We start from the raw sequence: 214,947 nt of genomic DNA, 5'->3' as shown, positions 1-214,947 counted from the left end.
ATGGAAGAGAAGCTGCGCTTCGCCATCCGCGAAGGCGGTCGTACCGTCGGCGCCGGCGTCGTCGCTAGCATCATCGCGTAACGCGTTTGCGTGAGGGGCAAGGGCCCTTCGGGGCCTTTGCCTTTTCTCACGTCACGGAGAACTAAGACCATGAACGGTCAGAACATTCGGATCCGCCTCAAGGCGTTCGACCACCGCATCCTCGACGCTTCGACGCGCGAGATCGTGTCGACCGCGAAGCGGACGGGCGCTCAGGTCCGCGGACCGATTCCGCTGCCCACGCTCATCGAGAAGTTCACCGTCAACCGCTCGCCCCACATCGACAAGAAGTCGCGCGAGCAGTTCGAGATGCGGACCCACAAGCGGGTTCTCGACATCGTCGACCCGACCCCCCAGACGGTCGACGCCCTCATGAAGCTCGATCTCGCCGCCGGCGTCGACGTCGAAATCAAGCTCTGATCCGATTAAACGGGTCCTCTGTTTCCGGCGAACCCGGATGGACATGACCCCAAAGGAAGGTATGCACCGATGCGTTCCGGTGTGATTGCACAGAAAGTCGGGATGACCCGCATCTTCACGGATGCCGGCGAGCACATCCCGGTCACCGTGCTGAAGCTCGACAACTGCCAGGTCGTCGCGCATCGCACGATCGAGAAGAACGGCTATGTGGCCGTGCAGCTGGGCTCCGGCCAGGCGAAGGTGAAGAATGTCTCGAAGGCTGAGCGCGGTCATTTCGCGGTCGCCAAGGTCGAGCCCAAGCGCAAGGTGGTCGAGTTCCGCGTCAGCAATGACGCGCTGATCCCCGTCGGCGCCGAGCTGACCGCGGACCACTTCGTCGTCGGCCAGTTCGTCGACGTCTCCGGCACCACCACCGGTAAGGGCTTTGCCGGCGGTATGAAGCGCTGGAACTTCGGCGGTCTGCGCGCCACGCACGGCGTGTCGGTCTCGCATCGTTCGATCGGTTCGACCGGTGGCCGTCAGGACCCGGGCAAGACCTTCAAGAACAAGAAGATGCCGGGCCATCTCGGCGCCGAGCGCGTCACCACGCAGAACCTGCGCGTCGTCCAGACGGACGCCGAGCGTGGCCTGATCCTCGTCGAGGGCGCCGTTCCTGGCGTCGCCGGCGGCTGGATTCACGTCCGTGACGCCGTCAAGCGCGCCCTGCCGAAGGATGCGCCGCTGCCGGGCAAGTTCAAGGTTTCCGGCGAGGGCAAGGCGGATGAGGCTCCTGCGGCCCAGGCTGAGGAGAACGCGTGATGAAGTTCGATATCACCACTCTTGAAGGCAAGTCGGCCGGTTCGGTCGAGCTGTCGGATGAGGTGTTCGGCCTGGAGCCGCGCGCCGATCTGCTTGCCCGCATGGTCCGCTATCAGCTCGCCAAGCGCCGCGCCGGGACTCACAAGTCCAAGGGCCGCTCGGAAGTCGATCGCACCCGCAAGAAGATCTACAAGCAGAAGGGCACCGGCGGCGCTCGCCACGGCGCGGCTTCGGCTCCGCAGTTCCGCGGCGGCGGCAAGGCCTTCGGCCCGGTCCTGCGCGACCACGGCCATGATCTTCCCAAGAAGGTCCGCGCTCTCGCCCTGCGCCATGCGCTCTCGGCCAAGGCCAAGGATGCCGGCATCATCATCATCGATGACGTCACGCTGTCCGAGCCGAAGACCAAGGTGCTGCTCGGCCATTTCGGCAAGCTCGACCTGTCGAGCGCGCTGATCATCGGCGGCGCCGAGATCGACACGAACTTCGGCCTGGCGGCCCGTTCGATCCCGAACGTCGACGTCCTGCCGGTCCAGGGCATCAACGTTTACGACATCCTGCGTCGCGACAAGCTCGTCCTGACGCGCGCGGCCGTCGATGCGCTGGAGGCGCGCTTCAAATGAGCCAGTCCGCCAAGAACCTCGACCCGCGCCACTACGATGTGATCGTGGCGCCGGTCATCACCGAGAAGGCGACGATGCTCTCCGAGCATAACAAGGTCGTCTTCAAGGTTGCCAAGACCGCAACGAAGCCGCAGATCAAGGCGGCGATCGAGAAGCTCTTCGACGTCAAGGTGAAGAGCGTCAACACGATCGTCACCGAGGGCAAGGTCAAGATGTTCCGTGGCCGTCCCGGCCAGCGTTCGGACGTCAAGAAGGCGGTCGTGACCCTCGAAGAGGGCCACTCCATCGACGTGACCACGGGCCTGTGAGGGAAGCATCATGGCTTTGAAGAACTTCAAGCCGATCACGCCGAGCCTTCGCCAGCTCGTGATCGTCGACCGCAGCGAGCTCTACAAGGGCAAGCCGGTCAAGGTGCTGACCGAGGGCAAGAGCTCCTCGGGCGGCCGCAACAACCTCGGCCGCATCACTGTCCGCTTCCGCGGCGGTGGCCACAAGCGCACGCTGCGTCTCATCGACTTCAAGCGTCGCGGCAAGGCCGGCATCCCGGCGACCGTCGAGCGGATCGAGTACGATCCGAACCGCACGGCCTTCATCGCCCTGATCAAGTATCAGGACGGCGAGCTTTCCTACATCCTGGCGCCGCAGCGCCTGGCTGTCGGCGACACGGTCCTCGCGGGTGACTCGGTCGACGTGAAGCCCGGCAACGCGGCCCCGATGGGCTCGCTGCCGATCGGCACGATCGTGCACAATGTCGAGCTGAAGATCGGCAAGGGCGGCGCCCTGGCCCGTTCGGCCGGCAACTATGCCCAGATCGTCGGTCGCGACCAGGGCTACGTCATCGTCCGCCTGAACTCGGGCGAGCAGCGCCTGATCTCGGGCCTGTGCTATGCTACCGTCGGCGCCGTCTCGAACCCGGATCACATGAACCGGAACGACGGCAAGGCTGGTCGCTCGCGCTGGCTCGGCCGCCGTCCGCATAACCGCGGCGTCTCGATGAACCCGGTCGACCATCCGCACGGCGGTGGTGAAGGCCGGACCTCGGGTGGCCGTCATCCGGTCACGCCCTGGGGTCTGCCGACCAAGGGTAAGAAGACCCGCTCGAACAAGCGGACCGATACGTTCATCGTGTCGAGCCGTCACGCCCGCAAGAAGAAGAACTGAGGTCCGTCATGGCGCGTTCGCTTTGGAAAGGTCCGTTCGTCGACGGATACCTCCTGAAGAAGGCCGAGGTCGCCAGGACCTCGGCTCGTAATGAAGTTATCAAGATCTGGAGCCGTCGCTCCACGATCCTGCCGCAGTTCGTCGGTCTGACGTTCGGCGTCTACAACGGCCATAAGCATGTGCCGGTGAACGTGTCCGAGGAGATGGTCGGTCATAAGTTCGGCGAGTTCTCGCCGACCCGCACCTTCCACGGCCACGCTGCCGACAAGAAGGCGAAGAGGAAGTAAGCCATGGGTAAAGCATCCGCCCCCCGTGCGCTGCCCGAGAACGAAGCCACTGCGATCGCTCGCAACCTTCGCGTCTCGCCGCAGAAGCTGAACCTCGTCGCTCAGCTGATCCGTGGCAAGAAGGTCGCGACCGCGCTCGCCGATCTCGAGTTCTCGCGCAAGCGGATCTCGCTCGATGTGCGCAAGTGCCTCCAGAGCGCGATCGCCAACGCCGAGAACAACCATGATCTCGATGTCGACGATCTCGTCGTGGCACAGGCCTTCGTCGGCAAGGCGCTTGTCATGAAGCGCTTCCACGCCCGCGCCCGCGGCCGTGGCGCCCGTATCCTGAAGCCGTTCTCGAACATCACGATCGTGGTGCGCGAAGTGCAGGCTGCGAAGGCCTGAGGAGAGAACGATGGGTCAGAAAATCAATCCGATCGGCCTTCGCCTCGGCATCAACCGCACCTGGGACTCGCGTTGGTTCGCCAACAAGGGCGAGTACGGCAAGCTGCTTCATGAAGACATGGCCATCCGCGCCGCGCTCATGAAGCTGCTGAAGCAGGCCGCTGTCTCGAAGATCATCATCGAGCGTCCGCACAAGAAGTGCCGCGTCACCATCCACTCGGCTCGTCCGGGCGTGGTGATCGGCAAGAAGGGTGCCGACATCGAGAAGCTCCGCAAGGAAGTCTCGAAGCTCACCAAGGCCGACGTGACGATCAACATCGTCGAGGTGCGCAAGCCCGAGATCGACGCGACGCTCGTCGCCGACTCGATCGCCCAGCAGCTCGAGCGCCGCGTCGCTTTCCGTCGCGCCATGAAGCGCGCCGTGCAGTCGGCGATGCGTCTGGGCGCCGAGGGCATCCGCATCAACTGCTCGGGCCGTCTCGGCGGCGCCGAGATCGCCCGCCTCGAATGGTACCGTGAGGGCCGCGTGCCGCTGCATACGCTGCGCGCCGATGTCGATTACGGCGTCGCCACCGCTTTCACGACCTACGGGACGTGCGGCATCAAGGTCTGGATCTTCAAGGGCGAGATCCTGGAACACGACCCGATGGCCCAGGACAAGCGCCTCTCCGACGAGGGCGGCCGCTCCGGCGGTCGTGACCGTGATCACCGCGATCGCGATCGTCGCGAGCAGGCTGCGTAAGGCTGATCGAGAAGAGCCATGCTGCAACCAAAACGCACCAAGTTCCGCAAGCAGTTCAAGGGACGCATCTCCGGCGTCGCCAAGGGCGGCACGGACCTCAACTTCGGCCAGTTCGGCCTGAAGGCCCAGGAGCCCGAGCGCGTCACCGCCCGGCAGATCGAGGCGGCCCGCCGCGCGATCACCCGCGCCATGAAGCGCGTGGGCCGTGTCTGGATCCGCGTGTTCCCCGACGTGCCGGTTTCCAAGAAGCCGACCGAAGTCCGCATGGGTAAGGGCAAGGGTTCGCCCGAGTTCTGGGCGGCCAAGGTCAAGCCGGGCCGGATCATGTTCGAGCTCGACGGCGTGCCCGAGGATATCGCCCGCGAGGCGCTCCGTCTCGGGGCCGCCAAGCTGCCGATCAAGACGCGCTTCATCCAGCGCATTGCCGAGTGAGGGAGGGCAAGATGAAAATCACACAGCGTCAGTCCGACCTGAAGGCCATGAGCACGGATCAGCTCCAGGACGAGCTCCTGAAGCTCAAGAAGGAGCAGTTCAACCTGCGCTTCCAGAAGGCCACCGGGCAGCTCGAGAACACCGCGCGCGTCACTGAAGTGCGCAAGGACATCGCCCGCATCAAGACGCTGCAGCGGTCGAAGACCGTCGCGGCGAGCGCGTGAGGAGAGAATAATGCCTAAGCGCGTACTGCAGGGCGTCGTCGTCAGCGACAAGCAGAACAAAACTGTTGTGGTCAAGGTCGAGCGGCGTTATACGCACCCGCTCCTCAAGAAGACGGTGCGCCGTACGAAGAACTATCACGCCCATGATGAGGCGGGCTCGTTCAAGGTCGGCGACACGGTTTGGATCGAGGAGTCCAAGCCGATTTCCAAGCTGAAAAGCTGGGTTGTGCTCGAGGACGCCCCCAAGGCGTGATTCGAGACGGCTTCGCCCGGCCCCGAATCAGGGGCAGGGCGGGGCAGGAAAGAAGCCGGACATGTTTCTCCGCAAAGGTGGAAACCACTTTTGCGGATCGTGTTTTGTTTGAGGCCAGGGGGCGATCGACCCCCGTCAGTCGTAGTCCCGGGCGGCGCTGATGCGGTCCGGGAAACCGCGCTGATACACAGATTGGAAGGATCAAGGCCATGATCCAGGTGCAGACGAATCTCGACGTCGCCGACAATTCCGGTGCGCGTCGCGTGATGTGCATCAAGGTTCTCGGCGGGTCGAAGCGGCGCTATGCCCGCATTGGCGACATCATCGTCGTTTCGATCAAGGAAGCCATTCCGCGCGGTCGCGTGAAGAAGGGCGACGTCATGAAGGCGGTCGTCGTTCGCACCGCCAAGGACGTCAAGCGCCAGGACGGTTCGGTGATCCGCTTCGACCGCAATGCGGCCGTGCTGATCAACAACCAGAAGGAGCCGGTCGGCACGCGTATCTTCGGACCGGTTCCGCGCGAGCTGCGCGCCAAGAACCACATGAAGATCATCTCGCTGGCGCCGGAGGTGCTGTGATGGCTGCTAAGATCAAGAAGGGCGACAAGGTCGTCGTGCTCGCTGGTCGCGACAAGGGCAAGTCGGGCGAAGTGTTGCAGGTTCTGCCGAAGGATGCCCGCGCCGTCGTGCGTGGTGTCAACCTCGTCAAGAAGCACACCAAGCAGTCGCAGACGTCCGAGGGTGGCATCATCTCGAAAGAGGCCACCATCGACCTGTCGAATATCGCCGTGGCCGATCCCAAGGACGGCAAGCCGACCCGCGTCGGTTTCAAGGTGCTCGATGACGGCCGCAAGGTCCGTTTCGCCAAGCGTTCGGGGGATCTGATCGATGGCTGAGGCTCAGCAGGGCGCGCTCTCGCCGCGCATGAAGAAGCATTACGAGGACGTCGTCCGTCCCGCGATGATCGCCGAATTCGGCTACAAGAACGTCATGGAAGTGCCGACGATCGAGAAGATCGTCATCAACATGGGCGTTGGTGAAGCGACGGCCGACCGCAAGAAGGTCGATGTTGCAGCCGGCGACCTCGCCATGATCGCCGGCCAGAAGCCGGTCATCACCAAGTCCCGCCTCGCCATCGCCGGCTTCAAGCTGCGCGAGAACATGGCGGTCGGCTGCAAGGTCACGCTGCGCAAGACCAAGATGTTCGAGTTCGTCGACCGGCTCGTCACCATCGCCTTGCCGCGCGTGCGCGACTTCCGGGGCCTCAACCCCAAGTCGTTCGACGGGCGCGGCAATTTCGCGCTCGGGATCAAGGAGCACATCGTGTTCCCCGAGATCAATTACGACAAGGTCGACCAGGTCCTGGGTATGGACGTGATCGTCTGCACGACTGCGAAGTCGGACGACGAGGCACGCGCTCTGCTCAAGCACTTCAACTTCCCGTTCCGGCAGTGAACCTAAGCGTTCATACGCGGAAACCAGGAGAGATCGATGGCTAAGAAAAGCTCCGTCGAGAATAACGAGCGCCGCAGGAAGCTGGTGAAGAAATTCGCCGGCCGCCGGGCTCGCCTTCTCGCGATCGCCAATGACGACAACCAGCCCATGGACGAGCGTTTCCTCGCCCGCCTGAAGCTGGCTGAACTGCCGCGCAACTCGGCCAAGATCCGTATTCGCAACCGCTGCGAAGTCACGGGTCGTCCGCGCGCGTTCTATCGCAAGCTCAAGATGTCGCGTGTCGCGCTGCGTGAGCTCGGCAACAAGGGGCTGGTTCCCGGCCTCGTCAAGTCGAGCTGGTAAGGAGGACTGGAACAATGGCAATCATTGATCCGCTCGGCGATATGCTGACCCGCATCCGCAATGCGCAGATGCGTCGCAAGTCCCGCGTTTCCACCCCTGGCTCGAAGCTGCGCGCCCGCGTGCTCGACGTGCTGCAGTCCGAGGGCTATATCCGCGGCTACAGCCAGACCGAGTTCGGCAACGGCCGTACGGAGTTCGACATCGAGCTGAAGTATCACGAGGGCCAGCCGGTCATCCGGTCGATCTCGCGTGTTTCGAAGCCCGGCCGCCGCGTTTACTCGTCGGTCGAGACCATGCCGCGCGTGGCCGATGGCCTTGGCGTGACGATCGTCTCGACCCCGCGTGGCGTGATGGCCGATCATGTGGCCCGCGAGCAGAACGTGGGCGGCGAAGTGCTCTGCAAGGTCTTCTGACCTTACAGGCGCCCCGCTCACTTTCAGGAGAGATCCAAATGTCTCGTATCGGTAAGAAGCCGGTTTCGGTTCCCGCGGGCGTCACCGCCACGGTCACCGGCCAGCTGGTCAAGATCAAGGGCTCGAAGGGCGAGCTCTCCTTCACGGTTCCCGACGACGTGTCGGTTGCCCTGGAGGACGGCGCGATCGCGGTTCAGCCGCGCTCGCAGTCGAAGCGCGCCCGTGCGCTCTGGGGCACCTCGCGCGCCCGCATCAACAATCTCGTTGTCGGCACCACTGCCGGCTTCGAGAAGAAGCTCGAGATCAACGGTGTCGGCTACAAGGCCGCCGTCAACGGCAAGGTGTTGAAGCTGTCGCTCGGCTACAGCCACGACATCGACTACGAAATCCCGGCCGGTGTCGCGATCGTGACGCCGAAGCCGACGGAAATCGTCGTCACCGGCATCGACAAGCAGGTCGTCGGCCAGACCGCCGCGGAGATCCGCGACTATCGTGGCCCCGAGCCCTACAAGGGCAAGGGCGTCAAGTACGCCGGCGAATTCATCTTCCGCAAGGAAGGCAAGAAGAAGTAAGGACGCCAGCCATGAGCAAGCAGAACGATGTGACTGCGCGCCGCAAGGCCCGCGTCCGCCGCGCGATCAAGGCGGTTGCCAATGGTCGCCCGCGCCTGTCGGTGCACCGCACCGGCAAGCAGATCTACGCCCAGGTCATCGACGACGTGAACGGGGTCACCCTCGCGTCCGCCTCGTCGCGGGACAAGGATGTGCGCGAGCAGATCAAGTCCGGCGCGAATGTCGAGGCCGCCGGCCAGATCGGCAAGATCGTCGCCGAGCGCGCGGTCAAGGCCGGCGTGACGGAAGTGGTCTTCGACCGCGGCCCGTACATGTACCATGGCCGCGTCAAGGCGCTGGCCGATGCGGCCCGCGAAGCTGGTCTCAGCTTCTGAGGTTATCGGGTTTCGCCCGGCCGGCGTTCGCGCGCCAGCCGGGCGGTATCCGTTTCTCGATCATCGCGCGCCCGAACGGTCGCGGTCACGATGATCGATTGGTGCTTGGAGCATCGGAAACTTCCGAAAGGTGGTACCCACTTTTCGGTCCGATGCTCAGCTTCCCCGCGCAATGACGCACGGGGTTAGGCTCGAGCGAGCGGCGGGGCTTCGACCCTCGTCCGCGCAAGTAAGAGGACAGACACATGGCTAGAGAGCCGCGTGAGCGTAAAGATCGGGAAACGGAAGTTTCCGAATTCGTGGACAAGCTCGTCCACATCAACCGCGTCGCCAAGGTGGTGAAGGGTGGTCGTCGCTTCGGCTTCGCCGCGCTCGTCGTCGTCGGCGACCAGAAGGGCCGCGTCGGCTTCGGCCACGGCAAGGCTCGTGAAGTTCCCGAGGCGATCCGCAAGGCGACTGAAGCTGCCAAGCGCGGCCTCGTCCGCATCCCGCTGCGCGAGGGCCGTACCCTCCATCACGACGTGCAGGGCCGCCACGGCGCCGGCAAGGTCGTGCTGCGCGCGGCTCCCGCTGGTACCGGCATCATCGCCGGCGGCCCGATGCGCGCCGTCTTCGAGGCGGTCGGCATGCAGGACGTCGTGTCGAAGTCGCTCGGCTCCTCCAACCCGTACAACCTCGTGCGCGCCACCTTCGACGCGCTGAAGAACGAGGACAGCCCGCGCTCGGTCGCGGCTCGTCGCTCGCTCAAGGTTTCGGCCCTGCAGACCCGTCGCCGCGATGCCGGCACGGATGCGGCCGCGGAAGCGTGAGGGGGACACCATGGCAAAGGCTGAGAAGACCTTCACCATCGAGCAGATCGGTTCGCCGATCCGCCGCGAGGCCACCCAGCGCCAGACCCTCATCGGTCTCGGCCTGAACAAGATCCGCCGCCGCTCGACCCTCCAGGACACCCCCGCGGTGCGTGGCATGGTCGAGAAGGTGAAGCACCTCGTGCGCGTCATCGACGCTAAGTGAGGAGGGCGACACATGAAACTCAACGAGATTCGTGACAACGAAGGCGCTCTGAAGCAGCGCATCCGCGTCGGCCGTGGCATTGGCTCCGGCAAGGGCAAGACTGGTGGCCGCGGCGTGAAGGGTCAGACCTCGCGCGCCGGCGTCGCCATCAAGGGCTTCGAAGGCGGCCAGATGCCGCTGTATCGTCGCCTGCCGAAGCGCGGCTTCAACAACCTCTTCGCCAAGGATCTGAACGAGGTGAACCTCGGTCGCATCCAGCAGGCGGTGGAAGCCGGCAAGCTCGATGCCAAGGGCACCGTGACCATCGAGGCGCTCGTCGCCGCCGGTGTCATCACCCGCCAGGCCAAGGACGGCGTCAAGATTCTGGGCGTCGGCGAGCTCAAGACCAAGCTTGCTTTCGAAGTCGCGGGCGCGTCCAAGTCGGCCGTCGCTGCGATCGAGAAGGCTGGCGGTTCGGTCAAGATTCTGGCTGCCGCTTCACAGGCGTGATCCGAACGCCTACATGACGTTTGCGAACGGCGGCCGGGCCCAGCGCCTTGGCCGCCGTTTGACTGTTTGACGCAAGGCACGAATCCGCAGACAGCACGCACGCGTGCGTTGGAGGATGTGCTTCCAGAGCATCGGACCGAAAAGTGGAATCCACTTTTCGGATCAATCCGATGCTCCGACAATGAGATAGATCATCGTTACCGCGTCCGGTAGGACGCGCGATGATCTTGGACCAGTTTGAGACCCAGGGACCGGACGCATGGCATCGGCGGCTGAACAGCTTGCGGCGAACCTCAATTTCGGGGCTTTCGCCAAGGCGGATGAACTCAAGAAGCGAATCTGGTTCACGCTGGGCGCGCTGGTCATCTACCGGCTCGGCACCTATATCCCGCTGCCCGGCATGAACCCCGATGCGGTGGCCGATCTGTTCCGCCAGACTCAATCCGGCATGCTCGGCATGTTCAACATGTTCTCGGGCGGCGCGGTCGGGCGCCTCGCGATCTTCGCGCTGGCGATCATGCCCTACATCTCGGCCTCGATCATCGTGCAGCTGCTCTCCAGCGTGGTGCCGAGCTTCGAGGCGCTGAAGAAGGAAGGCGAGCAGGGCCGCAAGACGCTGAACCAGTACACCCGTTACCTGACCCTCGTGCTGGCCGTGTTCCAGGCCTATGCGATCGGCGTCGGCCTCCAGGGCTCGGGCAACCTCGTGCTGCAGCCGGGTCCGTTCTTCCTGCTCTCCACCACGATCACGCTGGTCGGCGGCACGATGTTCCTGCTCTGGTTGGGTGAGCAGATCACCAGCCGCGGCATCGGCAACGGCACCTCGATGATCATCTTCGCGGGCATCATCGCGGAGTTCCCCTCGCAGCTCGCCCAGACCTTCGAGCTCGGCCGCCAGGGCGCGATCTCGACCGGCCTGCTGCTCGGCGTGCTCGTGATGGCGATCTGCGTCATCGCCTTCTGCGTATTCATGGAGCGCGCCCAGCGCCGCCTGCTGATCAACTACCCGAAGCGCCAGGTCGGCAACCGGATGTATGAGGGCCAGACCTCGTTCCTGCCGCTGAAGCTCAACACCGCGGGCGTGATCCCGCCGATCTTCGCCTCGTCGCTGCTGCTGCTGCCGACGACCGTCGCGAGCTTCCAGCAGGCCTCGGGCGGCACCGGCTTCCTATCGACCATGGCGACCTATCTGGCGCATGGCCGGCCGCTGTTCATGATCCTCTACGCGGCGCTGATCATCTTCTTCTGCTTCTTCTACACCGCGATCGTGTTCAATCCGGTGGAGACGGCCGACAATCTCAAGAAGCATGGCGGCTTCATGCCGGGCATCCGGCCGGGCGAGCGGACCGCGGAGCATATCGACCGCATCCTCACGCGCATCACCGTTCTCGGCGCAGGATATTTGACGATTGTCTGCCTTATCCCCGAGTTCATGATCACCTATGCTCAGATCCCGATCATCCTGCTGGGCGGCACTTCGCTGCTCATCGTGGTGACGACGACGATGGACACCGTGGCGCAAGTTCACGGACATCTGCTGGCCCATCAGTACGAGGGGCTGGTCAAGAAGGCCAAGTTGCGAGGAGCGAGGCGTTAAGAGCCTCTACCCCGTTCTGAACCGGTCTCGATGGGCTTTGGAGGAGACGGATGTCAGGAGAAGCGCGCAGCCGATACCCTTCGGTATCGGCGAGCAGATTCGACGCAGCAGGCGGCCCTCCAAAGCCCACCTCCGGCGCCGGGAATTCGACCGCTCGCGTCGTCGCACCATTTGCCGATACGTGGGTATCGGCTGCATGATGCTCCTAGCGAGCGGACGAATTGCCGGCGTCGAGACCGGCTCAGAACGGGGTAGAGGCTCTTAAATGCGGTTGATTTTCCTGGGGCCGCCGGGGGCGGGTAAGGGCACTCAGGCGGCGCGCATCGTCGCGAAGCACGGCATTCCGCAACTTTCCACTGGCGATATGCTGCGCGCGGCCGTCGCCAACGGCACGCCGGTCGGCCAGAAGGCCAAGGCCGTGATGGATGCGGGCGGGCTTGTCTCGGACGAGATCGTCATCGGCATCGTTGCCGACCGCATCGAAGAGGCGGATGCCAAGAAGGGCTTCATCCTCGACGGCTTCCCGCGGACGCTGGCGCAGGCCGAAGCGCTCGACCGGATGCTGGACGGCAAGGGCCTGAAGCTCGATGCCGTGCTCGAACTCAAGGTCGACCAGACCAAGCTCGTCGACCGTATCGTCCGCCGCGCCGAGGAGGCGAGGGCGGCCGGGCAGCCGGTGCGCAAGGACGACGATCCGGAAGTCTTCAAGACCCGGCTTGAAGCCTATAACCGCGATACGGCAGTGGTCGCGCCCTATTACGAGAAGCGTGGCCAGCTGACGGCCATCGACGGCATGCAGCCGATCGACGATGTCTCGCAGGCGATCACGGACGCGCTTTCGGTCGCCGCTCAGGGCTGATCGGCTCTCCAGCGAAACCATTCGAACCCGGGCGGACCTCACGGTCCGGCCGGGTTCTTCGTTTCCGCGGTGCGCTTTTGCGTGGATGCCTTTGCCTTTTATCGGCCTGCCCGTGCGTTGACAGGCCCATCCCCGGCGGATGTGCTGAGGCTCAATCCGCGCAAAGCGGTGGCAAGCATCCGTCGACCGGAAGGCGAAGCGGTTTTCCGGGTCCGGAGGCAGGACAGGGAGCAGGCGCATGACGAGGTTTGGTGCATTGCTGGTCGCGAGCACGCTGGCGCTGATGCCGGCGGTGGCGCGGGCACAGGACGCAGTGAAGATCGGCATCCTCAACGACCAGTCCGGCAATTATGCCGAATTCGGCGGATTGGGCTCGGTCGAGGCGGCGAAGCTGGCGATCGAGGATTTCGGCGGCTCGGTGCTGGGCAAGCCGATCGAGATCGTCTCGGGCGACCATCAGAACAAGCCGGACATCGCCGTCGGGCTGGCACGGCGCTGGTACGATGTCGATGGCGTTACCGCGATCGCAGACCTCACCAACTCCGCCGTTGCGCTGGGGGTGGCCGGCATCGCCAAGGACAAGCAGAAGATCGCGCTCTATAACGGCCCCGCGACGACGCGCCTCTTCAACGAAGACTGTTCGCCGACCGGCTTCATGTGGACCTTCGACACGGCAACCTCGGCCAAGGGCACGGCGCTCTCGGTGCTGCGCGAAGGTGGCGACAGCTGGTACATCATCGCCGCCGACTACGCCTTCGGCCATCAGCTCACCGCCGATATCGAGTCGATCGTGAAGGCCAATGGCGGCAAGACGCTGGGCACGGTGCGCGCGCCGCTGTCGACGCCGGACTTCTCATCCTTCCTGCTGCAGGCGCAGGCCTCGAAGGCCAAGATCGTCGCCTTCGCCAATGCCGGCACCGATACGATCAACTCGATCAAGCAGGCGGGCGAGTTCGGCCTGGTCGATGGCGGGCAGAAGCTCGCCGCCATGGTCGTGGTGCTGAGCGACGTCCATGGCCTCGGCCTCGACAAGGCCAAGGGGCTGATCACCACCACCGCCTATTATCATGACGCCGACAAGCCGAGCCGCGATTTCGCCGATCGCTACATGGCGCGGACCAAGAAGATGCCGGGCATGATCCAGGCCAGCGTCTATTCCTCGGTGCTGCATTATCTCAAGGCCGTGAAGGCGGCCGGCACGGCGGCCGGCCCCGCGGTCGCGGCGAAGATGAGGGAAATGCCGGTCGAGGATTTCTACGCGCCGGGCGCGAAGGTCCGCGAGGATGGTCGGCTGATGAACGACATGCTGCTGGTCGAGGTGAAGAAGCCCGCCGATTCGAAGGCGCCGTGGGATTACTTCAAGGTCGTCCGCAAGATTCCGGCGGCCGAGATCATCGCGCCGCTCTCGGAGAGCAAGTGCAGCCTGGTGAAGAAGTAGGGGGTCGCGCGTGAATCCGTCGTTCCAGGCGCGGTTCCACGGCTTGCCTGGAATGACGGAGCCCTTATATAGCAATCGCGGCTACCGCCTTGACCTCGCAGCGCTTCGGCCACTTCACCGGCCTTGGCATGTTTCTTGGTTGCGACGGGTTGACTCGTTGCGCCCGACCCGTTAACGAGCCGCAATCCGGTTTCATGGGAGCGATGCCGTTGCCTTCGCGAGAAGGGACGACGTCGCATTACCGCGTGGAGCCGTTCAACGTCCTGCATGAGCCGGCCTCCACCGGACGCAGGATTTTTTCCCACCGCCGGGGTGCCATCGGGTGCTTCGGCCGACATGGAGATGAGACCATGGCTCGTATCGCGGGCGTCAACATTCCCACCGGCAAGCGCGTCGTCATCGGCCTGCAGTACATCCACGGCATTGGCGCGGCCAAGGCCCAGGAGATCGTCGAGAAGGTCGGCATCGCGCCGGAGCGCCGCGTCAACCAGCTGACCGACGCCGAAGTCCTGCAGATCCGCGAGACGATCGATCGCGACTACCTCGTCGAGGGCGATCTGCGCCGTGAAGTCTCGATGAACATCAAGCGTCTGATGGACCTCGGCTGCTATCGCGGCCTGCGTCATCGCCGCTCGCTGCCGGTCCGCGGCCAGCGCACGCACACCAACGCCCGTACCCGCAAGGGCAAGGCGAAGCCGATCGCCGGCAAGAAGAAGTGATTTCGGCGGGCCGCTAGTCGGCCCGTTGTCTATACGCCGGCCGGTCCGTTCGCGGGCCGCCGGCATCCCCAGCGCCTGGCATGACGGGCGCGCCTGAAGGATGGAAGAAGAGATATGGCCAAGGAAGCCCAGCGCGTCCGTCGTCGCGAACGCAAGAACATCGTCTCCGGCGTCGCGCATGTGAACGCCTCGTTCAACAACACCATGATCACCATCACCGACGCGCAGGGCAACACGATCTCGTGGTCGTCGGCTGGCACGATGGGCTTCAAGGGCTCGCGCAAGTCGACCCCCTACGCCGCTCAGGTCGCCGCCGAGGACGCCGCCCGCAAGGCTGCCGAGCACGGCATGCGCACCCTCGAGGTCGAGGTGACCGGTCCGGGTTCGGGCCGCGAGTCGGCTCTTCGCGCTCTCCAGGCCGCGGGTTTCACCGTGACCTCGATCCGCGACGTGACGCCGATCCCGCATAATGGCTGCCGTCCGCGCAAGCGCCGTCGCGTCTGACGCCTGACTTGTAGCCTTGAAGGCGCCCGCAGGGGCGGGCGCCTGTCCGGGGCGGCGGTGGCCGCCAGATGAATTCAGCACCAGGAGTGCGGTCGTGATCAGCAAGAACTGGCAGGATCTTTCCAAGCCGAACAAGCTCGAAGTGAAGGTCGGAGACGACCCGAAGCGTCAGGCGACTGTGGTTGCGCGTCCGCTTGAGCGCGGCTTCGGCATGACGCTCGGCAATGCGCTCCGTCGCGTGCTGCTGTCGTCGCTCCAGGGCGCGGCCGTGACCGCCGTCCAGATCGACGGCGTCCTCCACGAGTTCTCCTCGATCCCGGGCGTCCGTGAGGACGTCACCGATATCGTCCTCAACATCAAGGCCGTCGCGGTCAAGATGCAGGGCGAGGGTCCGAAGCGCATGACCCTGCGCAAGTCCGGCCCGGGCACCGTTACCGCCGGCGACATCAACACCATCGGCGACGTCTCGATCCTGAACCCCGACCTCGTGCTCTGCACGCTGGACGACGGCGCCGAGATCCGCATGGAGTTCACGGTCAACACCGGCAAGGGCTATGTCCCGGCCGAGCAGAACCGTCCCGAGGACGCGCCGATCGGCCTGATCCCGGTCGACAGCCTGTATTCGCCGGTCAAGAAGGTCTCCTACCGCGTCGAGAACACCCGCGAGGGCCAGAACCTCGACAAGGACTCGCTGACGCTGGCGATCGAGACCAACGGCTCGGTCACCCCCGAGGACGCGCTGGCGCTCGCCGCCCGCATCCTGCAGGACCAGCTCGCGGTGTTCATCACCTTCGAGGAGCCGCGCAAGGAAGAGGCCGTCTCGACCGCGCCGCAGCTGCCCTTCAACCCGGCGCTGCTCAAGAAGGTCGACGAGCTCGAGCTCTCGGTCCGCTCGGCGAACTGCCTCAAGAACGACAACATCGTCTATATCGGCGACCTCATCCAGAAGTCCGAGGGCGAGATGCTGCGCACCCCGAACTTCGGCCGCAAGTCGCTGAACGAGATCAAGGAAGTGCTGGCGACCATGGGCCTGCACCTGGGCATGGACGTCCAGGGCTGGCCGCCGGAGAACATCGAAGAGCTCGCGAAGCGCTTCGAGGAGCACTACTGAGTCTAACGGCGCGGGAGGCATCCCGCGCCAACCCCGCCCGACTCATCCGAGCCGGAGCATAAGGAACGGCCGTACCGTGGCACGGCGGCCGTAAGCAACGAAGGAGCCAAACAATGCGTCACGGTTTCCGCGGTCGTCGTTTCAACCGCTCGGCCGAGCATCGCCAGGCGATGTTCGCCAACATGGCTCAGGCCCTGATCAAGCACGAGCAGATCACCACCACTTTGCCCAAGGCGAAAGATCTGCGTCCGGTCGTCGAGAAGCTCATCACCCTCGGCAAGCGCGGCGACCTGCACGCCCGCCGTCAGGCGATCGCGCAGATCAAGGATGTCGAGCTGGTCGGCAAGCTCTTCGCGGTCCTCGGCCCGCGCTACAAGGAGCGCAACGGCGGCTATCTCCGCATCATGAAGGCGGGCTTCCGCTTCGGCGACAACGCCCCGATGGCGATCATCGAGTTCGTCGATCGCGACGTCGACGCCAAGGGCAAGGATTCCGGCCCGGTCTTCACGGCGGAAGACGAAGCCGCCTGATCGGCTTTGCTCTAGCGAATCTCTGAAGAGGCGGCCTCGGGGCCGCCTCTTTTTTTGTCCGCACCCGCCTGGCAGGGCGTTTTCGCCGCAACAGCGCCCCGATCCTGGCGCTTCTCGTGAAAGGCAGGTTTGGCTCTTGCCGCCGGGGCGCGATTGCACGACATGTCGGTACGGAACCGGAGCGTCGCCACGCGGTATAGCTCCGGGACGATGCAGCGAAGATGTCCCCGCGAACGTGGGGTGTCAGGATGAGGATGAGCATGACCGATCGCTTTGCAGGCAAGAGGACGGCTTTGGCGGCAGCGGCTCTCGCTAGTGCCCTGATGGCGGGCGTTGCGACATCGCCGGCTGTCGCCCAGCAGCGCCAGGTGCCCGAGACGCGAGAGCAGGTGACGCTCTCCTTCGCGCCGCTGGTCAAGCAGACGCAGGCCGCGGTCGTGAACGTCTATGGCGCGCGCGTCGAGAAGCGTCCGCAGAACCCCTTCATGGACGATCCGTTCTTCCGCCGCTTCTTCGGCGATGGCGGCTTCGGCGTGCCGCGCGAGCGGGTGCAGCGCTCGCTGGGCTCCGGCGTCATCGTCGATGCCGGCGGAGGGCTCGTGGTCACGAACAACCACGTCATCGAGAATATGAGCGAGGTGAAGGTTGCCTTCGCCGACAAGCGCGAGGTCGAGGCGACGATCCTGCTGCGCGATCCGCGGACCGATCTCGCCGTGCTCAAGCTCGCCGACGCGAAGAACCTGACCGCGATCGAGCTCGCCGATACCGACGAGCTCCAGGTCGGCGACATCGTGCTCGCCATGGGCAATCCCTTCGGCGTCGGCCAGACGGTGACGCAGGGCATCGTCTCGGCGCTGGCACGCACGCAGATCGGCGTCGGCGACGCGCAGTCCTTCATCCAGACCGATGCGGCGATCAATCCCGGCAATTCGGGCGGCGCGCTGATCGACATGAAGGGTCGCGTCGTCGGCATCAACACCGCGATCTATTCGCGCACCGGCGGCAGCGTCGGCATTGGCTTCGCCATTCCCTCGGCGATGGTGCGCCTTGTCGTCGAGAGCGCCAGGAGCGGCGCCAAGACGGTGAAGCGTCCCTGGTTCGGGGCGCGCCTCCAGGTTCTGACGGCCGATGTCGCGGATGGGCTCGGGCTCGACCGGCCGGCTGGCTCCGTCGTCGCCAGCGTGGTCGAGAAGGGCCCCGCGGACCAGGCCGGCCTGAAGCGCTCGGACGTCATCCTCTCGGTCGACGGCTTTGCGGTCGATGATCCCGAATCCTTCGGCTACCGCTTCGCCACCCGGCCGATCAGCGGCACGACGATGCTGACCGTGCTGCGCGCGGGCAAGCGCATCTCGATCCCGGTGAAGCTCGTCGCCGCGCCCGAGACCCGGCCGCGCGACATGGTGAAGCTGACCAGCCGCTCGCCGCTCGCCGGCCTGACCGTCGGGAACATGTCGCCGGCGCTGGCCGAGGAGCTCTCGGTCGATACCGGCAACGAGGGCGTCGTCGTCAGCGAGGTCGAGGAGGGCAGCACTGCCGCCAATGTCGGCTTCCTGAAGGGCGATATGATCAAGGCGCTGAACGGCGAGCAGATGGCCACTTCGCGCGAGGTCGAATCGATCCTCAAGGACCGCAAACGCGCCTGGGAGGTGACGATCATCCGCAACGGCCAGACGATCACCTCGGTCTTCCCGGGGTGAGCGACCTGTTCGCAGCCTCGGGGCTGGACAAGTCCGGCCCGCGGCCCCTTGCCGACCGTTTGCGGCCGACAACGCTTGCCGAGGTCGCCGGGCAGGAGCATCTGACCGGACCGGACGGCGCGCTGACACGGCTCGTCGCCTCCGGCACGGTCGGCAGCCTGATCTTCTGGGGCCCGCCCGGCACCGGCAAGACGACGGTGGCGCGGCTGCTCGCGGGGCTCGTCGATCTCGGCTTCGAGCAGATCAGCGCGATCTTCTCCGGCGTCGCCGATCTCAAGAAGGTGTTCGAGGCGGCGCGCGGGCGCAGGCTCGGCGGCCGGGGCACGCTGCTCTTCGTCGACGAGATCCATCGCTTCAATCGCGCCCAGCTCGACGCCTTCCTGCCGGTCATGGAAGACGGCACGATCACGCTGATCGGCGCGACGACCGAGAATCCGTCCTTCGCGCTCAATGCGGCGCTGCTGTCGCGGGCGCGGGTGCTAACCTTCAAGTCGCTGGACGAGGGCTCACTGCTCTTCCTGCTCGGCCGGGCCGAGGTTCTGGAAGGCCGCGAACTGCCCCTGACGCCGGAAGCGCGGCTGGCGCTGGCGCGTTTCGCCGACGGCGACGGGCGCGCCGTGCTGACGCTGGCGGAGGAAATCTGGCGGGCCGCGAAGCCCGGCGAAATCCTCGACGAGCACGGCCTCTCCGATGTCGTCCAGCGTCGCGCGCCGATCTATGACAAGGCGCAGGACGGCCACTACAACCTGATCTCCGCCCTGCACAAGACGATCCGTGGCTCCGACCCGGACGCGGCGCTCTACTATTTCGCGCGCATGCTCGATGCCGGCGAGGACCCGCGCTTCCTGGCGCGGCGGCTGGTGCGGATGGCGGTCGAGGATATCGGGCTCGCCGATCCGCAGGCGCTGCTGCATGCCCGCGCGGCGGCGCAGACCTATGAGCAGCTGGGCACGCCCGAGGGCGAGCTCGCGCTCGCCAATTGCGTGATCTATCTGGCGACCGCGCCGAAATCGAACGCGGCCTATAACGCCTACAAGGCGGCCGTGCGGGTCGCGAAGGAGCGGGGCTCGCTAACGCCGCCCAAGACCATCCTCAACGCGCCGACCAAGCTGATGCGCGAGCAGGGCTATGGCGCCAACTACGCCTATGACCACGACCAGCCCGACGCCTTCTCCGGACAGAACTATTGGCCGGATGCGCTCGGCCGGCAGCGCTTCTACGATCCGCCGGAGCGCGGCTTCGAACGCGAAATCCGCAAGCGGCTGGAATACTGGGAACGGCTGCGGCAGGAGCGGGGAGAGTAGGGATGCAATTGCTGGCGCGCCTGCTCCTGATCGTGCCCTCGATTATCGCGGGCTGGTTCGTCCCGAAGGACGATGTTTCCTACTGGGTCGTGGCCTTCGTGATCGCGCTGGTCTTCATCGTGCTGACCATCGCTTTCGAACTCTATGTGCATCCCTGGCTGCGGCAGCGGCGGGGGCGGTAGCTGGTTCAGCGGCGGCAGGTGAACGGCAGGAAGGTGCCGGACATGCCGCTGTTCATCGCCATCAGGACGAGCCGGTTGGCCAGCTCCAGCTCCTCCTTGCTGCGGGCGCAGACCTCGGCGCGGGCTTGGCAGTTCGCGGCGAGGAAGGCATCGTGGCTGGCGAGGAACTCAGCGCCCAGGCCCTTCTTGCCGAGATAGGCGATCGACTGGTCATAGGCCTTCTTGTAGCGGTTGCATTTCTCCGTCGGCCAGTCCGTGCGGCTGCTCTGCTGTGCTAGGACGGCTGTGCTGGTGAGGGCGACCATGGCGGCGGCGAACCCCGCTTTGCCGATTTGAGACCGAAGACCCATCGTTTGCATTCCCATCGCTGCTTTCGGGCGCATTGCTGATGCCCGGCTGCACGGAAGCCGTGCAATTGCGGCGGATTTCGTTTGTGCAAGGCGGCTGTGCGCTCTATTCCACAGCGATGATCTCCACCGCTTTCGTTTTTGTAGGCGCCGGCATCGGCGGCGCCCTGCGACACGGCATCAATGTCGTGTCGCCGCGCTGGTTCGGCATGGGCTTTCCCTATGGGACCATGGCCATCAACGTCGTCGGCTCGGCGCTGATGGGGCTGGTCGCCGGCTGGTTCGCCTTCCGCGCCGGCGAAGGCATGCCGCAGGACCTGCGCCTCTTCCTGGCGACGGGCATCCTCGGTGGGTTCACCACTTTTTCGGCCTTCTCGCTCGATGCCGTCCTGCTCTGGGAGCGCGGCGAGGCGATGCTGGCGGCCGCCTATGTGATCGGCTCGGTCGTGCTGTCGCTGGCGGCGCTGGTCGGTGGCCTTGCTGTGATGCGGAGCATGTCATGAAGACGGGCGGCAAAGGCCCCGGCAGCAAGGGCGCTGGCGGCAAAGGCACGGGTAGCAGGGGGACGGGCGGCAAGGGTGCCGGCAACTCCCCTCGTGGCGGCAAGCCGCCATCGGCCGGCGCTCCGCGCGGCAAGCGGCCGAGCCATGATGCCCGGCGCCGCGCTGCGGCGCGCCCGGCCGGCGGCGAGGAGCGCGTGCAGCGCGCTGTCCGTCCGCGGCCCGTGGAGGAAACTCCCAAGCCGACCCGTGCCGAGGTCAAGGCCGAGACCGCCAAGGTGCTCTCGACCGGCGTGCAGCAGCTCGTGGTCACGCCGGATGAGAACGAGATGCGGATCGACCGCTTCCTCGAGGCTCGCTTCCCGCAGCTCTCCTTCAGCCATATCCAGCGCATCGTCCGGAAGGGCGAGTTGCGCGTCGATGGCAAGCGCGCCGACAGCAAGGACAGGCTCAGCGAAGGCCAGACCGTACGTATCCCGCCGCTGAAGCTGGAGGAACAGGCGGAGCGCCCGCGCTCGGCCAAGGCCGATGCTGACACGATCGGTTTCCTGCGCTCGATCACGCTCTACGAAGACGACGACGTCATGGTCCTCAACAAGCCGGCCGGCCTCGCCGTGCAGGGCGGCTCGGGCACGACGCGCCATGTCGACCAGATGCTGGAGGCATTGACGGCCAAGGACGGGCAGAAGCCGCGCCTCGTCCACCGGCTCGACAAGGACACGGCCGGCTGCCTCGTCATCGCCAAGTCGCGCTTCGCGGCGGCGACGCTGGCCAAGACCTTCCGCTCGCGCTCGGCCCGCAAGGTCTACTGGGCGCTGGTCGCGGGCGTGCCGCGCGTCCGCCAGGGCCGGGTCTCGACCTATCTCGCGCGCGAAGAGGCCTATGACGGCGACCAGCGCATGGCCGTCGCCAAGCATGGCGACGATGGCGCGATGCACGCGGTAACCTATTACGCGGTGGTCGAGACGGCGGCACAGAAGCTCGGCTGGCTCTCGCTGAAGCCGGTGACCGGGCGCACGCATCAATTGCGCGCCCACGCCGCCCATATCGGCCACCCGATCATCGGCGACCCCAAGTATTTCAACATCCAGAATTGGGAGCTGCCGGGCGGCATCCAGAACAAGCTGCACCTGCTGGCGCGGCGGATCGTGCTGCCGCATCCGCGCGGCAAGGGTACGATCGATGTCAGCGCGCCGCTGCCGCCGCATATGCGCCAGAGCTGGAACCTGCTCGGCTTCGACGACGCACCCTACGACCCGATCGTCGAGGCCCCGGACGAGTGACGCCTCTCTCGCCTCTCTTCGGGTGATGACGAAACGTAAGAGAACAGTTGCGGAACAAAACGCTTTCTGTTCTAATTATGTTCTCGTCATCGGAGGGGCTGACCATGCGTTCGGTTTTGATCGTTACCGCCTTCGTTCTCGGCTTTGGCGGAGCCGCACAGGCTCAGAACGCCGCGCCGGCCAAGGCGCCTGCGCCGACACCTGCTACCACATCTGCGGATGAGCCAATTCCGCGGGCCGAACGGGCCAAGGCGCGACAGGATTGCGTGTCCGAGAATGTCGCGCTGACCGGCGACGACCTGCGCGCGGCGATGCGCATCTGCATGCAGGGCAAGTTCCCGGGCGTCCAGCTCTATGCCCGTGACGGTGTGACCCGCGATGGCAAGCCGACCGCGGTCGCGGCGCGGGCCGCCTGTAAGGAAGAGGTCGACGCGCGCAAGCTGGAAGGTTCCACGCGCATCGCGGCGTTGACCGCCTGCTTCAACGGCAAGCGGCCGGACCTCGCGCAGCGCTCCGAATGCCGCAAGGAGGCGCGGGGCAAGGGGCTCGATGGCGCCGATCTGCGCAAGGCGGTGGAGAGCTGTGCCCGCGAGGCCAAGGGCTGAGCTTCGTGGGATGGAGCCATGCTGGGCCTGCAGTGGATTGCCGGGGCGATCCGGGCTAAAGCGCCGGCATGGACCTCATCATCTTCGATCTCGACGGCACGCTGATCAATTCCGAGGCGATCATCCTCGAAGCGCAGTATGAGACCTTCAGGCGCTGCGGGCGGGTTCATCCGGGGCGCGAGGCGGGCTTAGGTATCGTCGGGCTGACCCTGGACATCGCAATGGCGCAGCTCGCCGGGCTTGCCGAGCCGGATGACGTGCTGACCGAAACCTATCGCCAGGTTTTCAGTGCGATGCGGGTGCAGGCGGAGAGCGATCCGTCGCTGGACGAGCCGCTCTTCGCGGGCGTCGCGGAAACGCTGGCGGAACTCAAGCGCCATGGCGGGCTGAAGCTCGGCATCGCCACCGGCAAGTCGCGCAAGGGCGCCGAGTTCATCGTCGCCCGGCATGGCTGGCAGGGGCTGTTCGACACGGTGCAGTCGGCCGATGATGCGCCCTCGAAGCCGCATCCCGGCATGATCCAGCGGGCGATGGCGGAGACCGGAGCTGCGCCCGCGCGCACGGCGATGGTCGGCGACAGCTCCTTCGACATCGAGATGGCGGTGGCCGCCGGCGTGGTACCCGTCGCCGTGTCCTGGGGCTTCCAGCCGGTCGATAAGCTCGTCTCGCTTGGCGCCCGGCATGTCCTGCGCGCGTTCCCGGAGCTGCCGGCGGCGCTGGGATTGCCGAAGGCCGTGGCGGCGTAGAGCCGCCCGAAGCTTTGCCTTTCCAGGCGGGATTCATCTCCGTCCGAACCTGCCTGCGCGGCTTGCTGTCCGGGCGTTCGGCCGCCGCCGTTCGCCGGGAGGATTCCGGCAGCATGCCGCGGCCCAGTAACATCCTCGCAACCACGCCGACTCAGTTCCGTTTAACCTGAATAACCGTTCAGATTTGCGCATTAACCACCTGATGCCGAGGCGGGGTGCATGGTGTTCCCACAGCAGGAACGTACCGGCACAAAACAACGCCGGACAGGGGTTCGAACATGATGGATCATGAGCTTCGTGAATTCGTCGATCGCGTGATGGATCGCCGCGCGATCGACGAAGAAGACGTCAAGATGCTTCACCGTGACATCTTGAGCGATATCGTCATCACGCGGGATATCGTCGATGTTCTCATCGCGCTCGACCGGGCCGTGCCGCTCAACTGCAAGGCTTACGCGGATTACCTCGTGGCGCTGGTCGTCGACTTCGCCGTCTGGGAGAACCGCCCGACCGGCGTGATCGACCGCGACAAGGCGCATTGGCTGGTGACGACGCTTTCGGCCGGCGAGGGGCCGACCGCGACGGCCCAGCGTATCGCCAACGAGATCGTTCGTGAGGCCGAGCATTGCGACGAGACGCTGCTCGCCTTCGCCTTCGCCAAGGGCGCGGCGAAGGATGTGATCCGCGCCGGCGTCGGCGCCGCCCCGCGCGTCGTCCTGCTCGCGAGCTGAGCTAGGCGTCACTCTCGGGCTCGCCCTGAGAATCTCAGGCCGGAAGAGGGAGCCCCTTCCGGTGAAAGATGCCCGGGTCAGGCCCGGGCATGACGGCGTTGGGGAGGCGCTCCCGCGATTAACTCGGCGCCCGAGCCTGTGCATCCTTGCACAACGGCTTGGCCTATAGCCGACTTTCGCATCGGTGGACGGCAGTTGCGGCATCCCATAGACCCCGGCTATTGCAGTCTGGTCTGAAGCCGGGAGTGGCCGCGCATGTTCTCGAAGATCCTGATCGCGAACCGCGGCGAGATCGCCTGCCGTGTCATCAAGACGGCGCGGCGGATGGGCATCAAGACGGTCGCCGTCTATTCGGACGCGGATCGCGATGCGCTGCATGTCGAGATGGCCGACGAGGCCGTGCATATCGGTGCCGCACCCGCCGCCCAGTCCTATCTGCTGATCGACAAGATCATCGCTGCCTGCAAAGCAACCGGGGCCGAGGCCGTGCATCCCGGCTACGGCTTCCTGTCGGAGCGCGAGGCCTTTGCCCAGGCACTGAAGGATAACGGCATCGTCTTCATCGGCCCGAATCCCGGCGCGATCGCGGCGATGGGCGACAAGATCGAATCGAAGAAGGCGGCGGCCGCGGCCAAGGTCTCCACCGTGCCGGGCTTCCTTGGCATCATCGAGAGCCCCGAGCATGCCGTGACCATCGCCGACGAGATCGGTTATCCCGTGATGATCAAGGCTTCGGCCGGCGGCGGCGGCAAGGGCATGCGCATCGCCCATTCTTCGGCTGAGGTGGCGGAGGGCTTCGCCCGTGCCAAGTCGGAAGCGGCGTCCTCCTTCGGCGACGACCGGGTCTTCGTCGAGAAGTTCATCGTCGATCCCCGCCATATCGAGATTCAGGTTCTCGGCGACAAGCACGGCAACGTCATCTATCTCGGCGAGCGCGAATGCTCGATCCAGCGCCGCAACCAGAAGGTGCTGGAGGAGGCGCCGTCGCCGCTGCTCGACGAGGCGACCCGCAAGAAGATGGGCGAGCAGGCGGTCGCGCTGGCCAAGGCCGTGAACTACGACTCCGCCGGCACGGTCGAGTTCGTCGCCGGCCAGGACAAATCCTTCTACTTCCTCGAGATGAACACCCGTCTGCAGGTCGAGCATCCCGTCACGGAGATGATCACCGGCATCGATCTCGTCGAGCAGATGATCCGCGTAGCCTTCGGCGAGAAGCTCGCGATCACGCAGGCCGATGTGAAGCTCGACGGCTGGGCTGTCGAAAGCCGCGTCTATGCGGAGGATCCGACCCGCAACTTCCTGCCCTCGACCGGCAGGCTCGTAACCTATCGGCCGCCGAGCGAGGGGCCGGATGGCGAGGCGATGGTGCGCAACGATACCGGCGTCTTCGAGGGCGGCGAGATCTCGATCTATTACGACCCGATGATCGCCAAGCTCGTCACGCATGCGCCGACGCGTGAGGCTGCGATCAAGGCGCAGGCGCGCGCGCTCGATGCTTTCGCCATCGACGGTATCCGCCACAACATCCCCTTCGTCGCCGCGGTGATGCAGCATCCGCGCTGGATTGCCGGCAATCTCTCGACCGGCTTCATCGCCGAAGAGTTCCCCGAGGGCTTCTCGCTGCCGGTGCCGCAGGGCGAGACCGCGCAGCGCATGGCGGCGATCGCCATCGCCTGCGACCACCGCATGAACCAGCGCAAGCGCCATGTCTCGGCGCAGATGGAAGGCTGGCGCAAGGTTTCCTTCGATCGCCTGCGCATCGTCCAGCTCGGGTCCGAGCGCTTCGAGGGCGAGGTGACGGAGCGGGGCGGGGCGGTGGTTATCGCCTTTGCCGGCCGCAGCGTCAGCGTCGCCAGCGACTGGGTGCCGGGCGAACCGGTCTGGCACGGCACGCTGGACGGGGTGAAGGTCGCGGCGCAGGTACGGCCGATCCTGAACGGCGTCGCGCTCGGCCATGCCGGCGCATATGCCAACGCCCATGTCTACACGCAGCGCGAGGCCGAGTTGGCCGCGCTGATGCCGGAGAAGGTCGCGGCCGATACCGGCAAGTTCCTGCTCTGCCCGATGCCGGGCCTGGTCAAGTCGATCGGGGTCACGGTCGGGCAGGAGGTCAAGGCGGGCGAGCCGCTTGCCATGGTCGAGGCGATGAAGATGGAGAACGTGCTGCGCGCCGAGAAGGACGTCACGATCGCCAAGATACTGGCGAAGGAGGGCGACTCCCTCGCGGTCGACGCCGTCATCATGGAATTCGCCTGAGCGATCGCTTGAGAACTCCGCGAGCCCTCATCCTGAGGAGCAGCCGAAGGCTGCGTCTCGAAGGATGATCCAGTAGGCTCCTGCGCTCTCTGGAACATCCTTCGAGACGCCGCGTGCCGCGGCTCCTCAGGATGAGGGCTGTCGGAACTGTATTGTCGCTTGCCGTCCGGGAGCGGACGCGATTGAGGAATCTGTCATGCTGACGATCTGGGGGCGGTTGAGCTCGATCAACGTCCAGAAGGTGGTCTGGGCCGCGGGCGAAGCCGGGCAGGCTTTCGAGCGCATCGATGTCGGCGGGCCGTTCGGCGGGCTCGATACGCCCGAATTCGCGGCGATGAACCCGAACCGGCAGATTCCCGTGCTGCGCGACGGCGAACTCGTCCTCTGGGAATCGAGCAGCATCCTGCGCTATCTTGCGGCCCGCTATGCCTCGGGCCTGCTCTGGGAGGAGGAACCCGCCCGGCGTGTGCTGGCCGATCGCTGGATCGACTGGATGCAGTCCGAGTTGCAGCCGGCCTTGGCGCCGGTGCTCTGGGGCGTGGTGCGCAAGGTCCCGGCCTTCACCGAGCCGAAGGTGATCGCCGAGGGCGTGGCCCGTGCCGAGGCGCTGATGGCCATCCTCGAGGCTCAATTGGCGGATCGGCCGTTCCTGGCAGGCGAGCGCTTCGGCATGGCCGATATCGCGGTGGGCTGTGGCGCACATCGCTGGCTCAACATGCCGGTCGAGCGGATCGCGCGGCCGCAGGTCCAGCGCTGGTATGAAACGCTCTTCGCGAGGCCGGCGGCGCAGGCCGCGTTGCCGTTGCCGATCGCGTGAGGTCGCAACGACCCGCTTGATCAATGCGTTGCCGCTGGCATGATGGCGGCATGAGCGCTTTTCGGACGATCCTGCTTCTGTGCAGCCTCGCTGCGACCGCGCCGGCGGTGGCACAGACCTCCCCGACTCTGCAAACCGATCTGGCGGCGCTCTCGGGCTGCCTGCGCGATGCGGGCTCCTCGCAATCAGCCTGCATCGGTACGGTGGCCGTCGCCTGCGTGCGTGCAGCCAGCAATGATCAACGCGGCGCCGAGGCAGCCTGCGCCCGGCGCGAGGAGGCGGCGTGGCGCGAGCGCCTGACGCTTGCCCTGCAAGTCACGGGACGCGGGCTCGATGGCGGCCAGCGCAGCCGGCTTGCCGCTTTGCAGCTCGCCTGGGAGAGCTATGTCACGCAGAAGTGCGCCTTCTACGGCGCGACCCAGCGCGAGGCGCTGCAGGCCGGGCGGCAGGCCGGCTGCGAATTGCGGGAGGTCGCCGGCCGCGCGATCGAGCTCGCGAAGGCCCTTCCGCAGGCCGGCGGGCGACGCCCGCAATCGCCGCCGCAGATCATTCGCTGATCGCGCGCCGATCCCGGAAGGCGCTTTCGGGACGCCCCGGTTCAGAAAGCCGTCAGCATTTACCGATAGGACTTGAGCCGTCTTCCTTCGGACCAGGCCCTCGATGTTCTTCGTTCTCTCAAAACTCGTCTGGTTCGTCCTGTCGCCGGTCAATCTTGCCATCCTGCTTGCGGGCCTCGCGGCGCTGCTCGCTTTCACGCGCTTCGCACGGCCGGCGCGCTGGATCGGGCTGATCTCGCTGATCGCGCTTGGCCTGATGGCGTTCAGCCCGCTGCCGCGCGCCGTGCTGAGGCCGTTGGAGGACCGTTTCCCGCAGCAGGATGCCCGCAAGGGGCCGGTGACCGGCATCGTCGTGCTCGGCGGCGCCGTCGGCATGTCGCGAGGCGATGTCGCCATGAACGCATCGGCGTCGCGCATGACCAAGGCGGTCGAGCTGGCGCGGCTGCATCCGCAGGCGAAGGTCGTCTTCACTGGCGGAGGCGTCAGTCTCACCTCGAACGTGGTCGTGACCGAAGCGGACGGAGCGAAGCTGCTATTCGAAGGGCTGGGACTCGAGCCCGCCCGGCTTATCCTTGAAGACAAGTCGCGCAACACGCGCGAGAACGCCATTTTCACGCGCAACCTCGTCGACCCCAAGCCCGGTGAGCGCTGGCTTCTGGTGACATCGGCCTGGCATATGCCGCGCTCGATCGGCGTGTTCCGCAAGGCCGGATTCGCGGTCGAAGCCTTTCCGGTCGATTTCTGGTCGAGCGGGAAGGCCGGCGATTTCGTGCGGCCCTACGCCCGCGCGCCACGAGCGCTCGAAATCGCCGATAACGGCTTCAAGGAATGGGTCGGCCTCGTGGCGTACCGGCTTGCGGGCTATACCGACGAGCTCTTCCCGGCGCCGTAACTCAGGGCACAGCCACGGGCAGCACGAGCCGATAGACGCCGCGGAAATCGTCGGGATCGACCGGGCGGCCCTTGCGGGTGATGACGAGCCGGCCTTCCTTCATCAGCTTCACGGCGGCCCGTCGTACGGGCTGCATCAAAGGCCCCCAGCCGTCAGAATGGTCCCCGCCAAGGCGGCGGGCCACATCCATCGGCGAGATCGTCAGGCCCGCTTCGCGCTGCGCCAGCAGGTCGAGGATGGTGCTCTCGATCGCTTCGGGTTCGATGCTCATGGCCCACTCGGATAGGTGAAGACGCGGGCGGCGTCGGAGGCGTACTGGCGGCGATACATCGCGATCAGCACGGCACCGGTGAAGCCGATGAAGGTGACCGGCCCAAGGAACCAGCCGAGATAGGCCAGCGCGAAGAAGAAGGCGCGCTGGCCGCGGTTGAAATGCCGGCCGGCGGCGATGTTCATCTCGATCGTCTCGTGCACGGCATGGGCCATCGCCTGCTCGTCCTTGCTGTCGAACGGTGGCAGGGCGCCGACCAGGATGACGCAGTAGTTGAACAGCCGGTAGGCCCAGGCGAACTTGAAGAAGGCATAGCCGAAGATGCCGACGAGCCCGATGATCTTCACCTCCCAGACGGAGCGCAGGGTCACCGGCACGAAGGGCAGGTCGCTGAAGATGGCCACGGCGCGGTCCGTGGCGTTCAGCAGGGCGAGCGTGCCGCCGATCGCAAGCAGCGAGGTCGAGGCGAAGAAGGCGGTGCCGTTCTGCAAACCGCCCATCACTTGCGTGTCGACGATCCGCACCTCGCGGCCCGCAGCCTCGCGGATCCAACGGGCGCGGCGCTGGTTCATCCGCATGTTCAGCGTCCGGGCGGCGTGCGGGCCGAGCTCGACGACATAGTGGTAGCCGATCCAGGAGGCGGCGAAGAACGCGAGCGCGATGACGTCCAGATTGCTGAAACCGAGCATGCTGCCGCTCTGCCATTTCGGGAGCCGGAGAGGCAAGCAGCTTGTGACGAAGCCGCGCGGGCGACAAGCCTGATGGCATTGACGCTGCACCGGCGAGCCGCCACGGTGCGGCCGGATTCGGGGAGGGCATTCGCCATGCCGCAGACCATCACCAAGGGCTACAAGGCGCTGGTCGCGGAGGCCGAGAGCCGGATCGAGACGCTCTCCGTCGAAGAGGCGCAGGCGCTGCATGGCAGCGACGCCGTGGTCTTCGTCGACCTGCGCGATCCCCGCGAGCTGGAGCGGGAAGGGCGGGTGCCCGGCGCCTTCCATTGTCCGCGCGGCATGCTGGAATTCTGGATCGATCCGGAAAGCCCCTATGCCAAGCCGGTTTTCCAGCAGGATAAGCGCTTCGTCTTCTTCTGCGGCGGTGGCTGGCGCTCGGCGCTCGCTGCGCAAGCCGCGCAGGAGATGGGGCTGAGGCCGGTCGCTCATGTGGCTGGTGGGTTCTCAGCCTGGAAGAAGGCGGGCGCGCCGGTCGACATGACCGCCGGCGACAAGAAGGGCTGAGAGCGAATCTTGTCGCATATCATCATCGTTCTGCTGGTCGCGGCTTTCATCTTCCGCAAGCCGCTGGGCAAGCTGCTCGCGCGGCCCTGGCCCAATCACGCCAAACGCCAGCAGGTGCTGGGCACGATCATCGCGGCCTTCCTGCTGGTGATCGCGATCCGGCTCTTCGCGCTGTTCTGGTAAGCCGGCGTACAACTCTGCCTTGAATTGGGCGAAGACGCCTCGTGCAGCCATTGCATGGGAGGCGGGCTTGCGCGCTGCTTAAACATCAGGCATCTTCCTCCACCTTGGCTCCAACTCAAGAAAGGGAGGGCTGAATGAAATTTATCAACACCGCAGCCACTCCCATGCGACCAACCCGGCACTAGGTCGGTCTCGCACGAGGCCCGCCTCCAGGCAGTCTCCTGAGCCTTTTTCCAACTTCCATCTTTCATTGCCGAAGCCGGCGCGCGCCGTCGTCTTCGCCTGATTTCGGAGTCGGCGGCCGTCTCGGCGCCGAATGACGCTATGTCTCACGATACTCAAACCGGGCGGCGCGAGCCGTTCCGGGCCGTTCTCGGCTTCACGTTCAAGCATTGGGCGCGTCAGCCCGGGCAGGTCGCCTGGGTGGCCGGCGTCACCATCGTCGCCACGCTCGCCGAGCTGTTCACGCCGGTCTATGCCGGCCGCCTCGTCGATGCGGTGTCGGGCACTGCCGGCTCCGGCGGCGCTGAGGCGGCGCTGTGGGCGCTCGGCGCGATGATGGTGCTGGCCGCCATCATGGTGATCGGGCGGCATTTCGCCTTCACCGGCATCACCACCATGACTCTGCGCACGATGAGCGACGTCTCGCAGGAGGCCTTCGCGCGCCTGCAGCGCTTCTCGACCGACTGGCACGCGAACAATTTCGCGGGCTCGACGGTGCGCAAGATCACGCGCGGCATGTGGGCGCTCGACCTCTTGACCGACACGGTCCTGATCGCGCTCCTGCCGTCGCTCGTCATCCTGCTCGGCATGACGGCGGTGCTGGCCTGGCACTGGCCGGCGATGGGGCTCGTCGTGGCGCTCGGTGCTCTCGCCTATATCGGGCTGACGCTGGCGCTTTCGCTGCGCTTCGTCGCGCCGGCGGCGCGGCTTGGCAACGCCTGGGACACGCGTCTGGGCGGTTCGCTGGCCGATGCCATCACCTGCAACCCGGTGGTGAAGGCCTATGGCGGCGAGGCGCGCGAGGACCTGCGGCTGGCGACGGTTGTCTCCAAGTGGAGCCTCAGGACGCGGCGCGCCTGGATTCGCGGCACCTGGTCGGGCACCGGCCAGAACGTCGTGCTGCTGGTGCTGCGCGCGGCGGTGATCGGCCTCGTGATCTGGCTCTGGGCGAACGGGCAAGCTTCGCCCGGCGACGTCGCCTTCGTGCTGACGGCCTATGCGGTGGTGCACGGCTATCTGCGCGATGTCGGCCAGCACGTCCATAACCTGCAGCGCTCGGTCAACGACATGGAGGAGCTCGTCTGGATGCATGACCTTCCCTATGGCGTGCCGGACCGGAAGGGCGCTGTGGACATGAGCGTGACGGCGGGCGAGATCGCCTTCGAGGACGTGACCTTCCATTACGGAGGCCATCACGATCCGCTCTACCGCGATTTCTCGCTGACCATCCGTGGCGGCGAGAAGGTCGGCCTCGTCGGCCGCTCGGGCTCCGGCAAGACGACCTTCGTCAAGCTGGTGCAGAGGCTCTACGACGTCACCGCGGGCCGCATCGCGATCGACGGGCAGGATATCGCCGATGTCACGCAGGCGTCGCTGCGCCAGCAGATCGCGATCGTGCAGCAGGAGCCGGTGCTGTTCCACCGCTCGCTGGCCGAGAACATCGCCTATGGCCGGCCGGGCGCGAGCCTGGCGCAGGTCGAGCAGGCGGCGAAGCTCGCCAACGCGCATGAGTTCATCATGCGCCTGCCCAAGGGCTACGCCACGCTCGTCGGCGAGCGCGGCATCAAGCTCTCGGGCGGCGAGCGCCAGCGTGTCGCGCTGGCCCGCGCCTTCCTGGCCGATGCGCCGATCCTGATCCTGGACGAGGCGACGTCGAGCCTCGATTCGGAATCGGAGGCGCTGATCCAGCAGGCGATCGAGCGCCTGATGGAGGGCCGCACGACGATCGTGATCGCGCATCGTCTCTCGACGGTGCGGGCCATGGACCGCATCCTGGTCTTCGATCGCGGCCGGGTAATCGAGGAGGGGCCGCACGAGGCCCTGCTGACCCGGCAGGACGGCGCCTATCGCGCGCTGTTCGAGAAGCAGGTCAGCGAGCTGGCGAAGGGGCTGGCGGCGTAAGGCTCGACTTGCCCCCTCTCCCCCTGTGGGAGAGGGATGGGGTGAGGGGTCTCGCGAGCTTGATCGTTAGCGTCGTTGCGCTGACGTTCGAGGTTGCGCGACCCCTCATCCGTCTCCGCTGCGCGGAGGCGCCTTCTCCCGCAGGGGGAGAAGGGAGAGCGCGTCATTTCGGCGCGAGAGCCCTGGGCCTGACGCCTTTCACCGGGCCGGGCGGCAGAGGCGCGTTCTCATCCTGATTCAAGCCCTTCAGATCGAAATTCGGCTTCGTCAGAAACCGATTCAAGCCGGTGACGTAAGTCTCTGGCAGGCCGAAATGTTTTGCCCCAGCGATGACGGCTTCCATATAGCCCGGCTTCGGCCGTCCGGGATCGCCCGAGCGGCCGATATAGATCAGCGCGCGCTTGGCGCCGCCCGGCACGATTACCGGCTGGCTGATCTTCACATAGAGCCCGCTGGCCAGCTCCTCGAACTTGTCGAGGACGCGCATGTCGCTGAGCGAGCAGTCCCAGAGCACGCCATGGACCTCCTCGCGGGGATCGCGGATCACCGAGGCATAGCCGTCGCGCGTGACGATGAAGCGGTGACGCGGCAAGCGGGCCGGGCCGAGCGGGCGCGCCTTCGGGCAGCGCTCGGCCATCCCGACCGAGTCCATGTTGAGGCCATAGGCGAAGTAAAGGGGCATGAGGCCCTCTAGCCTCACTTCGTCTTGTTGAACAGCTCCCGCCCGATCAGCATCCGCCGGATTTCGCTCGTCCCGGCGCCGATCTCGTAGAGCTTGGCGTCGCGCAGCAGGCGGCCAGTCGGATAATCGTTGATATAGCCGTTGCCGCCGAGGAGCTGGATCGCATCGAGCGCAACCTGCGTCGCCTTCTCGGCCGCAATCAGGATGGCGCCAGCAGCGTCCTCGCGGGTTGTCTCGCCGCGGTCGCAGGCCTTGGCGACGGCATAGACATAGGCGCGGCAGGAATTCATCGCGACATACATGTCGGCGACCTTGCCCTGGACGAGCTGGAACTCGCCGATCGACTGGCCGAATTGCTTGCGCTCGTGGACATAGGGCATGACCACGTCGAGCGCCGCCTGCATGATGCCGAGCGGGCCAGCCGCCAGCACGACGCGCTCGTAGTCGAGGCCGGACATCAGCACGTTGACGCCGCGCCCGACCGTGCCGAGCACGTTCTCCTCCGGCACCTCGCAATCCTGGAAGACGAGCTCGCAGGTGTCGGAGCCGCGCATGCCGAGCTTGTCGAGCTTCTGGTGGGTCGAGAAGCCCTTCATGCCCTTCTCGATCAGGAAGGCGGTGATGCCGCGCGGCCCGGCTTCCGGATCGGTCTTGGCGTAGACCACCAGCGTCTCGGCGATCGGGCCGTTGGTGATCCACATCTTGTTGCCGTTGAGGACGTAGCGGTCGCCCTTCTTGTCGGCGCGGGTGCGCATCGAGACGACGTCCGAGCCCGAGCCCGGCTCGGACATGGCGAGCGCGCCGACATGCTCGCCCGAGATCAGCTTGGGCAGGTATTTCCGCTTCTGCGCCTCGTTGCCGTTGCGGCTGATCTGGTTGACGCAGAGATTCGAGTGGGCGCCGTAGGAGAGGCCGACCGAGGCGGAGGCGCGCGACACCTCCTCGACCGCGATGCAATGCTCGAGATAGCCTAGTCCGGTGCCGCCATACTCTTCCTCGACCGTCATGCCGTGCAGTCCGAGCGCGCCCATCTCGGGCCAGAGATCGCGCGGGAACTGGTTGGTCTTGTCGATCTCCTCGGCGCGCGGGGCGATCTTCTCCTGCGCGAAGGCATGGACCGTGTCGCGGATCGCGTCGGCGGTCTCGCCGAGGTCGAAATTGAACGGGCGCGGCGCGTTGGCGAGCATGATGTCCTCCCGGGTCGAACAGTTTTGCGCAGCCTGGATGCCGGCCGCTTTGCAGCAAGCTTACAGATCGGGAATGCCGGTGTCAGGCCGAGTGGAGCAGCGGGCGATGTGGGCGGTTTCGCACGGGTTGGAGCCTTCGAAGAGCCTGCCCCCTATGCAGTGCCCGGGCTTTACCCGCCTTGCCGGCCAGCGTAGCCGCAGGGCGCACCATGCCTGCCCGGAGTTTCCGCATGTCTCAGCCCTCGACCGTGTCGCCCATGTCCAATGGGGCCCTCCTTCTGCGCTTCATCGCCTTTCTCGTCGCGGGGGTGATCGTCCTCAACATCGCGATCATGGCGCTTGAATCCTATTTCAAGCAGTCACCGGGCAGCACGGGCGCGCTGGGCCTCATCCTGATCTGGAGCGCTGCTTCGTGGACAGGGCAGATCTGGTTCAGACGAGAGCAGGCCCGCCCGCCGTCCGGCCGCGCCTGGTCGGTCGCGCTGCTCTGCGCGCTCGCGACCTTCGTGCTGCAGGCCGTCTTCGTGCTCGTCGTCGCCGGATCGATGCCCGGCGGCTTCGCCAGCATCGCGCGCTATCGCAGCAGCGATCAACTGCTCATCGCCGGGGCGTTCGCGGGAATCTTCGTGCTGGAATTCCTGCTCATCCGCGCGGCGATCTTCTGGGGCGCCAAGGCCGAGGAGAAGCGGGCGCAGCAGCGGGCGGCGAAGGCTCAAGCTTGATCATCAAGCGCCTCGCGAGCCAAGGCGGCGACCCGGTCATCGAGGCTGTTGCAGGCCGCTCGCGCGCGGACTTAGGATAGCTCTTCCATATCCCAGGCGGGAGCGCGCCATGAACGGTCGGATCATCCTCGCAGCCGGTCTCGCGGTGGCTCTGGGGGGCGGCGCGCTGGCGCAGTTCAAGCCGGAAAGCGCCTATCGCGAGAGCCCGGCGGTGGCGGAGCGCTATCCCGATCCGCAGGTCGCGTTCACGACGCCGGCCTTCGCGCCGGGCAAGACCGATTTCACCGGCCAGGCCGAGATGATGGCCTTCGTGACGGCGCTGAAGGAGCGGGCGCCGCAGATGACGCTCTCGATCATCGCCAAGACGCAGGAAGGGCGCGACATGCCCGCCCTGGTGTTCTCGCGCCATGGCCTCGACACGATCGGCAAGGGCCAGCGGCCGGTGGTGATGCTGATCGGCCAGCAGCATGGTAACGAGCCAGCCGGTGGCGAGGCGATGCTCGTGCTGGCGGAGCGGCTCGGGGCGGGCAATCTGGCGCCGCTGCTTGAGTCGATCGATGTCGTCATCATCCCGCGCGGCAATCCGGACGGGGCGGATCGCTATCGCCGGGCGCTGGCCAACGGGGTCGATCCCAACCGCGATCATACGCAATTGCGCACGCCGGAAATCCGGGCGATCGCCGAGTTGTTCACGCGCTACCGCCCCGACATCCTGCTCGATTGCCATGAATTCACCGTGGCCGGCCGCTGGGTCGAGAAGGTCGGCGGGATGGTCAAGGTCGACGGCATGATCCAGGCGGCGACGGTGCCCAATCTCGCGCCGGCCCTGAAGCAGATCCAGGACGATGTCGTGCTGCCGGCGCTGCGGACGGCCTTCGAGACGGCCGGCGTCACCTATGAGTGGTATCACACGACCGATGGCGCGAACCCGGCCTCGCCGGTGGCGATGGGCAGCATCGGCGCCGATACCGGCCGCAACATCGCCGGCCTGCGCAATGCGGTCAGCCTCCTGCTGGAAACGCGCGGCATCGGCATCGGCCGGGCGCATCTGGGGCGGCGGGTGCAGGCCCATGTCATCGCCTCCGAAGCCGTGATCAAGCTCGCGGCGCAGCGGCCGGGCGATATCCTCGCCGCGACCCGCAAGGCCGAGGCCGAGGTCGCTGCGATCAAGCCGGGAACGCCCTTCATCGTCACGGCGCGGCAGAAGGCGGAGCAGCGCACGCTGACCTTCATCGATCCGGCGACGGGGCAGGACAAGCCGGTCGAGGTGAAATGGCTGTCCTCGCTCGATATCGAGCCCACGCTGATGCGGCCGCGCCCGGCGGGCTACGCGCTGCAAGCGAAGGCGGTTGACGCGATCGAGGCGCTGCAGCGGCTGGGGCTGAAGACTGAGACGGTGACCAAGGCAGCGACGGTCCCGGGCGAACGCTACAGGGTCGTGAAAGTTGAGATGGGCGCCAAGGAGGATGGGCGCGGCGACGATACCGGCGCCGGCCAGATCGTGAAGGGCAGCTACGCCGTGGAGGCAGCTTCCGTGCAGCTCGCGCCGGGCGATGTCTATATCGGCCTCGATCAGCCGCTGGCGGCGCTGCTGCCAGTGATGCTGGAGCCCGAGAGCCAGACCGGGCTTGCGGCAAACAAAGTGCTGCCGGTGGAGGAGGGTGGCGTGCTTGATGTCCTGCGCATCACCGAACGGCCGGGGGCGGCGCTGGCCAAGCCCTGACTCTCAGCTCCCGATCACGCCCCGGCGCCTGAGCAGGATGAGGGTGAGCAGCGCGGCGGCGAGGCAGGTCAGCGCCACGAAGACCGCGCCGGCCTCCGATTCGACCCAGGGCAGGCCCTTCACATTGATGCCGAACAGGCCGGTGATGAAGGTCGCGGGCAGGAACAGGGCCGTCAGCAGCGAGAGCACATAGAGCTGCCGGTTGGTGCGGCTGGCCGAGCGGGCGGCGATCTCGTCCTGCAATAGCCGTGCCCTGTCCTGCACCGACTGGACATCGTGATGCAGGCCGTCGACGCGCTGGAGCAATCGCGTGGCGGCGGCCTTGACCGCGTCCGGGGCGCTGCGGCCGGACTGGGTCTCGGCGAAGCGGCGGAACAGGACATGCAAGCCGCTGAGCTGCCGATGCAGCCGCACCGCGGTGCGTCGGACCGCGCCGACGCGCTGTGGACCGTCATGCAGCCGATCGAGCAGGATATGGTCCTCGACGCTGTCGGTCTCGTCGACGAGGCGCACGACGGCATCGGTCACGTCGTCGATGATGTATTCGATGATCTGCTCGAACAGCCCGGCCGGGCTCGCGGCCGGCTCGCCGCGATCGAGCGCCTCGGCGGTCATGCGGATCGAATGCAGCGCCTCGCGCCGCCCGGTCAGCAGGAAGCTCTCGCCGATGATCCAGCGCAGGGCGCCGACATCCTCGGATTTGTCGGCGATGTCGCGGATCAGGTCGTGCGAGACGCCCCAGGCGAGATTGGCGGAGTGGTCCAGCCGCTGGTGCGGCTCATGCGAGAGGAAGGCTTCCTGCGTCGCATCCGGCAGGTCCTGTTCGGCGACCCAGCTCTGCGCGCGGGTATGGACGAGATCGAGATGGAGCCAGACGAAGCCCCCGGCGGGGGCGAGATCCGGTATCTCGTCGCGCGGGATGCGGGTGGGCTCTCCGTCCGCGTCGAAGCGATAGGCCCAGATGATGCCGGATTGGTACTGGAGATCGCTGAACATGCCGGGCTTCCGCTGTCGCCACGGACCTCTCCGGCGGCGCGGCGCCTAAGGGCGCCGCGGATATGACGGCGGCATGACAGCCGGCAAAGCTGTCTCAATCGCGCCCGATCGAGCCGGTCACGTCGGCTCGGCGGTTATCGGCCGTGCGTGCGTTGGGAATCCGGCCGGGCGGGGCGAATTTCAGCCTAGTGCCGCCGGCATCCTTGGGCGCGCGCAGGCCGGCGGGTGTTTGCGGCGGCGTGCGCTCCGCGACCTTCGGCTCGCTGCCATGCCATTTGCGCGTGCCGATGTCGAAGCGACCCTGGCGCCAGGCCTCGAACTCGCGCTCGCTGCCGAAGAAGGCGTTGCGGTCGACATCCCCGGTGATGCCCGGCACGCGGCCGGTGGTGGTGAACTGCCAGAATTCCCAGCGGTCGCGCTCATAGCGCTTCGCCAGCGGCGCCGCCGTCGAGCGCAGCCAGAAGGGGTGGTCGTTGAGCTCGCCCTCCAGCACGTCCTCGTGGAAATTGATGTCGGTATAGATGACCGGCTTCTTGCCGGTATGCTCGCGCAGGCCCTTCAGCATCTCGTTGATCTTGGCCATGGCCAGCTCCTTCGAGATCTTGCGGGTGCATTGCGAGTCGTTCTGCCATTCGACATCGAGCACCGGCGGCAGCGCATCGGGATCGCGCGGGATGTGTTTCTTGATCCAGCGCACCTGATCCTTGGCGGGACGGCACCACCAGACGAAATGATAGGCGCCGCGGGCGACGCCGTGCTTCTTCGCCTCGGCCCAGTTGCGCTTGAAATTGGGATCGAGATGGTCGCCGCCCTCGGTCGCCTTGATGAAGGCGAAGCGCGTGCCGGCATCCTTGACCCGGGCCCAGTCGATCTCGCCCTGCCAGCGGGAGACATCGATGCCCTGGATCACCTTGCGCCGCGCATCGCGGACGCCGTGATGGGGCGAGCTGTCGCCCTTCTTCGGATAGAGCGCCTGCGCCGGCTCGATGAGACCTATCATCAGGGCCATGAGGGCGAGGGCTTTCAGCCCGATCCGTCCGCCGGTCAGCTTGCGCGCTGGCATGTGTTTCTCCTGCATCACAGGTCCAGATGCGAGGAGCGTGGTTAAGCGCCGGTTAGAATTGCGGCGCAGTCTAGGAATGAATTTCAGCCTTGGTTAACCGGCGCGGTTTCGCCCGTCCGCTCAGTCGAGGACGACGGGCTCGACCTGGTTGTCGATCGCCCGCATGGTCGAGGCGACGGCGGGCACGCTGCCGGGGATACGTGCGACGGGCACGTCGCTCGGCTGCTGCGGCTCGGGCGCGGAGGGAGGAGGCAGCGGCTGCTGCTGGACGGGCGCAGGCTGGGCCGGCCCCTCGCGCTTGTCCCAGCGGCGCGTGCCGATATCGTATTCGCCGCGCAGCCAGCCGGCGAACTGGCTCTCGCTGCCGAAGAAGGCGTTGCGGTCGACATCGCCGCGGATGCCCGGCACGCGGCCGGTGGTGGTGAACTGCCAGAACGCCCAGGGCCGGTTGTTGTAACGGGTCTCCGGCAGCGCGGCGGTCGAACGGATCCAATAGGGGTAGTTGTTGAACTGCCCCTCCAGCACCTCGCGATGGAAGGTGATGTCGGTATAGATCACCGGCTTCTTGCCGGTGAGCTGCTCCAGCTCGGTCAGCATGAGCGCGATCTTCTCGCGGGCGAGCTCGCGGTCGATCTTCTGCGGGCAGGTCCGCGAATGGCCGTTCCACTCGACGTCGAGCACGGGCGGCAGGGCGTCGGGATCGTTCGGGATCTGCTGCTTGAACCAGACCGCCTGCTCATGGGCCGGGCGGCACCAGAACACGAAATGATAGGCGCCGCGCGGGATGCCGGCGCGGCGCGCGCCTTCCCAGTTGCGCCGGAAGGTCGGGTCGACATGGTCGCCGCCCTCGGTCGCCTTCATGTAGACGAAGCGGGTACCTGCCGCCTTGACGGCGTTCCAGTCGATCTCGCCCTGCCAACGCGAGATGTCGATGCCGTGGATCGGATACTGATGCGCCGTCGCGACGCCGGGATGCGGCCGGGCATCGCCCTTCGACGGGTAGTTGTCGAGCGCCACGCAGCCGCCGAGCGCCGCGAAAGCGGCGACGGCCAGGAGGGGCAGGGCACGGAAACGGGGCATGCGGCGAGCGTTCATGTCGCGGAGAATTGCTGGGAATGTTTGATGGCTGGTTTACGTTACCAAAGTTCTGCCACCTGTCAGCCCGAACTTGGGCGGGACGAAGCCGCGTGCCGATGCCGGGAGGCGAATCGCAGCTGACACGAAATCTGAAGGCTTGAGCCGAAGTCGTTGACATTGCCCGGAAACACGAAAGGCGACCCGAGGGTCGCCTTTCGCTGGATTTTCATCCGAATTTGGTGCGGTCGAGAGGACTCGAACCTCCACGGGTCTCCCCGCTACCACCTCAAGGTAGTGCGTCTACCAATTCCGCCACGACCGCAGCTCGGTTCCGGTTGCGGGCGGTGCAACCAGGGAGCGGCGCCGATCTAGCAAATCGAATCCGCTGCCACAAGGGTGTCATCAAGGAAAAACGCAGAACCGCGATTTTTCCCCAGATCGGCTGGTTCAGGCGGCGTCGGCGACGGTCTGCAGGGTGTAGATCGTCGGGCGCTTGAGCATCTGGGTGATCTCGACGGAGATTCGGGCGCCGCTGACCACGACGATTCCCTTGGCGAAGGGGTGGTTGTTGGCGAGAATCTGGACCTCGTCGGTCTCGCTGGTGTTCAGCTCGATGATCGCGCCGCGGCCGAGGCGCAGCAGCTTGTAGATCGGCATTTCGGTCTGGCCGAGCACCACCGTGAGTTCCACCGGGACGAGATCGAGATCGGCCTTCAAGTCCTGCCTCCGGAACCCTACTTCAGAATTGGACCAGCGAAACTTGCCTGCCCGCCGGTTTTGGGCGCAAGAGGCATTCCGCGGGTCGGGCCGGTGTGTCGCCAGCCCGGAAACTTTGAGCGGAACATGGTTAAGCCATGGTGAAGATGCGTGAAGAACTGGCCGTCTCCTTCCTGCCGGAAGGGGCGTCCGAGCCGGTCGAATGGGTCGTGACGGAGGGGCTTGTCGGCTATGACGAGGCCGTCGCCGAGATGGAGGCCCGCGCCGGGCTGATCGCGGACGGGCTGGCGCGCGAGCGCGTCTGGCTGGTCGAGCATCCGCCGCTCTATACCGCCGGCACCTCCGCCCGCGACGAGGACCTGATCGCGCCGGAGCGATTCCCGGTGTTCCGGTCCGGTCGGGGCGGGCAGTTCACCTATCACGGCCCCGGCCAGCGCGTGGCCTATGTCATGCTCGACCTGAAGCGGCGTCAGCCGGACCTGCGCCGCTTCGTCGCCGCGCTGGAAGGCTGGCTGATCGGCGCGCTCGACGATTTCAATATCCGTGGCGAGCGGCGCGAGGATCGCGTCGGCGTCTGGGTGCGCCGGCCCACCAAGGGCGCCGACACCGAGGACAAGATCGCGGCGATCGGTATCCGCGTGCGGCGCTGGGTCTCGTTCCACGGCATTTCGCTGAATGTCGAGCCGGACCTGTCGCATTTCGACGGGATCGTGCCCTGCGGCGTCAGCCAGCATGGGGTCACCTCGCTGGTCGATCTCGGCTTGCCGGTGACGATGCCGGAGGTCGATTCGGTGCTGCGCGAGGCGTTCGAGCGCGTGTTCGGCCCCACCGTTCAGGTCTGATTTACCATCCGTTAGCCATGGCGCCGCCATCTTCAGCCGGGGTTGGGTTGAAGATGGGGACGACAATGCGAAGCTTTTTTCTGGCCGGCGGCCTCGCCGTGCTGCTCGCAGGCTGCAACACGACCGACCAGCGCATCGCCGGTGCGGCGGCCGGCGCGGGCGCCGGCGCACTCGTCGGCGGGCCGATCGGGGCCATTGCCGGCGGCGCGATCGGCGCGGTTGCCGCGCCGTCGGTGACCGGCTCGATCAACAAGATGAAGGAATGAGCCGATCCAGCGGCGCGGATTTGCACGGCCGCGTCCGTGCGTCCGCGCCGGTTGGCGTTTTCGACGCGGCGCGCCATAAACTCGGCAGAGATTGTCGTCGAGGAGCGCGCCCGTGCCTGTCATCGAGAGCAAGGTCGATCTGAATTCGGCCGAGACGCGCGCCAATGCCGAAGCCTGGGCCGGATTGCGCGGCGAACTCCAGCAGCATCGCGCCACCGCCGCGCTCGGCGGCAACGCCAAGTCCCGCGAACGCCACACCGCGCGCGGCAAGCTTCTGCCCCGCGAGCGCGTGCTGCGGCTGACCGATCCGGGCTCGGCCTTCCTCGAAATCGGTTCGCTTGCCGCCTTCGGCATGTATGAGGGGGATGTCCATGCCGCCGGCATGATCGCCGGTATCGGCCGCGTCGCCGGGCGCGAATGCATGATCGTCTGCAACGACGCGACGATCAAAGGCGGCACCTACTATCCGATGACGGTGAAGAAGCATCTGCGGGCGCAGGAGATCGCGCGCGAGAACCGCTTGCCCTGCATCTATCTCGTCGATTCCGGCGGCGCGAACCTGCCGCACCAGACCGAGGTCTTCCCCGATCGCGAGCATTTCGGCCGGATCTTCTACAATCAGGCGACGCTCTCGGCCGAGGGCATCCCGCAGGTCGCGGTGGTGATGGGCTCCTGCACCGCCGGCGGCGCCTATGTGCCGGCGATGTCCGACGAGACGGTGATCGTCCGGAAGCAGGGCACGATCTTCCTGGGCGGCCCGCCACTGGTGAAGGCCGCGACCGGCGAGGTCGTCTCGGCCGAGGATCTGGGCGGCGCCGATGTCCATGCGCGGCTCTCGGGCGTCGCCGACCATTATGCCGGCGACGATACCCATGCGCTCGCCATCGCCCGGCGGATCGCGGGCAACCTCAACAGCGTCAAGCGGCCGGATATCGACATCGCCGAGCCGGTGGAGCCGCTCTACGACCCGGCCGAGCTCGAAGCCGTGGTGCCGACCGATCTCAAGAAGCAGTACGATATCCGCGAGGTGATCGCGCGGCTCGTCGACGGCTCGGAGTTCGACGAGTTCAAGAAGCTCTACGGCACGACGCTGGTGACGGGCTTCGCCCGCATTCACGGCATTCCGGTCGGCATCATCGCCAATAACGGCATCCTGTTCTCGGAAAGCGCGGTCAAGGGCGCGCATTTCATCGAGCTCTGCTGCCAGCGGCGCATTCCGCTGCTCTTCCTGCAGAACATCACCGGCTTCATGGTCGGCCGCGATGTCGAGACGCGCGGCATCGCCAAGGATGGCGCCAAGCTGGTCACGGCGGTGGCCTCGGCGCGGGTTCCGAAGATCACCGTGCTGGTCGGCGGCTCCTTCGGCGCCGGCAATTACGGCATGTGCGGCCGGGCCTATTCGCCACGCTTCCTGTTCACCTGGCCGAATTCACGGATCTCGGTGATGGGCGGCGAGCAGGCGGCGAGCGTGCTCGCGACGGTGCGCCGCGATAATATCGAGGCGGAGGGCAAGAGCTGGCCTGCCGCCGACGAGGAGGCCTTCAAGGCGCCCATCCGCAATCGCTACGAAGAAGAAGGCTCGCCTTACTTTGCCACGGCCCGGCTCTGGGACGACGGCATCATCCTGCCGTCCGAGACCCGCCGCGTACTGGCGCTGGCCTTCTCGGCGACGCTCAATGCCGAGGTGCCGGAAACGAAGTTCGGCGTGTTCCGGATGTGAGTGATAGGGGGAGAGGGCTAGGCTGCTTTCCGCCCTTTGCGGACACCTTAGCGCGAAACGACGCTCGTTAAGCGATCCGGCCCGGCGGCTGGCGATTGAGGAAACTTTAGGAGGCGTTCACACTCAACAAGGGCTTCCTTATGGCTGTCCCACCACTTGTCCGCTTCGCGCCCGTTCCCCGCCCTATCTACCGGTCCCGAAATCTGTCGACTTGGTCGAATGAAGATCGAAAGAAACAGTGCGGAAGCGGAAAGCTCTTCATATGCCCTCTGGCAAGGGTTTTGTGCTATTCCATCTGAGATATTGTATTTTTCTTATAGAGAAAAAGTTCAAGCGTTGAGTTATGGAAGATAGATGCCAGCGTGTCGCCGCTACCATCTTTGGCTGCTGTCACAATTTTATTCTGAGCTGCCACGATGGCTTTATGAAGTGCGTAATCGTGCGGAGTTTGCGCGCGCGCCTCTGTCGGAGAAAGAAAGCCAAGTCCGCAGAAGAGGAGCAAGCCGATGATGGGATTCAGCATCTCTCTCCGCGACACATGAACCTCCATCTAATTGGTTTACTCTAGCAAAAGCCGGAGAAGGAGATAGGTCCCTCATCGACCCCAAGCGGAAGCCAGCCGGCCTCACCGCAATTCGATCTTTACGACCTCATAGACCGCTCGCGCGCCGCGCTTGTCGCCGGGTGCGACGAGGCGCCAGCCGCCGTCGAGCGGCTTGCCGTCCACCGCCGAGACGAGGATCAGAGGCAGGTTGCCGAAATCAGGATGGATCTCGCCGATCGAGAAGGCGATCTGGTAGCCGTCCTTGGCATTGACGAGGAAGGTCTTCTTCAATTGCTCGACAGGCTTCAGGCCGTCGAATGCCTTGTTCGCCTGCAGCACATCCCAGAGCAGCACACCCTTGTAGCGCCGCGTCGCCGGTCCCTTCGAGGTCTCGAAGGTCACCTCACGCTCGGCGACAGGCAGGGCCGCGAGGGATTGCGACGAGAGCCGGATCGGTGCGGAGCCGATGCCGGCGAGCTCGACGGCCGGCTCCTGGGCGCGCAGGGCCGGCGCCATCGTCAGCAGGGCGAGCAGTATCAGGGTGCGGAGCACAGTGGGCGATCTCCGTTGCAGGTCGCCGGCATCAGGACATCATCCGCTCCCACCCTGTCGACGGCTCATTTCAGGGCCGGAGCGGCATCGTGGCTCCGGCCGGCATGGCCTTGCGCGTGGCGGCCCAGAACAGCAGCGTGGTCAGGCTGATCGCAGCGCCGAGTGCGCAGACGCCTGTCCAGCCGGCATGGGCGTAGACGACGGTCGACAGGGATGAACCCGCTGCGCTGCCGATCGAATAGAAGACCATATAGGCCGCTGTCAGGCGGTTCTGGGCTTCCGGCCTGACCCGGTAGATCATCGCCTGGTTGGTGACATGGACCGCCTGGAGCCCGAAATCGATGATCAGCACGCCAGCGACGAGCGAGAGGATCGAATGATCCAGCTGGGCGATCAGCAGCCAGGACAGCAGCATCAATCCGAGCGCGATGCCGGTCGTGCGCTGGCCGTGGCCCCGGTCGGTCCAGCGCCCGGCACGGGTGGCCCCCAGCGCGCCGGCCACGCCCGCCAGCCCGAACAGGCCGATCTGCGTATGGGAGAAGGAGAAGGGCGGTGCGCTCAGCGGCAGGACGAACGGCGTGAGCAGCGTCGTGATGTTCGCGAAGATCAGCATGGCGATGATGCCGCGGATAAGCAGCACCGGCTCCTCGACGATCAGCGTGACCAGCGAGGCGATCAGGCGGCCGTAGGAGAGGCCGGTGGCGCTGCGCTCCTGCCTTGGCAATGCCTTCCAGAGCAGGAGCACGATCACCAGCGTGAGCACGGCCGAGACGAAGTAGACGGTTCGCCAGCCGGAGAGATCGGTCAGGGCGCCGGCGACGGTTCGTGCCAGCAGGATGCCGATCACGATGCCGCTCGTGACGATGCCGACGACATGGCCCCGCTCGGAGGGCCGCGCGAGGCTCGCCGCGTAGGCGACGAGCGCTTGTGTCACGACTGCCAGAAGCCCGACCGCAGCCATCGCGCCGAGGAGCATCGCGGCCGATTGCGAGAAGCCGACGCTGGCGAGCGCCAGCACCGAAAGCACGGATTGCCCGACGATGAGCTTGCGGCGGTCGAGCAGGTCGCCCAACGGGACGAGGAGAAGCAGGCCGAGCCCGTAGCCCAGCTGGGTCGCGCCGACGATCAACCCCGCAACGGTGCGCGACAGGCCAAGATCATCGGCCATCACATCGAGCAGGGGATGGGCGAAATAAGCATTCGCCACCGCGAGCCCGCTGGCGACAGCGAAGAGCAGGATCGTCCGGTTGTTCAAGGTGGGCTGCGGGGCGGATGCATCCCCGCTCTGGGCGCGTGCGCGTTCGTTCGCGGGCACCGAAGGCGCCGCGTCCTGGACCAATTTCATTGCAGACTCCGGGGGGGGTGGTTTTATAATGAAACCGACACGAGCTGTAATGGTATTGGTTTTATCATGCAACCGAAAATGGCGATGCGAATGAGAAGCCGGCGGAGTCCGCGCTGATGGTCGCCCGTACGAGCCTCAAGGGCGATTACTGCCCGAGCGCGCGCTCCCTCGATGTGATCGGCGACTGGTGGTCGCTGTTGATCGTCCGCGACGCTTTCGACGGGATGACCCGCTTCGGCGAGTTCCAGAAGAGCCTCGGCATCGCCAAGAACATCCTGACGGACAGGCTCAAGGCTCTGGTTGAGAATGGCATTCTGGAGTCCGTGCCTGTCGGCGACGGCGCCGCGCGCATGCAATATCGCCTGACGGCGGTGGGGAAGGACCTCTTCCCCGTGATGGTCGCGCTGCGGCAATTCGGAGAGCGCCATCTCTTTGCACCGGAGGAGGAGCGCTCGCGTCTGGTCGAGCGCGAGACCGGTCTGTCGGTGCGCCTCGATATTCGCACCGAGGATGGGCGCGCGATCGGGCCGGATCAGGCCGTCATCCTGAAGGTGCCTGAGAAAGACTGAGCGAGCGAACTCAACCCAGCGAAAACACCTCGTGCACGGCGCTTTGCACGCCGCCGCCCATGACCGGGCCGCCGCCGGCGACATGGACCGCGTCGCCGACCAGCGCGGCACCCAGCCCATGGCGGGGCGTCAGCATCGGCGCATATTGCTCCCAGCCGTCGCTTTTGGGGTCATAGGCTTCCATCTGGCCGAAGACGCGGTTGGTGCCTTCGCCGCCCATGACGAAGACCTTGCCGCGATAGAGCACGGCGCCATGGCCGGAGCGGCCCGTCGGCATCGGCGTGCGCATCGTCCATTTATCCGCCGCCGGATCGTAGGAATGGTGCAGGTTCGAGTTGGTGTGGAAGGAGTCGACGCGCCCGCCGATGACATGGATCAGGTTGCCGATCGCCAGCGTGCCGGTGTGGTCGCGGGCGGTCGGCATCGGCGTGCGCTCGCTCCAGCGGTCGGCCTTGGGATCGTACGCCAGATGCCAGTCGATCGAGCGCTTGGTCTCGGTCGTCTCGCCGATCGCGCCGCCGATGACGTGCAGGACGCCGCCGAGGCCGACCACGGCGGTGGAGCCGGCGGCACGGGGCAGGGGCGCGATCTCGGCCCAGCGATCGACCTTTGGATCATAGGTGAAGCAGCGCGGATGCGGCTTGCGGTTCTGCTCGAGGAAGCCGCCGATGGCGAAAAGCTTGCCGTCGAGGAAGGCGACGCCGACATGGTTGGCGCCCTGAGGCAGGGGCGCGCCGTCGTTCCACTTGTCGGCCTTGCCGTCATAGACATGGTGATAGGCCCGGTCCGTGCGCTGCTCGCCATAGCCGCCGACGACATGCATCCTGTCCTCGAAGGCTGTCGCCCAGGCCATTTCCGAGCGCGGCAGCGGCAAGGGAGCCTTGGTGCTCCAGCGGCCCGGCGTCGCGGCTTTCGGGGCCGGCGAATCGAAGACGTTCTGCGTTGCGGCGAGCTCGGGCTTCCCGATCCGGCCCGGCTGGTTCAAGCGCTCGTATTGCGGGCCGTGGTGCTCGTGGCCCTGCTGCTGGGCCAATGCCGGGCTGGCCAACGCGGCGGCTCCGGCCGCAAGCAGATGGCGGCGGTTCAGGCTGGTCATCGCGTCGTCCTCCCGACTACAACGATACGTCACGGATGGCGGGCGGCAAGCGCATGGAATACCGGCCGCCTCATGGTTCCCCCGGGCGGTTTCGCCCGTTATGGTCGGGCGCCATCTCAAACGATTTAGGCCCAGGGAAATACGAGGAAACGCATGGCGGGACATAACAAGGTCGCGATCATCACCGGCGCCGGTTCGGGCGTGGGGCGCTCGGTCGCCATCGCCTTCCTGAAGGACGGCTATCGCACCGTGCTGGCCGGCCGCCGGGCCGATGCGCTGGAAGAGACGATCCAGCTCTCCGGCGTCGACAAGGGCCGGGCGCTCGCGGTGCCGACCGATGTCACCGACAAGGCCTCGGTCGAGAACCTGTTCGCCAGGACGAAGGAAGCCTTCGGTCGGGTTGACGTGCTCTTCAACAATGCCGGTGTCAACGCGCCGGGCGGCGTGCTGCTGGAGGACCTCTCGCTGGAGGATTGGCAGAAGGTCGTCGACACCAATCTGACCGGACCGTTCCTCTGCACCCAGGCCGCCTTCAAGGCGATGAAGGACCAGCAGCCGCAGGGCGGGCGCATCATCAATAACGGCTCGATCTCGGCCCATGCGCCGCGGCCGAATTCGGTTGCCTATACCGCGACGAAGCATGCGATCTCTGGCCTGACCAAGACGGCCGCGCTCGACGGGCGCAAATACGACATCGCCGTCGGCCAGGTCGATATCGGCAATGCGTTGACCGAGATGGCGCGCAAGATGACCACCGGCGTGCCGCAGGCGGATGGCTCGATCAAGGTCGAGGCCGTGATGGATGTCGAGCATGTCGCGACGACCGTGCTGCATATGGCCGGCCTGCCGCCTGAGGCGAACGTGCTGTTCGTCACGGTGATGGCGACCAAGGCGCCGCTCGTCGGGCGGGGCTGATCGGACAGGTCCGTCATGCCCGGGCTTGACCCGGGCATCTCGTCCAGATGGATGATGAGATTCTCGGGTCTCCGCTTCGCTGTGCCCGAGAATGGCAGGGGGCCGTATGGCGGCGATCGAGAATGCTCCTGATGGCGCGGTGGGCGTCACAACAGAGCCCGCCGTCGCCCGCGCCTATACGCTCACTATCTGGGGCATCGCGCTCGGCATCCTGGTCCAGGCGGTGGCGACCGTCGTCTGGGCGCTTGCCATCGGCAATGCCCAGCTCTTCAAGGACGGCGTCGACTGGGTCTACGATGTCGCGCTCTACGGCATCGCCGCGGTCGTGTTCGGCCGCGATGCGCGGATCGAGCGGCTGGCTGCCGTCGCGATCGGCGCCGTCATGGCGGTCGCTGGATTGCATACGCTCTACGATCTCTGGGACAAGATCGTCCGGCCGCGGCCGATCGAGGTCTGGACGCTCGGCTTCGCGGCGGCGAGCGCCATCGTCATCGCCTTCCTCGTCGTCGGTGCGCTCTGGCGCTTCCGGCGCGAGCAGAACCCGGTCATCAAGGCGACCTGGCTGTCGAGCCGCAACGACACGATCTCGACGACGGGTTTCGCGCTGGTCGGGCTCGCCGCCCGCGTCGCGCCGGTGCGCTGGCCGGAATATCTGTTCGACCTCGTCGTCGCCGGCATCTGCTTCCAGGCGACCTGGGCGATCTGGCGCTCGCTGCGGCGGAGCGTGACATCGGAAGCGTCCCAAACCGGTTTGCGCAACAAGGCGCAGACAGACGCCACCGGCGGGCTATAAAGACGGCACGTCTCCTGAGGATGCCGCCGCCATGACGATCGCCGCCAAGCTGCCCTCCATCCTGATCGCCAATCGCGGCGAGATCGCCTGCCGCGTGATCCGCACCGCCCGGCGGCTGGGCCTGCGCACCATCGCCGTCTATTCGGATGCCGATGCCGAGGCGCTGTTCGTGCAGATGGCGGACGAGGCCTATCATATCGGCCCGGCCCCGGCCCGCGAGAGCTATCTCGACGCAGCCAAGATCCTCGCTGTCGCCAAGGAGGCGGGCGCCGCCTGCATTCATCCGGGCTATGGCTTCCTCTCCGAGAACGCCGAATTCGCCGATGCCTGCGCCGCGGCCGGCATCGTCTTTGTCGGTCCGCCGGCTTCGGCTATCCGGGCGATGGGCCTGAAGGACGCCGCCAAGGCGCTGGTCGAGAAGGCCAGCGTGCCGGTGGTGCCGGGCTATCACGGCGCCGAGCAGGATGTCGGGTTCCTGGCGAAGGAGGCCGAGCGCATCGGCTACCCCGTGCTGATCAAGGCGGTCGCCGGTGGCGGCGGCAAGGGGATGAAGAAGGTCGACAAGCCTGAGGACTTCGCGGACGCGCTGACCAGCGCCCAGCGCGAGGGCAAAAACGCGTTCGGCGATGCGCGCGTGCTGGTCGAGAAATACGTGCTCTCGCCGCGCCATGTCGAAATCCAGGTCTTTGGCGACAGCCACGGCAATGTCGTGCATCTCTACGAGCGCGACTGCTCCTTGCAGCGCCGCCACCAGAAGGTGATCGAGGAGGCGCCGGCGCCGGGCATGAGCGCGGAGGTCCGCGCCGCGATGGGCAAGGCGGCGACCGAGGCCGCAAAGGCTGTCGGCTATGTCGGGGCCGGTACGGTCGAATTCATCGCCGATGGACGCGACGGCCTGCGGGCGGACCGCTTCTATTTCATGGAGATGAACACACGGCTGCAGGTCGAGCACCCCGTGACCGAGGCGATCACCGGGCTCGATCTCGTCGAGTTGCAGTTGAAGGTCGCGGCTGGCGAGCCGCTCGGCTTCGCGCAGGCTGAGGTGACGGCTACTGGCCATGCGGTCGAGGCGCGCCTTTATGCCGAGGACCCCGAAAAGGGCTTCCTGCCTTCGACCGGCAAGCTCTGGGCGCTGCAATTCCCCGAAGGCGAAGGCATCCGCATCGATACCGGCGTCGAGGCCGGCGATACGGTGACGCCGTTCTACGATCCGATGATCGCCAAGGTGATCGCCCACGGTCCTACGAGGGATGTGGCGCTCGACCGGTTGGGCGCGGCGCTGGGCGAGACGGTGGTCGCCGGCCCGCGCACCAATCTCGCCTTCCTGAAGAAATTGACCGAGGCGGAGGGCTTCCGGAAGGGGCCGTTCGACACCGGCTTCATCGACCGCAATATCAGCGCGCTCGGCGCCGAGCCGCAGCCGCTCGATGCGGCGGCCGTCGCGGCCGCGGCCTTGCAGCTCGAGGAGGAGCGGCAGGCGGCGGGCATGATTGCGGCAGCCGGCCGGGTCGAGGGCGAGGCGCGCTCGCCCTGGCTTGACCCGGACGCCTTCTCGCTGATGCCGCGCCAGCCGTTGGGGCTGCCGCTGACGGTCGATGGCGAGCGTATCGACGCCCGGATCGAATGGCATGGCGACGATGCGCGCGTCAGCCTGCCGGGCCACGAGATCGGCGAGGGCGAGCACGAGATCGCGCTGGCCGAAGGCGAGGGCGGCATCTGGTTCGCGCTGCATCGTGGCCGGCAGACGGCGGTCTCGCTGTTCGATCCGTTCAGCGTCGATCTCGATGCGGCGGCGGGCTCGGGCGGCGTGGTCAAGGCGCCGATGCATGGCAAGCTCGTTGCGCTCTTCGTCGCGCCGGGGGAGGCGGTGACCAAGGGCCAGCGCCTCGCCATCGTCGAGGCGATGAAGATGGAGCATGTCCTGACCGCCCCGCGCGACGGCATCGTCAGCGAGGTCGCGGGCGAGCCGGGGGCGCAGGTGGCCGAGGGCGCGAAGGTGGTCGTGCTGGGAGAATAGGCGAGTCGGCGGAATCGCTTGCGGGCGATTGCTCAGATTTTGATTCTGGCGCGCCGCCACCCACTCTTGTCATTCCGGACAGGCGGCGAAGCCGCGCCGATCCGGGATCCATTCCGGAACGCGAGCCGGCAAGGCTCCGGCATGGATCCCGGGTCTACGCTTCGCTCTCCCCGGGATGACAGGTTGGGAAAGCGGGCGCACTACGCGTCAAGCGCCGCGGCCGCTCTTTCCAAGATCGTCAGGTTGATCTCCGCCAGCGGGTCTTCGTCCTCCAGAAACCAGCTCGCCGACAATCCGCACCACGCGATGATCCAGCGTAGCAGTCGTTCCCGCTCCAGCCCCGATTTCGCCAGCACGATCTCCAGCCGCCGCTCGAAGCCGCCGGGCGCGACGGCGACCGGCGGCTCGGGATCGGCGAGATCGGGGTCGCAGAACAGGATCGTGTATTCGAAGGCGCGGTCGCCGATCACCGATTTCGGATCGATGGCGAGCCAGCCGCGCTCTTCGAAATCGAGGACGTTGTCGTGATGCAGGTCGGCATGGAGCGGCATGATCTCCTGCTGCGCCGGCAGGAGTACGCCGGCCTCTTCTGCGGCTCGGGCGAGCAGACCGCCATGCTTCGCTGCTGCCGGAAAGAGGTCCTTGAACCAGATATCGAGCGGGATCAGCCCGGCGGGAGCTGGGCCGCGCAGCTTCTGCAGGGCTGCGATGGCATCGCAGAGGATGATGGTGGCTTCGTCGTCGCCCTCGGCGCCGCTGCGCGCCATGGCGGCCAGCGAGCGCTTGCCGGTGGCGCGTTCGATCAGCATCGCCTCGCCATTCTCGCTGCGGGCAAGCAGGCGGGCGGCACCGTCGCCGTTCCAGTATTCCAGCGGCAGGTAGCCGCGCCGCTCGTCCTCGACCTCGGGCAGCTTCAGCATGGCCGGTGCGCCGCCTTGCAGGACCGGCAGCAGATGGCTCGCATGGGTCCTGATCGGCTCGCCATCCGCGACGAGGCCCCAGCGGGCGAGCCAGGGTTCGAAGACCGTCCCGGAAATCCGGCTCATCCGCGGCCGATGACGGGGAACTGCTCGGCCTCATAGATCTGGCCGGAGACCGGGGCGCTGTCCTCCGAGAGCCAGAAGGCGGTGTGGGCGGCGATCTCCTCCGGCTGCATGATCCGGCCGGTGGGGGCGTCGCGCAGCGGCAGATGGTTCTGCCAGCCCGGCTTGCGACCCTCGCGCTGCTGCGTCGCGTCCTCGTTGGCGGTCCAGGTCCAGCCGACATTGAGCTGGTTGGCGCGGATGCGCTCGGGGCCGAGCGTATTGGCGAGGTTGCGCGTCATCGTCATCAGCGCGCCCTTGGACATCGAATAGACGGTGAGGTTCGAGAGCCCGCAATAGGCGTTGATCGAGCCCACGGTGACGATGGCGCCGGGCGATTTCTGCGCCCGGAAGGCGCGGATCGCCGCCTCGGCGCAGAGCAGCGGGGCGCGGGTATTGATCGCGAACATATGGTCGAAGAAGGCGGCGGTGGTCTCCGTCAGGATGCCGCGCGGGTAGATGCCGGCATTGTTGACGAGCCCGTCGATGCGACCGAAGGCGGCGACAGTGGCATCGACGATGACTTGGGCGGTCGCGGGATCGGCGAGATCGCCGGTCGCGCCTGATGTCGCAGCGCCGAGTTTCGCGACGGCTGCGTCGACTTCGGCTGCATCGCGGCCATGGATCAGCACTTTCGCCCCCTCGGCCACGAGGCGCTCGGCCATCGCAAAGCCGATTCCGGTCGAGGACCCGGTGACGAGAATGACCTTGCCTGCAAGTCCGCGCATGATGGAACGTCCGTAGCCTGTCGGGGAAATGAGTATGACGGTGAAGCGTATCGTGGCGAACATGCTAACCGCCGAGTCGGGGCTGGCCAAACCTTTCTACGGCGACATTTTCGATATGCACCCCGTCATGGATCACGGCTGGATACAGACCTGCGCGGCGGATGGAGATTCGGCCGGCCCGCAGCTCAGCTTTGCCAGCGAGGGCGGCTCGGGCGCCCCCGTTCCCGATCTCTCGATCGAGGTTGACGATCTCGACGCCGTGTTGCGCAAGGTCGAGGCCGCCGGACTTCCGATCGAATACGGCCCGGTCCACGAGCCCTGGGGCGTCAGGCGCTTCTTCCTGCGCGATCCATTCGGCCGGCTGGTCAACGTGCTGGCGCACCGCGGCTGACAGCCGGCCTGTGGAGAAGCGCGGCGGAGACTGGCTTGGCGGCTTGCACAGGCCTATTTTGCGGCCATGCCCCTTCACCTGCTCAAGCTCTGCGTCGGCGCCGAATCGATCAGCGATCTCGAGGACTGGATCGCCGAGCGCCAGGCACAACGTCGCGCCCGCGGCGAGCCGGCCGAGCAATTGCACACCACCCGCATGGTGCCGAAGAAGATCGAGGAAATCCTCGACGGCGGCTCGCTTTACTGGGTGATCAAGGGCCAGATCTCGGCGCGTCAGCGCCTCACCGATATCCGCCCCTTCACCGATGGCGAGGGCATCGGCCGCTGCCATCTGGTGATGGAGCCGGTCGTGGTGCCGGTCGAGCCGCGGCCGTTCCGGCCCTTCCAGGGCTGGCGCTACCTGCAGGTCAAGGACGCCCCGCGCGACCTCGCCGAGCATGGCGGCGAGATCGGCGAGATGCCGGAGGAGCTGCGGCGCGAGCTGGCGGGGTTGGGGCTGCTGTAGGAGACGTCATGCTCGGGCTTGACCCGAGCATCTCGGAAACCAGTACCTTCTCGTCCTGAGATTCTCGGGTCTGCGCTACGCTTCGCCCGAGAATGACGCGGTTCACACCGGAATATTGTCGAGCAACCGCGTGCTGCCGATGCGCGCGGCGAGAATCAGGCGGATCGGGCCGTCCGCCAGCGAGGCGACCGGCGCCAGCGTCTCGGCATGGCGCGCTTCCAGATAGTCGAGTTCGAAACCGGCGGTGATGATTGCAGTCTGCGCGTCTGCGACCGCCTTGAACAGGTCATCGCGATTGCGGATACGTGCGGCGAGGTCCTGCATCACGCGCTGGAGCAGGGGCGCGAGCGCCCGATGCTCGTCCGAGAGGTAGCGGTTGCGCGAGGACATGGCGAGGCCGTCCGCCTCGCGGATTGTCCCCAGCGGGATGATCCGGATGCCGAGATCGAGATCGGCGGCCATGCGGGTCACGACCTTGAGCTGCTGGTAGTCCTTCTCGCCGAAGATCGCGTAATCGGCGCGCGACTGCGTGAAGAGCTTGCAGCAGATCGTCGCGACGCCCTCGAAATGCGTGGGGCGGAAGCGGTCCTCCAGTCCGACGGCGGCCGGGCCAAGCAGCAGCACGCGGGTGGCGAAGCCGGCCGGGTACATCTCCTCGACCGAGGGGAAGAACACGGCGTCGGCGCCGGCTGCGACGAGCTTGGCGCAATCGTCGTCGAAGGTGCGCGGGTATTTCTTGAAATCCTCATGCGGCGCGAACTGCGTCGGGTTGACGAAGATCGTGACGATAACGCGCTTCGCATGGCGCTGGCCTTCGCTGACGAGAGCGATATGGCCCTCGTGCAGCGCGCCCATGGTGGGGACCAGCGCAACCTTCTCGCCGGCGGCATACCAGCCGGCGACGGCTTCGCGCATCGCGGCGACCGTCTCGAAAACCGTAATCCCAGCCACTTGCGCGCCCTCCGTTCGCCGCACGGGTAGCAAATGCCGCCGCCATGGCCAATATCAGGGCGAAGGATGATTCAGGCGGAACGAAGGGGTCGATGAGCGAGAGGAAGGACCGGGCCGTCGGCAAGGCGGGGACGACCGCACCGGCAACGCATTCGCAGCCGGGCGAGATCGACCGTTTTCTCGGTGCGGCGAAGCAGCTCGCGCCCTTGGCGAGCGGGCAGGCGGGGCGGCTCGTCTTCGCGCTCGACGCCACGATGAGCCGCCAGCCGACCTGGGACCTCGCCTGTTCGCTGCAGGCCCGGATGTTCGATGTCACCTCGCAAAGCGGGGGGCTCGCCGTACAGCTCGTTTATTTCCGGGGAATCGGCGAGTGCCGCGCCTCGGGCTGGGTCGGCGAGCCGGCGCGTCTGACCGGTCTGATGCGCCGCATCGCCTGCGAGGGCGGCCAGACCCAGATCGCGCGTGTGCTGCGTCATGTGCGCGATGAGGCGAAATCCGTTCCAGTCAGGGCTTTCGTCTATGTCGGCGATGCGATGGAGGAGGATGTCGACGCGCTCGCGGCGCTTGCCGGCGAGCTCGGCCTGCGCGGCATCCGCGGCTTCGTCTTCCAGGAGGGGCATGACCCGGCGGCGAGCGGCGCCTTCGCGACGATCGCGCGGCTGACCGGCGGCGCCCATGCCCGGTTCGACGTGAATGCGCCGGCTTCCCTGCTCGATCTCCTGCGCGGGGCGGCCGCCTATGCGGCCGGCGGGCGCGAGGCGATGCTGCGGCTGGCGGGTTCGACGCCCGCGGTGAAGGGGCTGATCGCCGCGATGGATGGAGGCCGCCGGTGAGCCTGCTTTACGGCGTTGCCGTCCTGATCATTGTCTGGTGGCTGGCAAAGCTCTTCGCCGGGGCCAATCCCAAGGTGCTGGCGCGATTGGCGAAGACAGGTGGCGGCGTTGCCGCGCTCGGCGTTGCCGGGTTGCTGATGGTGCGCGGCCGGATGGATATGGCGATCTTCCTCGGCGGCGTCGGCGCCTGGCTGCTCGGCTGGAGCGCGACCGGACCGGGCGGCATTCGTTTTCCCTGGGCCGATCGCTCTGGCCCGACGCCGGGTGCGACCTCGAAGGTCAAATCGGCCCTGCTGGAGATGGAACTCGACCACGATAGCGGGGGCATGACCGGCAGCGTCACCGCCGGCCCCTATGCGGGGCGGGCGCTCGACAGCCTGGATATGGCTGAGCTTGCCGCGCTGATGCGCGATTGCCTCGCGCGCGATCCGGACGGAGCCCGGCTGCTAGAGGCATATCTCGACCGCCGGACGCCCGGCTGGCGTGAAGACGCTCAGCGTGATGGCGACGCGGGGCAGCGCGGCGCGCCGGGCGCGGGCGCGATGACGCAGCAGGAGGCCTACGATATCCTGGGGCTTCAGCCGGGGGCGGGCGAGGAGGCGGTCCGCGAAGCCCATCGGGCCCTGATGAAGCGCATCCACCCGGATGCCGGGGGCACCAGCGGCCTTGCCGCTCGCGTCAACCAGGCCAAGGACGTCCTTCTGAAGCAGCGCTAGCGAAGGGGTCGGGGAGTGGGTCTGCGACATGTCGTGAACTCCTTTCCCGGATCCTCGGTCAGCTGCGGGTGGCGAAGCAGGAGAAGCCGCCGCGCTTCAGCTGGTTGCAGGCGTTCTGCGCGTCCTTCGAGTCGTCGAAGCCGGCGAAGCGGGCGCGGAAGAGGGTGGAGCCGCCCTTGGCGACCTTCTCGGTGAAGCCCGAGGCGCTGGCGAGCGAGCCGGAGGCCTTGGCCTTGGCGCGGGCCAGGATTTCCTTGGCTTTGCCTTCGTCATCGGTGGCGCCGAGCTGGATCACCCATTTGCCGGAGGCGACGATCGCGGCCTGATGCGACATCGCGGGAGCGGGCTCCGGCGCCTGGACCTTGGCCGGGGCGGCCTCGACCTTGCGAGCGATAGGGGCGGCGGGAACGTCGATCTTGGCCTCGGCAACCTTCACCGGCTCGGCGACGGGCTCGGGCGCCCTGGCGATCGAGGAGGTGACGTCGACATTCGCCGGCGGGCGCAGGACCTTGGCATCGGCCGGCTGGGCGCCGATCGACCAGCGCATGGCCGAGGGCGTCGTGGTGGCGGCGACCGGGCGCATGCCGGAGACCTGCAGCGGCTGGCTGCCGGCGACAGAGATCGGGCGCGGCGGCGCGATCGGCGTGGTGGTCGGCATCGGGGCGTAGGCGCGGGCGGCGGCCGGGAGAGCGGGCTGCTCCTCGACCTGCGGCTGCTGGCGCGGACGCGGCACCGGGATCGGCGCGGGCTCGGCAACTGCCGCCTGCTGGATCGAGCGCGGCCGCTCTTCCGGCTCCGGAGCCTCGGCGACCATCACCGAGGAGCGGCCGCTGGTCGAGGCGCGCGGCAGGCTCGCCAGCACGAGATCGGTCATGATCTTGTCGCGCGACGCGCCGGAACGGCCGCCGAGCACGATCGAGACGACATGGCGGCCTTCCGACTTGGCCGAGGTCATCAGATTGAAGCCGGAGGCGCGGGTGTAGCCGGTCTTGATGCCGTCGACGCCCTCGACCTTGCCGAGCAGGCGGTTATGCCCGCGGATCGTGCGGCTGCCGTACTGGAAGGCGCGCATCGAGAACAGCGGGTAGTATTTCGGGAAGCGTTCCTGGATGGCGCGGGCGAGAATGGTGAGGTCGCGCGCCGTCGTCAGGTTCGGCGGGGAATGCGGCAGGCCGTGCGGATTGTAGAAGCGGGTCGAGCCCATCCCGAGAGAGCGCGCCTTGCGCGTCATCTGTTCGGCGAAGGCCTCCTCGGAACCGGCGATGTTCTCGGCAACGACGACCGAGGAATCATTGGCCGAGAGCGTGATCATGCTCTTGATCACGTCTTCGACCGCGATGGTCGAGCCGGCGCGCAGGCCGAGCTTGGTCGGCGGCTGCGAGGCCGCGTAGGACGAGACCTTGAGCTCGGAATCCATGGTGAAGCGGCCGCGCTCCATCTGCTCGAACAGCATGTAGAGCGTCATGACCTTGGTCAGCGAGGCCGGGATGCGCGCAGCATCCTCGTTGACCGCATGCAAGGTGCGGCCGGTCTTCGCGTCGACCACCATCGCGGCATAGGGAGGGGTGTAGCCGCCACCGCCGGCATGACGGCGCTTGCGCGCCTCGGCGGGGGAGGAAGCGATCGTGGCCGCTACGGCAACGACACCGATCAGACCGGCGACAGCCCGCAGACGCGGCCGCCGCAACCCAACGCAACCAGACAACATGAACCCGCCTCGAACACACAACCATGGGCCGATCCCGCGCCTGGCTCATCGTGGCGCAGGGGACACAGTTGGAGAGGTTAGGCGGTTGCGGTTACGGAGCCGTTAAAACTTGAACGGTTGCCAATGGAACGATCTGCGTTTGGTGCATTGCAGCGTTCTCTTGACATTCATGTTGCAATGCACAATATGCGGGCAGTCCCCGGTGGTGATCACGGTCACACGACCTTGGGGCGACGTATCGGGCCGATCCGGCCCATCACCTAAGGCGGCACCGCAGAGTGCCAGGAGACGACCCATGATCCAGCAGTTCGAGACCATCCAGAAGGCTTCCAAGGACAACGTCGACGCCGCTCTGAAGGCTTTCGGCACCACCTCGAAGAGCGTCCAGGCGATCGCCGTCGAGACCACCGACTATGCCAAGAAGTCCTTCGAGGCCGGCACCGCCACGCTCGAGAAGCTCGCTGGCGTGAAGACTTTCGACAAGGCCCTGGAGATCCAGGCCGACTTCATCAAGACCTCGTTCGAGGGCGCCGTTGCCCAGCTCACCAAGATGGGCGAGCTCTACACCGCTCTCGCCAAGGACGCCTACAAGCCGTTCGAAGGCATCGTTGCCAAGGCTGTCCCGACCGCCCCGAAGGCGTGATGCGGCCGGCGGCCGACAGGCCGCCGAAGCCCTGTGAGTTCAGTTGCGTTTGCGAACCCCGGCCGCGAGGCCGGGGTTTTTCGTTGGGTGGCCCCGCGAGCCTGCGGCATCGGGCGGCATTGAGCTCTGCTTCCGATTAGGGCTTGAAGCTCTAGTGACTTCAGCTTGTAGACGAGAGGTCCCGCCGCCGCCGTGAGCCGGAGACCGTGTTTTGTCCGAGACAGAGATTGCCGCCTATCTGGTCACGCTCGGCTATGTCGGAGCCTTCCTGTTTCTGTCGCTGAAGCAGGCGCGGGACAGCGGCGAGCCTGTCTGGATCTTCACGCGCGGCAGCCGATCGCAGCGCTTGCCGGCGCTTCTGTTCAAGCTCGGCTTTGCCGGAAGCGTGCTCTGGCCGCCTGTTCGCGCCTGGCTGGGTGGCGAGGCACCGTTCGGCATGCTTTCCGGCGTGCCCGGCCTGATGCTCATGGTCGCCGGAGCGGGATTGGCGCTCTGGGCCCAGCTCCATATGGGGCGGTCGTGGCGTATCGGCTCTGCCGAGGGCGAGAGCGGGGCGATCGTCGATAGCGGTCCTTTCGCATTCTCGCGGAACCCCGCCTTCGTCGGCCAGGCGCTGCTTTTCGCCGGCCTGTTCCTTGTTCGGCCGGGTCTGGTCGAGCTGGCGCTCGCATTCGCCGTCCTGTTCGCCATCGCCTTGCAGGTCCGGATCGAGGAGGGCGTGCTGCGCCGCGATCTCGGCGCGCCCTATCTCGCCTATCAACGCCGGGTGAATCGCTGGGTCGGCCGGCCATGCTGAAGCTCGTGCGCTATGGAGCCTGGGCGCTCGTCTTGATCGTCGGTTTCGTCTCGACCTCGATCCTGATGGGCTGGTGGATGTCGGATCGATCACGGACTGAACAGCAGGCCGCGATCGGCGGCCCATTCTCTCTGGTCGACCATACCGGCAAGGCGGTGACCGATGCCGATTTCCGTGGCAGCCCGCTCGCCGTCTTCTTCGGTTTCACCCATTGCCCTGAGGTCTGCCCGACCACGCTGCTGCGGCTGGGCGGCCTGACCCGGCAGCTGGGTGCGGATGCGGCACGGCTGAAGATCCTGCTGATCACGGTCGACCCGGAGCGTGATACGCCGGCGCAGCTCGCGCTCTATCTGCAATCCTTCGATCCGGGCGTGACCGGTCTCACCGGCTCGCAGGAGCAGGTCGATGCGGTGCTCGGAGCGTTCAAGGCCTATGCGAAGAAGGTTCCCGCCGATGGTGGCTACACCATGGACCATACCGCCAATGTCTATCTGATGACCGGCGAGGGCGCGTTCCGCACGATGATCGACTATCACGAAGCCGATTCATCGGCGCTGGCCAAGCTGCGGATGGTGCTGCGCTAAGGGGCGGTGGCGCAGGATAACGCGGGTCGCCGCTATTCCGCGCGGACGGGAAGTCGCCTCGCCTGAAACCCGGTCTTGGATTGCTCGAAGCCGGCAGCCTCGTAGAACGCAAGCGTGGACGACTTCTTCGAGCCCGTCATCAGCATCGCCTTGTAGCAACCGGCTTCCCAGGCACGGTCGATCGCGGCCTTCAGGATCGCCTTTCCGAGCCCTCGGTTGCGATGGCGAGTGTCCGTGACGACGTTCTCGATCAGCGCATAGGGCGTCCCGCCGCGTGTCAGGTTCGGGATGACGATCACGGTACAGCTCGCGACGAGGTCGTTGCCGAGGAAGCCGAGCAGGACGGCGCTGCCCTCGAAGCTCCGCAGCTTTTCCAGAATGTCCGCTGCCTTGCCGTCAGGACAGCGCTCATCCTCCGGGATGAGGTGGCGATAGAGATCCTGAAGCGCGGGCAGGTCGGCCTGCTCGGCTGCGCGAATGACGAGATCCGTCATGACCAAAGGGATCGCCTATTACTTTCGCAGGAGCAGCGGCTTCTAGGATTCGAAGACATGGCCTGCCCGTTCGAGCAGGCGCCTCGATTTTTCCCAATCGGCCTCAGCGACGAGGATATGCTCGCCGTCGAAGGTGCAGACCACGAAAACGCCGATGCCCTGGCTGGACAGAGGCTCGATCAGCGCCTGCACGATTCCGGTCGCATTGAAGGGGATCGGGCCGAGGCTGCGGAAGCAGCGCCAGTTCCTCTCGACTTCGACGGTCTCAGGTATGCGCTCCTGCAGGCAGACGAGCGTCAGTTCGTCCTCCGCGCGCATCAGCGCGGAAAAGCCGGGGCCGTCGAACCAGTTCGGAATGGGAGAAGTCGGGCCGAGCCGTGCAACGCCATAGATGCCGGCAACGCTACGCAGCCTCAAAGCAACCGACATGCGCCATCCTTCTATGAAGAAGGGCGGCGCTCAGGCGCCGCCCCGTCGATCCGGCTGATGCCCAGAGCTCAGGCCGGCAGGACGACGACCTTCGTCTTGACCGGCGTCTGGTCATAGAGATCGATCATGTCCTGGCTGAGCAGGCCGACGCAGCCGCTGGTGATGCCGGAGCCGATCGATTCCGCGTCGCTCGACGCATAGATCGTGTAGAGCGTATAGCGGCCATTCTGGTAGAGGTGCAGCGTGCGGGCGCCGAGCGGGTTCTCGAGCCCTCCGGGCATCCCGCGGGCATATTTCGCCGCTTCGGGCTGGCGCTTGATCATTTCCGGCGGAGGCGTCCAGGTCGCCCATTCCGACTTGCGCCCGACATAGGCATCGCCGTTCCAGCGGAAGCCGTCACGGCCGACATTGGCGCCGTAGCGGGTCGCATTGCCGCCTTCCTCGATGCGGTAGACGTAGTAGTTGGCGGGATCGACGATGATCGTGCCCGGCGCTTCCTTGGTCTCGTAGCGGACGGTGCGGCGCCAGTATTTCGGATCGACCTTGGCGATCTCGGCGGCGGGAATCGCGAATTTCTTGTCGGGCACCGGCCCGTAGACCAGTTGTGCCTCGGCGAGGCTCATGCCGTCGGTTGCCGCGCAGCCGCCGAGTCCCAGCGCGCCGAGCCCGGCGGCCGAGCCGACCAGGAACGAGCGGCGATCGACAAGCCCCGACCGGCGCCCGAGCGAAGCCATTTCGCCGGCACCGGCATTCCTACCGTCAATGATCATGATCCAGGATTTCCCATGTCCTGCTGCCCGGCGAGGCCTCGCTCCGGCATGCACGCGTTGAACTCGATAGCCGGGCGGAGATTGCCGCCAGAGGGCCGGGCTGGCAAGCGCCAGCCTTCGTCGTGGGACCTGCTCCGTGCCAAAGGCCTGATGGCGCAGGCGAAAAAAGAGCGACGGTTACCCATCGCTCTTGCGATCACCACCAGCCCGGAGGCGGCGGAGGCGGATAATAGCGCGGCGGCGGCGGACCCCAGCCCGGGCCGGGGCCGTAACCATAGCCGCGCGGCGGACCATAGCCCCGCGGCGGGCCGTAGCCACCACCGCGGCCATAGCGCTGCTGGCGCATGGTCTCTTCCATGATCATGTGCCGACGCTCGGCCGCGGCCGACCAGGAATACTCGGCCGGCGCCTTGTCGAGGCGCTCGGCCAAGGCCTTCGGCAGGGCCTCCGAGGCCATGGCCGGTGCGGCGAGCGCGCTCCCGATTGCAATCGTGGCAAAAATCAACAGCTTGCGCATGGCAAACTCCTTTCGATGGCGATCAAACCACGCGGCACCTCAACGAAACCTGAACCGGTCTGTTGGCTGCCGTTCATCTGGCGAGATCACACGGGCAGAACGGTCACCGGCGTGCCGGGCGCGACGCGCGCGTACAGATGGGCGATGTCCTGATTGATCATCCGGATGCAGCCCGACGAGACATTGGTGCCGACCGTGTAGGGCTCGAATGTGCCGTGAATGCGATAGCCGAGATCGCGACCTTCGCCGAAGAGGTAGAGCGTGCGGGCGCCGAGCGGGCTTTTCGAGCCGCCGCGCACGCCGAGCCCGCGTGGCGTCTGCTCAAGCTGGGCCTTGATCGCGGGGTCACGCGCGATCATCTCCGGGGGCGGGACCCAGTCGGCCCAGTCGCGCTTCATGTTGATCTGGGCCGGGCCGGACCAGCCGAAGCCCTCGCGACCGACGCCGACGCCGTAGCGCGTCGCGACGCGCGGGGACTCGACGAAATAGAGATGGTAGCCGGCGGGGTCGACCACGATCGAGCCGGGCTTCTCGTCGCGCGGGAACGCGACCGTCTGCCGGAGGTAACGGGAATCGATGCGCTGATAGTCGATCGCCATGATCGGGAAGCGCTCGCCGGGGTATTCGGTATAGACCTCGGCATAGTTGGGCCGGGCGAGCGTGCGGGTCGTCAGACCCTTCGGGGCCGAGCCGATCTCGGGCAGGGCGACGATGCTTCGCGAGCCGCATCCGGCCAGGCCCGCTGCCGCGATGGACAGGGCGGGAAAGGTAAACGAGCGGCGGGTCAGCATCGGGTATCTCTCGGGAAGGTCTGAGGAGATACATCGGCTTGGATGGTTACTGTCGGGTGAACTCGCGTTTCGGGCGTTCTTAATGAACTGGAAATGCAGGTTGCGCCGGGCGCCAATGCTATGTCGCCGCGCGGTTCAACCGGCTGCTCGGGCCGTGCTCCATTCACCGAGGGCAGCGTCGTCCTCCAGCACGGCATCGTTCAGCGTCCAGCGCGGAATCGTCCGCATTCCGTCGAGCCCGGCGAAAAGCTCGGCAAAGCCGCCATCCAGAGCGATCTCGTGTAGCGCCGCGTCGAGCTCCCGCCCGAACCCCTGAAACCCTTCGGCCTCCACCTCGCTCAGATGGATCTGGTTCCATGTCGTGCCCAGCGACGGAGCTTCGAACAGAACAGCGGCCGTCTCCATTGTCCTGAATGTCCCGAGCTTTCCCATCGCGACGAGTTTCGAGGCGGCTGGGCCGATATAGCGCCGCATGATCTCGCGATAGTCGCGGAGATGGGCGGGGGTGACGTCGAGATACTCGATCGACGGCTTGCGATGCGGCCGGTGAGACGATCCGGCCCAACCACGGGGAAAGATGAAGGAAGCGGGCGTCGCAAGAAGGAGTTCCGCGCGGAGCAGATGCAGGCCGGACGGCTGCGGGACGTGGACGAGTTCCGCGACGACCTCGCCCGGAACGATATCCCGAAAGTAGATGAACTCGGCATGGCTCCAGACGGGGGCGTCGGACTGGCTTTTGAAGATCGCGTGATGGCGGTAGAGCGCGCGGCCAAGGCAGGTCTCGCCAAAGTGCCTCCACTCATGCGCCGCCTGCTCCAGCGTCTCTCCGGCTGCTGCCGACCGGGCGTCCAGGGTGCGCGCCAGCACCACGAGGCGTTCATCCGGCTCGATGGCAATGATCTCAGGTTGATTGGAGGTGCCCGTCGACGGCTGTGGCATCGCTTTATGCTTCCCTGATCGTCGCCGATGTCGCGGCTCGCGATGCCCCGGCTGCTGGCGGATGATCCCGTCGATTCCTGAATATCCGCAAGGGGCCGGAAGCAGAGATGACCCTCCGTCATTTGAATGAGGGGGCTCGCGTCATCTTGGGTTATCAATGCGTGAACATGGCGGCTCGGATAAGCGCGAAAACGCGCGACGCCATGACAGGGGAAGGGGCCATGGAAGCATTCAATGTCGCCTTCGCGCGCGACCGCCAGTCCGACATGGTGATCGTGCCGGTCGAGGCATCGTTCTCCGATCTGTGCCGGAGCGCTCAGCAGAAGATCATCGACCATATCGGGCAGTCGGCTGAGAATGCCGGATTGAAGGGTGTGATCGTCACCGTCTGGGACAAGGGCGGCAAGCTCGGTTTCCGGGCGCCGCTCGCCCTGCATGCCTATCTGCGCTCGCTGACGATGGGCGATGTTCGCGCCGGCCTGAGCGCGCGCCTGGACTACTAGCTCAGCCGGCGCATGGCCGTTTACTCGTTTGAACCGATTGAAAACAGCGCCGGATCGGCGCATCTCTAGGAGCGCGCGCCGCCGTCGCGGTGCCCGGAGATTTCGGTTCCCGCCATGCTCGACAAGTCCGCGCCGCCCCGTACGTTGAAGCTCAACGCCGCCGACAATGTCGTGGTCGCCGTCGATCCCGTCGATCTCGGTGTGACCGCGGCCGGCGTCGAGGCGCTGAAGCGCATCCCGCGCGGGCACAAGATGGCGATCGTGCCGATCGCCAAGGATCAGCCGATCCGCAAGTTCGGCCAGATCATCGGTTTCGCGACCGCCGATATCGTGCCGGGCGACTGGGTGCACGAGCACAATACCGGCTTCCACGCCTTCGACCGCGACTATGCCTTCGCTGCGGAGGCCAAGCCCGAATTCGTGCTCCCGGTCGAACAGCAGGCGACGTTCGAGGGCTTCCGTCGCGCCAATGGCAAGGCCGGCACGCGCAACTATGTGGGGATCCTGACCTCGGTGAACTGCTCGGCCTCGGCCGCGCGCTTCATGGCCGAGGAGGTGAAGCGCTCCGGGCTGCTCGCCGATTACCCCAATGTCGACGGCGTGATCGCGCTGACCCACGGCACCGGCTGCGGCATCGACTACAATGGCGAGAGCTTCGAGGTGCTGAAGCGCACCACCTGGGGCTATGCCTGCAATCCGAACATGGCGGCGGTGCTGGTCGTCGGGCTCGGCTGCGAGGGCTTCCAGATCAGCCGCATGAAGGAAGCCTATGGGATCAGCGAGAGCGACGTCTTCCGCACGCTGACGATCCAGGAGACCGGCGGCACCAAGAAGGCGGTCGCCGCCGGCATTGATGCGCTGAAGGTGATGCTGCCGATCGCCAACCGTGCCGTGCGCGAGACGGTGCCGGCTTCCGAATTGATGCTGGCCCTGCAATGCGGTGGCTCGGACGGTTACTCCGGCATCACCGCCAATCCGGCGCTGGGTGCCGCCGTCGACATCCTCGTCGAGCATGGCGGCACGGCGATCCTCTCCGAGACGCCCGAGATCTACGGCGCCGAGCATCTGCTGACGCGTCGCGCCGCGACGCGCGAGGTCGGCGAGAAGCTCGTCGGCATCATCAAGTGGTGGGAGGATTACACCGAGCGCGCCCGGATGAGCATGAACAACAACCCCTCGCCGGGGAACAAGGCGGGCGGGCTCACCACCATCCTGGAGAAGTCGCTCGGCGCGGCGGCCAAGGGCGGCACCAAGACGCTCTCGGCGGTCTATCATTATGCCGAGCCGGTGAAGGAGAAGGGCTTCGTCTACATGGACACGCCCGGCTACGATCCGGTCGCGGCGACCGGGCAGGTGGCCGGCGGCTCGAACATCCTCGCCTTCACCACCGGGCGCGGCTCGGCCTATGGCTGCAAGCCGACGCCCTCGGTGAAGCTCGCGACCAACACGCCGATCTACGAGAAGATGATCGACGACATGGATATCAATTGCGGCGACGTGCTCGACGGCGTTTCGCTGGAGCAGAAGGGCCGCGAGATCTTCGACAAGCTGCTGAAGGTCGCCTCGGGCGAGCGCTCGAAGTCCGAAGAGCTCGGCTATGGCGATGCCGAATACGTGCCCTGGCAGATCGGCGCGACGATGTGAGGGCCGGGCAGGGCGATCTCAGCCCTGCAGCAACCTGACGCGCGTGCCCCAGGGGTCGAGGCTTTCGAAGCCGCCCGCGATCGGCGCCGCCGTGAGCTTCGCGCCGGCGAGGCGCTCAGCCTGCGCGGCCATCAATTCCGGCTTCTGCGCCATCAGCGAGAACCAGGCGAGCCCGGTGCGGGCCTCGTCGCGACGCCCCGCGCCGGCGCTGTTCCAGGTGTTGAGCGCGAGATGGTGATGGTAGCCGCCTGAGGACAGGAAGCTCGCCGTGTCGCGCCGGCTGGTCGGCGCCAAGCCCAGCAGGTCCTTGTAGAACCTGTCGCCGGCATCGACATCGCCGACGCGCAGATGGACATGCCCGATGCGCAGCCCGTCCGGCGCCTTGGCATAGTCGCTGATGCCGGTATTCGTCAGCGACAGGATGCCGTCGACATCGAGGCGGTGCGTGCCCATCACCACGCGCCCATTATCCCAGCGCCAGTTCTCGGCCGGGCGATCGGCATAGACCTCGATGCCGTTGCCTTCAGGGTCGTTGAGATAGACGGCTTCGCTGACGCTGTGGTCGGCGAAGCCGGTCAGCGGGGTCTGGTTGCGCGCGACATGGACCAGCCAGCGTGCGAGGTCCCGCCGGCTCGGCATCAGGAAGGCGATGTGGAAGAGGCCCGCGGCAGTAGGCGGCTCAAGGGCAGCGCCCGGTTTCGGCTCCAGCGTCAGCAGGGCGCCCTCAGTGGTGCCGAGCGTGACGGAGGCGGCGCCGCGCGCCAGCACTGAAAGGCCGATGACGTCGCGATAATAGCCGGTCATCCGCTCGATATCGCGGACCTTCAGAGCAGCGGCGCCGATCCGGATCGGCGTCTTGCTGGCGAAACCCGGCCCGGCAGACGGCGCGGCGACGGGGCCGCCTTCGGCGCGAGCGGCGAGGCTGGCGGCGCTCGCGAGCGAAGCCGCTCCGGCAAGCTGAAGCAGGAAGCGGCGGGTCTGGGTGCTGTTCATCGGTCGAGGCATGAGGCTGGCGTGGCTGCTGCTGTCGTCATGAACGGGAGAGGGCGCCGGCGCATCTCACAAGCGCGTGGGCAGGTGCGCCGGGGGCGCTGGAATTTTCGTCGTGCCGATTGAACCGGACCATTGCGAGCCGCGACCAAGGATGGCTCCGGCGCTGGCTGCCAGCGATCCCGGAGCGCTTCTTCCACCGGTCCGGATCTCCATGAAGACCTTCTTCCTCGTCACCATCCCGCGCGTCCTGCTCGGGGTGATCTTCCTGATCAGCGCCGCCGACGGCTTCTGGTGGCTCGCCACGGGCGCGAACCTGATCCACCCGCCGACCAGCCCGCGCGGCGTCGTCTTCGAGACCGCCTTGCAGGATTCAGGCTTCATCTGGCCCTTCATCAAGGCGATCAACCTGACCGGCGCGTTGAGCCTGATCTCGAATGTCGTGCCGGCCTTTGGGCTTGCGCTGATCGCGCCCGTGATGGCGGTGATCGTGCTGTTCCACGCCACGATCAACCCGCAGGGCCTGCCGGTGGCTGTCATCCTGGTGGTGCTAGGTTCGATGCTGGTCTGGGCCTATCGCGACCGCTACGCGGAGCTGTTCCGGTAGGATTACCCGTCATTCTCGGGCGCAGCGAAGCTGCGACCCGGGAATCTCAGGCCGATGGAGGCTTCAGGAGCCTTCTCCTTCACGAGATGCCCGGGTCAGGCCCGGGCATGACGCGCTGGAGATCTCAGAACGAAAACCCCGTCAGCCGCTCGCGCAAGCCTTCGATCCTGTCGGCCGCGACATTGGCGATGGCGATGCGCAGGTGGTTCTCCTGGCCGGGGCCGAAATAGGGGCCGGGCAAGGCGAGCACGCCGCAATCCTCGACGAGGCGGCGCGCCACCTCAGCCGCTGGCACCCCCTCGAAGGGATGGGCGACATAAGCGAAATAGGCGCCGGCCGAGAGCACGCGCCAGCCGTTGAGCGGTGCCATCGCCTTGCGGAAGAGATCGGCACGCGCATTGATCTCGGCGCGGTTGCGCTCGCGCCAGTCACGGATGCCATCGATGCCCCAGGTCACCGCCGCCTGCCCGGCCCGGACCGGGCTGATCTGCACGCAGTCGAGCACCTTGCCGATCTGGGCGAGCGCCGGCTCGCCGGCCGTGATCGCGCCCAGGCGCCAGCCCGGAATCGCATAAGCCTTCGAGAAGCTGTAAAGGCCGATCACTGAATCCTGCCAGCTTGTTGTCGCGAAGACTTCGTGCGGTCTCGCAGCATCAGCAGGCAGGAAATCACGATAGGTCTCGTCCAGCACGAGCCAGATGCCGCGCCTTGCACAGAGCGCGGCGAAGGCGGCGATGGTCTGCGGCGGATAGACCGCGCCGGTCGGGTTGTTGGGCGTGACGAGCACGATGGCGCGGGTGCGGTCGTCGATCAACGCCTCGGCGGTCGCGGCATCCGGCACGAAGCCGGCCTCCGGCGCGCAAGGGAGCGGGCGGGCCTCGACGCCGAGCATGGTCAGCGTCATCTCGTGGTTGAAATACCAGGGCGTCGGCAGCAGGACGTTGTCGCCGGCCCGCGCCAGCGCCATCATCGTCACGACATAGGCCTGGTTGCAGCCCGAGGTGATCGCGACCTCGGCCGGCGCGAAGGCCGTGCCGTAGATGCGGGAGATCTCGGCGGCATAGGCCTCTCGCAAGGCCGCGTCGCCGGTGATGCCGCCATAGCGCGTGCTAACGGGCTCGGCTGCGGCCGCGGCGAGCTTCTCGAGCAGGGCCGTCGGCGGCGGGGCGCCGGGAACCGCCTGCGAGAGATCGATCAGTGGGCCGCGGGCGCCGCCATAGGCGCGCGCCCAGCCCTGCGCCTCCGGGATCGGCGGCGTGCCGGTATCGATGAGATCGGGATTGAGTTGGGCTGTGGCGGTCGTCGGCATGGTCTTACTGGTTTGCGGCGCGCGGGCGTTGGCGTCAATCGCCTTGGAAGCGCAGCAAACCCGCGCCATATCTGGAGCACTTCCAATCCAGCGATCGGGCGAGCGCATGCAGGACGAGACCGAGGATGCCATCGCTGCGCTGCAGGAACTGCTCGACGAGGCGGACAGCATTGTCAGCTTCACCGGCGCCGGCATCTCGACGGAATCGGGCGTGCCGGATTTCCGCACGCCCGGGTCGCCCTGGATGGTCAACAAGCCGATTCCCTACGACGCCTTCGTCGAGAGCCGCGAGGTCCGCATCGAGGCCTGGCGCCGCAAGTTCACGATGGACGACCATTATCGCGGTGCGGAGCCGAATAGCGGCCATCGCGCGCTCGCCCGGCTGGTGGCGGAGGGGCGTTCGCCCGCCATCGTCACCCAGAATATCGACGGCCTGCATCAGGCCTCCGGGGTGCCCGAGGACAAGGTCATCGAACTCCATGGCAACGGCACCTACGCGACCTGCCTGACCTGCGGCTGGCGACATGAACTGGCGGCAATCCGGCCGGTCTTTGAGGCCACCGGCGAGCCGCCCGAATGCATGATCTGCGGCGGGCCGGTGAAATCCGCAACGATCTCCTTCGGGCAAGCCATGCCGCAGGAGGCGATGAAGCGGGCGCAGATGCTGGCGCTGGAATGCGACCTCTTCCTCGTCGTCGGCTCGTCGCTGGTGGTCTTTCCGGCGGCGACCCTGCCCGTGATCGCCAAGCGGCAGGGGGCGAAGCTCGTCATCCTCAATCGCGAGCCGACCGAGCTCGATCCGATCGCCGATCTCGTCATTCGGGCCGAGAGCGGCGCAGTGCTGGGAGCGCTGGCAGGCTAGTCCCGCGAGGCGAGTGCCAGCCTGATCGCGAGGCCGCCGAAGACCGCGCCCATCAGCCTTTGCGGCAGCCGCGCCAGCGCCGGCCGGCTTGCCAGCGCCTGGCCGATGCGGCTCGCCGCGAGGATGACGATGCCGCTCATCAGCAGGCCCATGACGTTCAGGATCGTCGCGAGGACGACGACCTGAAGCGCGATCGAGCCCAGCTCCGGCTTCAGGAACTGCGGCAGCAGCGCCAGCATGAACAGCGCCATCTTCGGGTTGAGCAGGTTGGTCCAGAGCCCCTGCAGGAAGATGCGCCGCAGCGGGACGGTGGCGACGCGGCCGGGCGCGAAAAGCGGCGCCTGCGAGTGCAGGGTCGTCCAGGCGAGATAGGCGAGGTAGGCCGCGCCGACCCAGCGCAGCACGTCATAGGCCGTGGGCACGAGGAGGAAGAGCTGGGACAGGCCGAAGGCCGCGGCGAAGGCCTGGAGGTAGCTGCCGATGGCGATGCCGGCATAGGTGAGGAGGCCGGCCATCCGCCCCTGGCTCAGGCTGCGCGAGGCGATCAGCAGCATGTCGGGGCCGGGCGTGGCCGTGAGGACCGCCGCCGCGGCGGTGAAGAGCGCGAGCGTGGGCAGGTCGAGCATGGCGAATCCGGTTGATGTGGCGTTCCGGCATCATGCCATGGCCCTTGCCACGGCCGTCATGCTTCCGCCGACGGGCTGCTCTGCCCAGCCATCGGAGGCGTTGGATGATGTGGACGAATTTTTCGGGGCTGTATCCTGAATCGGCAGCAATGGTATCGTGACAACGCGAATCAAGCGTTGCGCGTGGGGGTGAGCGGCACATGTCCGACGAATTCGGTGAGAGCGGGCGGCCACCGATGGGTCCCATCCAGTCACTCAATCGTGTCATGCGGCTCGATGGGCCGGGCAGCCACGCGACGGAGGTACCGGTCGAGGTCACCGGCTACGTCAAGTGGTTCGATGTCTCCAAGGGCTATGGCTTCGTCGTGCCGGAGACCGGCGGCGCCGATGTCCTGCTCCATGTCACGATCCTGAAGCGCGACGGATTCAATACGATAGCGGAAGGGGCTCGCATCGTGCTCGAAGCCGTCGAGAAGGCGCGGGGCCGCCAGGCCGTGCGCGTGCTCTCGATCGACACCTCCGCCGGCCGCCATCCCTCCGAGATGCCGATGGCGCGCACCAATGTCGCGGTCTCGCCGACGAGCGGGCTCGAGCGCATGGTGGTGAAGTGGTTCAACCGCCTGCGCGGCTTCGGCTTCGTCTCGAAGGGCGAGGGTGCACCGGACATCTTCGTCCATATGGAGACGCTGCGCCGCTACGGTCTCGTTGAGCTCATTCCGGGACAGACGGTTCTGGTGCGCTACGGACCCGGACCGAAGGGCCTGATGGCTGCCGAAATCCATCTGGAACAGGGCGGCGGCGCCACCGTCGCGCACTGAGTTGCGCGGAGACCGGAGAGGCAACCGCCCCTTCGGTTTCGCTTCGCGTTCCATTTTGTTTGCGATCAGTCCCAGTATTCGCGACCGCCTTTACGGTTCATCAATCCGCGCGGTTTTCAGATGCTGGCTTCCTCGGAGGCCGCGTCATCGTTCTTCTGCTCAGTGATCACGACGAACGCCGTCAGGCGCTGCAGCGGATTCTCTCGATCTGGGGTCCGTGCGCGGTGCTGTCGCCTGGCAGTGGCGGGGATGCCCCGCGTGAAGGCGCCAGCCTTCTCGTCGTCGATGTCGACCTCTCCGAACGATCGAGCATCGAGGCGGCGCGTGCGGCGCTCGCGCCGCGCCTGCATGCCGGTGTGCATTGCATCTTCCTGCTCCGCGACATGTCGAGCCGCTGCCAGATTCAGGCCAATGCGCTCGGCGCGACGGAAATCCTGCCGGCCGATGTTCCCACTGCCGTGCTGCTCGACAAGGTCGGGCTGCTGCTGGCCCCACCCGGCCAGTCCGGTGCCGCGGCCGCGCTCGGGAAGCGTTTCGTAGCGGCCTCGGCGGCACTCTCCGATCTGATGGCGGCGGCTGAGTCCGGCGCCGGATTGCCGATGAGGGCGATCGAGGACAGCGTCACCGCCCTCAACCGTGCAGCCGATGGCGGCGACCTGAACGCCTGGCTCGACATGGTGTGGCGGCACGACGATGCCACCTACCAGCATTGTCTGCTCGTCTCAGGGCTGGCCGCGGCTTTCGCCCAGCGGCTCGGCTTCCGCGAGGCCGACCGGCGGCTGATCGCCGAGGCGGCCGTCCTGCATGATATCGGCAAGGCCCGGATTCCCCTCGATATCCTGCGCAAGCCCGCGGGCCTCTCGCCGGAGGAGCGCGAGGTCATGCGCGAGCATCCCGGGATCGGCCATGACATGCTGGTCGCGCAGGGGGGATTCGCGCCACTGGTCCTCGCCGTGGTGCTTTCGCATCACGAATATCTCGACGGCTCGGGTTACCCGCACGGCCTCGGTGCGGGCGAGATTCCTGATCCGGTGCGGATCATCACGATCTGCGACGTCTATGCCGCCCTGATCGAGCGGCGCAGCTACAAGCCGCCGATGCCGCCGGGCGATGCCTATGCGACGCTCGTCGCGATGGGCGGAAAGCTCGACCGCGATCTCGTCAGGGTCTTCGGCGAGGTCGTTCTCGATTCCGAGATCGCCCGTCTCGGCCAGTACGGCAAGCCCGTCCTGAAGCGCGCTGCCGGGAATGCCGCCTGAGCCTTAGACCGCGAAGGATGTCCCGCAGCCGCAGGAACTGGTCGCGTTCGGATTGGTGATGCGGAAGGACTGACCGATCAGGTCGTCGACGAAGTCGATCGTGCAGCCTTCGAGGAGGTCGAGCGAGGTTTCGTCGATCAGGACGGTCGCGCCGTCGCGCTCGATCACGAGATCGTCCGCCGTCTTTTCCCGATCCACATCGAAGATGTACTGGAAGCCGGAGCAGCCGCCGCCGGCCACGCTGACGCGCAGCATCGATCCCGGCGGCTCCTGCGCCATCACCGAGATGATCCGTTTGGCGGCATTCGCGGTGACTGCGATGCCGCGCGGGTTGACCGCAAGATCGGTCGACATATTCGGGGCTCCTTGGGCAGATGCTCCTTGCACCCTGGTTACCCGGGAAGGTAATGGCCCGGCAGCGCCTCTACAAGCACGGGCGCGCGACGGGGCAGCCATGCCGCATCCACAGAACCAGCCGCCCGGCTTTTCCTTCGCGCCCGGCACCGAGCCGGGGGAGCGCTGGCGCGCGCCCTATGCCTGCCGCTCGACGACGAGCCGCGGGCGGCTGGTGGCGGAGCCGGCCTCGGCGACGCGTGGCGAGTTCCAGCGCGACCGCGACCGCATCATCCATTCGACCGCCTTCCGCCGGCTGAAGCACAAGACGCAGGTCTTCGTCTCGCATGAGGGCGACCATTACCGGACGCGCCTGACCCATACGATCGAGGTGGCGCAGATCGCCCGAGCCTTGGCGCGTGCGCTCGGCCTCGACGAGGATCTGGCCGAGGCCCTGGCGCTGGCGCATGACCTTGGCCACACGCCCTTCGGCCATACCGGCGAGGATGCGCTGGAAGAATGCATGGCCGGGTTCGGCGGCTTCGACCACAACGCCCAGACGCTCCGGATCGTGACGCGGCTGGAGCGGCGCTATGCCGATTTCGACGGGCTCAACCTGAGCTGGGAGACGCTGGAGGGGCTGGTCAAGCATAACGGCCCGCTGCTCGACCATCAGGGCAGGCCCACGGCGCGCTATGCCAAGAACGGCATCCCCATCGCGATCGTCGAGTATCAGGAGCGTCAGGACCTCTGGCTCGACAGCTATGCCTCGGCCGAAGCGCAGGCTGCTGCGCTGGCCGACGACATCGCCTACAACGCCCATGACATCGATGACGGCTTGCGCGCCGGGCTGTTCGGCCATGCCGAGCTCCGGGCGGTGCCGTTCCTTGCCGAATTGCTCGACGAGATCGAGCGGCGTCATCCGGGGCTGGAGCGGGCGCGTGCCACCAACGAACTGGTGCGTCGGGTGATCACGCGCTTCGTCGAGGACGTGATCGCGGAATCGCAGCGGCGCCTGATAGCGCTGATGCCCGCCGATGCCGACGCGATCCGGCGGGCGGATGCTCCGGTCATCGCGTTCTCGCCGGCGATCGAGGCCGCCGATCGCGACATCAAGGGTTTTCTGTATCCGAACATGTATCGCCACCCGCGCATCGCGCCGATCCGGGCCGATGCGGCGCAGGTGGTGCGCGACCTGTTCCAGCGCTTCAGCGCCGATCCGGCGACGATGCCGGAGGAGTGGGCGGCGGGCTGCGATCCGCTCGACGAACACCGCCGCGCCCGCCGTATTGCCGACTATATCGCGGGGATGACGGACTGGTACGCGCTCGACGAGCACCGCCGCCTGTTTGACGCCACCCCCTCGCTGCGATAGGGCCGGGCGGCTTCCCATCCGCAATCGTGGCCGCAATGAACCTGTTCGAGACCTATTCCGCCCGTCTTCATGCCGCGCTCTCAGGCCTTGCCGAGCGAGGCGCGCTTCCGGCCGGCCTCAATCTCGCGCGTGTCGTGGTCGAGCCGACCAAGGATCCGGCCCATGGCGACCTCGCCACCAATGCCGCGATGGTTCTGGCCAAGGATGCCGGCACCAATCCGCGCGCGCTGGCGACGCTGCTGGTCGAGGAACTGTCGAAGGACCCGGAGATCACCAAGGCCGAGATCGCTGGCCCCGGCTTCATCAACCTGACGCTGCAGCCGGCCGTGTTCACGGCGGTGCTGAAGGCGGCGATCGAGGCGGGGCTGGATTACGGGCGCGGCACGCCGAAGCCCGAGCCCAGGGTCAATGTCGAGTATGTCTCGGCCAACCCGACCGGGCCGATGCATGTCGGCCATGGCCGCGGTGCGGTGTTCGGCGATGCGTTGGCGAGCCTGCTCGCCTTTGCCGGCCATGACGTCACCCGCGAATACTACATCAACGATGCCGGCGCGCAGGTCGATGTGCTCGCCCGCTCCGCCTTCCTGCGCTACCGCGAGGCGCTGGGCGAGGATATCGGCGCGATCCCCGAGGGGCTCTATCCCGGCGACTATCTGGTCTCGGTCGGCAAGACGCTGGCCGAACAGTATGGGCCGTCGCTGTGCGACAAGGCGGAATGGGACTGGCTGCCGCTCGTCCGGCAGGCGGCGATCGACGGCATGATGGCGATGATCCGCGACGATCTCGCCGCGCTCGGCGTCGTCCACGAACTCTTCTTCTCGGAGCGCTCGCTGCAGGGGCGGGACGGCAATGCCAACGCCGTGCACCAGACCATCGAGGACCTGCGGGCGCGCGACCTCGTCTATGAAGGCCGGCTGCCGCCGCCGAAGGGCCAGAAGGACGAGGATTGGGAGGACCGCGAGCAGACGCTGTTCCGCGCCACCAAGTTCGGCGACGATGTCGACCGGCCGCTGTTGAAGTCCGACGGCAGCTACACTTATTTCGCCAACGACATCGCCTATCACCGCTCCAAGTTCATGCGCGGCTTCCCGGAGATGATCGACGTCTGGGGCGCTGACCATGGCGGCTATGTCAAGCGCATGCAGGCGGCCGTGAAGGCCGTCACGGGCGGGCAGGGCTCGCTCGACGTCAAGCTCTGCCAGCTCGTGCGCCTGCTGCGCAACGGCGAGCAGGTGCGCATGTCGAAGCGCTCCGGCGATTTCGTCACGCTGCGTGAGGTCATCGACGAGGTCGGCCGCGATGCGGTGCGCTTCATGATGATCTTCCGCAAGAACGATGCGACGCTGGATTTCGATCTCGGCAAGGTCGTCGAGCAGTCGAAGGACAACCCGGTCTTCTACGTCCAGTACGCGCATGCGCGCTGCGCCTCGATCTTCCGGCAGGCGCGCGAGGCGTTTCCCGATCTCGATCTCTCGACGCCGGCGCTGGCCGGGGCCGATCTCTCGATCCTGACCGACGAGGCGGAGGTCGGCATCGTCAAGATGCTCGCTTCCTATCCGCGAATCATCGAAGGCGCTGCCGCAGCTCACGAGCCGCATCGCGTGGCCTTCTTCGTGCATGAACTGGCGAGCGCCTTCCATTCCCTCTGGAACAAGGGCAAAGACTCGCCGCAATTACGGTTCGTTAATCAAACTGATCGAAAGTCGACCTTGGCGAGATTGGCGTTCGTGCACGCGGTGCGCAGCGTCCTTGCTTCCGGTCTGGCTGTCGCCGGAGTTGCGGCGCCGGAAGAGATGCGCTGACGGAAAAGCTTTTCCGGCGGCGCGCACAAGGTCAGGTTGACCGCACAGAGTTCCCGGTTCTTCCATAGGAAGAGGCGGCTTGTGCTGGAATGGATCGTACCATGAGTGAGCCAGCTAGGAACCGTTTCGCGCTCGATCTCGAAGATCTCGAGCGCCAGCTGCGCGGAGCAGGGCAGACGCCCCGCCCGGGGCAGCAGGCCGACCCGCTTGCGGAACTGACCCGCATCGTCGGGCAGGACGATCCGCTCAAGGACATCTTCGCCGAGCGGCGCCAGCCGCCGCGCCCGGCGATGCGCCAGGAGCCCAGCTTCGAGGTCGTGCCGCAGCAGCCTGCTCCGGCCGTGCCCGAGGTGAGCCAGCCGCCGGCCGAGATGCGCGGCGCGCTCGACGAGTTCGAGGCGCTGCTGCGCCGCACCGAGCCGCGCCGGGCGGAGGCGCCTGCGCCTGCCCCGGTTCAGCGGGATTTCGAGCCCGATTTCGATCTGCCCGAGCCGCTGCCCTATGCCCGCCCGGCTGCGATCCAGGGCGCGGCCCAGCCGCGCGATCTCGACGAGGCTCCGCTGCCGCATCACGCGCAGGCTGCCTATGCCGATGAGGCGCCGGCCTATGATTACGGCCACGCCCAGCAGGCTATGCCGGCTCCCGAATATGGCGAAGACGACATGCCGGACCTGGAGCCGCGCCGCTCGCGCAAGGGGCTCTGGGCCGCGGCTGCGGTCATCGCCGTCGGTCTCGTCGGCGTTGGCGCCGCCTTCACCCTGCGTGGTGGCTCGGCGACCAAGGACGGCCAGCCTCCGGTGATTGCGGCCGATTCCAGCCCGGTCAAGGTCGCGCCCGCCAATCCCGGCGGCGCCGAGATTCCGAACCAGAACAAGCAGATCTACGAGCGCAGCCCTGATGCCCCTCAGGCGCAGAGCAAGGTCGTGAACAACGAGGAGCAGCCGGTCGACGTCCAGCAGGCCGCCCGCTCGATGCCGCCGCGCGTGGTCACCGGTTCCGGCACGGCACTGGCCGCCGCTCCGAGCGCACCCGAGCGCAGCATTGCGCCGCCGGAGCCGGGCCTGACCCCGATGCCGCCGGTGCCGGGTCTCGGCGAGCCGCGCAAGGTCCGTACCGTCTCGATCCGTCCGGACGGCACGCCGGCACAGAACCCGATCGCCGTCGATCAGCCGATCGCGACCGGCTCGGCGCCGAGCCGCTCGATCGGCGGGCAGGCGACGAATCCCGCGCTTGCGCAGCCTCGCGCTGCTCAGGCTCCCGCGGCCGCCCCCAAGGTCGAGGCTCGTGCCACCACGCCGCCGGCTGCGACCACGCCTGCCGCTCCGACCCGCCTCGCCAGCGCTGCTCCGGCTGCCGTGCCGCCGGCCCCGGCGACGGCCGCTGTGCGCGCCGGCACCGGTGATTTCGTGGTGCAGCTCGGCGCGCCCGGCAGCGAGACGGAGGCCCGCGCCACCTTCGCGGCACTCCAGCGCAAGTATCCGCAGCAGCTCGGCGGCCAGGCGCCGATCGTCCGCAAGACCGAGCTTGCCGGTGGCAAGACTGTGTTCCGCCTCCGCGTCGGGCCTTATTCCCGCGAGGATGCGACCTCGATGTGCTCGGCGCTCCAGGCCGCCGGCGGACAGTGCTTCATCGCGAAGAACTGATCGCGATCGACCTGTGACGAGACATGACGGCGGCGCCCATCGGGCGCCGCCGTTCTCATTTGAATCAGACGCATGACAGGGTGTCTTGCCACGCTTGTTTCATGCGTTCGGCCATGCGAGTAGCCTCCCCAACAACGTGTGGCCTGCCGCGAAATGGCTGGCCGGCAGAACGCTGGAGGTAAACCCATGGATCGCCGCAAGTTCGTCAAGGTCGCCGGTGCCGGCGCCGCAGGCAGCGCCGTCATCGCCGCGCCCGCGATTGCGCAGTCGCAGCCCAAGATCAATTGGCGCCTGACCTCCAGCTACCCCAAGAGCCTCGACACGCTCTATGGCATCTCGACCCATGTCGCGAAGCGCGTGGCCGAGGCGACCGACAACAATTTCCAGATCCAGGTCTTCGCGCCGGGCGAGATCGTGCCGGCCCTGCAGGCGCTCGACGCCGTACAGAACGGCACCGTCGAGTGCAGCCATACGCTGGCGAGCTTCTATATCGGCAAGGACCCGGCCTTCGCCTTCGAGACCTCGCTGCCCTTCGGCTTCAACGCCCGCCAGCAGAATGCCTGGCTCTATCAGGGCGGCGGTCTCGAGCTCTGCCGCGCCTTCATGAAGGGCTACAACGTCCACACCATCCCGTCGGGCAATACCGGTGCGCAGATGGGCGGCTGGTTCCGCAAGGAGATCAAGTCGCTTGAAGACCTGAAGGGCCTGAAGTTCCGCATCGCCGGCCTTGGCGGGCGGATCATGGCGCGCCTCGGCGTCGTGCCGCAGACCATCGGCGGCGGTGACATCTACCCGGCGCTGGAGCGCGGCACGCTCGACGCGGTCGAGTTCTCCGGTCCCTATGACGATGAGAAGCTCGGCTTCGTGAAGGTCGCCAAGTACTACTACTATCCCGGTTTCTGGGAGGGGAACGCCAATGTCAGCTTCCTCGCCAACCAGGACAAGTGGAACGAGCTGCCGGCTTCCTACAAGGCGATCGTCGAGGCGGCCTGCGCCGAGGCCAACATGAATTGCCTGGCCAAGTACGACCACAACAACCCCGACGCGCTGATCCGCCTTGCCGGCACCGGCGCCGAGCTGCGCCCCTTCCCGCAAGAGGTGATGACGGCGGCGTTCAAGGAGGCCTTCGCGATGTATGGCGAGCTCGCCGCCAGCAACGCCAATTTCAAGACCTTCTACGATTCCTTCCTGCCGTACTGGAAGAAGGAGCAGCTCTGGTTCCGCATTGCCGAGCTGCCCTTCGACGCGTTCAACGCGCAGAACTACCAGCAGGTGAAGTGACAAGTTGTGCGGGCGCAGTCGGTTCATGACCGCGCCCGCACTGCTTTCTGTATTCCCGCGCCGGCATTGTCCGAAAACCGCATTTCCCTTTTCGGGCCGATGCCGTAACCCGGTGCCATGACATCGCGCGCCTTCATCGCCGGTTGCCTCGGCACGAGCCTTAACCCGGACGAGCGGGCCTTCTTCCGCGACGCGAGGCCCTGGGGCTTCATCGTCTTCAAGCGCAACACGCAGTCGCCCGAGCAGGTCGCGGCGCTGACCGCCGAGATGCGCGAGACGGTCGGGTGGCACGCGCCGGTCCTGATCGATCAGGAGGGCGGGCGGGTCCAGCGCATGGGGCCGCCGAACTGGCCGAAATACCAGTCGGCCCGTGCCTTCCTCGCGATCAACGATCCCATCCGCCAGCGTGAGATCGTTCGCCTCAACGCCCGCCTGATGGCGCATGACCTGAAGAGCGTCGGCATCGATGTCGATTGCCTGCCGGTGCTCGACGTGCCGGTCGCCGGCAGCCATGACGTGATCGGCGACCGCGCCTATGCGCATGACCCCGATCAGGTCGCGCGGCTCGGCCGGGCGGCGGCCGAGGGGCTGATTGCCGGCGGCGTGCTGCCGGTCGTTAAGCACATGCCCGGTCATGGCCGGGCACGCGCCGACAGCCATCATGACCTGCCGATCGTCGATGCCTCGCTGGACGAGCTCAGGGCGCATGATTTCCGGCCGTTCCGGCACCTCGCCGACATGCCCTTGGCGATGACCGCGCATCTCGTCTTCACCGCGCTCGATTCGAAGAACCCGGCGACCATCTCCCGCAAGATCGTGCGCGAGATCATGCGCGGCGAACTCGGCTTCGACGGGCTGATCATGACCGACGACATCTCGATGAAGGCGCTGTCGGGCTCGTTCGAGGCCAAGTCGCGGGCCGCGATCCGGGCCGGCGTCGACGTCATCCTGCATTGCCACGGCATCATGGACGAGATGATCGCCGTCGCCGGGGCCGTGCCGGAGATGACCGGCGCCCGCGCCCGCCGCGCTAACGCTGCGCTCGGCCGCATCCGGCATGAGCCGGAGCCCGTCGATCTGGAGGCCGCGCGCGCCGAGATCGCCGCCGCGCTTGCCTTGAGCGCCTGAACGGCCGAATCTGCGCCTTTGGGGATGACAGGTGGGGCAGGGCCTTCGATGACGGCCGAATTGCCATTCGAGGAAGACCGCGCCGAGCGCGCGGGCGAGCCTTCGCTCGTCGTCGATGTCGACGGCTATGAAGGCCCGCTCGATCTGCTGCTCGATCTCGCGCGCCGGCAGAAGGTCGATCTGCACCGCATCTCGATCCTGGCGCTGGCCGAGCAATACCTCACCTTCGTCGAGGAGGCGCGGGCGCTGCGGCTGGAGCTCGCCGCCGACTATCTCGTGATGGCGGCCTGGCTCGCCTATCTCAAGTCGCGCCTGCTGCTGCCGGAACCGCCCAAGGGCGAGGAGCCGAGCGCCGCCGATCTGGCGACGGCACTCGCCTTGCGTCTGCGCCGGCTGGAGGCGATCCGTGCCGCTGCCAACAAGCTCTCGGCCCGCGAGCGGCTGGGGCAGGACGTGTTTGCGCGTGGTGCGCCGGAGGAGATCGTGGCGGGCGCCCGGCCGGTCTGGGAGGCGGAGCTTTACGACCTGCTCGCAGCCTATGCCCAGCAGCGGCAGAAGCGGGTGCAGGGGCATATCTCGGTTGGCCATCGTGCCGTCTGGTCGCTGGTCGAGGCGCGCGAGGCGCTGCAACGTTTGGTCGGCGCGGCCGGCGACTGGACCGAGCTCGACGATTATCTCATGCAGTACATGGCCTCTCACGGTCTGCAGGCACGGGAGATGCGGGCGACAGTCCGGGCCTCCGCCCTGTCGGCGATGCTCGAGATGGTGCGGGAAGGGGTGCTCGACCTCCGGCAGGACGAGGCCTTCGCGCCGATCCAGGTGCGCCGCCGCTCGGCCCGGCCGGAAGGGCTGCCCTTCGCCGCCAAGGATGCTTCATGACCGGCGCGGCGGCTGAACCCGAGGATGTCGAGACCGATGGCGGGGCGGAGGCCTTTTCGCTGGCGCTGCGCGTCGTCGAGGCGTTGCTCTTCGCCTCCGCAGCGCCGCTGACCGCCGAGGCGCTTGGCCGCGCCATTCCCGCCGGCATCGCGATCGAGCAGGTGCTGGCCCGGCTCGCGGAGAATTATGCCTTGCGTGGAGTCAATCTGCGCCAGGTCGCCGGCGGCTGGGCGTTCCGGACGGCGCCGGATCTCGGCTACCTGCTCGCCGCCGAGGCGGAGCCGCCGCGCCGGCTGTCGCGGGCCGCGCTCGAAGTGCTGTCGATCATCGCCTATCACCAGCCGGTGACGCGGGCCGAGATCGAGGAGATCCGTGGCGTCGCCACCGCCAAGGGAACGCTCGACATCCTGCTGGAGGCGGGCTGGGTCCGTCTTCGCGGGCGGCGGCGCTCGCCCGGCCGGCCGATCACCTATGGCACGACGCCGGGCTTCCTCGATCATTTCGGGCTCGACCGCATCGACGACCTGCCGGGGCTGGAAGAGCTGAAGGGCACAGGCTTCATCGAAGGGCGCCTGACGCGCGACCTCGCCGTGCCGGTCCCTGACGACGATCCGTCCTTGCGCGACGACGAGGACCCGCTGGGCGACCTGTTCAGCCCGCTTGACGACGGCGAAGGCGGATCGCAACAGGGGTGATGGACCCGGCCATCGGCCGGGATGGAACGGCCGGAGCGGTATCGACCTTGGCGGAAACCAAATCAGGATGGCTCGGCTGGGGCCGGCGCGGCACGGCCGGCGCGGCGATCCCGATGGCGCTCGGCTTCGAGAACGTCACGCAGCGCTTCGGTGCGGTGACGGCGCTGTCCGATGTCTCGCTTTCCGTCAAACCCGGCGAGATCGTCGCGCTTCTGGGCCAATCCGGCTGCGGCAAGACGACGCTGCTCAGGCTCGCGGCCGGGGTCGAGCGGCCGAGCGCGGGGCGCGTCCTGCTGGAGGGGCACGACGTCTCGGCGCCCGATCGCTTCGTCGAGCCGGAGCATCGCGGGGTGGGCTTCGTTTTCCAGGATTATGCGCTGTTCCCGCATCTTTCGGTGCGCGACAATGTCCGCTTCGGCCTGCGCGGCCAGGCACCGGCGGCGGCGGATGCGACCGCCTTGCGGGCGCTGGGCCGGGTCGGCCTCTCGGAACTCGCCGATTCCTATCCGCATATGCTCTCGGGTGGCGAGCAGCAGCGCGTGGCGCTGGCCCGCGCGATCGCGCCGCGGCCGGGCGTGCTGCTGATGGACGAGCCCTTCTCCAATCTCGACCGGCGTTTGCGCGACGTTGTGCGCGACGAGACCGCCGCCCTGCTGGAGGAAACCGGCGCGACCTCGATCATCGTCACGCATGATCCGGAGGACGCGATGCGCATCGCCGACCGTATCGTGCTGATGCGGGCAGGGCGCATCGTCCAGATTGGGACGGGCGAGGAGCTCTATCGACGCCCGGCCAGCCTCTTTGCCGCCCGATTTTTCTGCGATCTGACGGAGATCGAGGGCCGGGTTTCGGATGGGGCGGTCGATACGCCGCTCGGCCGCTTCGCGGCGCCCGGAGTGGCGGAAGGATCGATGGCCGTCGCCTGCATCCGGCCTCATCGCGTCCGCATCGTGCCGAAGGGCTATTATCTGCGCGGACGACTGACGGCACGGCGCTTCCTCGGCGAGGCCGATCACCTTCAGGTGACGGTGGACGGCTTCGATCGGGCCTTGTCGGTGCGCGCGCCGCTCTCGGATGAGATCGAGGTGGGCGACGAGATCGGGGTCGAGATTCCGTCGGACGAAGTCCTTGTGTTTCCGGCTGCGGATCAATAGGTTCCGCCGCCGAACAAGCGACCGGACAAGGATTTGGTTGGGGCCATTCCCCGGTCGACGCAATTTCGGAGGAGTTTCGCCATGGGTGGCGTGAGCATTTGGCACTGGATCGTCGTCGGCGTCATCGTGATGCTGCTGTTCGGGCGCGGCAAGGTTTCCGAATTGATGGGCGACGTCGCGAAGGGCATCAAGTCGTTCAAGAAGGGCATGGCCGAGGATGACGAGACGGCGGCGCCGACCGCCACGACCGTCGACCCCAAGGTGATCGACCAGACGAAGGCCGACAACGCCGCCGCCCAGGCCCAGGCCAAGGCCGAGCACAAGGCCTGATGCCGCCGTGCCCTCCGGGGCACGGGCTTGAGAGGACGAGCCGTCGATGTTCGACATCGCCTGGAGCGAGATGGTGCTGATCGGCGCGGTGGCGCTGGTTGTGATCGGCCCGAAGGACCTGCCCAAGGCCCTGCGCACGGTCGGCCAGACGATTGGCCGTGTCAGGCGCATGGCCTCGGAATTCCAGGGGCAGTTCAACGACGCGATGCGCGAGGCCGAGCTCGCCGACCTGAAGAAGCAGGTCGAGGATGTCGGCGGATCGGTGTCGAGCGCGCTGAACAACGATTTCAAGCCGATCGATACCCCGAAGGAGTTCGATACGGCCAAGCCGGAGGCTCCGAAGCCGGACGAGGCCGCCTTGAAGGAGGCCGAGGCCAAGCTCGCTTCGCTGCCGCTGCCGGCACCCTTGCCGCCGGTCGAGATCGCAACTGAGGCGCCGAAGCCCGCCGACAAGCCGAAGCGGTCGCGTAAGACCGCGGCCGAGCCTGCTCCTGTCGTCGTCGAGGCGCCTGCTGCTCCGGTTGCCGTGGCCGAGCCGACACCGGCGAAGCCTGTCCGCAAGCGTAGCGCCAAGGTTGCCGAGGCTCCGGCCATCGTCGAAGCACCGGCTCCGGTCGTGGCCGCGCCGGCCAAGGCTCCGAAAGCCGCTGCTGCGCGCAAGCCGAAGGCTGTGGTCGCGGCCGCGCCGCCTGAACCCGCCAAGCCTGCCGCCCGCAAGCGCAAGACCGCCAAGGGCGAGGAGAACTCCGCATGAGCGTCGCCAATCCTCGCGACGGCGAGGACGAGATCGAGGCCTCGCGCGCGCCGCTCATCGAGCATCTCGTCGAATTGCGCTCGCGATTGATCAAGTCGCTGATCGCCTTCCTGCTGATGTTCTTCCTCTGCTTCGCGCTGGCGACGCAGATCTACAACATCCTGGTCCAGCCCTATATCTGGGCGGCGGGGCCGGGCGCGAACGTCCAGCTGATCTACACCGCGCCGCTGGAATATCTGTTCACCCAGATCAAGATCGCGGCCTTCGGCGCGGGCTTCCTGGCTTTCCCGGTGATCGCGACGCAAATCTACAAGTTCGTCGCGCCGGGGCTCTACAAGAACGAGAAGCAGGCTTTTGCACCTTATCTGGTCGCGACGCCGGTCTTCTTCGTCGCCGGTGCGGCGATGGTGTTCTTCTTCGCCATGCCGGTGCTGATGAAGTTCTCGATCGGCATGCAGCAGACTGCGACGGACGGGCAGGCCGGCATCGCGCTCCTGCCCAAGGTCAGCGAATATCTCTCGCTGATCATGACGCTGATCTTCGCCTTCGGCATCGCCTTCCAGCTGCCGGTGATCCTGACCCTGCTCGGGCAGGCCGGCATCATCGATTCGAAGTTCCTGAAGGAAAAGCGCCGCTACGCCATCGTCTTCGTCTTCGTCGTGGCGGCGGTGCTGACCCCGCCGGACGTGATCTCGCAGCTCATGCTCGCGATCCCGATGATGCTGCTCTACGAACTCTCGATCTTCTCGGTGCGCCGCGTCGAGAAGAAGAGCGAGGCGAAGAAGGCGGAAGAGGACGAGGCGGAGTAACGGATCTCCGCTTCCGCCCGGAATGACACGAGGGGTGGTTCCCTCGCGCGCGATCCCGGTCTAGAGCATGCGTCGCTGCATTCCGCAGCGATGGCATGGCCGGACGACGATGTACGACATCAGATGGATTCGCGAGAACGCCACGGCGTTCGACAAGGGGCTTGAACGCAGGGGCCTGGCGCCGCTGTCGTCCTCGCTGCTCGAACTCGATGACGTCCGCCGCTCGTCGATCGCTAAGGCGCAGGCCACGCAGGAGCGCCGCAATGCCCTCTCCAAGGAGATCGGCAAGGCGATGGGCGCGAAGGATGTCGCGCTCGCCGACAAACTTAAGGCAGAGGTTGCGGCGCTCAAGGAGCAGCAGCCGGCGCTGGAGGCCGAGGAGAAGGCCGCCAAGGATGCGCTCGACGAGAAGCTCGCCGCGATCCCGAACGCGCCCTTCGACGATGTGCCGGATGGCGCCGACGAGCATGGCAATGTCGTGCTGCATGTCCATGGCGTGAAGCCGGAGGAGCGCGGGCTGCTCAAGGGCGTCAACGATCCCAAGCAGCATTTCGAGCTGGGCGAGGCGCTCGGCCAGATGGATTTCGAGAAGGCGGCCAAGCTCTCCGGCTCGCGCTTCGTCGTGCTGCAGAGCCAGATCGCGCGGCTGTCGCGGGCGATCGGGCAGTTCATGCTCGACACGCACACGGAAGATCACGGCTATACCGAAGTGAACCCGCCGCTGCTCGTGCGTGACGATGCGATGTTCGGCACGGCTCAACTGCCGAAGTTCCGCGAGGACCAGTTCCGGGCCGGCGAGGAGCATTGGCTGATCCCCACCGCCGAGGTGCCGCTGACCAATCTGGCAAGGGAATCAATCCTCTCCGAGGAAGAGCTGCCGCTTCGATTCACCGCGCTGACACCCTGCTTCCGCTCGGAGGCCGGCTCGGCCGGGCGCGATACGCGCGGCATGCTGCGCCAGCACCAGTTCGAGAAGGTCGAGCTTGTCTCGATCACCGCGCCGGAGAAGTCGCGCGAGGAGCATGAGCGCATGCTCGCCTGCGCCGAGGCCGTGCTGAAGAAGCTCGACCTGCATTATCGCGTGATGACCTTGTGCACCGGCGATATGGGCTTCGCCTCGCAGAAGACCTGGGACATCGAGGCCTGGTTGCCCGGCCAGAAGACCTATCGCGAGATCTCGTCCTGCTCGGTCTGCGGCGATTTCCAGGCGCGCCGCATGAATGCACGCTACAAGACGAAGGACGGCAAGGGCCCGTTCTTCGTGCACACCCTCAACGGCTCGGGCACGGCTGTCGGCCGCGCGCTGATCGCGGTGATGGAGAACTACCAGAACGCCGACGGCTCGATCACCGTGCCGGAAGTGCTGGTGCCCTATATGCGCGGCGTGACGCGGATCGAGAAGGCGGCCTGAGACATGCGTATCCTCGTCACCAATGATGACGGCATCCATGCCGAGGGCCTCGCCGTGCTGGAGCGCATCGCGCGCCAGCTCTCGGACGATGTTTGGGTCGTGGCGCCCGAGACCGACCAGTCGGGCGTCGCGCATTCGCTGTCGCTGTCCAATCCGCTGCGCCTGCGCCAGATCGACGAGAAGCGCTTCGCGGTGCAGGGCACGCCGACCGATTGCGTGATCATGGCGGTGCGCTCGGTCATGGCCGATGCGCGGCCCGACCTCGTGCTCTCCGGCGTCAACCGGGGCTCGAACGTCGCCGAGGACGTGACCTATTCCGGCACCATCGCCGCCGCCATGGAAGGCACGTTGCTCGGCGTGCCCTCGATCGCGGTGAGCCAAGCCTATTCGCCCGGCAATCGCGATTCGATCCGCTGGGACTGCGCCGAGAGCCATGCGCCGGGCATCATCCGCCGGTTGCTGGAGGAGGGCATTCCGGAGGGCGTGCTGTTCAACCTCAACTTCCCCAATGCGGGGCCGGACGAGGTCGAGGGCGTCGCGGTCACCGTGCAGGGCCGGCGCGACCAGGAGCTGGTGCAGCTGGAGCCGCGCAAGGACGGCCGCGGCAATCCCTATTACTGGATCGCCTTCCAGCGCAGCGGCAAGGAGCCGGCCAACGGCACCGACCTGAAGGCGCTGGCCGAGAAGCGCATCTCGATCACGCCGCTCGAACTCGACCTGACGCATGAGCCGACGCTGACGCGCTTCGCGCAGCTCTTCGCCTGAGCCGGGAGCGGGGAGGGGCATGAGCGAGGACGCGCCGGCCAGCGAAGGCGAGCGCACCGTCGCCTTCCTGCTCTCGCTCCGCGCGCGGGGCGTGCGCGATCTCGCGCTGCTGCGCGCGATGGAGCGGGTGCCGCGCGACCGTTTCGCGCCGGCCCGCTTCGCCGATCTCGCCCGGCAGGACGTCTCGGTGCCGCTGCCCTGCGGCCAGACGATGACGGCGCCGCATACTGTCGCCAACCTGCTCGGCGCGCTCGACATGCAGCCGGGCGCGCGGGTGCTCGAGGTCGGGACCGGTTCCGGCTATGTCTCGGCGCTGCTCGCCGCGATGGGCGGTGAGGTCGTCTCGCTGGAGCGCTACCGTTCGCTGGCGCTGGCGGCGCATGAGCGGGTCTCGGGCAGCGGTTTCGGCGGCGCGATCGATCTGCGTCATGCCGACGGCTTCCAGCCGGACCGGACGCTCGGCCATTTCGACCGCATCCTCGTCAATGGCGTCACCCAGGCGGTGCCGGAGGCGTTGCTGGCGCGGCTCTCGCCGGGCGGGCGCCTCGTCGGTGCTCTGCGCATAGACGGCGCGGCGCGGCGGGTGGTGGTGACGCATCTGGAAGACGGGCAGTTCGATCACGCAACCGGCCCGGCGCTGCGCCTGCCACCCTTGATCCCCGGTCGGTCGCGCGCCCTGTAACGATTGGCCGATGCGGCTATCGGCGCCGCAGGATATCGGAGCCCTCGATGCCGTCGCCGGTCAGGCGCAGCTCGTTGCGGTCGAAGAAGCCGATGAAGCGCCTGCTGCCGATCTCGAAGACGACCATCCGACCGGAAATGTCGCGCAATCTCAGCGCATCGCGCTGGAACGGCCGGGCGCTGTCGATATTGCCGAGCATTCTCTCGGTGTCGATCACGACCATCTGCTTTTCCGACCGCCAGGTTCCGTGCATCTGCTTCAGAATCGGCTCGGCCGACAGGGCCGTGTGACCGAAAAGAAGCGCGAAACAGGGGAGTGCCACTCGAAACATGCCGTTGCGTTAGCGCAAGCGCGATGCCGCCGCAATTCGGTGATCCAGCCGGAGAGCGGCAAGTGCGTGCATCCGGCCTCGGGCTATTCGCGCCGCCAGCGGCATCAACCAGATTTTCGAGGGCGTTTACGCGAAATTAAGCTCAACGGGACTTTAATCGGCCTCATCGAGTTGCGTCGTTCGCGAGTACTCAGTTCATGCGTAGCCAAGCCGGATCGATCAATCCCCGCGCTCTCCGTCGTTTGTCCACGGTGTGCCTGTTCGCCATCGGCGTCAGCGCGTGCTCGTCGGATACGATGCGTTTCACCGAGACGCCATTCGACAGTCCCTTCAAGTCGGCTCAGGCGCCTGCTCCCATGCGCGATCCGGTTACGACCGGCTCCATCGGCCAGGTGTCGAGCGCGCCGCTGCAGCCGGTGGCTTCCGCGCCGCTGGTCCGGGCGCAGCCCCTGCCGCCGCCGCAATCCTCCGTTGCGCTGAGCTCGCCTGCTCCGCAGTCCGTTTCCGGTGGTTCCGCCGGCTGGTCCGCGCAGGGCGGCACGCCCGTCGTACTTGCCCAGGGTGAGACGCTCGACACGATCTCGTCGCGCTATGGCGTGCCGCGTGCCGCCATCATGTCGGCGAACGGGCTGAGCAATGCGAATGTCGCCCCCGGCACGCGCATCACCATTCCCGTCTATAACGCTTCCGCTTCTGCTGCCTCGGCTCCGGCGCCCGCCCGGCAGGTTGCCCAGGCTCCCGCCGAGACGCAGCGTTTCGTTGCCGGCCCGTCGGCCGCCCCGCGTGTGACCCCGCCGGCCGCCGTCGATCCGAAGGCGCAGGCCAAGGCCGCTGCCGAAGCGAAGGCTGCTGCTGCCGCTGAAGCCAAGGCGAAGGTTGCCGCCGATGCGCAGGCCATGAAGGAATCGCGCGCCCGGTTCGCTGCCGAAGCGAAGGCCAAGGCCGATGCCCGCAAGACGGGTGCCGCCCTGCCGACGCCGGCTGCCAAGCCCGCGGCTGCGCCGGTTGCCGCTGTGAAGCCTGCGCCCGAAGCGAAGCCGCTCAAGACCGCTGCGCCGGCCGCCAAGCCGGTGGTCGTGGCGAGTGCTCCGGCCGCCGAGCCGAAGCCGACCGCGATCCCGAAGGCCGAGCCCGCGCCCGAGCCGAAGACCACCGCCAGCATTCCGAAGCAGGAAGAGGAAACCTCTTCGGCCGACAAGGCGGATTTCCGCTGGCCGGCTCGCGGCCGCGTGATCTCCGGCTATAGCGGCAAGGGCGGCAACGAGGGCATCAACATCGCGGTTCCCGAAGGCACGCCGGTCAAGGCGGCCGAGGGCGGCACCGTCGCCTATGCCGGCAGCGAGCTGAAGGGCTACGGCAATCTCGTCCTGATCCGCCACCCGAACGGCTATGTCTCGGCTTACGCCCATAACGGCGAGCTCAAGGTGAAGCGCGGCGATACGGTCAAGCGCGGTCAGGTCGTCGCCAACTCGGGCCAGACCGGCAACGTCTCCTCGCCGCAGCTCCATTTCGAACTGCGCAAGGGTTCCGCGCCGGTCGATCCGACACCCTACCTGAACAACTGATACCGGAGCCGCGGACAAGGTTTCACCCTTCGATCGGTTCCGCGAGACCCTCCCGATCGAAAAGAACGGGGCTGCCCCAGAAAAGGGCGGCCCCGTTTTCGTTTGTGCTTCTTCTAGGTCGTCATGCCCGGGCTTGACCCGGGCATCTCGGAACCCAGTGCCTCTGGTCATGAGATTCTCGGGTCAAGCCCGAGAATGACGCGTCTTCACGCTTCCAGCTTCCGGCCCAGACGGCCGGCGAGGTCCTGGATGTATTGCCAGGCGGTGCGGCCGGAGCGGGAGCCGCGCGTCGTCGACCATTCCAGCGCGTCGCGGCGCAGTTCGTCTGCGGCTACATCCAGCCCGAAATGGCCGGCATAGCCGTTGATCATCTCCAGGTACTCGTCCTGGCTGCACTTGTGGAAGCCGAGCCAGAGGCCGAAGCGGTCCGAGAGCGAGACCTTCTCCTCGATCGCCTCGCCCGGATTGATCGAGGTCGAGCGCTCGTTGTCCATCATGTCGCGCGGCAGCAGGTGGCGCCGATTCGAGGTGGCGTAGAACACGACATTGTCCGGGCGCCCCTCGACGCCGCCGTCGAGCACCGCCTTCAATGACTTGTAGGAGGTGTCGTCGCTGTCGAAGGACAGATCGTCGCAGAAGACGATGGCGCGGTGCGGATCGTTGCGCAGCTGGCTCATCAGCCCCGGCAGGCTCTCGATATCCTCGCGGTGGATCTCGATCAGCTTCAGCGGCAGCGCGTCCTTGGCGAGGCGCAGGTTGGTGTCGGCATGAACAGCCTTGACCAGCGAGGACTTGCCCATGCCGCGCGCGCCCCAGAGCAGCACGTTATTGGCCGGCAGGCCCTTGGCGAAGCGCTCGGTATTCTCGGCCAGCGTGTCGCGGACGCGGTCGACACCGCGCAAAAGCGAGAGTGCGACGCGGTTGACCTTCGGAACCGGCACGAGCTCCGAGCCCGCTGCCTGCCAGACGAAGGCGTCGGCGGCCTTGAGGTCGGCGGCCTTGCGGCGGGGCGGGGCGATGCGCTCCAGCGCGTCGGCGATGCGCAGCAGCGTGGCGAGCGTCTGGTCGGTCTCGGTCGTGGTCATGGCGGCGTGGCCTTCGTTTCGTTCCGTCGAACCGTACCGTACCGTCCGGTACGGTTCACGCCGCTAGCTAAACCACGCCGTGGATCGCGCGCAAGGGGCATTGCGCGAATGGCAGCCAGCCCATAGGTGAGGGATCGCGCATGGGAGACCGGGCGCGTCCGATTGATTTCATGGCGTTGCTGGCTATAGTCCGCGCGATTTTGCGGCCGGGCGGTGGTTTTGGCTTGCGTCTTCCATCCAGAGATTCGCGGTCGGCGGCGTGCCGCCGCCGTACCAGAGGAGTGTATTCGTGATCACCCCCGCTTTCGCCCAGGCCACAGGAGCCGGTGGCGGCGCCGACATGCTGATCCAGCTCGTGCCGTTCCTGCTGATCTTCGTCATCATGTGGTTCCTGATCATCCGGCCGCAGCAGCGCCGGGCCAAGGCCCATCAGGAGCTGATCAAGAACGTGCGCCGTGGCGACACCGTCGTCACCTCCGGCGGCATGATCGCGAAGGTCTCGAAGGTCGTTGACGATGGCGAGATCGAGGTCGAGATCGCCGACGGCGTGCGCGTGCGCATCGTGCGCGGCATGATCCAGGACGTCCGCTCCAAGGGCGAGCCGGTCAAGAACTGAGAATGCGGTGGCTAGGGCTCCCGATTCGGGAGCCCGGGCACGATAACAAGGCTGTTCACGCAGATGCTTCGTCTCCAGGCCCGCAAGGTCATTCTCGTCCTGCTCGTGCTGTTCATCGGCTGCGGGCTCGCCGTGCCGAACCTCTTGTCGCCTGAGACGCGCAAGGCCATCGAAACCAACGCGCCGTCCTGGATTCCGCGCGCCTTCCTGCCGATCCATGCGGTGGTGCTCGGCCTCGATCTGCAGGGCGGCTCGCATGTGCTGCTGGAGGTCGACCGGGCCGAGCTGATCCGCAGCCAGATCGTCCAGCTGCGCGAGGATGTTCGCCGCATCCTGCGCGATGAGAACGTGACGTTGCAGGGCGGCATCGCCACGACGCCGCGCGGCGTCCAGTTCCGCATCGCGGATACGGCCCAGCGCGCCCGCGTCGTGACCAAGCTGCGTGAACTCGCTCAACCGATCGGGACGCTTGGAGCATTCGGCCCTTCGGGCAACATGTCGTTGCAAATCGTGGATTCGGGCGACGGCCTCGTTCAGGTCAACAACACGGATGCCGGCGTCAACGAACGTATCGGTCGCGCGGTCGGACAGGCGATCGAGGTTATCCGGCGCCGTATCGACGGAACCGGCACGACTGAGCCAAACATCCAGCGCCAGGGGCTGGATCGCATCCTGGTCCAGGTGCCGGGCCTGCAGGATCCGCAACGCCTCAAGATCCTTCTCGGTGAAACCGGGAATCTCAAGTTCCGCCTCGTCGGCGATGCCAACAGTGCCGATGTCGAGATGCTGCCGTCGCAGGATTCCGGCGGTCAGCTCGTTCCGGTGCTGCGCGAGCCTTCCGTCGACGGCGCCAACCTGATCGACGCGCAGCCGGCCTTCGATTCGCGCAGTGGCTCGCCGATCGTGAACTTCCGCTTCAATATCAGCGGGGCCCAGCGCTTCGGCCAGATCACCACCGAGAATCTCGGCCGGCCGCTCGCGATCGTGCTCGACAACAAGGTGATCTCATCGCCGGTGATCCAGTCGCCGATCACGGGCGGCTCGGGCCAGATCTCCGGCAATTTCACGGTCGAGCAGGTCAACAACCTGGCGATCCTGCTGCGCGCCGGCGCGCTGCCCGCCAAGATGACCATCGTCGAGGAGCGCACCGTCGGCCCCGGCCTCGGCGCCGACTCGATCCAGGCCGGCAAGATAGCGACCCTGATCGCGACCGTGCTGGTGGTGATCTACATGCTCCTGACCTACGGTATCTTCGGCCTGATCGCGAGCATCGCATTGCTGGTCCATGTCGGCCTGATCTTCGGCCTGATGTCCTTCCTCGGCGCGACGATGACGCTGCCCGGCATCGCCGGCATCGTGCTGACCATCGGCACGGCGGTCGACTCGAACGTGCTGATCTACGAGCGCATGCGCGAAGAAGAGCATGCCGGCCGCAGCCTCGTCTCGGCGCTCGAAGCCGGCTTCCAGCGCGCCTTCGCCACGATCATCGACTCCAACGTCACGATGCTGATCGCGGCGGTGGCGCTGTTCTCGCTTGGCTCCGGCCCGGTGCGCGGCTTCGCGGTGGTCTTCATCCTCGGCATTCTCACCACCGTCATCACGGCGGTGACGCTGACGCGGATGCTGATCGCGATCTGGTATCGCTGGGCCAAGCCCAAGCGCCTGCCGTTCTGACGCTGCCAACCCTTCAGGAGATTGGCCATGCGCCTGCTTCGTATCGTTCCGGACAACACCAAGTTCAAATTCGTCTGGTTCCGCCGCTTCAGCTACCCGCTGTCGGCCGCCTATTCGATCCTGGTGATCGTGCTGTTCCTGACCGTAGGCCTGAATTTCGGCATCGACTTCAAGGGCGGCACCTTGATCGAGATGCAGACCAAGGGGCAGGCCGTCGACATCGCCCAGATCCGCCACACCGCCAACGCGCTCGGCTTCGGCGAGGCGGAGGTGCAGGAATTCGGCTCGGGCGGCGAGGTTTCGATGCGCTTCGGCATGCAGCCGGGCGGCGAGACGGCGCAGCAGGCCGTCGTGGTCAAGGCGCGTGAGGCTTTCGCCTCCAGCTACGAGTTCCGCCGCGTCGAGACCGTGGGGCCCCGCGTCTCGGGCGAGCTGGTGCAGGCCGGCACGCTTGGCGTCGTGCTCGCGATCGTCGGCGTGCTGATCTATCTCTGGTTCCGCTTCGAGATGCCGCTGGCGATCGGCGCGATCCTCGGCACGCTGCACGACATCGTGCTGACGATCGGCTTCTTCCTGATCACGCAGCTCGAATTCAACCTGACCTCGATCGCGGCGATCCTGACCATCGTCGGCTATTCCCTGAACGAGACCGTCGTGGTGTTCGACCGCACGCGCGAATTGCTGCGCCGCTACAAGACCATGCCGGTGGCCGAGTTGCTCGACCTCTCCGTGAACTCGACCCTGTCGCGCACCGCGATGACGGCGACCACGACCTTCCTGTCGCTGCTGGCGCTCGTGATCTTCGGCGGCACGGCGATCGAGGGCTTCGCGCTGGTCATGCTGTTCGGCGTCGTGGTCTGCACCTATTCGGCGATGTTCGTCTCGACCCCCGTGCTGCTCTACATGGACGTCCGCTCGGCTGGCGCCCGCGAGGAGGCGCAGGAAGCGGCGCGGGCCGCCAAGGCTTCCGCCGCCAAGGCGAAGGCCTGATCGCGGCCGTGCCGCGCTTCGAGGGCTTCGTTCCCGGCCGTTTCCCGCTCGACGCCATCGGCGCGGGCGGGTTCCGCTTCGCCGAGATGAGCCACAAGGGCTCGATCATCGCGACGCCGGCCGGCATCCGCATCTGGCCGGTGACGCGCTTTTCAGAGGTCACGATCGAGAGCCTGCAACCGGTGCTCGACGAGGCCGGGGCGATCGATTTCCTGCTGATCGGGACGGGCGCGGACATCGCCTTCATTCCGCCCGCACTGCGTGATCCGCTGAAGCAGGCCGGGATCGCGGTCGAGGGCATGGCGACCGGCGCGGCGGCGCGGACCTACAATGTCCTCGTCGGCGAGGACCGACGGGTGGCGGCGGCGCTGATCGCGGTCGATTAGGACCGCTTCGTGAGCCGGCCATGTGAGCGGCGCGTAGCGAGGACGCCGCGCTTGGCCTAGACTGGGCTTGGGCCGAGGGCGAATGATGACGGGCCAGGGCGGAACGATGCCGCAGACCGAAACCGACGACCGCAGGGAGACCGCGCCGGCGCGCCTGCCGGAGGCCTATGCCCATTGCGCCGCACTGGTCCGCGAGCAGGATCAGGACCGCTATATCGCCGGGCTCTATGCGCCCGAGGATCGCCGGGTGGCGCTCTATGCGCTCTATGCTTTCAGCCTGGAGATCGCGCGGGTCAGGGCGCTGGTCAGCGAGCCGCTGCCGGGCGAGGTGCGCCTGCAATGGTGGCGCGACGTGCTGGAGGGACAAGCTGGCGGCGAAACGCAGGCCCATCCGGTGGCTGCGGCCCTGCTCGACACGATCAGGCGTTATCGCCTGCCGGTCGCGCCGCTGACCGCGTTGATCGATGCGCGCATCTTCGACCTCTATGACGACCCGATGCCCTCCCTGCGCGACCTGGAGGGCTATGCCGGCGAGACGGTGAGTGCCGTGATGCGGCTTGCCTGCATCATCCTGGCCGGCGGGCGCGATCCCGGCGGGGCGACGGCCTGCGGCCATGCCGGCGTCGCCTATGCGCTGACCGGGCTGATGCGCGCCTTCCCCTGGCATGCGGCGGAGGGGCAAGTCTATCTGCCGGCCGACATCCTCGCCCGCAACGGCGTGACGCGCGACGACATCGTGCGCGGGCGCGGCGGGCCGGGCGTGCTCTATACGTTGAAGGAATTGCGCGAGATCGCGCGCGGCCACCTCAAGAAGCTGACCAGCCTCAGCGAGACGATTCCAGCCGGGTTGAGGCCGGCCTTCCTGCCGGTGGCGCTGGTCGAGCCCTATCTCAAGCGGATGGAGGTGGGCGGTTACGACCCCTACCGCACCATCATCACCCTGCCGGCCTGGCGCCGGCAGTGGGTGCTCTGGCGGGCGTCACGGAAGCGGTAAGGTGCGTCATGCCCGGGCTTGACCCGAGCATCTCATGACATGGAGGCTCCAGAGCCTTCTCTTGCCAGAGATTCTCGGGTCTGCGCTTCGCTTCGCCCGAGAATGACGGCAGAGCTGCCTATTCCGCCGCCTTCGCCTCGACGCCGCCGGCCCATTCGTCCATGACCTGCTTGGCGCGCGCCGTGAGTGCCTGCTTGCGGGCGAGGCTCTTGGCCGGGCCTTTCAGGCGCTTGCCGTCGGGGCCGGTGGTCGCAACGCCCTCGATCAGCGGGAACAGCCCGAAATTGATGTTCATCGGCTGGAAGGAGCGCGGCCCCTCGTCGATGGTGACGATATGGCCGCCGGTGATGTGGTTGACCAGCGCGCCCAGCGCCGTCGTCGCCGGCGGCATCGGCAGGTCGCGGCCGAGCCGCTCGGCTGCGGCCATGCGGCCCGCCAGCAAGCCTGTCGCGGCGCTCTCGACATAACCTTCGCAGCCGGTGATCTGGCCGGCGAAGCGCAGGCGCGTGTCGGCCTTGAGGCGCAGGCGCTCGTCGAGCAGCTTCGGCGAGTTCAGGTAGGTGTTGCGGTGGATGCCGCCGAGCCGGGCGAACTCGGCGTTCTGCAGGCCGGGGATCATCCGGAAGATCGCGGCCTGCTCGCCATATTTCAGCTTGGTCTGGAAGCCCGTCATGTTGAACAGCGTGCCGAGCGCGTTGTCCTGCCGGAGCTGGACCACGGCGTAGGCCTTGACCGTCGGGTTGTGCTTGTTGGTCAGGCCGACCGGCTTCATCGGGCCCCAGCGCAGGGTCTCGCGGCCACGTTCGGCCATGACCTCGATCGGTAGGCAGCCGTCGAAATAGGGCGTGCCCTCCCATTCCTTGAACTCGGTTTTCTCGGCAGCGAGCAGCGCGTCGATGAAGGCCTCGTACTGGTCGCGGTCGAGCGGGCAGTTGATGTAGTCAGCGCCGGTGCCGCCGGGCCCTGCCTTATCGTAGCGCGACTGGAACCAGGCCTGGTCCATGTCGATCGAATCGAAATGGACGATCGGCGCGATCGCATCGAAGAAGGCGAGCGCGTCCTCGGAGGTCAGCGACTGCAGGCCCTGCGCCAACGCGGGCGAGGTCAGCGGGCCGGTGGCGATGATGACATTGTCCCATTCGGCCGGGGGGAGGCCGGCGATCTCGCCGCGATCGATGGTGACGAGCGGATGCGCTTCGAGCGCCGCGGTGACCGCCTGCGAGAAGCCGTCACGGTCGACCGCAAGCGCGCCGCCGGCCGGGACCTGATGGGCATCGCCCTTGGCCATGATCAGCGAGTTCAGCCGGCGCATCTCCCAGTGGAGCTGGCCGACGGCATTGCTGGAGGAATCGTCGGAGCGGAAGGAGTTCGAACAGACGAGCTCGGCGAGCCCTTCCGTCTTGTGGGCGTCGGTGCCGCGAACGGGCCGCATCTCGTGGATGATGACGGGGATGCCGGCCTCGGCGATCTGCCAGGCGGCTTCGGAGCCGGCGAGACCGCCGCCGATGATATGAACGGGTTCCATGGCTTGCGGATGTGTCCGCAGCCGGGCCGCAGGTCAAGGGACAGGCGGCCTGAAATGCAAAATGCCCGCCGTGAGGCGGGCATTCGCTCTTCGACCGAAGCTCGAGGGGAGGGGAAACACGAGCCTCAGGAGAAACTACACGGAACGCGCCGCACCCTGTGCGCGGCGGTTCTTATTCCAAAGCCTTCAGGCCGCAGCGTGCGAACGCGCGATGAAGGAGATCTCCGAGCGCGACAGGCCGAGATCGTCGAGCTCGCGGTCGGTCAGACGGGAGAGCTCGCGAACGGTCTCGCGATAACGGAGGTAGGCGCGGATTTTGGCAGCGATCATGGTGACGAACATGGTGGTTTTCCTTAGCGATATTCCGGACCGGGGCGGTGCCCACAGCGATAATTTCGTTGTGCACTGCATATAAACCGGACAGCCTGCTTCCAACAGGGGCACGTCGTCAGCTCCGATATGCTTTCAACGCATGACGAGTTAAGGTTCCGGTCATTTTCGGGGGATCGTTCTGCGCTGAACGTAACGCTTGCGGCGAAATTGAGGAAATCGACAGCCTTCGAATTGTGCATTCGTCAGCCCGGACGGGTGGCTGCGAGAATGATTGCCTATTAAGTGGGCATGTTGCAGTTGCTAAATGGCGAGCGCTTGCGGCAAGGCAATTTTGCGTTGCAGCAGGAGCGGCGCGGCTGCGATGCCGGGTCGCAGCGGAGATCGGCGGCACGACTCGAAATACTCCGCGTGCGGCAGCGCTTGCCGGGCAGAACTTGCCGATTCGACGGTCGATGGCCCGCCGGTATCTGAGTCGGATATCAGCCAGTTCGTTGAAATCAATAGCGGTTTTTCGCTGCTCCACCGCGGCCCGGAGCTTGCCTGCCGGTGGTCAACAGAAAGGAGCGCGCGATGACCGTCTCATTCTCGACCTCGAACTGGCCCGTCAACCTGCCGAAGGCCTACGCCGCCACACAGGCCGCCGATGAGGATTCGAAGCAGGGGGGCGGCGCTTCCGCCTCGTCCTCTGCCTCCTCGTCCTCGACAGAAGCCGAATTCCTGAAGATCGCGCGGATGACGCCGGAGGAGCGGGTTCAGGCCGCGCTCCTCGCCAAGCTCGGCATGAGCGAGGAGGAATTCAACAAGCTCGACGCGCAAGCCAAGGCCGACGTCATGAGCAAGATCCGCGACGAGATGCTGAAGCAGATGGAAGCCAAGGGCGAGAGCGCGAAGAAGACCGGCGCGCTCGCCGATATCCGTGTGTGAGACGCATGTGCGAGGCCGGCTGCCACCGGCCTCGTTTTTTCGATCTGTTGGTCAGCTCACCTTGCCGGCGTCGAAGCGCAGGAGCCGCAGCGCGTTGGCCGTGACGATCACGGTCGCGCCGGTATCGGCGAGGATCGCGACCCAGAGGCCGGTATAGCCGAGCACGCTGGTGACCAGGAACACCGCCTTCAGCCCAAGCGCGATCGTGATGTTGGTGCGGATATTGCCCATCGCCGCGCGTGCCAGCCGGATCAGCGCCGCGACATCGCGCACGCGGCTCTTCAGCACCGCGCCGTCCGCCGTCTCCAGCGCGACATCGGTGCCCGAGCCCATGGCGATGCCGATGCTGGCGGCGGCCAAGGCAGGGGCATCGTTGATGCCGTCGCCGACCATCATCACCGACGTCTCGCCGGAGAAGGCCTTGATCGCCGCGACCTTGTCGTCGGGCATCAGCTCCGCCTTGTGCTCCATGCCGAGGCCGGCGGCGATGGCGGCGCCGGTGCGGGCATTGTCGCCGGTCAGCATGGTCGAGCGGATGCCCATGGCCTTGAGCTCGGCGATGGCTGCCGCGGCGTCCTCGCGCGGCTCGTCGCGCAGCGCGATGAAGCCGGCGAGCGCGCCATCGACGATGACGGCGGCGACGGTCTTGCCGGCGGCCTCCAGCTCCTCGGCCGTGACGCGGGCCCGCTTGTCGAACGGCGCGCGGCTCTCGGCATGGCGCGGGGCGCCGACGAAGACGGCGCGGCCATCGACCTTGCCGGTGACGCCCTGGCCGGCCAGCGCTGCTGCCTCAGTCGCGGGCTTGTAGGCGATGCCGTCGGTGCGGGTGCGCTCCAGCACGGCCTCGGCCAGCGGGTGCGACGAGCCGTATTCGACCGCGGCGGCGAAGGCCAGCACCTCGGCCTCGCTGCCGGCGAGCGCCACGACATCGGTGACGCGCGGCTTGCCCTGGGTGAGGGTGCCGGTCTTGTCGAAGGCGACGAGGCCGGTCTTGGCGGCGGTCTCGATGACGACGCCGCCCTTCATCAACAGGCCCTGGCGGGCGCCGGCCGACAAGGCGGCGGCGATCGAGGCGGGCACCGAGATGACCAGCGCGCAGGGGCAGCCGATCAGCAGCAGGGCGAGCGACCGGTAGATCCAGACCGACCATTCGGCGCCGAGCAGGAGCGGGGGCACCAGCGCGACCAGCACGGCGAGGCCGACGATCGCCGGCATGTACCAGCGCGAGAAGCGGTCGATGAAGCGTTCGGTCGGGGCGCGGGCCTCCTGAGCCTCCTCGACGAGACGGATGATCCGGGCGATGGTGTTGTCCTCGGCCGCCTTGTCGACGCGCACGCGCAGCGCCGCCTCGCGGTTGACCGAGCCGGCATAGACGGGCTCGCCGACGCCCTTGGTCTTGGGCACGGATTCGCCGGTGACCGGGCTCTCGTCGATGCCGGAGGTGCCGTCGGTGATTTCGCCATCTGCCGGGATGCGGTCGCCGGGGCGCACCAGCACGGTCTGGCCGATCCTGAGGCTCGCGGCATCGACCTGGCGGGTCGCGCCGTTCTCCTCGACGATGGCGGTCTTGGGGACGAGATCACCGAGCGCCCGGATCGAGGCGCGGGCGCGGTCGGCTGCGACGCCTTCGAGCACCTCGCCGACCGCGAAGAGGAAGACGACCAGCGCCGCTTCCTCGGCGGCGCCGATGAAGAGCGCGCCGATGGCGGCGATCGTCATCAGCATCTCGATGGTAAAGGGAATGCCGGCGCGGGCCGCCGCGAAGGCGCGCTTCGCAACGGGGGCGACGCCGACGATACAGGCCAGGATGAAGGCCGGGTGGCCGATGCCCGGCCAGATCACGCCCGCGGCATAGGCCGCGCCGAGGACCAGGCCCGTCGCGATGACGAGGCGGCCCTTGGCCGTCTCGTACCAGCTCGCGCCATCGGGCGTGGCCTCATGGACATGGCCGGGCAGGCCGTGGTCGTGGTCCTTCGCGGCGGTGGCCGGCTGGGCGCTCTTCGGGGCGTGGTCATGGCCGGCGTGGGAATGGCCCGAATGATCGTGGCTGTGCTTGTGATCGTGACCATGCGCAGCGCCCGAGCAGCAGGCGTCGCCGTGCTCATGCTTGTCGTGATCATGGGCATGACCGCTATGGTCGTGGGCGTGGCTGCTGTGATCATGGCCGCAGCCGCAAGCGTCCTGCTTCGCGGCGGGCGGCGCGGAAGCAGGAGCCGTCAATGCGGCCGTGGTGTAGCCGAGGCTGTTCACGCGCTTCTCGATGGCTTCCGGCGTGGTCGCACCGACGTCGAGGGCGAGCGTCAGCGTTTCCGACATCACCAAGAGCTTGACGTCGCTGACGCCGGGCAGGCGTTCCACCGCGCCGCGAATCTTCGCGGCGCAGCTCGCGCAATCCATGCCGCCGACCTTCCAGGACAGGGTCTGGGCTGTGGTTTCGGGGCGGGCGGCCATGACGTGTCTCCGTCTCTCTTTCGCTACGGGACATCTCTCTACAAGCTGTAGCCACTTCAGGTTCAAGAGGGAAAATGCACCTTGGGTGCATGTGCGTCATGCTCGGGCTTGACCCGAGCATCTCAGGCCGGAGGAGGCTCCTTGCGCCCTTTCGTCATGAGATTCTCGGGTCTGCGCTTCGCTTCGCCCGAGAATGACGGGGCCGGCGCGGCCCTCAATCCAGCGGGAAGACCGGGCGGCGCAGGCGCTTGTAGGGCTGGCCGGCGATCCGGCTGGTGCAGGGGCCGGGCGTCGCCACGGCGAAGCTGCCCTTGGCGATCTTGTCATAGGCACGCCTGTGCGCGACCGCCGCCTTGACGCCGATCGCCTTCAGCGTCTCCGGATGGATGCCTTGCGAGCGGAGCTGGCCGAGATCGAATGGCGGGGTCTTGCGGCTGCTCAAAAGCACAGTGACGCCCTCGACCTTCACCACAGCGCACGGACCCATGCTGAAGCGGGAGCCCTGCGAGGCCGCGAGATGGCTGTTGAGGTCTTCCAGCGCGAATTCGCCGTCGCTGGCGCTGACGAAGCTGGCCTCGATCTCGACCGGACCTTCGGCGATGGCGCTGCCCTTGCCGCCGATCGAGAGCCTGCGGGTCTCGCCGGGCCTGGCGCCGGCCATGGCGGTGACGGCGGCGGGATCGGCGATGGCGACCGCGCAGTTCCCGACGCCATGGCGCAGAAAGGCGCGCAGCACCGAGGTTGAGTCGCCCGGTGCGCCGCCGCCGATATTGTCGGCCGGTTCGACCACGATATAGGGGCCGCCCTCCGAGCGCAGGATCTCGGCCACGGCCTCGTCGATGTCCCATTCCGCCGGCAGGCCGAATTCGCGCAGTTCCGTAGCGGTCGCGGACAGGCGCTCCAGCGCTTCGCGAGCGGGAGCTTCCGGGCCGTTGAAGGCGACCGCGAAGGCGACGCCGGCCTCGGGCACATCCGAGAAGGAATAGCCGCCGACGACATTGGCCACCCAGATATCCGGGTTCTCCTGCTCGATCCGGCGCGCCAGCGCCTCCAGATCGCGCATCGGCCGATCGGCGGTGCCGGTGCCGGTCGGCGGCCAGATCACTGGGGCGTTGCAGGAGAGCATGCGGGGCCGTTCGCCGCGCGCGAGCGCTCGCGCCAGCAGCCTGGCTGATCGCACGGCAGATTCGCGCGCGTCCGTATGGGGGTTCTCGCGATAGGCGACGAGGGTGTTGGCATTCTCGGCCATCGCCGCGGTGAAATTGGCGTGAAGGTCGAAGACGCCGAAGACCGGCAAGGTCTCGCAGCCGGGCACCGCGCGGATATGGGCGAGGAGCGTGCCTTCCGGATCAAGGCATTCGGTCGTGACCATGGCACCGTGCAGGGCGAGCCAGATGCCGTCGAGGCCGCCACGCGCGAGGGCTTGCTTCAATCCGGCGTCGAACTCCGCGAGGAAACGCCGGAACACGGCATGATCGACCGTGCCGGCGGGCAGAGCGGTGTAGTCCACCGTCGGCAGCACCTCCCAGCCTTCGGCCTCGGCGACTTCGAGGAAGCCGTCCACCGTCGAGCCGTCGCCGCGGCGGGCCAGCAGCTCCGCGCCCTTGCGGATGCTGAAGTCGGCGAGCGTCGTCGTCTCGTCGACGAAGCTGTGGGTCTCGTGGAAGAGCGATCCGAGCAGGATGCGGCGGCGGGACATGATCGGCTGGGGCTCCTTGCTCGCAGGATGCATTCATCTCGGCCGCCGATCTGTTCCGGATCAAGCCTGCATTGTTCCACTGTAGGGAACGCGGGTGCTTTGACAGGCCGCGCCCCGACCTCGTTTCATGAGGCCGGCCGGCAGCCCGAAGAGGCCACTGCCGCGCCTGATCGAGAGAACATGCGGATGCGCGTCTTCACAGCGTCGCTGGCGACGGAAACCAACACCTTCGCGCCGCTCTTCGTCGATCGCAGCGCCTTCGAGGGGGCCTTCTACTGCCTGCCCGGCACGCATCCGGACACGCCGACGCTCTGCTCGGCGCCGACTGTCGCGGCGCGCCGCCGTGCCGCCAGCGAGGGCTACGAGCTGGTCGAGGGCACGGCGACCTGGGCGGAGCCGGCCGGCCTCGTCTCGCAGGAGGGCTATGAGAGCCTGCGCGACGAAATCCTCGATCAGCTCAAGGCGGCGCTGCCGGTCGACATCGTCCTGCTCGGCCTGCATGGATCGATGGTGGCGCGCGGCTATGACGATTGCGAGGGCGACCTGATCGCGCGGGTGAGGGCGCTGGCGGGGCCGGATTGCGTGGTCGGGGTCGAACTCGACATGCATTGCCATCTCACCGCCGAGATGGTCGCGGGCGCCGACATCATCGTCGCCTTCAAGGAGTTCCCGCATACGGATTTCATGGCCCGCGCCGAGGATCTGCTGGAATTGTGCCTCAAGACCGCGCGCAAGCAGGTGAAACCGGTCAGCGCCGTGTTCGATTGCCACGGGCTCGCCGCCTTCATGACCAGCCGCGAGCCCGGCCGTAGCTTCGTCGATCGGCTCCTGGCGATGGAAGGCAAGGACGATATCCTCTCGATCTCGGTCGCGCATGGCTTCCAGGCGGCCGATGTCGCCGATGTCGGCACCAAGGTGCTGGTCATCGCCGATGGTGACGGGGCGAAAGCTACCGCGCTGGCGAAACGGCTCGGCCTCGAAATCCTGCGCTGGGGGCAGGGCGCCTCGCCGAAGCATTACAAGCCCGAGGAGGGCATCGCGGCGGCGCTGGAATTGGCGCAGCCCGGCAAGCCGGTGGTGCTGGCCGATCGTTGGGACAATCCGGGCGGCGGGGTCGCCGGCGATTCCTCGGTGATGGTCGAGGCACTGCTGCGGCATCCGGATGTGCCGGCTGCGATCGGCGCGCTATGGGATCCGGTCGCGGTGAGCCTGTGTCGAGCGGCCGGCGTCGGCGCCGAGATTCCCTTGCGCTTCATTGGGAAGGCTGCGCCATCCTCGGGCCGGCCAATCGATGCGGTGGTGACGGTTACGGGCACAACCGGGGACCTGCTGATCCCGTTCGCGCAGAGCTGGGTTTCGCTCGGGCCTGCTGCGGCGATCCGGATCGGCCAGCTCGACATCGTGCTGGCCTCGACGCGGGCACAGACCTTCAGCCCGCCGGTCTTCACCGATCTCGGCATCGAGCTGGGCGCCAAGAAGGTGGTGGTGGTGAAATCCTCCAACCATTTCCACGCTGCCTTCGCGCCGATCGCGGCACAGGTGCTTTATCTCGACAGCGGTGGACCCTACCCGCCCGATGCGAGCAAGATCCCCTACACCAAGGTGAAACGCCCCTTCTCTCCGCTGGACCCGAATCCATGGCTGTGACTGCTTCCGCTCCGCTCCCGCGCCTGTCGCTCCGCGAAATCGAGGACCAGCGCCTCGATGTGCTGGTGAAGGGACTGCCGCCGGGCGCGTCGCTCAGGCTGGGCGATGTCGGCAAGCAGGGCTGGAACGTGCTCGCCGGCGACCTGCCGATGCCACTCGCCGTGATCCGCGAGAGCGTGCTCAAGGCCAACAGCGCCTGGATGAGCGCGTTCAGCGCCGCGAATGGTCTGCTGATCGCGCCGCACGGCAAGACGACGATGGCGCCGCAGCTCTTCGACCTCCAGATCGCCGACGGCGCCTGGGCGATCACCGTCGCGACGATGCAGCAACTGGCCGTCGCCCGACATTTCGGCGTGAGGCGCGTCATCCTCGCCAACCAGCCGGTCGGGCGGCAGGAGGTGGCGGCCTGTTTCGAGGCGCTGCGGGAACCCGGCTTCGAGCTCTATTGCCTTGCCGACAGCGTCGCCGGGATCGGCCTCCTGGCGGAGGCGGCGAGGGGCCACGCGGGCGCCAATCCGCTACGCATCTTCGTCGAGATCGGCTTCATGGGCGGGCGCACCGGTGCGCGGACCCGAGAGGAGGCGCTGGCCGTAGCGCGGGCAGTGGCGGGTGCGCCGGGCCTGCGGCTCGCCGGATTCGAATGCTTCGAGGGTTTGCACAGCGATACCGCCAATGCCGACAGGCTGCTCGGTGAGGTCGTTGGGGTCGCTGCGGCTGCGGAGGGCGAGGGGTTGCTGGGGCCGGACCCGATAGTGCTTTCGGCCGGCGGAACCTCGCTGTTCGACCGGGTCGGCGAGGCCTTCAATGCGGCCGCCTTCAAGCGACCGATCATCAAGGTTCTGCGCTCCGGTTGCTACCTCACGCATGATTCCACGGTCTATTCGGCGGCGTTCCGGCGGATCACGCTGGAGACCAGCCTGAAGCTGCCGCCGGGCGGGCTGGAGCCGGCGCTGGAGGTCTGGGCCTATGTCCAGTCGCGGCCGGAGCGGGGGCGCAGCCTGCTCACCGTCGGCAAGCGCGATATCTCGTTCGATTCCGGCATGCCGGTGCCCTTACGTTGGTATCGGCCGGGCGGGGCGATGCAGCGGCCGGAGCCGATGCCGGCCGGCCATACGGTGCTGGGGCTCAACGACCAGCATTGCCATCTCGGCACGCCGGAGGAGAGCCCGCTGCAGGTCGGCGACATGGTCGCCTTCGGCATCGGCCATCCCTGCACGACCTTCGACAAATGGGCGGTGCTGATGCTGGTCGACGACGACTGGACCATCACTGGCGCCATCCGGACCTACTTCTAAGGCTGGGTTCCACATCACAGCCCTTATCCGGAGGCTGCGTCTCGAGCGCTCCTCAGGATGAGGGCTGAGTTCCCCAAAAGACGCTGACGCGCGCCTGTTCCTTCAGGTGGAACATCCAATCCTTGACGCGAAATATCTGACGCAACTACGCTTTTGACGATGAGGCCGGGCTGCTGTTCGACTGGAATGCAGCCCAACGCGATGCCCTGAAGTCGACAAACCGCTTCGCCCGGCATTGGCCGGAGCAGCGGTCGCAATCCGGGAGGATGCCCGTGCGTCTGGCGCTGATCCACATCGTTCAGGAGACGAACGACTTCAATCCGCTGCTGACGACGCTCGCCGATTTCGAGACGTTCGGCCTCGTCGAGGGCGAGGAGATCGCCCGGCAGTTCGGCGAGATCGGCCAGATCGGCGGGCATTACGCGGCGGTGAAGGAAAGCGGGCTCGCAATCGAGACGATTCCGATCATCCGCGCTTGGGCCGTGGCGGGCGGGCGCATCTCGCGCGAGGCCTTCGACTTCTTCCAGGCGAAGATCCGGGCCGGGCTCGATACGGTCGGGCCGATCGACGGGCTCGTCCTGCATCTGCACGGTGCCTGCGCGGCCGAGGGCATCGACGATGTCGAGGGCGAGCAGGCCGAACTCTGCCGGAAGATATTGGGGCCGGACGTGCCGATCCTGCTCGGGCTCGATCACCACGCCAATGTCACCCACAAGATCATGGCCAATTGCACGGCGATCGTCGGGCACCGCACGCAGCCGCATGACGTGTTCGACACTGGCAAGGTCGGCACCGAGGTGCTGCTGCGTATCCTGACCGAGAGGTGCCGGCCGGTGATGGCCTGGCGCAAGATTCCGCTCTTGTCGCATCAGGAGCAGTTCCTGACCTCGAAAGGGCCGATGAAGATCTGGTTCGACCGGGCTCGCGCCATCGAGGCTGACCGGCGCGTCTTGCAGGCCTCGAACTACCCGATGCAGCCCTGGCTCGACGTCGCCGAAGGCGGCTGGTCGACGATCGTCGTCACCGATGGCGACCAGGCCCTGGCAGAGAAATTGGCGGACGAACTGGCCGATCTCGCCTGGTCGATGCGCGACGACTTTCAGGTGCGCGAGGCGGTCTCCATCGACGATGCCGTGCGCAAAGCCGATGGGGCCGAGCGCGGCATGGTCGTGCTCAGCGATACCGGCGACACCGTCTTTGGCGGAGCGGCCGGCGACAGCAACCTGCTACTGGAAGCGATGCTGCGGCTCGGCATCAGGAGCAAGGCGCTCATCCCGCTGATCTCGCCTAAGGCGGTGGCGACGCTGACGGCGGCAGGCGAGGGCGCCGAGGTGACCTTGCCGCTTGGCGGTGACGCGGCCACGGCCTTCTTCAAGCCGCTGACGGTGACGGGCAAGGTGAGGAAGCTCGGCGGCGGCTCGATCCCGCTCAACTTCAACCATCAGCCGGAGGTCGACATGGGCCGCGTCGCGGTCTTCGATGTCGGACCCGTGACGCTGTTGATCTCGGAACTGCGCGGCGTCGCCGGCAATGTGCCCGATGTCTACGAGGCCTTCGGCATCGACCTCTCCGACTACAAGATGGCGGTGCTCAAGACCGCCTCGAACTTTCAGTATTTCGACCGCATCGCCTCCGGGCTCGTCCGCGCCGATACGCGCGGTCCGGGGCAATCGGATGTGTTCACCCTGCCGTGGCAGCGGATTCCGCGCCCGGTCTATCCATTGGAGACAATAAGCGACTGGCGGGCGCATTCGTCCCAGCCGGGAGCGGGGGCGCGCTGAGACGAAACCAGGCACAACAAAGGGGAAAGCGATGACAAAGCTGTCGCGACGTCAATTCGGCATGGCCGGCCTTGCGCTGGCGGGTGTGTCCCTCGCGGGGATCTTGCCGGCCGCAGCTCAGCAGCTCAAGGGCGGGCGGCTGCGCGTCGCCGTGCTGAGCGAGCTGGCGAATTACGATCCGCAGCAGCTCTCGACGGTGAATTTCCACGTCATCAAGAACCTCTATGACAGCCTGATCGAATACACGCCGGAGGGAAAGCCGGAGCCGAGCCTGGCGACGGAATGGACGATCGCCCCGGACAAGACCTCGGTGACGCTGAAGCTGCGCAGCGGCGTGACCTTCCAGAGCGGCACGCCGTTCAAGGCGGATTCCGTGCTTGCGACCCTGCAGAAGGGCGCCGATCCCAAGCGAGGCAAGAACGTCTTCCCGACGATGTCGATCGTCAAGGACTGGTCGGCGCCGGACGATTCCACGGTGACGATCAATTTCAAGGCGCCGGTGCCCGAGCGGCAAATCCTCGACCTGCTGCAGTTCCTGCTGCCGATCGACCCCAAGGGCATCGACACGGTCGAGACCGTGCCGGCCGGCACCGGACCCTATACGCTGGTCAACCGCGCCGTCGGCCAGAGCCTGACGCTCAAGGCCAACCCGAAATACTGGCGCGAGAAGCAGCCGATCGTACAGGACCTCGTCTTCACCGTGTTCAGCGAAGATGCGTCCGCCAGCGCGGCGCTGGAATCGGGCGCCGTCGACATCGTCTATAACGGCTCCTCGCGCAGCGCGGTCAGGCTCAAGAATGCCGGTTTCCAGGTCTTCGCCGGGCCGGGGCCGCTGGTGCAGGTCTTCCGCATCAACTCGACGCGCGGGCCGTTCCGCAACAAGGCGTTCCGGCAGGCCTTCAACCATATGATGGACCGGGCGAGCATCCTGCGCGTCGGCTATGCCGGCATGGGCAAGGTCGTGGCGCTGCCCTGGGCGCCGGCGAGCCCGGCCTATGACGAGAGCTACAACGCGACCTATGCCTATGATCTGGAGAAGGCGAAGAAGCTGATCGCCGCTTCCGGCCTTTCCGCCGACGAGACCAGGAACTGGAAGCTCTTGGTCAACGGCAGCGACGAGTCCTCGGTGGCGATCAGCCAGATCGTGCAGGGCTCGCTGCAGAAGATCGGCATCCCCGTCGAGCTCGACATGCGGCAGGGCGCGGAATACGTCACCGCGCTGCTCGGCGGCGATTTCGCGGCGACCTTCGGCGCCGTCGGCAATGTCCAGAAATTCCCGTCGCGCGTCGCCACCAACTCGATCTACCGCACCTCGGGCAATCCGGTGCTGAAGGACCCGCATCCGCATCCCGACTATGTCGCGGCGATCGCCCGGGTCGATGCCGCCTCGGGCGGAGCGGCCGAGGTCAAGGCAGCCTATGACAACCTCAACAAGGTCATGGTCGAGGAGGCCTTCGGCATCCCCACCAATTCCTACGATGTCGGCCTGATCGTCGCCTCCGACAAGATCGGCGGCGTGACGCTCGATATCGACAATCTCTTCGTCGCCCGCACCATCGGCTTCAAATGATGCGGCCTGACGGCGCCGGGCGGCGCGAGCGCGGCGCCCGGCGATGACGGAGACGTTGGCCCGGATTAAGGGATTGCTGCGCCGGCTGCTGGCCCGGCGCGGCGCCGCCCTGGGACTCGGCTTCCTTGCGCTGGTGGCGCTCGCGGCGGCTTTCGCGACCGTGCTCCCCTTCGATCCGCTGTCGCAGAGCGTGGCTGCCTCGCTGCTGCCGCCATCGGCCGAGAACTGGTTCGGCACCGACGAGCTTGGCCGCGATATCCTGGCGCGCGTGATCTATGGGGCGCGGACCTCGCTGCTGACGGCGGTCGGCGCGGTCGTCATCGCAGCGCTCATCGGCGTGCCGATCGGGCTCGCCGCCGGCTTCTACGGTGACTGGCGCGATTCCCTGCTGATGCGCTGCATCGATGTGCTGCTGGCGCTGCCGAACATCCTGTTCGCGATGGCGCTGATCGCCGTGCTCGGCCGCAGTCAGGGGGCGGCGCTGATCGCAGTCGGCATCGCCGGCATTCCAGGCTTCGCCCGCATCGCGCGGGCGCAAGTCATGGCCTTGCGCCAGCTCGATTTCGTCACGGCGGTGCGCGCCTTCGGCGGAAGCCCCGGCTACATCATGTTCCGGACGATCCTGCCCAACGCCTTGAGCCCCTTGGTGGTGCAGGCGATCGTGCTGGCCTCGATCGCGATCCTGCTGGAGGCCGCGCTCGCCTTCCTCGGGGTCGGCGTGCCGCCGCCGACGCCGAGCTGGGGCGAGATGCTGCGCACCGGCAAATCCTATCTCTACGAGGCACCGACCTATGCGGTGCTGCCCGGCATCGTGCTGACATTGACGATCCTGTCGCTCGACACGATCGGCCGGGCGCTGACCGCGATCCTCGACCGCGACGAGACCGATGCCAGCGGCGAGACGATCGGGGGCCGGCGATGACGGCTTATGTCCTGCGCCGCCTGTTCCAGATGCTGCCGGTGCTGCTCATCGCCTCCTTCGCGATCTTCGCGATGATCTATGCGGTGCCCGGCGGGCCGGTCGCGGTGATCGTCGGGGAGAATGCCGGGCCGGAGGAGATCGCGGCCGCGATCCAGCGCTACGGGCTCGACCGGCCCATGGTCGTGCAATACGCCGACTGGCTCGGGCGGGCGGCGACAGGCGATTTTGGGCTCTCGCTGCATAGCCGCCAGCCGGTGCTGCAACTGATCGGCGAGCGTTTGCCGGCGACGCTGCAACTGGCGCTGGCGGCAATCTTCGTCGCGCTCGTCATCGGCATCCCCGTCGCGATCGCGAGCGCCGTGAAGGCGAATTCCTGGCTCGATCGCCTGCTCAGCGGCTGGAGCGCGCTGGCGCTCGGCGTGCCGACCTTCTGGCTCGGCATCCTGCTGATCCTGCTCTTCGCGGTGGAATTGCGCTGGCTGCCCTCGGCCTCGCGCCATGTCCCGTTCTGGGAGTCCCCGGTCGATGCTTTGCGCAGCCTGGCGCTGCCGGCGATCACGCTTGGCACCTATGTCTCGGGCATCCTCGCGCGGTTCCTGCAGGCGTCGCTGATCGGCGAGGCGCGGGCCGATTATGTCCGCACGGCGCGTGCCAAGGGCGTGCCGGAGAACCGCATCGTCGGCTTCCACATCATGCGCAACGCGCTCCTGCCCTTCGTCACCATCGTCGGCCTGATGATGGCGAACTTCATCGGCGGCGCCGTGGTGACCGAGGCGGTCTTCACCTATCCGGGCCTCGGGCGCCTGCTGATCCAGGCGATCAGCACCCGCGACTACCCGCTGATCCAGGGCTGCATCCTGGTGATCCTGGTCGCGTACATGCTGATCAACCTCACGGTCGACATGCTCTATGCCTGGATCGACCCGCGGATCGAATACCGATGAGCGCCTTAGCGCAGATCAGCCGTAGGCCGCGAGCCGAGATGGGTCGAGATGCCCGTCGCGACCTCGCGCAGGCGCGTGCCGACCTTGGCCGCCAGCGAATGCGGCATCCGCATCAGCGGCGCCGAGACGCTGAGCGCCGCGACGGGATAGCCGTTATCGTCGAGGATCGGCACGCCGACGCACATGGCGCCGTCCTCGTTCTCGCCCATCTCCGTGGCATAGCCGGTGCGGGCGACCTGCCGGAGCTGCCGCTCGATCTCCTCGCGCTCAAGCAAGGTGCGGCCGGTGCGTTCGGTCAGTGGCAGGTCGAGCTGCCTTTGCCGCTCCGCTTCGGGCAGGAAGGCGAGGATCGCCTTGCCAAGTGCGGTCGAATGCATCGGGTGGCTTTCGCCGATGCGGGCCTGCATCCTGAGCGAACGATTGGCCTCGATCAGGTCGATATAGACGACGGTGCCGTTGCCTTTGACCGCGAGATTCACGGTCTCGTTGAACTCCTGCATCAGCTCGATCATCGCCGGGCGGGCGAGCTCGCGGACCTTGCTGACGCTGGCATCGGCGCGGGCGATGGCGCGCAATTGCGGCCCGAGATTGTAGCGATCGGTCGCACGGTTGTGGTCGAGGAAGCCGGCGGCGGTCAGCGTCTGGAGATAGCGGAAGGTCGTCGTCTTCGGGATCTTGAGTTCCTTGCTGACGGCGGTGAGCGCGATCTCGTGGCCGTGACGCGCGACCAGCTCCAACACCTTCAGCGCCTTCATCACCGGCTGCACGACATAAGGGTTGTCGGTTTTCCTGGGCATCGCCGCTCCGGTGGTCGGGCTCGTTTGATAAGCAGCATGGCCAACTCATGCGAATTCCGCAAGGCGAAACCCCTGTTCCTTTACGCGGTGCGAGCGCTCTGGTCTGGTCGGGGACAACAGCAGGAGGCAACGCAGTGACAGGCAATGGTAGCCAGCAGGCGGGCGCCCTGCGCTTCGACGAATCCGCCCGGCAGATCGCGGCGAATGCGCGTTTCATCGCCGGCGGCGTGAACAGCAATTTCCGATTGGGCATGCAGCCCGGCCCGCTCGTCTTCGAGCGCGGCGAGGGCGCCTATCTCATCGATGCCGACGGCAACAGGATCATCGATTATTACTGCGGGATGGGCGCGACCGTGCTCGGCCATACGCCCGCGCCGGTGATCGAGGCTGTGAAGCGGCAGGCCGAGAAGGGCATTCTCTTCGCCGGGCAGATGCCGGTCGAGGCGGAAGCCGCGCAACTGATCTGCGAGCGCATTCCTTCGGCGGAGCGCCTGCGCTTCGGCTCATCCGGCTCGGAGGTGGCGCAGGCGGCGATGCGATTGGCGCGTGCGGCCACGGGCAAGCGGACCATCGTCAAGTTCGAGGGGCATTATCACGGCTGGTTCGACAATATCCTGTGGTCGACGGCACCGGGGCTGAACGCGGCAGGTCCCGAGGACGCACCGACGCCGGTGATTGGCAGCAAGGGCCAGGAGCCGGAAGCGGGCGAGGGGCTCTCGATCCTCGGCTGGAACGACCTCCCGGCGCTGGAAGCCCGGCTCGCCAAGGGCGATGTCGCCGCCGTGCTGATGGAGCCGGCGATGTGCAACCAGGGCGCCATTGCGCCCGCGCCGGGCTATCTGGAAGGCGCTCTCGCCGCCTGCCACAAGCATGGCGCGATCCTGATCTTCGACGAGGTCATCACCGGCTTCCGGCTCGGGCGCGGCGGGGCGCAGGAGCGCTTCGGCGTGACGCCCGACCTCACGCTGATGGCAAAGGCGATCGCCAACGGCTTCCCGGTCGCGGCGATCGCGGGCCGGGCCGACCTGCTCGACCTCTTCGCCGACGGCGTGCTGCATGGCGGCACCTTTAATGCCCAGCCGGTGGCGATGGCGGCGCTCGTCGCGACCCAGAAGGCGCTGACGCCGGAGCATTACGAACGCAGCTCCGTCCACGGCCAGCGCCTGCAGGACGGCATCCGCACCATTCTCGCGGAAGCCGGCATCAAGGCGCAGGTCGCCGGCTTCCCGCTGATGTTCCACGTCGCCTTCGGGCTCGATGCGCCGGCGCGGAACTACCGGGATGTCGCGCGCGCCGACAAGGTCGCCTATAGCCGCTTCGCCCATGAACTGCTGAAGCGCGGCGTGCGCGTGCTGGAGCGCGGCGCCTGGTTCGTGTCGTCGGAGCATGATGCGACGGTGGTCGATGCGACGCTGGCGGCGGTGCGGGATGCGGCGCGGGTGGTGGCTTAGCCGCGCAGGCGCCAAACCGCAGCGGTTTCGAGTCTCTCCCTTTGTCATTCCGGGGCTTCGCGTAGCGAAGAACCCGGAACCTACGACCGGGCGAGCGGCTCGCAACCGAGCACATCATGTCTCACCCAGTCGTGGGTTCCGGGTTCGCGCCTGCGGCGCGCCCCGGAATGACAAAGGGGTTCGTCATGCGCCTCGTTCCTGCATGCAGCATGCGCGCTGCCATTGACCGCGCCGCGTACCGTACCGGATAGTTCGCTCCGAGAGGGAGCGAACAGAGATGCCGCAGCCGAGACCGTCCACCGCGCTTGCCGGGCTCAAGGTGCTGGACCTGACGCGGGTGCGGGCCGGGCCGACCTGCGTGCGCGTTTTCGCCGATTTCGGGGCCGACGTGATCAAGGTCGAGAGCCCGCCGGGGCTCGATCCCAACGAGAACATGAGCGGGCCGCGCCTCGGCTACGACATGCAGAACCTGCATCGCAACAAGCGCTCGCTGGCGCTCAACCTCAAGACGCCCGAGGGCAAGGCGATCCTGATGAAGCTCGTCGACGAGGCCGATCTCGTCGTCGAGAATTTCCGGCCGGACGTAAAGGAGCGGCTCGGGCTCGATTTCGAGACGCTGCATGCGCGCAATCCGCGTCTGATCCTCGTTTCGATCTCCGGCTTCGGCCAGTCCGGCCCGTACCGGACGCGCGCCGGCTTCGACCAGATCGCGCAAGGCATGGGCGGGATGATGTCGGTGACCGGCTTGCCCGGCCAGGGGCCGGTGCGGGCCGGGATCGCGCTCGCCGATTCCTCGGCCGGGCTCTATGGCGCGGTCGGGGCGCTGGTCGCGCTGCAGGAGCGGGCGGTCTCGGGGCGGGGGCAGTGGGTGCAGACCTCGCTGCTCGAAGCGCAGATCGCGATGATGGATTTCCAGGCCGCGCGCTATCTCGTCGAGGGCTCGGTGCCGCCGCAATCCGGCAACGACCACCCCTACCAGACGCCGATGGGCGTCTACCGGACGCGCGACGGCGCGATCAATCTCGGCGTCGGCGGCGAGGAGCAGTGGCGCTCGTTCTGCCGGGCGATCGGGCGGCCGGAATGGGGCACCGATGCGCGCTATGACAGCACGGAGAAGCGCTTCGCCCGCCGGCCGGAATTGCGCGAGCTGATCGAGGAAATCTTCGCGGCAGCGGACAGTGCCGACTGGCTGGAGGCGATGGAGAACAACAGCGTACCGGCCGGGCCGATCTATGCGGTCGACGAGATGTTCGAGGACCCGCAGGTGCGCCATCTCGGCATCGCCAAGCCGGTGAGCCATCCCGAGCTCGGCGATATCCGCCTGATCGGCCAGCCGGTGACGCTGTCGCGCACGCCCGCCGATGTCGCGACGCCGACGCCTGCGGCCGGCGCGCATAATGACGAGATCCTGGCCGATCTCGGCTATGACGAAGCCGGGCTCGCGCGCTTGCGGGCCGATGGCGTGATCTGACGGAGACCCGCGTGAACGACGAAATCCTGTATGCGGTCGAGGGCGGGGTCGGCACGATCACGCTCAACCGGCCCCAGGCGCGCAACGCGCTGACCTTCGCCATGTACGAGCGCATCGCCGAAATCTGCCGCGACCCGGCCGCCCATGGCGATCCGCGCGTCATCGTCATGACCGGGGCGGGCGACAAGGCCTTCGCGGCCGGCACGGACATCGCCCAGTTCCGCGCCTTCTCCAGCGCCGAGGATGCGCTGGCCTATGAGGAGCGGATCGAGACCGTGATCGGTACGATCGAGAGCTGCCCGGTGCCGACGCTGGCTGCGATCTCCGGCGCCTTCACCGGCGGCGGCGCGGCGATCGGGCTCGCCTGCGACCTGCGCATCGCGACGCAGAGCGCGCGCTTCGGCTTCCCGATCGCGCGCACGCTCGGCAATTGCCTGTCGATGGAGAATTACGGGCGGCTCTACGCCATTCTCGGCCCGGCGCGGGTCAAGGACATCGTCTTCACCGCCCGGCTGGTCGAGGCGGAGGAGGGCGCGCGGATCGGCCTCTATAACGAGCTGGTGCCGGATCATGAGGCGCTGATGCGGCGGGCCCGCGAGCTGGCAGACACCATCGCCGGCCATGCGCCGCTGACCATGCGCGCGACCAAGGAAGCGATGCGCCGCCTGACGACTGCGACCGCTGCGGGCATCGACGGCCACGACCTCGTGACGCTCTGCTACACCAGCGCCGATTTCCGCGAGGGCATGGAGGCCTTTCTCGGTAAGCGGACGCCGAACTGGAAGGGGCGGTAACGGTTGCCGGTTTTGCGCCTGAACCGCGGCGTCATGCTCGGGCTTGACCCGGTATTGATTACCCAGCCGTCATTCTCGGACGCAGCGAAGCGGAGATCCGAGAATCTCAGGCCGGAAGAGCCGTCCTGTGCCCTTTTCGGTCTGAGATGCTCGGGTCAAGCCCGAGCATGACGGCCGCTATGGCTGCTCGATAGCGCTCAGTCCGCCTTCCCCAACTGGCCGAGCTCGTGCAGCAGGGCCGCGCCGGTACGCAGGCCGCTGTAGAAGCAGTCCAGCGTCATGTTCTCGTTGGGGGCGTGGTTGGCCTCGTCGTGATTGGCGTAAGGCGTCACGAAGGCGGGGATGCCCAGGATCTTGGTGAAGACGTAGTTCGGCAGGCTGCCGAAGCCGGCCGGGATCAGCAGGGGCTCCTCGCCCTGAGCCGCCACGAAGGCGCGGCGCAGGGGCGCGGTATAGGGCGAGGCGATCGAGGTCTTGGAGGGCTGCATGCCCTTCTCCTCGGCGATGAACTCGACCTCCGGCGCGTGCTTCTCGACGTGAGCCCGGACCTTGCGCAGGATGTCCTCCGGGTCCTGTGCCTCGACGAGGCGGATGTCGCATTTCACCAGCGCCTCGTTCGGCAGCACGGTCTTGGTGCCCGGCCCGCCATAGCCGCCATGGAAGCCGTTGATGGTCAGCGTCGGCCGGAAGCAGAGGCGCTCGTAGAAGGGCCGGTCCGCAGGCGCATCGAGGCGGGTGAGGCCAACGCCCTTCTTGAAGGCCTCGATGTCGAGCGGCAGGCGCTCGACCGCCTCCAGCTCCTCGGCCGTCGGCGGCTCGATGTCGTCATGCAGGCCCTCGATGGTGATCTCGCCTTCGGGGTTCTTCATCGTCGCGAGCAGATGGACCAGCGTCCAGATCGGGTTCGGCACGACGCCGCCGAAATTGCCGGAATGGACGTCGCGGCTGGCATGGCGGCAGCGCAGGTCGAAGGAGACGACGCCGCGCGAGCCGAACTTGATGGTCGGCGCGCCGCTGGCATGGCGCGGGCCGTCGGCGGTGACGGCGAGGTCGGCTTTCAGCAGATGCGGGTTGGCGCGGACGAAACCGGCGATGTTCGGGCTGCCGATCTCCTCCTCGCCCTCAAGCACGAGGATGACGTTGCAAGGCAATTCGCCATGGACCTTGAGGTGGGATTCGATCGCGAGGATCTGGGCGAAATGCTGGCCTTTGTTGTCCCCGACGCCACGCGCATAGAGGCGGCCGTCACGGATCGTCGGCTCGAACGGGGGCGAGACCCATTTGTCGAGCGGGTCCGGCGGCTGCACGTCGTAATGACCGTAGAGCAGCACGGTCGGCTTGCCTGGTGCCTTCTCCCAGCGCGCAACAACGACCGGATGCCCTTCGGTCGGAATCAGGCTGGTTTCGAGGCCGATCTCCGTGAGCAGATCGACGAGCAGCAGGCCGACTTCGGCGATGCCGATGTTCTCGGCGCTGATGCTGGGATGGCGCAGATACGCGATGAGGCGGTCGAGGAAGGCGCTGCGGTTCGACTCGATATGATCGAAGACCGCGGCGAGTGCGTCTGAGGAAGCCATAGCCAATGCCTGACAGGAGAGGAATCCGTGCCTTCCGCCGGGCGGAGGCGCAAGCGGCAGCCGTGCGGCCACCGAGGGCAGCCTAGACGTGGGGTGAGTGGCGCTCAAGCGCGGGCGGGGGTGTCGCGGCGACTGGCAGCGTTGCGATTTTCGCCGGGCGGATTGTAGCTTATTAAGTTCCTGTTTTGTTCTAAAGTGCGATATGCAGCTCGTTCTCGACCTCGAAGGTGGGCGAGAGTTCCGGCCACGAGAAGGCCGCCGCCCGCCCCGTTATTTCTTCGCGCTCCTTCCGGATGCGGAGGCGAAGCTGCGAATCCACCAATTGGCCGGTGAGTTGAGCGCGCGGCTTTCCATCTCCGGCGAGTTACGCGGACCTGAAAAGTATCATGTGACCTTGCGGGGCATCGCGGCCCCCGACGGGCCGTTCGGGCAGAGCATCGCGATGGCGCGTATGGTCGCGGAGGCGATCCGGAGGACATCCTTCGCGGTGAAGTTCGACCAGGCTGCGAGCTTCGGAAAGCCGCCGAACTACGCATTTTCGCTAATGACAGGAGAGAACTTGCCGGGGGCTAACGGCTTGTCCGGCACACTCCTCGACGCGTTGCGGCGCACTGGACTCAAGGTCGATGGGTCGAGCTTCCAGCCGCATGTGACGCTGTTCTACGACCGCAGGCGCCGGGAGCCGATCGATCTGCCGGAGCTGCGCTGGCAGGTGCGCGAATTCGTCCTGATCGAGAGCATCGATCGCAGGCCGTATCAGATTCTCGGCTCCTGGCCGCTCGGCTGAACTCCATGCAGCAGCGCAAGGCCGGTTTGCGGCAATCGGGCCCCCGCGCCGTTGCTTTGGGCGCGGCCGGCTCTATCGTTCCCGGCCGAAGCCTCATCCGATTCAGACGGAGCCTTTCATGGCCGATCTCTCTGCCTTTCCGATCACCAAGCGCTGGCCTGCGGCGCATCCCGACCGCATCCAGCTCTATTCGCTGCCGACGCCGAACGGCGTGAAGGTCTCGATCGCGCTGGAGGAGCTGGAACTCCCCTACGAGCCGCATCTCATCGATATCGGCAAGAACGAGACCTGGGGGCCGGAATTCCTGTCGCTGAACCCCAATGGCAAGATCCCGGCGATCATCGATCCCAACGGCCCGGACGGAAAACCGTTCGGCCTGTGGGAATCCGGCGCGATCCTGCTCTATCTCGCCGAGAAGACCGGCAAGCTCCTGCCGAAGGACCCAGCCGCCCGCTACGAGACGATCCAGTGGGTGTTCTTCCAGATGGCGGCGATCGGCCCGATGTTCGGCCAGCTCGGCTTCTTCCATAAGTTCGCCGGCCGCGAATACGAGGACAAGCGCCCGCGCGACCGCTATGCCAGCGAGAGCAAGCGCCTGCTCGGCGTGCTGGAGAGCCGGCTTGCGAGCCACAGCTGGATCATGGGCGACGACTACAGCATCGCCGATATCGCGATCCTCGGCTGGGTGCGCAACCTCGTTGGCTTCTATGACGCCGGTGGGCTCGTCGATTACGCCAAGCTGACCCATGTGCCGATCTGGCTGGAGCGCTGCCTGTCGCGCCCGGCCGTGCAGCGCGGCCTCGACAGCCCGAAGCGCCCGGCCTGAGCGCCGGCCACGGCTCTGGTCCAGCCCGAGGGGCTACTCGGGTTGGGCGGGAGGCAGCTTCTGCAGGGTGTGCACGGCGATGCCGCCCTGCGCCAGCCGCTCGCGGCCGCCGAGGCCTTCGAGCTCGAAGACGAAGAGCGCATGCGTGCAGCGTGCGCCCAGCCGGCGGAGTAGCTGCGCCGTCGCCAGCGCCGTGCCGCCGGTCATCAAGCAGTCGTCGATGATCGCGACCTCGCGCCCTTCCAGCGCCTGGCCTTTCGACAGGGCGATGCCATTGCCGAGCTCGTAATTGGCGGCGAGGCTGCGGACGACATCGGCGCGGATCGAGCCGACCTTGCGGATATCGATGAAGCCGAGGCCGTTGCGCAGCGCCAGCGCGCCGGCGAAGCCCAAGCCGCCGATATCGATGCCGGCGAGGAGGTCTATCTCCTTGTCGAGACCGGCCGAGAGAGCGTCGCAAGCCGTCCGCATCCAGCGGGGATCGCTGGTGAAGGTCGTGGCATCGGGAAAGTCGACGCCGGGGACGGGATGGTTCTTCCAGCGCCGATGGGGAAAAGCCGGGCTATCCGGCATTTTTGGCTCGGAGGCTGAAGCGGTATCCATGCTAATCCCTGCCTGTATCCGGCGCTGCCGCCCGCCCTGTCATGCCTGTCTGCCGCCCGGCCGGCGAACCGTGATGACAGCCGGGCAGCGGATGCCGTGCGGCTTCACGGGGTTCGGACGACGGCATGACGATCACCATCTACGGCATCAAGAATTGCGACACGATGAAGAAGGCGCGCGTCTGGCTGGATAGCCATGGCGTCGCCGTCGCTTTCCACGACTACAAGGCAAGCGGGATCGACAGGGCCTCGCTGGAGCGCTGGGTCAAGGAGCACGGCTGGGAGACGGTGCTGAACCGCGCCGGCACGACCTTTCGCGCGCTGCCCGATGCCGAGAAGCAGGGGCTCGATGCCGGGAAGGCGATCGCGCTGATGCTGGCGCAGCCCTCGATGATCAAGCGGCCGGTTCTCGATCTCGGCCAAGGCAAGACGATCGTCGGCTTCAAGCCGGATATCTACGAGGCGGCGGTCGCGAAGGGCTGAAGCCCGCGCATGACGGGGCGGAACGGCCATCCGGCGCGCGGGTCTCTTCCCTAAACCGGCGCGCTGTTCTACCTCGCAGGCCATGACCGCACAGCCCCAAGCCACGCAGCCCGAGATCGCTGCCACACCCGCATTCACCTTCAAGGTCGCGGCCCGCGATGGCGCCGCGCGCACCGGCGCGATCAGCATGCCGCGCGGCGTCATCCGCACGCCGGCCTTCATGCCGGTCGGCACCGCCGCGACCGTCAAGGGCATGTATCCCGAGCAGGTGAGGGCGCTCGGCGCCGATGTCGTGCTCGGCAACACCTATCACCTGATGCTGCGGCCGGGCGCCGAGCGCGTCGCGAAGCTCGGCGGCCTGCACAAGTTCATGAACTGGCCGCACCCGATCCTCACCGATTCCGGCGGCTTTCAAGTGATGTCGCTCGCCAATCTCCGCAAGCTGACCGAGGAGGGCGTGACCTTCCGCTCCCATATCGACGGCTCGAAGCATGTCCTGACGCCCGAGCGCTCCGTCGAGATCCAGAACCTGCTCGGCTCCGATATCGTGATGCAGCTCGACGAATGCGTGGCGCTGCCCTGCGAGGAGAAGGTCGCGGAGAAGGCGATGCGCCTGTCGCTGCGCTGGGCCGAGCGCTGCAAGGTGGCGTTCGGCGACCATCCGGGGCGGGCGCTTTTCGGCATCGTGCAGGGCGGGGACGTGCCGCATCTGCGCGTCGAGAGCGCGCGCGAACTCGCCGCGATGGACCTGAAGGGCTATGCCGTTGGTGGGCTGGCCGTCGGGGAGCCGCAGGACGTCATGCTGGCGATGATCGAGACGGTCGAGCCGCATCTGCCGCAGGAGAAGCCGCGTTACCTGATGGGTGTCGGCACGCCCGACGACATCGTGAAATCGGTGGCGCGCGGCATCGACATGTTCGATTGCGTGATGCCGACGCGGGCCGGCCGCCACGGCCAGATCTTCACGCGCTTCGGCCGGATGAACCTCAAGAACGCCAAGCATGCCGAGGACCCGCGCCCGGTCGACGCGCAATCCTCCTGCCCGGCCGCCAATAGCTGGTCGCGCGCCTATCTGCACCATCTCGTTAAGGCCGAGGAGATGCTCGGCAAGATGCTGCTGACCTGGGTGAACCTCGCCTATTACCAGGACCTGATGGCGGGCCTGCGCGCCGCGATCGCCGCCGGACGGCTCGACGACTTCATCGCCGAGACCCGCGAAGGCTGGGAAAAGGGCGAGCCGGCTTGAGCACGGGCCTCGCCCTGCTGCCTCTCAAGATGGCGCTCGCGGCCTCGGTGGTCGTGAGCTGCTCGATGCTGGCCGAGCGGGCCGGGCCATTGATGGCGGCGATGATCGCGACCCTGCCGATCTCGCTCGGGCCGGTCCTCGTCTTCCTGGCGCTCGACCATGGCCCGGACTTCATCGCGGGCGCCGCGCTCGGCACGATGAACGCCAATGCCACCCATGCCAGCTTCGTGCTGAGCTATGTCCTGCTCGCACAGCGCCATGGGGTGGTCGTCTCCCTCGGAGGGGCGTTGGCGATCTGGACGGTGCTCCTGCTGCTTTTGCGCAGCATGGCCCTGTCGGTCGTGCCGCTCACGGTGCTGACGGTGCTCGCCCTGTCGGTCGTGCATGTGCTCGTGCGGCCCTATCTCAAGGTGCGTGCCAAGCCGCCGGCCGGAATCTCGCGCTATGCCATCCCGATCCGCGCGGCCTGCGTCGCGGCGCTGGTCGGCCTCGTGACCGGCCTCAGCGAGCGCGTCGGGCCGCAATGGTCCGGCATCCTCGCCGGCCTGCCTATCATCCTGTCGAGCCTGATCATCATCCTGCACCTGCGGGCTGGCGGGCCGGCCGCGGCGGCCGTCATCGGCAGCAGCGCGCTCGGCCTGCTCGGCGCCGGCCTGGGGCTGGCGGCGGTGCATCTCGCCGCCGTGCCCTGGGGCTCATGGACGGCGCTGGGGCTCGGCCTCGCCATCGCGGTTCTGTGGAACCTGATCCTGCTCGGGCTGGCGCGCCGGGCGGCGCCATGACGCCACGAACAGGCCGCCGATGATCAGCACGATACCGGCGAGCTGGAGCGAGGACGGAATCTCGCCCAGCGCGGGGATCGCGAGCAGCGTGCCGGTGACCGGGATCAGCGGGGGAAAGCGCCCGACCACGGACGGCCCCAGCACATGGGCGGCCCAGCCCCAGACCCAGAGCCCGACGATGACGTTGAGCACGCCCTGATTGAAGCCGTGCAGCGCCAGCACCCACCAGGGCGCGACGTCGAAGCCGCGGAAATAGAACAGGAAATAGATCGGCAGATAGACCAGCGACAGGACCGAGACGATCGCCGTCGCCTTCAGGCCGTCGATCTGCCAGCGCTGGATCATCAGGGGATAGAAGCCCCAGAGCAGGCCGACGCCGAGGAAGCAGAGATCGCCGCGCAGCGTCATGGCGTTCGCGCCGGCGCTGCCGGCGATGCCAAGGCAGATCAGGCCGGCGAGCACGCCCGCGACGCCGATCATGAGCCGGCCGGTCAGGGCCGCGCCGAACATCACGACCGAGCCGATGATGCCGATCAGCGTCACCGTACCTGGTCCGATCGTGGCGCCATGGGCGGCGGGCGCCATCGTCAGGCCGGTCAGCATCAGATAGGTCATCGGGAAGCCGCTGCTCAGCGTCAGCCAGAGGCCGCGCTTCCAGCCGACGCCGCCGCAGGAGGCCAGGCCGGGCCGCAGGAAGATCGGCAAGAGCAGCAGGCCGGCAGTGGCGAAGCGCAGCACCATCAGGTCATGCTGGGTCAGCCCGTTCAGGACGGCATGGCGGCTGATGACGAAGTTCGAGCCGTAGATCAGAACGGCCAGCAGCATGCCGAGCGCCGCGAGGCGTTTGCGGCGGCGCACCCTCGCATCGGTCTCGAGCATCGCGGCCGGGGTGATCTGGTCCATCTCCCTTCTCTAACGCCGCATCGTCCGAGCCGTTACGGGGCAGTACGCATGGCGTCCGCGCGTATGGCGGCAGACCGTATTTGCGCCCCGTTTCGGCCCCGCTGGCGCCCAGAGGCCACGGCTTCCTTGCGATGCAACATGCAAGGGGCGCAGCAATGCGGAGCGCGACCGATGCCGACAGATTCTGATTTTCCCGCCCCAACCACGATGGCGGCCCGATTGGGGAGCGACCTCCTGCTCACGTTGGGCGTCGCCACGGCGACGGCCTTGCTCGTGATGGTGCCGACGCTCATGTCCGATGCGGCGCCCGATCGCGCCAAGGCGCCGAGCTTGACCTTGCTGCGCGACGGCAAGCTCACGGATCGGCTGGCGGAGTTTGCATCAGGGAGCGAGGACGGTTTCTCGGAGGAGCGTCTGCTGACGCCAGCCGCGCTGGTGATGCCGATGGCGCTCGCCTGGCCCGAGCCGGGTGACTGGACCTCGCCGCGGGCAATTGTTGCTCAAGCGAAGGCGCCGGCTGCAGCCAGCGCCGCCGCGCTGCCGCCGCGCCGTCTGGTGGCGCTGTCCGAGAAGAAGGGGCAGGGGCCGGGAGCGCCGCTTGTGATCTTGCCGCCAATGGCGATGGTCACCGTGGACCGGGCGGAAGCATCGGGCGGCGAGGCCGGCGATTCATCCCTGCGGCAGTACGTTGTGGCGCCGGCGATGAAGGTCGTCGATGTCGTATCCGGCGCGGCCGGGAGCGTGCAGGCGGCAGGGTCATGGACCCTGACGCAGGCGAACGGCCTGCTGCCGCGCTGGTGAGCGCGGCAGCTTGAAGGCTTTCGATCAGGCCAGAGCCTTCAGCGCGTTGCGGCCGGCATAGACGGCCTGCGCGCCCAGCTCTTCCTCGATGCGCAGGAGCTGGTTGTACTTCGCGGTCCGGTCCGAGCGGGCGAGAGAGCCGGTCTTGATCTGCCCGCAATTCGTCGCGACGGCGAGGTCGGCGATGGTCGAATCCTCGGTCTCGCCCGAGCGATGCGACATCACGGCGGTATAGCCGGCGCGCTGCGCCATCTCGACGGCGGCGAGCGTCTCGGTCAGCGAGCCGATCTGGTTGACCTTGACCAGGATCGAGTTCGCCGTCTTCGTCTTGATGCCCTGCGACAGGCGGGTGACGTTGGTGACGAAGAGATCGTCGCCGACGAGCTGGCACTTCGAGCCGACGAGATCGGTCAGCGCCTTCCAGCCCTCCCAGTCATCCTCGGCCATGCCGTCCTCGATCGAGACGATCGGGTAGTTGCCGACGAGCTTGGCGAGATACTTGGCCTGGGCCTTCGGATCGCGCGTCTTGCGCTCGCCCTCGTAGACGTAGGAACCGTCCTTGAAGAATTCGGTCGCGGCGCAGTCGAGCGCCAGCGCGACGTCCTCACCCGGCTTGTAGCCGGCGGTCTCGATCGCCTGCATGACGAAGTCGAGCGCGGCCTCGGCCGACTTGATGTTCGGGGCGAAGCCGCCCTCGTCGCCGACATTGGTGTTGTGGCCGGCGTCGTGCAGCTTCTTCTTCAGGGTGTGGAAGATCTCCGCGCCCATGCGCAGGCCTTCGGCGAAGGAGGTCGCGCCGATCGGCATGACCATGAATTCCTGGAAGTCGATCGGGTTGTCGGCATGGGCGCCGCCATTGACGATGTTCATCATCGGCACGGGCAGGACGCGGGCCGAGGTGCCACCGACATAGCGGTAGAGCGGCAGGCCCGACGCCTCGGCGGCGGCCTTGGCGACGGCGAGCGAGACGCCGAGGATGGCGTTGGCGCCGAGCTTCGACTTGTTGGGGGTGCCGTCGAGCTCGATCATGGTCTGGTCGATCGCGGTCTGGTCCTCGGCGTCCATGGCGACAATCGCTTCGGCGATGGCGACGTTCACCGCCTCGACCGCCTTGAGCACGCCCTTGCCGAGATAGCGCGACTTGTCGCCGTCGCGCAGCTCCACCGCCTCATGCGCGCCGGTCGAGGCGCCTGAAGGGACAGCGGCGCGGCCCATCGAGCCGTCTTCCAGCACGACATCGACCTCGACCGTCGGGTTGCCGCGGGAATCGAGGATCTGGCGTCCGATGATGTCGATGATCGCGGTCATGGCAGGCTCCGGAAGAGGCGGGGCGGGATGGATAGGGCGCTTCTAGCCAAGAGCCTGCCGCGGGGAAAGCCTCAATCGGCGGTTCGCGACGCTACGGCAGCGGTTCGATGGCGCGGGGCTTGCGGATTGTCCGGGGCATCGAGACGCTTCGTCCCATCGGGAAACGATCATGTTCCAGACCATGCCTAACCGCCGCCGGCCTTCACTCACCTCTGTCCTGTTCTGGTCCGGTCTGACCGTCCTGTGGTGGGCGGGGCTTTGCCTCGTCGCGGGGCGGCCGGTCTGGTTCTGGTAGGTCTTCCGGCTCGTCGGGCAGGCCGAGATAGCTGCCGAGCATGAAACCGGCCTGCAGCGCGAAGAGATAGCCGATCCAGACGAGGACGACGAAGAGGCTTAACTCGCCGCGGAAAATCCACGCCGGAAAGACGACGAGCGTGACCGCGGCGCTGGCGAGAATGATTGCCGGATAGCCATGGGACAGGCCGATCAAAAGGCCGATCAGGAATAATATGCCGGCAATGATCATATAGTTCGGTCTACGCTTCCGATTTCGCGAAATCGAAGTAGAGCGTACCGCTCGATCACGCAAACAAGCGTGTGGAAGATCGAGAAATATTTAAGAAAACTACCGAAGTTAATTGCTTAAAATTTGAGTGTTGTCTCAAGTTGTTGTTTTATATTTAATTGGAGGCCGTTTGTTCCGGCTTGCGGTGCGCCGGGCCAGCCTCTTTCCGCCAGCTCAAGCGGCGCGGCGCCGGTGGCAGTTCCCAGACCGGCCGGAGATGCTCTAGAACGCCGGCCAAATGCAGGAGCATCCCACATGACCATCGACGCCTCGACCTTGCAGCTCGGCCAGAGCAGCGCCTTGCCCGCCTCGCCGGAGGAGGCGCGGCTCGACCGCGTGCCCAATCCGCATGCCGGCACGAACTATCTCGCCCGTTTCACCTGCCCGGAATTCACCTCGATCTGCCCGGTCACCGGCCAGCCCGATTTCGGCATCCTCGTCATCGACTACCTGCCGGGGCAATGGCTGGTCGAGTCGAAGTCGCTGAAGCTCTATCTCGGCTCGTTCCGCAATCACGGCGCCTTCCACGAAGATTGCACCGTCTCGATCGGCAAGACGCTGGTCGATCTGCTGGAGCCGGAATGGTTCCGCATCGGCGGCTACTGGTATCCGCGCGGCGGCATTCCGATCGACGTGTTCTGGCAGACGGGCGAGCCGCCGAAGGGCCTCTGGCTGCCGGACCAGGGCGTCGCGCCCTATCGCGGGCGGTGAGTCTTATCGTTCTCGCTTGACGTTCTGCGTCATGCCCGGGCTTGACCCGGGCATCTCCCGATCGAGATTCTCGGGTCAAGCCCCGAGAATGACGCCTTCGACCTGCGGCCTGCGCCTCAGGTCCGCGTGCCCAATGGAGGGAGCACGCGCGGGGTCACGATACCCAGCGTGCCGATGGTGATGCCGAAGACGACCAGCGCCAGCTGCGGGCCGAGCAGATGCAAGAGCGCGCCCATGATCAGCGGTCCGGTCGCATGGCCCATGAAGAAGAAGCAGGCGAACAGCGCCATGGCCGAGCCGCGTGCCGTCGGCGCCAGTTCCGTCGCCTGGGCCTGGAAAGTGCCGTGCATCAGGAAGAAACCGAAGCCGGTCACCAGGAAGATGCCGATCGCGCTCCACCACGGGCCAGGAATGATGAAGGCAAAATAGCTCAGCGCCACGGCGAGCCCGCCATAGCGCATCATCTGGCGCGGGCCGACGCGCTCGACGAGGATGCGGGTGAGGAGGCCGTAGACGAGCCCGCCGAGCCCCATGGCGCCGATGGCGAGCCCGGCCTCGGAGGCGCCGACGCCGGAGCGCTCGTGCAGGATCGCGGCGATGAAGGGCTGCAATCCGAAGACGAAGGCGCCTTCGATCATGACGAGCAGATAGAGCAGCTTGCTGCGCGGGTTGGCGAAGACCGCCTTGTAGCTCGTGATCGCGCCGGCGAGGCTTAAGGGCGGGCGGGCCGCATCCGGCCGGGGCTTGAGCACGAGCCGCACCAGCAGGGCGCCGCCCGCCGCGAGAAGCCCGGCAATGACCAGCACGGCGCGCCAGCCGATATGGTCGGCGACGAGCCCTGAGAAGGTCGCGCCCGCCATCTGGCCGATGATCATGATGACGAGGAAGCGGCCGAGCATGATCTGCCGCTCGGCCATCGGGGCGCGGTCGCCGATCGCGGCCATCGCGGCCGGGATGATGCCGCCGGCCATGACGCCGCCGAGCGCGCGCAGCACGAGCAGCATCCAGAAATCCGTCGCGAAGGCGGCAAGGATCGAGAGAATGCACAAAGCCGCGAGGCAGGTGGCGATGCTGCGCAGCTTGCCGACCGAGTCGGCGATCGGGCCGAGGAAGGGCTGGCCGAGCGCGTAGCAACTGGCGAAGGCGGTCACCAGGAAGGCAATCTGGTGGACGCTTTGGCCGAACTCGCCGGCCAAGGTTGGCACCAGCGGATCGATCAGCCGCATGGTGAAGGTCGAGGCGAAACCGCAGAGCCCGAGGACCGGGATCAGGGCCCCCAGATTGTCGCCGGGGGCCTTGGCGGGTTCAGACATAGGCGAGCGCCGCCGGGGCCGTCCGCGACTTGGCGAGGCGGTCGAAGCCCTGCAATTCGGCGATCAGGCCCTTGAACTCGGAAAGCGGCACCATGTTGGGGCCGTCCGAGGGCGCCTTGTCGGGATCGGGATGGGTCTCGATGAAGAGGCCGGCGACGCCGACGGCGACCGCCGCGCGCGACAGCACCGGCACGAATTCGCGCTGGCCGCCGGTCGAGGCGCCCTTGCCGCCGGGCTGTTGCACCGAATGGGTGGCGTCGAAGATCACGGGCGCGCCGATCTCGGCCATGGTCGGCAGGGCACGCATGTCGGAGACCAGCGTGTTGTAGCCGAAGGAGGCGCCGCGCTCGGTCAGCATCACGTTCGGGTTGCCGCTCTCGGTCACCTTGGCGGCGACATTGACCATGTCCCAGGGCGCGAGGAACTGGCCCTTCTTGACGTTGACGACGCGGCCGGTCTTCGCGGCGGCGACGAGCAGGTCGGTCTGGCGGCAGAGGAAGGCCGGAATCTGGAGGATGTCGACGATTTCCGCCACGGTCGCGCATTGGTCGACCTCGTGCACGTCGGTCAGGACCGGCAGGCCGGTGCGCTCGCGAATCTCGGCATAGACGGGCAGGGCCGCCTTCATGCCGATGCCGCGGGCGCCCTTGACGCTGGTGCGGTTGGCCTTGTCGAAGGAAGCCTTGAAGACGAGGCCGATATTCAGCTCCTCCGCAATTTGCTTGAGCGCCAGCGCGCATTCGAGCGCGTGGTTGCGGCTTTCCATCTGGCAGGGGCCGGCGATCAGGGCGAACGGCAGCGCATTGCCGAAGCGCACGGGGCGGGCGAGATTCTCGCCGATGGTCACGATGGCGTTGGGAGTCATGGCGGCGTCCTTGTCCAGCGGGCTGCCGGGCTTAAGTCCGCCGGTACGGCCGGGTCAAGTCAGGGCAGCCCTGCGGTGAGCTTATAGATGGGGCTCGCTTGCGAACGGGCTGGCGAAGCGGGAGCGAGGTCTGTAAATTCGCAAGCGAAGCACTATCTCGATTGGCGATGCAGGATCGGATGTGGATACGGCGCGGACGGAAATGATGCAGTCAGGCCAGGACAAGGCAAGGCAGGCAGGGCGTCCGGCGCGGGCCGGCGATGGGCTGATCATGGCCGATCGTCCCAAGCGCGGCCAGCCGCCGAACGATGGCGGCGGGCGCGAAGGCAATGGGCGCGAGGGCAGCGGCACCGCCGTCCTCACCCGGACGCGGACGCGCAAGCCCAATCTCTATCGCGTCCTGCTGCTCAACGACGACTACACCCCGATGGAGTTCGTCGTTCACGTTCTGGAGCGGTTCTTCAACAAGGACCGCTCCGAGGCCACGCAGATCATGATGCATGTGCATCAGAACGGCGTCGGCGAATGCGGCGTCTTTACCTACGAAGTCGCCGAGACCAAGGTTACGCTCGTCATGGATCTGGCGCGCAAGCACATGCATCCGCTGCAATGCGTGATGGAGAAAAAGTAGCCTTGGGTTCGATAGTCCATTTGGAAATCAGATAGGAGCGCGCCCCTTGCCGAGTTTCTCGCGCAGTCTCGAACAGGCGCTTCACCGGGCTCTGGCCCTCGCCAATGAGCGCCGTCACGAATACGCCACCCTTGAGCACCTGCTGCTCGCGCTGGTCGATGACCAGGATGCGGCCGCGGTGATGCGCGCCTGCAGCGTCGATCTCGACCTGCTCAGGCGCAATCTCGTCGACTATATCGACGCGGAACTGACCAATCTCGTCACCGATGGCCGTGACGATTCCAAGCCGACCGCCGGCTTCCAGCGCGTCATCCAGCGCGCGGTTATACATGTCCAGTCCTCGGGCCGCGAGGAGGTGACCGGCGCCAATGTGCTCGTCGCGATGTTCGCCGAGCGCGAGAGCCACGCCGCGTATTTCCTGCAGGAGCAGGACATGACCCGCTACGACGCGGTCAACTATATCAGCCATGGCATCGCCAAGCGCCCCGGCGCCAGCGAGAGCCGGCCCGTGCGCGGTTCCGAGGAGGAGGGCGAGCCGCAGCGCGAGCAGCGCTCCGAGCAGGGCCAGGCCGAGGATAAGGACAAGAAGAAAAAGGAAAGTGCGCTCGACGCTTACTGCGTCAACCTCAACCGCAAGGCGAGGGACGGGCGCATCGATCCGCTGATCGGCCGCGAGGCCGAGGTGCAGCGCACGATCCAGATCCTGTGCCGCCGCCAGAAGAACAATCCGCTGCTGGTCGGCGATCCCGGCGTCGGCAAGACCGCGATCGCCGAGGGCCTTGCCCTCAAGATCACGCGCGGCGAGGTGCCCGAGGTGCTGGAGGACGCGACCGTCTTCTCGCTCGACATGGGCACGCTGCTCGCCGGCACGCGCTATCGCGGCGATTTCGAGGAACGCCTCAAGCAGGTGATGAAGGAGATCGAGCAGCACCCGAAGGCGATCATGTTCATCGACGAGATTCACACGGTGATCGGCGCCGGTGCGACCTCGGGCGGCGCGATGGATGCCTCGAACCTGCTGAAGCCGGCGCTGGCCTCGGGCTCGCTGCGCTGCATCGGCTCGACCACCTACAAGGAATACCGCCAGTATTTCGAGAAGGACCGGGCGCTGGTGCGCCGCTTCCAGAAGATCGACGTCAACGAGCCGTCGGTGCCGGATACGATCGAGATCCTGAAGGGGCTGAAGCCCTATTTCGAGGAGTTCCACAAGCTGCGCTACACCAACGACGCCATCAAGGCGGCGGTGGAGCTCTCGGCCCGCTACATCCATGACCGCAAGCTGCCGGACAAGGCGATCGACGTGATCGACGAGACCGGCGCCTCGCAGATGCTGGTGACCGAGTCGAAGCGCAAGAAGACGATCGGCGTGAAGGAGATCGAGGCGGCGATCGCGACCATGGCGCGCATCCCGGCCAAGACCGTCTCCAAGGACGATGCCGAGGTGCTGCGCAATCTCGAGACGACGCTGAAGCGCACGGTCTACGGGCAGGAGAAGGCGATCGAGGCTTTGTCCTCCTCGATCAAGCTCGCCCGCGCGGGGCTGCGCGACGGCGAGAAGCCGATCGGCTGCTATCTCTTCGCCGGCCCGACCGGCGTCGGCAAGACCGAGGTCGCGCGCCAGCTCGCCTCCTCGCTCGGGGTCGAGCTGATCCGCTTCGACATGTCCGAATATATGGAGCGCCACACCGTCTCGCGATTGATCGGCGCGCCTCCCGGCTATGTCGGCTTCGACCAGGGCGGGTTGCTGACCGACCAGATCGACCAGCATCCGCATAGCGTGCTGCTGCTCGACGAGATCGAGAAGGCCCATCCCGACCTGTTCAACATCCTCCTGCAGGTGATGGACCACGGCAAGCTGACCGACAATAACGGCAAGCAGGTCGATTTCAGGAACGTCATCCTGATCATGACCACCAATGCCGGCGCCGCCGACATGGCCCGCAACGCCTATGGCTTCACCCGGACCAAGCGCGAGGGCGACGATACCGAGGCGATCAACAAGCTGTTCGCGCCGGAATTCCGCAACCGGCTCGATTCGGTCATCTCCTTCGGCCATCTGCCGAAGACGGTGGTCGCCCGCGTCGTCGACAAGTTCGTGCTCCAGCTCGAAGCCCAGCTCGCCGACCGCAACGTCACGATCGAACTCTCGGACGAGGCGCGCGAATGGCTGGTCGAGAACGGCTATGACGAGGCGATGGGCGCTCGCCCGATGGCGCGGCTCATCCAGCAGACTATCAAGACGCCGCTTGCCGACGAGGTGCTGTTCGGGCGCCTGAAGAACGGCGGCGCGGTCAAGGTCGTCGTCGTTCAGTCCGAGACCGGCATCAAGGTGCTCGGCCTCGAATTCCCGGACGGGCCGGCCAAGCCCAAGCCGGAGAAGGATGTCGAGGCCGCGACCGCCAAGCGGGTGCCGAAGCCGCGCGCGAAAGCTGCGGCTGCCGGCAAAACGGCCAAGACTCCGCCGCGGCGAGCGCCTAAAGGTGGCGGAACTCCGGATGAGACGGGTGGCGCGCCGAAGGCCTCGGCCAAGGGCGTCCGCACCGTGCCGAAGGTCCCGCTGACGAAGGCCTGAGAACGTGTTGTTCAAGCGAAAGACCGCGAGCCTCGCCGCCGATAGCGGCGAGGTGCTTCAGGAGGCGCCGGTGGCGCCCGCTGCGCCGGCGCGCCCGAAGAAGGAAAAGCTCGGCTGGTTCGAGAAGCGGGACCGGCGCCGCCGCCGCCGCAAGATCTTCGAGGAGGTGCTGGGCTGGATCCTGGTGCCGGCCTTCATCTATCTGATCTATCTCGGCGTGCAGGCTGTCGGCGGCATCCCCAAGGAACTGGTCGATTTCGCCAATGAGCTGATCGCGCTCGCGATGAAGGGCGGCAAGGGCTGAGACTGCCGCCGCGGACGCTGTTCAGGCGCTCTAAGCTCTTCACCAGCAGCCACTCCTTCTCCGTAGCGGCCCAGCGCCTTTGCCGGCGCGACAACTGCCAACCCTTGTCAGGATCGTGCGAGAAGGCGCGATTGGCGAACGGCTGAGCCACCGACTGCGCTTGTTTCCATCGAAACGGCTGCGCATCATCGCGGCATGACGAAATACCTGATCTCCTTTCCAAGCGAGGCGATGGTGGTCACGGGCGAGCAGCTGGCCGCTGCCTCCGTCGATTCCCACGCCGTGATCGAGGAGGCCAAGGCGGCCGGCATCTATGTCTTCGGCGGCGGGATCAACGAGCCGGTCGCCCCCGTGCTCGTCGCTGCCGATGGATCGGTGTCCGAGGATATCTATCCGGGCAGCCGCCTCAATGGCGGCTTCGCGGTGCTGGAGCTGCCGACGCGCGAGGAGGCCGTGAAATGGGCGGCGAAGCTCGCGCGGGCTTGCCGCTGCTCGCAGGAGCTCCGCGAGTTCATGTACGATCCGGCCAGCTAGAATCACGGGTGCGTTGCTGGCAGAAGCGCCGCTCGCCGGTAGCCGCTCGACAAGCAAGCCATCGCAAACCGAGACGAGTGGCCGACGCCCCGCCGCCGTCGTAGGTTACCGCTTATGATCAGATTCGCTCTCGCTACCGCGCTGGTCGCGATCGCCCTGGGTGCCGCCGATGGTGCGCTCGCAGCAGGCTCGTGCCGCCCGACACGAGACGGCAAGGACCGCATGGATATGTCAGGCGGCTGCCCGAGCGGCTATGTCGTCCGCGGTGCCTGCTGCGAATCCGTACGGCCGATTTCGCAGCCCACCGGCGCGCATACCTGCCCGGCCGGCACGATGCTGAGGCTCGGCGCCTGCGTCCCGCGACAGTAGGCGGCCAGCCGCGACAGCGCCGTATACGGTAGGCCTGACGCCTCAAGCGTTCTCCAGCTCCTCGCCGAGCAGCAGCCATTCTTCCTCGGCGGCCGCCAGCGCCTCCGACAGTTCCGCGCGCTGGCGCGAGATCTGAACAGCCTTGTCGGGGTCGCGGGCGAAAGCGCCGTTGGCGAGCGCAGCATCGACCTTCTCGATCAGGCCCGTCAGCTTGGCGATGCGCGCCTCGGCGAGGTTGAGCTTCTGCCTGAGCGGCCCCTGCGCGGCGCGCTTCGTCGCGGCTTCCTTGCGCTCGTCGGCCTTGGGTTTGGCGTTGGCCTCAGGCGCCGCCTTGCCGCGTTTCTCGGCCTTGGCGGCGCCCAGCACATAGGTGCGGTAATCGTCCATGTCGCCGTCGAAATTCTTCACCGTGCCGCCGCCGACGAGCCAGAGCCGGTCGGCGCAGGCCTCGATCAGGAAGCGGTCGTGGCTGACGAGGATGACGGCGCCGGGATAGTCGTTGATCGCGTTGACCAGCGCGGTGCGGCTGTCGATGTCGAGATGGTTGGTCGGCTCGTCGAGGATGAGCAGATGCGGCCCGTGGAAGGTCGCGAGGCCGAGCATCAGACGCGCCTTCTCGCCGCCGGAGAGCAGCTTCACCGGCGTATCCGCCTTGTTCGCGGGGAAGCCGATCTGCGCCGCCTTGGAGCGGACCTTGGCTTCGGGCGCGTCCGGCATCAGGTCGCGCAGATGGCCGACCGGCGTGTCTTCGATACGCAGTTCGTCGAGCTGGTGCTGGGCGAAATAGGCCGTCTCCAGCTTGCTCGACTTCTTCATCTCGCCGGACATGGCATCGAGCCGCCCGCCGATCAGCTTGCAGAAGGTCGACTTGCCGTTGCCGTTCGAGCCGAGGAGCGCAATGCGGTCGTCCGGCGCCAGCGACAGGTTGAGCCGCGATAAAACCTTGCGCTCGCCATAGCCGGCGCTGGCATCTTCCAGCACGATCATCGGCGGCGAGAGCGGCTTTTCCGGCCCGGGGAAGGAGAAGGGCTGCACGTCGCGGTCGACGATCGCGGCGATCGTCTGCATCTTCTCCAGTCGCTTGACGCGCGACTGCGCCTGCCGGGCCTTCGTCGCCTTGGCCTTGAAGCGGTCCACGAAGGACTGGAGATGCTTGCGCTCGGCGTCCTGCTTCTCCTTGGCGCGGGCGAGCTGCATCTGCTTCTCGGCGCGCTGCTTCTCGAAGGAGGAATAGCCGCCGCGATAGAGCGTCAGCTTGCCCTGGTCGAGATGCATGATGTGGTCGACCGAGGTGTCGAGCAGTTCGCGATCGTGGCTGATGACGATCACCGTATGCGGATAGCGCTCCAGATAGTCGTAGAGCCAGAGCGTGCCTTCGAGGTCGAGATAGTTGGTCGGCTCGTCGAGCAGCAGCAGGTCGGGCTCGGAGAACAGCACGGCCGCGAGCGCGACGCGCATGCGCCAGCCGCCCGAGAAATCGGAGCAGGGGCGCTGCTGCGCCTCCTCGTTGAAGCCGAGCCCGTGCAGCACCATCGCGGCGCGCGCCGGGGCGGAGTGCGCGCCGATATCGGCGAGCCGCGTGCCGATCTCGGCGATGCGGTGCGGATCGGTCGCGGTCTCCGCTTCCGTCATCAGGGCGGTGCGCTCGGTATCGGCCGCGAGCACGACCTCGATCAGCGTCTCCGGGCCGCCCGGCGCTTCCTGCGCGACGCCGCCGATGCGCCGGCCCTTCGGCAGGCTGATATTGCCGCTCTCGGTGCCGAGATCGCCGGTGATGATCTTGAACAGCGTGGTCTTGCCCGTGCCGTTGCGGCCGACGAAGCCGACGCGCGCGCCGTCAGGGATGGCGGCGCCGGTATGGTCGAGCAGCAGGCGCTCGCCGAGGCGGTAGGTGATGTCGTTGATCGTCAGCATGGCGCGCCCGTTTAGGCCGGGGAGGCCTGAAAAGGCAATCGAAAGCCGGAACAAGCGGCCGATGTCACCGTTTCGTCAAAATCTTGCCTTGGGACGGCCCCCGCTGGCCATCACCCAAGGGAAACCGGATCAACCGCGATTCGCCGAGGTTATCTTCATGGATACCCGCCTGTCCTTCGCCAGCTCCCGCCGCGCTTCCGCTACGGCGTCCCTCATGGTTCTCGTCTCGATCATCATCGGCAGCGCCGCAGCGCTCGCCGCGCTGGTGCCGCTGAGCTGAGACCGCCAAGCCCCTGAGAAGACTTGTCGTCTCCCGGTCCAGCCGCTAACGCTGGCCCTATGGCACGCATTGCTTTCTACACCGGCTCCTTCGACCCTGTGACCAACGGCCATGCCGACGTCATCGCGGCGGCCGCCGGCCTCTGCGACAGGCTCGTCCTGGCGATCGGGGTCCATCCCGGCAAAACCCCGCTGCTCTCCGTCGATATCCGCGCCGAATTGCTGCGCGCCGTCGCCGGGCCGTTGCTCGCGGCCAAAGGCGCGGCGCTCGATGTCGTGACCTTCGACGATCTCGCGGTGGACGCGGCGCGCCGGGCAGGGGCCTCGATCATCATCCGCGGCCTGCGCGACGGCAGCGATCTCGACTACGAGATGCAGATGGCCGGGATGAACGGCACGATGGCGCCGGATGTGCAGACCGTCTTCCTGCCGGCCTCGCCCGGCGTGCGCTACATAACCGCGACGCTGGTGCGCCAGATCGCGGCGATGGGCGGCGATGTCTCGCCCTTCGTGCCGGCCCCGGTGTTCGCTGCGCTGAAGACGCGCTTCGCCAAGGGCTGACGGCGCGATCACGGCGAAAGGCACATAACTTCGCCATCTTCCGCCGCTTCCTGCTGATTTTGGTTTGCATTTTGCCGAGAGCGATGGTGTCTCTCAGCGAGGCCGACTCGCTTTCCGATCACCCGGCGCGATTCCGCGCGCAGGGCCCTCCGACAGGTTTTCCGATGCGTCTTTCCCGCTATTTCCTGCCCCTTCTGCGCGATACGCCCAAGGAAGCGGAGATCGTCTCGCACCGGCTGATGCTGCGCGCCGGCATGATCCGCCAGCAATCGGCGGGCATCTATTCCTGGCTGCCGCTGGGCCTGCGCGTGCTGAACAAGATCAGCAACGTCGTCCGCGAGGAGCAGAATCGCTCGGGCGCCGTCGAGATCCTGATGCCGACCATCCAGTCGGCCGATCTCTGGCGCGAGAGCGGGCGCTACGACGCCTATGGCAAGGAGATGCTGCGCATCAAGGACCGGCATGACCGCGACATGCTGTACGGGCCGACCAACGAGGAGATGGTCACCGAGATCGTCCGTTCCTACGTCAAGTCCTACAAGGACCTGCCGCTCAACCTCTACCACATCCAGTGGAAGTTCCGGGACGAGGTCCGCCCGCGTTTCGGCGTGATGCGCGGCCGCGAGTTCCTGATGAAGGACGCCTATTCCTTCGATCTCGACAAGGATACGGCGCGCCACGCCTATAACCGCATGTTCACGGCCTATCTGCGCACCTTCACGCGGCTCGGCCTCAAGGCGATTCCGATGAAGGCCGATACCGGCCCGATCGGCGGCGATCTCAGCCACGAGTTCATCGTGCTCGCCTCGACCGGCGAGAGCGAGGTCTTCTGCCACAGCGACTACCTGAACTTCGAGACGCCGGCCGCCGACACCGATTTCGACAGCGTCGCCGGCCTGCAGGGCGTCTTCGACAAGTGGACGAGCCTCTACGCCGCGACCGAGGAAATGCACGACAAGGCCGCCTTCGAGGCGGTCCCTGAAGACAAGCGCGTCTCCGCGCGCGGCATCGAGGTCGGCCATATCTTCTATTTCGGCACGAAATATTCCGAGCCGATGGGTGCGACCGTCGCCGGGCCGGACGGCCAGCCCGTGCTGCTGCATGGCGGCTCCTACGGCATCGGGCCGAGCCGCCTCGTCGCGGCGCTGATCGAGGCCGGTCATGACGATTCCGGCATCGTCTGGCCCGAGGAGATCGCGCCCTTCGACATCGCGGTCATCAACCTCAAGGCCGGCGACGCGGCGACGGACGGCGCGGCCGAGCGCATCTACAAGGACCTGCTCGCCAAGGGCTACGACGCCGTGCTCGATGACACCGACGACCGGCCGGGCGCCAAGTTCGCCACCGCCGACCTGATCGGCGTGCCCTGGCAGATCATCGTCGGCCCGAAGGGGCTGGCCGAGGGCAAGGTCGAGATCAAGCGTCGCGCTGGCGGCGAGCGCGAACTCGTCTCGCTGGAGGCCGCGCTCGATCGCTTCAAGGGCCGGGCGGCGTGACGGCTGGCGCCGCCATGCAGACGCATCGGATGGGAGCTGCCGCATGAGCGCCGTCGCCGACAGCGCCGACATCCCGACCGGCGAGATTCCGACCGGAACCAAGGCCTTCGCCGGTTTCGAATGGCTGCTCGCCGGGCGCTACCTGCGCACGCGCCGCCGCGAGGGCTTCGTCTCGGTCATCGCCGGCTTCTCCTTCCTCGGCATCATGCTCGGCGTCGCGACGCTGATCATCGTGATGTCGGTGATGAACGGCTTCCGCATCGAGCTGCTGAGCAAGATCGTCGGCGTGAACGGCCATATCTTCGCGACCCCGATCGACCGGCCGCTCGACGATTACGACAGCGTCGCGGCGAGGCTCAGCAAGATCCCCGGCATCAAGCTCGCCATCCCGCTGGTCGAGGGGCAGGCGCTCGCGTCCTCGCAGACCGGCAACAACGGTGTGCTGGTGCGCGGCATCCGCGAGAGCGACATCAAGGCGATCCCCTTCATCGGCGGCAACATCAAGGGCGGCACGCTCGATGGCTTCGATGGCGGGACGCCTGGCGTCGCCATCGGTCGCCGCCTCGCCAATGCGCTGGGCATCCAGGTCAATGACATGATGACGCTGGTCTCGCCGCAAGGGGCCTCGACGCCCTTCGGCACGGCGCCGCGCATCAAGGCCTATCCGGTCAAGGCGATCTTCGAGATCGGCATGACCGAATTCGACGGCACCTTCGTCTATATGCCGCTCGGCGAGGCTCAGGCCTATTTCAACCGCGATGGCGACGTGAACGTCATCGAGATCTTCGTCGACAATCCCGACCGGACCCAGGCCGTCCGCGACGCGATCGAGGCCGATGCGCCGCGTCCGCTCGTGCTTTCCGACTGGCGCCAGAGGAATCGAAGCTTCTTCAATGCGCTGGAAGTCGAGCGCAACGTGATGTTCATCATCCTGACCCTGATCGTGCTGGTCGCGGCGCTCAACATCGTCTCCGGCCTGATCATGCTGGTGAAGGACAAGACCGCCGATATCGCCATCATGCGCACCATGGGCTGCACGCGCGGCACGGTGCTGCGCGTCTTCCTGATCACGGGAGCCGCGATCGGCGTCTTTGGCACGCTGGCGGGCCTGGCTCTCGGCGTTGTTTTTGCCAAGAATATCAAGTCGATCATGGCGGCGCTGAACTGGATCACCGGGGCCAATCTCTGGGACCCCACCGTGCGCTTCCTCAGCGACATTCCCTCCGTCACCGACTGGAGCGAAGTCACCAGCGTGGTGCTGATGGCGCTGACCCTGTCGCTCCTGGCGACGCTCTATCCGGCCTGGAAGGCGGCGCGCCTCGATCCGGTCGAAGCGCTGAGGATGGGCTGAGCACATGGCACAGGAAATGCCCGCGCTCTTCCTCTCCCAGGTCGAGCGCTATTACCCGCAGAGCGACGCGCCGCTCGAAGTGCTGCGCAAGGCCGATTTCGCGCTCTGGCCGGGCGAGGTCGTTGCCCTGGTCGCGCCGAGCGGCACCGGCAAGTCGACCCTGCTCCATGTCGCTGGCCTCTTGGAGAAGCCCGATTCCGGCGAGGTCTTCGTCGGCGGGCTCGCCACGACCAAGCTCGACGACAAGGGCCGCACGCGGCTGCGCCGCACCGAGATCGGCTTCGTCTACCAGTTCCATCATCTCCTGCCCGAGTTCACGGCGCTGGAGAATGTCGTGCTGCCCCAGCGCATCCGCGGCCTCTCGCGGGGCCTCGCGGAGGAGCGGGCATCGGAGCTTCTGACCTTCCTCGGCCTCGGCGAGCGGCTCGACCATCTGCCGGGCGAATTGTCGGGCGGTGAGCAGCAGCGCGTCGCCATCGGCCGCGCCGTCGCCAACGGGCCGCGCCTGCTGCTGGCCGACGAGCCTACAGGCAATCTCGACCCGCAGACGGCGCAGCATGTCTTCGGCACGCTGATGGCGCTGGCGCGCGCCTCGGGACTCGCGGCGCTGATCGCGACGCATAACCTCGACCTCGCCCGCCAGATGGACCGGCAGGTCACGATCCGCGATGGGCTGGTCGTCAAGCTGTAGGGCGGCTTGCGTCCGCTAGATCGCTCATGACCAGCGCTACCCTTGTCATTCCGGGGCTTCGCGCAGCGAAGAACCCGGAACCCAGGACCGGGTGAGCCGGCTTCCAACCGAACACCTGATGTCTCACCCAGTCGTGGGTTCCGGGTTCGCGCCTGTGGCGCGCCCCGGAATGACAACGGTGGTCTCTGGCCGAGAACAATGCCGGGTCATGCTCGCCCTTGTGGCAAGCATCCATGTCTTGAACGCGCCTCGACCGACGGATGCGGAAATCCCGAAGCAGCGACACTGATCGCGGCACCTGAATCTGAGTGCTGGTAGGGTTTCATTAACCTCCATGCCGGGAACGCGCTGCCCGCTTCCCTATCGACATTGACGAGAACAAAAAGAGAACTAAACTGAACTTATCGCGAACACAGGAGGTTCCCATGACTGCAGCGCGTAAATTCGCCGCCGGCCTTGCCGAGATCGCCTCGCTCGGCGTCTTCCTCGGCATGATCTGGCTCTGGGCCGCCATCCTCTCCGGCCCGCATGTCTGAGGACGGCAGGAGCCATCCACAGATGGGCCTGCAAGGCCTCGACGCCGGCCCCGCCCAGGACGCATAAGAGGCGCTTGAAGACAGGGTCGACGAGTCGCCCGCGCGGCGACAGGAGTGGGACATGAGTCGGGAATCTGACGAGGCGCGCGTTCTCCAGGAGATCGGCTTCGTCCACCTGCATGTCCATTCGAGCTATTCGCTGCTCGAAGGCGCGATGACGATCGCGACGCTCGCCAAACTGGCGGTGGCCGACGGCCAGCCGGCCCTGGCGCTGACCGACACCGACAATCTCTTCGGCGGCCTCGAATTCTCCGAGAAGCTCGCCGGTTCAGGCCTGCAGCCGATCGTCGGCGTGCAGCTCTCTGTCGATTTCGCCGATGAGGGCGAGGGCGGCCGCAAGCCGGTGCAGCTCCAGCGCCTGCCGCATATCGTCCTGCTCGCCATGGACGAGGCCGGCTACGGCAACCTGATGAAGCTCGTCAGCGAGGCGGCATTGGCGACCGGCGGCTCCGGCCAGCCGGTGACCACGGTCGAGCGCCTCGCCGCCTATAATAGCGGGCTGATCGCGCTGACCGGCGGGCAGGGCGGGCCGATCGATGTCGCCCTGCGCCTCGGCCAGCTCCCGCAGGCCGCCTCGCGCCTTTCGACGCTCGCCGGCATCTATGGCGACCGGCTCTATGTCGAGATCCAGCGCCATGGCGGCGAGGGCGAGGCGGCGCGGGAGGCCCATCTCCTGCGCCTCGCCTATGATTCCGACTTACCCGTCGTCGCGACCAACGAGCCCTTCTTCGCCAAGCCCGCCGATTTCGACGCGCATGACGCGCTGCTCGCCGTGGCCGAGGGACGCCTCGTCTCGGATGGCACGCGCCGCCGCGTCACGCCGGAGCATTATTTCGCCTCGCGCGCCGAGATGAAGAAGCGCTTCGCCGACCTGCCGGAGGCGCTGGCGAACACGGTCGAGATCGCGATGCGCTGTCATTGGCGCGTCACCACCCGCAAGCCGATCCTGCCGCGCTTCGGTGAGGAGGGACGCGACGAGGCAGAGGAGCTTCAGGAGCAGGCGCGCGCCGGCCTTGCCGCGCGGCTTGCCAAGCATGGCCCGGCCGAGGGCTTCACGGTCGAGGATTACGAGAAGCGGCTCGATTTCGAGCTCTCGATCATCACCCGGATGCAGTTCCCGGGTTACTTCCTAATCGTCGCGGACTTCATCAAATGGGCGAAGAACCACGACATCCCGGTCGGGCCGGGCCGCGGCTCGGGCGCGGGCTCGCTCGTCGCCTATGCGCTGACGATCACCGATGTCGATCCGCTGCGCTTCGGCCTGCTCTTCGAGCGCTTCCTCAACCCGGACCGCGTCTCGATGCCCGACTTCGATATCGACTTCTGCCAGAACCGGCGTGAAGAGGTTATCGACTATGTGAAGCACCATTACGGACAGGAGCGCGTCGCACAGATCATCACCTTCGGTACGCTGCTTGCCCGCGGCGTGCTGCGCGACGTCGGCCGCGTGCTCGAAATGCCCTATGGCCAGGTCGACAAGCTGACCAAGCTCGTGCCGCAGAACCCGGCCAAGCCGATTTCGCTGAAGGATGCGATCGAGGGCGAGCCCAAGCTGCAGCAGGCCGCCGAGGAGGAGCCGATCGTCGCGCGTCTGCTCGAAATTGGCCAGAAGCTGGAAGGGCTTCACCGCCATGCTTCGACCCACGCCGCAGGCGTCGTGATCGGCGACCGGCCGCTGGAGCAGCTCGTCGCGCTCTCGGTCGACGCGCGCACCGGCATGCGCGTCACCCAGTTCAACATGAAATGGGTCGAGCAGGCCGGACTGGTGAAGTTCGACTTCCTCGGCCTGAAGACGCTGACCACACTGACCACGGCAGTGAGGCTGATCAAACAGCGCGACATCGACATCGATCTCGCCGATCTGCCCTTCGACGATCCGACCACCTACGCCATGCTGGCCCGCGGCGAGACGGTCGGCGTGTTCCAGGTGGAATCGGTCGGCATGCGCAAGGCGCTGGTCGAGATGAAGGCCGACCGGATCGAGGACCTGATCGCGCTGGTGGCGCTTTACCGGCCGGGCCCGATGGACAACATCCCAACCTATTGCCGCCGCAAGCTCGGACTCGAAGAGCCGACCTATCTCCATCCCGGCATGGAGCCCTATCTGCGCGAGACCCACGGCATCATCGTCTACCAGGAACAGGTGATGCAGGTGGCGCAGGCGCTCTCGGGCTATTCGCTCGGCGAAGCGGACCTGCTGCGCCGCGCCATGGGCAAGAAGATCAAGGCGGAGATGGACGCCCAGCGCGACCGCTTCGTGAAGGGCGCCGTGGATGGCGGCATCAAGAAGGACATCGCCTCCGAGATTTTCGACCTGTTGGCGAAATTCGCCGATTACGGCTTCAACAAGAGCCACGCGGCGGCCTATGCCATCGTCGCCTTCCAGACCGCCTATCTCAAGGCGAATTACCCGGTCGAGTTCCTGGCCGCGTCGATGACGCTCGACATGGGCAATACCGACAAGCTCTCGGAATTCCGCCGCGATGCCGAGCGGCTCGGCATCAAGGTCGAGCGGCCGGCGATCAACCAATCCGGCGTCGAGTTCGACGTGGCCGATGGCAAGATCTTCTACGCGCTCGGCGCCATCAAGGGCGTCGGCACGGCGGCGGTGGAATCGCTGGTGGCGGCGCGGCAGGCCAACGGACCGTTCCGGGACCTCGCCGATCTCGCCCGCCGGATCGACACAAGGCTGGTCAACCGCCGCACGCTGGAGGCGCTCATTGCTGCGGGCGCGCTCGACGAGTTGGAAGCGGATCGCGCACGGGCTGTCGCGGCGCTCGACGGCATGCTGGCCTTGTCCAACCGCACCCGCGACGAGGCGGCTGCGGGCCAGTTAGACCTGCTCGGTGGCGGTGTGGTGCAGGAGGCCTTCCGCATTCCGCAGGTCGAGCCCTGGGCGCCGGCCGAGAAGCTCAGGCGCGAGCATGAGGCGGTCGGCTTCTTCCTCTCCGGCCACCCGCTCGACGATTACGAGCATGTGCTGAAGCGTCTGCGCGTGCAGCGCTATGCTGATTTCGCCCAGACCGTGCGCGTCAACGGCACCGGCGTCGGCAAGGTCGCGGTTTCCGTCATCGACAAGTCGGAGCGGCGCACCAAGTCCGGCTCCAAGATGGGCATCGTCAACCTGTCCGATCCGAGCGGCCAGTTCGAAGCGGTGCTGTTCTCGGAAGGGCTGATGAAATTGCGTGACCTGCTGGAGCCGGGCAGGGCGCTCGTGCTGCGCCTGTCGGCCGTGCTCGACGGCGAAGAGGTGCGTCCGCGCATCGAGGATGCCGAGGAGCTCGACGGGCTCGCCGCGCGCCAGAAGCAGGATCTCGTCGTCTATCTGCGTGACGACAAGGCGGTGGCCTCGGTTGCCGAGCGCATCCGCCCGCGCGAGGCGACGCGCGCCGAGGGCAAGGTCTCGATCATCATGATCATCGACGACGGCGCGCAGGAGGTCGAGATCGAGCTGCCCGGCAAGTTCCCGGTCAACCAGCAGATCGCCAATGCCGTGCGGGCCGCGCCCGGCGTGGTCGATGTCAGGCTGCAATAGGAGCGCATCAATGGCCGACGACCGGACCGTGCTGCTCGCCGTCGACGTCCAGAACGATTTCTGTCCGGGCGGCAGCCTCGCCGTGCCGGACGGCGATGCGGTCGTGCCCGTCGTCAACGCGCTCGGGCGCCGCTTCCGCCATGTCGTGCTGACGCAGGACTGGCACCCGGCCGGCCACGCCTCCTTCGCTTCCAGCCATCCCGGCAGGAAGCCCTTCGAGACGATCGAGTTGGCCTATGGTTCGCAGGTGCTCTGGCCGGATCATTGCGTGCAGGGCACGGTCGGAGCCGGCTTTCATGCCGGGCTCGACCTGCCCCATGCCGAGGCGGTGATCCGCAAGGGCTTTCGCCAGGGCATCGACAGCTATTCCGGCTTCATCGAGGCCGATCGCCAGACGTGGACGGGATTGGAAGGCTATCTGCGCGAGCGCGGCTTTACGCGCGTCGTTGTGGCCGGGCTCGCGACGGATTTCTGCGTGAGCTGGACGGCGCAGGATGCCGCCCGCACCGGCTTCGAGACCATCGTGGTCGAGGATGCCTGCCGCGCTATCGATCTCGACGGCTCGCTCGACCGGGCCTGGGCCGAGATGGCGGCGGCCGGGATCAAGCGTGTCAGCGCCGCGACCCTGACGCTCTGAGACCTGAGCCCGGCTTCAGGCCGCCGGCTTGAGCTGCGCCTGGACGCGGTCGCGCCCGAGCCGCTTGGCGCGGTAGAGCGCCTCATCGGCCTCGACCAGCAGGTCGTCGAGCTCGCGCCCGCCGAGCTCGACCTCGGCCACTCCGATGCTGAGCGTCGGCTGCAACCCGATTTCGGCGAGATCGGCGACCTTGTCGCGGAAGGCGCCGCGCAGCCGCTCGGCCACCCGCACCGCTTCCCGGACTCCGACATCGGGCAGGATGATGGCGAATTCGTCGCCACCCTGCCGGGCCAGGATGTCGGTGCTGCGCAATTGCTCCTGCACGGTGCCGGCGAAGACGCGCAGGATGCGGTCTCCGGTGGCATGGCCCAGCGTGTCGTTGAGCTGCTTGAAATGATCGATGTCGATGAGCAGGAGCGCGGCCCGTTGCTCTCCACGCGACTGTCGCGCCAGCCACTGTTCGAGGCCGGAGCGGTTCATCGCCCCGGTCAGCGGATCGCGGCGGGCGAGCGTCGCCAGAATGCGGTTGCTGCGCTCGGCCGCGAGCAGCAGCAGCGCCTGGCCTCTCAGGATGACGAAGGCGACGCCTGTCGCGGCGAGCCAACCTGTCGCTCCCGAATCGGCCGGGAACAACGTCGTGCCGATCTGGTCCAGCGCCGCCAGCGTGATGCGTCCGGCATAGATCACCACCGTCGGCGCGAACAGGATCGCCAGCAGCCAGGCCGAGCGCAACCTTTCCTGCCGGCCGAGCCGAACGGCTTCGCGGACGATGGCGGCATCGCAGAGCGCCATCACCGTCGCCACGACCATGACGCGCGTCGAATAGCCCTCTGTTCCGGGCGAGAGCGCGAGCAGGGTCCAGATGCCGAGGAGCACCACCCCGAAACCGAACCAGTTGAGCTCGCGGCCGGCGAAATTGCGGATGCCGAAAAGCAGCAGCAGGCAGCCGGCCAGCATGATGGTGTTGGCGAACTCGATCGAGACGATGTCGGGAATCGTGCCGCGGAAAGCCGCGCCGAGCAGGCCGCTGCCGATGCACAGGCTGCTGACGCCCCACCAGACCGGGCTGCGGGTGAAGCGGCCGGTGGCAAAGGTCATCAATTGCAGCACGCCGATGATGAAGCAGGTCAGCGCACCGGTGACGAAGATCGTTCTCAGGTCGAGGATCACGCCGAATCCGGTCTCCGACCGCCGTCCTGACGGGGCGATCCGGGTTGTTCGGCCCGGTTCCACGCGCTAGGCAGGTGGCGGCGGGTGGGCGAGCATCTTGGCATGCTTGAGAACATGATAGCCTGAGGATATTCCCCATGACCTTTTATAAGTCGTTGATGGCCGCCTCCGCGGTTGCATTTTTGGGCTCCGTGGCCCCGTCCTTCGCGCAGAGCCAGGCCGACCAGCTCAAGGTCGCCTATCAGGCCGCCCGCAATCAGCTCGGCATTCTCGGCTATTGCGCCGACAAGGGCTTCACCGACGCGGCTGCGGCCGATGTCCAGAAGAAGCTGATCGCGATGATCCCGGTGCCGGCCGATGTCAGCGGCGGAGACGCCGCCGAGGCCGCCGGCCGCAAGGGCACGATCTCGGCCATGGGCATGGAGCAGAACATCGAGGCGATCGCCAAGGCGACGAACAGCACGCCGGCCGCCTATTGCAAGCAGATCGGCGATGTCGTGAAGCAGATCGGCGCCAAGCTGCCGCAGTAAGGCGAGCCCCCGGCGCTCTTGCCGGCGGATGCCTGTGGATGGGCCCATGCGGTATCCGCATGGGCCTCATCATGCCGCGCTCCCGGCTTTCCCGGCCCAAGCGGCTTGCAATGCGGCGCCATCCCCTGTAAGGCGCAGCCCATCCCACATGGAGTGCATCGCCTCGCTATCCCGAGGCGTTCCGGTGACGTGGCAGCTCATGCCCTGTTCATTCGCGCTCCAGAGGTTCAACCGGAAGGACTAGAACACAATGGCTCTGCCTGATTTCTCCATGCGCCAGCTCCTCGAGGCCGGCGCCCATTTCGGCCACCAGTCGCACCGCTGGAACCCCAAGATGTCCCCGTACATCTTCGGCGTCCGCAACAACATCCACATCCTCGACCTGTCGCAGTCGGTGCCGATGCTGCACCGCGCCCTGCAGGCCGTGTCTGACACCGTCGCCCGCGGCGGCCGCGTCCTCTTCGTCGGCACCAAGCGCCAGGCGCAGGATGCCATCGCCGATGCCGCCAAGCGTTCGGCCCAGTACTATGTCAATTCCCGCTGGCTCGGCGGCATGCTGACCAACTGGAAGACCATCTCGGCTTCGATCCAGCGCCTGCGCAAGGTCGACGAGCTGCTCAACGGCGGCGGCACCGGCCTGACCAAGAAGGAGCGCCTGATGCTGTCGCGTGAGCGCGACAAGCTCGAGAAGGCTCTGGGCGGCATCAAGGACATGGGCGGCACGCCGGACATGATCTTCGTGATCGACACCAACAAGGAGCAGCTGGCGATCAAGGAGGCTCAGCGCCTCGGCATCCCGGTCGCCGCGATCATCGATTCGAACAGCGATCCGGATGGCATCACCTTCCCGGTTCCGGCCAATGACGACGCCGGCCGCGCCATCGCTCTGTACTGCGATCTGGTTGCGCGCTCGGCGATCGACGGCATCGGCCGCGCCTCGGGCGACCAGGGCATCGATGTCGGTGCCGCCGAGGCACCGGTCGTCGAGGAGGCTCTCGAGACCGTTTCGGGCGCCTTCGAGACGCTGACCACCCCGCGTGGCGCTCCGGACGACCTGACCAAGCTCTCGGGCATGGGTCCGGATGCGGTCCAGAAGCTGAACGACGGCGGCATCTACCACTTCTGGCAGATCGCTGCGATGACCCCGGCCGATGTGACCAAGATCGACCACGACCTGAAGCTCGGTGGCAAGATCGAGCGCGAGGGCTGGGTCGCCCAGGCTCGCGATCTCGCCGACGCGTAATTCGGTTAGCGGTTGTGGCGCGTCATCGGCGCGTCGCAATCGGGCCTCTCGATTGACGCCGGCTTTGAAACGTTAAGAGGACGCGCCGACGGCCGGAAACGGAGCGTCGGCGTTTCCCCATGCAGGCGTCCGCATCATTCCGATCCGTGGCCGGCCTCCGGGCCAGCGCCGCACCGACAGCAAGGACAAGACAGATGGCAGCGATCACCGCCGCGATGGTGAAGGAACTCCGCGACAAGACCGGCGCGGGCATGATGGATTGTAAGACCGCCCTCTCGGCGACCGACGGCAACATGGAAGCCGCCGTCGACTGGCTGCGCGCCAAGGGCCTGTCGAAGGCCGCCAAAAAGGCCGGCCGCGTCGCCGCCGAGGGCCTCGTCGCCGTCACCGTGCAGGGCAACGAGGGCGTCGTCGTCGAGGTCAACTCCGAGACCGACTTCGTCGCGCGCAACCCCGAGTTCCAGGCGCTCGCCAAGACCATCGCCGATGTCGCGCTGGAGCGCGGCGGCGATGTCGAGGCACTGCTCGGCCATCACTATCCGGGCGGCGGCTCGGTGCAGGACGCGATCGCCAACGCCATCGCCACCATCGGCGAGAACATGACGCTGCGCCGCGTTTCCTCGCTCAAGGTCTCCTCGGGCGTAATCGGCTCCTATGTCCACGGTGCGATCACCGAGGGCCTCGGCAAGATCGGCGTCATCGTCGCGCTCGAGTCGACGGCCAAGTCGGATGAGCTCGCCGCGCTCGGCCGTCAGCTCGCCATGCATGTCGCCGCGACCAACCCGGTCGCGCTCGACCTCGCCTCGGTCGCCCCGGAAGTGCTGGAGCGCGAGAAGGCGATCCTGGCCGAGAAGAACGCCGGCAAGCCCGAGCACGTCCTTGCCAAGATCACCGAGAGCGGCCTGAAGAGCTACGCCAAGGAATATTGCCTGCTCGAGCAGGCCTATATCCATGACGGCTCGAAGTCGGTCTCGCAGGTCCTCAAGGAGATCGAGGGCAAGGTCGGCACTCCCGTGAAGCTCACGGGCTTCGCCCGCTTCGCGCTCGGCGAGGGCATCGAGAAGGAAGAGCAGGACTTCGCGGCCGAGGTCGCTGCCGCTGGCGGCACCACGGGCTGACAAGCTCTGTATCAAGTGACAGAAAGGCCGCGCATCGCGCGGCCTTTTTTGTAGGAAGATAGGGCTGCGTCGAATCGCGGCCGGCCCCCAACACGACGGAGAGACATCGATGAGACCCCAACGCGTTCTCGTGAAGCTCTCCGGCGAAGCCCTTGCGGGGCCTGTCGGAAACGGCCTCGACGGCATCACGCTGACGGCGCTGGCCGCCGATATCGCCCATGCCTCTCGCGAGGGCGTCGAGATCGGCATCGTCGTCGGCGGCGGCAACTTCTTCCGCGGTGTCCAGGGCCTGAACAAGGGTCTCGACCGCACCACCGCCGATTCGATCGGCATGCTCGGCACGGTGATGAACGCGCTGGCGCTGGAGCATGCGATCGAGGCGGCCGGCGCTCCGGCGCGCGCCATGTCGGCCGTGCCGATGCCCTCGCTCTGCGAGAGCTATGCCCGCAAGCGCGCGCTCGACCATCTCAGCAACGGCAAGGTCGTCATCCTCGGCGGCGGTACCGGCAACCCCTATTTCACCACGGACACCGGCGCTGCGCTGCGCGCGGCCGAACTCGGCTGCAGCCATCTCCTCAAGGCGACGCAGGTCGACGGCGTCTACAGCGCCGATCCCAAGAAGGACCCGACCGCGACCCGCTACGACACGCTGACCCATGAGGATGCGATCAAGCGCGATCTCAAGGTGATGGACACCGCCGCCTTCGCGCTCGCCCGCGATGCGAGCCTGACCATCGTCGTCTTCTCGATCGCCGAGCCCGGCATGCTGGCGGCTGTCCTGCGCGGCGAGGGCAGGGCGACCTACGTCACGCCCTGAGGCGCCAGTCTCAGTAGGTCTGCCACAGGCGGGGCGTCGCCAGTTCGAGCAGATGCCCGTCCGGATCGCGGAAATAGAGGCTCGTGCTGCCGCGCTCCCATTGCATGCGCCCTTCCACGGCGATGCCGAGTTCCTCCAGCCTGGCCTCCCAGGCCGGGAGTTCATCGGCATCGATCGCAAAGGCGATGTGGAGCGGCCCGCTGCCGTCATGGGGCGGGATGCTGCCTCCCGCCGAGGCTTGCGTCTGCAGCGAGGCACCACGCTGGAACAGCAGCAGCACGTTCGATCCGCCGACATCATAGGCGAAGAGCGTCTTCGTCTTGAGCAGCGGCGCGAGGCCGAGCTTGTCCTCGTAGAAGATGCGGGCGCGGTCGAGATCGTCGACATAGAGCGCGGTCTCGACGATGCGGTTGAGGCGAGGCACGTCTTTTCTCCGTGGTTTCGTGCGGGCGGTGCTGGCCGACGGGCGGGCCGGTCTCTAGGGTGAGATGGGCATCCGGAATGCCGCGGGCTAGCGGGTTGCGCTGCCAACCGGCCATGAGCTGCCCGCATCGACGCTTTTCCCTTGCTCATCGCGGGGGAAAATGCTGTTCGAGGATGTCAATCTTGACCCTGCGCGGCCTCGCCGCCATGGTCGCGCCGATTTTGAATTACCTGCAAGGTCCCGATTGAAATGGCCCAGACGACGTTCGACCTCGCCGACATCAAGCGCCGCATGGCCGGTGCGGTGCAGTCCTTCAAGAGCGATCTCGCCTCGCTGCGCTCCGGCCGCGCCTCCGCCAACATGCTCGACCCGATCATGGTCGAGGCCTATGGCGCCCGCACCCCGCTGAGCCAGCTCGCAACGGTCAGCGTGCCGGAGCCGCGCCTGCTCAGCGTCCAGGTCTGGGACCGCTCGATGGTCAACGCCGTCGACAAGGCGGTGCGCGAGTCCGATCTCGGCCTCAACCCGCAGACGGAAGGCCAGGTCCTGCGCATCCGCATCCCCGAGCTGAACGAGCAGCGCCGCAAGGAGATGGTCAAGGTCGCGCATAAATATGCCGAGGAGGCCAAGATCTCCGTGCGCCATGTCCGCCGCGACGGCATCGACGTGGTCAAAAAGCTGGAGAAGGACAGCGACATGACCAAGGACGACGCCGCGCGCAATTCCGACCTCGTCCAGAAGGCGACCGACCAGCACATCGCCGAGATCGACCAGGCGCTCGCGGCGAAGGAAAAGGAAATCCTGCACGTCTGATTTCCCGCGCGGGAGATCTCCCGCGCCCCTTCGGCCGAAGCCGAGCGAGGCTCATCCGCATGTCATCCGGTCAGCGCGACGCAGGCCCGTCCAACCCGGCTCATGTCGCCATCATCATGGACGGCAATGGGCGCTGGGCGCAGATGCGCGGGCTGCCGCGGCAGGAGGGCCATCGTCGCGGGCTGGAGGCGCTGCGCCGCACGGTCCGCAATGCCAGCGATCTCGGCCTCCGCTATCTGACGCTCTACAGCTTCTCGACCGAGAACTGGCGCCGCCCCTATGCGGAAGTCTCCTTCCTGATGGGGCTGCTCAAGCATTTCGTCGAGAAGGACCTTGCCGAACTCTCGGCCGCCAATGTCCGGGTGCGGATCATCGGCAGCCGCGACGATCTGGCGGCCGACCTGCGCCGCCTCGTCGAGCATGCCGAGGCCAGCACGCGCGATAATACCGGCCTCGTGCTGGTGATCGCCTTCAATTACGGCTCCCGCGACGAGATCATCCGCGCGACGCGCCGGCTGGCGGCGGAGGCCGTGGCAGGGCGGATCGACCCAGCCGCGATCGACGAGGCCGCGATCGCCGGCCAGCTCGACACCCACGACATTCCCGATCCCGAGCTGGTCATCCGGACTTCGGGCGAGACCCGCATCTCGAATTTCCTGCTCTGGCAGGCGGCCTATGCCGAGTTCATCTTCGCCCCGGTGATGTGGCCTGATTTCGACCGGGCCGCCTTCGAGGACGCGCTCGCCCAGTACCGCCAGCGCGATCGCCGCTTCGGCGGACTGTCCACGCCCTCCGACCGCAGCGTGGGCGTCGCGTGAATGCGCCGTCACCCTCCGCGCCACGCGCGAACTCCGAGCTGAGGCTCAGGGTCGCCTCCGCGCTGGTGCTCGGCGCGCTGATCCTGCTGGTCACGCTCTGGGGCGGCTGGCCGTTTCGGCTGGTCTGGATTCTCGTCGCCGGCCTCGTCGCCTATGAATGGCTCGCGATCGTCGGGCGGGGCAATGCGATCCCCGCCGGCATCGGCGTGGTCGTCGCCGGTCTCGCGCTGACCTATTCCCCGGCAAGCCCAGCCGCGCTCGCGGGTACGGCGGCGGCGGCAGCCCTTCTCGGCGCGCTCGCCACGCCCTTCGTGCGCTCGCGCCTGGCGCTGGAGCTCTGTGGCGTCGCCTATGCGCTGGCCTTCGCGCTGGTCACGCCGGCCTTGCGCGATCTTCCGGCGATCGGCCTCGCCCTGATCCTGTGGAGCTTCGCGGTCGTCTGGCTTACCGACATCGCTGCCTATTTCACCGGCCGCAAGCTCGGCGGGCCGAAGCTGATGCCGGCGGTGAGCCCGAAGAAGACCTGGTCGGGTGCGATCGGCGGCGCCGTCGCGGGCATGGTCGGCGGCTATCTCGTCTGGCGCTTGATGCCGGCGCTACAGGGCGTGACGGCAGCCGGACCGGTCGTCGCCGCTTCGCTCGCAGGCTCGATCGTCAGTCAGGCGGGCGATCTGTTCGAATCCTCGCTCAAGCGCCGTTTCGACGCCAAGGATTCGAGCAAGCTCATCCCCGGCCATGGCGGCTTTCTCGACCGGCTCGACGGCTACTGGGCAGTGCTGGTGCTCGCCGGCTTCGCGCTCTTCGCCCTGCATCTCAACGTCTGATCCCGATGCCCCTGCGCAGCGTCACGCTTCTGGGAGCGACCGGCTCCGTCGGACGTTCGGTCCGCGACATCGTCGCCGAGAATCCTGAGCGCCTGTCGATCACGACGGTTGTCGGCGGCCGGGATGCTGAGGCGCTCGCCCGCACCGCGATCGAGACCGGCGCATCCTTCGCCGCCTTGGCCGACGCCACAGGCGGCGAGGCGCTGAAACAGGCGCTCTCCGGCACGGGGATCGCGTGCGGGACAGGGCGTTCCGCCGTGCTGGAAGCCGTCGACCGCCCGGCCGATATCGTGGTCAGCGCGATTTCCGGCGCGGCCGGGCTGGAGGCGACCTTTGCCGCGCTGCAGGCCGGGCGCATGATCGCGCTCGCCAACAAGGAAAGCCTGGTCTGCGCCGGCGCTGCGGTGATGGCGCGCGCGGCCGAGGTCGGCGTCCGTTTGCTGCCGCTCGATTCCGAGCACAACGCCCTGTTTCAGGTGCTCGGCACGGAGCCGCTCTCATCGGTCCGCAGCATGACATTGACGGCCTCGGGCGGCCCGTTCCGGACCTGGAGCGCCGAGCGCATCGCCGCGGCGACGCCCGATCAGGCGCTGAAGCACCCGAATTATGCGATGGGCGCCAAGATCACGATCGATTCCGCCAGCATGATGAACAAGGGGCTGGAGCTGATCGAGGCCCGCTTCCTGTTCGATCTGCAGCCGGACCAGCTCGACGTGCTCGTCCATCCCCAGCAGATCGTCCATGGCCTGGTGACCTTCCGCGACGGCTCGGTCAGCGCCGGCATGGCGGTGCCGGACATGCGGGTCGCCGCCGCGCATTGCCTCGGCATCGACGGCCGCCTCGACGCGCCGCCGCCACGCTTCCTCGATCTCGCCCTGGCGGCGCCGCTCAGCTTCGAGCGGCCCGATCTCGTCCGTTTTCCGGCGCTCAGCCTTGCAATGGCCGCCTTGCGGGAAGGCGGGGCGATGCCTGCCGTGCTCAACGCCGCCAACGAGGTCGCGGTCGCTGCCTTTCTCGAAGGCCGGCTCCGCTTTCCCGATATCGCGGCCTTGGTGGAGGCGGTCTGCGCAACGTCTCCCGCCGGATCGCAAGCTCCGGGCGATGTCGCGGAGGCGCTCGCCATTGACCACGATTCGAGACGGCGGACTGCCTCGCTCTTGTCGCAAGCACGGTTCACTGTCACCTAAAGGCCGACATTGCATCGGACCGAAAAGTGGAATCCACTTTTCGGACAAATCCGATGCAGCACCAATCAGCTAGATCATCGTGATCGCGTCCGATAGGACGCGCGATGGTCTAGGACCCTTGGGGGAATAGTTTCATGGAATTCGCAGCGTCGCTCTGGAATGCCGGGCAATTCGTGCTCGGCTATCTGCTGCCGTTCCTGTTCGTTCTCACCATCGTCGTCTTCGTCCACGAGCTCGGGCATTTCCTGGTCGGCCGCTGGTGCGGGGTCGACGTCAAGACCTTCTCGATCGGCTTCGGCCGCGAACTCTTCGGCTTCAACGACCGGCATGGCACGCGCTGGCGCTTCGCGCTGATTCCACTCGGCGGCTACGTCAAGTTTTCCGGTGATGCCGACGCCGCCAGCGCCCCTGACGATGCTGCGGTCAACCGGATGTCGGCACAGGAGCGCGCGCGCTCCTTCCCGGCGCAGTCCCTCGGCGAGCGGGCGGCGATCGTTGCCGCCGGCCCGATCGCGAATTTCCTGCTGGCGATCCTGATCTTCGCCGGCTCGGCCTTCTTCTTCGGCAAGCAGGTGCTGATCCCGCGCGTCGATGCCGTCGTCGCGGGCAGCGCGGCAGAGAAGGCCGGCCTGAAGGCGGGCGATATCGTGATCGCCATCGACGGTCAGAGGGTCACCAGCTTCTCGGACATGCAGCGCATCGTCTCGACCCGGCCCGACGAGCGCCTCGAGGTCCAAGTCGAGCGTGACGGCGGGACGGTGACCCTGCCGGTGACGCCTGCGCTCACCGAGATGAAGACCCAGCTCGGCATCCAGCGCATCGGCGTGATCGGCGTGAAGGCCTCGCCGCGGCCGGAAGACTGGCAGACGCAACGATTCGGACTGCTCGAATCCACCAAGGCCGGCTTCGTCGAGACCTGGTTCGTCGTGACGCGGACCTATGACTACATCGCGAAGCTGGTGACGGGGCGCGAGTCCACCGACCAGCTCTCGGGCCCGATTCGGATCGCGCAGGTCTCGGGCATCGTCGCCTCGAATGGCGGGCTGCTCGGGCTGATCAATCTCGCCGCGATCCTCTCGGTCTCGATCGGCCTGATGAATCTGGTGCCGGTTCCCATGCTCGATGGCGGTCACCTGCTGTTCTATCTCTATGAGGCGCTCCGTGGTCGGCCTCTGAGCCCGCGCGCGCAGGAAATCGGTTTCCGGGTCGGCCTTGCGCTCGTGCTGATGTTGATGCTGTTCGTGACCTGGAACGACATCGTCCACGTTCGCGGGATGCTCTGAAACCGCCCGCGGCGCCGCACTTTGCGGCGGAAAAACGGCACGCTGCGTGGCCCTCCGGCAACGAGATTCCTAAAAACACTTTATTAACGATGATCGCGGTTTGCACCCTGCCGGAAACTTTGTAGAAGCGATTGAACCGCAATGTCCCCGTGCTGCCATCGGTTGATGGCGGTCCCCGTTTGGGGTGGTGACCAGAGAGATGGAATAGGCGACCCGATGACGTCGACCCAAAAGAGCCGGACGACCAAGACGCGGCTCTCTCGATCGATCGGACTTTCGGCTTTGATGCTGGCCGTGAGTGGTGGTGTGGCTTTCGCGCAGGGCGTGGTCGTCCACGGCAACCGGCGTGTGGATGCGGAAACGATCCGCTCCTACGCGGTCGGCCGGGAGAGCCCGCAGGAGATCCGCGAGAGCCTGCTGGCGACCGGTCTGTTCAGCAACGTGCAGGTCAACCGCCGTGGCTCGCAGATCGTCGTCTCGGTCCAGGAGCAGGGCGGCGCGGTCAATCGCGTCGCGTTCGAGGGTAACCGCAAGCTGAAGAGCGAGCAGCTCGCCCAGATCGTGCAGTCGCGCGCCGGCGGCCCGGTCAGCCAGGCGCTGATGGACTCCGATGCTGAGCGTCTGCGTGAAGCCTATAAGCGCGCAGGCTACGGCCTGTCCTCGGTCAGCGCCCGTGTCGCGCCGCTGCCGAACGGCCGCCAGGACGTCGTCTTCACCGTCAACGAGAGCAGCAAGACCGGCATCAAGTCGATCAACTTCAGCGGCAACGAGGCCTATTCGGCCGGGCGCCTGCGCGGGTTGATGACCTCGACGGAATCGAATTTCCTGAGCTGGATCAAGACCTCCGACGTCTATGATCCCGATCGTATCAATTCCGACATGGACCTCATCCGCCGATTCTACCTGAAGAACGGCTACGCCGATTTCCAGATCACCAATAGCGCGGCTCGCTTCGACGAGGCGGCTGGTGGCTGGGTCGTCGATATTCAGATCCAGGAAGGTCCGCGCTACCAGGTCGGCAATGTCTCGGTCGATTCCTCGCTGCGCGATGTCGATGCCGCTGCCCTGCAGCGTTACGTTGCGACCTCGACGGGTGATACCTACAACGCCGAAGCGGTCGAGAAGTCGCTGGTCGCGCTCACGACGGAAGTCGCGCGCCGCGGCCATGCCTTCGCCCAGGTTCGCCCGCGCGGTGATCGTGACGCTTCCGGCCGCCAGATCGGCATCACCTATGTCGTCGACGAAGGCCCGCGGGTCTATGTCGAGCGCATCAACGTGCGCGGCAACACCCGTACCCGCGACTATGTCGTGCGCCGCGAGCTCGACCTCGGCGAGGGCGATGCCTACAACAAGGTCATGGTCGATCGCGCCGAGCGGCGCCTGAACAACCTTGGCTTCTTCAACAAGGTCCGCATCACCAACGAGCCGGGCTCCGCTCCGGACCGCGTGGTCGTCAATATCGACGTCGAGGACAAGGCCACCGGCTCGTTCTCGATCGCCGGCGGTTACTCGACCTCGGACGGTGTCATCGGCGAAATCTCGCTGTCGGAGTCGAACTTCCTCGGCCGTGGCCAGTTCGTTCGCATCGCCGGCACGCTCGGCGAGAGAACGCAAGGCGTCGATTTCTCGTTCACCGAGCCCTATTTTCTGGGCTATCGCGTGGCTGCGGGTATCGACCTGTTCTCGAAGTTCAACGACAACTACAACACCGGCCGCTTTGAGAGCCGCGTGACGGGTGGTCAGGTGCGCTTCACCTTCCCGATCACGGAAGAATTCTCGATCACGCCGCGCTACTCGCTCTACACGACCGAGATCGACATCCCGAACGAGCCCAACCGGCCCTATAACGACTGTACCTTCCCGATCCCGGGCATCACGCCGACAGGCGCCACGGCGGCGACCCCGTTTAACTGCGTGACCAACGGCGAGGCGACGGTGGCGGTCAAGGAGGCCCAGGGCTCGACCCTGACCTCGCTCGTCGGCCTGAACTTCAACTACAACTCGCTCGACAGCGTCCAGAACCCGCGCAACGGCTTCACGGCTGAGCTGAAGCCGGAATTCGCCGGCCTCGGCGGCGACTCGAAGTTCATGCGTATCTCGGCCGATGCCCGCTACTACCGCGAGATTTTCGACGATGTCGTCGGCTTCCTGCGCGTCCAGGGCGGTCACGTCCAGGCGACCAGCGGCAATCTGCGCATGGTCGATCACTACTTCCTCGGACCGTCGCTGGTGCGTGGTTTCGCGCCCTCCGGCATCGGTCCGCGCGACGTGCTGAACGACCCGACGGCGAACGCGGTCGGCGGTACGACCTATTTCGGCGGCACCGTCGAGGTGCAGTTCCCGATCTTTGGCCTGCCGCGTGACCTCGGCCTGCGCGGCGCGGTCTTCGCCGATGCCGGCACGCTGTTCAACTATGACGGCGGCTCGAAGTCGGTGGCTTATGCCTGCCCGGCCGGCTCCGAGGCGCGCCAGTACAATGTCGTGACCGGCGGTGCGCAGTCGAGCATCGGCTGTATCCGCGACAAGAACATCCTGCGCTCGTCGGTGGGTGTCAGCTTGCTCTGGCAGTCGCCGCTTGGCCCGATCCGCTTCGACTACGCCTACGCCCTGACCAAGGACGAGGGCCAGATCGGCATCAATCCGCAGACCGGTCTCGTCGGCAAGTATGGCGGCGACCGTCTTCAGGCCTTCCGGTTCTCGGGCGGCACCCGCTTCTGATGTAAGCGGGGCGTAGCATCGGCCCGAAAAGTGGTTTCCACTTTTCGGGAGAGCCCGATGCGATAACAAGGACGATCGCCGTTTTCGTGTCCGCCAGGGCGCGTGGCGATCCTGCCCGCTTCGGACCGGATCATGGCAGAGCCAGTTTTCTTTCCCTTCGCGACCTCGCTGGACTTCGGCGAGGTCGCAAGCATTTCAGGCGGAGCCTTGCCGGACGGCGTCGAACCGACCCGCAAGCTCGATGGCGTCGCCGCTCTCGAGACGGCCGGCCCGGCCGATCTCGCCTATATGGACAATCCCAAATACACCGAGGCGCTGGCTGCGACCAAGGCGGGCCTGTGCCTGGTTTCGCCGCGCTTCGCTGATCGCGTGCCGGCCGGTACGGTGGCTCTGGTCTCGCCGGCGCCCTACCACGCCTTCGCGAAGGTGATGGCGCGCTGCTTCCCGAGCGCGCTGAAGCCTGAATCGGTTTTCGCCTCGCAGGGCGTCGCGCCTGGCGCGATCGTCCATGCCACCGCCGTTCTCGAAGCGGGCGTGACCGTTGATCCGGGCGCCGTGATCGGCCCGGGTGCCGAGATCGGAGCTGGCACCGTGATCGCGTCGCATGCGGTGATCGGTCCGCAGGTTCGGATCGGGCGCAATTGCTCGATCGGCGCGGGCAGCACGATCCAGGCCTCCCTGATCGGCAATCGCGTCATCGTCCACCCCGGTGCGCGGATCGGGCAGGACGGTTTCGGCTTCGCGATGAGCCCGAAGGGGCACATGAAGGTGCCGCAGATCGGCCGCGTCATCATCCAGGACGATGTCGAGATCGGCGCCAACAGCACCATCGACCGTGGTGCCAGCCGCGACACGGTGATCGGCGAGGGCACCAAGATCGATAACCTCGTCCAGATCGGCCATAACTGCGTCATCGGGCGCCATTGCGTGATCTGCGCGCAGACGGGGTTGGCGGGTTCCTCGACGCTTGAGGATTTCGTGGTTCTCGGCGGCCAGGTCGGCCTTGCAGGCCATCTCACCATCGGCGTCGGCGCTCAGATTGCGGCGCAGAGCGGTGTGGCCGGCGATGTTCCGCGCGGCGCACGCTATGGCGGCTATCCGGCCCAGCCCGCGCTCGGCTGGGCGCGCGAGACGGCGCTGCTCAAGACGCTGGTCGCCAATCGCGGCAAGAAGACCGGCGCAGCGCAGGGTTGATCCAGCGTTTTCAACGCTGGATAGGTTCTTTCTACCGCGAATGCCGAGAATTTTGTTGCCGAACCCGCTCCGTTTCCGGCAAAGCGGCGGAAGGCTTTGAAATCGTGGCGGGTTGCAGGGGCGTTGCCTGCTTCCGGCCGCTGACGTGAATGCAAGGCGCTGCCCGGCGAAGGCACGCGGGAGAAGACAGACCATGAGCGAGGCGACGACGGCACTGGGTGTGATCGACATCCAGAGGATCATGGCCAGCATTCCCCATCGTTACCCGTTTTTGCTGGTGGACCGGGTCGTCGAGATCGATGGCGATACGTCTGGCGTCGGCATCAAGAACGTGACGGTCAACGAGCCGCAGTTCACCGGCCATTTCCCTGAGCGGCCGGTGTTCCCGGGCGTCCTGATGATCGAGGCGATGGCCCAGACGGCCGGCGTGCTGGTCGTGAATGCCCGCGAGGTCGGGGCGCAGGAGGTCAAGTCCGTCCTCTTCACCACGATCGACAAGGCGAAGTTCCGCAAGCCCGTCACGCCGGGTGATCAGATCCGCTTCCACCTCACCAAGCTCGCCCGCAAGCGCAATATCTTCTTCTACCGTGGCGAGGCGCGCGTCGATGGCGTGCTCGTGGCCGAAGCCGAGATCTCGGCGATGGTCGTTTGAGCGTTGCGATGGTTCAGGATCAGGGCAGCGTCTCGATGAGCGTATCCATCCATCCCATGTCGCTGGTCGACCCGAAGGCCCAGCTCGGTGCGGGCGTGACGATCGGGCCGTTTTGCCAGGTCGGCCCCGATGTCGTGCTCGGCGAGGGTGTCGAGCTCGTCAGCCATGCTGTCGTCGCCGGCCGTACCACCATCGGTGCCCGTACGCGGATCTTCCCCTTCGCCTCGATCGGCCACCCGCCGCAGGACGTGAAGTATCGCGGCGAGCCCTCGACGCTGACGATCGGAGCCGATTGTCAGATCCGCGAGGGTGTCACGATGAATCCGGGCACCGAAGGCGGCGGCATGATCACCAGCGTGGGGGATCGCTGCTTTTTCCTCGCCAATTCGCATGTCGGCCACGATAGCCGCCTCGGCAACAACATCATCTTCTCGAACAACGTGATGTGCGCCGGTCATGTCACGATCGGGAACTACGTCATCGTCGGCGGCGGCGCGGGCTTGCAGCAGTTCATCCGTATCGGCGATCACGCCTTCATCGGCGGTGGAGCCGGTGTGCTGAGCGATGTCATTCCGTTCGGTACCATTCGTGACAACCCCGCCCATCTTGTCGGGTTGAATCTCATCGGCCTCAAGCGGCGCGGCTTCACGCGCGAGCAGATCCACGAGCTGCGCCGTGCCTATCGGTCGCTTTTCGCGGCCGAGGGAACCTTGACCGAGCGTGTCGAGGATGTCGCGGCCGAGTTCAGCGAGGATCCTCTGGTTCATGAGATCCTGAATTTCATCAGGGAAGGCGGCGACAAGGCGCTCTGCACGCCGCGGGACGCCACCGTCGCGGAGCGGTGAACTCCGGCCGTCCGGCCGACGCAGCCGCCCCGCGCGGGCCGCTCGTGATGATCGCGGGTGGTGGCGACTTCCCGCCACAGCTTGCCGGTATCCTCGAGGCTCGTGGCGAGCGCCCGTACATCGCGGCGCTCGCTGGCGCGGCTGATCCGGCAGCGTTCGGTGATTCCGCGGAGGTTAGAACCTATCGCCTCGGCCAGCTCGGCAGCCTGCTCGAAGAGCTGCGTCGTCGGGGCATCGCCGATGTCGTCATGCTGGGCGCTCTGCCGCGGCCAAGCTTCGGCTCGCTGCGCCCTGAAGTCTCGACGCTGAAATACCTGCCGCATTTCGCCAAGGCTTTTCAGGGCGGGGACGACCATCTGCTGCGCGGCGTGGTGCGCTTTTTTGAAATGCAGGGGTTTCGCGTCCACGGCCCGGCGGATATCGCGCCGGAGATGACCGCACCGCAGGGGGCGCTCGGCCGCAAGCAGGTCAATCCCGAACAGAGGGCCGAGCTCGAGCGCGGCTTCGCCTTGCTGGCGACGCTCTCGCCTTTCGATGTCGGACAGGCCGCGATCCTCGCCGATCATCGCGTCGTCGCGATCGAGGCCGCCGAAGGCACGGATGCGATGATCCGCCGGGTGGCCGATCTGGTGGCACGGGGGCGGCTCAAGATCGGGAAGGGCGACGGTTTCCTAGTCAAGGTCCCGAAGACCGGGCAGGATCTGCGCGTCGACATGCCGGCCATCGGGCCGGACACCTTGCGGAACATCGCCGAGGCCGGGCTTTCCGGTATCGGCGTCCGTGCCGGCGCGGTGCTGGTCGGTGACCGGGCGGCGCTGGGTCGGCAGGCGGACCAGCTCGGCCTCTTCGTCGAGGGCTTTGCCTGATGCGGCCCTTCCGGCTGGCGATCATCGCGGGTGAGGCTTCGGGCGATGCCCTGGCCTTGCGCTTCCTCGCTACTCTACGCGAGCGCATGGGCGATCGCACGATCGAGCTCTGCGGCGTGGGCGATCACGGCCTGCCGGAGGCCGGGCTCAAATCGCTCTTTCCGCAGGCCGATATCGCCGTGATGGGCTTCGGCCCGGTGATCGCGCGCCTGCCTTTGCTGCTGCGGCGGATGGAGGATGCGGCGCGTGGTATCGTCGCGTTCCAGCCCGACCTGCTGCTGACGATCGACAGCCCGGATTTCTGTCTGCGTGTCGCGAAGAAGGTGAGGGCGCGGGCGCCCTCCATCCCGATCGTGCACTGGGTCTGCCCCAGCGTCTGGGCCTGGCGCTCCGGCCGGGCGCGACGGATGGCACCGCATGTCGATCGCATCCTCGCGCTGCTGCCTTTCGAACCCGCTGCGCTCGCGCGCCTGCACGGCCCCGAGACCGTCTATGTCGGCCACCCGCTGATGGAACGTCTCGCCGAGATGCGCCCCGTTGCGGAGGAGCAGCGCCGACGCGGCAACGCCGGGCAGCCGGTCGTGCTCGTCCTGCCCGGCAGCCGGCGTTCCGAGATCCACCATCTGATGCCGGTTTTCGGCGAGGCGGTCGCGAAGGCCGCAGCAGCGGTGCCGGGCGCGCGTTTCGTGCTGCCGGCGGTGCAGCGGCTCCAGCCCATGATCGCGGAGGCGACTGCGCGTTGGCCGGTCGCACCTGAGATCGTGACGGGTGAGGCTGCCAAGCTCACGGCGTTCCGGGAGGCCCGCGCCGCGCTGGCGGCCTCGGGGACCGTGACGCTGGAACTTGCTCTCTCGCAGATTCCGACCGTCGCTGCCTATCGTGGTGCTGGTTGGGAGGCCTTCCTGGCGCGGCGCCTCGTCAAGCTGCCGAGCGTGATCCTGCCCAACCTCATTCTCGGCCGCAGCGTCGTCCCCGAATTCATCCAGGAAGAGGCGACCGCCGATGCGCTGAGCGGCCATCTGCTTGCCGCGATAGCGGAAGGCGAGAAGCGCCGCGAGCAGCTCGACGGTTTCGCCGAGGTCGAGACGATCATGCGTTCGGCCGGGCCGAGCCCGGCCGCCAATGCCGTGGAAGCGGCTCTTGAGCTGGTCGCCTCGCGGAGCGGCCGCGAGGCGACGCAAGCCTGAGCCGGCTTACTCGACGACGGCGCCCGAGGCCTTGGCGATCGGCGCCCATTTGGCGAGCTCGACCTTGACGTGCTCGCCGAGCTGCTCCGGCGTCGAGCCGACGATATCGGCGCTGACGTCGTTGAGCTTCTTCTTGACGTTCACGTCCTTCAGGGCCTGGTTGGCGGCCTGGTTGATCCTGTCGACGATCGGGCGGGGCATGTTGGCCGGGCCGAACAGCGCGTTCCAGGTATAGGTCTCGTAGCCGGCAAGGCCGCCCTCGGCGATCGTCGGCAAATCCGGGAAGGAGGCGACGCGTTCCTTCGTGGTGACGCCGATCGCGCGCAGCTGGCCGTTCCGGATGAAGCCGGCCGAGGAGGGCAGGTTGTCGAACATGATCGGCACCGCGCCGGCGACCACATCGTTCAGGGCAGGCCCCGCGCCGCGATAGGGCACATGGTTCATCTGCACGCCGCCGAGCGACTTGAACAATTCGCCCGAGAGATGCAGCGGCGTGCCGACGCCGGAGGAGGCATAGGAGTACTTGCCGGGATTGGCCTTCAGCACCTCGATCACCTCCTTGACCGTCTTGGCCGGGAAGTCCGGATGCACGACCATGACGTTCGGCACGATCGCGAGCAGGGAGATCGGGGTGAAGTCCTTCACCGCGTCGAAGGTCACCGTCTTCAGGATCGCCGGGTTCAGGGCATGGGTCGAGATGGTGCCGAGCAGCAGCGTGTAGCCGTCAGCTTGCGCACGGGCGACGGCGGTGGAGCCGATATTGCCGCCGGCGCCGGCCCGGTTCTCGATCACCACGCTCTGGCCGAGGATTTCGCCCATCTTCTGTCCGACGAGGCGGGCGACGATATCGGTCGAGCCGCCGGCGGCGAAGGGGACGATCAGCGTGATCGGCCGGGTAGGGAAAGCGGCCTGCGCCCGCGCCTGCGTGCTCGCGAAGCCGGCGGCGCCGGCTGCGATCAGGAAGGAGCGGCGGTCGAGGAAGCGGCTTTCGGTCATGAACGGATCTCCGTTGGATGATGCGATTTTAACCGGACGCGCCTGCGGATCACTCGCGCTGCATTGATCAATCATCTGAAACAATAAGGGCGCGGTGGAGACCACCGCGCCCTTGCAGGTATTCGCGCTTTTGCCGGGATCAGCGGCGGCCGATCGGGGTGTAGTCGCGCTGCGGCGAGCCGGTATAGAGCTGACGCGGGCGGCCGATCCGCTGGGACGGGTCCTCGATCATTTCCTTCCACTGCGCGATCCAGCCGACCGTGCGGGCGACGGCGAAGAGCACCGTGAACATCGAGGTCGGGAAGCCCATCGCCTTGAGCGTGATGCCCGAATAGAAGTCGATGTTCGGGTAGAGCTTCTTCTCGATGAAGTACTCGTCCGAGAGCGCGATGCGCTCCAGCTCGACCGCAACGTCGAGCAGCGGATCGTCCTTGATGCCGAGCTCGTTCAGCACCTCATGCGTGGTCTTCTGCATGATCTTGGCGCGCGGGTCGTAGTTCTTGTAAACCCGGTGGCCGAAGCCCATCAGGCGGAACGGATCGTTCTTGTCCTTCGCCTTGGCGATGTATTTCGGGATGTTCTCGACCGAGCCGATCTCCTCGAGCATCTTGAGCGCGGCCTCGTTGGCGCCGCCATGGGCGGGGCCCCAGAGGCAGGCGGTGCCGGCCGCGATGCAGGCGAAGGGATTGGCGCCCGAGGAACCGGCGAGGCGGACCGTCGAGGTCGAGGCGTTCTGCTCGTGGTCGGCATGCAGGATGAAGATGCGGTCGAGCGCGCGCGACAGGACGGGATTGACCTTGTACTCCTCGGCCGGCACCGCGAAGCACATGCGCAGGAAGTTCGAGGTGTAGTCCAGCGAGTTCAGCGGGTACACGAAGGGCTGACCGACCGAGTACTTGTAGGCCATCGCGGCCAGCGTCGGCACCTTCGCGATCATGCGCATCGAGGCGATCATGCGCTGGTGCGGGTCCGAGATGTCGGTCGAGTCGTGATAGAAGGCCGACATCGCGCCGATCGAGGCGACCATCACCGCCATCGGGTGCGCGTCGCGGCGGAAGCCCTGGAAGAAGCGGGCCATCTGCTCGTGCACCATGGTGTGGCGCGTGATGCGATAGTCGAAATCGGCCTTCTGGGCGGCCGTCGGCAGCTCCCCGTAGAGCAGCAGGTAGCAGGTCTCGAGGAAGTCGCCATGCTCGGCGAGCTGATCGATCGGGAAGCCGCGATAAAGCAGGATGCCCTTGTCGCCGTCGATATAGGTGATCTGCGACTCGCAGCTCGCCGTCGAGGTGAAGCCGGGATCGTAGGTGAACATGCCCGTTTGGGCGTAGAGCTTGGCGATGTCGATGACGGCGGGGCCGACCGACCCCTCCTTGATCGCCATGTCGACGGTCTTGTCGCCGACCTGGAGCTGGCTGTTACTTCCGCTCATCGATACCGATCCTTTCAAGGCTCGCTGCTGTTCAGCCCTGGTTTCGCCTCTCCGCGCTTTCGCGCCGGGCATCTCGCATCCGAAGGCCGCGATGTGACGGGCACATGTCGAAAGGAGACGGGAAGAGGCGGTCCATGTGACTGATTTACAAGCAATATTCGTGCCCGCCGCGCTGGCGCGCTGCAATGCACTTGCGCGTCACTAGACCATTTGCGCAGTGCATTCAACCGAGCCAAAAGGCGGTTGGAGCCGCGCTGCGCTCATATCTGCGCGAGCGGGTGGTTCACGCCCGACGAAGGCGCTTCCGGCCCTGCGATTTTCTTGGACTTGGGGTGATTGAAAGCGCCGTCGCGGCGAACCCGGCGGCCTCGCGCCACCGGCTTGTCATTCCGGGGCGCGCCAAAGGCGCGAACCCGGAACCCACGACTGGACGAGGCGCCTGATGCCGGGTTGCTGGCGTTCACCCAGTCGTGGATTCCGGGTTCTTCGCTACGCGAAGCCCCGGAATGACAAGGGGGTCTTGTTCGCGCCTGCTCAGGCGGCCTGATCGGCGAGCCGCGCCAGCGTCTCCTCGCGGCCGAGAACGGCCATGACGTCGAACAGGCCCGGCGACATCGCACGGCCGGTCAGCGCGGCGCGCAGCGGCTGCGCCGCCTGGCCGAGCTTCAACCCGCTTTCCTCGACATAGGCGCGAACCGCCGCTTCCAGCGGGGCCGGCGCCCAGTCATCGACGGCGGCGAGCTTTTCCGCGATCTTCGGCAGGCGCTGGCGGGCGGCTTCGTCGAGCAGGCCCTTGGCCTTGTCGTCGAGCTGGAGCGGGCGCTGGGCATAGAGATAGAAGGCGCTGTCGAGCAGTTCGATCAGCGTCTTGGCGCGCTCCTTGAGGCCGGGCATGGCGGCGAGGAACTTCGCTTCCAGCTCCGGCGAGAGCGTGGCGCCGAGCCCGCGCGCCGGCCCGATCTCCGGCAGGATGACCTTGAGCGCATCGAGCAGGTCCTGGTCGCTCGACTGGCGCATGTAGAGCCCGTTGAGGTTCTCCAGCTTGGCGTAGTCGAAGCGCGCCGGCGAGCGGCCGATCGAGGACAGCTTGAAAGCGTCGATCATCTCCTGCGTGGAGAAGACCTCCTGGTCGCCATGGCTCCAGCCCAGCCGCACCAGATAGTTGCGCAGCGCCGCCGGCAGGTAGCCCATCGAGCGATAGGCATCGATGCCGAGCGCGCCATGGCGCTTCGAGAGCTTGGCGCCGTCCGCGCCGTGGATCAGCGGGATATGCGACATGCTCGGCACGTCCCAGCCCAGCGCGTCGTAGATCTGCGTCTGGCGGGCAGCGTTGGTCAGGTGGTCGTCGCCGCGGATGATATGGGTCACGCCCATGTCGTGGTCGTCGACGACGACGGCGAGCATATAGGTCGGCGTGCCGTCCGAGCGCAGCAGCACGAGATCGTCGAGATTCTCGTTCTGCCAGACGACGCGGCCCTGGACCTCGTCATTGACCACGGTCTCGCCGGTCTGCGGCGCCTTGAGGCGGATGACCGGCTTCACGCCTTCCGGCGCGGTCGCCGGGTCGCGGTCGCGCCAGCGCCCGTCATAGCGCAGCGGCTTGCCCTCGGCGCGCGCCTTCTCGCGCATCTCCTCGAGCTCGGCTTGAGACGCGTAGCAGTGATAAGCCTTGCCGGCGGCTAGCATCTGCTCGGCGACCTCGCGGTGCCGGGCGGCGCGCTGGAACTGGTAGACGGTCTGGCCGTCCCAATCGAGGCCGAGCCATTCCAGCCCGTCGAGAATCGCGGCGATGGCGGCATCGGTCGAACGTTCCCGGTCGGTATCCTCGATGCGCAGCAGCATCTTGCCGCCTTGCCGGCGGGCATAGAGCCAGTTGAACAGCGCGGTCCGGGCTCCGCCGATATGGAGGAAACCGGTGGGCGAGGGCGCAAAGCGCGTGACGACGGCGTTGCTCATGGGAGGGAACTCCGGCCGGGCGGCGCAGGGCCGTACGGGGCAAGACAGGGAAAGGGGCCAAGTCGTGACATGACAACCGGCGCGCGCCCTGTAACATGGCTTGGCCGGAAAGGTTAAGCGGACAAATCGCAGCGCCGGCAGGGTGAGGAGCGGGCGATGCAGCCGGCACCGCCGGGGCAGGGGCAGCAGAGTGGCCGGCGCGGCGCACGCGCCGATGCCTTGCCGGCTCGCCTTGGCGTTTTCGTGCCGCTGTCGGCGAGCCTGCGCCCTTTGCTTCGAGAGCTTTGGTTCCGCTTGCAGCGAGGCTTCGCGCTGGAAGCCGAACGGCGCAGGCCCTTCCTCTGGCTGCCCATCGCCATGGGCGTCGGCATCCTGCTCTATTTCGCCGCTGATCGTGAGCCGGCATTGTGGGCGCCGCTGCTCGGCCTGGGCCTGAGTGGTGTGGCTGCCTTCGCCCTGCGTTTTCGCCCTGTGGCGTCGATGGCCTGCCTTGCGGCAGCGGCCGCCTTTCTCGGCTTTGCCGCCGGTGCCTGGCGGACGGCTGATATCGCGGCGCCAATGCTGGATCGGCCGCGCATCGGCAAGCTGACCGGCTTCGTCGAGAGCGTCGAGGCGCGCGACAGCGGCGCGCGGCTCGTCGTGCTGGTGACCGATCTCGCCAATGTGCCCGTTGATCAGCGGCCGAAGCGGGTCCGCGTCAATATCCGGCAGGGCTCGGTCGCAGCCGGAGACCATATCGTCGCGACCGCGCGCCTGCTGCCACCGCCAGGGCCTGCGCGTGCGGGCGGCTATGATTTTGGCCGCGATGCCTTCTTCCGCGGGATCGGCGCCGTCGGCAGTGTTTCCGGCAAGATTGCCCTAGTGCCGGCGCCTTATCCGATGCCGACGCGCTTAGCGATCGACGTGATGATCGACCGCGCCCGCAACGCCCTGACCAAACGCATCGCCGAGGTCGGAGGCGGGCAGGGCGGGGCCATCGCCGCCGCCCTCGTCACCGGCAAGCGCGGCCTGATCACCGAGGCCACCAATAACGACCTGCGTGCCGCCGGCATCTACCACATCGTCTCGATCTCCGGCCTGCACATGGTCCTCGCCGCCGGCACGATCTTCTGGCTGGTGCGCGCGCTGCTCGCCCTGTCGCAGACGGCCGCGCTGCACTGGCCGGTCAAGAAGCTCGCCGCGGTCGCGGCCGTGATCGGCGCGACCGCCTATTGCATCTTCTCGGGCAGCGATGTCGCGACCGAACGCTCGCTGATCATGACGCTGGTCATGCTCGGCGCGATCCTGGTCGATCGCGCGGCGCTGAGCATGCGCAATCTCGCGCTTGCCGCGATGATCGTGCTGCTGCGCGAGCCGGAAGCGCTGCTCGGGCCGAGCTTCCAGATGTCCTTCGGTGCGGTTGCGGCGCTGATCGCCTTCGCCGAGCGCTGGGAGAGACGAGACCGCAGCGAGCCGCCATCGGCATTGCCCTGGCCGCTCGGGCCGATCTGGACGGCGGCGCTCGGCATCCTCGTCACCACCATGCTGGCGACCGCCGCGACCGCACCCTTCGGCGCCTATCATTTCCAGACCTTCAACCCCTTCGGCCTGCTCGGCAACGCCATGGCGCTGCCTTTCGTCTCGCTCTTCGTGATGCCGGCGGCCGTGTTCGGCGTACTCGCCTATCCGTTCGGGCTGGACTGGCCGGCCTGGGCCCTGATGGGGCTTGCCTCCGATGTCGTGCTCAAGGTGGCGCATTGGGTCGCGACCATCGACCATTCCACCGTGACGGTCGCGGCCTTCGGCTCAGGCGTGCTGGCCTGTTTCGCTGTGGCTTTGCTCTGGCTGACGCTCTGGACCACGGCCTGGCGCTGGTTGGCGGCCGTGCCGCTCATCCTCGGCGTTGCCATAGCCGGCAAGCCGGAGCGGCCCGAGATCCTGATCGAGCGCGACGGCTCGGGGCTGGCCGTGCGCGGCCCGGACGGGCGCCTCGCGATCGCGGGCAAGCCCAGCCGCTTCGTCCTGCAGCAATGGCTTGCCGCCGATGGCGACAGCCGCTCGCCCGACGATCCGACGCTGCGTACCGGCGTCAGCTGCGACCGGTTGGGGTGTGTCGCGCAGACAGCCGACAAGCGCACGGTCGCCTATACGCGCGAGCGCCTCGCCATCATCGAGGATTGCCTGCGCGCCGATCTCGTCGTCACCGCCATCCCATGGAGCGGGGCTTGCAAGGCCAGGCTCGTCGAGCGCATGGCGCTATCACGCGATGGCGCGACCTCGCTCTACCGGACGGCATACGGGTGGAGCAGCCACATCTCGGAGCCAAATGCCGCCGAACGCCCCTGGAGCCGCCGGCGCGAGCCGCGCCCGGCGGAATCAGCCGCACGGCCGGGTGGTCAGTCTCCAGCCGTACAACCTGCGTTGCCCGTCGATAGCGAGCCTGATGCCGATGTCGAGCGTCTTCAGTAACGCCGCATCAGGTTGACGAGGCGGCCCTGGATCTTGACCCGGTCGGGACCGAGCACGCGGGTCTCGTAAGCCGGATTCGCGGCTTCGAGCGCGATCGAGGAACCACGCTTGCGCAGGCGCTTCAGCGTCGCTTCCTCGTCGTCGATGAGAGCCACGACGATGTCGCCGGTATTGGCCGTGTCCTGCCTGCGGATGACGACCGTATCGCCGTCGAGAATGCCGGCCTCGACCATCGAATCGCCGCGCACTTCCAGCGCGTAATGCTCGCCGGAGCCGAGCATGTCGGGCGGCAGCGAGACGGTGTGGCTGCGGCTCTGGATCGCCGAGATCGGCGTGCCCGCCGCGATGCGGCCCATGACGGGAATCGCGATGGCATGCCGGCTGTCGTCCTCGACGGCTGTGGGCCGAGGCTTGGCGACGCTGGGCTGCGCACCGAGACCACCCTGCACCACGGCCGGATTGAAGCGGGGGCGCGGCTGCGGGGCGCCAAGACCGTCCGGCATCTTGATCACTTCGAGCGCGCGCGCCCGGTTCGGCAGGCGGCGGATGAAGCCGCGTTCCTCCAGCGCCATGATCAGGCGGTGAATGCCGGATTTCGAGCGCAGGTCGAGCGCATCCTTCATCTCGTCGAAGGAGGGTGGGACACCGCTCTCGCGCAAGCGTTCCTGGATGAAGCGCAGGAGTTCGTGTTGCTTGCGTGTCAGCATGGTCGCCGCCAGCCCCTCAAAGCGCAGATTCGAAACAAAGCACGAACACCATACGCGTTCTGCTTGTGTTCTGCAAGCTGCTACCGCAAGGGCAGGATATGGCAGGTATCGCCCTTCTTCGTCGGGGCGGCATGGGCCGGACGGATTGTTAACGCTTGCGCCCGTGCCAGCGTGCCGAGCATCGAGGAGTCCTGCCGGTCGAACGGCGTCGCCACCCAGCCTTCCGGCGTCAGCGTGAGCTCCGAGCGCAGGTAGTCCTCGCGCTCGTCGTTGCCTGGCATGTCGCGGCCGAGAATGGCGGGGATGCTGCGGTCGCGATCGGCATCCGAGATGCCGAGCAGCGCCTCGATCAAGGGCAGCACGAAAAGATGGCCGCAGACGATCGAGGAGACCGGATTGCCCGGCAGTCCGACCACGACCATCCGGCCGAGGCGCCCGGTCATCATCGGCTTGCCCGGCCGCATCGCGATCTTCCAGAAGCCGAGGGTCATGCCGGCGCGCGTCAGCGCCTCCTGCACGAGGTCATGCGCGCCGACCGAGGCGCCGCCCAGCGTGATCAGCACATCGGCATCGGCCTCGCGTGCCTGCGCGATCTTGGCTGCAAGGTCGGCATGATCGTCGCGGGCGATGCCGAGATCGAGTACGACGCCGCCGGCCTTCTCGACCAAGGCGGCCAGCGAAAACGAGTTCGATGCGACGATCTGGTCGCGCCCGACCGGTTCGCCCGGCGCCACCAACTCGTCCCCGGTGGCGAGGATCGCGACCAACGGCTTGCGTCGAACCGGCAGGGTCGGATGCCCCATCGCGGCGGCAAGCCCGAGCGCCGCGCTGTCGAGCACGCGGCCGGCTTGCAGCAGCACGTCACCTTCGTGGAAGTCGAGCCCCGCGGCGCGCAGGAACTTGCCCTTGGCCGGCGGCACACGGACGCGAATGGTTGGGCTGTCGACGCCATCGGCGTCTTCCTGCATCAGGATGGTGTCGGCTCCATCAGGCATCGGTGCGCCGGTGAAAATGCGCACGGCCTGTCCCGGCCCGACCGATCCATCGAAAGCCCGGCCGGCGGCGGATTCGCCGATGACCGAGAGCGAGACGCCTTCCGCCATCTCGTCGCCGCGCACGGCGTAGCCGTCCATGGCCGAATTGGCGAAGGGCGGCTGGGTCCTGAGCGCCTTGACCTCGCCGGCGAGCACCCGCCAGGCGCATTGCGCCAGCGGCAGGGCTTCTGCTCCCGTCGGCCCCGGAATGCTGTCGAGCAGCGCCTTGCGCGCGACGGGGACCGGAGTGAGCGCCATCAGCTAGCTTTCGCCTCGTAATCGCCGGACTGGCCGCCGGATTTGTGCAGCAAGCGGATATTCTCGATCCGCATCGCCCGGTCGACGGCCTTGACCATGTCATAGACCGTCAGACAGGCGACGGAGACGGCGGTGAGCGCCTCCATCTCGACGCCGGTCTGGCCCTTCATCTTGACTTCCGCGCGCACGCGCACGCCCGGCAAGGCCTCGTCGATGGCGAGATCGACGGCGATCTTGCTCAGCAGCAGCGGATGACAGAGCGGGATCAATTCATGCGTGCGCTTGGCCGCCATGATGCCGGCGAGGCGCGCGGTGCCGAGCACGTCGCCCTTCTTGGCGTTGCCGTCACGCACGATCGCGATCGTCTCCGGCGCCATCACCACCTGGCCTTCGGCGACCGCGATGCGGGTCGTCTCGGCCTTGCCGCCGACATCGACCATATGCGCCTGGCCTTGCGCGTCGAGATGGCTAAGCCGGCTCACGCCGCGACGGCCTTGCCGGTGAGCAGCGCCTGCGTCGCGGCGGTGACGTCGGCCTGCCGCATCAGGCTCTCGCCGACGAGGAAGGTATTCACCCCGATCCGGTTGAGCCGGGCGATATCGGGATGGGTGAAGATGCCGCTCTCGCTGATGACGATGCGGTCAGCCGGCACACGCGGCGCCAATCGCTCGGTCACCGCGAGGTCGACATTGAAGCTGCGCAGGTCGCGGTTGTTGATGCCGAGCAGGCGGCTTTCGAGCTTGAGCGCCCGGTCGAGCTCGGCATCGTCATGGACCTCGACGAGGACATCCATGCCGAGTTCTTGAGCGGTCTCGTTCAGCGCCCTGGCGGTGGCGTCATCGACGCCGGCCATGATGATCAGGATGCAATCGGCACCCCAAGCGCGGGCCTCGTAGACCTGATAGGGCTCGTAGAGGAAATCCTTGCGCAAGGCCGGCAGGCCGGCGGCCTCGCGCGCTGCGGTCAGGAAGTCCGGCTGGCCCTGGAAGGAGGGCGCGTCGGTCAGGACCGAGAGACAGGCCGCACCGCCGGCCGCATAGGCGCGGGCGAGCGAGGGCGGATCGAAATCGGCGCGGATCAGGCCCTTGGAGGGGCTCGCCTTCTTGATCTCGGCGATCAGAGCCGGTGTGCCCTGCGCGAGCTTGCTTGCTAGCGCGTCAGCAAAGCCGCGCGGCTTGGAGGCTGCGCGCGCGCGGCGTTCGATCTCGGCCTGGGGCACCGCGGCTTTCGCAGCCGCGATCTCCTGGCGCTTATAGGCTTCGATCTTGGCGAGGATATCGGTCATGCCGGCCTCACGCGTTCGAGGCTTTGACGAGCGCGGCGAGCACCGCCTTGGCCTTGCCGGAATCGAGCGCGGCCGTGGCCTGGGCGAAGCCGTCCTTCAAATCCTTGGCCTTGCCGGCGACGAGCAGCGCGGCAGCCGCATTGAAGGCGGCGATGTCGCGGAAGCCGGTCTTTTCGCCAGCGAGCACGGCATTCAGCGCCGCCGCGTTTTCCTCGGGCGTGCCGCCGCGCAGGACCTCGGGCTTGGCGGGCTGGAGGCCGACATCGGCCGGGCTGATCGAGAAGCTCTCGATCTTGCCGTTCTCCAGCGAGATGACACGGGTCGGGCCTGTCGTGGTGATCTCGTCGAGCCCGTCCGAGCCATGCACGGCCCAGACGCGGGTCGAGCCGAAGGAGGCGAGCACCTTGACCATCGGCTCCAGCCAGGTCTCGGAGAAGGCGCCGATGAGCTGGCGCTTGGCGCCGGCCGGATTGGAGAGCGGGCCGAGCAGGTTGAAGATCGTGCGCGTGCCAAGCTCGGTGCGCACCGGCGCGACATGCCGCATCGAGGCGTGATGCGTCGGCGCGAACATGAAGCCGACGCCGGCCTCGCGGATGCAATGCTCGGTCGCGGCCGGATCGAGCCCAACCTTGACGCCGAGCGCGGTCAGCACGTCGGCCGCGCCGGAGCGCGAGGAGGCCGCGCGGTTGCCATGCTTGGCGACCGGCACGCCGCAGGCGGCGGTGATGATCGAGGCCAGCGTCGAGACATTGTAGGAGCCGGAGGAATCGCCGCCGGTGCCGACGATGTCGATCGCCTCGGGCGGCGCCTTCACCGGCAGCATCTTGCCGCGCATGGCGCCGACGGCGCCGGCGATCTCGTCGATGGTCTCGCCGCGCACGCGCAGCGCCATCAGGAAGGCGGCCGATTGTGCGTTCGTCACCTCGCCGGAGAGGATGGTGTCGAAGGCGTCGCGCGCTTCCTCGCGGGAGAGCGTCGCGCCGGTCGCGACCTTGGCGATGAAGGGTTTGAAATCGTCCATGGGAACTCTGCGGAATCAGGCTGAAAGGGTCAGGGCGGAGGCTTCGCGTTCGCTCTGCCATCGCTCCGCGAGATCGAGGAAATTCCGCAGGATCGTCGCGCCATGCTCGGAGGCAATGCTCTCCGGATGGAACTGGACGCCGTGGACCGGCAGCTGCCGGTGCGAGAGCGCCATGATCAGGCCGTCATCGCTCTCCGCCTCGATGTCGAAGACATCCGGGCAGGAGGCGCGCTCGACCACGAGCGAGTGATAGCGCGTCGCCTGCAGCGGCCCGTTGATGCCGCGGAACAGGCCGCGCGCCTTGTGGCGGATCGGCGAGACCTTGCCGTGCATCGGCAGGGGCGCGCGCACGACCTCACCGCCGAAGGCCTGGCCCATGGCCTGCAAGCCGAGGCAGACGCCGAAGATCGGCTTCTTGCCCGCTCCCTCTCGGATGACGTCGAGGCAGATTCCGGCTTCGTTCGGCGTGCAGGGGCCGGGCGAGAGCACGATCGCGTCGTGATCGCCGGCGAGCGCCGCGTCGACGGTGAGCGCGTCGTTACGCCAGACATCGACCTCGGCGCCCAGCCCACCGATGAGATGGACCAGGTTCCAGGTGAAGCTGTCGTAGTTGTCGATCAACAGAACGCGCATGGCCGAACCCGTGAATGCGGTTGAGGTCATGCACGCTCTGAGGCGGGGTGGTCAAGTTTCGCGCGGGCTGCGCGGATCAGACCACCGGCGGATTCAACCGCGCGAAACCGGCCTGCCGCCGATAGGGGAAATACGGGTAAGGCGCGGTCCGGACGCTCGCTGCATCGAGGCGCGCGACCTGCTCGGCCGTTAGGTTCCAGCCGACCGCACCGAGATTATCGCGCAATTGCTGCTCGTTGCGGGCGCCGATGATGACGGAGGAGACCGTCGGGCGCTGCAGCAGCCAGCTGATCGCGACCTGCGGCACGCTCTTGCCGGTCTCCCCGGCGATCGCATCGAGCACATCGACGATGGCGTAGAGCTGCTCGTCCTCGACCGGCGGGCCGAATTCGGCGGTCTCGTGCAGGCGGCTGCCGGCCGGTAGCGGCTGGCCGCGCCTGATCTTGCCGGTGAGGCGGCCCCAGCCGAGCGGGCTCCAGACCAGCGCACCGACGCCCTGGTCGCGGCCGAGCGGCATCAACTCCCATTCGTAGTCGCGCCCGACCAGCGAGTAATAGACCTGATGCGCTACATAGCGTGGCCAACCATGGCGCTCGGCGGCGGCCAGCGACTTCATCAGTTCCCAGCCGGCGAAGTTGGAGACGCCGACATGGCGCAGCTTGCCGGCGCGGACGAGCGTGTCGAGCGTTGAAAGAACCTCCTCGACCGGCGTGCCGGCATCGAAAGCGTGGAGTTGTAGCAGGTCGATATGGTCGGTGCCGAGCCGCCGCAGCGCGTCCTCGGTCGCCTTGATCAGGCGGCTGCGCGAGGAGCCGGCGTCATTGGGGCCGTCGCCCATCGGCAATGTGGTCTTGGTCGAGATCAGCACCTTGTCGCGCCGTCCCTTGATCGCCTCGCCCAGCACTTCCTCGGAGGCGCCGTTCGAATAGACATCGGCAGTGTCGAACAGGTTGAGCCCCGCTTCGAGGCAGATATCGATCAGGCGGCGCGCTTCCCGGGCGTCGGTGGTGCCCCACGCGCTGAACAGCGGTCCGGTTCCGCCGAAGGTGCCTGCGCCGAAGCTCAGGGCGGGGACCATCAGTCCCGAATGGCCCAAACGCCGATATTCCATGATTCAGATCTCCAGTGGAGGTCGGAACATGGCGATGCGAAACCGGTGCGATTAGCCCGCTAGCCGGAACAGCATTCGTGAGTTCAAGTCATCGAGCCGGCGAGAGCGATGCTAGCCTCGCGCGCTGCGCGGCATGCCGGCCGTGCGCGGCTGAGCCAACCCTGGCGCGGTCTCGACGCCGAGCGCGGGCAGGGCGAGCGTGCGCTGGCCACGGAAATCGACATGGCAGACGATCAGCCCGCGCTCCTCGATATAGCTGAGCACGCGCCGCGCCCGGCTCGGCGAGGCGCTGCCATAGACCTCCGCCAACTCGGCATCGCTGGGGCAGGGGCGGCCTTCGATCGCGGTGCGGGCGATATAGAGGAATAGGCCCTGCAAATCCTCCGGCAGCGTGCCGGAGGCAGCCACCGCCGTCTGCCAGCCCTCGCTCGTCGCGATGCTGTCGCTGACCCCGGCGCGCGCTACGGCGAGCCTGCGGCGGAATTCCTCAAGGCTCAGATGCGTGCGGCCGAGCCGGCGCATCCGGCAGCGCACGGTGAAATCCTGATAGAGCACCGCGACCTGCCGCGAGCGCGCTTCGGGATCGGCCATCAGTTCGCGCAGGATCTCGACCATGATCGCCTCGCGCTCGGCCGGCTCCAGCTCGATCTCGGGCTCGGGTTCCGGCTGCGGGGCAGGGCGGTAGTTCTCGATCCGGCGCAGCACCTCGGTCGGGTCGGGCCGTGGGCGCGGTGCCGGGCGGGCAGGCCGCGCCATCGGCAGCGGCTCGTCCTCGCCGCGCGTGAAGATCAGCTTGCCGGCATCCTCGGGTGCCTGCTCGGGAAGCGGCATCAGCCCCGGCGCGCTGCCGCGATCGACCGAGGAGACCGTGCCGATCCGGATCGGCAGCGGGCGCTTCGACAGGGCAGGGCCGAGCGCGACGAACTGGCCGCGTTCGAGATCGCGGAACATCTCGGCCTGGCGGCGGTCCATGCCGAGCAGGTCGGCAGCGCGCTGCATGTCGATATCGAGGAAGGTGCGGCCCATCAGGAAGTTCGAGGCTTCCGCCGCGACATTCTTGGCGAGCTTGGCGAGGCGCTGGGTCGCGATCACGCCGGCAAGGCCGCGCTTGCGGCCGCGGCACATCAGGTTGGTCATGGCGCCCAATGAAAGCCGACGTGCCTCGTCCGAGGCCTCGCCTGCCATCACAGGCGCGAAGAGCTGGGCCTCGTCGACCACGATCAGCATCGGGAACCAGAGCGAGCGATCGACATCGAAGAGCCCGCCGAGGAAGGCGGCGGTGGCGCGCAACTGCTCGTCGGCTTCGAGGTTTTCGAGGTTCAGCACCACCGAGACGCGGTGCTGGCGCACGCGCAGGGCGACGCGCTGCAATTCGGCCTCGCCGCATTCGGCATCGACCACGACATGGCCGAACTGGTCGGCGAGCGAGACGAAGTCGCCCTCAGGGTCGATGATCGCCTGCTGCACCAGTGGCGCGCTCTGCTCCAGCAAACGGCGCAGTAGATGCGATTTGCCCGAGCCGGAATTGCCCTGCACGAGCAGGCGCGTCGCCAGCAATTCGGCGAGATCGATCAGACCGGGCTCGCCGGTCCTTGTCGTTCCCATCTCGATTGCAGTGGTCATGCGGGCGATGAATCGTCGGGTTGGATCGGGCGCGGATGTGCGGCCGGCGCTTCTAGCACGGCCTTCCCTTCGCTGGGCGCAGGGCAGCCCTGCCTTCCACAGGCAATCGACCTCAGCGCGGGCAGCGCAGCGCACGCTCCTGTCGGACGATATCGGCGATCGCCCGGTGGTCATTGGCCGAGAGCGGTAGGTCCTCGATAGTGTCGTACTGGCAGCCGGCATTGCCGAAGGCCGCGATCGCGCGCTTGGTCCGGAAGCAATAGCCCTGCGCCTTGTAGATCTCGTTGCGCGCGGTCCAGAGATCGGCACAGGCCTGGGGATTGGCGAATGCCGGGCTCGCCAGCTCACCGGAAAGCAGGGCGGCTGCGAGAAGCGGGAAGCAAAGGCTGCGCATGGGGATATCTCCTGCTAGCGAGTCGCGAGCTTTGCGGAGCGGCCTTGCGAAGGCAACACGCGGGGCCTGACATGATGCCGTCGCAGCAAGCGGGTTCGCTGGCGGGAAGATTGACGGGCAGGGCGATGCAGTTCGGCTATTGCGAGCGGATCGATGGCAGCTTCTGGGCTGAGCCCCTGAACGCGCTGACCAATGCGGCCTTTCTCGTCGCCGCGCTGGCGGGATTCTGGCTGTGGCGCCGGCAGGGCGGGCGGGACGCGGTCACGCTCGCCCTGATCGGCCTGGTCTTCGCCATCGGCATCGGCTCCTTCCTGTTCCACACCATCCCGAATCGCTGGACGCTGCTGGCCGATGTCATGCCGATCCAGCTCTTCGCCTTCGGCTATTTCGCTTTCGCACTGAGGCGCTTCCTCGGATTGTCCGTAGCTATCACGGCTGCTGGAACGCTGGCCTTCTTCGCTCTGGCGCTGGGCCTGTCGGCACTGGGGCGCGCAGTGCTGCCGGCCGGGATGGCGGGCTCGGCCGGTTATGCGGCCTTCCTGCTCGGCTTGATCGGCGTGGCGCTCGCGATGGCGCGTGCACCGGCTCTGCGCGATCAGAGCCGGCTATTGGCGCTTGCTGCAGGCACCTTCGCTGTTTCCCTGACGATGCGCAGCATCGACGGCGTGCTTTGCGGCAGCCTCCCGCTCGGCACGCACTGGCTCTGGCACCTGCTCAACGCGGCGGTGCTCTACCTGCTCTTGCGCGCTGGGGTGCTCGACGGCGCTTCCTCATCGCGGGGCGAATGAGGCGTTCGACGTCGCGTTCTTCTGCGCGGACGCGATCAGGCGACCGAAGGTCCCTGCCGCTTGCTGACAGTGATATCGCCGGCCGAATGCGCCTCGATATCGACGATCGCGACATCCGGCCGGTCAATCGCCGGGAGGCTGCGGGCGTCGCTCGCGCGATGAACGAAGACCAGGCTCGCGAATGCGGGATGGCCTGCCAGCCGTGAATGCGCCAGGGCCGGCTCCATGGCGCCGGGCAGAACCAGATGGACGCTGCGTCCGCCCTCGATGCAGGCCTGGAGATCGCCGAGATTGAACAGGCCGAGCGGCAGGAGTTCGAGCCCGCTGAGCATCGCCACGCCCGGCCCGCTCGCCAACGCGGCAAGGTCGCCGCCGACCAGCGTCGTCACGATGCGCGAGGAGATGGTCGGCTTAAGGGCTCGCGAGATCTCGAGCGCCTTGCCGAGCAATTCCCGCTCCGGCAGCGCGATCGGGCCCTGCAAAGATACGCCGTCGGCGATCTGCAGCACCGGTCGCTCAGTGAGCTGCGGCAGGGGATGCAGCGTCGGGTTCGCCATCAGCATGTCGAGCGGGGCGACACCGTCCGGCACATCCGGGCCGAAGCCGCCGACGAAGCGCGTGCCGAAGGCGCGCATCGCGAGATTGCGCAACATGAGCAAGGGCCGCAGCGGCCCGACCCGGCTGACGCCGAGCGCCATCACCGCGCCGGAAGCCTCGATCAACTTGAGCAGTTCGAGCTCGTTGCCGTGCAGCGGCAACATCAGGGGCGACAGGCCCGCGCGCAGGCTCGCCAGGATCGAGACGATCGCCTCCGGCCCGAGCGGGGCCAGGATCGCGACACTCGCGCCCGGCGTGCCCTTGTTGATGGCGAGCAGCCGCGCCAGCCGGTCGATGCGCTCGTCGAGGTCGAGGAAATTGACCGAGCCCGGCGTGATGTCGCTCCAGCCGCGTCGGCCCGGCGGATCGCGCAAGGCCGCGTCATAGCCGCGATTGCGGGTCAGGGCTGCGAGCAGGGTGTCGAGATCGAGACCGTCGAGCAAGGCTGAGGCTTCGTCCTGTTCTGCCCGCATCGACAGATCCTAATTCGCGGGGGCCGAGGCCGCCGGGAGGCGGGCCAGCAGCTCGTTGGAGAGGAAATAGGCTGGCTGTCGCCCCGCCAGCGTGACGCCACGCGCGAAGGCGATCCAGGTGTCGGGCAGGTAATAGAGCGGCACGACGTAGAAGCCGGAAACCAGCAAGCGGTCGAGCGTGCGCACCGCCGCGACGAAATCCTCGCGCTCGCGGGCGCCAAGCAGAGCCTGCAGGACGGCGTCCACGGCGGGCGATTTCACGCCGGCATAGTTCAGCGAGCCGTTGCGGGCGGCATTGGCCGAGCCCCAGCGGCCGATCTGCTCGTTGCCGGGCGAGGCCGAGGCCGGCCAGGTCCACTGGATCATGTCGAAATCGAAGGTCGACAGCCGCCGCCAGTACTGCACGTCGTCGATCAACCGCACCGAGACGGCGATGCCGAGGCGGGCAAGCGATTGCGCATAGTTGAGCGCGAGCCGCTCCTGCGGCCGGCTGGTGACGGTGATCTCGAAGGCAAAAGGCTCGCCCTTGCCGTTGCGCAGCACGCCGTTCTGGAGCGCGTAGCCGGCCGCCTTGAGCAGATCGAGCGCCTTGCGCGCCTGTTCGCGGTCGCGGCCGGAACCGTCGGTCTCCGAGGGGCGCCAGCTGCCGGCGAGGATGTCCTCGCGCACGGCGTCGGGAAAGGCTGCGAGCAGGGCCTTCTCGCGCCCGTCGGCGGGGACGCCGAGCGCCGAGAGCTCCGAATCGGAAAAGAAGCTGCCGGCCCGGCGATAGACGCCGTGGAACAGGTTGCGGTTGACCCATTCGAAATCGAACAGCAGCCCGAGCGCCTCGCGCGCCCGGATATCGGCGAAGATCGGCCGGCGCGTGTTGAAGACGAGGCCGGTCATGCCCTTGGGCGTGTCGAAATGCAGGGTTTCCTGCCGGATGCGCCCGTCATGCACGGCTGGCACGTCGTAGCCGGTCATCCAGCGCGTCGGATCGCCCTCGATGCGGACATCGTAGAGCCCGGCCTTGAACGCCTCGAACAGCGCGTTCGAATCCCGGTAGAAATCGTAGCGGATCTCGTCGGCATTATAGAGTCCGCGCGTGAGCGGATGGTCCTCGGCCCAGAAATCCTTGCGCCGCCGCAGCACCAGCGATTCGCCGGGGCGGACCTCCTCGACGGCATAGGGGCCGGAGCCGAGCGCCGGCTTAAAGCTGGTCTCGCCGAAGGTTTCGGCATTGGTCGCGTGCTTCGCGAAGATCGGCATCGCGCCGATCACCAGCGGCAATTCGCGATTGGAGCCGTCGCCGAGTTCGAACTCGACGCGCCGGGGCGAGGGCGCCGTGGCCTTGGTCACGCGACCGAGGCTGGAGCGATGGAACGGCTTGCCCTTCGCCTTCAGCATCTCGAAGGTGAAGATCACGTCCTCGGCCGTGACCGGCTTGCCGTCCGAGAACCGCGCGCGCTCGTCGATCTCGAAGGCGAGCTGCTTGCGGTCGGCATCGAGCGAAACGCCGGAGGCCAGCAGGCCATAGGCCGTGAACGGTTCGTCGGCCGAACGGAAGAGCAGGCTCTGCTGGACGTATTTCGGCACGGCATCGGGCGCGACGCCGAGCACGACGAGCGGATTGAGGCTGTCGAAGGTGCCCTGGAGGCCCATGACGATGCGCCCGCCCCGGGGGGCCTTGGGATCGGCATAGGGCAGATGCGCGAAGCCGGGCGGGAGGGCCGGCTGACCATGCATCGCGATGGCGTGCCGCAGCGGGGCCGAATCGGCCAACGCATCACGGCCGCGCGCCAGGATGGCGAACGGAGCCAAAGCCAGCAAGAAGTTGACCCCGCGGCGGCTCACCGCCTGGGGCAATCGAAGAAATTCCATCGTACGACCTGATTCCCTCGACAAGAATAGCATGGGAGCAGCAGGGTCACGCAGCTATTCGGGCTGGAAACCTCGCTGCGAACTCGCTAAAGGCGGGGCAGGGTGTCATTCAAACGCCTCAATCAGCCTTGATGTGCACGGCTTGCGATGGCCTGCGCCCCATGCGATTGGGCCATCAGCGGTGACGCGCGCGGCTTGCGAAGTCGTGATCCCGAATTCGCTTGGTAAGGAAAGACAAGAATGTCCGCTTCGTATCGCCTGTCATCTCGTGCGCTCGGCCTCGTGCTCAGCACGGCCATCAGCTTTGCGCCCGTCGCGGGCTTCGCCCAGGCTCCGGCGCAGCGCCCGGCGACGCCGACCCGCCCGGCCGCTCCGGCGCCGGCCCAGCCTGCCGCTCCGGCCCAGCCCGGCGGCGCCGCGGCCACCGGCCCGACCGTCGTCCAGGTCAAGCCCGAGCCCTCGCAGACGAGCTGGACCAAGGTCTGCGGCAAGGACCAGGCGGCCAACAAGGAAATCTGCTACACCACCCGCGACTTCGTCTCGGATCAGGGCCAGCCGGTGTTGGCCGTCGCGATCTATGACGTGAAGGGCGACCCGAACAAGATCGTGCGCTTCCTGATGCCGCTCGGCCTGCTGCTGCAGCCCGGCATCCGCTTCGGCGTCGACAATGCCCAGCCGACCGGCGGCCGCTACGCCATCTGCTTCCCGAACGGCTGCTTCGCGGAGTCGCAGGTCAAGGACGACTTCATCAACGCGATGAAGAAGGGCACCAACCTGAACGTCAGCGTCCAGAACCAGGGCGCTCGCGAGCTGACCTTCACCATCCCGCTGGCCGATTTCGCCAAGGGCTTCGACGGCGCCGCGATCGACCCGAAGGTGCTCGAGGACCAGCAGAAGCAGCTGCAGGACGAGCTGGCCAAGCGCCAGGAAGAGCTGCGCCAGCGTCTCGGCGCCGGCGGCGCTGCCGCTCCGGGCGCTGCCCCGGCCCCCGGCGCTGCGCCTGCCGCGCCTGCGACCCCGCCGAAGCCCTGAGCGGCGGCGCTATCGCCTGAATCAGAAAAGGCCGGTCCCCTGCGGGACCGGCCTTTTTAGTTCGCATGTCGATTTCCTGAGGGAACCAGGCCGTCATCCCGGACAAGCTGCGAAGCAGCGCCGATCCGGGATCCATCCCAGAGCTCCGGAGCGCTCCGATGGATCCCGGGGCAAGCCCGGGATGACGGCGAGATTTTGAGAGATGTCGGCGCTTTCTGGATCGGCGGTCAGCCGACAGGGCCACAAGAGAGCGATAAACCTCAGTTCAGGTCGGCGCGGTCCAGCTTGTAGCGGCCCTTGCGGTCGCGCCGGAAGAATTCCTTGGCGCGGGGATGGCGCACGGGCTCGCCGGAATCGTCATCGACGAGGTTCTGCTCGGAGACATAGGCGACGTATTCCGCCTCCTCGTTCTCGGCGAAGAGATGGTAGAAGGGCTGGTCCTTCGACGGGCGCATGGCCTCCGGAATCGCCATCCACCACTCCTCGGTATTCGAGAAGACCGGGTCGACGTCGAATATCACGCCACGGAACGGGTAGATGCGGTGCTTGACCACCTGCCCGATCCTGAACTTGGCCGAACGCGCTTCCATGACAGATCCATCTTGCGCCGGCCGATGCGCCGCCGGCTTTAGGTCTTGCCGCCTTGCGCAAGCAATGCGTCGTAAATGCGTCGAAATCAATCGATTCAGGCCCGCTGTCCCATCACATTCCGTAGCGCTCGGCCAGGTCCGGGTCTCGCGCCGCGACCTGAACGGCGAGGTCGACGATCACCTTCGCCTGCTTCCAGGTCGCGTCATCCTGCATCTTGCCGTCGATCATCACGGCGCCGGAGCCGTCCGGCATCGCTTCCAGAATCCGCTTGGCGAAAGCGACCTCGGCCGGGTCGGGGCTGAAGACGCGCTTGGCGATGGCGATCTGCGAGGGATGCAGTGTCCAGGCGCCGGCGCAGCCGAGCAGGAAGGCGTTGCGGAACTGCGCCTCGCAGGCGGCCTCGTCGGCGAAATCGCCGAAGGGGCCGTAGAACGGCTTGATCCCGGCCGCGGCGCAGGCATCGACCATCTTGGCGAGCGTGTAGTGCCAGAGGTCCTGTTGCGCGACCGCGCGCGGCCCGCCATCGGGGGAGGGGTCGACGATCACCTTGTATTCCGGGTGGCCACCGCCGACGCGGGTCGTCTTCATGGCGCGCGAGGCGGCGAGGTCGGCGGGGCCGAGGCTCATGCCGTGCATGCGCGGCGAGGCGGTGGCGATCGCCTCGACATTCTTGACGCCTTCCGCCGTCTCCAGGATGGCGTGGATCAGGATCGGCTTGCGCAGCAGATGCCGCGCCTCGAACTGCGCCAGGAGCTGGTCGACATAGTGGATGTCCCAGGGGCCTTCGACCTTCGGCACCATCACGACGTCGAGCTTGCCGCCGATCTCGCCCATAATCGCGGTGATATCGTCGAGAAACCACGGCGAATTCAATGCGTTGACGCGGGTCCACAGGCCGGTCCTGCCGAAATCGACCGCCTTGCCCATGGTGATGAAGCCGTCGCGCGCCGCCTGCTTGGCCTCGACCGGGATCGCATCCTCGAGATTGCCGAGCACGATATCGACCTGTCCGGCGAGCTCGCCGACCTTGGCGCGGACCTTCTCCAGATGCGGCGGTACGAAATGGATCATCCGCTCGAGCCGCAGCGGCAATTCGCGGAAGGGCTCCGGCGCGCCGATCGCGAGCGGGCGGAAGAACTGGCGCGGCGTCCTGGTCGTCATCGGCGGCTCCATGCTGCAATGCAGCGACTGTGGCCGAGACGATGCGCGCCGTCCATGGTTCTTTCGATGACCGATAGGCTGTAATGCCTAGGTTATTAGTCCTAGAGCTGCTGTTGGGTAATATTTCCTAGGTATCATGTCTTCCTGTTGCGCTGGGTGCGGGCAAGTACGCTGCAAAAGCCCTTGCTGCCTTCGAGCCATGCGCTAGATGCAGATATCCGCCGGGTTCGGGTCGAAGGCGGGCGCCTTCATCGCAGGACGAAAACGCCACCGATGGCCGACCTCCTCAGCATCTTCAATCTGGTCGCGCCGTTCTTCGGGCTGATCCTGCTCGGCTTCGCCATCGGCCGCTACAAGCAGTTGCCGGAGGAAGGGCTGGCCTGGCTCCAGTTCTTCCTGATCTATGTCGCGCTGCCGCCGCTGTTCTATCGCCTGATCGCCGACAAGCCATTGAGCGAGCTTGCCAACTGGAAATTCATCGCCGGCACGACCTTCGCCACGTTCTGCGCCTTCAGCCTGTCGCTGGCGATCGGGCTCCGGCACGCGAAAGGCGACCTGCCGCAGGCGGTGATGCAGGGCGTCGCCGGAGCCTATTCCAATATCGGCTATATGGGCCCGCCATTGATCCTGGCGGCGCTGGGGCCGGAGGCGAGCGCGCCGGTCGTGCTCATCTTCGTCTTTGACAGCGTGTTGCTGTTCTCGCTCGTTCCGTTGCTGATGGCGGTGGCCGGCGTCGAAAAGAAGAGCCTGCTCGCCACTGCCGGCGAGGTGGTCTGGCGAGTGCTGACCCATCCGTTCAACGTCGCAACGCTGGCCGGCGTGCTGGCGAGCTATCTCAAGTTCGAATTGCCGGTGGCGCTCGACCGGATGGTGTTGTGGCTCTCGCAGGCGGCTGCGCCCTGCGCGCTCTTCCTGCTCGGCGTCACCGTGGCTCTCCGCCCGATGAAGCGGATGCCGGCCGGCGTCCCTGGGCTCGTCTTCATCAAGCTCCTGCTGCACCCGCTTCTGGTCTGGCTGCTGCTCTCGGCCATCGGCGGCATCCCGACCAACTGGATCTATGCCGCGATCATCATGGCGGCGCTGCCGCCTGCGCTGAACATCTTCGTCATCTCGACGCAGTACAAGGTCGGCGTCGAGCGCGCTTCGGCCTGCATTCTCGTCGGCACCATCGTTTCGATGGTTACGCTCTCGGGCTTCCTGTGGCTGGTGAAGACGGGCAGGATAGCTGCCGATCTGTTTCACTAGAGCGTTTTCAAGCGAAGTGGACACCGGTTCGCGTCAAGAAAATGCGTTGAAACAAAGAATCTAAGGGTGCCGGATGCTGCCGCTGGACGACCTGCTGGTCCTCGATTTCTCGACGCTCCTGCCCGGGCCGCTGGCGAGCCTCTTCCTTTCGGAGGCGGGTGCACGCGTTATCAAAATCGAGCGGCCCGGCGGAGAGGACATGCGCGGCTTCCCGCCGCGCTTCGGCGAGACGGCGGCGCCTTTCGCGGTGCTCAACCGGGGCAAGGATTCGGTCGAGCTCGATCTCAAGGCGCCGGATGCGCTGGCGCGGCTCACTCCTATGATCGCGCAGGCCGATATCCTGATCGAGCAGTTCCGGCCGGGCGTGATGGAGCGGCTCGGCTTCGGCCATGAGGCGCTGAAGGCCATCAATCCCCGACTGATCTATTGCTCGATCAGCGGTTATGGCCAGCAGGGCCCGCGTGCGCAGGAGGCCGGGCACGACATCAATTACCAAGCGCTCGGCGGGCTTCTCGGCCAGTCGCTGAAGCGCGGCGAGGCGCCGCCTTTACCGCCGCCGCTCGTCGCCGACATCGCCGGAGGCACCATGCCGGCCGTGCTCAACATCCTGCTGGCGCTGCGCCAGCGCGATCGCACCGGGCAGGGCTGCCATCTCGACATCGCCATGGCCGATGCGATGCCGACCTTCGCCTGGTACGGGTTGGCGCAGGGACAGGTGACCGGCTCCTTTCCCGATGGCGGGGAGGGCCTGCTGACGGGTGCGAGCCCGCGCTACGGGCTCTATGCCACCGCCGATGGCTGGTTCCTCGCGGTCGGGGCGATCGAGCCGAAGTTCTGGCAGGGCTTCTGCGAGGGGATCGGCCTTGATGAGAGGCTGCGCGACGACCGCCGCGATCCCGAGGCGACGCGCGCGGGCATTGCCGCCATCATCGCAAGCGAAAGCGCCGCCTATTGGCGCGCGCTGGTCGAGCCGCTGGATTGCTGCTGCACGGTGGTGCGGACGCTGGAGGAGGCGGTATCCGATCCGCAGATGTCGGCGCGCGGCCTGCTCGACGCGCAGGTCGAGGAACCGGGTGGCCGCCGTCTCGTCTCGACGCCGCTGCCGCTCGCGCCGGTCTTCCGGGAGCAAGCGGCGGGATTGCGGAAGGTTGCGGCGAGCGGGGTGGATACGCGGAAGATACTGGGCGGCAACTAACCTGGCTCAGCCGTCGTTCTCGGGCGGAGCGCAGCGCAGACCCGAGAATCTCAGGCAGAATGAGGCTCGAGCGCCCGCTTCGGCAGGAGATGCTCGGGTCAAGCCCGAGCATGACGGAGTTTCTCTAGCCCGCCGCCCCACCGGCCAGCCCCTGCCGCATGACGAGCCGCCTGAGCGGCCCGATCCGCGACAGCGCCAGCAGGCCGGCGCCGCGCATCAGGTCGGCGGGCAGCATGTCGGTCAGCAGCGTGCGGTTGAGCACATCGACCGCGCCGGTGCGCAAGCGGACATCGGCCTGCCGCGCGCTGTCGTAATCAGCGATCACGCTTGCCGCTCCCGCATCCGTCGCGCCCGCAAGCGCTTCGCTCAGTGCCGCGGCATCGCGCAGGCCGAGATTGAGCCCCTGCGCGCCGATCGGCGGGAAGACATGCGCGGCCTCGCCGATCAGCGCCATGCGGCCGGCGCCGAAACGCTCGACCGAGAGCCCGCCCATCGGCACCTTGCCGCGCGGCCCTGACACCGTCATTGTGCCGAGCAGCGACTGCACCTGCTTTTCGACCCGTAGCGCGAAGGCCGTATCGTCGAGCGCGGTCAGCGCCGGAGCCTCCTCCGGATCGACGAGCCAGACCAGCGAGGAGCGCCGGCCGGGCAACGGCACGATCGTGCAGGGACCTTTCCGCGTATGGAATTCGGTCGAGGTTTCCTGATGGTCGCGGCGATGCTCGAAGATTGCGGTCAATGCGATCTGCGGATAGCGCCAGTCGCGGCTCTCGATGCCGGCCGCCGCGCGCACCTGCGAGTTGCGCCCGTCGGCGCCGACCACAAGGCGAGCCTTCAATGGAGCGAAGCCCTCGCAGGAGAGGCGCACGCCGTCCGCCTCCGGTTCAATCGCGCGGACGAAACCGGGGATCATGCGCAGGCCGGATCGTTCGGCCGCCTTCTCGGCGAGAAGCCCGGTCAGGTCGGCATTCTCGATATTCCAGCCGAAGGCCTCCAGCCCGATCTCGGAGGCCCGGAACTCGACCGGCGGCTGGCGGAACAGGCTGCCGCTGTCATCGACGAGGCGCATCACTTCCAGCGGCGCTGCCTTTTCCAGCAAGGCGTCCTGCACGCCGAGCTCGGCCAGCATCCGCCAGGAACCGTCGAGCAGGGCGACGGTGCGTCCGTCACGCGGCGTCGCGACAGGGCCGAGCAAGGCGACGCTGCGGCCTTCCCGGCTCAGCGCCAGCGCGGCCGCCAGGCCGACGGCGCCGGCGCCCACGATGGCGATATCGACCTGATCGGCAGTGTCCGTGCTCATCGCCCTTGGCTAGCCGATGCGCGGCGTCTTGGCCACGGGCCGCAAAGTCGCAAGGTGCGTTCTGCGTTGGGCACGGATGCCTTTCCGGCCCGATGAACTATGGTCGGGCATCCATCCCATAGGAGATGCCTTTCATGGTCAAAGCCATTCGCGCCCACAAGACCGGCGGCCCCGAGGTCCTGCAGTTCGAGGACGTCACCCTGCCGCAGCCGGGTCCCGGCGAAATCCTGATCCGGAACCGGGCGATCGGCCTGAATTTCATCGACACCTATTTCCGCTCGGGTCTCTACCCGGCGCCGCAGCTGCCCTTCACCCTGGGCAACGAGAGCGCCGGCGACGTGCTCGCGGTCGGCCCCAACGTCACCGAGTTCAAGCCGGGCGACCGCGTCGCGGTGGTCGCGGGGCTCGGCGCCTATGCCGAGGAGCGCATCGTGCCGGCGGCTTCCGTCGTGGCGCTGCCGGAGGGCATCTCCTACGAGGCCGCCGCCAGCATGCTGCTCAAGGGGCTGACAGCCGAATACCTGCTGCACCGGACCTACAAGGTGAAACCGGGCGACACGATCCTGGTCCATGCCGCGGCCGGCGCGACCGGCCTCATCCTCTGCCAATGGGGCAAGGCCCTGGGCGCGACCGTGATCGGCACCGTCGGCTCGAAGGAGAAGGCGGAGCTTGCCAAGGCGCATGGCGCCGACCACGTCATCAACTACCGCGAGGAGGATTTCGCGGCGCGGGTGAAGGAGATCACCGGCGGGGCGCTCTGCGACGTGGTCTATGACGGCGTCGGCAAGGACACCTTCATGAAGTCGCTGGACACGCTGAAGCCCTTCGGCCTGCTGGCGAGCTTCGGCAATGCTTCCGGCGCGGTGGAGGCCTTCAATCTCGGCATCCTCGCCAGCAAGGGCTCGCTCTATGTCACGCGCCCGACGCTCAACACGCACACGGCCAAGCGCGAGACCATGGTTGCAATGGCCAAGAACCTGTTCGAGACGGTGCTGAGCGGCAAGGTCAAGGTGCCAGTGAACGCGACCTTCCCGCTGAAGGATGCAGCCGACGCGCATCGCCTGCTGGAATCGCGCGGCACCACGGGCTCGACGGTCCTGATTCCCTGATTCAGCCCGAGGCTGATGCGAATGGAGAACCATGCGCCCGGGAAACCGGGCGCATTTTTTTCGTGAGCAATGAACCCGAAGAGGAGGTGCCGCGACGAATCGGTATCAGCACATGCTGACAACCCTTCAAGGTGACGTCATGACCAGCAGGTTTCAGATCGTCGGCTTTCTCTTCGCGACCCTGACCCTTTCGGGTGTCGCTCTCGCCCAGCAGGGCGGCGGCGGTGGTGGCGGCAATGGCGGCGGAGGTGGCGGCTCCGGTGGCCAAGGCGGGCAGGGCGGCGACCACAACTCCGTCATCGCCATCCGCCTGCAGGACCACGAGCGCGTCCGGGTTCCGGGTGCGGCAAAGGCCCGGGGAGCCGGAGCCAACTGCATCACCCACGCCTGCAACGAGCCGCCCCGCTACGAGCCCCCTCCGGTTCTGACCGCGGAAGGCTGCGGCGGCGAACTCAGGGTCGCGCGTGACCGCAACGGCCGGATCGTCCGCCGGGTCTGCGAACTCCCGAACTGACCGGCTGTCGCTCAGACAGCCACGCCGTGAAGATCGTAGGCGTCGGCGCGCTCGATCTTCACGGTGACGATGTCGCCCGCCCGCAGCGGCCGGCGGCTCGCCACGTAGACATTGCCGTCGATCTCCGGCGCGTCCCATTTCGAGCGGCCCTTGGCCACGGTCGGCCCGGCTTCGTCGATGATGACCTGGATGCGCTTGCCGACGCGGCCCTTGACGATGCGGGCGGAAATCTCTGCCTGTGCCTTCATGAAGCAGTGCCAGCGGGCTTCCTTCACCTCTTCGGGGACGAGGTCGAGGCCGAGATCGTTGGCGGGCGCACCCTTCACCGGCTCGTATTTGAACGCGCCGACGCGCTCCAGCTTCGCTTCATTCAGCCAGTCGACGAGGATGTCCATGTCCTCTTCGGTCTCGCCGGGGAAGCCGACGATGAAGGTCGAGCGGATGGCGAGATCCGGGCAGATGTCGCGCCATTTCCGGATGCGGTCGAGCGTGCGGTCCTGATGGGCCGGGCGCTTCATCGCCTTCAGCACATTCGGCGAGGCGTGCTGGAAGGGGATGTCGAGATAGGGCAGCACCAGCCCTTCCTGCATCAGCGGGATCACCTCGTCGACATGCGGGTAGGGGTAGACATAATGCAGACGCACCCACATCCCCATCTGGCCGAGCTCGCGGGCGAGTTCGAAGAAGCGGGTGCGGATCTCGCGATCCTTGAACATCGAGGGCGCGTATTTGATGTCGAGCCCGTAGGCGCTGGTGTCCTGCGAGATCACCAGCAGCTCCTTGACGCCGGCCTTGGCCAGCTTCTCGGCCTCGCGCAGCACGTCGCCGATCGGCCGCGAGACGAGGTCGCCGCGCAGCTTCGGGATGATGCAGAAGGTGCAGCGATTGTTGCAGCCCTCTGAAATCTTGAGATAGGCGTAGTGCCGTGGCGTCAGCTTCACGCCCTGGTCGGGGACGAGATCGACGAAGGGGTCGTGCTTCGGCGGCACCGCCTGGTGCACGGCCGATACGACGCTCTCATAGGCCTGCGGGCCGGTGATCGCGAGCACGTTCGGGAAGACGTCGCGGATCTGCTCGGGCTCGGCGCCCATGCAGCCGGTGACGATGACCTTGCCGTTCTGGGCAAGAGCCGAGCCGATCGCCTCCAGCGATTCCGCCTTGGCGCTGTCGAGAAAGCCGCAGGTGTTGACGATGACGAGGTCTGCCCCGGCATGGCTCTTCGAGAGCTCGTAGCCCTCGGAGCGCAGCGAGGTGATGATCCGTTCGGAATCGACGAGCGCCTTGGGGCAGCCCAGCGAAACGAAGGAGATTTTCGGCGCGACGGCGTTCATCGGCTGATGGCTCGGTTCAGAATGTCAGGAAGCGCCGCGCGTCAGGGCACGCGATCGGCGCTTCCTTTGAACCTTTTCAAGCTGATTTGCAATCGAAAGCGCGATCAGGCCGCCTTGCCGGTCGCGACCGGGCGGTCCGGGTCCTGCGTCCAGTCGGTCATCGAGCCATCGTAGAGCGCGACCTCGTCGCGGCCCAGAACCTCCGAAAGCACGAACCAGTTCGCCGCCGCCGAATGGCCGGTATTGCAGTAGGAGACGACCGGACCCTGGGGCACGGCCGCGAAGAGCTTCTCCAGCTCGCGAGGCTCCTTGAGCTTGCCGCTGCCGGGCTCGAAGGCGCCGGCATAGTCGCGCTGGATCGCGCCCGGGATATGGCCGGCGCGGGCGGCCTCGGCCGATTTCTCGCGGCCCTCGAAATAGCTGGGGCCACGCGCATCGACGAGGCTCGCCTGCTTGCTGCGCGCGGCGACAAGGGTGGTGTCCGCCGTGCTGCGCAGGCCCTGCTGTGCCACGACCGGGTAGGGCGCTGCGCTCTTCGGCGCTGATGCGCCGTTCGCGACGGGGCGCTTCGCATCGGCCGTCCAGGCCTTGAAGCCACCATCGAGGATCGCCTGCTGGCCGTGCCCGATGAATTTCAGCGTCCAGTACACACGTGCCGCCGCGGCGAAATCGGTCGCGGCCGTGCCGGCCGGGACGATGACGATCTCGTCATGCGGCTTGATGCCGAGCCGGCCCACGAGCGCAGCGAGATGGTCGAGCGGCGGCACCATGCCCGGTGCATTGCCGATCTTCGCCCGCCAGCCATCGGCCGCGTAGTCGGAATGGAGCGCGCCGGGGATATGACCGGCCTCGAAGGCGGCTTTTGCGCCATCGGCCGCGGTGCGGATGTCGATGATGACGAGGTTTTCGTCGCCGAGCCGCGCGGCGAGCGCGTCCGGCGTGATCAATCCGGCGAATTCAGCCCGGCTCATTCAGCAGCCTCCTTCTGTAGTTCGTCGATCACTTCGAGGCTGTAGCTCATCTCGGCGGTCGCCCCGAGCATGATCGAAGCCGAACAGTATTTTTCCTTCGACAATGTGACGGCCCGCTCGGCCTTGGCATGGGACAGGCCCTTGCCGGTGATGCGGTAGGCGAGATGGATCTTGGTGAAGACCTTGGGATCGGTCGTGGCGCGCTCGGCCTCGACATCGACCTCGCAGCCGGTGATGTTCTCGCGGCCCTTCTTGATCATCCCGACGACGTCGAAAGCCGTGCAACCGGCGAGCCCGATCAGCAGCATCTCCATCGGCCGGATGCCGAGATTGCGCCCACCATATTCCGGCGCGCCATCCATGATCATGGCGTGCCCGCTGCCGGACTCGCCCATGAAGGCCATGCCATCAACCCATTTCGCGCGTGCTTTCATCGCGATCTCCTGTCGGCGTGATCCGCTGTGCCACAGGCATAACCTGACCCGCCGGCTGAGGCGAGGGCGGCTTCATGCCGCTCCCGCATGCAGGGCGTCATTCTCGGGCGGAGCGAAGCGCAGACCCGGGAATCTCTTGCAGAATGAGGCGCCCCTCTGTCCCGAGATGCTCGGGTCAAGCCCGAGCATGACGTTGCGTTCCATCACGCGGCGGCGAACAGGTTGCCATGGGCGATGCGCAGCCTGATCCGCTCGCCGATCGCCGGCGCGACCTGGCTGGCGAGATCGACCTCGAGGCGCTTCTTCAGCCCCTCGACGGCGACTTCAGCCCGGCGGATCGGGCCGTTGCGGCGCAAGTGCTCGACCGTGCCGGGGAGCGCCAGCGGCGTCTCGTCGACGATGCGCAGGTGCTGCGGCCGGACATAGAGCGAGGCCGGGCCGCCCTGGTTCTGCGACAATCCGCCCAGCACCGGCCGGTCGCCGAAGAAGGCCTGACTGCCGACGACCTTGACCGGCAGCTTGTTCACCTCGCCCAGGAACTCGCAGATGAAGGGCGTCGCCGGGTGATCGTAGACATCATCGGCCGAGCCGACCTGCTCGATCCGTCCTTCGTTGAGGATCGCGACCCGGTCGGCCAGCTCCAGCGCCTCCTCCTGATCATGCGTGACGAAGACAGTGGTATGGCCGGTGCGCCCGTGCAGTTCGCGCAGCCACGCCCGCAGATCCTTGCGGACCTTGGCGTCGAGCGCTCCGAAGGGCTCGTCGAGCAGCAGCACGCGCGGCTCGATCGCGAGCGCGCGGGCGAGCGCAACGCGTTGGCGCTGGCCGCCCGAGAGCTGGCTGGGATAGCGCTTCTCCAACCCCGGTAATTGAACGAGGTCGAGCAAGTCGCTGACACGCTTGCGGATTTCGTCGTTGTTCGGGCGCTCGTGGCGCGGGCGGGACTTCAAGCCGAAGCCGATATTCTCGGCAACGTTCATCGTCTTGAACAGGGCGTATTGCTGGAAGACGAAACCGATGCGGCGGTCGCGCAGGGAGAGATCGCGCGTATCGGTCTCGCCGAACAGGACGCGGCCGCGATCGGCCTCCTCCAGCCCGGCGATCAGGCGCAGCAGGGTGGTCTTGCCCGAACCGGAGGGGCCGAGCAGCGCGACCAGCTCTCCCGGCTGGATATCGAGCGAGACGCCGCGCAGCGCAGGGAAGTTGTCGAAGCGCTTTTCGATGGTCTCGATGGTGACGGCGACCGACATGGCGAGAAATCCTTCGTCTGTGGGTCAGTGACGGCGACTGGCGGCGATGACATCGCCGTAGTGCCATTCCAGCAGGGTCTTGAGCACGAGGGTGACCAGCGCCAGCCCCGCCAGCAGCGAGGCCACCGCGAAGGCGGCCGCGCCCATGTATTCGTTGTAGAGGATCTCGATATGCAGCGGCATGGTGTTGGTCAGGCCGCGAATCTTGCCCGAAACGACCGCGACCGCGCCGAACTCGCCCATCGCACGGGCGTTGCAGAGCAGCACGCCGTAGAACAGGCTCCATTTCACGTTCGGCAGCGTCACCGAGAAGAACACGCGCCAGGGCGAGGCGCCGAGCGTCAGCGCCGCCTCTTCGTCGGACGAGCCCAGCGATTGCATATGCGGGATCAGTTCGCGCGCCACGAAGGGGAAGGTCACGAAGACCGTCGCCAGGATCAGGCCGGGCAGAGCGAAGACGATCTTCAGGTCGTTGGCCTGCAGCCACGGTCCGAAATAGCCCTGCGCGCCGAAGAGCAGCACGAAGACGAGGCCCGAGATCACTGGCGAGACCGAGAAGGGCAGGTCGATCAGGCTGATCAGCAGGTTCTTGCCGCGGAATTCGAACTTGGCGACCGCCCAGGCGGCGGCAATGCCGACGACGATGTTGAACGGCACTGCGATCGCCGCGACCAGCAAGGTCAAACGGATCGCTGCCAGCGCATCGGGTTCGGTGATCGCGGCGCGATAGGCCTCCCAGCCCTTGGCGGCGGCCTCGATGAAGACCGTGACCAGCGGCAACAGCAGGAAGAGCAGCAGGAAGGCGAGCGAGACCGCGATCAGCACGAACTGAACGACGGGGCTTTCGCCGCGCGCCCGGCTGGCCTTGCGAGGAGGCTCTGCGGCGATGGCGGTCGGGAGAGTGGCGTCAGACATCACCGAACCTCCGGCGGGCACGGGCCTGGATCAGGTTGCCGGCGAGGATCAGCGCAAACGAGATCAGCAGCATCATCGTCGCGACGACGGCGGCGCCGGCATAGTCGAACTGCTCCAGCCGGATCACGATCAGGAGCGGGGCGATCTCGGAGATCATCGGCACATTGCCGGCGATGAAGATCACCGAGCCGTATTCCCCGACTGCGCGCGCGAAGGCGAGCACGAAGCCGGTCATCAGCGCCGGCAGGACCGGGGGCAGAATCACCCGGAAGATCGTCCGGACGCGGCTGGCGCCAAGCAGCGCCGCAGCCTCTTCGACATCGCTCTGCAGCTCCTCCAATACGGGCTGGACGGTGCGCACGACGAAGGGCAAGCCGATGAAGATCAGCGCCACCATCACGCCCAGCGGGGTATAGGCGACCTTGCCGTCGAAGCCGAGGGAGAGATCGGTGAAGGGGATGGTGAGCTTGAAGGCGAGCGGTGCCAGCAGTGAGCCGACCCAGCCATTCGGCGCATAGATCGCGGCGAGCGAAATGCCGGCGACCGCCGTCGGCAGCGCGAAAGGCAGGTCGACGGCGGCATCGATCAGGCGTCGGCCGGGAAATTCGTAGCGCACCAGCACCCAGGCCAGGATCAGCCCGAACACGGCGTTGACGAGTGCGGCGAACAGGGCGGCGGTGAAGGAGAGCTTCAGCGCGGCCAAGGTGCGGGGCGAGGTCGCCACCGCCCAGATATCGGCGGGGCCGGCGCTGGCGGCCTTCAGGAAGAGCGCCGCCAGCGGGATCAGCACGATCAGCGACAGCGCCGTCACGGTGATGCCGAACGCGAGCCCGAAGCCGGGCAGGATGCTCGGCTCGCGCCAGCGGAAGGTCGTCGTCGCCGCCGTCATGGGCAGTCCTCAGCGGGCCGGCTTGTAGAGCTGGTCGAAGGTGCCGCCGTCGCCGAAATGGGTCGGCTGCGCCTTCTTCCAACCGCCGAAGACGTCATCGATCGTCACCAGATCGACCTTCGGGAAATTGGCGACATCCTTGGCGTCGGCCGCTTCCGGATTGCGCGGGCGGTAGAAGTTCCTGGCGATGATCGCCTGTCCCTTCGGCGTGTAGAGGAAGTCGAGATAGGCCTGCGCCTGCTCGCGGGTCTTCTTGGCGTCGACATTGGCATCGACCAGTGCAACCGGCGGCTCAGCCAGGATCGACAGGCTGGGGACGACGATATCGAACTTGTCGGCACCAAATTCCTTGAGCGCCAGGAAGGCCTCGTTCTCCCAGGACAGGAAGACGTCGCCGATGCCGCGCTGGGTGAAGGTCGTGGTCGCGCCGCGCGCGCCGGTGTCGAGCACCGGGACATTGGCGAGCAGCTTGCCGATATAGTCGCGGACCTTGGCCTCGTCCTTGTTGAAGGCCTTCTCGGCATAGGCCCAGGCGGCGAGGTAGTTCCAGCGCGCCCCGCCAGAGGTCTTCGGGTTCGGCGTGATGATCTGGACGCCCGGCTTCACGAGGTCGCCCCAGTCCTTGATCGCCTTGGGATTGCCCTTGCGGACGAGGAAGACGATCGTCGAGGTATAGGGCGAGGAATTGTGCGGCAGGCGCTTCTGCCAGTCGAGCGGCAGCTTCTTCGAGCGCTCGGCGACGGCGTCGATATCGCCAGCCAGCGCCAGCGTCACGACATCGGCATTGAGCCCGTCGATCACGGTGCGGGCCTGCGCGCCGGAGCCGCCATGCGACTGGCGGATCGTCGAAATCTTCTTGTCGGGGTTCTTCGCGTTCCACTCGGCGATGAAGGCCGCGTTGATTTCGCGATAGAGCTCGCGGGTCGGATCGTAGGAGACATTGAGGAGCTCGGTCTGGGCACGCGCCCCGGCGACGACGCCGAAGCAGAGCGTGAAGGCTCCCAGAACCAGCCCGGCCCGGAGGAGGCGGCTAAAAACGGGTCGCGTCATGTCAGGGCTCCGTTGGTTCACGGCGAGGCTCGGATGAGGCATCGATCCGTTCTGAATAACAAACGAAACGTACTGAATTGTCGTCCTTTTCTCAATGACTTGGCGCAAACAGCGCCTTCCAAATTCGGGCGCCGGAGGAGAAAACGCATCTCCGGCGATGACGTTCCACCCGGCGACGAGGCCGGGCCGTGGTCAGGCCCGGCGGCGGTCTTCCGCCGGATTCGCGGCAGACAGGGCCGGGCCGAAAGCATGGCCGAGCAGGACGAGAACGGGGCCGTTCGCCGGCAATTCGCCAAGCCGCTCCGGCAGGTCTGCAATGGTCGCGGCGATGCGCTGCTCGTCGGGGCGCGTCGCAGCAAGCACGGCGACGGCCGGCGTCTGCGGGTCGAGCCCGGCGGCGATGGCGCGCTCGCGGAAGCCGGGCAGGGTGGCCCGGGCCATGTAGATCACGGTCGAGGCGGCAGGGTCCGCCATGGCGCGCCAGTCGAGATCGTCAGGCAACTCGCCCTTGCGCGAATGGCCGGTGACGAATTGCAGGCGTCGCGCATGGTCGCGATGGGTCAGCGACAGGCCTAGCGAGGCGGCCGCACCCTGCGCCGCCGAGATGCCGGGCACGATCGCTACGGGCACGCCCGCAGTGTGGCAGGCTTCGATCTCCTCGCCGGCGCGGCCGAAGATGCCGGGGTCGCCGCCCTTCAGCCGCACGACATGCTTGCCCTGCACCGCTAGCGAGACGATCAGCGCGTTGATGTCGCCCTGCTTCACCGAGGGGCCGTAGCCGGTCTTGCCGACCAGCATGCGCTTGGCCTCGCGGCGCGCCAGTTCGAGCACGCCGGGCGAGACGAGGTCGTCATAGAGGATGATGTCGGCGCTCTGCAGGGCGCGGATCGCCTTCAGCGTCAGCAGTTCCGGATCGCCCGGCCCGGCGCCGACCAGCGTGACGCGACCCTTGCCGTCATGGTTGGCCTCGATCCGGGAGAGCTTCGCGAAAAGCTCCGCTTCGTCATCGAGGTTCGGCGTGCGCTCCGGCTCCGCCATGGCCTTGCCGGCGAAGAGCTCCCAGAAGCTCCGGCGCAGTGCGAAGGGCAGTTCGCGGGCCTGGACAGCGGGGCGCCAATCGGCGGCGGCCTGCGCCCAGTTCTTGAGACCCGCCGGCAGGAGCGCCTCGATCTTGGTGCGGATCGCCTGTCCGAAGACGGGCGCGGCGCCATCCGTGGAGACGGCGACGATCAGCGGCGAGCGGTTGACCAGCGCGCCGAAGGCGAAATCGCAATGCTCGGGCTTGTCGACGATATTGACCGGCACACCCGCCTGTCGGGCCGCCGCGACGAAGGCGCGGATTGCATCGGCGTCGTCGAGGTCGGCGACCGCGATCGCCGCGTCGGTCAAATCGTCGGCCTGCCAGGCTCGGTGGTGGACATGCACGCGATGGCCGATTTCGCCCTGCGCCAATCCGGCGAACAGTGCTTCCGTGCCATCGGCAAAGACGTGGAGTTCAGCCCCGGTCGCCGCCAACAGCTCAGCCTTCCACAGCGCGCCTTCGGTCCCGCCGGCGAGCACGACCTTGCGCCCGACCAGCTTGTGGAAGAGCGGCAGCGTCGCCAACGGCTCGATGCGGGCCGCGGTGGATTCGGGCTGTCTTTCGGTCATCGGGTCGTCGCTACGGCCTTCTCGTCTGCCGCGATGCGCTCGTTGCCCGCCGGTGGCGTCAGCAGCCACAGCGCGGCCAGTGCCAGGATGATAAGGCGAAAGCAAAGATCGAACCAGCGCCCGCGTGCCTCGCTCGCAGGCTGGCGCGGCAGCAGCGTCTCGAACTCGGCATCCGGGCGGTCCTCATCGATGCCCATGGCCGTGCGGGGGCGTTCGATCGGGCCATGTGTCGCGGTCGAGATCGTCATGTCTCACTCCGCTGCGATGGGCGCGGCGGCTCTCGCCGCCCGGCGCTGGTCGAGGACGTTGCGGCTGCTCTCGCCATAACCACGCTGATAGGTGGCGCTGAACGAGTCGCGCGCATGCAGCCATTGCGATACCGGCTGGCGCGCGGCGTTCGCTTCCGGCAACTCGATCGTGTCGAAGCCGCTGGAGAGGGCATAAGCGAACTGGTCGGCGATCAGCGGGCCGCTGGCGCGGATTTCCCCTGCGAAGCCGGCACGCTTGATCTGGCGAGCCAGGCTGAAGCCGCGCCCGTCCGAATAGGCCGGAAAGGCGATGGCGACGAGTGCCAGCCGCGGCAGGAAGGGCGCGAGTTCGGCAAAGGCGATGTTGTTGGGGATCAGCGCGCCGACCACCTGCTCAGGCTCCTGCGTATCGAGCGCCTCGACGAGCACCTCCCAGGGCACGAGCGCCGCCGGGATATTGCCGATCGCCGCGCCTTCGCTGCGAGTCCAGCGGTCCTCGGCGCTTCCGTTCCGGTCAAGCAGCGGCACGGGCGGTCTCCTGGAATGCGGCCTTGAACGGGCCAAGGCCGATGCGGCGGACATTGTCGATGAAGCTCTCGCCCTCGCTGCGGGCGGCGAGATAGACAGAGACGATCCGCTCGATCGCGTCCGGCACCTCCTCTGCAGCGAGGCCCGGCCCGAGAATCTCGCCGATCGCGGCGTTCTCGGTGGCGTCGCCGCCGAGCGTGATCTGGTAGGATTCGATGCCGCGCTTCTCCAGGCCGAGAATGCCGATATGGCCGACATGGTGATGGCCGCAGGCATTGATGCAGCCGGAGATCTTGATGCCGAGCGGCCCGATCTCGCGCTGGCGCGCCTCATCGGCGAAGCGGCTCTGGATCGCCTGCGCGATCGGGATCGAGCGGGCCGTCGCCAGCGCGCAATAATCGAGGCCGGGGCAGGAGATGATGTCGGTGACGAGCCCGACATTGGCCGTGGCTAAGCCCGCCTCGCCGAGTGCCTGCCAGATCGCGTAGAGATCGCGCTGGCGCACATGCGGCAGCACGAGGTTCTGCGCATGGGTGACGCGCAACTCGTCGAAGGAATAGCGCTCGGCGAGATCGGCGACGCGGCGCATCTGCTCGCTGGTCGCATCGCCCGGCGCTTGGCCGACCGGCTTCAGCGAGATCGTCAGCGCGGTGTAGCCCGGCGCCTTGTGCGGCACCGTGTTGACCTCGACCCAGCGGGCGAAGGCCGGGTTCGCCGCCTTCGTGGCTTCCAGCGTGTTGCTGACGGCCGGCAGCGCTTCGTAGCGCGGCGGCGCGAAATAGGCGGCGATGCGCGCGACCTCTTCCGGATCGGCATTGATCGAGGGGCCGTCGAGCAGGGCGAATTCGGCCTCGACGCGGCGGGTGAACTCCTCGGCGCCGATCTCGTGGACGAGGATTTTGACGCGGGCCTTGTACTTGTTGTCGCGCCGCCCTTCGAGATTATAGACCCGCATGATCGCCTCGAGATAGGCGAGCAGGTCCTTCTTCGGCAGATAGTCGCGCACGACCTTGCCGATCATCGGCGTGCGGCCGAGCCCGCCGCCGACGCTGATCTCGTAGCAGGTCTCGTGCGTGTCGGGATGGCGGCGCAAGCGCAGGCCGATATCGTGGGCCTTGATCACCGCCCGGTCAGCCTCGGCACCCGTCACCGCGATCTTGAACTTGCGCGGCAGGTAGCTGAATTCGGGATGGGCCGAGGACCATTGCCGGATCAGTTCGGCGGTCGGGCGCGGATCCTCGATCTCGTCCTGCGCGACGCCGGCGAAATGGTCGGCCGTGACATTGCGGATGCAGTTGCCGGAGGTCTGGATGCAATGCATCTCGACATCGGCGAGCAGGCCGAGGATGGCCGGCACGTCGCGCAGCTTCGGCCAGTTGAACTGCAGGTTCTGGCGCGTGGTGAAATGGCCGTAGCCGCGGTCATAGCGCTCGCCGATCAGGGCGAGCTGTCGGAGCTGCCGCGAATTCAGCGTGCCATAGGGCACGGCGATCCGCAGCATATAGGCGTGGAGCTGGAGATAGACGCCGTTCTTGAGCCGGAGCGGCTTGAACTCGTCCTCGGTCAGCGAGCCGTCGAGCCGGCGCGCGACCTGGTCGGTGAACTGAGCCACCCGCTCCCGGACGAAACGCTCGTCGAATTCGTCATAACGATACATGAAATCAGCCCTTCGGCGCGGAGGCGATGCCTTCACCGGCCTGCTTGCCGAGATCGGGACGATTGCTGGGGCCGAGCGTCTTGAAGCGCTCGCGGAAATGGCGGGGCACCGGGCTGCCGCTCTCGATGGCGACATCGACGAGATAGGCGTCGACGACCTTGTTGCCGCGCAGCTCAGTGGCGGCGAAGGCTTCGAGCCGGTCAGCCGCCGCATCATCGGCGGCGACCAGCGCGAGCGCCGGGTCGCGCGTCCAGGCCAGCGGGCCGGCGCCATCGACGAAGGCGAAGACGACATCGCCATCGAGCAGGTCGTTGGCGAGGAGGATCGCCGGCAGGGGAACGCGTTTCGCTTGGGCGGCCATCACGCGGCCTCCGCCAGTGTCAGCGTCAGCCCGTCGAGATCATCCGCCCAGATGATCTGGCAGGAAAGGCGCGAGGTCGCCTCGATCAGTGGCAATTCGTCGAGCGCGTCGATTTCCTCGTCGCGAGGCTCGGGCAGCTTTCCGGCCCATTCCTGCGCGACGATGACATGGCAGGTGCCGCAATCGCAGGAACCGCCGCAGACGCCCTCGATGCCGACCTTGTAGTCGCGCAGGATTTCCATGACCCGCCAGCCTTCGACGGCTTCGAGTTCATGGCTCCGGCCCTGTCGATCGATGACGTTGAGAACTGCCACGATAACGCCCATCCCCGTTCGGTCTTTCGAACAGGGATTTTACGCTACAGGCGGGTTTCAGCTCAATTCACATCAGGTAGTCGGTTTTTTCGAATTATCGGCGCACTAGAGTAGAATTATCCTGAAGAAGGATTTTTAGGCCGATCTGCCGCAAATTTATGCCATCCGGGCAGCTTCTCACGTTGAAGCGCGATTGCTGCCCGGAGCGGCCTATGTTCAGACGCTTTTCAGGATCGTCTCGACGATGTCCTGCACATCGAACGCTTCACGCAGCGTCGCAAGGTGATGCGGCTCGCCGCGGGTGAGCTTCGCCACGCCTTCGAGCTGGCGGCGCAGCGCCAGCGGGCGCGCCTCGTTCTGGGAGAGCGCCTCCGGATCGGGCTCCCAGCTGCCGTCGGGAAGGCGGCGCTCGGCGCGCGACCAGTCGCAGAGCCGGACCGCGCCCTTGTCCCCCTCCAGCGTCCAGACGTTATGGTCGTCCTTCGTGGTCGTGCCGACGCTGCCCGTCAGAACGACAGGCAATGAGCCTGCGGTCAGCGTCGCCTCGATCCGGCGCTCGCTCTTGCCCGCTTCGGGATAGGCAGCCTTGGCGGAAAGTCCGGTGAAAGGCCCGGCGATGCGGCGGGTCAGGAACAGGAAATGCGAGACGACCTCGCGGGTGAAGCCGCCCTGCGCCGTGCGGTCGAGCCAGCCGGCCGCATCGACCTGCCAGGAGCGCGGCCAGTTCGCGAAGGCGACCTCGATCGAAACGCGCTGCGGCGTGCCGACGGTACCCGCGTCGATCCACTCCCGCAAACGCGCGACCGCAGGCGAAGAGGCGAAGGGGAAATTCACCGCACCCCGATCACCGGCCTCGGCGACGAAAGCGCGGGCATCCTCGACATCGACCGCCAGCGGCTTCTCGCAGAACACAGCCTTGCCGGCAGCAAGCGCCGCGCGGGCATGACCGAGATGGGAGGAGGGCGGCGAAGCGATATAGACGCAGTCGCTCGCCGCGATCAGGGCCGCGGCGTCCGTTTGATGCGCTACCGACGGCAATGCAACGCCGATCCGCGCCATCGCCTCGGCCGAGGGGTCCCAGATGCCAGCGACGCGCAGCGCCGTTGCAGGCTGGTCGAGCGCGGCGCGCAGCATGCGCTCACCCATGATGCCGGCGCCGATGAGGCCAAGGGAAATCGGGGTATCGGTCATGGGTGTCTCGCTCGCCAGAAGCCGGGCCGCTTGCGGTGGCCCTTTTCGAATATCCGGTCAGTTTCGGGTTAAGATTAACTGCCGGCATTTGTTGAAAGTCGACCGTCTGCCGGGCCATATCGTCGCCTGCGCATGATGCAGTTCCGCATCCAGGTGAAGCATGATCCGGCTCTACCGTTCCCTTCCGAGCGCTGCCGATATCCTGAACCGGAACGGCGGTGAAGGCCCCGGCTTCAATGCGATGCGCCTGATCCTGTCGCTGACCATCCTGGCGGTGCATTCCGGCTGGGTCGCGGGCGCCGATACGAGCCGCGACTGGGAAGGGCTGCATGGCATCTTCCTGATGAGCCTGGTGCCGGCCTTCTTCGCGCTCAGTGGCTTCCTCGTCACCGGCAGCGCCATGCGGACCGACGCGGTGCGACCCTTCATCACATTGCGCGCCATCCGCATCGTGCCGGCGCTCTTCGTCGAGATCACCCTGTCGGCGCTGGTGCTCGGCCCGCTGCTGACGACCTGGCTGCTGCGCGACTATGTCGCCGATATCCGCTTCTGGGAGTATTTCGGCAATATCGTCGGGCGCATCCGCTTCGAGCTGCCGGGCGTGTTCGAGAGCAATCCCGTCGCCGGCGTGGTCAACCAGAACCTCTGGACGCTGAAGCCGGAATTCTACTGCTACATCCTGATGGCGATCATGATCGCGGTCGGCATCCTGCACCGCCGGCTGCTCTTCGCCGTGCTGTCGCTGGCTGTGATCGTCGCTGCGACGGCTGCTGCGTTCAAGGTCGGCTTCGGCGTCACCGAGGGCAACTATCACTGGACCGTCGTGGTCTTCTATTTCCTGGTCGGCTGCCTGTTTTTCCAGTGGCGCGAGCACGTGAAGATGCACTGGCTGCTCTTCGTAGCCGCGCTCCTGGCCTCGGTCGCCCTGATGGCCGCGCCGCGCGAATACGCCTTCTTCGTGCCGCCCTTCCTGACCTATTGCGTGGTCTATCTCGGCCTGCTGCCGCTGCACCTGCCGGCACGGATCAAGAAGCTCGACGTTTCCTACGGCATCTATCTCTACGGCTTCCCGATCCAGCAGGCGATCGTCAGCCAGACCGATTTCGCCCATGGCAACGGGCCGCTGCTCTTCGCCATCTCGGCGCCGATCGTCATCGCCTTCGCGCTGGTGTCCTGGCTCTGGATCGAGAAGCCCTTCCTCAAGGTGAAGCCCTACGTGCTCGGCCAGAAGCAATGGCGCAGCGGCAAGGCGACGGCGCTCGCTCCGGCCGAGTAAGCCGCTGCCGTCAGGGCGCCTTCGCCCGCATCCGCGCGGCGAGGCCGAGCCCCATCACCCCCATGGCGAACAGCACCCAAAGCGGATCGGCGCGATTCAGCGGGAAAGTCTCGAGCATCCCGACATAGGTCATGAAGATCACGATCATGGCGAAGAGGTCGGCGAGATTGCGGTTCTCCGGAATCTGCCGGCTACGCATGTAGTCAATCAGCGGCCGGCCCATCAGCAGCCAGATCGCCAGCACGGCGCCGGGAACGCCGAGGGTCAGCGCCGCGTCGAGATAGCTGTTATGGCCGGAGCCGATGCCGCGGATATCCCAGCTCGCCTCGTAGTTCTCCTCGAAGCCGGTCACGGCCGGCGTCTGCCAGAAGCTGGCATAGCCGTAGCCGAACCACGGCTTCTCGGCGATGCGCTGCAGGGCGAATTTCCAGATCTCGTCGCGACCGGTGAAGGTCGGGTCCGAGATCACCGCCTTGAGCATGGCATTGAGCGTCGGCGACATCACCGAGCCGATGGTCAGTGCCGCGATCAACGCGACCAGCACGAGATGGACCAGAACCGCCAGCCCCGGCCGGCCGGTGATGCGCGCCAGCGAGACCACGCCGATGGCAAGCGGCAGGAAGCCCATCGTCGTCTTGGAGCCGCTGTTGAGCACGAACAGCACACCGAGCGCGACGACGAGCGCGCCGCGCCAACGCAGGCCGCTGCGCCAGCCATAGATGCCGATCATCGCCACGATCGAGAAGACCGGGGCGGCGAAGTTCTTGTGCGAGAGATGCCCGCGCCAGTCGCCGGCATGGACGCCCTCGGCGCCCTCCGAACTGTGGATCACCAGATGCGGCGCCACGACCAGCATGGCGTAGACCAGCAGCAGGAGCACGAGACAGGCATTGACCGCCGCCGTGGCAAAGCTGCGCTCGTCGCGCGGCAGGACGAGCACGCCCGCGACGACGATCATCACGATCGCGGTCAGCAGCAAACCGCGCAGCGAGGCGGTCGGATCGAGCGACTGCGCGATCGAGAGCGCGGCGATGCCGAAGACGACGGCCCAGCGGCTTAGGCCGAGACGCGTCAGCACGTCGCGCTGCGTCAGCCCGAGCATCGCCACGAGGAAGACGAGGCCGAGCCCGAACCAGCCGACCTGGTTGACGATGTTGCCGGTCGATTCGCCCGGCACCGTCTGCTCCGGCACGCCGGCGAAGGGTTGCAGCGACAGTATCAGGATGAACAGCCCGCAGCCGGCTAAGATGCCGCCGAGCAGGCCGGGCTCGGCCGCGGCTCGGGTCGTGTCGCTGATCGTCGCGCCGTGGACGCTGTCGCTCATGGGTGGTTCGCGGCCGTCTTCGAAAAGCCCGCCGGCAGGGCGGGCCGAACGCGAATGCACCCTAGGCGCGGAATCTTAAGGGCGTCTCACCGCCGCAGGCCTCCGCGGTTGACGCTTCCCGCAGCGCTGCCGCATGACACGGGCTCTGACCGAGGAGGGCCCGCCCCATGAAAGCCGTCGTCTACGAAGCCTTCGGGCAGGCCCCCGAACTGCGCATCCTGCCGGACCCGACGCCGGAGCCGCACAGCGTCGTCATCAAGGTCGAGGCGACGGGCCTGTGCCGCAGCGACTGGCATGGCTGGGTCGGGCACGATCCCGATATCCGCCTGCCGCATGTGCCGGGCCATGAGCTGGCCGGCGTCATCGCCGCCGTCGGCCGCAGCGTCGTGCGCTTCCGCGAGGGCGACCGCGTCACCGTGCCCTTCGTCTCGGGCTGCGGCTCCTGCCCGCAATGCCATTCCGGCAACCAGCAGGTCTGCGACGACCAGTTCCAGCCCGGCTTCACCCATTGGGGCTCGTTCGCCGAGTACGTCCGCATCGACCGGGCCGATTTCAACCTCGTGCGCCTGCCCGAGGAGATCGATTTCGCCACCGCCGCCAGCCTCGGCTGCCGCTTCGTGACCTCGTTCCGCGCCGTGGTCGACCAGGGCAAGGTCACGGGCGGGCAATGGGTCGCCGTTCACGGCTGCGGCGGCGTCGGCCTCTCCGCGATCATGATCGCCAATGCGCTCGGCGCGAATGTCGTCGCCGTCGACATCTCCGACGACAAATTAAAGCTCGCCCGCGAAGTCGGCGCCGCGGTGACGATCAACGCCAGAACCCAGCCCGATGTCGTCGCCGCCGTGCGCGACGCGACGGGCGGCGGCGCCCATGTCTCGCTCGATGCGCTCGGCCACCCCCAGACCTGCTTCAACTCGGTGGCGAACCTGCGCAAGCGCGGCAAGCATATCCAGGTCGGGCTCCTGCTGGCGGAGCAGGCGACGCCGCCGATCCCGATGGCGCAGGTCATCGCCCACGAGCTCGAAATCCTCGGCAGCCACGGTATGCAGGCGCATCGCTATGGCGCGATGCTCGACATGATCAGCGCCGGCAAGCTCACTCCGCAGCAGCTCGTCGGCCGCCGCATCGACCTCGCCGAATCGATCCCCGCCCTGATGGCGATGGACCGCTTCGAGGGCACCGGCGTGACGATCATCGACCGGTTTTGAGGGGCGAGGGGCGCAGACTGCTTCCCTGCCCCCGCGCGTGTCATGCTCGGGCTTGACCCGAGCATCTCATGACAAGGAGGCTCGGGCGCCTCATCCGGCCGGAGATTCTCGGGTCTGCGCTGCGCTTCGCCCGAGAATGACGGCCTGTTACGCCCCGCTTCGGGCGCTCTCCCGGGCGACGCGGGCCTCGGCCTGCGCGAACGCCTCGTCGGGGTCGAGACCGTTGGCGCGGTTCTCCATCGCGTAGGCGAACGACCGGCGGGTATCGTCCGGCATGGCCCGCAAGACGGCGCGGAAGCAGGCGCCGCGCGCGTCCTGGCAGGCGCGCATCCGCTTGCAGATCCTGTTCGGGCAGACGCGGAAGATTTCGAGTTGGTCGGTCAGCCGGCGAAACAGGGCGGAGCGCGCTCTCTGGCAGCTCTCGAAATCGGTGATCGGCGGGGTCGCGGCGGGGGTGTTCCGGCGTTTCGGCATGGCGGGTCTCCCTGGGGTCAGGCACGCAGGATCGTCCGCCCGCGCGGATGCGCGGCGGGAGGGTTGGCTGGACAGGGCTGGCGGAGCGCCGCGAGGCGCGAGGACTATCCGCAACCGTTGAGCCAGGCTGCGGCGCGGCGGGATTGAGCCACCCGTCGCACGCCCCGTGGCGCTCCGCCTCCGGCGATTTTGGGCTCCGGGCCGCGCTTATCGGGCCTAAGCGGTTCAGGATGGGCGGGTTTCGACGCCAGTGTCCCTTACGGGAGCGTCGCGTCGTCGCCATAGCCATCGTCAACAGCCGGCCGTTCCCAGCGAGCTCCTCGCACAGGGACCGTAGTGTCCCCAGGGCGGTTCCCGAAGCCTCCCGGGAGCAGGGCGTAACCCCCGCCCGCAGGCGCCGACCCTCACCCAACCTCCAGCATACCTCCGGACGGCCGCCCCGTTTGGGTGATGGGCGAGGGCAGGATAGGGCGGGTCAGGAGGGGCGGGGATAAGTCTTTTACCCCACTGCTGCACCGCTGCCGGTTCTGCTCTCGCTGAGATTATCGCCCTGCTACGCGATCGATCACGAGCCCTATTTGCCTCAATTGATACACGACGGTTCGCACACATCGAGAAGGGTTGCATCCCGATTAGTCGCGCATTTCAGCACGACGGCGCGAAGGTCTGTCTCGCCAATCGGTACCGTCGTCGCCACCATCGAAATGAAAGAGGGCGCAGCTTCAACTCATTATATCTTAGCTTGCAAAAAGGTTATGGAGCTGCTCGTCTCCTGGCAGAGACTCGGTAAATTACACTAGAAATTTGATGCCCTAGGACATTGGCTGAAAATCATTCTTCGACAGGAAAATGATATCCATGAAATACAAATCTTTCCTGATTAAGAATTTTAAGGGAATAAAAGAAACTCGCGTTGATCTTCAGGGTATTGCGGGAGCCAGTGTATTCGCATTCGTTGGGTTGAACGAGAGTGGAAAGACCACTGTGTTGGAGGCAATACATAGCTTTTCGCCGGATGGAGCGACTAGCGAGCTTTTAGGTGGCGACGAGGGTATCGGGGTACCAGTGAAGGAGCGCGTTCCTCGGCACCAAATATCAGATTTTACCGGGGATGTTTCGGTTACCGCAACTCTTACAGTTACACAAAAAGACAAAATTCATGTCGCCTCTGAGCTAGAAAGGCTGCATGGCCTAATTATTGATGTTAGTTCTTTCCCTGATGAAGTTGTTTTTGAGAGGCAACAAAGATTTGAACGGGGAGATTTTAAGAAATCATTCTTTACTCTCAGGACAAAATTAAATATAAAGTCCAAAGGTCAAAGAAAATGGCGTGACACCGCAGATGAATCGGAGCGAGTAAGTATTAGAGATGTTGTTTATGAAAGAACCCCAGACATAGCATACTTTCCTACATTCATATTCGATTTTCCTGATTCTATATTTTTGACAGAACGTGGAGGTATTGTTGATCAATTCTATAGAAGAACGTTTCAGGATATTTTGGATTTTGATGGACGTGGGCACACTATCGAGAAGGACATCATTCGCAGAGTGCGGGCGAAGAAGATGGTGCTCCCTTGGATATCGTTCTTGCCATTCTGGAGCTCAAACGACGACCGAGATAAAATACAACATGTGATGGACCGCGCCAGTGCCGCGGTTACACGTCTTGTTTTTGGTCGATGGAACAAAATTTTCGGTGAGAACACTAGAGGAAAAGAGATTATTATAACTTCTGACATTGTAGAGGGAGAAACGCAGGACGCTCAGGGTGTCAAAACAAAAACTGAAGAGCATGACGTATCTATCAAATTTCAAGTAAGGGACGGAACGCGGCGTTTTAATGTAAACGATAGGTCGCTGGGTTTCCGTTGGTTCTTTTCTTTTATGCTTTTTACACAATTCAGGGTCGCAAGAAGCTCCTCTGGCGACAGGCCTCTGCTATTTCTATTCGACGAGCCAGCATCCAACCTCCATGCTGCGGCGCAGCAGAAGCTGATCGATTCATTTCCTGAGATTGCGAGAGACGAGCATACACTAGCATATTCAACCCACAGCCACTACATGGTTGAGCCGAAATGGCTTGAACAGACTTTTATCGTTACGAATCGAGCGGATACTCCTGTTAATGATATACTCGATGATATTTCTTTGGATGACGAATCTCTAGATATAAAGGTATCGAGCTACCGCTCGTTTGTTAATAGTCATCCAAATCAAACAAGTTATTTTCAACCAATTCTTGATAGACTTGAGGTAGTTCCATCAAAGTTTGATATTCAGAGAGCTTCTATAGTTGTCGAGGGAAAATCAGATTATTACATTATAAGATATGCGGCTCTGCTTCTAAATTTTGACGATATGCCAATTCTTCCAGGATTAGGTGCCGGCACATTTGGGGCGCTCGCAGCGTTGCATGTTGGCTGGAATCTGAATTTTTTGTTTGTCTTAGACGGAGATACGCAGGGGAAATTGGAAGGCGATCGCTATTCACGCGAGTTTGGCATCCCTAAAAACCGTGTCATCACAATAAATAATCTAATCCCCGGCGCGAAGACGATTGAAGATTTACTCGACGCAGAGGCATTGGATTTTATACAGAAAAAATTGTCAATTTCAAAGAGGCCAACGAAGGCGCTTATACTAAGATACTTCCAAGAAAGACTCGCATCTAATTCCGTTGACAATTTAGGTCAAGGATTTTCATCAAAAATGAGCACGTTGCTTGGGGGGCTCAAAGCGATGCTTTGAGCAGCTAGCGTCCAACTGATTCAGCCAAAATTGGAAGCACGACGCGGGCTTCATTCCGCCGCCTGCCTAGCGACGGTCTTGCCCTTCTTGATCGGCCGCCGATCCAGCACTTCCTTCAGGAAGCGCGCGGTGTGGCCCTTGCCGATGCGGACGATGTCCTCCGGCGTGCCTTCGGCCACAACCTGGCCGCCGCCGTCGCCGCCTTCGGGGCCCATGTCGATCACCCAGTCGGCGGTCTTCACCACCTCGAGATTGTGCTCGATCACCACCACCGAATTGCCCTGGTCGACCAGCTCGTGCAGCACCTCCATGAGCTTGGCGACGTCGTGGAAATGTAAGCCCGTGGTCGGCTCGTCCAGGATGTAGAGCGTGCGGCCGGTGGCGCGCTTCGACAATTCCTTGGAGAGCTTGACGCGCTGCGCCTCGCCGCCCGAGAGCGTCGTCGCCTGCTGGCCGACCTTGACATAGTCGAGGCCGACGCGCGCCAGCGTCTCCATCTTGTCGCGGATCGAGGGCACCGCCTTGAACAGGCCCTTCGCCTCCTCGACCGACATGTCGAGCACGTCGGCGATCGATTTGTCGCGGTATTTCACTTCGAGGGTCTCGCGGTCGTAGCGCTTGCCCTTGCAGACGTCGCAGGTGACGTAGACATCCGGCAGGAAGTGCATCTCGATCTTGATGAGGCCGTCGCCCTGGCAGGCCTCGCAGCGGCCGCCCTTGACGTTGAACGAAAAGCGCCCGGCCTGATAGCCGCGCGCCTTCGCCTCCGGCAGGCCGGCGAACCATTCGCGGATCGGCGTGAAGGCGCCGGTATAGGTCGCCGGGTTCGAGCGCGGCGTGCGGCCGATCGGCGACTGATCGATGTCGATGACCTTGTCGAGATGCTCGATGCCCTCGATGCGGTCATGCGGGGCCGGGTGGTCGATCGAGCCGTTCAGCTTGCGCGCCACCGCCTTGTAGAGCGTGTCGATCACCAGCGTCGACTTGCCGCCGCCGGAGACGCCGGTGATGCAGGTGAACATCCCGAGGGGGATCTCGACATCGACATTGCGCAGGTTGTTGCCGCGCGCGCCGACGATCTTGAGGCTGCGGCCCTTCGTGGCCTTGCGGCGCTTGGCCGGCACCGCCACCGACATCTCGCCGGTGAGGTATTTGCCGGTGAGCGAGTTCGGGTCGTCGAGAATGTCCTGCGGCGTGCCCTTGGCGACGATCTCGCCGCCATGGATGCCGGCGCCGGGGCCGACATCGACGACGTAATCGGCGGTGAGGATCGCGTCCTCGTCATGCTCGACCACGATCACCGTGTTGCCGAGGTCTCTCAGCCGGCGCAGCGTGCCGAGCAGGCGCTCGTTGTCGCGCTGGTGCAGACCGATCGAAGGCTCGTCCAGCACATAGAGCACGCCGGTGAGCCCCGAACCGATCTGCGACGCGAGGCGAATGCGCTGGCTCTCGCCGCCCGAGAGCGTGCCGGAGGCGCGGGCGAGCGTCAGGTATTCCAGGCCGACATCGAGCAGGAAGGTCAGCCGGTCGCGGATTTCCTTGAGGATGCGCGGGGCGATCTCGTTCTGCTTCTTCGAGAGCCGGGCGGGCAGGGCGGTGACCCAGTCCAGCGCGTCCTTGACCGAGAGCTTCGAGACCTCGCCGATATGGCGCATGTCGATCTTCACCGCCAGCGCCTCGGGCTTCAGGCGATAGCCATTGCAGGCGGCGCAGGGTGTCTCGGACATGAAGCGGCCGATCTCCTCGCGCGCCCAGTCCGATTCCGTCTCCTTCCAGCGCCGCTCCATATTGGTGATGACGCCCTCGAAGGGCTTCTTCACCTCGTAGCTGCGCAGGCCGTCATTATAGGCCATGCGGACGGGCTCGTTGCCCGTGCCGAACAGGATCGCCTTCTGGGCGGTCTCGGGCAATTCGGACCAGGGCTTGGTCATCGAGAAGCCGAAATGCTTCGCGAGCGCTTCCAGCGTCTGGCCGTAATAGGGCGAGGTCGACTTGGCCCAGGGGGCGATCGCGCCCTTCTTCAGCGTCTGCGAATGATCCGGCACGATCATGTCCGGGTCGATCCGCATCTCGTGGCCGAGGCCGTCGCAGACCGGGCAGGCGCCGAACGGATTGTTGAACGAGAACAGCCGGGGCTCGATCTCAGGGATCGTGAAGCCGGAAACCGGGCAGGCGAATTTCGAGGAGAAGGTGACGCGCCTGGCCTCGCCGTTCTCCTCCTTCTCGTCGGCATATTCGAAGACCGCGATGCCGTCGGTCAGCTCCAGTGCCTGCTCCAGCGAGTCGGCGAGGCGGGCGCCGAGGTCAGGGCGGATCACGATGCGGTCGACGACCACGTCGATGTCGTGCTTGAACTTCTTGTCGAGGACCGGGGCGTCCGGGATCTCGTAGAACTCGCCATTGACCTTGACGCGCTGGAAGCCGCGCTTCAGCCAGTCGGCCATCTCCTTCTTGAACTCGCCCTTGCGGCCGCGCACCACCGGCGCGAGCAGATAGCCGCGCGTCTTCTCCGGCAATTCGACCATGCGGTCGACCATCTGCTGCACGGTCTGGCTCTCGATCGGCAGGCCGGTCGCGGGCGAATAGGGGATGCCGGCGCGTGCCCAGAGCAGGCGCATATAGTCGTGGATCTCGGTGACCGTGCCGACGGTCGAGCGCGGGTTCTTCGAGGTCGTCTTCTGCTCGATCGAGATCGCCGGCGAAAGCCCGTCGATCTGGTCGACATCGGGCTTCTGCATCATCTCGAGGAACTGTCGGGCATAGGCCGAGAGCGACTCGACATAGCGGCGCTGGCCTTCCGCATAGATCGTGTCGAAGGCGAGCGAGGACTTGCCCGAGCCGGAGAGGCCGGTGAAGACCACGAGCTTGTCGCGCGGAATGGCGAGATCGACATTCTTGAGATTATGCTCGCGCGCGCCGCGCACGGTGATGGCGCGGCTGTTCGGATCGGCCGCACGGTTGCGGTCGAACATGTCTTCCAGCGCAGCGGCCTGGGCAGCGGCGGATTCGGTCTTGCGGGCCATCGGGGCGTCCGTTGCGGTGAAGCGCTAGATGTAGGGCAAATGCCGGGCCTTTCCAGCCTCGCGGCGATCTGCCCGGCATGAATAGCACGCAGCCGTCCCGGCTGCTGCCGTCTTCCTGACAGGAAACGTCAGGATCGGCGAGGTTTCGATATGGGGATGATCCCGCCGATCGCAATCGACTCCGCGCCGCGCTCGAATTATCTATAAATCATGACGAAGCCTGCCGAAGACACCATCGCCGTCCGCATCGCCAGGGCCCTGGCCGAGCGGATCATTGCCGGAGAGATCGAGCCCGGCTCGCGCCTGCGGCAGGATCACATCGCCGCGGAATTCGAGACCAGTCATGTCCCGGTGCGCGAGGCTTTCCGCCGGCTGGAGGCGCAGGGACTGGCGATCAGCGAGCCGCGCCGCGGCGTCCGCGTCGCCTCCTTCGATCTGTCGGAGGTGAAGGAGGTCGCGGCGATGCGCGCGGCGCTGGAGGTGCTGGCCTTGCGCCATGCCGCTCCGCATCTCACCGCCGCCATCCTCGACAAGGCCGAACAGGCGCGGCGCGATTGCGACGCCGCCACCGATGTCCGGACCTGGGAGGAGGCGAATCGCCGCTTTCACCGCACGCTGGTCGCGCCCTGCGGCATGAAGCGCCTGCTCGCGACGATCGACGATCTCCACGCCGCCAGCGCGCGCTTCCTGTTCTCGGCCTGGCGCTCGGAATGGGAGGCCCGCACCGACCACGACCACCGCGCCATCCTCAACGCCCTGCGCAATGGCGATCTGGAAACCGCGATCGCGACGCTGGCACGGCATGCGCAATGGATCGGCGAGCGCCCGGTTCGTACGGCCTCCGGGGCGACGCGTGGGGCCTTTGCCATCGTCGGGTGAGGGGCGCGCCAAAGCTGCGAATGCGGGTTCCGTAAACATGCACACGCCACGGCCGTCATGCTCGGGCTTGACCCGAGCATCTCCTGCCGAAGAGGGCTCCGCGTGCTTCTTCCGGCAAGAGATTCTCGGGTCTTCGCTCCGCTACGCCCGAGAATGACGCTCTGCCCTGACACGTGATTTTTTGGGCCAGCGGGGACACCGCAGCGAAAGGCGCGCTTGCCTTTTCCTGCGAGATATGGACTTCCTCATAGATCAAAGATCAAAATTATAGATAATTTTGATCGCGACCAAGGAGTGACCATGACCGATCTTGCCCTCAGCCGCCCGTTCAGCCCGCTGCGGCTGGAAAGCCGCTCGCTCGCCTGGCAGGCCGGCGCCGTGATCGTCGGCAGCCTGCTGCTGGCGCTGTCCTCGCAGATCAAGGTGCCGATGTATCCGGTGCCGATGACGATGCAGACCTTCGCGGTCACGCTGATTGGCGCGCTCTATGGCTGGCGCCTCGGCGCGGTCACCGTCATCGCCTGGCTGGCGCAAGGCGCCATGGGTCTGCCCGTCTTCGCCGGCGCCGTCGGTGGCGCTGCCTATTTCGCCGGCCCGACCGGCGGCTACCTGCTGGCCTTCCCCTTCGCCGCGGCCCTGACCGGCTGGCTGGCGCAGCGCGGCTGGAACGGCAGCCGCGTCGGCCTCGCCTTCGCCGCGATGCTGGCCGGCAATGCGCTCTGCCTGGTGATCGGCGTGGCCTGGCTCGCTGTCCTGATCGGCCTGCCCAAGGCGATCGCGCTGGGTGCCGTGCCCTTCATCCTCGGCGCCATCCTGAAGTCGGCGCTGGCCGCCGCCACGCTCAAGGCCTTCGCGCCGCGCGGCTGAGACGGCCGAACGATCTGACGTCAATGAACCGGCGGGCTTCGGCCTGCCGGTTTTTTGTTGGGCTGTGGGCTTCCGCCTTTCGCGACCGCGGCGCCTTGGTGGGCTGGAGGCGTCTAGCGGAGGACGCTCCCAAACGAATCCGTCTGGCGCGCCGGGGCGCCGATGCCGGGCTGCGTATAGGCCGGTCCGTCAGCTCTCGCGCGGGGAACGGTGTCCTGCGTGGTGCAGCCGACCGGGCCGAGCAGGATGAAGGCCAGGGCGAGATAGCGTTTCAGCATGGCGAGCTCCGTCGCAGGGTTCCGGAGCCGGGCTTCTTCGGGTAGCTCCGCCTTGCGCCCAACCTTCGCACGATCTTCCTGCCGGGAAACAGCCCCTTGGGATGCTCGGCTGCATCAGGCCGGCATGCGGGGCGTCATTCGGCACGTACGATGACGATGCTTGCAAGCCGGCGTTCCCAATGTCCAGAACGGGTCGGAAGCGGACTTTGTCAAATCGAGAAATCCCAGTAGGCAAGCCCGACATGGTGAGCCGAGGTCACGATGAGTCTGATTGATAAAGTATCGACGGTTCTGCGAGCCGCTGCTGCAGAGGCGATCTTGCCGCGCTTTCGCAATCTGACCACGCACGACGTGGAGGAAAAGTCGCCAGGAGAACTCGTCACTGCTGCCGATCTTCATGCCGAACGATTGATTGGCGAGCAATTGCTGCTGCTCGATCAGTCCGCCAGGATCGTGGGCGAGGAAGCCTGCGCACGGAACCCCGCCTTGGCTAACGCTCTCGATCAGGGCACCGTCTGGTTGATCGATCCGCTAGATGGTACTGGAAATTTTGCTTCCGGCCGAGGACCATTCTCGGTCATGCTTGCACTGCTACGCGAAGGCGAGACCGTTGCAGCTTGGATGCTCGATCCGCTGTCAAATCAGCTTCATGTCGCCGAACTGGGAAGCGGAGCCCAAATCAATGGATTGCCCGTGTCCGCTGATGGGGAGCCGGATACACTGCGCAGCGGCTCGATTTCCAATCGTTTCATGCCGCTTGACGTGCTTGAGGCCATCAAGCCGCGCTTGGATCGAGTGCCCCTGATCGTACCACCTCTACTTTGTGCAGGAGCCGAGTACCCTGCCATTGCCGTCGGCGATCGCGATTTCGCCGTTTTCTGGCGGACCCTGCCATGGGATCACCTGCCCGGAGCGTTGTTCCTAAGTGAGGCTGGCGGCCGCATCGCACGCTGGGATGGCTCACCCTACCGCGCTGGACAAGAGGGCTATGGCTTATTGGCAGCGCGCACGCCTGAGCATTGGCGAGCTGCACACACTGCGCTCTTCGATTGAGGCAATGACTGCCTAGGGCCGTTTAACGCCACTCAGGCTGCTGCCTTCGAGGTGTCGTGCTGCCGCGAGAACAAAATTCCGCAGCGCCGCTGTAGCTCCCGCGCAAATGCCGGCATGTCCCGACCGCTGATGCCATATCGGATGCGATGATCGGGAGAGCGTTGCTGAGAAGCGGAGGCTTCGAAGACGCGGGCGTAGCAGCCGCCGCTGGCGCCGTAGATGCCGCGATGCGCCGCCAGTCCGAGACCGATGCGATAAGGAACGCTGCCGGCGCCTTTCGCTTGCACCGGGTTTGGAGCCACTCGCTCTTGCCGCACCACTGGCCGTTGCTGCGCCGCGCAGGCGTTGATCTCGTTGGAGAGACGGTCGCTCCAATGGCAATATCCGTTGACGGATTGAATCCCGAACAGCATCCGGGCGCATTTGCAATGCGCGCCGCGCTCGACCGGTCGCGGGTAATGCTGCGCGACGGCAGACGTTGCGGTCATGACGAATAGCGCGGCGATCGCGGCCTTAAGCATGGAAGCCCCCCAGCATCTTTGCTTGGGATGATTGTGGGGTCCCCTCCCGACGAGTCAACTCGACGAAGGGAGGGTGACAGGCTTGATCTCGGCCATGGGGCGGAAGCAAATCTTGCCGGGCAGCCATTCCCCGCCCGGGTGCTGCGACCCACACTAACTCTCCAGCGCCGCGATCATCTCCACCCGCGTCGCATGCCGGCCGCCTTCGAACGTGGCGCCGAGGAAGGCGTCGACGATCGCCAGCGCCAGCCCTTCGCCGACCACGCGCGCGCCGAGCGAGAGCATGTTGGCGTCGTTATGCTGGCGGATCATGCGGGCCGAGAAGGTGTCGGAACAGACGCCGCAGCGGATGCCCCTGACCTTGTTCGCGGCCATCATGATGCCCTGGCCGGTGCCGCACAGGATGATGCCGAGCCGGCAATCGCCGGAGGCGACGAGCCTTGCCGCCGCCTCGCCATGCTTCGGATAAGGTGTGCTCTCCGGCGTGGTCGGGCCGATATCGACGACGGTCCAGCCCTGCGCCGCGACATGCTTCGCGATCGCCTGGCGGAGCGGGATGGCGGCGTGGTCGCTGGAGAGCACGATGCGGTTATCGGTGGTCACGGCGATATCGTCCTGTTTCGCGACGGCGTTCGGTGTGCCGATCAGCTTGGATCAGGCACGCCCTGTACCGTCAACGTGCCCTGCCTTCCAGT

224 protein-coding genes, 1 tRNA gene and 1 pseudogene are annotated in these 214,947 nt (G+C 66.6%); 143 read left to right on the top strand and 83 right to left on the bottom strand.

Annotated features, from left to right (window positions below; genetic code table 11):
* The 32 genes from AC3WMA_RS17440 to AC3WMA_RS17285 form a co-directional block, all read left to right on the top strand.
* Positions 1 to 81 (top strand): EF-Tu C-terminal domain-related protein (locus AC3WMA_RS17440; protein ID WP_082617441.1); only part of this gene is annotated, 81 nt, incomplete at its 5' end.
* Between the two features lie 69 nt (positions 82 to 150).
* Positions 151 to 459: a 30S ribosomal protein S10 gene (gene rpsJ / locus AC3WMA_RS17435; RefSeq protein WP_043237115.1), complete on the top strand. Its 309-nt coding sequence runs from the start codon at positions 151 to 153 to the stop codon at positions 457 to 459.
* 69 nt (positions 460 to 528) lie between these two features.
* Complete coding sequence (gene rplC, locus AC3WMA_RS17430; protein WP_257732007.1) at positions 529 to 1,257, top strand: 50S ribosomal protein L3; 729 nt, start codon at positions 529 to 531, stop codon at positions 1,255 to 1,257.
* Positions 1,257 to 1,877, top strand: coding sequence for a 50S ribosomal protein L4 (rplD, locus tag AC3WMA_RS17425; RefSeq protein WP_492286608.1), 621 nt, complete (start codon positions 1,257 to 1,259; stop codon positions 1,875 to 1,877). Before rplC ends, rplD begins: the two co-directional genes overlap by 1 nt.
* The gene (locus AC3WMA_RS17420; RefSeq protein ID WP_047582026.1) at positions 1,874 to 2,185 is read left to right on the top strand and encodes a 50S ribosomal protein L23; all 312 of its coding nucleotides are present in this window, start codon (positions 1,874 to 1,876) and stop codon (positions 2,183 to 2,185) included. The genes rplD and AC3WMA_RS17420 overlap by 4 nt, the downstream gene beginning before the upstream one ends.
* Positions 2,186 to 2,195: 10 nt before the next feature.
* A complete protein-coding gene (rplB, locus tag AC3WMA_RS17415; protein WP_492286607.1) occupies positions 2,196 to 3,038 on the top strand; it encodes a 50S ribosomal protein L2 in 843 nt (280 codons plus the stop codon).
* Positions 3,039 to 3,046: 8 nt separating this feature from the next.
* On the top strand, positions 3,047 to 3,325 hold the full coding sequence (rpsS, locus tag AC3WMA_RS17410; protein WP_265059847.1) for a 30S ribosomal protein S19: 279 nt from the start codon (positions 3,047 to 3,049) through the stop codon (positions 3,323 to 3,325).
* Positions 3,326 to 3,328: 3 nt separating this feature from the next.
* The gene (gene rplV / locus AC3WMA_RS17405; protein WP_047582031.1) at positions 3,329 to 3,712 is read left to right on the top strand and encodes a 50S ribosomal protein L22; all 384 of its coding nucleotides are present in this window, start codon (positions 3,329 to 3,331) and stop codon (positions 3,710 to 3,712) included.
* A 10-nt stretch (positions 3,713 to 3,722) separates the two neighbouring features.
* On the top strand, positions 3,723 to 4,454 hold the full coding sequence (gene rpsC, locus AC3WMA_RS17400) for a 30S ribosomal protein S3 (RefSeq protein ID WP_149128654.1): 732 nt from the start codon (positions 3,723 to 3,725) through the stop codon (positions 4,452 to 4,454).
* Between the two features lie 18 nt (positions 4,455 to 4,472).
* Positions 4,473 to 4,886 (top strand): 50S ribosomal protein L16, encoded by a 414-nt coding sequence (gene rplP / locus AC3WMA_RS17395; RefSeq protein WP_492286606.1) that lies wholly within the window; start codon positions 4,473 to 4,475, stop codon positions 4,884 to 4,886.
* A gap of 11 nt (positions 4,887 to 4,897) precedes the next feature.
* On the top strand, positions 4,898 to 5,110 hold the full coding sequence (rpmC, locus tag AC3WMA_RS17390; protein ID WP_047582036.1) for a 50S ribosomal protein L29: 213 nt from the start codon (positions 4,898 to 4,900) through the stop codon (positions 5,108 to 5,110).
* A gap of 10 nt (positions 5,111 to 5,120) precedes the next feature.
* Positions 5,121 to 5,363 carry a 30S ribosomal protein S17 gene (rpsQ, locus tag AC3WMA_RS17385; protein WP_199085553.1) on the top strand — a complete coding sequence of 81 codons (243 nt, stop codon included), beginning with the start codon at positions 5,121 to 5,123 and terminating at the stop codon, positions 5,361 to 5,363.
* A gap of 209 nt (positions 5,364 to 5,572) precedes the next feature.
* The gene (gene rplN / locus AC3WMA_RS17380; protein ID WP_038365406.1) at positions 5,573 to 5,941 is read left to right on the top strand and encodes a 50S ribosomal protein L14; all 369 of its coding nucleotides are present in this window, start codon (positions 5,573 to 5,575) and stop codon (positions 5,939 to 5,941) included.
* Complete coding sequence (gene rplX / locus AC3WMA_RS17375) at positions 5,941 to 6,258, top strand: 50S ribosomal protein L24 (RefSeq protein ID WP_377838317.1); 318 nt, start codon at positions 5,941 to 5,943, stop codon at positions 6,256 to 6,258. Before rplN ends, rplX begins: the two co-directional genes overlap by 1 nt.
* Positions 6,251 to 6,817 carry a 50S ribosomal protein L5 gene (gene rplE, locus AC3WMA_RS17370; protein ID WP_492286605.1) on the top strand — a complete coding sequence of 189 codons (567 nt, stop codon included), beginning with the start codon at positions 6,251 to 6,253 and terminating at the stop codon, positions 6,815 to 6,817. The genes rplX and rplE overlap by 8 nt, the downstream gene beginning before the upstream one ends.
* Before the next feature lie 36 nt (positions 6,818 to 6,853).
* Complete coding sequence (rpsN, locus tag AC3WMA_RS17365; protein ID WP_199085556.1) at positions 6,854 to 7,159, top strand: 30S ribosomal protein S14; 306 nt, start codon at positions 6,854 to 6,856, stop codon at positions 7,157 to 7,159.
* Between the two features lie 14 nt (positions 7,160 to 7,173).
* Positions 7,174 to 7,572 carry a 30S ribosomal protein S8 gene (gene rpsH / locus AC3WMA_RS17360; RefSeq protein WP_047582049.1) on the top strand — a complete coding sequence of 133 codons (399 nt, stop codon included), beginning with the start codon at positions 7,174 to 7,176 and terminating at the stop codon, positions 7,570 to 7,572.
* Positions 7,573 to 7,610: 38 nt separating this feature from the next.
* Complete coding sequence (gene rplF / locus AC3WMA_RS17355) at positions 7,611 to 8,144, top strand: 50S ribosomal protein L6 (RefSeq protein WP_492286604.1); 534 nt, start codon at positions 7,611 to 7,613, stop codon at positions 8,142 to 8,144.
* A gap of 11 nt (positions 8,145 to 8,155) precedes the next feature.
* The gene (gene rplR / locus AC3WMA_RS17350) at positions 8,156 to 8,518 is read left to right on the top strand and encodes a 50S ribosomal protein L18 (protein ID WP_492286603.1); all 363 of its coding nucleotides are present in this window, start codon (positions 8,156 to 8,158) and stop codon (positions 8,516 to 8,518) included.
* 245 nt (positions 8,519 to 8,763) lie between these two features.
* On the top strand, positions 8,764 to 9,327 hold the full coding sequence (rpsE, locus tag AC3WMA_RS17345) for a 30S ribosomal protein S5 (protein WP_047582054.1): 564 nt from the start codon (positions 8,764 to 8,766) through the stop codon (positions 9,325 to 9,327).
* Between the two features lie 10 nt (positions 9,328 to 9,337).
* Positions 9,338 to 9,532: a 50S ribosomal protein L30 gene (rpmD, locus tag AC3WMA_RS17340; protein WP_441470735.1), complete on the top strand. Its 195-nt coding sequence runs from the start codon at positions 9,338 to 9,340 to the stop codon at positions 9,530 to 9,532.
* A 12-nt stretch (positions 9,533 to 9,544) separates the two neighbouring features.
* Positions 9,545 to 10,021 carry a 50S ribosomal protein L15 gene (gene rplO, locus AC3WMA_RS17335; RefSeq protein WP_047582058.1) on the top strand — a complete coding sequence of 159 codons (477 nt, stop codon included), beginning with the start codon at positions 9,545 to 9,547 and terminating at the stop codon, positions 10,019 to 10,021.
* A 259-nt stretch (positions 10,022 to 10,280) separates the two neighbouring features.
* On the top strand, positions 10,281 to 11,618 hold the full coding sequence (gene secY / locus AC3WMA_RS17330; RefSeq protein WP_257732000.1) for a preprotein translocase subunit SecY: 1,338 nt from the start codon (positions 10,281 to 10,283) through the stop codon (positions 11,616 to 11,618).
* A gap of 265 nt (positions 11,619 to 11,883) precedes the next feature.
* A complete protein-coding gene (locus tag AC3WMA_RS17325) occupies positions 11,884 to 12,477 on the top strand; it encodes an adenylate kinase (RefSeq protein WP_492286602.1) in 594 nt (197 codons plus the stop codon).
* 238 nt (positions 12,478 to 12,715) lie between these two features.
* The gene (locus AC3WMA_RS17320) at positions 12,716 to 13,915 is read left to right on the top strand and encodes an ABC transporter substrate-binding protein (protein WP_492286601.1); all 1,200 of its coding nucleotides are present in this window, start codon (positions 12,716 to 12,718) and stop codon (positions 13,913 to 13,915) included.
* Between the two features lie 350 nt (positions 13,916 to 14,265).
* Positions 14,266 to 14,634, top strand: a complete 369-nt coding sequence (rpsM, locus tag AC3WMA_RS17315) for a 30S ribosomal protein S13 (RefSeq protein ID WP_112581136.1) — start codon at positions 14,266 to 14,268, stop codon at positions 14,632 to 14,634.
* Between the two features lie 114 nt (positions 14,635 to 14,748).
* Positions 14,749 to 15,138 (top strand): 30S ribosomal protein S11, encoded by a 390-nt coding sequence (gene rpsK, locus AC3WMA_RS17310; RefSeq protein WP_043237079.1) that lies wholly within the window; start codon positions 14,749 to 14,751, stop codon positions 15,136 to 15,138.
* A 94-nt stretch (positions 15,139 to 15,232) separates the two neighbouring features.
* Positions 15,233 to 16,249, top strand: a complete 1,017-nt coding sequence (locus AC3WMA_RS17305) for a DNA-directed RNA polymerase subunit alpha (RefSeq protein WP_257731996.1) — start codon at positions 15,233 to 15,235, stop codon at positions 16,247 to 16,249.
* Positions 16,250 to 16,362: 113 nt separating this feature from the next.
* The gene (gene rplQ / locus AC3WMA_RS17300; RefSeq protein ID WP_061967384.1) at positions 16,363 to 16,779 is read left to right on the top strand and encodes a 50S ribosomal protein L17; all 417 of its coding nucleotides are present in this window, start codon (positions 16,363 to 16,365) and stop codon (positions 16,777 to 16,779) included.
* 260 nt (positions 16,780 to 17,039) lie between these two features.
* Positions 17,040 to 18,476, top strand: coding sequence for a Do family serine endopeptidase (locus AC3WMA_RS17295; protein WP_492286600.1), 1,437 nt, complete (start codon positions 17,040 to 17,042; stop codon positions 18,474 to 18,476).
* Positions 18,473 to 19,780, top strand: a complete 1,308-nt coding sequence (locus AC3WMA_RS17290; protein ID WP_492286599.1) for a replication-associated recombination protein A — start codon at positions 18,473 to 18,475, stop codon at positions 19,778 to 19,780. The genes AC3WMA_RS17295 and AC3WMA_RS17290 overlap by 4 nt, the downstream gene beginning before the upstream one ends.
* Before the next feature lie 2 nt (positions 19,781 to 19,782).
* A complete protein-coding gene (locus AC3WMA_RS17285; RefSeq protein WP_492286598.1) occupies positions 19,783 to 19,962 on the top strand; it encodes a hypothetical protein in 180 nt (59 codons plus the stop codon).
* Between the two features lie 5 nt (positions 19,963 to 19,967).
* Here the strand turns inward: AC3WMA_RS17285 and AC3WMA_RS17280 are convergent, their stop codons facing one another.
* Positions 19,968 to 20,267 (bottom strand): hypothetical protein, encoded by a 300-nt coding sequence (locus tag AC3WMA_RS17280; RefSeq protein ID WP_492286597.1) that lies wholly within the window; start codon positions 20,265 to 20,267, stop codon positions 19,968 to 19,970.
* Positions 20,268 to 20,428: 161 nt separating this feature from the next.
* Here AC3WMA_RS17280 and crcB point away from each other — a divergent pair, with 161 nt between their 5' ends.
* The 9 genes from crcB (at position 20,429) to AC3WMA_RS17235 (ending at position 28,696) form a co-directional block, all read left to right on the top strand.
* Positions 20,429 to 20,812, top strand: coding sequence for a fluoride efflux transporter CrcB (gene crcB, locus AC3WMA_RS17275; RefSeq protein WP_492286622.1), 384 nt, complete (start codon positions 20,429 to 20,431; stop codon positions 20,810 to 20,812).
* Complete coding sequence (locus tag AC3WMA_RS17270; RefSeq protein WP_492286596.1) at positions 20,809 to 22,092, top strand: RluA family pseudouridine synthase; 1,284 nt, start codon at positions 20,809 to 20,811, stop codon at positions 22,090 to 22,092. The genes crcB and AC3WMA_RS17270 overlap by 4 nt, the downstream gene beginning before the upstream one ends.
* A gap of 104 nt (positions 22,093 to 22,196) precedes the next feature.
* Positions 22,197 to 22,697: a hypothetical protein gene (locus AC3WMA_RS17265; protein WP_492286595.1), complete on the top strand. Its 501-nt coding sequence runs from the start codon at positions 22,197 to 22,199 to the stop codon at positions 22,695 to 22,697.
* Between the two features lie 68 nt (positions 22,698 to 22,765).
* Positions 22,766 to 23,443, top strand: coding sequence for an HAD-IA family hydrolase (locus tag AC3WMA_RS17260; RefSeq protein WP_492286594.1), 678 nt, complete (start codon positions 22,766 to 22,768; stop codon positions 23,441 to 23,443).
* A gap of 278 nt (positions 23,444 to 23,721) precedes the next feature.
* On the top strand, positions 23,722 to 24,174 hold the full coding sequence (locus tag AC3WMA_RS17255) for a hypothetical protein (protein ID WP_492286593.1): 453 nt from the start codon (positions 23,722 to 23,724) through the stop codon (positions 24,172 to 24,174).
* 255 nt (positions 24,175 to 24,429) lie between these two features.
* Positions 24,430 to 26,430 carry an acetyl-CoA carboxylase biotin carboxylase subunit gene (locus AC3WMA_RS17250; RefSeq protein WP_492286592.1) on the top strand — a complete coding sequence of 667 codons (2,001 nt, stop codon included), beginning with the start codon at positions 24,430 to 24,432 and terminating at the stop codon, positions 26,428 to 26,430.
* 196 nt (positions 26,431 to 26,626) lie between these two features.
* The gene (locus AC3WMA_RS17245) at positions 26,627 to 27,247 is read left to right on the top strand and encodes a glutathione S-transferase family protein (protein ID WP_492286591.1); all 621 of its coding nucleotides are present in this window, start codon (positions 26,627 to 26,629) and stop codon (positions 27,245 to 27,247) included.
* Between the two features lie 50 nt (positions 27,248 to 27,297).
* Positions 27,298 to 27,804: a lysozyme inhibitor LprI family protein gene (locus AC3WMA_RS17240; protein WP_492286590.1), complete on the top strand. Its 507-nt coding sequence runs from the start codon at positions 27,298 to 27,300 to the stop codon at positions 27,802 to 27,804.
* 103 nt (positions 27,805 to 27,907) lie between these two features.
* Positions 27,908 to 28,696, top strand: coding sequence for a YdcF family protein (locus AC3WMA_RS17235; RefSeq protein WP_492286589.1), 789 nt, complete (start codon positions 27,908 to 27,910; stop codon positions 28,694 to 28,696).
* Position 28,697: 1 nt separating this feature from the next.
* Here AC3WMA_RS17235 and AC3WMA_RS17230 read toward each other — a convergent pair whose 3' ends face one another.
* Positions 28,698 to 28,967, bottom strand: coding sequence for a DUF3253 domain-containing protein (locus AC3WMA_RS17230; RefSeq protein ID WP_492286588.1), 270 nt, complete (start codon positions 28,965 to 28,967; stop codon positions 28,698 to 28,700).
* Entirely contained in the window at positions 28,964 to 29,656 is a 693-nt protein-coding gene (locus AC3WMA_RS17225) for a DUF599 domain-containing protein (protein WP_492286587.1), read from the bottom strand. Before AC3WMA_RS17225 ends, AC3WMA_RS17230 begins: the two co-directional genes overlap by 4 nt.
* Before the next feature lie 135 nt (positions 29,657 to 29,791).
* On the opposite strand from AC3WMA_RS17225, the gene AC3WMA_RS17220 reads away from it, so the two are divergent.
* From AC3WMA_RS17220 to AC3WMA_RS17210, 3 genes are all read left to right on the top strand, one after another.
* On the top strand, positions 29,792 to 30,205 hold the full coding sequence (locus AC3WMA_RS17220) for a rhodanese-like domain-containing protein (protein WP_492286586.1): 414 nt from the start codon (positions 29,792 to 29,794) through the stop codon (positions 30,203 to 30,205).
* A 9-nt stretch (positions 30,206 to 30,214) separates the two neighbouring features.
* Positions 30,215 to 30,388 (top strand): hypothetical protein, encoded by a 174-nt coding sequence (locus tag AC3WMA_RS17215; protein WP_492286585.1) that lies wholly within the window; start codon positions 30,215 to 30,217, stop codon positions 30,386 to 30,388.
* A 324-nt stretch (positions 30,389 to 30,712) separates the two neighbouring features.
* On the top strand, positions 30,713 to 32,512 hold the full coding sequence (locus AC3WMA_RS17210) for an ABC transporter ATP-binding protein (RefSeq protein ID WP_492286584.1): 1,800 nt from the start codon (positions 30,713 to 30,715) through the stop codon (positions 32,510 to 32,512).
* Between the two features lie 163 nt (positions 32,513 to 32,675).
* Here AC3WMA_RS17210 and AC3WMA_RS17205 read toward each other — a convergent pair whose 3' ends face one another.
* Positions 32,676 to 33,194 carry a gamma-glutamylcyclotransferase family protein gene (locus AC3WMA_RS17205; protein WP_492286583.1) on the bottom strand — a complete coding sequence of 173 codons (519 nt, stop codon included), beginning with the start codon at positions 33,192 to 33,194 and terminating at the stop codon, positions 32,676 to 32,678.
* A gap of 14 nt (positions 33,195 to 33,208) precedes the next feature.
* A complete protein-coding gene (locus tag AC3WMA_RS17200) occupies positions 33,209 to 34,381 on the bottom strand; it encodes an isovaleryl-CoA dehydrogenase (RefSeq protein ID WP_306223973.1) in 1,173 nt (390 codons plus the stop codon).
* Positions 34,382 to 34,611: 230 nt separating this feature from the next.
* Between AC3WMA_RS17200 and AC3WMA_RS17195 the strand changes: the two genes are divergently transcribed.
* Together AC3WMA_RS17195 and AC3WMA_RS17190 are read left to right on the top strand one after the other, a co-directional pair.
* Entirely contained in the window at positions 34,612 to 35,103 is a 492-nt protein-coding gene (locus tag AC3WMA_RS17195) for an ABZJ_00895 family protein (RefSeq protein WP_492286582.1), read from the top strand.
* 109 nt (positions 35,104 to 35,212) lie between these two features.
* On the top strand, positions 35,213 to 36,826 hold the full coding sequence (locus tag AC3WMA_RS17190) for a M14 family metallopeptidase (protein WP_492286581.1): 1,614 nt from the start codon (positions 35,213 to 35,215) through the stop codon (positions 36,824 to 36,826).
* Positions 36,827 to 36,829: 3 nt separating this feature from the next.
* Here AC3WMA_RS17190 and AC3WMA_RS17185 read toward each other — a convergent pair whose 3' ends face one another.
* The 5 genes and pseudogenes from AC3WMA_RS17185 to AC3WMA_RS17165 all read right to left on the bottom strand — a co-directional run bounded on the left by AC3WMA_RS17185 (position 36,830) and on the right by AC3WMA_RS17165 (position 40,679).
* Positions 36,830 to 37,822: a CorA family divalent cation transporter gene (locus AC3WMA_RS17185; RefSeq protein ID WP_492286580.1), complete on the bottom strand. Its 993-nt coding sequence runs from the start codon at positions 37,820 to 37,822 to the stop codon at positions 36,830 to 36,832.
* A gap of 94 nt (positions 37,823 to 37,916) precedes the next feature.
* Entirely contained in the window at positions 37,917 to 38,885 is a 969-nt protein-coding gene (locus AC3WMA_RS17180) for a glycoside hydrolase family 25 protein (RefSeq protein WP_492286579.1), read from the bottom strand.
* Positions 38,886 to 39,206: 321 nt separating this feature from the next.
* Positions 39,207 to 39,980: pseudogene (locus AC3WMA_RS17175) on the bottom strand (glycoside hydrolase family 25 protein); the annotation flags it as partial.
* A gap of 219 nt (positions 39,981 to 40,199) precedes the next feature.
* Positions 40,200 to 40,284 (bottom strand) — tRNA-Leu (locus AC3WMA_RS17170).
* A 125-nt stretch (positions 40,285 to 40,409) separates the two neighbouring features.
* The gene (locus AC3WMA_RS17165; protein WP_257735169.1) at positions 40,410 to 40,679 is read right to left on the bottom strand and encodes a FliM/FliN family flagellar motor switch protein; all 270 of its coding nucleotides are present in this window, start codon (positions 40,677 to 40,679) and stop codon (positions 40,410 to 40,412) included.
* Between the two features lie 137 nt (positions 40,680 to 40,816).
* On the opposite strand from AC3WMA_RS17165, the gene lipB reads away from it, so the two are divergent.
* The 3 genes from lipB to AC3WMA_RS17150 all read left to right on the top strand — a co-directional run bounded on the left by lipB (position 40,817) and on the right by AC3WMA_RS17150 (position 43,507).
* Positions 40,817 to 41,521, top strand: coding sequence for a lipoyl(octanoyl) transferase LipB (gene lipB / locus AC3WMA_RS17160; RefSeq protein ID WP_492286578.1), 705 nt, complete (start codon positions 40,817 to 40,819; stop codon positions 41,519 to 41,521).
* A gap of 65 nt (positions 41,522 to 41,586) precedes the next feature.
* Entirely contained in the window at positions 41,587 to 41,787 is a 201-nt protein-coding gene (locus tag AC3WMA_RS17155) for a hypothetical protein (protein ID WP_492286577.1), read from the top strand.
* Positions 41,788 to 41,899: 112 nt separating this feature from the next.
* Complete coding sequence (locus tag AC3WMA_RS17150) at positions 41,900 to 43,507, top strand: carboxyl transferase domain-containing protein (protein ID WP_492286576.1); 1,608 nt, start codon at positions 41,900 to 41,902, stop codon at positions 43,505 to 43,507.
* Between the two features lie 286 nt (positions 43,508 to 43,793).
* On the opposite strand, the gene AC3WMA_RS17145 is transcribed toward AC3WMA_RS17150, so the two are convergent.
* The 3 genes from AC3WMA_RS17145 to AC3WMA_RS17135 all read right to left on the bottom strand — a co-directional run bounded on the left by AC3WMA_RS17145 (position 43,794) and on the right by AC3WMA_RS17135 (position 45,948).
* The gene (locus tag AC3WMA_RS17145) at positions 43,794 to 44,030 is read right to left on the bottom strand and encodes a hypothetical protein (protein WP_492286575.1); all 237 of its coding nucleotides are present in this window, start codon (positions 44,028 to 44,030) and stop codon (positions 43,794 to 43,796) included.
* Between the two features lie 102 nt (positions 44,031 to 44,132).
* Positions 44,133 to 44,603 (bottom strand): hypothetical protein, encoded by a 471-nt coding sequence (locus tag AC3WMA_RS17140; protein ID WP_492286574.1) that lies wholly within the window; start codon positions 44,601 to 44,603, stop codon positions 44,133 to 44,135.
* A gap of 70 nt (positions 44,604 to 44,673) precedes the next feature.
* Entirely contained in the window at positions 44,674 to 45,948 is a 1,275-nt protein-coding gene (locus AC3WMA_RS17135) for an MFS transporter (RefSeq protein ID WP_492286573.1), read from the bottom strand.
* A gap of 116 nt (positions 45,949 to 46,064) precedes the next feature.
* Here AC3WMA_RS17135 and AC3WMA_RS17130 point away from each other — a divergent pair, with 116 nt between their 5' ends.
* On the top strand, positions 46,065 to 46,517 hold the full coding sequence (locus tag AC3WMA_RS17130) for a winged helix-turn-helix transcriptional regulator (RefSeq protein WP_492286572.1): 453 nt from the start codon (positions 46,065 to 46,067) through the stop codon (positions 46,515 to 46,517).
* A gap of 10 nt (positions 46,518 to 46,527) precedes the next feature.
* On the opposite strand, the gene AC3WMA_RS17125 is transcribed toward AC3WMA_RS17130, so the two are convergent.
* Complete coding sequence (locus tag AC3WMA_RS17125; RefSeq protein ID WP_492286571.1) at positions 46,528 to 47,613, bottom strand: Kelch repeat-containing protein; 1,086 nt, start codon at positions 47,611 to 47,613, stop codon at positions 46,528 to 46,530.
* 153 nt (positions 47,614 to 47,766) lie between these two features.
* On the opposite strand from AC3WMA_RS17125, the gene AC3WMA_RS17120 reads away from it, so the two are divergent.
* The 3 genes from AC3WMA_RS17120 (at position 47,767) to AC3WMA_RS17110 (ending at position 51,338) form a co-directional block, all read left to right on the top strand.
* Positions 47,767 to 48,528 (top strand): SDR family oxidoreductase, encoded by a 762-nt coding sequence (locus AC3WMA_RS17120; RefSeq protein ID WP_492286570.1) that lies wholly within the window; start codon positions 47,767 to 47,769, stop codon positions 48,526 to 48,528.
* Between the two features lie 106 nt (positions 48,529 to 48,634).
* A complete protein-coding gene (locus AC3WMA_RS17115) occupies positions 48,635 to 49,321 on the top strand; it encodes a cation efflux transmembrane domain-containing protein (protein WP_492286569.1) in 687 nt (228 codons plus the stop codon).
* A 31-nt stretch (positions 49,322 to 49,352) separates the two neighbouring features.
* Positions 49,353 to 51,338: an acetyl/propionyl/methylcrotonyl-CoA carboxylase subunit alpha gene (locus AC3WMA_RS17110; protein ID WP_492286568.1), complete on the top strand. Its 1,986-nt coding sequence runs from the start codon at positions 49,353 to 49,355 to the stop codon at positions 51,336 to 51,338.
* A gap of 200 nt (positions 51,339 to 51,538) precedes the next feature.
* Here the strand turns inward: AC3WMA_RS17110 and AC3WMA_RS17105 are convergent, their stop codons facing one another.
* Positions 51,539 to 52,384 carry an aminoglycoside phosphotransferase family protein gene (locus tag AC3WMA_RS17105; protein WP_492286567.1) on the bottom strand — a complete coding sequence of 282 codons (846 nt, stop codon included), beginning with the start codon at positions 52,382 to 52,384 and terminating at the stop codon, positions 51,539 to 51,541.
* Positions 52,381 to 53,148: an SDR family oxidoreductase gene (locus AC3WMA_RS17100; RefSeq protein WP_492286566.1), complete on the bottom strand. Its 768-nt coding sequence runs from the start codon at positions 53,146 to 53,148 to the stop codon at positions 52,381 to 52,383. The genes AC3WMA_RS17105 and AC3WMA_RS17100 overlap by 4 nt, the downstream gene beginning before the upstream one ends.
* A gap of 34 nt (positions 53,149 to 53,182) precedes the next feature.
* Between AC3WMA_RS17100 and AC3WMA_RS17095 the strand changes: the two genes are divergently transcribed.
* Together AC3WMA_RS17095 and AC3WMA_RS17090 are read left to right on the top strand one after the other, a co-directional pair.
* Complete coding sequence (locus tag AC3WMA_RS17095) at positions 53,183 to 53,539, top strand: VOC family protein (RefSeq protein WP_492286565.1); 357 nt, start codon at positions 53,183 to 53,185, stop codon at positions 53,537 to 53,539.
* Between the two features lie 66 nt (positions 53,540 to 53,605).
* Positions 53,606 to 54,043, top strand: a complete 438-nt coding sequence (locus AC3WMA_RS17090) for a DUF1489 family protein (RefSeq protein WP_492286564.1) — start codon at positions 53,606 to 53,608, stop codon at positions 54,041 to 54,043.
* A gap of 102 nt (positions 54,044 to 54,145) precedes the next feature.
* Here the strand turns inward: AC3WMA_RS17090 and panC are convergent, their stop codons facing one another.
* Positions 54,146 to 54,994 (bottom strand): pantoate--beta-alanine ligase, encoded by an 849-nt coding sequence (gene panC / locus AC3WMA_RS17085; protein ID WP_492286563.1) that lies wholly within the window; start codon positions 54,992 to 54,994, stop codon positions 54,146 to 54,148.
* A gap of 92 nt (positions 54,995 to 55,086) precedes the next feature.
* Here panC and AC3WMA_RS17080 point away from each other — a divergent pair, with 92 nt between their 5' ends.
* Complete coding sequence (locus AC3WMA_RS17080) at positions 55,087 to 55,827, top strand: VWA domain-containing protein (protein ID WP_492286562.1); 741 nt, start codon at positions 55,087 to 55,089, stop codon at positions 55,825 to 55,827.
* Positions 55,824 to 56,543 carry a DnaJ domain-containing protein gene (locus tag AC3WMA_RS17075; protein ID WP_492286561.1) on the top strand — a complete coding sequence of 240 codons (720 nt, stop codon included), beginning with the start codon at positions 55,824 to 55,826 and terminating at the stop codon, positions 56,541 to 56,543. The genes AC3WMA_RS17080 and AC3WMA_RS17075 overlap by 4 nt, the downstream gene beginning before the upstream one ends.
* Positions 56,544 to 56,601: 58 nt before the next feature.
* On the opposite strand, the gene AC3WMA_RS17070 is transcribed toward AC3WMA_RS17075, so the two are convergent.
* Positions 56,602 to 58,251: an SPOR domain-containing protein gene (locus AC3WMA_RS17070; protein WP_492286560.1), complete on the bottom strand. Its 1,650-nt coding sequence runs from the start codon at positions 58,249 to 58,251 to the stop codon at positions 56,602 to 56,604.
* Between the two features lie 295 nt (positions 58,252 to 58,546).
* On the opposite strand from AC3WMA_RS17070, the gene AC3WMA_RS17065 reads away from it, so the two are divergent.
* The 3 genes from AC3WMA_RS17065 to AC3WMA_RS17055 all read left to right on the top strand — a co-directional run bounded on the left by AC3WMA_RS17065 (position 58,547) and on the right by AC3WMA_RS17055 (position 60,274).
* A complete protein-coding gene (locus AC3WMA_RS17065; protein ID WP_492286559.1) occupies positions 58,547 to 58,894 on the top strand; it encodes a phasin family protein in 348 nt (115 codons plus the stop codon).
* Positions 58,895 to 59,105: 211 nt separating this feature from the next.
* Positions 59,106 to 59,690, top strand: coding sequence for a methyltransferase family protein (locus AC3WMA_RS17060; protein ID WP_492286558.1), 585 nt, complete (start codon positions 59,106 to 59,108; stop codon positions 59,688 to 59,690).
* Positions 59,684 to 60,274 carry an SCO family protein gene (locus AC3WMA_RS17055; protein WP_492286557.1) on the top strand — a complete coding sequence of 197 codons (591 nt, stop codon included), beginning with the start codon at positions 59,684 to 59,686 and terminating at the stop codon, positions 60,272 to 60,274. Before AC3WMA_RS17060 ends, AC3WMA_RS17055 begins: the two co-directional genes overlap by 7 nt.
* Before the next feature lie 32 nt (positions 60,275 to 60,306).
* On the opposite strand, the gene AC3WMA_RS17050 is transcribed toward AC3WMA_RS17055, so the two are convergent.
* The 6 genes from AC3WMA_RS17050 to AC3WMA_RS17025 form a co-directional block, all read right to left on the bottom strand.
* Positions 60,307 to 60,768 carry a GNAT family N-acetyltransferase gene (locus AC3WMA_RS17050; RefSeq protein ID WP_492286556.1) on the bottom strand — a complete coding sequence of 154 codons (462 nt, stop codon included), beginning with the start codon at positions 60,766 to 60,768 and terminating at the stop codon, positions 60,307 to 60,309.
* Positions 60,769 to 60,810: 42 nt separating this feature from the next.
* Positions 60,811 to 61,197 carry an ACT domain-containing protein gene (locus AC3WMA_RS17045; protein ID WP_492286555.1) on the bottom strand — a complete coding sequence of 129 codons (387 nt, stop codon included), beginning with the start codon at positions 61,195 to 61,197 and terminating at the stop codon, positions 60,811 to 60,813.
* Between the two features lie 68 nt (positions 61,198 to 61,265).
* Complete coding sequence (locus tag AC3WMA_RS17040; protein ID WP_492286554.1) at positions 61,266 to 61,967, bottom strand: L,D-transpeptidase; 702 nt, start codon at positions 61,965 to 61,967, stop codon at positions 61,266 to 61,268.
* A gap of 196 nt (positions 61,968 to 62,163) precedes the next feature.
* Complete coding sequence (locus AC3WMA_RS17035; protein WP_492286553.1) at positions 62,164 to 62,484, bottom strand: hypothetical protein; 321 nt, start codon at positions 62,482 to 62,484, stop codon at positions 62,164 to 62,166.
* Between the two features lie 86 nt (positions 62,485 to 62,570).
* Positions 62,571 to 63,275, bottom strand: coding sequence for a L,D-transpeptidase (locus AC3WMA_RS17030; RefSeq protein WP_492286552.1), 705 nt, complete (start codon positions 63,273 to 63,275; stop codon positions 62,571 to 62,573).
* Positions 63,276 to 63,410: 135 nt separating this feature from the next.
* Positions 63,411 to 64,145, bottom strand: coding sequence for a hypothetical protein (locus AC3WMA_RS17025; RefSeq protein WP_492286551.1), 735 nt, complete (start codon positions 64,143 to 64,145; stop codon positions 63,411 to 63,413).
* Between the two features lie 176 nt (positions 64,146 to 64,321).
* Between AC3WMA_RS17025 and AC3WMA_RS17020 the strand changes: the two genes are divergently transcribed.
* Both AC3WMA_RS17020 and AC3WMA_RS17015 read left to right on the top strand, forming a co-directional pair.
* Positions 64,322 to 64,717 (top strand): hypothetical protein, encoded by a 396-nt coding sequence (locus AC3WMA_RS17020; protein WP_492286550.1) that lies wholly within the window; start codon positions 64,322 to 64,324, stop codon positions 64,715 to 64,717.
* 114 nt (positions 64,718 to 64,831) lie between these two features.
* The gene (locus AC3WMA_RS17015) at positions 64,832 to 66,361 is read left to right on the top strand and encodes a UxaA family hydrolase (protein ID WP_492286549.1); all 1,530 of its coding nucleotides are present in this window, start codon (positions 64,832 to 64,834) and stop codon (positions 66,359 to 66,361) included.
* Between the two features lie 18 nt (positions 66,362 to 66,379).
* Here the strand turns inward: AC3WMA_RS17015 and AC3WMA_RS17010 are convergent, their stop codons facing one another.
* A complete protein-coding gene (locus AC3WMA_RS17010) occupies positions 66,380 to 67,354 on the bottom strand; it encodes a VOC family protein (RefSeq protein ID WP_492286548.1) in 975 nt (324 codons plus the stop codon).
* 211 nt (positions 67,355 to 67,565) lie between these two features.
* Between AC3WMA_RS17010 and AC3WMA_RS17005 the strand changes: the two genes are divergently transcribed.
* Positions 67,566 to 67,958, top strand: coding sequence for a hypothetical protein (locus AC3WMA_RS17005; RefSeq protein WP_492286547.1), 393 nt, complete (start codon positions 67,566 to 67,568; stop codon positions 67,956 to 67,958).
* A 124-nt stretch (positions 67,959 to 68,082) separates the two neighbouring features.
* Here AC3WMA_RS17005 and AC3WMA_RS17000 read toward each other — a convergent pair whose 3' ends face one another.
* Positions 68,083 to 69,267 carry an aminotransferase gene (locus tag AC3WMA_RS17000; RefSeq protein ID WP_492286546.1) on the bottom strand — a complete coding sequence of 395 codons (1,185 nt, stop codon included), beginning with the start codon at positions 69,265 to 69,267 and terminating at the stop codon, positions 68,083 to 68,085.
* Between the two features lie 106 nt (positions 69,268 to 69,373).
* On the opposite strand from AC3WMA_RS17000, the gene AC3WMA_RS16995 reads away from it, so the two are divergent.
* Positions 69,374 to 70,129, top strand: coding sequence for an SIR2 family NAD-dependent protein deacylase (locus AC3WMA_RS16995; protein WP_492286545.1), 756 nt, complete (start codon positions 69,374 to 69,376; stop codon positions 70,127 to 70,129).
* Here AC3WMA_RS16995 and AC3WMA_RS16990 read toward each other — a convergent pair.
* Positions 70,126 to 70,755, bottom strand: coding sequence for a LysE family translocator (locus AC3WMA_RS16990; protein ID WP_492286544.1), 630 nt, complete (start codon positions 70,753 to 70,755; stop codon positions 70,126 to 70,128). The genes AC3WMA_RS16995 and AC3WMA_RS16990 overlap by 4 nt on opposite strands.
* Before the next feature lie 266 nt (positions 70,756 to 71,021).
* Between AC3WMA_RS16990 and AC3WMA_RS16985 the strand changes: the two genes are divergently transcribed.
* On the top strand, positions 71,022 to 71,573 hold the full coding sequence (locus AC3WMA_RS16985) for a cold-shock protein (protein ID WP_492286621.1): 552 nt from the start codon (positions 71,022 to 71,024) through the stop codon (positions 71,571 to 71,573).
* A gap of 116 nt (positions 71,574 to 71,689) precedes the next feature.
* Here AC3WMA_RS16985 and AC3WMA_RS16980 read toward each other — a convergent pair whose 3' ends face one another.
* Positions 71,690 to 71,935, bottom strand: a complete 246-nt coding sequence (locus AC3WMA_RS16980; protein ID WP_492286543.1) for a hypothetical protein — start codon at positions 71,933 to 71,935, stop codon at positions 71,690 to 71,692.
* Positions 71,936 to 71,956: 21 nt separating this feature from the next.
* Here AC3WMA_RS16980 and AC3WMA_RS16975 point away from each other — a divergent pair, with 21 nt between their 5' ends.
* Positions 71,957 to 72,832, top strand: coding sequence for an HD-GYP domain-containing protein (locus AC3WMA_RS16975; RefSeq protein WP_492286542.1), 876 nt, complete (start codon positions 71,957 to 71,959; stop codon positions 72,830 to 72,832).
* A 3-nt stretch (positions 72,833 to 72,835) separates the two neighbouring features.
* On the opposite strand, the gene AC3WMA_RS16970 is transcribed toward AC3WMA_RS16975, so the two are convergent.
* A complete protein-coding gene (locus AC3WMA_RS16970; RefSeq protein WP_492286541.1) occupies positions 72,836 to 73,186 on the bottom strand; it encodes a HesB/IscA family protein in 351 nt (116 codons plus the stop codon).
* Between the two features lie 100 nt (positions 73,187 to 73,286).
* Between AC3WMA_RS16970 and AC3WMA_RS16965 the strand changes: the two genes are divergently transcribed.
* From AC3WMA_RS16965 to AC3WMA_RS16900, 14 genes are all read left to right on the top strand, one after another.
* On the top strand, positions 73,287 to 74,540 hold the full coding sequence (locus AC3WMA_RS16965) for a deoxyguanosinetriphosphate triphosphohydrolase (RefSeq protein ID WP_492286540.1): 1,254 nt from the start codon (positions 73,287 to 73,289) through the stop codon (positions 74,538 to 74,540).
* Between the two features lie 35 nt (positions 74,541 to 74,575).
* Positions 74,576 to 76,342, top strand: coding sequence for an arginine--tRNA ligase (gene argS / locus AC3WMA_RS16960; protein ID WP_492286539.1), 1,767 nt, complete (start codon positions 74,576 to 74,578; stop codon positions 76,340 to 76,342).
* 101 nt (positions 76,343 to 76,443) lie between these two features.
* Positions 76,444 to 77,985 (top strand): SPOR domain-containing protein, encoded by a 1,542-nt coding sequence (locus AC3WMA_RS16955; protein ID WP_492286538.1) that lies wholly within the window; start codon positions 76,444 to 76,446, stop codon positions 77,983 to 77,985.
* A 186-nt stretch (positions 77,986 to 78,171) separates the two neighbouring features.
* Positions 78,172 to 79,266, top strand: coding sequence for a TRAP transporter substrate-binding protein (locus tag AC3WMA_RS16950; RefSeq protein ID WP_492286537.1), 1,095 nt, complete (start codon positions 78,172 to 78,174; stop codon positions 79,264 to 79,266).
* A gap of 117 nt (positions 79,267 to 79,383) precedes the next feature.
* A complete protein-coding gene (gene nagZ / locus AC3WMA_RS16945; protein ID WP_492286536.1) occupies positions 79,384 to 80,394 on the top strand; it encodes a beta-N-acetylhexosaminidase in 1,011 nt (336 codons plus the stop codon).
* A 48-nt stretch (positions 80,395 to 80,442) separates the two neighbouring features.
* Complete coding sequence (locus AC3WMA_RS16940) at positions 80,443 to 81,273, top strand: segregation and condensation protein A (RefSeq protein ID WP_492286535.1); 831 nt, start codon at positions 80,443 to 80,445, stop codon at positions 81,271 to 81,273.
* A complete protein-coding gene (gene scpB, locus AC3WMA_RS16935; protein WP_492286534.1) occupies positions 81,270 to 81,968 on the top strand; it encodes an SMC-Scp complex subunit ScpB in 699 nt (232 codons plus the stop codon). Before AC3WMA_RS16940 ends, scpB begins: the two co-directional genes overlap by 4 nt.
* 47 nt (positions 81,969 to 82,015) lie before the next feature.
* A complete protein-coding gene (locus tag AC3WMA_RS16930; protein ID WP_492286533.1) occupies positions 82,016 to 83,122 on the top strand; it encodes an ABC transporter ATP-binding protein in 1,107 nt (368 codons plus the stop codon).
* A gap of 81 nt (positions 83,123 to 83,203) precedes the next feature.
* Positions 83,204 to 83,452: a twin-arginine translocase TatA/TatE family subunit gene (locus AC3WMA_RS16925; RefSeq protein WP_454656670.1), complete on the top strand. Its 249-nt coding sequence runs from the start codon at positions 83,204 to 83,206 to the stop codon at positions 83,450 to 83,452.
* Between the two features lie 46 nt (positions 83,453 to 83,498).
* The gene (gene tatB / locus AC3WMA_RS16920; RefSeq protein WP_492286532.1) at positions 83,499 to 84,206 is read left to right on the top strand and encodes a Sec-independent protein translocase protein TatB; all 708 of its coding nucleotides are present in this window, start codon (positions 83,499 to 83,501) and stop codon (positions 84,204 to 84,206) included.
* Positions 84,203 to 85,015: a twin-arginine translocase subunit TatC gene (tatC, locus tag AC3WMA_RS16915; protein ID WP_492286531.1), complete on the top strand. Its 813-nt coding sequence runs from the start codon at positions 84,203 to 84,205 to the stop codon at positions 85,013 to 85,015. Before tatB ends, tatC begins: the two co-directional genes overlap by 4 nt.
* Before the next feature lie 109 nt (positions 85,016 to 85,124).
* Complete coding sequence (serS, locus tag AC3WMA_RS16910) at positions 85,125 to 86,426, top strand: serine--tRNA ligase (protein WP_492286530.1); 1,302 nt, start codon at positions 85,125 to 85,127, stop codon at positions 86,424 to 86,426.
* Between the two features lie 3 nt (positions 86,427 to 86,429).
* Positions 86,430 to 87,191 carry a 5'/3'-nucleotidase SurE gene (surE, locus tag AC3WMA_RS16905; protein ID WP_492286529.1) on the top strand — a complete coding sequence of 254 codons (762 nt, stop codon included), beginning with the start codon at positions 86,430 to 86,432 and terminating at the stop codon, positions 87,189 to 87,191.
* 19 nt (positions 87,192 to 87,210) lie between these two features.
* The gene (locus tag AC3WMA_RS16900) at positions 87,211 to 87,873 is read left to right on the top strand and encodes a protein-L-isoaspartate O-methyltransferase family protein (RefSeq protein WP_492286528.1); all 663 of its coding nucleotides are present in this window, start codon (positions 87,211 to 87,213) and stop codon (positions 87,871 to 87,873) included.
* Between the two features lie 16 nt (positions 87,874 to 87,889).
* Here the strand turns inward: AC3WMA_RS16900 and AC3WMA_RS16895 are convergent, their stop codons facing one another.
* The gene (locus tag AC3WMA_RS16895; protein WP_492286527.1) at positions 87,890 to 88,096 is read right to left on the bottom strand and encodes a hypothetical protein; all 207 of its coding nucleotides are present in this window, start codon (positions 88,094 to 88,096) and stop codon (positions 87,890 to 87,892) included.
* Positions 88,097 to 88,560: 464 nt separating this feature from the next.
* Between AC3WMA_RS16895 and AC3WMA_RS16890 the strand changes: the two genes are divergently transcribed.
* Positions 88,561 to 89,769 carry a peptidoglycan DD-metalloendopeptidase family protein gene (locus tag AC3WMA_RS16890; RefSeq protein WP_492286526.1) on the top strand — a complete coding sequence of 403 codons (1,209 nt, stop codon included), beginning with the start codon at positions 88,561 to 88,563 and terminating at the stop codon, positions 89,767 to 89,769.
* A 206-nt stretch (positions 89,770 to 89,975) separates the two neighbouring features.
* On the opposite strand, the gene AC3WMA_RS16885 is transcribed toward AC3WMA_RS16890, so the two are convergent.
* Entirely contained in the window at positions 89,976 to 90,854 is an 879-nt protein-coding gene (locus AC3WMA_RS16885) for an ATP-binding protein (protein WP_492286525.1), read from the bottom strand.
* Positions 90,855 to 91,194: 340 nt separating this feature from the next.
* Between AC3WMA_RS16885 and yajC the strand changes: the two genes are divergently transcribed.
* The 5 genes from yajC (at position 91,195) to AC3WMA_RS16860 (ending at position 95,514) form a co-directional block, all read left to right on the top strand.
* On the top strand, positions 91,195 to 91,470 hold the full coding sequence (yajC, locus tag AC3WMA_RS16880; RefSeq protein ID WP_257733051.1) for a preprotein translocase subunit YajC: 276 nt from the start codon (positions 91,195 to 91,197) through the stop codon (positions 91,468 to 91,470).
* A gap of 63 nt (positions 91,471 to 91,533) precedes the next feature.
* Positions 91,534 to 93,144 carry a protein translocase subunit SecD gene (gene secD / locus AC3WMA_RS16875; RefSeq protein ID WP_492286524.1) on the top strand — a complete coding sequence of 537 codons (1,611 nt, stop codon included), beginning with the start codon at positions 91,534 to 91,536 and terminating at the stop codon, positions 93,142 to 93,144.
* Between the two features lie 27 nt (positions 93,145 to 93,171).
* Entirely contained in the window at positions 93,172 to 94,134 is a 963-nt protein-coding gene (gene secF / locus AC3WMA_RS16870; RefSeq protein ID WP_492286523.1) for a protein translocase subunit SecF, read from the top strand.
* Between the two features lie 8 nt (positions 94,135 to 94,142).
* Entirely contained in the window at positions 94,143 to 94,520 is a 378-nt protein-coding gene (locus tag AC3WMA_RS16865; protein ID WP_492286522.1) for an Mth938-like domain-containing protein, read from the top strand.
* A 106-nt stretch (positions 94,521 to 94,626) separates the two neighbouring features.
* Positions 94,627 to 95,514, top strand: coding sequence for a phytoene/squalene synthase family protein (locus AC3WMA_RS16860; RefSeq protein WP_492286521.1), 888 nt, complete (start codon positions 94,627 to 94,629; stop codon positions 95,512 to 95,514).
* A 118-nt stretch (positions 95,515 to 95,632) separates the two neighbouring features.
* Here the strand turns inward: AC3WMA_RS16860 and trmFO are convergent, their stop codons facing one another.
* Both trmFO and AC3WMA_RS16850 read right to left on the bottom strand, forming a co-directional pair.
* Complete coding sequence (gene trmFO, locus AC3WMA_RS16855) at positions 95,633 to 97,039, bottom strand: methylenetetrahydrofolate--tRNA-(uracil(54)-C(5))-methyltransferase (FADH(2)-oxidizing) TrmFO (RefSeq protein WP_492286520.1); 1,407 nt, start codon at positions 97,037 to 97,039, stop codon at positions 95,633 to 95,635.
* 186 nt (positions 97,040 to 97,225) lie between these two features.
* Positions 97,226 to 97,381, bottom strand: a complete 156-nt coding sequence (locus AC3WMA_RS16850; protein ID WP_082009515.1) for a DUF1127 domain-containing protein — start codon at positions 97,379 to 97,381, stop codon at positions 97,226 to 97,228.
* 561 nt (positions 97,382 to 97,942) lie between these two features.
* Between AC3WMA_RS16850 and AC3WMA_RS16845 the strand changes: the two genes are divergently transcribed.
* Complete coding sequence (locus AC3WMA_RS16845) at positions 97,943 to 98,296, top strand: hypothetical protein (RefSeq protein ID WP_492286519.1); 354 nt, start codon at positions 97,943 to 97,945, stop codon at positions 98,294 to 98,296.
* 51 nt (positions 98,297 to 98,347) lie between these two features.
* Here AC3WMA_RS16845 and AC3WMA_RS16840 read toward each other — a convergent pair whose 3' ends face one another.
* Positions 98,348 to 100,747, bottom strand: coding sequence for a heavy metal translocating P-type ATPase (locus AC3WMA_RS16840; protein WP_492286518.1), 2,400 nt, complete (start codon positions 100,745 to 100,747; stop codon positions 98,348 to 98,350).
* Between the two features lie 214 nt (positions 100,748 to 100,961).
* Entirely contained in the window at positions 100,962 to 102,446 is a 1,485-nt protein-coding gene (locus AC3WMA_RS16835; RefSeq protein ID WP_492286517.1) for a M81 family metallopeptidase, read from the bottom strand.
* Between the two features lie 186 nt (positions 102,447 to 102,632).
* Between AC3WMA_RS16835 and AC3WMA_RS16830 the strand changes: the two genes are divergently transcribed.
* From AC3WMA_RS16830 to AC3WMA_RS16805, 6 genes are all read left to right on the top strand, one after another.
* Complete coding sequence (locus tag AC3WMA_RS16830; protein ID WP_492286516.1) at positions 102,633 to 104,093, top strand: M81 family metallopeptidase; 1,461 nt, start codon at positions 102,633 to 102,635, stop codon at positions 104,091 to 104,093.
* Positions 104,084 to 105,388, top strand: coding sequence for an alanine racemase (locus AC3WMA_RS16825; RefSeq protein WP_492286515.1), 1,305 nt, complete (start codon positions 104,084 to 104,086; stop codon positions 105,386 to 105,388). The genes AC3WMA_RS16830 and AC3WMA_RS16825 overlap by 10 nt, the downstream gene beginning before the upstream one ends.
* A 272-nt stretch (positions 105,389 to 105,660) precedes the next feature.
* Complete coding sequence (locus AC3WMA_RS16820) at positions 105,661 to 107,169, top strand: M81 family metallopeptidase (protein ID WP_492286514.1); 1,509 nt, start codon at positions 105,661 to 105,663, stop codon at positions 107,167 to 107,169.
* Between the two features lie 31 nt (positions 107,170 to 107,200).
* Positions 107,201 to 108,739 carry an ABC transporter substrate-binding protein gene (locus tag AC3WMA_RS16815; RefSeq protein ID WP_492286513.1) on the top strand — a complete coding sequence of 513 codons (1,539 nt, stop codon included), beginning with the start codon at positions 107,201 to 107,203 and terminating at the stop codon, positions 108,737 to 108,739.
* A 43-nt stretch (positions 108,740 to 108,782) separates the two neighbouring features.
* Positions 108,783 to 109,661, top strand: coding sequence for an ABC transporter permease (locus tag AC3WMA_RS16810; RefSeq protein WP_492286512.1), 879 nt, complete (start codon positions 108,783 to 108,785; stop codon positions 109,659 to 109,661).
* Complete coding sequence (locus tag AC3WMA_RS16805) at positions 109,658 to 110,605, top strand: ABC transporter permease (protein ID WP_492286511.1); 948 nt, start codon at positions 109,658 to 109,660, stop codon at positions 110,603 to 110,605. The genes AC3WMA_RS16810 and AC3WMA_RS16805 overlap by 4 nt, the downstream gene beginning before the upstream one ends.
* A gap of 5 nt (positions 110,606 to 110,610) precedes the next feature.
* On the opposite strand, the gene AC3WMA_RS16800 is transcribed toward AC3WMA_RS16805, so the two are convergent.
* Entirely contained in the window at positions 110,611 to 111,402 is a 792-nt protein-coding gene (locus AC3WMA_RS16800; RefSeq protein ID WP_492286510.1) for an IclR family transcriptional regulator, read from the bottom strand.
* 134 nt (positions 111,403 to 111,536) lie between these two features.
* Between AC3WMA_RS16800 and AC3WMA_RS16795 the strand changes: the two genes are divergently transcribed.
* From AC3WMA_RS16795 to AC3WMA_RS16785, 3 genes are all read left to right on the top strand, one after another.
* On the top strand, positions 111,537 to 112,853 hold the full coding sequence (locus AC3WMA_RS16795) for an aspartate aminotransferase family protein (protein ID WP_492286509.1): 1,317 nt from the start codon (positions 111,537 to 111,539) through the stop codon (positions 112,851 to 112,853).
* 277 nt (positions 112,854 to 113,130) lie between these two features.
* Complete coding sequence (locus AC3WMA_RS16790; protein WP_492286508.1) at positions 113,131 to 114,324, top strand: CaiB/BaiF CoA transferase family protein; 1,194 nt, start codon at positions 113,131 to 113,133, stop codon at positions 114,322 to 114,324.
* Between the two features lie 11 nt (positions 114,325 to 114,335).
* Positions 114,336 to 115,118, top strand: a complete 783-nt coding sequence (locus AC3WMA_RS16785) for an enoyl-CoA hydratase/isomerase family protein (protein WP_492286507.1) — start codon at positions 114,336 to 114,338, stop codon at positions 115,116 to 115,118.
* A 197-nt stretch (positions 115,119 to 115,315) separates the two neighbouring features.
* Here AC3WMA_RS16785 and AC3WMA_RS16780 read toward each other — a convergent pair whose 3' ends face one another.
* A complete protein-coding gene (locus AC3WMA_RS16780) occupies positions 115,316 to 116,695 on the bottom strand; it encodes a M20/M25/M40 family metallo-hydrolase (protein ID WP_492286506.1) in 1,380 nt (459 codons plus the stop codon).
* A 202-nt stretch (positions 116,696 to 116,897) separates the two neighbouring features.
* Between AC3WMA_RS16780 and AC3WMA_RS16775 the strand changes: the two genes are divergently transcribed.
* On the top strand, positions 116,898 to 117,482 hold the full coding sequence (locus AC3WMA_RS16775; protein WP_492286505.1) for a 2'-5' RNA ligase family protein: 585 nt from the start codon (positions 116,898 to 116,900) through the stop codon (positions 117,480 to 117,482).
* Between the two features lie 118 nt (positions 117,483 to 117,600).
* Positions 117,601 to 118,308 (top strand): glutathione S-transferase N-terminal domain-containing protein, encoded by a 708-nt coding sequence (locus AC3WMA_RS16770; RefSeq protein WP_492286504.1) that lies wholly within the window; start codon positions 117,601 to 117,603, stop codon positions 118,306 to 118,308.
* A 33-nt stretch (positions 118,309 to 118,341) separates the two neighbouring features.
* Here AC3WMA_RS16770 and AC3WMA_RS16765 read toward each other — a convergent pair whose 3' ends face one another.
* Complete coding sequence (locus AC3WMA_RS16765; RefSeq protein ID WP_492286503.1) at positions 118,342 to 118,881, bottom strand: phosphoribosyltransferase family protein; 540 nt, start codon at positions 118,879 to 118,881, stop codon at positions 118,342 to 118,344.
* Between the two features lie 155 nt (positions 118,882 to 119,036).
* On the opposite strand from AC3WMA_RS16765, the gene AC3WMA_RS16760 reads away from it, so the two are divergent.
* From AC3WMA_RS16760 to AC3WMA_RS16750, 3 genes are all read left to right on the top strand, one after another.
* Complete coding sequence (locus tag AC3WMA_RS16760) at positions 119,037 to 119,393, top strand: ArsC family reductase (protein WP_492286502.1); 357 nt, start codon at positions 119,037 to 119,039, stop codon at positions 119,391 to 119,393.
* Between the two features lie 82 nt (positions 119,394 to 119,475).
* A complete protein-coding gene (gene tgt / locus AC3WMA_RS16755) occupies positions 119,476 to 120,639 on the top strand; it encodes a tRNA guanosine(34) transglycosylase Tgt (RefSeq protein ID WP_492286501.1) in 1,164 nt (387 codons plus the stop codon).
* Complete coding sequence (locus AC3WMA_RS16750; protein ID WP_492286500.1) at positions 120,636 to 121,421, top strand: hypothetical protein; 786 nt, start codon at positions 120,636 to 120,638, stop codon at positions 121,419 to 121,421. Before tgt ends, AC3WMA_RS16750 begins: the two co-directional genes overlap by 4 nt.
* Here the strand turns inward: AC3WMA_RS16750 and AC3WMA_RS16745 are convergent.
* Entirely contained in the window at positions 121,335 to 122,324 is a 990-nt protein-coding gene (locus tag AC3WMA_RS16745; protein WP_492286499.1) for a DMT family transporter, read from the bottom strand. The genes AC3WMA_RS16750 and AC3WMA_RS16745 overlap by 87 nt on opposite strands.
* A gap of 171 nt (positions 122,325 to 122,495) precedes the next feature.
* On the opposite strand from AC3WMA_RS16745, the gene AC3WMA_RS16740 reads away from it, so the two are divergent.
* The gene (locus tag AC3WMA_RS16740) at positions 122,496 to 123,125 is read left to right on the top strand and encodes a hypothetical protein (protein ID WP_492286498.1); all 630 of its coding nucleotides are present in this window, start codon (positions 122,496 to 122,498) and stop codon (positions 123,123 to 123,125) included.
* Between the two features lie 24 nt (positions 123,126 to 123,149).
* Here AC3WMA_RS16740 and eno read toward each other — a convergent pair whose 3' ends face one another.
* Both eno and AC3WMA_RS16730 read right to left on the bottom strand, forming a co-directional pair.
* On the bottom strand, positions 123,150 to 124,433 hold the full coding sequence (eno, locus tag AC3WMA_RS16735) for a phosphopyruvate hydratase (RefSeq protein WP_492286497.1): 1,284 nt from the start codon (positions 124,431 to 124,433) through the stop codon (positions 123,150 to 123,152).
* 202 nt (positions 124,434 to 124,635) lie between these two features.
* Entirely contained in the window at positions 124,636 to 124,959 is a 324-nt protein-coding gene (locus tag AC3WMA_RS16730) for a hypothetical protein (RefSeq protein WP_492286496.1), read from the bottom strand.
* A gap of 294 nt (positions 124,960 to 125,253) precedes the next feature.
* On the opposite strand from AC3WMA_RS16730, the gene queF reads away from it, so the two are divergent.
* Positions 125,254 to 125,709 (top strand): preQ(1) synthase, encoded by a 456-nt coding sequence (gene queF / locus AC3WMA_RS16725; RefSeq protein ID WP_293808740.1) that lies wholly within the window; start codon positions 125,254 to 125,256, stop codon positions 125,707 to 125,709.
* A 116-nt stretch (positions 125,710 to 125,825) separates the two neighbouring features.
* Here the strand turns inward: queF and AC3WMA_RS16720 are convergent, their stop codons facing one another.
* A complete protein-coding gene (locus AC3WMA_RS16720; RefSeq protein WP_492286495.1) occupies positions 125,826 to 127,022 on the bottom strand; it encodes an MFS transporter in 1,197 nt (398 codons plus the stop codon).
* Positions 127,015 to 127,887, bottom strand: a complete 873-nt coding sequence (gene kdsA, locus AC3WMA_RS16715) for a 3-deoxy-8-phosphooctulonate synthase (RefSeq protein WP_492286494.1) — start codon at positions 127,885 to 127,887, stop codon at positions 127,015 to 127,017. The genes AC3WMA_RS16720 and kdsA overlap by 8 nt, the downstream gene beginning before the upstream one ends.
* 265 nt (positions 127,888 to 128,152) lie before the next feature.
* Here kdsA and clpS point away from each other — a divergent pair, with 265 nt between their 5' ends.
* The 5 genes from clpS to AC3WMA_RS16690 all read left to right on the top strand — a co-directional run bounded on the left by clpS (position 128,153) and on the right by AC3WMA_RS16690 (position 132,297).
* Entirely contained in the window at positions 128,153 to 128,518 is a 366-nt protein-coding gene (gene clpS, locus AC3WMA_RS16710; protein WP_492286620.1) for an ATP-dependent Clp protease adapter ClpS, read from the top strand.
* 46 nt (positions 128,519 to 128,564) lie between these two features.
* Positions 128,565 to 131,090: an ATP-dependent Clp protease ATP-binding subunit ClpA gene (gene clpA, locus AC3WMA_RS16705; RefSeq protein ID WP_492286493.1), complete on the top strand. Its 2,526-nt coding sequence runs from the start codon at positions 128,565 to 128,567 to the stop codon at positions 131,088 to 131,090.
* Between the two features lie 7 nt (positions 131,091 to 131,097).
* Complete coding sequence (locus AC3WMA_RS16700) at positions 131,098 to 131,394, top strand: hypothetical protein (protein ID WP_492286492.1); 297 nt, start codon at positions 131,098 to 131,100, stop codon at positions 131,392 to 131,394.
* Positions 131,395 to 131,589: 195 nt separating this feature from the next.
* On the top strand, positions 131,590 to 131,928 hold the full coding sequence (locus AC3WMA_RS16695) for a YciI family protein (protein ID WP_492286491.1): 339 nt from the start codon (positions 131,590 to 131,592) through the stop codon (positions 131,926 to 131,928).
* Between the two features lie 114 nt (positions 131,929 to 132,042).
* A complete protein-coding gene (locus AC3WMA_RS16690) occupies positions 132,043 to 132,297 on the top strand; it encodes a hypothetical protein (protein WP_492286490.1) in 255 nt (84 codons plus the stop codon).
* Positions 132,298 to 132,339: 42 nt separating this feature from the next.
* Here the strand turns inward: AC3WMA_RS16690 and AC3WMA_RS16685 are convergent, their stop codons facing one another.
* Positions 132,340 to 134,211 (bottom strand): ABC-F family ATP-binding cassette domain-containing protein, encoded by a 1,872-nt coding sequence (locus AC3WMA_RS16685; RefSeq protein WP_492286489.1) that lies wholly within the window; start codon positions 134,209 to 134,211, stop codon positions 132,340 to 132,342.
* On the opposite strand from AC3WMA_RS16685, the gene AC3WMA_RS16680 reads away from it, so the two are divergent.
* The 7 genes from AC3WMA_RS16680 to pncA all read left to right on the top strand — a co-directional run bounded on the left by AC3WMA_RS16680 (position 134,192) and on the right by pncA (position 143,357).
* Positions 134,192 to 134,491: a hypothetical protein gene (locus AC3WMA_RS16680; RefSeq protein WP_492286488.1), complete on the top strand. Its 300-nt coding sequence runs from the start codon at positions 134,192 to 134,194 to the stop codon at positions 134,489 to 134,491. The genes AC3WMA_RS16685 and AC3WMA_RS16680 overlap by 20 nt on opposite strands.
* Positions 134,492 to 134,550: 59 nt before the next feature.
* Positions 134,551 to 135,051, top strand: a complete 501-nt coding sequence (coaD, locus tag AC3WMA_RS16675; RefSeq protein ID WP_492286487.1) for a pantetheine-phosphate adenylyltransferase — start codon at positions 134,551 to 134,553, stop codon at positions 135,049 to 135,051.
* A 164-nt stretch (positions 135,052 to 135,215) separates the two neighbouring features.
* On the top strand, positions 135,216 to 136,547 hold the full coding sequence (proS, locus tag AC3WMA_RS16670) for a proline--tRNA ligase (RefSeq protein WP_492286486.1): 1,332 nt from the start codon (positions 135,216 to 135,218) through the stop codon (positions 136,545 to 136,547).
* 43 nt (positions 136,548 to 136,590) lie between these two features.
* Positions 136,591 to 137,898, top strand: coding sequence for a lipoprotein-releasing ABC transporter permease subunit (locus AC3WMA_RS16665; protein WP_492286485.1), 1,308 nt, complete (start codon positions 136,591 to 136,593; stop codon positions 137,896 to 137,898).
* Between the two features lie 4 nt (positions 137,899 to 137,902).
* A complete protein-coding gene (locus AC3WMA_RS16660) occupies positions 137,903 to 138,589 on the top strand; it encodes an ABC transporter ATP-binding protein (protein ID WP_492286484.1) in 687 nt (228 codons plus the stop codon).
* 657 nt (positions 138,590 to 139,246) lie between these two features.
* Entirely contained in the window at positions 139,247 to 142,720 is a 3,474-nt protein-coding gene (dnaE, locus tag AC3WMA_RS16655) for a DNA polymerase III subunit alpha (protein ID WP_492286483.1), read from the top strand.
* A 10-nt stretch (positions 142,721 to 142,730) separates the two neighbouring features.
* Entirely contained in the window at positions 142,731 to 143,357 is a 627-nt protein-coding gene (pncA, locus tag AC3WMA_RS16650) for a bifunctional nicotinamidase/pyrazinamidase (protein WP_492286482.1), read from the top strand.
* Between the two features lie 15 nt (positions 143,358 to 143,372).
* Here the strand turns inward: pncA and AC3WMA_RS16645 are convergent, their stop codons facing one another.
* Positions 143,373 to 144,527 carry a GGDEF domain-containing protein gene (locus AC3WMA_RS16645; protein ID WP_492286481.1) on the bottom strand — a complete coding sequence of 385 codons (1,155 nt, stop codon included), beginning with the start codon at positions 144,525 to 144,527 and terminating at the stop codon, positions 143,373 to 143,375.
* A 137-nt stretch (positions 144,528 to 144,664) separates the two neighbouring features.
* Between AC3WMA_RS16645 and AC3WMA_RS16640 the strand changes: the two genes are divergently transcribed.
* The 4 genes from AC3WMA_RS16640 (at position 144,665) to pyrH (ending at position 148,235) form a co-directional block, all read left to right on the top strand.
* Entirely contained in the window at positions 144,665 to 145,057 is a 393-nt protein-coding gene (locus AC3WMA_RS16640) for a pore-forming ESAT-6 family protein (RefSeq protein WP_492286480.1), read from the top strand.
* Positions 145,058 to 145,307: 250 nt separating this feature from the next.
* Complete coding sequence (locus AC3WMA_RS16635) at positions 145,308 to 146,300, top strand: 30S ribosomal protein S2 (protein ID WP_492286479.1); 993 nt, start codon at positions 145,308 to 145,310, stop codon at positions 146,298 to 146,300.
* 194 nt (positions 146,301 to 146,494) lie between these two features.
* The gene (gene tsf / locus AC3WMA_RS16630; protein ID WP_492286478.1) at positions 146,495 to 147,418 is read left to right on the top strand and encodes a translation elongation factor Ts; all 924 of its coding nucleotides are present in this window, start codon (positions 146,495 to 146,497) and stop codon (positions 147,416 to 147,418) included.
* 109 nt (positions 147,419 to 147,527) lie between these two features.
* The gene (pyrH, locus tag AC3WMA_RS16625) at positions 147,528 to 148,235 is read left to right on the top strand and encodes a UMP kinase (protein ID WP_199085617.1); all 708 of its coding nucleotides are present in this window, start codon (positions 147,528 to 147,530) and stop codon (positions 148,233 to 148,235) included.
* A 10-nt stretch (positions 148,236 to 148,245) separates the two neighbouring features.
* Here pyrH and AC3WMA_RS16620 read toward each other — a convergent pair whose 3' ends face one another.
* Complete coding sequence (locus AC3WMA_RS16620; RefSeq protein ID WP_492286477.1) at positions 148,246 to 148,659, bottom strand: VOC family protein; 414 nt, start codon at positions 148,657 to 148,659, stop codon at positions 148,246 to 148,248.
* A gap of 249 nt (positions 148,660 to 148,908) precedes the next feature.
* Here AC3WMA_RS16620 and frr point away from each other — a divergent pair, with 249 nt between their 5' ends.
* The 11 genes from frr (at position 148,909) to lpxB (ending at position 161,046) form a co-directional block, all read left to right on the top strand.
* On the top strand, positions 148,909 to 149,472 hold the full coding sequence (frr, locus tag AC3WMA_RS16615) for a ribosome recycling factor (protein ID WP_492286476.1): 564 nt from the start codon (positions 148,909 to 148,911) through the stop codon (positions 149,470 to 149,472).
* A 59-nt stretch (positions 149,473 to 149,531) separates the two neighbouring features.
* Positions 149,532 to 150,290 (top strand): isoprenyl transferase, encoded by a 759-nt coding sequence (locus tag AC3WMA_RS16610; RefSeq protein ID WP_492286475.1) that lies wholly within the window; start codon positions 149,532 to 149,534, stop codon positions 150,288 to 150,290.
* Entirely contained in the window at positions 150,287 to 151,114 is an 828-nt protein-coding gene (locus AC3WMA_RS16605) for a phosphatidate cytidylyltransferase (RefSeq protein WP_492286474.1), read from the top strand. The genes AC3WMA_RS16610 and AC3WMA_RS16605 overlap by 4 nt, the downstream gene beginning before the upstream one ends.
* Before the next feature lie 5 nt (positions 151,115 to 151,119).
* Positions 151,120 to 152,301: a 1-deoxy-D-xylulose-5-phosphate reductoisomerase gene (gene dxr / locus AC3WMA_RS16600; RefSeq protein WP_492286473.1), complete on the top strand. Its 1,182-nt coding sequence runs from the start codon at positions 151,120 to 151,122 to the stop codon at positions 152,299 to 152,301.
* Positions 152,302 to 152,435: 134 nt separating this feature from the next.
* Positions 152,436 to 153,584, top strand: coding sequence for an RIP metalloprotease RseP (gene rseP, locus AC3WMA_RS16595; protein WP_492286472.1), 1,149 nt, complete (start codon positions 152,436 to 152,438; stop codon positions 153,582 to 153,584).
* A gap of 216 nt (positions 153,585 to 153,800) precedes the next feature.
* Positions 153,801 to 156,302, top strand: a complete 2,502-nt coding sequence (gene bamA / locus AC3WMA_RS16590; protein WP_492286471.1) for an outer membrane protein assembly factor BamA — start codon at positions 153,801 to 153,803, stop codon at positions 156,300 to 156,302.
* A 132-nt stretch (positions 156,303 to 156,434) separates the two neighbouring features.
* On the top strand, positions 156,435 to 157,496 hold the full coding sequence (lpxD, locus tag AC3WMA_RS16585; RefSeq protein ID WP_492286470.1) for a UDP-3-O-(3-hydroxymyristoyl)glucosamine N-acyltransferase: 1,062 nt from the start codon (positions 156,435 to 156,437) through the stop codon (positions 157,494 to 157,496).
* A 193-nt stretch (positions 157,497 to 157,689) separates the two neighbouring features.
* Positions 157,690 to 158,148: a 3-hydroxyacyl-ACP dehydratase FabZ gene (gene fabZ / locus AC3WMA_RS16580; protein ID WP_492286469.1), complete on the top strand. Its 459-nt coding sequence runs from the start codon at positions 157,690 to 157,692 to the stop codon at positions 158,146 to 158,148.
* Between the two features lie 35 nt (positions 158,149 to 158,183).
* Positions 158,184 to 158,993, top strand: a complete 810-nt coding sequence (lpxA, locus tag AC3WMA_RS16575; protein ID WP_492286468.1) for an acyl-ACP--UDP-N-acetylglucosamine O-acyltransferase — start codon at positions 158,184 to 158,186, stop codon at positions 158,991 to 158,993.
* The gene (locus AC3WMA_RS16570; RefSeq protein WP_492286467.1) at positions 158,990 to 159,859 is read left to right on the top strand and encodes an LpxI family protein; all 870 of its coding nucleotides are present in this window, start codon (positions 158,990 to 158,992) and stop codon (positions 159,857 to 159,859) included. The genes lpxA and AC3WMA_RS16570 overlap by 4 nt, the downstream gene beginning before the upstream one ends.
* The gene (gene lpxB / locus AC3WMA_RS16565; RefSeq protein ID WP_492286466.1) at positions 159,859 to 161,046 is read left to right on the top strand and encodes a lipid-A-disaccharide synthase; all 1,188 of its coding nucleotides are present in this window, start codon (positions 159,859 to 159,861) and stop codon (positions 161,044 to 161,046) included. The genes AC3WMA_RS16570 and lpxB overlap by 1 nt, the downstream gene beginning before the upstream one ends.
* A gap of 6 nt (positions 161,047 to 161,052) precedes the next feature.
* Here the strand turns inward: lpxB and AC3WMA_RS16560 are convergent, their stop codons facing one another.
* The 3 genes from AC3WMA_RS16560 to gltX form a co-directional block, all read right to left on the bottom strand.
* Positions 161,053 to 162,042: a Bug family tripartite tricarboxylate transporter substrate binding protein gene (locus tag AC3WMA_RS16560; protein ID WP_492286465.1), complete on the bottom strand. Its 990-nt coding sequence runs from the start codon at positions 162,040 to 162,042 to the stop codon at positions 161,053 to 161,055.
* A 139-nt stretch (positions 162,043 to 162,181) separates the two neighbouring features.
* Positions 162,182 to 163,471, bottom strand: a complete 1,290-nt coding sequence (gene gltA, locus AC3WMA_RS16555; protein ID WP_492286464.1) for a citrate synthase — start codon at positions 163,469 to 163,471, stop codon at positions 162,182 to 162,184.
* Between the two features lie 534 nt (positions 163,472 to 164,005).
* A complete protein-coding gene (gene gltX / locus AC3WMA_RS16550; protein ID WP_492286463.1) occupies positions 164,006 to 165,427 on the bottom strand; it encodes a glutamate--tRNA ligase in 1,422 nt (473 codons plus the stop codon).
* Between the two features lie 156 nt (positions 165,428 to 165,583).
* On the opposite strand from gltX, the gene AC3WMA_RS16545 reads away from it, so the two are divergent.
* Positions 165,584 to 167,875 (top strand): ComEC/Rec2 family competence protein, encoded by a 2,292-nt coding sequence (locus AC3WMA_RS16545; RefSeq protein WP_492286462.1) that lies wholly within the window; start codon positions 165,584 to 165,586, stop codon positions 167,873 to 167,875.
* Here AC3WMA_RS16545 and lexA read toward each other — a convergent pair.
* The 9 genes from lexA to AC3WMA_RS16500 all read right to left on the bottom strand — a co-directional run bounded on the left by lexA (position 167,869) and on the right by AC3WMA_RS16500 (position 175,941).
* Positions 167,869 to 168,582: a transcriptional repressor LexA gene (gene lexA, locus AC3WMA_RS16540; RefSeq protein ID WP_492286461.1), complete on the bottom strand. Its 714-nt coding sequence runs from the start codon at positions 168,580 to 168,582 to the stop codon at positions 167,869 to 167,871. The two genes, AC3WMA_RS16545 and lexA, sit on opposite strands and share 7 nt — an antisense overlap.
* Before the next feature lie 80 nt (positions 168,583 to 168,662).
* Positions 168,663 to 169,874: a molybdopterin molybdotransferase MoeA gene (locus AC3WMA_RS16535; protein WP_492286460.1), complete on the bottom strand. Its 1,212-nt coding sequence runs from the start codon at positions 169,872 to 169,874 to the stop codon at positions 168,663 to 168,665.
* Positions 169,874 to 170,356, bottom strand: coding sequence for a cyclic pyranopterin monophosphate synthase MoaC (gene moaC, locus AC3WMA_RS16530; protein WP_492286459.1), 483 nt, complete (start codon positions 170,354 to 170,356; stop codon positions 169,874 to 169,876). The genes AC3WMA_RS16535 and moaC overlap by 1 nt, the downstream gene beginning before the upstream one ends.
* On the bottom strand, positions 170,353 to 171,159 hold the full coding sequence (trpC, locus tag AC3WMA_RS16525) for an indole-3-glycerol phosphate synthase TrpC (RefSeq protein WP_492286458.1): 807 nt from the start codon (positions 171,157 to 171,159) through the stop codon (positions 170,353 to 170,355). Before trpC ends, moaC begins: the two co-directional genes overlap by 4 nt.
* Before the next feature lie 7 nt (positions 171,160 to 171,166).
* Entirely contained in the window at positions 171,167 to 172,180 is a 1,014-nt protein-coding gene (trpD, locus tag AC3WMA_RS16520) for an anthranilate phosphoribosyltransferase (protein ID WP_492286457.1), read from the bottom strand.
* Positions 172,181 to 172,195: 15 nt separating this feature from the next.
* Complete coding sequence (locus AC3WMA_RS16515; protein WP_492286456.1) at positions 172,196 to 172,843, bottom strand: anthranilate synthase component II; 648 nt, start codon at positions 172,841 to 172,843, stop codon at positions 172,196 to 172,198.
* Between the two features lie 46 nt (positions 172,844 to 172,889).
* Positions 172,890 to 173,924 (bottom strand): aldo/keto reductase, encoded by a 1,035-nt coding sequence (locus tag AC3WMA_RS16510; RefSeq protein ID WP_492286455.1) that lies wholly within the window; start codon positions 173,922 to 173,924, stop codon positions 172,890 to 172,892.
* 111 nt (positions 173,925 to 174,035) lie between these two features.
* Positions 174,036 to 175,547: a helicase HerA domain-containing protein gene (locus AC3WMA_RS16505; RefSeq protein WP_492286454.1), complete on the bottom strand. Its 1,512-nt coding sequence runs from the start codon at positions 175,545 to 175,547 to the stop codon at positions 174,036 to 174,038.
* Between the two features lie 112 nt (positions 175,548 to 175,659).
* Positions 175,660 to 175,941 (bottom strand): YARHG domain-containing protein, encoded by a 282-nt coding sequence (locus AC3WMA_RS16500; RefSeq protein WP_492286453.1) that lies wholly within the window; start codon positions 175,939 to 175,941, stop codon positions 175,660 to 175,662.
* A 125-nt stretch (positions 175,942 to 176,066) separates the two neighbouring features.
* Between AC3WMA_RS16500 and AC3WMA_RS16495 the strand changes: the two genes are divergently transcribed.
* A complete protein-coding gene (locus AC3WMA_RS16495) occupies positions 176,067 to 176,729 on the top strand; it encodes a ceramidase domain-containing protein (RefSeq protein ID WP_492286619.1) in 663 nt (220 codons plus the stop codon).
* Between the two features lie 35 nt (positions 176,730 to 176,764).
* Here AC3WMA_RS16495 and AC3WMA_RS16490 read toward each other — a convergent pair whose 3' ends face one another.
* A complete protein-coding gene (locus tag AC3WMA_RS16490; protein ID WP_492286452.1) occupies positions 176,765 to 177,799 on the bottom strand; it encodes an AMP-binding protein in 1,035 nt (344 codons plus the stop codon).
* A 9-nt stretch (positions 177,800 to 177,808) separates the two neighbouring features.
* Positions 177,809 to 179,611, bottom strand: coding sequence for an extracellular solute-binding protein (locus tag AC3WMA_RS16485; RefSeq protein ID WP_492286451.1), 1,803 nt, complete (start codon positions 179,609 to 179,611; stop codon positions 177,809 to 177,811).
* A gap of 291 nt (positions 179,612 to 179,902) precedes the next feature.
* Between AC3WMA_RS16485 and AC3WMA_RS16480 the strand changes: the two genes are divergently transcribed.
* Entirely contained in the window at positions 179,903 to 180,694 is a 792-nt protein-coding gene (locus AC3WMA_RS16480; RefSeq protein WP_492286450.1) for an invasion associated locus B family protein, read from the top strand.
* A 260-nt stretch (positions 180,695 to 180,954) separates the two neighbouring features.
* On the opposite strand, the gene hspQ is transcribed toward AC3WMA_RS16480, so the two are convergent.
* Together hspQ and AC3WMA_RS16470 are read right to left on the bottom strand one after the other, a co-directional pair.
* Complete coding sequence (gene hspQ, locus AC3WMA_RS16475) at positions 180,955 to 181,284, bottom strand: heat shock protein HspQ (RefSeq protein ID WP_047578680.1); 330 nt, start codon at positions 181,282 to 181,284, stop codon at positions 180,955 to 180,957.
* Between the two features lie 112 nt (positions 181,285 to 181,396).
* Positions 181,397 to 182,446, bottom strand: a complete 1,050-nt coding sequence (locus tag AC3WMA_RS16470) for an HpcH/HpaI aldolase/citrate lyase family protein (RefSeq protein WP_492286449.1) — start codon at positions 182,444 to 182,446, stop codon at positions 181,397 to 181,399.
* Positions 182,447 to 182,719: 273 nt separating this feature from the next.
* Here AC3WMA_RS16470 and AC3WMA_RS16465 point away from each other — a divergent pair, with 273 nt between their 5' ends.
* Together AC3WMA_RS16465 and AC3WMA_RS16460 are read left to right on the top strand one after the other, a co-directional pair.
* A complete protein-coding gene (locus tag AC3WMA_RS16465; RefSeq protein ID WP_492286448.1) occupies positions 182,720 to 183,691 on the top strand; it encodes an AEC family transporter in 972 nt (323 codons plus the stop codon).
* Between the two features lie 73 nt (positions 183,692 to 183,764).
* A complete protein-coding gene (locus AC3WMA_RS16460) occupies positions 183,765 to 184,886 on the top strand; it encodes a CaiB/BaiF CoA transferase family protein (protein WP_492286447.1) in 1,122 nt (373 codons plus the stop codon).
* 124 nt (positions 184,887 to 185,010) lie between these two features.
* Here the strand turns inward: AC3WMA_RS16460 and AC3WMA_RS16455 are convergent, their stop codons facing one another.
* Positions 185,011 to 186,186 (bottom strand): UbiH/UbiF family hydroxylase, encoded by a 1,176-nt coding sequence (locus AC3WMA_RS16455; RefSeq protein ID WP_492286446.1) that lies wholly within the window; start codon positions 186,184 to 186,186, stop codon positions 185,011 to 185,013.
* 134 nt (positions 186,187 to 186,320) lie between these two features.
* On the opposite strand from AC3WMA_RS16455, the gene AC3WMA_RS16450 reads away from it, so the two are divergent.
* A complete protein-coding gene (locus AC3WMA_RS16450) occupies positions 186,321 to 187,295 on the top strand; it encodes a quinone oxidoreductase family protein (protein WP_492286445.1) in 975 nt (324 codons plus the stop codon).
* A 139-nt stretch (positions 187,296 to 187,434) separates the two neighbouring features.
* Entirely contained in the window at positions 187,435 to 187,809 is a 375-nt protein-coding gene (locus tag AC3WMA_RS16445) for a hypothetical protein (protein ID WP_492286444.1), read from the top strand.
* A gap of 11 nt (positions 187,810 to 187,820) precedes the next feature.
* Here AC3WMA_RS16445 and rimO read toward each other — a convergent pair whose 3' ends face one another.
* From rimO to AC3WMA_RS16375, 14 genes are all read right to left on the bottom strand, one after another.
* Positions 187,821 to 189,140, bottom strand: a complete 1,320-nt coding sequence (rimO, locus tag AC3WMA_RS16440; RefSeq protein ID WP_492286443.1) for a 30S ribosomal protein S12 methylthiotransferase RimO — start codon at positions 189,138 to 189,140, stop codon at positions 187,821 to 187,823.
* 104 nt (positions 189,141 to 189,244) lie between these two features.
* Positions 189,245 to 190,111 carry a sulfurtransferase gene (locus tag AC3WMA_RS16435; RefSeq protein WP_492286442.1) on the bottom strand — a complete coding sequence of 289 codons (867 nt, stop codon included), beginning with the start codon at positions 190,109 to 190,111 and terminating at the stop codon, positions 189,245 to 189,247.
* Positions 190,108 to 190,545 (bottom strand): OsmC family protein, encoded by a 438-nt coding sequence (locus AC3WMA_RS16430; protein ID WP_257732945.1) that lies wholly within the window; start codon positions 190,543 to 190,545, stop codon positions 190,108 to 190,110. The genes AC3WMA_RS16435 and AC3WMA_RS16430 overlap by 4 nt, the downstream gene beginning before the upstream one ends.
* A gap of 203 nt (positions 190,546 to 190,748) precedes the next feature.
* On the bottom strand, positions 190,749 to 191,795 hold the full coding sequence (locus AC3WMA_RS16425) for a sulfate/molybdate ABC transporter ATP-binding protein (RefSeq protein WP_492286441.1): 1,047 nt from the start codon (positions 191,793 to 191,795) through the stop codon (positions 190,749 to 190,751).
* 24 nt (positions 191,796 to 191,819) lie between these two features.
* Entirely contained in the window at positions 191,820 to 192,710 is an 891-nt protein-coding gene (cysW, locus tag AC3WMA_RS16420) for a sulfate ABC transporter permease subunit CysW (protein WP_492286440.1), read from the bottom strand.
* The gene (gene cysT, locus AC3WMA_RS16415; protein ID WP_492286439.1) at positions 192,703 to 193,599 is read right to left on the bottom strand and encodes a sulfate ABC transporter permease subunit CysT; all 897 of its coding nucleotides are present in this window, start codon (positions 193,597 to 193,599) and stop codon (positions 192,703 to 192,705) included. The genes cysW and cysT overlap by 8 nt, the downstream gene beginning before the upstream one ends.
* 9 nt (positions 193,600 to 193,608) lie before the next feature.
* The gene (locus tag AC3WMA_RS16410; protein ID WP_492286438.1) at positions 193,609 to 194,649 is read right to left on the bottom strand and encodes a sulfate ABC transporter substrate-binding protein; all 1,041 of its coding nucleotides are present in this window, start codon (positions 194,647 to 194,649) and stop codon (positions 193,609 to 193,611) included.
* A 192-nt stretch (positions 194,650 to 194,841) separates the two neighbouring features.
* Positions 194,842 to 196,299 (bottom strand): siroheme synthase CysG, encoded by a 1,458-nt coding sequence (cysG, locus tag AC3WMA_RS16405; protein WP_492286437.1) that lies wholly within the window; start codon positions 196,297 to 196,299, stop codon positions 194,842 to 194,844.
* Positions 196,296 to 196,547, bottom strand: coding sequence for a hypothetical protein (locus tag AC3WMA_RS16400; protein ID WP_492286436.1), 252 nt, complete (start codon positions 196,545 to 196,547; stop codon positions 196,296 to 196,298). Before AC3WMA_RS16400 ends, cysG begins: the two co-directional genes overlap by 4 nt.
* A gap of 3 nt (positions 196,548 to 196,550) precedes the next feature.
* Positions 196,551 to 197,075, bottom strand: a complete 525-nt coding sequence (locus tag AC3WMA_RS16395; protein WP_492286435.1) for a DUF934 domain-containing protein — start codon at positions 197,073 to 197,075, stop codon at positions 196,551 to 196,553.
* Positions 197,062 to 198,732 (bottom strand): nitrite/sulfite reductase, encoded by a 1,671-nt coding sequence (locus AC3WMA_RS16390; protein WP_492286434.1) that lies wholly within the window; start codon positions 198,730 to 198,732, stop codon positions 197,062 to 197,064. Before AC3WMA_RS16390 ends, AC3WMA_RS16395 begins: the two co-directional genes overlap by 14 nt.
* A gap of 4 nt (positions 198,733 to 198,736) precedes the next feature.
* Positions 198,737 to 199,093, bottom strand: coding sequence for a DUF2849 domain-containing protein (locus tag AC3WMA_RS16385; RefSeq protein WP_492286433.1), 357 nt, complete (start codon positions 199,091 to 199,093; stop codon positions 198,737 to 198,739).
* Positions 199,093 to 199,407, bottom strand: coding sequence for a 2Fe-2S iron-sulfur cluster-binding protein (locus AC3WMA_RS16380; protein WP_257732935.1), 315 nt, complete (start codon positions 199,405 to 199,407; stop codon positions 199,093 to 199,095). The genes AC3WMA_RS16385 and AC3WMA_RS16380 overlap by 1 nt, the downstream gene beginning before the upstream one ends.
* A 216-nt stretch (positions 199,408 to 199,623) precedes the next feature.
* Positions 199,624 to 200,598, bottom strand: coding sequence for a Gfo/Idh/MocA family protein (locus AC3WMA_RS16375; protein ID WP_492286432.1), 975 nt, complete (start codon positions 200,596 to 200,598; stop codon positions 199,624 to 199,626).
* A gap of 160 nt (positions 200,599 to 200,758) precedes the next feature.
* Here AC3WMA_RS16375 and AC3WMA_RS16370 point away from each other — a divergent pair, with 160 nt between their 5' ends.
* Positions 200,759 to 201,874 carry an acyltransferase family protein gene (locus tag AC3WMA_RS16370; protein WP_492286431.1) on the top strand — a complete coding sequence of 372 codons (1,116 nt, stop codon included), beginning with the start codon at positions 200,759 to 200,761 and terminating at the stop codon, positions 201,872 to 201,874.
* 10 nt (positions 201,875 to 201,884) lie between these two features.
* Here AC3WMA_RS16370 and AC3WMA_RS16365 read toward each other — a convergent pair whose 3' ends face one another.
* Complete coding sequence (locus tag AC3WMA_RS16365) at positions 201,885 to 203,198, bottom strand: O-antigen ligase family protein (protein ID WP_492286430.1); 1,314 nt, start codon at positions 203,196 to 203,198, stop codon at positions 201,885 to 201,887.
* Positions 203,199 to 203,365: 167 nt separating this feature from the next.
* Here AC3WMA_RS16365 and AC3WMA_RS16360 point away from each other — a divergent pair, with 167 nt between their 5' ends.
* A complete protein-coding gene (locus AC3WMA_RS16360) occupies positions 203,366 to 204,406 on the top strand; it encodes a zinc-dependent alcohol dehydrogenase family protein (RefSeq protein ID WP_492286429.1) in 1,041 nt (346 codons plus the stop codon).
* Positions 204,407 to 204,553: 147 nt separating this feature from the next.
* Here the strand turns inward: AC3WMA_RS16360 and AC3WMA_RS16355 are convergent, their stop codons facing one another.
* A complete protein-coding gene (locus AC3WMA_RS16355) occupies positions 204,554 to 204,880 on the bottom strand; it encodes a hypothetical protein (RefSeq protein ID WP_492286428.1) in 327 nt (108 codons plus the stop codon).
* 858 nt (positions 204,881 to 205,738) lie between these two features.
* On the opposite strand from AC3WMA_RS16355, the gene AC3WMA_RS16350 reads away from it, so the two are divergent.
* The gene (locus tag AC3WMA_RS16350; protein WP_492286427.1) at positions 205,739 to 207,631 is read left to right on the top strand and encodes an AAA family ATPase; all 1,893 of its coding nucleotides are present in this window, start codon (positions 205,739 to 205,741) and stop codon (positions 207,629 to 207,631) included.
* A 50-nt stretch (positions 207,632 to 207,681) separates the two neighbouring features.
* Here the strand turns inward: AC3WMA_RS16350 and uvrA are convergent, their stop codons facing one another.
* A complete protein-coding gene (gene uvrA, locus AC3WMA_RS16345; RefSeq protein WP_492286426.1) occupies positions 207,682 to 210,654 on the bottom strand; it encodes an excinuclease ABC subunit UvrA in 2,973 nt (990 codons plus the stop codon).
* Positions 210,655 to 210,864: 210 nt separating this feature from the next.
* On the opposite strand from uvrA, the gene AC3WMA_RS16340 reads away from it, so the two are divergent.
* Together AC3WMA_RS16340 and AC3WMA_RS16335 are read left to right on the top strand one after the other, a co-directional pair.
* Positions 210,865 to 211,533, top strand: a complete 669-nt coding sequence (locus tag AC3WMA_RS16340; protein ID WP_492286425.1) for a GntR family transcriptional regulator — start codon at positions 210,865 to 210,867, stop codon at positions 211,531 to 211,533.
* A 300-nt stretch (positions 211,534 to 211,833) separates the two neighbouring features.
* Complete coding sequence (locus AC3WMA_RS16335) at positions 211,834 to 212,400, top strand: biotin transporter BioY (protein WP_492286424.1); 567 nt, start codon at positions 211,834 to 211,836, stop codon at positions 212,398 to 212,400.
* A gap of 113 nt (positions 212,401 to 212,513) precedes the next feature.
* Here the strand turns inward: AC3WMA_RS16335 and AC3WMA_RS16330 are convergent, their stop codons facing one another.
* Complete coding sequence (locus tag AC3WMA_RS16330) at positions 212,514 to 212,678, bottom strand: hypothetical protein (protein ID WP_492286423.1); 165 nt, start codon at positions 212,676 to 212,678, stop codon at positions 212,514 to 212,516.
* Positions 212,679 to 212,939: 261 nt separating this feature from the next.
* On the opposite strand from AC3WMA_RS16330, the gene AC3WMA_RS16325 reads away from it, so the two are divergent.
* Positions 212,940 to 213,731, top strand: coding sequence for an inositol monophosphatase family protein (locus AC3WMA_RS16325; protein WP_492286422.1), 792 nt, complete (start codon positions 212,940 to 212,942; stop codon positions 213,729 to 213,731).
* Between the two features lie 32 nt (positions 213,732 to 213,763).
* Here the strand turns inward: AC3WMA_RS16325 and AC3WMA_RS16320 are convergent, their stop codons facing one another.
* Both AC3WMA_RS16320 and rpiB read right to left on the bottom strand, forming a co-directional pair.
* The gene (locus AC3WMA_RS16320; RefSeq protein ID WP_492286421.1) at positions 213,764 to 214,252 is read right to left on the bottom strand and encodes a hypothetical protein; all 489 of its coding nucleotides are present in this window, start codon (positions 214,250 to 214,252) and stop codon (positions 213,764 to 213,766) included.
* A 153-nt stretch (positions 214,253 to 214,405) separates the two neighbouring features.
* Positions 214,406 to 214,855, bottom strand: coding sequence for a ribose 5-phosphate isomerase B (gene rpiB, locus AC3WMA_RS16315; RefSeq protein ID WP_492286420.1), 450 nt, complete (start codon positions 214,853 to 214,855; stop codon positions 214,406 to 214,408).
* Positions 214,856 to 214,947: the final 92 nt, after the last annotated feature.

The organism is Allobosea sp. FW305-C-101 (genome assembly GCF_058783685.1).
This window is presented reverse-complemented; position numbering and strand designations above follow the sequence as displayed.

What these genes read in the sequence shown, in the direction of transcription:
- rpsJ (WP_043237115.1), top strand. Translation starts at nt 151, where the DNA reads ATGAACGGTCAGAACATTCGGATCCGCCTCAAGGCGTTCGACCACCGC.
- rplC (WP_257732007.1), top strand. Translation starts at nt 529, where the DNA reads ATGCGTTCCGGTGTGATTGCACAGAAAGTCGGGATGACCCGCATCTTC.
- rplD (WP_492286608.1), top strand. Translation starts at nt 1,257, where the DNA reads ATGAAGTTCGATATCACCACTCTTGAAGGCAAGTCGGCCGGTTCGGTC.
- AC3WMA_RS17420 (WP_047582026.1), top strand. Translation starts at nt 1,874, where the DNA reads ATGAGCCAGTCCGCCAAGAACCTCGACCCGCGCCACTACGATGTGATC.
- rplB (WP_492286607.1), top strand. Translation starts at nt 2,196, where the DNA reads ATGGCTTTGAAGAACTTCAAGCCGATCACGCCGAGCCTTCGCCAGCTC.
- rpsS (WP_265059847.1), top strand. Translation starts at nt 3,047, where the DNA reads ATGGCGCGTTCGCTTTGGAAAGGTCCGTTCGTCGACGGATACCTCCTG.
- rplV (WP_047582031.1), top strand. Translation starts at nt 3,329, where the DNA reads ATGGGTAAAGCATCCGCCCCCCGTGCGCTGCCCGAGAACGAAGCCACT.
- rpsC (WP_149128654.1), top strand. Translation starts at nt 3,723, where the DNA reads ATGGGTCAGAAAATCAATCCGATCGGCCTTCGCCTCGGCATCAACCGC.
- rplP (WP_492286606.1), top strand. Translation starts at nt 4,473, where the DNA reads ATGCTGCAACCAAAACGCACCAAGTTCCGCAAGCAGTTCAAGGGACGC.
- rpmC (WP_047582036.1), top strand. Translation starts at nt 4,898, where the DNA reads ATGAAAATCACACAGCGTCAGTCCGACCTGAAGGCCATGAGCACGGAT.
- rpsQ (WP_199085553.1), top strand. Translation starts at nt 5,121, where the DNA reads ATGCCTAAGCGCGTACTGCAGGGCGTCGTCGTCAGCGACAAGCAGAAC.
- rplN (WP_038365406.1), top strand. Translation starts at nt 5,573, where the DNA reads ATGATCCAGGTGCAGACGAATCTCGACGTCGCCGACAATTCCGGTGCG.
- rplX (WP_377838317.1), top strand. Translation starts at nt 5,941, where the DNA reads ATGGCTGCTAAGATCAAGAAGGGCGACAAGGTCGTCGTGCTCGCTGGT.
- rplE (WP_492286605.1), top strand. Translation starts at nt 6,251, where the DNA reads ATGGCTGAGGCTCAGCAGGGCGCGCTCTCGCCGCGCATGAAGAAGCAT.
- rpsN (WP_199085556.1), top strand. Translation starts at nt 6,854, where the DNA reads ATGGCTAAGAAAAGCTCCGTCGAGAATAACGAGCGCCGCAGGAAGCTG.
- rpsH (WP_047582049.1), top strand. Translation starts at nt 7,174, where the DNA reads ATGGCAATCATTGATCCGCTCGGCGATATGCTGACCCGCATCCGCAAT.
- rplF (WP_492286604.1), top strand. Translation starts at nt 7,611, where the DNA reads ATGTCTCGTATCGGTAAGAAGCCGGTTTCGGTTCCCGCGGGCGTCACC.
- rplR (WP_492286603.1), top strand. Translation starts at nt 8,156, where the DNA reads ATGAGCAAGCAGAACGATGTGACTGCGCGCCGCAAGGCCCGCGTCCGC.
- rpsE (WP_047582054.1), top strand. Translation starts at nt 8,764, where the DNA reads ATGGCTAGAGAGCCGCGTGAGCGTAAAGATCGGGAAACGGAAGTTTCC.
- rpmD (WP_441470735.1), top strand. Translation starts at nt 9,338, where the DNA reads ATGGCAAAGGCTGAGAAGACCTTCACCATCGAGCAGATCGGTTCGCCG.
- rplO (WP_047582058.1), top strand. Translation starts at nt 9,545, where the DNA reads ATGAAACTCAACGAGATTCGTGACAACGAAGGCGCTCTGAAGCAGCGC.
- secY (WP_257732000.1), top strand. Translation starts at nt 10,281, where the DNA reads ATGGCATCGGCGGCTGAACAGCTTGCGGCGAACCTCAATTTCGGGGCT.
- AC3WMA_RS17325 (WP_492286602.1), top strand. Translation starts at nt 11,884, where the DNA reads ATGCGGTTGATTTTCCTGGGGCCGCCGGGGGCGGGTAAGGGCACTCAG.
- AC3WMA_RS17320 (WP_492286601.1), top strand. Translation starts at nt 12,716, where the DNA reads ATGACGAGGTTTGGTGCATTGCTGGTCGCGAGCACGCTGGCGCTGATG.
- rpsM (WP_112581136.1), top strand. Translation starts at nt 14,266, where the DNA reads ATGGCTCGTATCGCGGGCGTCAACATTCCCACCGGCAAGCGCGTCGTC.
- rpsK (WP_043237079.1), top strand. Translation starts at nt 14,749, where the DNA reads ATGGCCAAGGAAGCCCAGCGCGTCCGTCGTCGCGAACGCAAGAACATC.
- rplQ (WP_061967384.1), top strand. Translation starts at nt 16,363, where the DNA reads ATGCGTCACGGTTTCCGCGGTCGTCGTTTCAACCGCTCGGCCGAGCAT.
- AC3WMA_RS17295 (WP_492286600.1), top strand. Translation starts at nt 17,040, where the DNA reads ATGACCGATCGCTTTGCAGGCAAGAGGACGGCTTTGGCGGCAGCGGCT.
- AC3WMA_RS17285 (WP_492286598.1), top strand. Translation starts at nt 19,783, where the DNA reads ATGCAATTGCTGGCGCGCCTGCTCCTGATCGTGCCCTCGATTATCGCG.
- AC3WMA_RS17280 (WP_492286597.1), bottom strand. Translation starts at nt 20,267, where the DNA reads ATGGTCGCCCTCACCAGCACAGCCGTCCTAGCACAGCAGAGCAGCCGC.
- crcB (WP_492286622.1), top strand. Translation starts at nt 20,429, where the DNA reads ATGATCTCCACCGCTTTCGTTTTTGTAGGCGCCGGCATCGGCGGCGCC.
- AC3WMA_RS17270 (WP_492286596.1), top strand. Translation starts at nt 20,809, where the DNA reads ATGAAGACGGGCGGCAAAGGCCCCGGCAGCAAGGGCGCTGGCGGCAAA.
- AC3WMA_RS17265 (WP_492286595.1), top strand. Translation starts at nt 22,197, where the DNA reads ATGCGTTCGGTTTTGATCGTTACCGCCTTCGTTCTCGGCTTTGGCGGA.
- AC3WMA_RS17260 (WP_492286594.1), top strand. Translation starts at nt 22,766, where the DNA reads ATGGACCTCATCATCTTCGATCTCGACGGCACGCTGATCAATTCCGAG.
- AC3WMA_RS17255 (WP_492286593.1), top strand. Translation starts at nt 23,722, where the DNA reads ATGATGGATCATGAGCTTCGTGAATTCGTCGATCGCGTGATGGATCGC.
- AC3WMA_RS17250 (WP_492286592.1), top strand. Translation starts at nt 24,430, where the DNA reads ATGTTCTCGAAGATCCTGATCGCGAACCGCGGCGAGATCGCCTGCCGT.
- AC3WMA_RS17245 (WP_492286591.1), top strand. Translation starts at nt 26,627, where the DNA reads ATGCTGACGATCTGGGGGCGGTTGAGCTCGATCAACGTCCAGAAGGTG.
- AC3WMA_RS17240 (WP_492286590.1), top strand. Translation starts at nt 27,298, where the DNA reads ATGAGCGCTTTTCGGACGATCCTGCTTCTGTGCAGCCTCGCTGCGACC.
- AC3WMA_RS17235 (WP_492286589.1), top strand. Translation starts at nt 27,908, where the DNA reads ATGTTCTTCGTTCTCTCAAAACTCGTCTGGTTCGTCCTGTCGCCGGTC.
- AC3WMA_RS17230 (WP_492286588.1), bottom strand. Translation starts at nt 28,967, where the DNA reads ATGAGCATCGAACCCGAAGCGATCGAGAGCACCATCCTCGACCTGCTG.
- AC3WMA_RS17225 (WP_492286587.1), bottom strand. Translation starts at nt 29,656, where the DNA reads ATGCTCGGTTTCAGCAATCTGGACGTCATCGCGCTCGCGTTCTTCGCC.
- AC3WMA_RS17220 (WP_492286586.1), top strand. Translation starts at nt 29,792, where the DNA reads ATGCCGCAGACCATCACCAAGGGCTACAAGGCGCTGGTCGCGGAGGCC.
- AC3WMA_RS17210 (WP_492286584.1), top strand. Translation starts at nt 30,713, where the DNA reads ATGTCTCACGATACTCAAACCGGGCGGCGCGAGCCGTTCCGGGCCGTT.
- AC3WMA_RS17205 (WP_492286583.1), bottom strand. Translation starts at nt 33,194, where the DNA reads ATGCCCCTTTACTTCGCCTATGGCCTCAACATGGACTCGGTCGGGATG.
- AC3WMA_RS17200 (WP_306223973.1), bottom strand. Translation starts at nt 34,381, where the DNA reads ATGCTCGCCAACGCGCCGCGCCCGTTCAATTTCGACCTCGGCGAGACC.
- AC3WMA_RS17195 (WP_492286582.1), top strand. Translation starts at nt 34,612, where the DNA reads ATGTCTCAGCCCTCGACCGTGTCGCCCATGTCCAATGGGGCCCTCCTT.
- AC3WMA_RS17190 (WP_492286581.1), top strand. Translation starts at nt 35,213, where the DNA reads ATGAACGGTCGGATCATCCTCGCAGCCGGTCTCGCGGTGGCTCTGGGG.
- AC3WMA_RS17185 (WP_492286580.1), bottom strand. Translation starts at nt 37,822, where the DNA reads ATGTTCAGCGATCTCCAGTACCAATCCGGCATCATCTGGGCCTATCGC.
- AC3WMA_RS17180 (WP_492286579.1), bottom strand. Translation starts at nt 38,885, where the DNA reads ATGCCAGCGCGCAAGCTGACCGGCGGACGGATCGGGCTGAAAGCCCTC.
- lipB (WP_492286578.1), top strand. Translation starts at nt 40,817, where the DNA reads ATGGTGAAGATGCGTGAAGAACTGGCCGTCTCCTTCCTGCCGGAAGGG.
- AC3WMA_RS17155 (WP_492286577.1), top strand. Translation starts at nt 41,587, where the DNA reads ATGCGAAGCTTTTTTCTGGCCGGCGGCCTCGCCGTGCTGCTCGCAGGC.
- AC3WMA_RS17145 (WP_492286575.1), bottom strand. Translation starts at nt 44,030, where the DNA reads ATGCTGAATCCCATCATCGGCTTGCTCCTCTTCTGCGGACTTGGCTTT.
- AC3WMA_RS17135 (WP_492286573.1), bottom strand. Translation starts at nt 45,948, where the DNA reads ATGAAATTGGTCCAGGACGCGGCGCCTTCGGTGCCCGCGAACGAACGC.
- AC3WMA_RS17130 (WP_492286572.1), top strand. Translation starts at nt 46,065, where the DNA reads ATGGTCGCCCGTACGAGCCTCAAGGGCGATTACTGCCCGAGCGCGCGC.
- AC3WMA_RS17125 (WP_492286571.1), bottom strand. Translation starts at nt 47,613, where the DNA reads ATGACCAGCCTGAACCGCCGCCATCTGCTTGCGGCCGGAGCCGCCGCG.
- AC3WMA_RS17120 (WP_492286570.1), top strand. Translation starts at nt 47,767, where the DNA reads ATGGCGGGACATAACAAGGTCGCGATCATCACCGGCGCCGGTTCGGGC.
- AC3WMA_RS17115 (WP_492286569.1), top strand. Translation starts at nt 48,635, where the DNA reads ATGGCGGCGATCGAGAATGCTCCTGATGGCGCGGTGGGCGTCACAACA.
- AC3WMA_RS17110 (WP_492286568.1), top strand. Translation starts at nt 49,353, where the DNA reads ATGACGATCGCCGCCAAGCTGCCCTCCATCCTGATCGCCAATCGCGGC.
- AC3WMA_RS17105 (WP_492286567.1), bottom strand. Translation starts at nt 52,384, where the DNA reads ATGAGCCGGATTTCCGGGACGGTCTTCGAACCCTGGCTCGCCCGCTGG.
- AC3WMA_RS17100 (WP_492286566.1), bottom strand. Translation starts at nt 53,148, where the DNA reads ATGCGCGGACTTGCAGGCAAGGTCATTCTCGTCACCGGGTCCTCGACC.
- AC3WMA_RS17095 (WP_492286565.1), top strand. Translation starts at nt 53,183, where the DNA reads ATGACGGTGAAGCGTATCGTGGCGAACATGCTAACCGCCGAGTCGGGG.
- AC3WMA_RS17090 (WP_492286564.1), top strand. Translation starts at nt 53,606, where the DNA reads ATGCCCCTTCACCTGCTCAAGCTCTGCGTCGGCGCCGAATCGATCAGC.
- AC3WMA_RS17080 (WP_492286562.1), top strand. Translation starts at nt 55,087, where the DNA reads ATGAGCGAGAGGAAGGACCGGGCCGTCGGCAAGGCGGGGACGACCGCA.
- AC3WMA_RS17070 (WP_492286560.1), bottom strand. Translation starts at nt 58,251, where the DNA reads ATGTTGTCTGGTTGCGTTGGGTTGCGGCGGCCGCGTCTGCGGGCTGTC.
- AC3WMA_RS17065 (WP_492286559.1), top strand. Translation starts at nt 58,547, where the DNA reads ATGATCCAGCAGTTCGAGACCATCCAGAAGGCTTCCAAGGACAACGTC.
- AC3WMA_RS17055 (WP_492286557.1), top strand. Translation starts at nt 59,684, where the DNA reads ATGCTGAAGCTCGTGCGCTATGGAGCCTGGGCGCTCGTCTTGATCGTC.
- AC3WMA_RS17050 (WP_492286556.1), bottom strand. Translation starts at nt 60,768, where the DNA reads ATGACGGATCTCGTCATTCGCGCAGCCGAGCAGGCCGACCTGCCCGCG.
- AC3WMA_RS17045 (WP_492286555.1), bottom strand. Translation starts at nt 61,197, where the DNA reads ATGTCGGTTGCTTTGAGGCTGCGTAGCGTTGCCGGCATCTATGGCGTT.
- AC3WMA_RS17040 (WP_492286554.1), bottom strand. Translation starts at nt 61,967, where the DNA reads ATGATCATTGACGGTAGGAATGCCGGTGCCGGCGAAATGGCTTCGCTC.
- AC3WMA_RS17035 (WP_492286553.1), bottom strand. Translation starts at nt 62,484, where the DNA reads ATGCGCAAGCTGTTGATTTTTGCCACGATTGCAATCGGGAGCGCGCTC.
- AC3WMA_RS17030 (WP_492286552.1), bottom strand. Translation starts at nt 63,275, where the DNA reads ATGCTGACCCGCCGCTCGTTTACCTTTCCCGCCCTGTCCATCGCGGCA.
- AC3WMA_RS17020 (WP_492286550.1), top strand. Translation starts at nt 64,322, where the DNA reads ATGACCCTCCGTCATTTGAATGAGGGGGCTCGCGTCATCTTGGGTTAT.
- AC3WMA_RS17015 (WP_492286549.1), top strand. Translation starts at nt 64,832, where the DNA reads ATGCTCGACAAGTCCGCGCCGCCCCGTACGTTGAAGCTCAACGCCGCC.
- AC3WMA_RS17010 (WP_492286548.1), bottom strand. Translation starts at nt 67,354, where the DNA reads ATGAACAGCACCCAGACCCGCCGCTTCCTGCTTCAGCTTGCCGGAGCG.
- AC3WMA_RS17005 (WP_492286547.1), top strand. Translation starts at nt 67,566, where the DNA reads ATGAAGACCTTCTTCCTCGTCACCATCCCGCGCGTCCTGCTCGGGGTG.
- AC3WMA_RS17000 (WP_492286546.1), bottom strand. Translation starts at nt 69,267, where the DNA reads ATGCCGACGACCGCCACAGCCCAACTCAATCCCGATCTCATCGATACC.
- AC3WMA_RS16995 (WP_492286545.1), top strand. Translation starts at nt 69,374, where the DNA reads ATGCAGGACGAGACCGAGGATGCCATCGCTGCGCTGCAGGAACTGCTC.
- AC3WMA_RS16990 (WP_492286544.1), bottom strand. Translation starts at nt 70,755, where the DNA reads ATGCTCGACCTGCCCACGCTCGCGCTCTTCACCGCCGCGGCGGCGGTC.
- AC3WMA_RS16985 (WP_492286621.1), top strand. Translation starts at nt 71,022, where the DNA reads ATGCGGCTCGATGGGCCGGGCAGCCACGCGACGGAGGTACCGGTCGAG.
- AC3WMA_RS16980 (WP_492286543.1), bottom strand. Translation starts at nt 71,935, where the DNA reads ATGCACACCGGCATGCAGGCGCGGCGCGAGCGCCGCACGCGCCGCCTC.
- AC3WMA_RS16975 (WP_492286542.1), top strand. Translation starts at nt 71,957, where the DNA reads ATGTCGAGCCGCTGCCAGATTCAGGCCAATGCGCTCGGCGCGACGGAA.
- AC3WMA_RS16970 (WP_492286541.1), bottom strand. Translation starts at nt 73,186, where the DNA reads ATGTCGACCGATCTTGCGGTCAACCCGCGCGGCATCGCAGTCACCGCG.
- AC3WMA_RS16965 (WP_492286540.1), top strand. Translation starts at nt 73,287, where the DNA reads ATGCCGCATCCACAGAACCAGCCGCCCGGCTTTTCCTTCGCGCCCGGC.
- argS (WP_492286539.1), top strand. Translation starts at nt 74,576, where the DNA reads ATGAACCTGTTCGAGACCTATTCCGCCCGTCTTCATGCCGCGCTCTCA.
- AC3WMA_RS16955 (WP_492286538.1), top strand. Translation starts at nt 76,444, where the DNA reads ATGAGTGAGCCAGCTAGGAACCGTTTCGCGCTCGATCTCGAAGATCTC.
- AC3WMA_RS16950 (WP_492286537.1), top strand. Translation starts at nt 78,172, where the DNA reads ATGGATCGCCGCAAGTTCGTCAAGGTCGCCGGTGCCGGCGCCGCAGGC.
- nagZ (WP_492286536.1), top strand. Translation starts at nt 79,384, where the DNA reads ATGACATCGCGCGCCTTCATCGCCGGTTGCCTCGGCACGAGCCTTAAC.
- AC3WMA_RS16940 (WP_492286535.1), top strand. Translation starts at nt 80,443, where the DNA reads ATGACGGCCGAATTGCCATTCGAGGAAGACCGCGCCGAGCGCGCGGGC.
- scpB (WP_492286534.1), top strand. Translation starts at nt 81,270, where the DNA reads ATGACCGGCGCGGCGGCTGAACCCGAGGATGTCGAGACCGATGGCGGG.
- AC3WMA_RS16925 (WP_454656670.1), top strand. Translation starts at nt 83,204, where the DNA reads ATGGGTGGCGTGAGCATTTGGCACTGGATCGTCGTCGGCGTCATCGTG.
- tatB (WP_492286532.1), top strand. Translation starts at nt 83,499, where the DNA reads ATGTTCGACATCGCCTGGAGCGAGATGGTGCTGATCGGCGCGGTGGCG.
- tatC (WP_492286531.1), top strand. Translation starts at nt 84,203, where the DNA reads ATGAGCGTCGCCAATCCTCGCGACGGCGAGGACGAGATCGAGGCCTCG.
- serS (WP_492286530.1), top strand. Translation starts at nt 85,125, where the DNA reads ATGTACGACATCAGATGGATTCGCGAGAACGCCACGGCGTTCGACAAG.
- surE (WP_492286529.1), top strand. Translation starts at nt 86,430, where the DNA reads ATGCGTATCCTCGTCACCAATGATGACGGCATCCATGCCGAGGGCCTC.
- AC3WMA_RS16900 (WP_492286528.1), top strand. Translation starts at nt 87,211, where the DNA reads ATGAGCGAGGACGCGCCGGCCAGCGAAGGCGAGCGCACCGTCGCCTTC.
- AC3WMA_RS16895 (WP_492286527.1), bottom strand. Translation starts at nt 88,096, where the DNA reads ATGGTCGTGATCGACACCGAGAGAATGCTCGGCAATATCGACAGCGCC.
- AC3WMA_RS16890 (WP_492286526.1), top strand. Translation starts at nt 88,561, where the DNA reads ATGCGCGATCCGGTTACGACCGGCTCCATCGGCCAGGTGTCGAGCGCG.
- AC3WMA_RS16885 (WP_492286525.1), bottom strand. Translation starts at nt 90,854, where the DNA reads ATGACCACGACCGAGACCGACCAGACGCTCGCCACGCTGCTGCGCATC.
- yajC (WP_257733051.1), top strand. Translation starts at nt 91,195, where the DNA reads ATGCTGATCCAGCTCGTGCCGTTCCTGCTGATCTTCGTCATCATGTGG.
- secD (WP_492286524.1), top strand. Translation starts at nt 91,534, where the DNA reads ATGCTTCGTCTCCAGGCCCGCAAGGTCATTCTCGTCCTGCTCGTGCTG.
- secF (WP_492286523.1), top strand. Translation starts at nt 93,172, where the DNA reads ATGCGCCTGCTTCGTATCGTTCCGGACAACACCAAGTTCAAATTCGTC.
- AC3WMA_RS16860 (WP_492286521.1), top strand. Translation starts at nt 94,627, where the DNA reads ATGCCGCAGACCGAAACCGACGACCGCAGGGAGACCGCGCCGGCGCGC.
- trmFO (WP_492286520.1), bottom strand. Translation starts at nt 97,039, where the DNA reads ATGGAACCCGTTCATATCATCGGCGGCGGTCTCGCCGGCTCCGAAGCC.
- AC3WMA_RS16850 (WP_082009515.1), bottom strand. Translation starts at nt 97,381, where the DNA reads ATGTTCGTCACCATGATCGCTGCCAAAATCCGCGCCTACCTCCGTTAT.
- AC3WMA_RS16845 (WP_492286519.1), top strand. Translation starts at nt 97,943, where the DNA reads ATGACCGTCTCATTCTCGACCTCGAACTGGCCCGTCAACCTGCCGAAG.
- AC3WMA_RS16840 (WP_492286518.1), bottom strand. Translation starts at nt 100,747, where the DNA reads ATGGCCGCCCGCCCCGAAACCACAGCCCAGACCCTGTCCTGGAAGGTC.
- AC3WMA_RS16835 (WP_492286517.1), bottom strand. Translation starts at nt 102,446, where the DNA reads ATGTCCCGCCGCCGCATCCTGCTCGGATCGCTCTTCCACGAGACCCAC.
- AC3WMA_RS16830 (WP_492286516.1), top strand. Translation starts at nt 102,633, where the DNA reads ATGCGCGTCTTCACAGCGTCGCTGGCGACGGAAACCAACACCTTCGCG.
- AC3WMA_RS16825 (WP_492286515.1), top strand. Translation starts at nt 104,084, where the DNA reads ATGGCTGTGACTGCTTCCGCTCCGCTCCCGCGCCTGTCGCTCCGCGAA.
- AC3WMA_RS16815 (WP_492286513.1), top strand. Translation starts at nt 107,201, where the DNA reads ATGACAAAGCTGTCGCGACGTCAATTCGGCATGGCCGGCCTTGCGCTG.
- AC3WMA_RS16810 (WP_492286512.1), top strand. Translation starts at nt 108,783, where the DNA reads ATGACGGAGACGTTGGCCCGGATTAAGGGATTGCTGCGCCGGCTGCTG.
- AC3WMA_RS16805 (WP_492286511.1), top strand. Translation starts at nt 109,658, where the DNA reads ATGACGGCTTATGTCCTGCGCCGCCTGTTCCAGATGCTGCCGGTGCTG.
- AC3WMA_RS16800 (WP_492286510.1), bottom strand. Translation starts at nt 111,402, where the DNA reads ATGCCCAGGAAAACCGACAACCCTTATGTCGTGCAGCCGGTGATGAAG.
- AC3WMA_RS16790 (WP_492286508.1), top strand. Translation starts at nt 113,131, where the DNA reads ATGCCGCAGCCGAGACCGTCCACCGCGCTTGCCGGGCTCAAGGTGCTG.
- AC3WMA_RS16780 (WP_492286506.1), bottom strand. Translation starts at nt 116,695, where the DNA reads ATGGCTTCCTCAGACGCACTCGCCGCGGTCTTCGATCATATCGAGTCG.
- AC3WMA_RS16775 (WP_492286505.1), top strand. Translation starts at nt 116,898, where the DNA reads ATGCAGCTCGTTCTCGACCTCGAAGGTGGGCGAGAGTTCCGGCCACGA.
- AC3WMA_RS16770 (WP_492286504.1), top strand. Translation starts at nt 117,601, where the DNA reads ATGGCCGATCTCTCTGCCTTTCCGATCACCAAGCGCTGGCCTGCGGCG.
- AC3WMA_RS16765 (WP_492286503.1), bottom strand. Translation starts at nt 118,881, where the DNA reads ATGCCGGATAGCCCGGCTTTTCCCCATCGGCGCTGGAAGAACCATCCC.
- AC3WMA_RS16760 (WP_492286502.1), top strand. Translation starts at nt 119,037, where the DNA reads ATGACGATCACCATCTACGGCATCAAGAATTGCGACACGATGAAGAAG.
- tgt (WP_492286501.1), top strand. Translation starts at nt 119,476, where the DNA reads ATGACCGCACAGCCCCAAGCCACGCAGCCCGAGATCGCTGCCACACCC.
- AC3WMA_RS16745 (WP_492286499.1), bottom strand. Translation starts at nt 122,324, where the DNA reads ATGGACCAGATCACCCCGGCCGCGATGCTCGAGACCGATGCGAGGGTG.
- AC3WMA_RS16740 (WP_492286498.1), top strand. Translation starts at nt 122,496, where the DNA reads ATGCCGACAGATTCTGATTTTCCCGCCCCAACCACGATGGCGGCCCGA.
- eno (WP_492286497.1), bottom strand. Translation starts at nt 124,433, where the DNA reads ATGACCGCGATCATCGACATCATCGGACGCCAGATCCTCGATTCCCGC.
- AC3WMA_RS16730 (WP_492286496.1), bottom strand. Translation starts at nt 124,959, where the DNA reads ATGATCATTGCCGGCATATTATTCCTGATCGGCCTTTTGATCGGCCTG.
- queF (WP_293808740.1), top strand. Translation starts at nt 125,254, where the DNA reads ATGACCATCGACGCCTCGACCTTGCAGCTCGGCCAGAGCAGCGCCTTG.
- AC3WMA_RS16720 (WP_492286495.1), bottom strand. Translation starts at nt 127,022, where the DNA reads ATGTCTGAACCCGCCAAGGCCCCCGGCGACAATCTGGGGGCCCTGATC.
- kdsA (WP_492286494.1), bottom strand. Translation starts at nt 127,887, where the DNA reads ATGACTCCCAACGCCATCGTGACCATCGGCGAGAATCTCGCCCGCCCC.
- AC3WMA_RS16695 (WP_492286491.1), top strand. Translation starts at nt 131,590, where the DNA reads ATGACGAAATACCTGATCTCCTTTCCAAGCGAGGCGATGGTGGTCACG.
- AC3WMA_RS16690 (WP_492286490.1), top strand. Translation starts at nt 132,043, where the DNA reads ATGATCAGATTCGCTCTCGCTACCGCGCTGGTCGCGATCGCCCTGGGT.
- AC3WMA_RS16680 (WP_492286488.1), top strand. Translation starts at nt 134,192, where the DNA reads ATGTCGTTGATCGTCAGCATGGCGCGCCCGTTTAGGCCGGGGAGGCCT.
- AC3WMA_RS16685 (WP_492286489.1), bottom strand. Translation starts at nt 134,211, where the DNA reads ATGCTGACGATCAACGACATCACCTACCGCCTCGGCGAGCGCCTGCTG.
- coaD (WP_492286487.1), top strand. Translation starts at nt 134,551, where the DNA reads ATGGCACGCATTGCTTTCTACACCGGCTCCTTCGACCCTGTGACCAAC.
- proS (WP_492286486.1), top strand. Translation starts at nt 135,216, where the DNA reads ATGCGTCTTTCCCGCTATTTCCTGCCCCTTCTGCGCGATACGCCCAAG.
- AC3WMA_RS16665 (WP_492286485.1), top strand. Translation starts at nt 136,591, where the DNA reads ATGAGCGCCGTCGCCGACAGCGCCGACATCCCGACCGGCGAGATTCCG.
- AC3WMA_RS16660 (WP_492286484.1), top strand. Translation starts at nt 137,903, where the DNA reads ATGGCACAGGAAATGCCCGCGCTCTTCCTCTCCCAGGTCGAGCGCTAT.
- dnaE (WP_492286483.1), top strand. Translation starts at nt 139,247, where the DNA reads ATGAGTCGGGAATCTGACGAGGCGCGCGTTCTCCAGGAGATCGGCTTC.
- pncA (WP_492286482.1), top strand. Translation starts at nt 142,731, where the DNA reads ATGGCCGACGACCGGACCGTGCTGCTCGCCGTCGACGTCCAGAACGAT.
- AC3WMA_RS16640 (WP_492286480.1), top strand. Translation starts at nt 144,665, where the DNA reads ATGACCTTTTATAAGTCGTTGATGGCCGCCTCCGCGGTTGCATTTTTG.
- AC3WMA_RS16635 (WP_492286479.1), top strand. Translation starts at nt 145,308, where the DNA reads ATGGCTCTGCCTGATTTCTCCATGCGCCAGCTCCTCGAGGCCGGCGCC.
- tsf (WP_492286478.1), top strand. Translation starts at nt 146,495, where the DNA reads ATGGCAGCGATCACCGCCGCGATGGTGAAGGAACTCCGCGACAAGACC.
- pyrH (WP_199085617.1), top strand. Translation starts at nt 147,528, where the DNA reads ATGAGACCCCAACGCGTTCTCGTGAAGCTCTCCGGCGAAGCCCTTGCG.
- frr (WP_492286476.1), top strand. Translation starts at nt 148,909, where the DNA reads ATGGCCCAGACGACGTTCGACCTCGCCGACATCAAGCGCCGCATGGCC.
- AC3WMA_RS16610 (WP_492286475.1), top strand. Translation starts at nt 149,532, where the DNA reads ATGTCATCCGGTCAGCGCGACGCAGGCCCGTCCAACCCGGCTCATGTC.
- dxr (WP_492286473.1), top strand. Translation starts at nt 151,120, where the DNA reads ATGCCCCTGCGCAGCGTCACGCTTCTGGGAGCGACCGGCTCCGTCGGA.
- rseP (WP_492286472.1), top strand. Translation starts at nt 152,436, where the DNA reads ATGGAATTCGCAGCGTCGCTCTGGAATGCCGGGCAATTCGTGCTCGGC.
- bamA (WP_492286471.1), top strand. Translation starts at nt 153,801, where the DNA reads ATGACGTCGACCCAAAAGAGCCGGACGACCAAGACGCGGCTCTCTCGA.
- lpxD (WP_492286470.1), top strand. Translation starts at nt 156,435, where the DNA reads ATGGCAGAGCCAGTTTTCTTTCCCTTCGCGACCTCGCTGGACTTCGGC.
- fabZ (WP_492286469.1), top strand. Translation starts at nt 157,690, where the DNA reads ATGAGCGAGGCGACGACGGCACTGGGTGTGATCGACATCCAGAGGATC.
- lpxA (WP_492286468.1), top strand. Translation starts at nt 158,184, where the DNA reads ATGAGCGTATCCATCCATCCCATGTCGCTGGTCGACCCGAAGGCCCAG.
- lpxB (WP_492286466.1), top strand. Translation starts at nt 159,859, where the DNA reads ATGCGGCCCTTCCGGCTGGCGATCATCGCGGGTGAGGCTTCGGGCGAT.
- AC3WMA_RS16560 (WP_492286465.1), bottom strand. Translation starts at nt 162,042, where the DNA reads ATGACCGAAAGCCGCTTCCTCGACCGCCGCTCCTTCCTGATCGCAGCC.
- gltA (WP_492286464.1), bottom strand. Translation starts at nt 163,471, where the DNA reads ATGAGCGGAAGTAACAGCCAGCTCCAGGTCGGCGACAAGACCGTCGAC.
- gltX (WP_492286463.1), bottom strand. Translation starts at nt 165,427, where the DNA reads ATGAGCAACGCCGTCGTCACGCGCTTTGCGCCCTCGCCCACCGGTTTC.
- AC3WMA_RS16545 (WP_492286462.1), top strand. Translation starts at nt 165,584, where the DNA reads ATGCAGCCGGCACCGCCGGGGCAGGGGCAGCAGAGTGGCCGGCGCGGC.
- lexA (WP_492286461.1), bottom strand. Translation starts at nt 168,582, where the DNA reads ATGCTGACACGCAAGCAACACGAACTCCTGCGCTTCATCCAGGAACGC.
- AC3WMA_RS16535 (WP_492286460.1), bottom strand. Translation starts at nt 169,874, where the DNA reads ATGGCGCTCACTCCGGTCCCCGTCGCGCGCAAGGCGCTGCTCGACAGC.
- trpC (WP_492286458.1), bottom strand. Translation starts at nt 171,159, where the DNA reads ATGACCGATATCCTCGCCAAGATCGAAGCCTATAAGCGCCAGGAGATC.
- trpD (WP_492286457.1), bottom strand. Translation starts at nt 172,180, where the DNA reads ATGGACGATTTCAAACCCTTCATCGCCAAGGTCGCGACCGGCGCGACG.
- AC3WMA_RS16515 (WP_492286456.1), bottom strand. Translation starts at nt 172,843, where the DNA reads ATGACCTCAACCGCATTCACGGGTTCGGCCATGCGCGTTCTGTTGATC.
- AC3WMA_RS16510 (WP_492286455.1), bottom strand. Translation starts at nt 173,924, where the DNA reads ATGGAATATCGGCGTTTGGGCCATTCGGGACTGATGGTCCCCGCCCTG.
- AC3WMA_RS16505 (WP_492286454.1), bottom strand. Translation starts at nt 175,547, where the DNA reads ATGACCACTGCAATCGAGATGGGAACGACAAGGACCGGCGAGCCCGGT.
- AC3WMA_RS16500 (WP_492286453.1), bottom strand. Translation starts at nt 175,941, where the DNA reads ATGCGCAGCCTTTGCTTCCCGCTTCTCGCAGCCGCCCTGCTTTCCGGT.
- AC3WMA_RS16495 (WP_492286619.1), top strand. Translation starts at nt 176,067, where the DNA reads ATGCAGTTCGGCTATTGCGAGCGGATCGATGGCAGCTTCTGGGCTGAG.
- AC3WMA_RS16490 (WP_492286452.1), bottom strand. Translation starts at nt 177,799, where the DNA reads ATGCGGGCAGAACAGGACGAAGCCTCAGCCTTGCTCGACGGTCTCGAT.
- AC3WMA_RS16480 (WP_492286450.1), top strand. Translation starts at nt 179,903, where the DNA reads ATGTCCGCTTCGTATCGCCTGTCATCTCGTGCGCTCGGCCTCGTGCTC.
- hspQ (WP_047578680.1), bottom strand. Translation starts at nt 181,284, where the DNA reads ATGGAAGCGCGTTCGGCCAAGTTCAGGATCGGGCAGGTGGTCAAGCAC.
- AC3WMA_RS16470 (WP_492286449.1), bottom strand. Translation starts at nt 182,446, where the DNA reads ATGACGACCAGGACGCCGCGCCAGTTCTTCCGCCCGCTCGCGATCGGC.
- AC3WMA_RS16465 (WP_492286448.1), top strand. Translation starts at nt 182,720, where the DNA reads ATGGCCGACCTCCTCAGCATCTTCAATCTGGTCGCGCCGTTCTTCGGG.
- AC3WMA_RS16460 (WP_492286447.1), top strand. Translation starts at nt 183,765, where the DNA reads ATGCTGCCGCTGGACGACCTGCTGGTCCTCGATTTCTCGACGCTCCTG.
- AC3WMA_RS16455 (WP_492286446.1), bottom strand. Translation starts at nt 186,186, where the DNA reads ATGAGCACGGACACTGCCGATCAGGTCGATATCGCCATCGTGGGCGCC.
- AC3WMA_RS16450 (WP_492286445.1), top strand. Translation starts at nt 186,321, where the DNA reads ATGGTCAAAGCCATTCGCGCCCACAAGACCGGCGGCCCCGAGGTCCTG.
- AC3WMA_RS16445 (WP_492286444.1), top strand. Translation starts at nt 187,435, where the DNA reads ATGACCAGCAGGTTTCAGATCGTCGGCTTTCTCTTCGCGACCCTGACC.
- rimO (WP_492286443.1), bottom strand. Translation starts at nt 189,140, where the DNA reads ATGAACGCCGTCGCGCCGAAAATCTCCTTCGTTTCGCTGGGCTGCCCC.
- AC3WMA_RS16435 (WP_492286442.1), bottom strand. Translation starts at nt 190,111, where the DNA reads ATGAGCCGGGCTGAATTCGCCGGATTGATCACGCCGGACGCGCTCGCC.
- AC3WMA_RS16430 (WP_257732945.1), bottom strand. Translation starts at nt 190,545, where the DNA reads ATGAAAGCACGCGCGAAATGGGTTGATGGCATGGCCTTCATGGGCGAG.
- AC3WMA_RS16425 (WP_492286441.1), bottom strand. Translation starts at nt 191,795, where the DNA reads ATGTCGGTCGCCGTCACCATCGAGACCATCGAAAAGCGCTTCGACAAC.
- cysW (WP_492286440.1), bottom strand. Translation starts at nt 192,710, where the DNA reads ATGTCTGACGCCACTCTCCCGACCGCCATCGCCGCAGAGCCTCCTCGC.
- cysT (WP_492286439.1), bottom strand. Translation starts at nt 193,599, where the DNA reads ATGACGGCGGCGACGACGACCTTCCGCTGGCGCGAGCCGAGCATCCTG.
- AC3WMA_RS16410 (WP_492286438.1), bottom strand. Translation starts at nt 194,649, where the DNA reads ATGACGCGACCCGTTTTTAGCCGCCTCCTCCGGGCCGGGCTGGTTCTG.
- cysG (WP_492286437.1), bottom strand. Translation starts at nt 196,299, where the DNA reads ATGACCGAAAGACAGCCCGAATCCACCGCGGCCCGCATCGAGCCGTTG.
- AC3WMA_RS16400 (WP_492286436.1), bottom strand. Translation starts at nt 196,547, where the DNA reads ATGACGATCTCGACCGCGACACATGGCCCGATCGAACGCCCCCGCACG.
- AC3WMA_RS16390 (WP_492286434.1), bottom strand. Translation starts at nt 198,732, where the DNA reads ATGTATCGTTATGACGAATTCGACGAGCGTTTCGTCCGGGAGCGGGTG.
- AC3WMA_RS16385 (WP_492286433.1), bottom strand. Translation starts at nt 199,093, where the DNA reads ATGGCCGCCCAAGCGAAACGCGTTCCCCTGCCGGCGATCCTCCTCGCC.
- AC3WMA_RS16375 (WP_492286432.1), bottom strand. Translation starts at nt 200,598, where the DNA reads ATGACCGATACCCCGATTTCCCTTGGCCTCATCGGCGCCGGCATCATG.
- AC3WMA_RS16370 (WP_492286431.1), top strand. Translation starts at nt 200,759, where the DNA reads ATGATCCGGCTCTACCGTTCCCTTCCGAGCGCTGCCGATATCCTGAAC.
- AC3WMA_RS16365 (WP_492286430.1), bottom strand. Translation starts at nt 203,198, where the DNA reads ATGAGCGACAGCGTCCACGGCGCGACGATCAGCGACACGACCCGAGCC.
- AC3WMA_RS16360 (WP_492286429.1), top strand. Translation starts at nt 203,366, where the DNA reads ATGAAAGCCGTCGTCTACGAAGCCTTCGGGCAGGCCCCCGAACTGCGC.
- AC3WMA_RS16355 (WP_492286428.1), bottom strand. Translation starts at nt 204,880, where the DNA reads ATGCCGAAACGCCGGAACACCCCCGCCGCGACCCCGCCGATCACCGAT.
- AC3WMA_RS16350 (WP_492286427.1), top strand. Translation starts at nt 205,739, where the DNA reads ATGAAATACAAATCTTTCCTGATTAAGAATTTTAAGGGAATAAAAGAA.
- uvrA (WP_492286426.1), bottom strand. Translation starts at nt 210,654, where the DNA reads ATGGCCCGCAAGACCGAATCCGCCGCTGCCCAGGCCGCTGCGCTGGAA.
- AC3WMA_RS16340 (WP_492286425.1), top strand. Translation starts at nt 210,865, where the DNA reads ATGACGAAGCCTGCCGAAGACACCATCGCCGTCCGCATCGCCAGGGCC.
- AC3WMA_RS16335 (WP_492286424.1), top strand. Translation starts at nt 211,834, where the DNA reads ATGACCGATCTTGCCCTCAGCCGCCCGTTCAGCCCGCTGCGGCTGGAA.
- AC3WMA_RS16330 (WP_492286423.1), bottom strand. Translation starts at nt 212,678, where the DNA reads ATGCTGAAACGCTATCTCGCCCTGGCCTTCATCCTGCTCGGCCCGGTC.
- AC3WMA_RS16325 (WP_492286422.1), top strand. Translation starts at nt 212,940, where the DNA reads ATGAGTCTGATTGATAAAGTATCGACGGTTCTGCGAGCCGCTGCTGCA.
- AC3WMA_RS16320 (WP_492286421.1), bottom strand. Translation starts at nt 214,252, where the DNA reads ATGCTTAAGGCCGCGATCGCCGCGCTATTCGTCATGACCGCAACGTCT.